This window comes from Chitinophaga sp. 10T418 (genome assembly GCF_056394125.1).
In genome coordinates this window covers 517,953-748,638 of the sequence record NZ_JBFTHG010000002.1, presented here as the reverse complement: position 1 = coordinate 748,638, position 230,686 = coordinate 517,953, and the positions used below count along the sequence as shown (strand labels likewise).

Genomic DNA, 230,686 nt, shown 5'->3' with positions numbered 1-230,686 from the left:
ATGTGAAGAAAAATACAGGGCATCCATTTGTGGTATATGCCAATAAAACTGCCACTACTGTATTGGGTACCTCTTTTAATATTCGTATTACCAAAAGTGTAAGTACGGTGAAAATTGTAGTGAAATCCGGAAAGGTAAAGGTGGCCACCACCCTGGCTAGTCCGCCCGATAGCAGCCGCTTATTGCTGCCGGAGCAGGGCATTGAAATAAATACCAGCAACAATCACGTGCGCACATTTTTTCAACCAGCCAACATCACCACTTCCTGGTGGGATGGAGCGCTGGTATTTCATCAGAACAGCATGCAAGAAGTGGCAGAAGTACTCGAAAACCGCTACCAGGTGCATATCCGGCTGGCAACACCGGCATTGCAGCAGTATCGCGTTTCAGGTGATTTTACCAGGAGTCATACATTAACAGCCGTATTGGACGCATTATGCCTCGTACACCGCCTGTCGTACGAGAAAAAGAACAATGAGTATTTCATCTATGCATCTATAAAAAAACCGGTTATGCGCTAACATAACCGGTCACTTGTTTTGCTGTCAAATCCTTCCGTAACGCTAATTACCGGATGAGGCAGCGTGTTTTTAATTCAACATAAAAACTGTTCAAATTTATGAAAAATGTAGTAAGCAATTCTACAATCCGTTATCTTATGCGCCTAAGTCTGCTGACAGCCTGTTTTGCCGTAGCAAGTTTGTCTTTATGGGCTAAAAGCCTGGAGGGGCAGAGTCTAAAAAAGAACATCTCCCTGAAAGTAACCGGCACCAATCTGAATACCATCTTAAAGCAGATAGCCCGTCAAACACATTTACGACTGGTTTATGATGCTAAAGAAGCGGATAACTACCGTATGGATTCACTGGAGGCCATCGGGCGTTTCGCAGATGACCTGCTGGACTCTTTGCTGGCACCTACCACATTGTCTTACCGTGTGGTAAATGACTTGTTGGTCATATATCCTAAAGATGAACAGGAATTTGGACTCAAAGGAAAGGTAATAGATGGCGCGACCAGGGAGCCGCTGCCAGGTGTTACCGTTTTCCTGAAAGGCACAAAAAGAGGAATGGTTACCAACGGAGCTGGAGGATTTACGCTGGCGACCGTAAAGACAGGTGATATACTGGTTGTTTCTTATGTGGGATATACTACAAAAGAAGTGGTGATCGCCAATGATGCATTTCTTACGATATCGTTGCAAAGCAGTAGCGCCAAAATTAACGATGTGGTGGTGGTAGGATACGGTACCCAAAAGAAAGTCAACCTCACCGGGGCAGTCAGCCAGATAGATGCCAGCGTAATTGAGAGCAGACCCGTAGCCAATGTGGGACAGGCATTGCAGGGCGCCATTCCTAATCTGAATGTAAACTTTGGTGACGGTCGCCCGGGCGGCAATGCCACCTTGAATATCCGCGGTTTTACTTCTATCTCTGGTGGGGCGCCGTTGGTCCTGATAGATGGTATTCCAGGAGATATTAATACCGTAAATCCAAGGGATATTGAATCTGTAACCGTTTTGAAAGATGCCTCGTCGGCTGCTATATATGGTGCCCGTGGTGCTTTTGGTGTGATATTACTGACCACTAAAAAGGGGAAGTCCGGTAAAATGCAGATCAGTTACGGCACCAACTATGCCTGGGCAGGTAATACCAGTCGTACCGATTTTGTGACCAGTGGTTATGATGCCGCCATGCTGAATGATCAGGCATTTAAAATTTCACTGGGAAAAACCTATACTGGTTATACAGACGAAGACTATGCAGAATTGCTGAAAAGAAAAACAGATCCCACCCTGCCTTCTGTAGTAATACAGAATCGTAAAGGGAAAGATATGTATGTATACTATGGTAATACCGACTGGTGGCATACCATGTTCCGCGACCAGATGCCTTCCCTGGAGCATAGCCTGAATATAAGTGGTGGCACAGAGAAGGTAAATTATATGGTATCCGGCCGGGCATATCAGAAGAAGGGTATGATGCGCATTCAACAGGACGTTTATAATTCCTATAATTTCCGGGCTAAAATTGAAGCGCAGGTAAAGCCCTGGCTCACATTAACCAGCAATACGCAATTTAACGCCTACGACTATACGTATCCGGGCAGCACGGTGAATGGTAATTTCGTATCTGTAAGCGTACATGCGTTACCGTCATATGTACCTGTAAACCCTGATGGCACTGCCACTTATAGAACAGAGCTAAACAACTATACCATTGGTGATGGTATTTATGCGGACCTGCTCCATGGTAAAAGTAAGGGGGCGATGAAGCAAACAGAACTGGTGAACACAGTAGGGGCTATCTTTAAAATCACGCCGGATCTTAATATCAATGCCAACTATACACTGACCGTAGCGAATGGCAACAGCTACCACCGGCAAACAGCGTCTCCATGGTCTATTTTCCCGGGTATAATCAGCTATGTTAATAATGATGAGTTATGGCAGCAGGACGATAGCCGTCTTGTGCATGTAGCTAACCTGTATGGTAACTACAGCAAACATTTCGGTAAACATGCGATCAATCTCACAGCGGGTATTAACCAGGAGCTGCAACGATATAAAATGCTGTATTCAGGAAGGAAAGACCTGCTGTCAGAAGACCTGAATGAAGTAGCGCTGGGTACCGGTGATGCTACCGTAAACAGTAATAACCAGGAACTGGCCCTGCTGGGTACCTTTGGACGTGCCGCCTATAGTTACGCTGATAAGTACCTGGTGGAATTTAATGGGCGTTACGATGGCTCTTCCCGTTTTCCCTCCAGTAAACGTTTTGGCTTTTTCCCCTCTGTTTCAGCCGGCTGGCGTATGAGTGAGGAAGCATTTTTTAAACCGGTAAGAAATGTGGTCAACGATATAAAGTGGCGTGTTTCTTATGGTGCATTAGGGAATCAGGATGTGCGTAATAACTACTATCCTTATATCCCTATTATGGGTATGGGAACGATAGATTATATCACGGAAGGTAAGCGTACACAGTATGTGACCCTGCCAACTCCGATTTCTCCAGACCTCACCTGGGAAAAGGTGAATTCTACCAATTTCGGAGCGGACATGAGTTTTTTGCGCAGCAGGTTGAATGTTACTTTAGACTGGTATGTACGTAATACAAAAGACATGCTTACCAAAGGCATGACCTTACCCGCCGTTTTCGGCGCAGGAGAGCCTAAACAAAACGCAGCAGATCTTCGTTCCCAGGGTTGGGAAGTAAACGTGGACTGGCGTAGTACCCTGCAGGTAGCGGGTAAGCCGTTTAATTATAATCTTGGTTTCAACGTAGGTGATTTTAAGGCTTCGATTACCCGGTTTGATAACCCCAACAGCATTTTAAGTGATTACTACGCAGGGCAGCAGCTGGGTGATATCTGGGGCTATAGTATTGCAGGCTATTTCCAGTCAGATAAAGAAGCGGCAGACTGGAAAGTAGATCAGACACAAGTGGGCAACAACATTTTTTCAGCACCGGGTGAATGGGGCAAGCTCCGCGCCGGTGACCTGAAGTTTGTAGATCTGAATGGAGATAATACCATCAACAAAGGAAAGAATACCCTGGCAGATCACGGTGATTTAAAAGTTATTGGTAATTCTTTGCCCAGGTATACGTTCGGTATCAGGGGAGGAGCAGACTGGAACGGAATAGATTTTAGTTTCTTTTTCCAGGGAGTAGGCCGTCAGAACTGGTATCCGGGTAACAATGCGGATAAATTCTGGGGTCCTTTCTCACGTCCTTATATGTCTTTTATTCCGACAGATTTTGCGGATAAGTTATGGAGTCCTGAAAATCCGAATGCCTACTTCCCGCGATTGAGAGGATACATTGCCCTAAATGATAACGGTTCACTGAAAGAGAATAATGATAAATACCTGCAGGACCTGGCCTACATCCGTTTGAAAAGCCTGATTGTAGGTTATTCTCTCCCGGAATCACTGATGAAGCGGATTAAACTGACCCGTTGCCGGATTTATTTCAGCGGCGAAAATCTGCTCACGATCAGTAAGCTGCAGAGCAAATACCTGGACCCGGAACAACTTTCCAGTGATCCCAACCTGGTAAGAACAGATGCTAATGGCCGCGTTTATCCTTTTAGTAAAACATTTGCAGCAGGACTGGATATCACTTTTTAACCTGTAAAAGAAAAGACGATGAAAAAAACTAATCTACTTGTTATATGCCTGCTGGTACTGGCTTTTAGCTCCTGTAATAAATTTATGGACAGAGACCCGCTGGCGAAAATTTCTCCTGAGAATTTTTTTAAAACAGAGAAGGACCTCAAACTATATATCAACTCCATGTACACCATGGTACCGGATGCGGAAACGATTTATAATGAGGATATGGATAATGTGGTGAAATCCAGTGTATCGGAATTCCTCACTGGTAAACGGCAGGTACCGGTTACCGGCGGTGGCTGGACCTGGACGGAATTGCGGAAGATTAATTATTTTCTGATCAACTGCAATAAAGTATTGCCTTATGCCACTACAAGGAAATATGTAGGTGCTGCTAAATTTTTCCGGGCCTGGTTTTATTTTGAAATGGTCAAAAAATTTGGAGATGTACCCTGGTATAATACCCCCATGGATGTAAATGATCAGGCATTGCTGCAAAAAGCGAGAGATCCCCGTAAGCTGGTGATGGATTCTGTGATAGCAGATATTGATTCTGCCATTGTTTCCCTGGATGCCCTGAAAAGTAATGAGCTGGTGACGAAATGGACGGCGCTCGCGCTGAAAGCACGTATTTGTCTTTATGAAGGAACTTTCCGGAAATATCACAAAGAAGCCAATTTCAATTTACCGGATGAGAATAAATTTTTACAGGCAGCTGCAGATGCTGCAGCACAGCTCATGGCTGGTGGACAATACCGTATTTACACCAGCACGGCAGCCAATGCTTACCGCGACCTTTTTGCTACGAAAGCGGCAAATACAGACGAAATTATATTAAGCAGAAAATACAGCGCAGGTTTACAATTATATCATAACGCTAACTACTATACGATTACTGCTTCTTATGGTCAACCCGGACTGGAAAAGAGTTTTGTGAATAGTTACCTGATGAAAGATGGTAGCCGTTTTACAGATAAACCGGACTATAATAAAATACAGTTTTATGCAGAATGCCAGGATCGTGATCCACGGCTGGCGCAAACGATCCGCACGCCAGGTTATACACGTATTGGGAATACCAATAAACTGGTGCCAGATTTTGGGGCGGCAGTAACGGGTTATCAGCTCATTAAATATGTAACAGATGAAACACAGGATTCTTATGTAAAGAATGACAACGATATGCCGGTATTCCGTTATGCAGAAGTATTGCTGAACTATGCGGAAGCAAAGGCTGAACTGGGACAGCTTACACAGGGTGATATAGATCAGTCTATTAAATTGTTGCGTGACCGGGTGGGTATGCCCAACCTGAATGTTGCCGCTGCAAATGGGAATCCTGATCCGTACGAGGCTGCACGGTACAGCAATAAAACCATTAGTGGCGTACTGCTTGAAATCCGCCGTGAGCGCCGGATAGAGCTGGTCATTGAAAATTTCCGCTGGAGTGATATTTGTCGATGGAAAGAGGGGAGTATGCTTACCCGCCCTTTCAAAGGAATGTATTTCCCTGGTCTTGGTCAGTATGACCTGGATAATGATGGAAAAGTGGATGTGGTGATTTACGAAGGCACTAAACCTTCAGGCCCCAAAGGACCCGCTTACCTGAAACTGGGTACTGAAATAGACCTTGAAAACGGCACATCTGGTGGCTCTGTGATGGTGAACCGGAATATTGCCAAAGGCTTTAACGAAAACCGGGATTACCTGTATCCTGTGCCCATCCAGGAGCGTACATTAAACAAGCATCTTACGCAAAATCCTAACTGGAATGACGGACTTTAAATAAATAATGGTGGTCTGAAGATGATATTATCTTCGGACCACCATTGTATATTAAATTTTGCCTCCCATATTTTTAATAATTGTTTCCAGGAAGTTGATCGTAGAAAGATATTCTTCCGTTGTGGTGCCGGTGAGTATTTTCTCATGATTTCCCTGTTGGTTGGCTGCTATCTCATCAAATTTTATTTTTCCTGTTGATGTAAAGGAATACATGTCCTGGTCCTGCTGCACCCAGCCGCGGGATACAAGGGATTGAAGCATTTCTTCCAGTTCAGTTTCAGAAAGGAACCTGCTCACCTGGTGGTAATACAGTGTTTTGGAGATTTTTGTGTGTGTATCAATATTCTTCATTACCTGCCAGTGAAACCTACTGATGCCAAAGGTTTCAAAGGCGGCATTCATATATTGTGTAATCAGGCTGTCCGCTTCTTTGAGGTACCAGCCGATAGGTAGCTTTTTTTTGATTTCGGATTGCATACAAGTGTTTTAATCGTTGACAGGTGTGGTAATTTCAATCATGATAGTATCGAAATGCAGGTAGAAGCCGAATGTTTTACGCATGGGCTGTGGCGCCTGGTCCAATACGATGCCGCCATCTTTCAGACGTTGATACATACCGTTTACAGCATCTTTATCTTCCAGGTAAAAGCCGATATGGAAAGCATCCGGATAGGTATGGTTTTCCTTATCGTTGAAGCGTTGGTTCATCAGTACGAGCAGGAAGTTATCGGGACCTGTTAAAACGGATAAGCTATCATTAAGTTTAGGGTCTGTACAGCGGAAATCGAAGTACGTTTCAAAAAAAGTGCGTGTTGCAGGCACATCTTTTACAGTGAGGTTTAAGTGATTGAGTTGCATTAGTAGGTAGTTAATAAATGAATGTTCGCTCTTTTATGATGCAAATATAATCGAATGATCGTTCTTTTAAAAAAAATATCAAACTTTTTTTCGGAAGAGGGGTAAAAAAGTGGGTGATTTTTTACCCGGGTCATGGAAAGCGGGTGTACGTTTTTGTTTAAATATTTGGTTATCAAATAGATATTTCTTCACCCTGATGGATATGGAAATGAATAGGTATCCATAAAAAAGGGTTGGAATCAACTGTTAATGGCTATTGCTTTTTCTTTTGCACAGGTTTTTGGGGTGCCTCGTGGTAATCTTCTGCCGATTTCGGCTGGGTCATAATCTTTTTCTTCTGATCCAGGGGCTGTGGGGTAGGAGCACCTTTTCCCATAGGAATAGCATCGTGAAAAATCTTATTTACGTGCATCCATTTACCCGCCTGCCATTTGAACCCCTCGTAGTCCATATCGGATATATAGGTAAATTTCTTGGCCGGCTCATTGGTTTCTGAAATAAGATGGTCGTATACGATCATATCCAGTTCCTTGTTATAGTTAAGGGTAGCAGTACTCTCTTTTTTATACTCTATGATAAAGCGGTTACGAGTAGGCTTGGGCGTGCTGTCTTCTGCAAAACTAAAGAACGGACCACCAAATACGGGTGCACCATTTTTGAAGGTGAGCATTTCTACTATTTTCTTCTGGCTGCGTGGGTTATTGGCATCCCAGCCAAAGAGCGTATAAAATTCCTGGTTGAAATAATGGCGGTGTATGACTGCATAATACAGGCAACCATACCAGGATTTATTATCTGCAATGGTATCTGTATTGGTGATATAGTCTGATGCATCAAACAGTGGAAACAGCTTGAGCTGTCCATCTGCTGTATTCATTTGTATAGCGCCAAAGTGCCGGTAGAAGCCATTTTCACGTTCCAGCGCCCAGGTGAATATGCGGAAGGTACTGTCTTGCGGATATTGGATGGAAATCGTTTTCAATGAGTCAAAAGGAAAACGAAAGGAGTATTTTGTTTTCAGTGCCCGCACCAGCATTGGAATAAACGCATCCTTAGCCCTTTCCCTGCCATCATCGCCTTTGCCACTGAATATATCCATACTGAGTACCTGCAGGGTATCCTGGTCGTGTTTCAGCTGTTTTAAGCCCGCAGCATTCGGTTGCTGCGCATAGGTCAGTAAACAGGCGAATAGCAGTAGTAGTGACAGTAATGATTTTTTTGCCATATCTATTATACGGTTCGGGACAGGAATTATTGTATGGACTGTGCAAACTCCAACAGGTTTTGACACCGCTGGTCAATCAAAGGATGAGGGAAAGGTACTTCCGGACGGGTAGAAGGAATAAATACGGTTTGCATGCCCAGGTTTTTTCCAAACTGCATATCGCTTAATGTATTTCCTACCATTACCGCATTTGTGAAATCAATGTCCGGAAAATCTATTTGTGCCTGTAATCCCATTCCTGTAGCCGGTTTCCGGCAAGGACTACTGTTATCCAGATCCGGACAAAAATAGATCCTGTCGACACGGCCACCATGTAACTCAATTTGTCGCAGCATTTGTGCGTGGATCTCCTGTAAACCTTCTACAGTAAGCAGGCCACGGCCAATACAGCGTTGGTTGGTAACCATCACTATGCGGTCAAAATGTTTGGCCAGTAATGGCATGGCGGTTAGTACTCCTTCACTGAAATGAAACATATCCGGACGAAGTACATATCCATCACGGATTTCATCATTTATTACCCCATCTCTGTCGAGAAATAATGTCATGATACCAATACTTTTTTTGCTGCTTCATAATCTTCCGGAATACCGATATCTATAAAATAAGTATCACTGATAAATCCGTATAAGTTGCCGGCAGCGGCACCGGGCTCCAGGACTTCCTTCTCAAAAGAAAATTTTTCCGGCAAAGACAAGCTGTTTAAAAAGTCGGTGGAGGTGAGATAAATACCACCATTGATCAATCCGGCCGCGCAGAACTGCTTTTCATGAAAAGCGCTGATTCGCTCCCGGGCATCCAGTTCGATGCTGCCGTAGCGGTCAAATTGCTGCATGGGTTTCAGCGCCAGTGACAGGGGACTTTGATGTGCCGCATGAAACTGATGGAACGCGGACAGATTTACATCAAAATAAGTATCTCCGTTTACAATAAACACTTCTTTGCCTTCTAAAGCAGGCAGGGCGTGAAGAATGCCGCCACCGGTTCCCAGTGGCTCCTGTTCTACGGTAAAGGATACACGTAATGGTAAGTCCATATTGTTGCACCAGCCGATCACCTGTTCAGATAAATAGCCCAGTGACAACACCGCATGGGTAATGCCTTGTTTGTGAAGGTATTGTAACAGGTAATATAAAAAAGGATGTTCTCCCAAAGGGGCCATGCATTTTGGCTTGTCAGCCACTACACTGCGCAGGCGTGTTCCTAAGCCTCCGGCGAGTACAATACATTCACTGGTCATTATCCAAACAGGTTATTTTCTACTATTTCGCAAATGATATGTCCTACGGTAATATGTGCTTCCTGTATACGCGGTGTATCATTGGAGGGGATGTTAATCAGATAGTCACTTCCGGCTTTCATTTTGCCACCGGTGCTACCTGTCATGCTTACTACAATCATACCCTGTTCCTTTGCTACTTTGATAGCTTCCAGGATATTACCGGAATTGCCGGAAGTAGAAATGGCTACCAGCACATCACCGGGGCGACCGATCCCTTTCAGGATACGGGCATATACCTGGTCGTAGCCGTAGTCGTTACCTACTGCGGTCATATAGGAAGAGTTACAGTGTAACGCTTCTGCATACAGTGGCATACGGTCTTTATAAAAGCGACCGGAAAATTCAGCTGCCAGGTGTTGTGCATCGGCAGCGCTGCCGCCGTTACCACAGAAAAGGATTTTATGATCTGTTTGCAGACTATGCGTAATGGTATCTGCTACCAGTTTTATGGTGTTCAACAGTGGCTCATCCTGGCAAATGGCTTCTTTTACAGTGATACTTTCCCTGAGCTTGTTGATAATATATTGTTTCATCAGTAGATTTTTTGATTTGGTGTAACCTTAAATACTCCACGTTTGAATGCCGTGATTAGTAAAGGTATAGCGTTTTACATCACCACCAAAACCACTTAATGCGTCTACCACGGCGAAGCGGGTGTTTTTAGGGCAATAGAAGATCATGAAACCACCACCACCGGCACCGGAAATTTTACCTCCGCTGGCGCCGGCTTTGCGGGCTGCATCGTATATTTCATCCAGTTGGGGGTTGGTAATGCCCTGGGCCATCTTCTTTTTGTTTTCAAAACCGTAGTTCAGGATTTCACCGATTTTGTCGATGGTACCCCGCAGCAGGGCTTCCTTCATCATCACCGCCTGTTCTTTCAACTGGTGCATGGCTTCAATGGAAGCATCTTTTTTATCGGTTACATTTTTTTGTTGTTCGGAGATGATGGTAGAAGACAGGCGGCTGGTAGAAGTGTAAAACAATACCAGGTTATTTTCCAGCTCATGGAGATTGATCTCTTTGATGCGGAGTGGATTTACAATTACTTTATCGCCCTTGTAAAACTCCATGAAGTTTACACCTCCAAAAGTCGCTGCATACTGATCCTGTTTACCTCCGGCCTGTTGCAGGTCTTCCCGCTCAATAGAATAGGCCAGGTGAGCCATATCATATTCTCCGAGCGGTAACTTCAGCCATTCGGCAAAAGCGCCGAGTACGGCCACCACCAGGGTAGAAGAAGTACCCAGACCGGAGCCTGCAGGAGCGTCTACAAAAGTGGTGAGTTTAAAACCGGTAGACGGCAATAAACCATAATCTTTTTGTACCCGGTTAATCACGCCTTTCAGGATATCCAGTTTACCATCTAACGGTAAAGGATATACGGCATCATAGGAAGCACTTTCTCTTCTGTCGGCACATTCAAAAATAATTTTTCCGTCAGTGGAGGGCTCTATAGATGCGCGGGCATATAAAGAGATGGTAGCATTGAGAATGGCGCCACCGTATAAATCCGAGTACGGACTTACATCTGTGCCACCACCGGCAAGGCCTATACGTAAAGGTGCTTTGCTTCTGTAGATCATGCGAGCTGTTAGCTTTTAGCTGTTAGATATTAGATTAGCTGTTAGTTGGCGGTATTTATCAAAAAGCCAGCCACTGATAGTTAAATGCTTGCCAATGTATGAATTTCTTTCGCCAAACGGCTCCAGGAATATTGTAGTTTCTCTATACGGAGGGCTGCTACCATATCAGCTTCCCTGTTTTCCAGGAAATATTTTTCAATAGCGGCAGCAATAGAAGCGGGGTTGGGTTCCGCCTGGAATCCCACTACGCCATCCGGCACCATTTCTACCAGTCCGCCTACATTGGTTACTACCATTGGTTTCTCGAAGTGATAAGCGATCTGTGAAATACCGCTTTGGGTAGCACTTTTATAAGGTTGTACCACCAGGTCGGCGGCGCAGAAATAATTTTTAACAGCTTCGTTGGGAATGAAATCGGTGTGCATGAGCACCCGGTCGCCCAGTTGTAATTTATTCAGCAGTTCCAGGTAAGGAGTGGCATCTTCATAATATTCACCGGCTACAATAGCATGTACATCCAGTTTCTTCATGCGTTCATCTGCCATGGCTTCCAAAAGCAGATCCAGCCCTTTATACTGGCGGATGAAACCAAAAAACAGGATATAACGTTTGCCCGGCTGAAGTTTCAGTTGTGCCCGGGCTGCTTCTTTAGTGATGAGCGCGCCGTAGTTATCGTAAATAGGATGGGGAATGAGCGATGCTTTTTTAGAAGGCTCAAACACACGGAGATCGTTAAGTACAGACTGGCTCATTGCCACAAAAGCGTCTACCGGCTTCAGGAAATATTTGGTAAAAGCTACGTCGCCGGGGCGTTTTTCATGTGGTACTACGTTATCAAGTACAGCAATTACTTTGGTATGCCTGCGTTTTCCCAGTCGCAGGAGTGATCCCAGTGCGGGCCCCATGATAGGCAACCAGTATTTGGTGATGATAATATCCGGGTTCATTTTCCGGATCTTACGGCCCACGATTAACCAGTTTAGTGGATTGACGGAATTGATCAGGCGTCTGATCTTAAGATGTTTGGGTGCAGGATCAGTAGAGAACTGGCTTTTACCAGGAAAAAACAACTTGGGATACTGGATGGTAAACGTCCATATTTCCACGTCATCTGTTTGCTGTAATTCTTCTGCCAGTCGCTCGTTATAAGCAGCCAGCCCACCCCGGAAAGGATAGGCTGTACCTAAAATAAGTATTTTCTTTTTGTTAGCCATAGTTACAAATTACGAATAGTGAATTACAGGATTAAAGCCGGCGATCATGAAGATTCGACAGTTGTAAATCGTCATCCGTAACATTACTGGTGTGATCCATGCGTTCTTCCACGAGATAAGAATTACGCTCGGTAGCATTGCGGGTTACCAGTTCACCGATAAAACCGGTGAGGAACAATTGGGAACCAATAATCATACACAGCAGCCCCAGGTAAAAGAGGGGTCTGTCTGTCATATTCACCTTATCAAAAAATATTTTGGCAATGGCCATGTAAAGTGCAATTACAAAACCCACAAAAAACGACAGAGAGCCCAGGGCGCCGAACAGGTGCATCGGGCGTTTGCCGAATTTGCCGATAAACATAATGGTGGCCAGATCCAGGAAGCCGTTGATAAAACGTTCCAGCCCGAATTTGGTAACGCCGTATTTGCGGGCACGGTGTTCCACTACTTTTTCGCCGATTTTGCGGAACCCGTTCCATTTGGCGATAACAGGAATATAGCGGTGCATTTCACCGTATACTTCTATTGACTTGATCACTTTTTTGCGATAGGACTTCAGGCCACAGTTCATATCATGCAGCTTTACGCCGCTCATACGGGTAGTGGTAAAGTTATATAACTTGGAAGGGAGGTTTTTAGTAAAGGCATTGTCGTAACGTTTCTTTTTCCAGCCGCTCACCAGGTCATAACCATCTTCCATAATCATGCGGTATAGTTCAGGTATTTCATCCGGACTATCCTGCAGGTCGGCGTCCATGGTGATGACTACATCTCCCTGGGCTGCACTGAAGCCTTCATTTAGTGCGGCTGATTTACCGTAGTTGCGCTGGAATTTGATGCCTTTTATATGTGGGTTTTGCGCAGCCAGTTGCTGAATGACACCCCAGGAGTCATCGGTGCTACCATCATCTATCATCCATACCTCGTAGGTATAATGATGAGCATCCATCACTCTTTCAATCCATGCGGCGAGTTCAGGTAACGATTCTTCTTCGTTTTTTAAAGGAACGATTACGGATATGTTCATCTTAATAGAATAGTATTATAAGTGTTGCCCTTCGGCCGGTTTCTTACGTATGATCAGTGAAATAATGGCTGCCACCGCAAAATAGAATATAATTCCTTTCAGGAAATCCATGAACGATTTTGCAAGGCCTACTTTAAAGTCTGTTTTAGCCAGTTCGTCTAATTGTTTGTCTATCTCCTCCTGTGGTGCTTTGAACTTATGCATCCATTTTTCTGTAGATTCCAGCAGGTTTTGCTTTAAGGCATCTACCAGGTGTGGATCTATGTATTTATACAGGATATACTGATAAACTGTAATGATGGCGGTACCAATGATAAAAGCAGTAAACACTGGTTGCAGTGCTTCTTTAAAACTGATATATCCACCCAGTTGTTTCTTTCTTTCTTTTCCAGCCAGTACTGCAATCACAATAAAGACAGCCAGCTGTATAACGCTGTTCCACCAGGAAAATAATATAGTGGGGCCAGCTATATAGGTCAGTACATTTAAAAATACTAAGATAATACCGCCGACCAAGCCCCATTTCAGGCCAGGGTTAGAATTTTGCTGCATACCAGGTTAATTATTTATATGAAAAACGGGACCATTCACGGTGGCATGTACTTTACCCTTCAGTTGTTCGCCAATATACGCTGAATTTTTGGACCGGGAAGCAATGTGGGCGGTAGTAAACTGCCAGCTGGTTTCCGGATCAAAGATAGTAAGATTGGCCGTGGCGCCTTCCTGCAGTACAGGCTGAGGCAGCCCGAATATTTTACGGGGATGGGTAGTCAGCATATTAATGAGCTGTTCCAGTGGTAACTGGGGCAGGTATTGTCTGATCACACCAAAGGTACTTTCCAGGCCGATCATACCATTTCTGGCATATTCAAATTCCACCTGTTTGGCGTCCCAGTCCTGCGGGAGGTGATGGGTGGCAATACAGTCGATGGTGCCATGTAATACGGCTTCCTGGAGGGCTTTTACATCATCTGCGGTACGCAGCGGAGGGTTTACCTTCAGGTGGGTGTCGTAGTTAACCAGGTGGGCATCCGTCAGCGACAGGTGGTAAGGCGTAACGGAGCAGGTTACTTTTACGCCATCTGCTTTAGCTGCAGCAATCAGTTCTACTGATTTGCGGGTGCTGATGCCGGTAAAGTGAATGCGGGAGTCGGTGTATTTAGCGAGTTCTATATCACGTTGTATGATCAGTTCTTCTGCCAGGGCGGGTTTGCCGGGCATCCCCAGCTGGGTGGAATAGATGCCTTCGTTCATGAGTCCATGTGCAGAAATGCTCTGGTCATCCGGTAACTGTATGAGGGTGCCATCGAAAGCTTTAATGTACTGGAGGGCTTTCAGCATTAATCCGGGTGATTGTAATGGTTTGAGGCCATCAGAGAAGGCTACGGCTCCTGCCTGCTGCATTTCATACATTTCTGCCAGGCCGGTGCCTTCCAGGTTTTTGGTGGCTGCGCCAATTGGCAGGACGGTAGCAGCCGAATGGCGCGATCTGCTCAGCACGTATTCGATTTGCGGTTTGGTATGCAGTGCCGGCTGGGTATTAGGCACAATCATCACGGTAGTATAACCACCGGTGGCTGCTGCTTTTATGCCGCTTTGCAGATCTTCCTTGTGCTCCTGACCGGGGTCGCAGAAGTGTGCGAAAACATCCATCCATCCGGCGGAAACATGCAGGTTGTTACCTGAAATGACCGTTGCGCGGGCATCTTCGAGGTTATCAGCTACCTGTTGAATGATGCCGTTTTGAATGGAAATGTCTTTTTGCTGCCCGTGCAAGGGTGAGGAAGGCGCTATAATCTTTACGTTCTTGAGTAATATGTGCATGCTTTACGTTCTATACCTGTCCGAAAATACAGGGGCAAATGTAACATAAAACTGTTAATTGTTGAAGCCGGCCGTTCGTACTTTTCGGATCGTTGTTCAGGTTGGTATGATAATTGAAAATGCAGGGGTAGCAGATCAAAATAACTACTGATGATTGACTACCTTACTAACCTCGTAGCTCGGATATGCGACCGCTCAGAACAATTGCATAATGGCCAGACAACCAGCTGGCAGGCACTTCGCGAAGCGGAACAACTCGCTAATCACGCTTATATTCCCCTGCTGTACCAATATATTGATCAGGAGCCCGACAAAGATAAACGCCGCGCCGCCTTTTTTGTCATCACACAGCTTTCCAGAAACACCAACGATTCCGAAGTGATCCGCTTTTTGCTGGATCGCCTCAAAGTAGAGCAGGATGCTGATATGATCACCGCTATTCAACAGGACCTCGAACGTGGTCTTACTATTCCGGGATATATTAACCTGGAGCCCTTATTCAACAATACTTTATCTGTTAATAATAATATCCGCCGTTCGGCTTTGCTGGCCCTCAGGGGTACTAATAATCCGGCAGTGGAAGACTGGGCACTGTCCCTGTTAAAGCGGACCATGAATGAATATGATATCTACTATATCACTTTATTACTGCATAAAGTAGGTACCCAAAAAAGTGTTCCTTCCTTACGCCGCTTACTGGAATATCACCGTCAGGACGTTAAAAGTCTCGCTTTTGCTGCCATGGCCGATATTGAGAAAGAAAAGGAAGCGATGTTTTACATGCGTTACCTCCTGCGGGGACAATTGAAATTTGAGGCAATGGAAGCCATTTATAAATATGCGGATGAAAATGCCATTCAGGCCGTTACTGCCCGCATTACGGAGCTGTTATCCAAAAGGCGCAGCAGTGCCCGGATGACCATAGAAACAGTAAAGAACGGATTCACAGACCTCATGCTCGGCATGGAATTCCTTTTTAAGTTCCGTACCGTTAAATCAGATATCAAAAAAACTTTTTCCTGGATTACAGAAAAAAGAGCCGATTACCTGTTGCCCGAAGAAAAAGAATGGGTAAGAAGGAATATCAGCCCGTTGGCTTTTAGCCATTAGCTTTTAGCTTTTAGCAAAATGCAGCGGAGATGAACATTTATATGTTCTCCGCTGCATTTTGCTAAAAGCTAAAAGCTAAAAGCTAAAAGCTAAAAGCTAATGGCTAAAAGCTAAATGCTATTCCTTAATTTAGCTTCCCAAAAAGAGAGATGAAGAAAGCTTTCCTATTGCTTTTGACAGGATCGATGATGAGTGGGCTGTATACACAGGCCCAGCAACGTCAGTATACGATGGCCGAAGCAACCAACGGACTTCGCCAGCAACTGGCGCCTGAAAGATTAAGACAATTTGAGTGGATTCCGGAGCAAAACGCCTACACCAGCGTAGTAACAGCAAATGGTAGCTTTGCCTGGGTAAAGAGTACACCCGCAGGCAATAGTATTAAAGCAGATACTTTGCTGAGGTTGACGGATCTTAATCAGCAGTTATTCTCTGCCAAACCCTTACGAGGATTACCTCCATTGCATTGGATTTCAGCCAGCAGTGCATGGTTTAGCATTGGCAACGAGCTGTTCAAAGGAACCCTGCAAAACGGCGTGATGCAATTCAGTCACTGGTGTGAACTGCCTGCTGCTGCTGAAAATATTACGGTCAATACACAAAGTGGTCAGATTGCCTGGACCGTAAAAAATAACCTTTTTATTCGCACTGCTAACGATGCCGTTCAGGCGGTGACTAACGATGCAGATGAAAATATCGTGAACGGTAAAAGCGTACACCGGGAAGAATTCGGCATCGATAAAGGCATTTTCTTTTCTCCGAAAGGAGATCTGCTGGCATTTTACCGCATGGATCAGCGCATGGTGAATGATTATCCGATCATTGACTGGTCTGTTACGCCTGCACATGCCCATAACATTAAATACCCTATGGCGGGTGGTAAGTCGCACGAAGTGACCCTGGGCATTTATCAGCCATCTACCCAAAAAACTATTTTCCTGAAAACAGGTGGTCCCGCAGATCATTATCTGACCTGTGTTACCTGGTCGCCTGATCAGCAATCCGTTTACGTAGGATTACTGAACCGGGAGCAAAATCATCTGTGGCTAAATCAATACAGCGCAGTTACCGGCGAACTGGTGAAAACACTGTTTGAAGAAACAGACGCCAAATATGTACATCCTACGCATCCACTTACTTTTGTACCTGGCAAGCCGGATCAGTTTATCTGGTTCAGTGAACGTAGCGGATACCAGCATTTGTATCTCTATAATACCCAGGGGCAGCAGTTAAAACAAATTACAGCGGGTGATTGGGTGGTAAACGAACTGGTGGATGTGAAACCCAACAATGTGATTTTTACGGCATCGAAAGAAGGCCCGATGGAGAAGCATATTTACGCCGTTAACTATGCAAAAAATCAGAAAGCAACCCCATATGTTCGCCTGGACAAAGCTGCCGGCTGGCATGATGCACAGGTGAGCAGTGATGGCAGCTATGTGCTGGATACCTACAGCTCAGGCACCACACCTTATGTAGCGAGAGTGACAGCTACTTCCGGCAATTGGGAACAGGCTATTATCACTGCTGCAGATCCGCTGAAAGATTTTCAACGCCCGCAAATCAGACCGGTAACGCTGAAGGCCGACGATGGTACACCTTTGTATGGTAAGCTGATATTACCCGTGAATTTTGATTCTACCAAAACATACCCGGTAATTGTATACCTGTATAATGGCCCGAATGTGCAGTTGATCCGTAATACTTATCCCTACAGCGGTAACTTGTGGTATGAATATATGGCCCAGCATGGCTATGTTATCTTTACTATGGATGGCCGTGGCAGTGATAACCGTGGTATGGCTTTCGAACAGGCTACTTTCCGTCAGTTGGGTACCGTAGAAATGAATGATCAGCTACAGGGAGTTGCTTATCTTAAATCACTGCCTTACATTAATCAGCAGAAAATGGGCGTACATGGCTGGAGCTTTGGAGGCTTTATGACCACCTCCCTGATGTTGCGGCATCCTGGTGTATTTCAGGCAGCTGTAGCCGGTGGGCCGGTGATCGACTGGAGCATGTATGAAATCATGTATACAGAGCGCTATATGGATACACCCCAGGAAAATCCGGAAGGCTATGCCAATGCTAATCTTCTCACAAAAACTAAAAACCTGCAGGGGCACCTGATGTTAATTCATGGTACCAACGATGATGTAGTGGTATGGCAGCATTCCATTAATTTCGTGAGAGCTTGTGTAGACAATGAAGTGCAGCTGGATTATTTCGTATATCCGGGACATTTACATAATGTGCTGGGAAAAGACAGGGTACACCTGATGCAGAAGATAACGGACTATTTTGATGCACAGCTGAAATAACAGCTATTAGCAGTTAGCTATTAGCTGTTAGATTAAACAATATAATAATGAAGCGGAGATCATAGCGAAAAATTAATATTCGCTGTTATCTTCGCTTCATTATTTTATGCTACTTGCGATCAGCTTACCTAAAACAGTATACAATGAAATATTTATTCCTGGCGATGGGCCTTTTATCATTTTCTACATTAACAGCGCAGCAGAAAAAGCACAAGGTATTATTCATCATTGCGGACGGGATACCGGCAGATGTGATTGAATCGCAGCCAACACCAAATCTGAAACGTATTGCCAGGGAAGGAGGGTATTGCAGGGCTTATGTAGGTGGAGAAAAGAACGGATACTCACAAACACCCACTATTTCTGCCGTTGGTTATAATAGTTTGCTGACCAGCACCTGGGTCAACAAGCACAATGTATGGGATAATGATATTGCGGCGCAGAATTATTCGTACCCCAGCATTTTCCGTTTTTTTAAATCGGCTTATCCGGAAGGCACCACTGCGATTTTTTCTACCTGGCTGGATAACAGAACGAAGTTAGTGGGAGATGGCTTACCTCAAACCGGTGGTTTACATATAGATCATGCGGTAGATGGTCTGGAACATGATACGGTGCAGTTTCCGCACGACAAAGACAGTTGGTATATACATCAGATAGATGAAACGGTAGCTGCTAAGGCTGCGGAGTATGTAAAAAGTGACGCACCGGATATGACCTGGTTGTACCTGGAATACAGTGATGACATGGGGCATCGTTATGGTACCGGCGCCAGAATGGATACCGCCGTGCGTATGACAGATGATATGGTTGGTAAGATCTGGGATGCAATGGAATACCGCCGTCAGCATTTTAATGAAGACTGGCAGATCTATATTACCACAGATCATGGCCGGGATGCCAAAGGAGGCCATGGGCATGGTGGACAATCGGACCGGGAGCGTACTACCTGGATTGTTACCAACGCCAAAGGATTGAATACCTATTTTAAAACAGCACAACCGGGCATTGTAGACATTCTGCCTTCTATTGCGCGGTTTATGAATATTAAAATACCTGTGGAAAATGCCCGTGAACTGGATGGTGTACCGCTTACCGGTGCTATTTCACTGGCACAGCCTACAGCTGTTGTAGCAAACGATAAGTTGCAGGTAGGGTGGAAGTCGTACGATAAAAAAGGCAAGGTGAAAATATGGGTGACCACCACCAATAACTACAAGACTGGCGGCCATGATACGTATAAATTGCTGGGAGAAGTACCTGTATCGGCAGAAAAGGCGGAATTGAGTATAAAAGATGTTCCTGCCGGGTTTTACAAGATTGTGCTGGAGGCGCCGTTGAATACGGTCAACCGTTGGGTTGTGCAGCAGCCACAAAGCTAAAAGCAGCAGGCAAAAAGCAAAAAGCTATTTTCCAGGATATCTTCGGGAAAATAGCTTTTTGCTTTTTGCCTGTTGCTTTTAGGCTAAATATGGCTTTACGCAAACGCTTGCGCTGATAACGCAAGCGTTTGCGTATACGTAATGTTAAAAAAATCATGTAGAATCGTTGTAGCAATTAATCAGAAAGTGAACTAAGCTCGAAAAGCAGCAATTATAGACAGCGAACAATGAAGTCGAATAACCTGTGCCACGGTCACCTGCTGTGGCAAGGTTATCGATAAGAAGATGCCTCAGCGGTTATGAATCACCAGTTGTGACTCCATGATGGTGCGTTGATAATCGTTTAATGCGTGTTCTCCATTCAGGAGAGACAGTAGCATATTGGTAGCCGCCTGCCCTTGCTCATAAGGGAACTGCTCAACAGAAGCAGCAGGAGGAAAAGCCGTATAACCGCTTACCGGTGTATTGGCGTAAGATACAAAAGTTATATCCTTATTTATTTCCAATTTTTGTTTTATGGCATATTGTACTGCATCCATGGCTACATAGTCATTGAATGTAACGATGGCGGTTACTTTCCTTTTCAGTGACAGCAGGTACTGCATGGCTTCCTCCGTACCGGCAGCGGTAAGGTCAGCATTAACGATCAGTTTAGGGTCATATTTGAGGCGATGTTTGTGCAGCGCCCTGCTATAGCCTGCAGCGCGTTCCTTGCTGGCCACCATGGTTTCCGGGCCATTGATCATGCCTATTACACGGTGACCTTGTTTTAACAGAAAATCTACCGCCTGCACAGTACCGGATTCCAGGTTACAGGAAACGGAGTGCATATTGGGGAGATCAGGAATGCGGTCGAAGAATACTACCGGAATGCGTGCCTGCTGCAGCATTTCAAAGTGTTCGTAGTTGCTGGTGTTTTTTCCGATAGACACAATGCATCCGTCTACCCGGTGTTGTTTCATGCTCTGGATGATCTGTTTTTCACGGGCTTCATCGTCGTGCGATTGTCCTAGCAGTACCGTATAGTTGTTGCTGTACGCGGTGTCTTCAATGCCGCTGATAGCGCTGGCAAAGAATGCCTCCGACAGCTCCGGTAAAAGGATCCCGATGGTGAAGGTTTTGCCCTGTTGGAAATAGATAGCTGTTTGGTTACGTTCATAATTCAGCTCAGCAGCCAGCTCTTTTACCCTGGTTTTGGTTCTTAAACCTATACTGTGATGATCATGTAACGCTCTTGATACTGTAGATACAGAGATGTTCAGCCTTTTTGCAATTTCCTTTATTGTTGGTTGACCCGAAGAAACCACCTTTCTCATACATTTCAGCAATTAATAGAAAATAGATACAGCGTTATACTCTGCCGGACAAGTTACTTAGATATTAGAAAACATTAACTTTTTTTTATGAATAATGCGTATTTAATAAGCAGCCCATAATTTTCTGTCTATTCTGGTGAAGATTTACAGATTTTCTAACACTTTTCTAACGAACTGATGGGTGCTTCGGCCTGTTATTTGCTATATAGCGGATACCTCCATTGTATCCCTTATTAATCATATATAGTTATTTGTTAGATTATTAAAATATAACATTTTTATGAGAGTAGCACAACTAGCCTTGCCGGTAGCTTTAGTAACCATTTTCGCATCCTGTTCCGCTCCGAGAAAATTAAGAGAGTCACAAGCCAGGAATGCTCAACTGGATAGCCTTTACCGGGCTACATATGGTAAGCTGAGAACCTGCGAAGAAGATGCCGCCCGCGCCGCCGCTTCGTATAAAGATAAAGTAACGAATCTGACAGAACAGCAACAGCAGTTAAAAACCAATAACTCACAGATGCTGGATCATCTGAAGGAATTGTCTGTTATCTCCAGTTCACAGGCAGAAAGTATTAAAAAATCACTTGATAATATTGGCGCTAAAGATGCCTATATCAAGGACCTTCAATCCGCCATTGCCCGTAAGGATTCCCTGAACATGCAGCTGGTAATGAACCTGAAGGGTGCTATTGGTAATATGGATGATAAGGACATTAATATTAAGGTGGATAAAGGTGTGGTATATATAGATATCTCTGACAAACTGCTGTTTAAAAGTGGTAGCTATGATATCAATGAAAGAGCAAAAGAAGTGCTGGGTAAAGTTGCCAAGGTGCTGATTGCGCAGCCGGATATCGAATTTATGGTTGAAGGTCACACGGATAATGTGCCTTACCGTCCTAATGTATTACTGGACAACTGGGATCTGAGTGTGAAAAGAGCTACTTCGGTAGTGCGTATACTGCAGAACCAGTATAACATTCCGCCAGCACGCATGACTGCCGCCGGTAGAAGTGAATACTTACCTGTTGCTTCCAATGATACACCAGAAGGTAAAGCAGCGAACCGCAGAACAAGGATCGTGATATTGCCTCAGCTGGACCAGTTCTTCAAATTACTGGAGAAACCAGCGAACTAAGTAAAGAGCATAAAGCAAAAAGCGTAAAGCAAAAAGCTATTGTAGCGTATGATCATTCGCTGCAATAGCTTTTTGCTTTACGCTTTTTACTTTATGCTCTTTGCTTTATGCTTTCCCTTATTTTTGCCCGCATAAATAATTTCTGCTATGAATGAACCTATGTTTTGTGATCCGGTGAGTGGTGTTTGTGAGATTCCGGGTCGTGCTATTACGGATGCCCGGGTAACGAATGGATTAGCGTCTGCCGATAAACCGATCAGGCTCGTTTATTTTACGGATCCTATCTGTTCCACCTGTTGGGGGATAGAGCCGCAATGGCGCCGGTTAAAACTTGAGTATGGGCATGTGCTGGATATCAGTTATCATATGGGAGGATTGTTGCCTTCCTGGGATGTATACAGTTCCGGTGGAATCAGTGGTCCATCCGATGTGGCCCATCACTGGGATGAGGTGAGTTTGCATTACCAGATGCCCATTGATGGTAATGTTTGGCTGGAAGATCCTTTGCCTTCTTCATATCCACCTTCTATCTGGTTTAAAGCGGCGCAGCAGCAGGATAAGCATAGAGCGGTGATTTTTTTACGGCGTATGAGGGAGTTGTTGTTTATGGAAAAGCAGAATATCTGTAAGCCGGAGCCGGTATTGAAATCTGCTGCTTTTGCGGGGCTGGATATATTACAGTTGCAGGCAGATTTTGACAACATAGCGGCGGGATTGTTTGAAGCGGATCTGGCATTGGGAAAACAATTAGGCGTGCGTGGATTTCCTTCTGTCTTTTTTATAGATAATACCGGCCAGTCAGAACTGGTATATGGTGCCAAGCCGTATACGGTATTTACGACTGCTTTACATAAGCTCATGCCGGAAGCACGGGCACGGACCTACGCTATGGGGTTGGAATTATTTTCCTATTTTCCAACGCTTACCACCAAAGAATTTGCAGTATTAAATGATCTCTCTTTTGATGCTGCCGAAACAACGTTACGTGGCTATCAGGAGGAAAATAAGGTGTGGGTAAATACAATTGCCAGTGGCCAGTTATGGGCGCTGACTGCGTCTTTATAATTGTGGCGGCTGAGGGCCTGTTGCGGGTTTTTTCTTACCAAAAAAGTAGGATACGCTTAGCATGGCATAACGGGCAAGTATACTATTCCGCTGCTGCTCTATGTAGGTAAATGTTTGCATGGTCAGCAGCGCCTGGTTTTCTCTGAACAGGTCGTATACATATAGCTTCACCTGCAGGCTTTTATCGGGCAAACAGGTTTTGGAGACCCAGGTATTTACAACTACATATTGCTGTCGCTGACTGGTATTATTGTAGTAAGTAGTGCCTACGCCGAAGTTAATATTGAAAGGAAGATAGGTATTGGCTGACAGGGACAGGTTGTAATTGAGGTAATCATAATACGCATTGTCCTGGATAGAGTAGGAGTTGCCGTTGTACATTATGCAAAACATTCCTTCCAGTTCCAGCAGTTTTTTGTAAGTCCAGGAGCCGGTGAGGACCTGCATGCTGCCAAAGTTTGATGTAGTATTTTTAAGTTGGTTGACAAACGTGTTGGTGTGACTGAAATTGTATCCCAGCGTATAATTCAGAGTGATACCGGATTTGTTGAATCGTTTGCCAAGCGTTATATCCTGGTTAATACTGTAGGTGCCATCTACGTTAATCGGTTGGCTGATTTGTCTTCCGGAGGAATCAGAGTAGATGGTTTGCGTTGCCACATTTTCGGGAATATCCACACTCAGATTGGTACTGAAAGTAAGGCCTTTTACACTGTAAGAACGATAGCCGATGGAACCATTATTATAGATGGTTGGTTTAAGGTCCGGATTGCCGAGCTGCACATACAATGGATTTCTGATGGATACTACGGGTACTAGCATGGTGCCTGTATTGGGGACACGTGTTTCGCGGGAAATGTTTGCACTGAAAGTTTTGTAGTTATCAATTTTATAAGACAGGAACAGGTTTGGGGCGAAGTAATTTACTTTCTGCCGGTATTCTTTCCCGTCTGTATAGTTGTTGCTGATGGAGTTGGTGTTGTTGTAAGAAATCAGCAGCTGGCCCTGTAAGTTATTTTTATTGATGGTAATACCGGTGCTGAATGCATTTACGGTGTACCTGTTTTGGAAGTCATAAGTCAGTGTTTTGTTGAGGATGTCGTAACCTCTTTTTATACCATTAAAATCAAATGCATGCTGGTCATTTTGAGTGAGGTTGTTGGTATATCTGTAACCTACGCTCAGGAAAATGACCGGTGTGATAGGGTATTGGTAACTGAGTCCCGTAGTGATTTTCCGGGTATTTAGTTTATATGCCAGCTGTTGATTGATGGTGTCGGATATGTCTGATGCGGGCACGAAGTTTAAGTTGTAATTGCGCTGGTTATCACGTGTGTTATTTTGTTCCACATTTATATTGAAGTTGGTATTGCCCCATTTTTTATCAAACATGTGAATGAATGTAGCGCCTATGCTGAGGGCACTGTTTTTCCTGGTTTCCTTGTTAATGGTATTTCCCATATTAATGGTATCATTATTTTTCCCACCCAGGGAGATGTATTTATTTTCGGTACAGGGCTGATTTTTCTGGAGAGATCCCATCAGGTCTACGGAGATGAAATTTTTGTCGTTGGGTTGTATCATCACGTTAGCGTACATGTTATTGAACGAGGTATTCGTGATACTTTGTGAAGTGCTATTGTAACGAAAATTGCTGTCGGGCAATATGTTGTCGCGTTGCAGAAACTGGGCGTTATTGATTTGGTTATCGAAGTGGATCAGGTTAGCGTTCAGCTTTACTTTTTTCGCGATGTCGAGAGATATGTTTCCGCTGGCATTGCTCCTGATGGCCAGCCCACCGTAGTTCTCCGCTCTGCTTAAATTTTCATCGTTGGAAGAGGGGCCCCTGGAGGAGTTTACGTTGTTGCGGGTGGCCATGGCAATTACCTGTTTATTATCCCGGAACATATTGGCATTACCGGCAACATTAAAGCGGTCATCCGTTCCGTATCCTGCGCCCACTGTTCCGTTGATGCCTTTTTTCATTTCTTTTTTGATGGTGATGTTAATGACCTTTTCATTTTTACCTCCTTCAATCATGCCATCTAATCCTTTTTTATCAGCCACCTGTATTTTGTCTACCAGGTTGGCCAGGAGCATCCTGGATACTTTTTGAGGATCGCCGGAGGAGTTAGGGGTATTTTGAAATACGGACCTGCCGTCTATATATAATTCTTTAATGGGTTTGCCCTGGTAGAAGAAGTTGCCATCGGCGTCGACTGTCAGGCCAGGGATCTTTTGCAGGAGGTTTTTCAGCGAAGCATTTTCAGCTGTCTGGAAATCACCTGCGGAAAATTCGATGGTATCTATACGGATAATAAAAGCCGGTTTGGTTATTTTGATATTTACACTGCTTAGACTGATGGAGTTTCTTTGCAGGCCTGTTTGTTGTATAGTGGGTTGACTGACCTTTCCTTTTTCATTAGCGGACAGACGGATCGTAGCGGCAGTGTACCCCATATAACTGATGGTGAGTACAAAGTTGCCCGGTGGCACATTTTTTACCAGGAAGTTGCCGTCTCTGTCAGATTGACTCTGTCCTTTTAAAATCGATTTTTCAGCTGTAAATAGTAATACTGTAGCCCCTTCTAATGGTTTTCTTGTATCTTTATCATAGGCTATTCCCTTTATCTCTCTCTGTGCAAATAGGGTGAGATGAATGCCAGTCAATAGGATGGTTAACGTTAGAGCGAATTTGGCCATTGCATTTATTTGGTTGAAAAATTCTTTTTGCAATGATAGCCCCACCAACATGGGGAAGTGTTAATCAAACACCAACATTCTTAGAAAATGTAAAAAACAATCAAAATGAAAATAGATTAACGAATCGTTTACAACTTTTGGGTGGAATGATTGTTGTATTGTCGCTTTGTTAACACTCCTTACCATTAGGGAGAAAAATGAGGAGCCTGACAGGCTTCAGATCAAAATAATATTATCTTATGAACGCTCCAACTTTAGTAAAGTCTTTAAAGGAAATGTTGCTGAAAGCGAATGCACACGTGACATTTGCCGACGCAGTGAAATCGGTCCCCGCCAAATTGAGGGGAGTAGTACCCGAGGAAATGCCCTATAGTATCTGGCAGCTGGTAGAGCATATCCGCATTACCCAGTTCGATATCCTTGATTTTTCCCGTAATCCTGATTATAAGGAAATAGAGTGGCCTAAAGCTTATTGGCCGAAAGAGACCGCGCCCGCAGATGATGCAGCCTGGGAACACAGTGTGTCCCAGGTGAATAAAGACCTGCATACTTTTATAGGTTTACTGGAAGCGCCGGGTGCAGACCTGTTTAGCCCGTTTCCATGGGGAAACGGGCAACATTTATTCCGGGAAGCAGTATTGTTATTGGATCATACCAGTTATCACACCGGTGAAATTGTGACCCTGCGCCGCATGTTAGGCGCCTGGCATTAAATGACGGGGCGGACTATATGCATTTCCACAGGCAATCTGTAAACCAATGTTTCCGGTCGAAGAAACGGGCTACCGGCTTAAATCCTGCAAAGGAGGCCAGTTGGTCCGTTTCTTCCAGACTGTATTTCTGGGAGATTTCCATATACAGCGATTCGTTTTCTGCAAAGGAAACGGTGAGATGGTCGCCTATATGTACTACTTGTTCTTCCAGGCTGATAAGGTAGCTTTTACAGGCCCCGGTACCAGGATCGTAGGTAGGGAAATGCGCAAATTTTGTGGTATCAAAATCGGCCTGCAACTCCCGGTTAATCCTATGCAGCAGGTTGAAATTAAAAGCACGGGTAATGCCGCGGCTATCGTTATAAGCATTCAGGATGACCTGCGGATGCTTTTTAAGATCAAATCCTGTGAGCAACAGATCACCTGGCTGAAGGTATTGCCTCAGTTGCTGACAGAAGCTTCTGGCGGCGGTGATGCTGAAATTGCCAATATTGGCTCCCATAAACAGCAGCACTTTTTTCCGGCTGGTATGTTGGTTCGCTTGCTGCAGCATATGAAAGTACTCCCCATTTAATCCATGCAGCTGGAGCCCCGGCAGTTTTTCCGGCAGTGATTTTTCCAGTTGATGAATAACATTGGCAGAGATATCTATTGGAAAGTACGTATAGTCTACGCCGTTATCAAGCAATGTCTGGAGCAGATGCATCGACTTGGTAGCATCACCCGCGCCCAGTTCTATGAGGTCGAAGGTGCCGGCATATTTTTGTAATGCCTGTGCAATCTGATCGGATTGGGTGCTGAGGATTTCCATTTCGCAACCCGTCAGATAATATTCATGGCATTGCATAATTTGCTGAAAGAGTGCATCGCCGGTGGCATCATAAAAATATTTGGGGTCCAGGTATTTCTGCGGAGCGCTGAGGCCCTGCACTACATCATGGTAGAATGTTTCGGTGGCGGGCTTGCGTTTACACGGAAGCACAGTTGGAATTACAGTCATAAATACTTTTTGATGTTATCTTTCTACTGACAGTTAACTGTCTCAAAAAAATCCTGATTCTTCAGAGTAGTTGTTCAATCATCTTGCCAATCTGATTCCGGTAAATTGCCATCTGAGAGAAGGATGGAAAAAGTTACGATAGGTAATACGGCTGTGGTTGGGTGAGGTAACCTCAGATCCGCCGCGCAGTACCATCTGGTTAATCATAAACTTTCCATTGTATTCACCAATGGCACCCGGGGCTTTGGCAAAACCCGGATAGGGCAGGTAGGCACTTTCTGTCCACTCCCAGCGAAGGCCCCATGCCAACTGAGGTGCTGCTGCCTCCCATTCAAATTCTGTGGGTAATCTGGCTCCCTTCCAGGCAGCATATGCTGCCGCTTCATAGTAGCTCACATGTGCTACCGGGGCATCGGGCATCAGGGGCTGTAGTCCCTGCCAGGTGTAATGCATCCATTGCCCGTCTATGTTGTACCAGTACATAGGGGTGATGACCTGGTTCGTTTTTACCCAGTCCCAACCTTCTGCGTGCCAGTACCGGAAATCCTGGTAACCACCTGCCTGGATAAAGTCCAGGTATTCTGTATTGGTTACCAGTGTATCGCTGATGACGTAATCTGCCAGGTATACTTTATGTCTGCCTGATTCATTATCAAAACTGAATCCTTCTCCGGCAAATCCAATATCGTAGATGCCGGCCCTCATATTTAACCAGGAACCGGGTTGATTGTTCACCGGCGGAATATCTTTACGGGCGGGGTCGTATGCCGGAAATAGCGGATTGTGTCCCAGGATGTACTTAATATCGGTATACAGTAGTTCCTGGTGCTGTTCTTCATGATTTAAGCCCAAGGTAAAGAGTGCCTGCAACTCCGGAGTAAGCGTTGTTGTTTCCAGGAAAGCGATCATGGCTTCGTCCACATGTTTACGATAACGCATAATATCCTCTACCGCCGGGCGGCTGAGGTTACCACGATTGGTGCGTATAACGCGGGCGCCTACTGATTCGTAATAACTGTTGAAGACATAATTATATTGCGGATCAAATACCGTATAGCCTTTTGCGTTAGGCACAAGTATAAATGTTTCGAAGAACCAGGTGGTATGCCCCAGGTGCCATTTAGGGGGACTTACATCCACAATAGGTTGTACTACGTAGTCTTCTGTTTTCAGCGGCGCGCAGATATTTTCTGTTCGCCGGCGCACGGTTTCATATTCTTTTTTCAATAACATAATTACAGGTCGTTACTGTTGATTCACATAATGTGTAAATGCCGAAATGCTGCTGATATGTAATTTTTCGGCTGCTGATCTCCGCATCATTAATGCGTAAGTATTATTAAATCCAATTGGCTTCAGCCATTTTATGCTGTATTGTTTTTCAAATTCAGTACTCACGTAATCGTATACTTTTTTTGAGTCGCTGATAATACTGTCTGTTACCTGTTGTGGTGTTTGCAGTATTACCAGTAAGCCGGTGCCGGTATATTCCGGGTACATGTCTATCTGATCATTGGTTAAGGCATCGAATACTATTTTGGTGCCGCCCAATCCGGTTTTGGTTACTGCCGACAGGTCGGTATATCCTTCGATCAGCATTTTGTACATATTGGCGAGGATATAGCCATCACCAAATATTTTGGAACCGATGCGGATACTTCCTTTTGCGCCGCTGCCGGCCGGTTTCCATAATTTTTGTGCGATAAGGAAATCCTTTGCTACCTTCTCCGGGTTTTGTTTCAGATAGTCTACGCGGTAATTCAGATCCGTCATAATGCTATCATTAATTGTACCAGACAAAACATTGAGTGCTGGTTCCAGTTCCGGATATTTTTGCAGGGTTTCATTGCGAACAATGGGAGCAGCGTAGTAGGGAGGGAAGATATGTTTATCATCTTCCAGTACCACCAGGTCAAATGCCTTTACCCGGCCATCGGTGCTGCTTCCGCTGATAACGTCCAGTTTTTTTTCATAGGCAGCCTTGTACATGATCATGTCGCTGATCACCAGGGTACGGATATGTAAACCGTATACCGATTTCAGTCCCAGGTTGCCGTCTTTTCTACCCATAAATTCCGGGGTAAATCCTGCCAGCATTTTACTGTTGTAAGTATCCGGTATGAGGTAGAAAGAAGATAACACCACGAAGATAATGGGAAGTATGTATAATGTTTTCCGGGCTTTACGGATATTGACATGTTGTAACAGCGACAGGAGCCAATCGAACAGAATTGCCAGCAGGGCTGCTGGTATGGCGCCGGCCAGCATCATGTTGGTGTTATTCAGGGCAATGCCTCCGAAAATAAATTCTCCCAGTCCTCCGGCGGCAATATAGGCAGCCAGGGTAGCCACACCTACATTGATCACGGTGGCTGTGCGTATACCTGCCATGATAACGGGTAAGGCCAGTGGCAACTGCACTTTATACAGCAGTTGCCTTTTGCTCAGTCCCATGCCGGTAGCTGCTTCTGTAATGCTGGGGTCGACTCCGTTGATACCGGTGAAGGTATTGCGGATAATAGGTAATAAGGCATACAGGAACAACGCCACAATAGCGGGTTTGGGACCTATGCCCAGCAGGGGGATCATAAATCCCAGCAATGCAATACTGGGAATAGTTTGCATCACGCCGGCGAAGCCCAGCACCAATCCAGACCATTTTTTTCTACGGGTAATCAGGATACCTGCGGGCACACCAATGGTAACTGCCAGCAATACTGATATAAAAGTAAGACCGGTATGCGTCAGGGTTTGTTCCAGCAGTTTGCCGGATTGTTGTTGTACGAAATCAAATAGTGTTTCCCGGGATTCCATGCGGTCGTATTATTTTTTATAGGCGGCTATTGCGTCCATTAATCCATTTCCATCTATTATTTTTTGTTCCTGATTGTATACAACGGCTACCGGTTGGGAAGTCATTGCCTCCAGGGCCTCCCAGCAGGTGCTTTCGCTTGTCAGCGTGGTGTCGCCGCCGGATTCATGGCGGGCAGGTATCCATGCCCAGAGGTCTTTTATTTTCAGTGCTTTCAGTTCCAGCTGTAACCGTTGCGGATCCAGGAAGGAGCTGACAAAGTCATTGGCCGGGTGAAACAACAGGTCGGCGGGTGCGCCCAGCTGTTGAATACGGCCTTCGTTCATCAGGCAGATACGGTTGCCCAGTTCAAAGGCTTCCTCTACATCATGTGTCACCAGGATGATGGTTTTATTACTGATTTCATCGAGATTTTTGAATTCTTTCCGTACGCTGATGCGGGTAAGCGGATCGAGGGCGCCGAAGGGTTCATCCATCAGCAGTGCCGGTGCATCCGCTGCCAGGGCGCGGGCCAGGCCTACGCGTTGTTGTTGTCCGCCACTGAGCTGATGCGGATATACTTCCGCGTAGTCCGCTGCCGGCAAGCGGAGTTTATCCATTAACGTTATGGTGCGTTCCCGGATACGTGCTTTGTCCCATTTCAGTAGTGACGGTACTATACCAATGTTTTCACTAACGGTGTAATGCGGAAACAGTCCGGTGTTTTGTAATACATAGCCAATGCTGCGGCGGAGTATTTCAGGGGAGAGTTGTCTTATTTCTTTTCCATTTACATAGATGTGACCGCTACCGGGTTCCAGCAGCCGGTTGATCATGCGCAGGGTAGTGGTTTTACCACAACCACTGGTGCCCAGTAATACCAGCGTTTCTCCTTCGGGTACTTCGAAGGAAATATCATTTACCGCTTTTTTTTCCGGGCCGAAACTTTTCGAAACATGATCCAGTTTAATCATTTGTTTTATTGGATGATATGGGGAAAAACTTGCTCAATTTGGAGCCTATTTTTCCAGGGTCATAAATAGGTTGTTCAGCGATTCGGCATACAGCGGATGTGCAAATACCATTTCACGTACCTGTGAGGCGGTAATTCCTCCCAGCATAGCCATTTGCAGGAGTGACATGATTTCACCTCCTTCAGGGCCGATGACGGCGGCGCCAAGTATGGCATCGGTATGTTCATGTACGAGTGCCTTTATAAAGCCTCTTGTTTGCCCGGTTTCTATTGCTCTCGCTACTTTATCCATACTCAGACAGGCGACCTTGACAGGGATGCCTTGTTTTTTTGCTTCTTTTTCTGTGATGCCAATACGACCCAGTTGCGGATCTGTAAACATGCAATAGGGTACTTGTCTTGATTTGACGGAAAAGGTAGCATTTTCAAACAGATTTTTATAAATAATGAGGTGATCATTATAAGAAATATGTGTAAATGCCGGACCGCCTTTTACGTCGCCAATGGCGTACACGCCCGGCTCTGTTGTTTCCAGCTGATCATTCACCTGGATATATCCTTTTTCATCGGTGGTTATGCTGGTGTGCTGGAGCTGTAGTGCAGGCGTTTGTGGTTTGCGGCCGGTAGCTATCAGTAGGTGCGTTCCTGTTAGTGTTTCCCTGTTGGTACCAGTCACGATATCTACCTGGATCGTTTTACCTGTTCTGCTGACGCGTTCTGTCTGTGTACCGGTGTATATCTGCAGGTCTTCTGCCTCCAGCATTTTCTTAATCACTGCGGCTACATCCGGATCTTCTTTGGCCACCAATTGCGGGGATGTTTCAATAATTGTTACGGCGCTGCCTAAACGCTTATAGAGTTGTCCCATTTCCAGCGCAATATAACTGCCGCCCAGGATAATCAGTGATTTGGGTATCACTACTTCATCCAGGATGGTGGTGGAAGTAAAATAAGGGACTTCGTTCAAACCTGGAATGGGCGGGATGTTGGGCGTAGTGCCGGTATTGATAAAGATGTGATCTGCGGTGAGGATATTTTCTTCTCCTTTATGTCCGGTTACTTTGATAGTTTTATTACCGGTAAAAGCTGCGCTGCCCATAAAAAGGGTGACGCCATCTGTTTGCAGGCCTTTTGCGGTTCCTTCGCGGAACTGCTCCACGATATTATTTTTCCTGGCAACAATAAAGGGCAGATCTACGGTTAAGCCGTGACTATGCACACCCCATAACTTGCTGTGAAAAACAGTATGGGCCACTTTAGCACAGGCAATCATGGCTTTGGTAGGGGTGCAGCCATCGTTAATACAGGTACCACCGAGGTAACGTTGTTCTACCATTGCTGTTTTCCATCCTTTTTCTGCCATTTTTTTAGCCAGCGGGTTTCCGCCCTGACCAGATCCAATTACGATTGCATCAAATTTTTGCATATGGAAAGCTTTAAGGAGCGGGGCCAAAGATTATACCAAGGAAATGTAGGGAAAATTTGTGAATTATGGGGAGCAGACCCCAAGATCGGCCTTTTCCTGCAAAGAAAAGGGCCTACCTTTTGGGTCAGCCCTTTTCCCTTGGCGATAAGGTAGCCCGTGCCACCTGGAGTATGAACTTATTTATGCCTTTCAGCATGATACCATGTTACTGTTTTAAAAAGACCTTGATCTTTTCCGCTATTTCCACTGCGTACTCTTCTAATGCAAAGTGTCCTGTGGGATAAAAATACATTTCTGTTGCAGGAATATCTTTTTTAAAGGCGAGCGCTCCTGCCTTAAGGAATACGGGATCATTCTCTCCCCAAACAATCAGTACGCGGGGGGCAAGTTTACGCAAGGTTTCCTGCCACCTGGGATATTCTGCAATATTGAAACGATAATCGTATTTCAGTTTGTACTGTATTTCTTTGTTGCCGGGTCTGTCCATCAGGAACTGATCGAGCTGGTAACTTTCCGGCGCTACTTTCGTGCTGTCGCTTACGCCATGCAGGTATTCAAACATGGTGTATTCCAGTTCAAACGCCTTATACACCTGGGCACGGGAATCTGCGGTGTTTTCATCTATATTTTTCTTGTACATTTTGAGTATATCACTCAGGCCTTCTGCATAAATGTTACCGTTCTGCACAACCAGGTGTTCCAGGATACCGGGATTGCGCTGGATTATCCGCATGCCTACTGGTGCGCCATAATCAAACAAATACATACTGCACTTGCTCACGCCTTTCTGCACAAGAAATTTTTCTATGTAAATTGAATAGTTTTCAAAAGTATAGTCGAATTCGGACATGGATGGCATATCACTGAATCCGAAACCGGGGTAGTCCGGCGCCAGTATATGGAAGTCATCTTTCAGCAGGGGAATGAGCGTCCTGAAATTGTGAGAAGAGGAAGGGAATCCATGTAGCAGCAGGAGTGTAGGCCTGGTAGGATCGCCAGCCTCCCGGTAAAAGATGGTAATGCCGTCGACCTTCATGGTTCTGTGGTACACAGGGTATTCTTTTTTTGCAGCAGCAGTTGATGTGATTATCATAAATATCCAGATTAGCGTGATTTGAAAAGACAAACGGGGTTTCATGTGATGATGATTTTTATATTGGTAACTATCAGTAAATAAAAAAGATGGTAGCCCGGAGTGGCTGTAAAAGCGCGCTCCGGTGATGCTATATCACTATCAGGCGGTGGCCGGTGATTTACTTATAACTTTCCTGTTAAGAAATTCCCTGATGGTAGCGGCAATTTCCTCACCATGGGTTTCCAATGCAAAATGACCTGTATCGTACAGATGGTATTGGAGATGCTTTACATCTTTTTTATAAGCTTCGGCGCCGGCTACCGGGAAAATATAGTCGTTCTTGCCATAAACGATCAGCATTTCGGGATGGTGGGTACGAAAGTATTCCTGCCATTGCGGATATAAGGCTACATTACTCTGATAGTCGTGGAACAGCTGAAGTTGTATCCTGTCGTTGCCCGGGCGTAGCAAATGCCGGAGGTCATGCTCCCAGTTGTCCGGGCTGACTAATGTGGTATCGGGTACGCCGTGGGTGTATTGCCATTGTAGTCCTTCTATACTATGAAAGCCTTCCAGCGTGCGTTCTGCAACTTTGTTGTTCTTGTCTTTCCAGTAATCCTTAATAGGATCCCAAAATTGCTCGAGTCCTTCATCGTATGCGCAGCCGTTCTGAACAATCAGCGATTCGATCCTTTCAGGATGAGCGGTGGCGATGCGGAATCCCACCGGTGCACCGTAATCCATCAGGTAAAGGCTGTACCTGTCCAGTTTTAGCTGATCCAGCAAACCTTGTACAATGCCGGCAAAACTGCTGAATGAGTAGTTGAAGTCGGCCATATGTGGCTGGGCGCTCCTGCCGAATCCCGGGTAGTCGGGAGCAATCAGGTAATAATCATCCGCGAGGTGCTGCATCAGGTTGCGGTACATATGTGATGAACTGGGATAGCCATGTAATAATACCAGGACAGGATTGCCTTTTTGACCGGCTTCCCGGTAGAAAATGTCGATTCCATTCACTGATGCGGTGTTGTGTTTTACGATGCTCATTTTATTTAATTTAATGATAATGATATTATTTACCGGTCGTTCGGTAATATTAAAGAGAAAAAAATTTTACTCGCTGGCAAAAAGTAGTTTCACATCGGAAAGTGCTTTATGAAAATGCGTGGGATCTCCCAATCCCTTGGCCAGCACTAAGCTCCCTTGCACGAGCATCAGTGATTGTCTGGCCCTGGTTTTGGCCTGGGCCGTGGTAAAGCCCTGCTCGATACCAAACGCGGTAAAGGCATCGATCCACAATTGCATTGCTTTGCTGATCTCATCGCCTAATACTACCAATCCTGAGTCGAGAGACAGTGCGTTCAGGATACAACTTTTTTCACCGTTCTGATACAGTTGCCTGATGTGCTGTATGGCCCGTTGCAATCTGGTAGTAGGGGCTACGCCTTTCTCTGTCAGTACCAGGTATATATGATCCTTTATCCAGGCATGTACAAACTGGAGGACCATAATGGCTATTTCATTTTTACCGCCAGGAAACCGGTGGTAAAGACTTGCCTTTTGCAAGCCTGTAGCCTTGGCCATGTCGTTGAGGCTGGCGCCTTCAAAGCCCTTGGATTGCAATATTGACATCAGTCCTTCAATCAGCTGGATATCATCTATTTTTTGCGGTCTCATGGTGTAAAGGTAAGAGAAAGTTTTTAATTACCAAACGTTCGGTAAAATAATTCTCAAGTATCTGCTATACTTATTCCATTTACTCCGGTCCCGGAGAAAGTTGCCTATCTGCAACAAAGCTTTTCCATATTCCGGGTTAGCGGTCAACCCCCACTCATTCGGCAATAATGCTTATCTTTGCGCCTTCTGCGAAAAAATATTGATTTTGGTAAAGATTGACAACATAACGCTACCCGATTTTCCTTTGCTACTGGCACCTATGGAGGATGTAAGTGATCCTCCGTTCAGGGCGGTGTGCAAGGATGCCGGGGCTGATCTGATGTATACGGAATTCATTTCCAGTGAAGGGTTGATACGCGATGCTATCAAATGCAGGAGGAAACTGGATATTTTCGAATACGAGCGTCCTGTAGGCATACAGATCTTTGGCGGCGATGAAGACAGTCTCGCTATGGCGGCTAAAATAGTAGACGTCACCAATCCTGACCTGCTGGATATTAATTTCGGCTGCCCGGTGAAGAAGGTAGCGGGAAAAGGCGCCGGTGCCGGTGTGTTGAAAGACCTGGACCTGATGGTGCGCTTGACAGCGGCCTGTGTGAAGGCGACCAAACTGCCTGTGACCGTGAAAACGAGGCTGGGCTGGGATGAAGACTCTAAAAATATAGAAGAAGTAGCAGAACGTTTGCAGGATGTAGGTATCAAAGCCCTGGCTATCCATGGGCGTACCCGCTGCCAGATGTATAAAGGACAGGCCGACTGGGACCTGATCGGAAAAGTAAAGAACAACCCACGTATACATATTCCCATTTTTGGTAATGGAGATATCAATAGTCCGCAGAAAGCATTGGAATACAAGAACCGATATGGGGTGGATGGTATTATGATTGGCCGGGCGGTGATTGGCTACCCTTGGCTGTTTCGTGAAATCAAGCACTATGTTAAGACGGGCGAAATTATGGCTGGTCCTACATTGGAAGAGCGTATCGCTGTGAGTAAGAAACATTTGCGCTTATCCGTAGAATGGAAAGGGCCGGTACAGGGGATCAATGAAATGCGCGGTTGTTATGCCAATTACCTGAAGGGATTACCGGATATCAAGCAATTCCGCAGCCGCCTGGTGACCATGAAAACGGTGGAAGAAGTAGAAGCAGTGCTGGATGAAATTGAAGCCTACTATAAAGGCATTGAACTGGCGAATGCACCCATAGAACTCATTGACTATCATCAGAATTGTCCCTTATAACAAGGGATATGTATCAATAGCAGGTTTCCCGATAACTGCCTTATAGAAAGAATATTTTATGATATAATAAAACTTATTATGCGTTTGTTTTGTTATATCATAAAATTCACCTGATGTTCAAATACTCCCTTATTGCCGTTGTAGTAGTCTGCTGCATAACAGGATTATTTTCCTGTCAATCCTCTCCCAAAGAAAAACTTATCCCGGCCGGCCCGGCTGCATCACGTGACACCGCTGCCACCAGTGATTTTGGATTTAAGGATCAACAGCAAATAGAAAGCGTCATACTTGGTTTCTGCGAGCATTTTGATAATGGCGACCTGGCTAAATGTGTGGAATTTATGGACGACAGTATCCGTGGAGAGATAGACGGGGTGAAGTTAAAGGGGAAACAGAACTGGACCGCCAAAATCGAGACTTTAGTCATGAGCACGAAGGACTCCCATTTTCAACCCAGACATATGATTACCAACATGCAGTTTTTCCCTGGTGTAAATGACACCGTGAAAGTTAGCATGTATGCTTCCTGTTTATGGACAGATCTGACCAGCGGACAGATACAGCTGATGTCTGTGGGATATTACAAAGGTAAGGTGGTACATAAGGATGGGAAATGGCTTATTGCCGTATTGAATTCGTTGCCGGACAGCCGGTTGGTGAAACAGTTTTACCAGGATGTACGGGAGGATCGTGTTTTATCAAATTAGCGCATGGTTTTTTCGCAATAACAAAAATGGTGAAGGGGTTTATTCCTTCACCATTTTCTTTTTATTTCACCAGTATACCGCTGCTGATATTTTCAGGAACGGGTTGATAGCCCTCAAACGTCAGCGTGGCTGAAGCCCTGCCGGACGAGAGTGTACGCAGTACCGTTATATAACCGAATAATTCGGATAAAGGTACCATTGCGGTAATGGTTTGTACCTGTGTATCCATGGCGATGTGTTTGATTACACCACGGCGTCTGTTCAGGTCACCTGTTAACGCGCCGGTATATTCCTCCGGCATGGTTACGTCTACTTTCATCCAGGGTTCCAGCAGGCGGGGACCAGCCTTGGCTGCTACCTTTTTGAAACCGATGACAGCCACATGTTCAAAATCCATGGCGTGTGAATCGGTATCGTGAATTTTTCCATCGAGTAATTTTACGCGCATGGACTTCACCGGGTAACCCGCCAGGGCGCCATTGTGCATGGCCGATTCAAAGCCTTTGCTGATCGCAGGGATGAATTCTTTTGGAATAGCACCGCCTTTGATTTCGTTGATGAATTCCAGTCCGGGTATATCATCTTCTTTCGGAGATAATTCAAATTCTATTTCCGCAAAACTACCGGAGCCACCATTTTGTTTTTTATATACTTCGCGGTGGGTAACGGCTTTCGTAAATATTTCCTTGTACGCAATCTGCGGTTGTCCTTTATTGACCTCCAGGTGATATTGTGATGCCAGCTTTTCCAGCACTACTTCCAGGTGGAGTTCACCCATTCCTTTCAGGATCGTTTGCCCGGTGGCGTTATCTACCGCTACGCTGAGGGTAGGATCTTCATCGAGCAATCTGGCCAGTGCTTCACCGAGTTTATCGTTTTCTTTGGCTGATTTAGCTTCAATCGCGTATCCTATCATGGGTTCCGGGAAGCTGATTTTTTCCAGCAGTACCGGGTGATCGGGATGTGAAAGGGTATCGCCGGTTTTCACATCTTTTAATCCTACCACCGCGCCAATGTCGCCGGCACCAATTTCTTCCACGGTCTCATATTTATCGGACATGATACGCATCAAACGGCTGATCCTGACTTTACGGCCGGTGCGGCTGTTCCAGAGCGTATCTCCACTGCGTAAGATGCCTGCATATACACGCACTAACGTTAACTTCCCTACGTAATCATCTGTGATGATTTTAAATGCAAGGGCAGCCAATGGGGATGTTTCGCTCACGGGTATCATCACGGGTTCATCTGTATCCGGGTCAGCAGCTTTTACCATACCTACGTCTGAAGGCGCAGGCAAATAGGTAGCTACTGCATCCAGGAGGGGCTGTATGCCTTTGTTTTTATAGGCGGCACCTGCCAGTACGGGAACTGCTTCCATACGGATGGTAGCGCCGCGTAAGGCGGTATATATATCCGCTGCCGTAATGCTTCCGGGATGGGTGGTGTATTTATTCAATAACGACTCATCCAGCAGCGATAATTCTTCCAGCAGATAGTTCCTTGCTTCCTGTGCAGCTTCCAGCAATTCAGCAGGAATATCCAGTGTGTCATACGTTTTGCCATCGGGTGTATTCCATACGAGTGCTTTCATGGTCACCAGGTCAATCACGCCGGTGAAATCATCTTCCGCACCGATGGGTATTTGCACCGGCAATACGTTGGCGTTCAGGCGTTCCCGTATTTCATTCACTACTCTGCGGAAGTCCGCGCCCTGCCGGTCCATTTTATTAATGAACGCAATGCGGGGAATGTTATAATGATTGGCCTGATGCCATACAGTTTCTGACTGAGGCTGTACACCAGAGCGGGCGCAAAATACCGCGATGGCGCTGTCGAGTACCCGCAGCGAACGTTCTACTTCAGCGGTGAAGTCTACGTGGCCGGGTGTATCAATAATATTGATCTGCCAGGTGTTATCCCCGTGCTTCCAATACGTAGTAATCGCTGCAGATGAAATAGTGATACCTCTTTTTTCTTCCTGGGGATCACTGTCCATAACAGTGTTGCCTTCGTCTACATTACCCAGTTTATGTGTAAAGCCGGTGAAGTAAAGCATGCGTTCCGTGAGCGTTGTTTTACCTGCATCTACGTGAGCCATGATACCTATATTTCTAAAATCCGCTAAGCGTTTCATATAATTTCTATTTAAAAAAGGAATAAAAAAAGCCTCTCATCTGGTAATGAGAGGCCTTTGCAAACATGCAACAGGATGCCCTGCATTACCGGCCCGGCCGTGTAACTGACAATGTTTTAATAATAAATTTCCTGTTGCAGTTCATCATTATAAATTTTCGTGTCTGGAAAAATGTGGGGTGGTGGGGGAAGCAAATAAAAAAGGCCTCTTCGGATGAAGAGGCCCCTTGAAAAGATTTCAGGAGTTATATATTAACCTCTCATATCCGGGATGGATCTGCCTCCCCGTCTTGAATTAAGACAATGCAAGTACTTGCAATTACCGCTCTGATAACGGTAGCTGTGTGCCTGGTTGCCTGATATGTGAGAATACGTTTCATGTGTTTTAAATTGCTTCGCAAAGATACTTTAATTATATGAAAAAAACTAATTCGTTGACATTCGTGGGTTGATGGCCTGGCAGCAGGCGCAGGTCCTTTTTCCCATCTTTATACAAATTTATCATTAATATTTACCAGGGCTGCCGGTAGGAATGGTCGTAAATTTGCGTTTCACAGATCGTTACCGCTGGCGGCGGGTGATAGCTATACCTCACCGGAATATGCAGGGGCTGCGCTTGCCGTTACCGGGCTGTTGCCTGGTGCGATTTTATATATAAGAATGAACAAACCGGCATCGCTGGCGTTTCAAACAATCAGATAACATTTTAAAAACAATAAAACTTCCATCAGATGAATATTACAGACATTAACGGTACTGTACAACTCGCGAATGGTGTACAGATGCCTTATTTCGGATTAGGTGTTTTCAAAACAAAAGAAGGACAGGAAGTAATAGACTCTGTTACCTACGCACTGGATGCGGGTTACCGCCATATAGATACTGCTGCTATTTATGGTAATGAAGAAGGCGTTGGTATTGCCATTGAGAAAAATGCGACCGACAGAAAAGATATCTTTCTCACTACCAAAGTATGGAATGCAGACCAGGGATACGATAGTACCTTGAAGGCTTTTGATACTTCCCTGGAGAAACTGAAAACAGATTACCTGGATCTGTACCTGATCCACTGGCCGGTGAAAGGGAAATATAAAGAAACCTGGCGCGCATTAGAAACATTGTATGCCGATGGCAGGGTAAAGGCGATTGGTGTCAGCAACTTCCTGCAACATCACCTGGAAGATTTATTTCAGACGGCCAAGGTGATTCCTATGGTAGATCAGCTGGAGTTTCATCCTTACCTGGTACAGCAGTCATTGCTGGACTTCTGTCAGCAACACCAGGTACAATATGAAGCCTGGAGCCCGCTGATGCAGGGTAAAGCCTTTGATGTGCCTTTGTTGAAAGAACTGGCTGCCAAATACAAGGTATCTGTAGCGCAACTGGTATTAAGATGGGATCTGCAGAAAGGAGTGGTGACCATCCCTAAAAGCATCCGCAATGAGCGGGTTATTTCCAATGCAGCCATTTTTAACTTTAATATCAGCGAAGACGATGTGCAGAAAATAGCTGCACTGGATCGCGGAGAAAGAGTAGGACCAGATCCGGATAAATTTGATTTTTAAATAAGTGTTATCTGCTTCGCCTGGTCAACAGGCGAAGCAGATATATTACAGTACTGCAAATAAGCGGTCTATATCTTCCTTATTATTATAAAAATTAAGCGCAACTGTCAGCCTGTTATTTTTATATCTCGCCTTAATGTTATTTTGTACCACTTTTAAGTTTTGTTCCTCCGTAATTTCCAACAGTTGAATAGCAGAGCGGTTGGCCGGTGCATAATCCGACAGCAGTCTGATACCATGTGCCTTGGCTTGTTGCCTCAGGTAATCAATTAACTCCTGTATATAGGCGGCTATATCGGGGATGCCTATACGTTGCAGATATTCCAGCGTATGGCCCAACAGCAGGATATTGATGAAGGGAAGTGTACCGGTTTCAAAAGCCAGGGCATTTTTTTTCGGTGTAAAAATGGTATAGTCTTTCACCAGATCAAATTCAGGCTTTTCATAATCTACATTGTACCAGCTCATCACGGTAGGAGGGTATTTATCCAGGAGTTGCTGTGATACATACATAGCGCCGGTGCCATATCCCGAGGTTACCCATTTGTAGCCGTGAAAGATGAGGATATCTATATTACATTCCTGTACATCAATATCATTTACGCCAAAAGACTGTGTAGCATCTACGATGTGGATGATGCCATGTTGTTTGCATAAGGCACCAATTTCTTTCAGTTGCTGACGGAAGCCTGTTCTGAACATCACATGGCTGGTGATCAGTATTTTGGTGGCGGGAGTAATTTGCGCGGCAATGGCCTCCAGGGAGATGTGCCGATTGGCATCACTTTCTACAAAACGGAGGGTATATCCGCTGTGCATCCAGCCCACTATACCAGTGGGAAATTCATCCCGCATGGTAATGATTTCATAGCTTTTTGGAAACATGTCATAGAGTAAGGTCATGGCATGTGCGGTGTTGGTAATGAACGCAATTTCTGTTGCCTGTGCGCTGATCATCTGAGCCACCTGCTGTCGTACTTCATTTGCCCGTTGATCCCACCCCGGCATCACCATCCGGCCCTTTTCGCTGAGCTCAGTGAGCAGGGTATGGGCATGTTGTACAAATGGGGTACTTACGGGGCCACCGCCATTGGTAAACAGATAAACGTTTTTATTGGTCACCGGGTAATCGGCTCTTATTGTTTCCCATTTATTCATATGCTGGTAGTTATACTATTTTATTATTTCCTGCACGATATTAAACAAATTAAATCAGTGAGCGGCAGCGGCGGAATGATTATCTCTTTTATGTGATAACTTGCGGAGGTGGCAGGACATATTTTACATAAAAATTCAGGTTTTAGCATGTGGAGAAAACAGTATTTCATTCTTTATTCAATTGTATTTTTATTCGTCTTTAAGGCGGGGGCGCAACAGCAGGCAGTTTTCAGGAATGCTGCTGCCCCGATGAATGAGCGGGTAAATGATTTGTTGCATACGCTTACCCTGCAGGAAAAGATCTCCCTGCTGGGATACAACAGTCCGGCGATAGCGCGGTTGCAGCTGCCGGCTTATAACTGGTGGAATGAGGCGCTGCATGGTATTGCCAGGGGTGGGGAAGCCACGGTGTATCCGCAGGCGATTGGTTTATCTGCCACCTTTAATGCGCCATTGGCGCGGGAGGTAGCCAATACTATTTCCACGGAAGCGCGGGCCAAGTACAACCTGGCAGTGCAGCAGCACCGGCATGTACAGTACATGGGGCTTAACTTCTGGACTCCTAATATTAATATTTTCCGGGATCCCCGCTGGGGCCGCGGACAGGAAACCTATGGAGAAGACCCTTACCTCACGGCCACGATGGCCGGAGCCTTTGTACAGGGCCTGCAGGGGGATGTGCCGGGTATGCTGAAAACGGCCGCCTGCGCCAAACACTTTGCGGTACACAGCGGCCCGGAAGCCGACCGTCATAGTTTCAATGCGATTATCGATGAAAAGGATTTAAGAGAAACTTACCTCTATGCTTTTAAGAAGCTGGTAGATGGTAAGGTGGAGTCTATCATGTGTGCTTATAACCGGGTAAACAGCCAGCCTTGCTGCACCGGAAATACGCTGTTACAGGATATTCTGCGCCACGAGTGGAAATTTGGTGGCCAGGTAGTAACGGATTGCTGGGCCCTGGATGATATCTGGTTGAGGCATAAAGCCATTCCTACACGTGAAGAAGTGGCGGCAGCAGCTATTAAAGCGGGTGTAAACCTGGACTGCGCCAATATTCTGCAGGACGATGTGATGAAGGCGATCGATAAAGGATGGCTCACCGCTGCAGACGTAGACAGTGCGCTCAGTGCCAGTTTACGCACCCAACTGAAACTGGGACTCTACAACGCACCGGAAGCCAGCCCTTATGGCCGGTTTGGCGTTGATAGCGTAAACAACGCCTACCATGCCGGGCTGGCGCGGGAAGCTGCCCGGGAAAGTATGGTATTGCTGAAGAATGATGGTGTGTTGCCGTTGAACAGGGATAAATATGCATCCATGCTGGTAACCGGTTCTAACTCTGCTTCGCTGGAAGCATTGATGGGCAACTATCATGGCGTATCGGGCGACATGGTTACTTTTGCTGCTGGTTTGGCCAAAGCTGCGGGTCCCGGTATGGCGATGCAATACGACCAGGGATGTGATTTCACGGATACACTTCACTTTGGCGGTATCTGGGCTTCTGAAAACTGCGATGTAACGGTGGCGGTGATTGGCTTAACTCCTTTATTGGAAGGTGAAGACGGTGATGCATTTCTTTCTGCTTCCGGTGGAGATAAAAGTACCTTAAGTCTGCCCCGTTCGCAGATCCTGTTTATGAAGAAGCTGCGGGCAGCACATAAAAAACCGATCATAGCAGTGATTACTGCCGGTAGTGCAGTAGATGTAGCGGCCATTGCGCCTTATGCAGATGCAGTGATCCTGGCCTGGTATCCGGGTGAACAGGGCGGTAATGCCCTCGCGGATATCATCTTCGGAAAATATTCGCCCGCAGGGCGCCTGCCGGTTACTTTTTATAATTCTCTGAATGAGTTACCGGATTATAAAGACTATAGCATGAAAAACCGTACCTACCGCTATTTTAAAGGTAATACGGCATACGCGTTTGGTTATGGCCTTAGCTATACGAAATTTGATTACGCCTGGCAAGCAGCTCCTGCAAAGGAATACAGGAATAATGATACCATTCGTGTAGCCGTGTCCGTAAAAAATACCGGCGCGTATGATGGTGATGAAGTAGTGCAGGCATATATCAGCTATCCTGATGTAGAGCGCATGCCGGTAAAGGAATTGAAAGCTTTCAGGCGGGTGCTGGTGAAACAGGGCGGAGAGGAAGTTGTGCAACTGGAAATACCGGTAGCAGAGTTACAGAAATGGGATTTATCCAAACATGCCTGGAAGCTATATAAAGGCACTTATAAGATTAATATAGGAAAGAGTTCTGCAGACTTTGTGCTCACAAAGGAACTGCGTATAAAATAAATAATGTCCCCTTACGCCGCGCTACTGCCGCGTAAGGGGATATCCGCTATACCATGCGGTCTACCACTTTCCTGAGGGTCAATCCCTGTACAATAATAGAGAACAACACCACAAAATAGCTGGCCGAAAGAATAATTTCTTTATACGGTGATTCCGGCAAAGACAGCGCCAGTGCTACAGAAATACCTCCCCGCAGCCCCGCCCATACCAGGATCGTAATACTTTTATAGTTAATGTTCAGCGTACGTTTTAATAGAATAGAGGGCACGGTAATACTCAGTGCGCGTGCTACCAGTACGAATAGGGTGGCTAATAAACCGGTGAACCAATAGTTTTGTAAAAACGGCATGATCACAATCTGCAGCCCTATCATCACAAACAGGATGGTGTTCAGTAATTCATCTATCAGGCTCCATACATTGTGAAAATAGTGTTGCATATCTTCCGACTGTTTGGTACCCAGGGAAGTATTACCCAGGATCAGCCCCGCTGACACTGCCGCCAGTGGAATGGACACGTGTAACATCGCTCCCAGCACAGATATCACCATTACCATGGACAAGGATACCATTACAATGATCTGGAAGTCATCTACCCGTTTCATGGTTCTGTAAGCAACGATGGCGGAGATAACGCCGAGTGCAATACCACCAAAAACTTCCTGTGAAAACAAGGCAGCGGCGTGTGACAGGGAGACGTGTGTATCTGCCTGTCCTGCTACTTCTTTCAGGATCACAAACAAGAGAATGCCGGTACCATCATTCAGTAAAGACTCGCCACCGATAATGGTTTCAAGGGCGGGTGGTACTTTTGATTTTTTTAAGATGGATAACACAGCCACGGGATCTGTGGGTGAAATCAATGCGCCGAAGAGCAGGCAATACACCAGTGGTAAATCAATATGCATCAGCGTTGTAGCCCAGTACAACAGGAATCCGAATATAAAGGTAGAGCCGATAACCCCTACGGTACTAAGTACCAGCACCGGGTATCGTTGCGCTTTTAGTTTATTGAAATCAAAATGAAGGGCGCTGGCGAAGAGCAGGAAGCCTAACATTACGTCCAGCAGGGTGCCTGTAAAGTCGATGCCATTGGTGAGGTCTTTAATGAATGCAAAGGCATCCGGAAATATTTTACCGGTTAGCAGAATCAGCACGGACAACAGGAGCGAAACCACGATCACGCCTATGGTTCCCGGCAATTTAATAAAACGGTTATTGATGTAGGAAATTAATGCACTAATAGTAACTAAAGCCGTTATCAGTGTAAAAGTGTTCATAAGCAAATCGAATAATGCCAGTTAAAAAATCAGGTTCCTAATGATGCTACAATTTTTCCGGAGGGCTTTAAAGATAGAAAAAAATGTGGCAAATCATTATCTGACCGGCGGTTTCGGATTACTTTTTCTTTGAAGACTTAGCATTTGCATTAAATTCTAATGCCATTTTAATCCAATGAAGTAGTTGTTTTTTAGTAGTCAGTGCTGATTCGTCTATAAAAATAAATCCTTTCATTTCTTTACCGCCATGTACCATTACCTTGGCATCGGGTGTTGCTTCCAGCACCGCGTCGGAGGTGGCGGGATCTATTCTTACCATTATTCTTTCGGGACGCACGCCCACGCACATTTTATCGTTTACCATAAAACAGAGTCCGCCGAACATTTTCTTTTCTTCTACATTGCTGGTAGCTGCAGCGAGAATTTCACGAACACGGTCAGCCAGTTTTTCATTGTGTGCCATGGGTGTTATTTTTTTGGGAGATGATAAAGATACGATTTCCCTTTAATAGCCGTAGTGCTTTTCCAGTGCTACCCGCAGGTGCGCTAACCCTTCATATACATTATCGCGTTGCACATTGGTAAAGAAGATATAGGCCCTGTTGGCCGCTTTGATAATATGTACTTCTGTGATAAAGGTGCCGGGATTACCGGTGTTTTCGGATTGCAGGTGCCTGGCATCGTTGGTTTGCCAGAACCAGCCTACGGCGAACTTTGGCAGGCCGTAATGGAGAAAGGCAAATTCATCTGCCCGGAGCAGGGTGGAGTTGCCGTTGAGCCCTTTTAGTTGTTCCTGTATGTACCGGGCGTAATCGGGGAGGGTGATATTGATGTTGCCTGCCGCCATCAGCCAGTTGAGTTTATAGTTGCTGGCAGGCGCCTCTGTATGCCCGTTGGCATCATAGCCCCAGGTTTGGGTACTATCGGGGTAATTAGGGGTTCCAAAGGCGAAATGAATGTGTAATTGTTGCCCAAGCGCAGCTATCAGTTGTGGATAGGTTTTATGCGATACCTTTTCCAGCATCAGCCCGGCCAACGCATAGCCGGCATTGGTGAGATTGAGTGTAGCCGTATCTGTTACCGGTGGTTGTTGTAATAGCCATTTTACAAAGGCGTAACGTTGCTGTGTTTCATTACCGCGGATCTGTTCCTTTGCGGGGGCAGCGTTGGTGTACGTATAGCGGGGGAGCTTGTTGCGGAAGGTAAGGGCCTGTAGCAGGGTGATATGCTGATAGGCGGTGTTGCTGCCGTTTTTCAGTTCAGGAAATAGGGAGAAGAAAGGGGTATCCCATTTAATCAGTCGTTTTTTTACCAGCAGTGCAGCCACCATACCTGTAATGGCTTTGGTGTTGGAGCCTATACGGAATCGGTCGTTCAGTGTGGCGGGTGTATGTTCTTTTTTGTTTCCCAGCATTTCCATTTCCAGGATACTGTCTGCCGACACCACGGCGTAACCGAGTGCCGGAATATCACAGGCTTTCCGGATGCTATCCGCTAATGGTTTGAATGATTGTGCATGGGCGGTAAAGGAGAGCAGGAGCAGGGCAAACGCTGGTATCTTCATAAAAAGATTCAAAGGTAAAAGATAGCGGAAGGATTTTCAAATTCTCTGTATAATATTGTAAAGAAATTAGTTGCTATGATAACTGCCGGATCTTTTCACGATTATCTTCAATTGTTGCACCCCGTTACGGCGGCTGACTGGGAGTTGTTATCTGCCAGTCTAAGCACACGTACCGTAAAAGAAGGGACCGTGCTGCTGGCAGAAGGCAAAGTAGCGAAAGAAATATTCTTTATCAGCAAAGGTGTGTTACGCCTGGTGAAGCATTCAGAGGAAGGAGAAGATATTACCCTGTTTTTCCTGAAAGAATACAGATGCGCTACTGTACTCGATAGTTTTTCCCGGCAGACGCCCGCCACCTATAGGCTGGAAGCTGCATGTGAAGCGGAGCTGACAGTGATGCACAGGGAGCAACTGTTGCGGTTATACGAAAAGATCCCTTATCTGCAATCACTGATCACTACTATTAACCAGCGGGTGCTGATGGAAAAGATAGAGACCCGGAACGAGTATACCGGGCTGGATGCTACGCAGCGTTACCGTCATTTTATGCAACAGGAGCCGGACATCGCGGCGCGCGTACCTTTAAGTACCATTGCTTCTTTCCTGGGTATTACCCAACAATCGCTCAGCAGGATCCGGAAAAACTATACTGCTTAATATCGTTTTTACCATTTGGTAAATGCCATCATCCTGCCACACACGAATTTTGTATTCATAAAAAACAAAAGGTTATGAGTACAAATCTGACAGGAAAAAAGGTGATGGTATTGGGTGGCTCAGCAGGTATTGGTTTGGCTACGGCGCAGGCAGCAGCGGCAGAAGGCGCCCTGGTGGTCATTGTTTCCAGTAACCAGGAACGGGTAAATAAGGCATTGGCTACTTTGCCTGATACGGCGCAGGGTGTTGCCTTGGATCTGCGTGATGAAGCAGCTGTACGTGATTTCTTTAATGGTGCCGGTGCTTTTGATCACCTGGTATTTACAGCGGGAGGTCCTTTTCCATTCGGGCAGGTGGCTGATTTCAATAGTGCTGACATGCTGGAGGCTTTACAGTTACGTTTTCTGGGTGCTATGAATGCCGTGAAATACGGCAGTCCACATATTTTGCCGGGTGGGTCGGTAGTATTGACTACCGGCATCGCCAGTTTAAGGCCACAGAAAGGCTGGGCAGCGGGCGCATGTATCTGTGGCGCCATGGACGGACTCACCCGTGTATTGGCCATGGAATTGGCGCCTATACGTGTGAATGCCGTATCTCCGGGTATTGTGAAAACCGACCTGTGGGCGGGGATGGCGGAGGCCGACCGTGAAGCGATGTATGCACAGGCGGCAGCGGCATTGCCGGTAGGCCGCGTAGGCGAAACGGCAGATATTGCACAAACCTATTTATACCTGATGCGTGAAGGCTTCAGCACCGGGCAGATCATTGTGGTAGACGGCGGCGCCGTGATGGTTTAATGGGCCATCGCAGCAGCTGCAGGCGCAGCAGTAACCGCTGTTTTGATATTCCTGCTGCAAATCACTAAAATCAGTAATGCTACAAAAGAAGATCCGCACATGGTTACTGCCATTGGAGTAGCCGTGTGCGTATTGTATAAGCTCACTACCGTAGATGCCAGGGAACCGATACCCATTTGGATAGCACCCATCAGGGACGAAGCACTACCGGCATTTTTAGTAAAAGGTGCCAGTGATAAAGCGGCTGTATTGGGATTGATAAAGCCCAGACAGCAAAGGAATGCAAACAGGAGCGCGATGATGCCCGGCAGCGATAACCAGTTGTTCCAGGCACATATCACGAAAATAAGACCAGTAATGGTTTGGCCGACCAATGCCACCGGCACTATTTGCTGGCTGGTGAAACGTTTTAATAATAGGCTATTCACCTGGCTGGAGCCAATGAGGCCGACAGACAGGAAGGCGAAGATCCAGCCATAGGCTTTATCGCTTAGTTTATAGATGTCCATGAAAACCTGTGGAGACGCGGATACATAAGCAAACAGGCCTGAAAAAGAGATGGCACCTGCAAAGCAATACGTATAAAACTGTGGCTCACTTACTACCGCAAGGAAGTTATTGATAATGGGCCTGGGCTTGAGCGACATAGACGTGTCTGGCTTGAAACTTTCCGGCAGCCAGAAAATGGTGGCCAACAGGATCAGCGCACCCATAGCGCCCAGTATGAGGAATACGGCATGCCAGCTAAAGGCACTGGTTACATAACTACCTACTGTAGGGGCTATCATGGGAGAGGTACCTACTACCAGCATGAGCAGTGCAAATACTTTCGCGTTTTCTTTTACGGGAAACAGGTCACGCACCATGGCTACAGACGCCACAGCAGCAGCACAGCTACCGATGGCCTGCACAAACCGCAGGATGATCAGGCTGTCCAGGGTAGACGCATAAATACATCCGATAGAGGATATCACATAAAGGATCAATCCTATATAAAGTGGTTTCTTTCTTCCGAAACGGTCCAGCAGCGGGCCATACAATAACTGGCCGGCTGAAATGCCGATGAAGAAACTGGAAAGGGAGAGTGCCACCCGCGTAGGGTCTACACCTAAATCCTTACCTATTGCCGGAAAGCCGGGCAGGTACATGTCAATGGAAAATGGTCCTAATGCAGTAAGTGTACCTAATATAAGTATAAGCGAAATGTATTTCGCTCTGGAGAGTTCGTTGGCCAAGGTAAATATCTCTTTAAAAAATGCACCGCAAAAATAAACAGAAAAAGCGATGCAATCCCGGCCTGATTGTCTGATCCCTGTAAAGATCTTGTTATGTTTTTATGAAGCTTTGATGTCAATCAGGAAATCATAGAGGGGTGTTTCACCTGCAATGTTCAGTTTTTTGMGTAGCCGGTATCGGCTGGTTTCCACGCCACGTACGGATATACCCATGGACTGTGCAATTTCTTTCGTTGTTAAATTAATGCGCAGATAAGCACATAGCTTGAGATCGGTAGTGGTGAGTTCAGGAAATAATTTTTTCAGGGTGCGTAAGAAGTTGTTATGGACTTCATCGAAATGTTGTGAAAACTGGGCCCAGTCTTCTTCGTTATTTTCTGCTTCTTCAAACAACCGCATTACTTTTTTGAAAGAAGGCAATGTGGAAGCATCGTTTGTTTTTTTTACGCTCTGAATAAATTCTTCCCGGATATTGGATAGCAGCTTGCCTTTCTGCACCAGGTGCATGGTAGCTGTTGCCAGTTCTTTGTTTTTATGCTGTACATCAGATTCCAGTTTTTCATTGCGTAGCTGGATCAGTTGCTTTTCATTTCTTTCCAGTTCCAGCTGATGCTGAAAAATGAGGTGCTGTTGTTCCTGCTCATGCTTTTCTTTTTGCGCAGCAAATTTCTTTTTTTGACGGCCATACAGGAAGTAGATGAAACCCGCCAGCAACAATAGGTACAGTACCCATGCCGTGTAGGTTTGATACCAGGCGGGTAAAATGGTAAAGGTGTATGTAGCTGCAGGAGAGATATTGCCAAGATTATCTTTTGCTTTTACGGAAAAAGTATAATGGCCATAGGGCAGGTTAGTATACTCTTTTTCTGTTTTGCTGGTCCACTCTCCGGGTTGTTTATCGAATCCCGACAGTTGATAGCTGTAAGTGATATTGTTACCTTGTTCAGCCGCCGGTGCGGTGTATTCAAAATGAAAACTATTGTATGCATTAGGGAGCGTTACCCGTTGTTTTGGATCCTGCACCGCATAGCCACCAAATAAGAGGGTGTCTTTTTTACTGGTGGCTTTTATTTGTCCCAGTAGTACCGAGAGTCGGTTGCCATGGTTGTTGTATTTTTTATAATTAAGATGATAAATGCCTTTATCTCCTCCAAAGAAAATATTTTCGTCATTATAAGGGTAAATGAATTCAAAGCCACCTACAATTTTTCCTGTCAGTTCCGGAAACCAGGTCACGGTTTTGTGAGCAGCGTCTATGACGCCTGGTTTTTTATCGGACACAAACCAGATCCTGCCACTGCTATCTTCTTTCAGGTATTGTATACTGCGGGCCTGTAACAATGGATAGAGGGAAGGGGAAGGGACGAATTGCTGTTTCGCTTCTTCATATTCGTAGATGCCCTGCATGGTGCCTGCTACCATTTTGTTTTGAATGCGGAATACATAATTATTGTTGGTAGCAGGGAGGCCATCTTTTTGTGTAAAAAGCTTCGAATGCAGGGCGGTATCGCTTTTCAGCGTGAGCTGATATACGCCTCGATAGGGATGAGAGGACCAGATGCGTTGCGCATTATCTTCTGCGAGGAAACGCAGGGATTCAAATAATCCGGTGATGTGCCGGGTAACGGTAACGGCTGTACTATTATATTGAATAGCGGCCAGACCGATGTAACAGCCTGTCAGTATCCTGTTACCCAGCGTCAGGTAAGTCCAGCAGCCAACATCTTTCAGCAGTGGCGTTGCTTTGTTGCCACTGATTTCAAAAGTGCCTTCCTGGTGCGCCATAAGCAGGTGTTGCTGAACGGCCGTCAGATTCCATACCTGTCCTTTGGTATTGGGTACGGGTTGGAAATTGCCTTTTGAGAAACTGATATCTGTAACGCTGTCCAGTGGTGTACTGTAGAGGCCATCGGAGGTGCCGATATACAGGCGGTGGCTAAATACCAGCGCAGCATAAGTGGTGAGGGAATTATGTTTGTCGGGTTGAATTTGTTTGATGGCGGTATTATAACGGAGCTGGTCGATACCATTATCCAGTGCCAGCCAGATATTTTGTTGAGGGTCCGTAAACAGCTTTAGTACATTATTATTCTGGAGTCCTTCGTCCATGCTGAATTGCTGTACTACTTTTCCGTTTGTGCCATTGATGATATAGCAACCTTTGGAAAAGGTGCCAATGGCCAGTTGGCCATGTTGCAGCGGGATGGCGCAGTAGATACGGCTGTTGCGGAATACTTCATCGGCGGCAGTATGCCAGGGAATCAGTTGTTGTCTGCTGATTTTATACAGCCCGTCTTTTAGTGTGGCAATAAGAAGGGTATCATTTTCTTCCTGCAGGAATGCGGTCACTAATGGTTGTTGCCCGTAGCTTTCCTTGCAAACGGGTTGCCATTTACCCGCCACCAGTTTCAGCAATCCTTGTCGCAGATCCTGTGCATAGAGGCCATGGGCGGTGCTACCCATTATTTTCCATTCCACAGGAGCGGTGTATACCTGTATCTTATTATTATGGCATTCAAATATTTTATTGTTGCTTTTAAAGTAAACAGCATTGTCATACAGGGCAATATTCCAGATGTCTGCAAATTCTGTTTGTCCGGCGGGAATATATTTTTTGAGAGAAGTATAGGCGAGTATGCCGTTGGCATCCGGATAGTAATAGCCGAAATCGTCCTGCGCACCTACATAGATGCGTCCATCGGGCGCCACTTTTACGGCGCGTAGCCGCGTATTATTGGGAACAGGGTATAGTTTCCAGTAGTTACCATTATAGGTGACCAGTCCTTCGTTATTAGCGAAGTACAGGATGCCCCGTTTGTCCATATCTATGTCCCAGGTTTGCCCGTTGCCCTGGTATTGGTTTTTGCTGTAGTTAACAATGGAGGGTAGACCAATGGTGTTTTGCGCATAAATGAAACTTACGTGGAATAAAAGTGCCAACAACAGAAAAGGCTTCATGTAAAAGCGTTTTACTAAAAGTAGAATTTTTTTGTTGATGTAGTATAGTAGTAATGAAGTTGGATTAATAATCAATCTGTTATTGCAATTTGAAGTAGAAATGACGTAGGTGAAAAAATGAATTTTCCCTATTTAATATAGATCTTGGTCTTTCTTTAAAAGACAGATGATCATGCTGAAATTCCACGGGCTGGTACTCATTTTTTTAGCTGCATTGGTTGGGCAAACTAACGGGCAGGGGTATCTGAAAACACAGGGACATATTATTGTAAACGAGAAAAATGAAAAGGTCATTCTACGGGGAATGGGATTAGGGGGCTGGATGTTGCAGGAGGGATATATGTTCCGGCTGGGTAATATCGGGCAGCAATATAAGATCCGTGCAAAAATACAGGAACTGGTAGGACCGGAAAGAACACAGGCCTTTTATGAGGAGTGGCTGAGCAGTCATACCAATAAAAGAGATATTGATTCCATGGCAGCCTGGGGTTTTAACTCAGTGAGGTTGCCCATGCACTTTGATTTGTACACGTTGCCGGTAGACCAGGAACCGGTACCCGGACAAAATACCTGGCTGGACAAAGGTTTTGCGCTGACCGATTCCTTACTGAGCTGGTGCAGGGCGAATCAGCTGTACCTGATCCTGGATCTGCATGCTGCGCCGGGAGGGCAGGGGAAGGATCTGCCTATTTCCGACAGACATCCTGAAAAACCATCTCTCTGGGAAAGTGAAGCTAACCGTAGTAAAACCATTGCGTTATGGCGGAAACTGGCAGAGCGGTATGCCAATGAGCCCTGGATAGGCGGTTATGATATTATTAATGAACCCAACTGGGGCTTTGAAGATGCCGCAGATACCCGGGGCACGAGGGAAACAAAGAATGTGCCTTTGAAGCAGTTGATGCAGGACATCACCAAAGCGATCCGGGAAGTAGATAAAAAGCATATCATTATTATAGAGGGGAATGGGTTCGGGAATAATTACAATGGCCTGTTGCCTGCCTGGGACGATAATATGGTGATGAGCTTTCATAAATACGGCAACTTCACGCAGGTGTCTTCCATTCAGCATTTCCTGGACCTGCGGGAAAAGTATAACCTGCCTTTGTGGCTGGGAGAGTCCGGAGAGAATTCCAATAACTGGTATACCAATACGATCCGTATGGTGGAAAGCAATGATATTGGCTGGGCATGGTGGCAGTTGAAAAAGATAGGCAGTAATCAACCGCTGGAGATTAAGGTAAGCCCGGGCTACCAGGCGATCCTGGATTACTGGAGTGGCAAGGGAGCCACGCCTGCGGCAGATGATGCCTGGAAAGCATTAACGGAGTTTGTGCGTAATACCCGTCTGGAGAATAATATGTACCACAAAGACGTAACAGATGCCATGTTCAGACAGGTACATTCCGCGGAGGCGATCCCATTTAAGGAACATTACATCAGGGATAAAGCCGTCATCCAGGCAGTGGATTATGATTTAGGGAGAAATTTATCTGCCTATGCTGATATGGATACGGCAAGCTATCATTATACACCGGGGGTAAATACACAGGGCAACCGTGGTTATGCGTATCGTAATGATGGGGTGGATATTAAAAAAGAAGGCAATGAGTTTTTTGTTTTTAATATAGAAAACGGAGAGTGGCTGCAATATACTGCGGAGGTGACTAGTCCCGGTACTTATACCTTGCAGGTGAAAGTGCGGGCAGACACCGACAGCGTTGGAGCGCGTTTTACTATTACCGGTAACGGTAAAGTGCTGGCAACTAATATCGCTGTTCCGGGCAATGATAAAATATGGCAGTTGGTGGAACTGAAGAACATTCAACTGGCAAAAGGCACCAATAGATTGCGGGTAGCATTTGTGCAGGGGGGATGCCATTTCAGTGGGATCACTTTTGTGAAGCAATAACAGGTGTTGTCTTTTTCAGGATTATCCTGAAAAAGACAACACCCGCGTACTTTTGACGTACCCCTAAATTTTGTTACCCAGGCAACAAGCTGCAAATTTACTCCACTAGATAAAAATATTCCGCGTTGATCCATGACCCTTATTTGTTCACCTTTTTTCAATTCTAAATTCCATGAAAGAAAAACTATTTACCATTAGCATCGGTTCCTTCCTGTTAATGGCTACCATTATCTCCTCCTGTACAAAAGAGGCTAAGAAAACCGATTCCCTGCAACCGTTAAACGCCAAACCTGCTGCAGCTGCAGTGCAGGCCGCTGCCGCTTCCTACCAGTTGATCTGGTCAGATGAATTTGACGGCAGCAGTGTTAACACCTCCAAATGGTCTTTTGAAACCGGCCCCGGGGTTAATAACGAAAAGCAATATTACCAATCGTCCAATGCCACCGTTAGTAATGGCAACCTGGTGATTACCGCGAAAAAGCAGAGCGTGAATGGCTGGCCATATACCTCTGCGCGTATGAATACCGCCGGTCATTTTACAACACAGTATGGCCGTATCGAAGCGCGTATTAAGCTGGCCTCCGGTCAGGGGCTCTGGCCTGCTTTCTGGATGCTGGGGAATAACATTGGCACAGTTGGATGGCCCAAATGTGGTGAAATAGATATTATGGAGCAGGTAAACACCAGCAACACCATTTACGGCACTATTCACTGGGATGCCAACGGGCATGTGTCCTATGGAGGCAACACCAGCACCAGCATCACGGACTATCATGTATATGCGGTAGAGTGGGATGCCAGTTCCATCCGCTGGTACCTGGATGGCAACCAGTTTGCTGCGGCCAATATTCTGAATAATATTAACAGCACAGAAGAGTTTCATAATCAGTTTTTCATCATCCTCAACATGGCCGTGGGCGGTGATTTTCCCGGACAAACCATTGATGAAAGCAAGTTGCCCGCCAACATGTATGTAGATTATGTAAGGGTATATTCTATCACTAATGGTGGTGGTGGTACTGCGCCTATTGGCAGTACGATTACCCTGAAAGGATTTAATAATGCTTTTGTGAGCGGTGAAAATGGTACACAGGCGATGACCTGCACCCGGGCTACTGCCCAGGCCTGGGAACAGTTTGTGGTAGAAGATGCCGGTGGTGGTAAAGTAGCCCTGAAAAGCCAGGGTAAGTATGTATCGTCCGAAAACGGGTTAAATCCAATTACCTGTAGCCGCACCACTGTGGGAGACTGGGAAAAATTTGACTGGGTTGTTAATACAGATGGTTCCATTTCTCTCCGGGGTAATAATGGTAAATATGTTTCCTGCGAAAACGGTACGCAGGCCATGACCTGTAATCGTGCTACTGCTTCCGGTTGGGAAGCATTCCGGTATTAATATTATTTAGGGTGATGGATCGGGCCGGCTGTGTTTACAGGCGGCCCCTTTTTATATGTATCGCCACTGGTCGGGAGCGGGGAATCGGAATTCGTTGCAATGCCAGGTTTCCTGGGTAGCCAGTACCTGATCCCCGTGAAAGCGGTCCAGGTCCATTAAGTCACCTTTATCTGCTATTTGCAGGACCTGGTGTTGGAGATTTTTATAGCAGCGCATACCTCCGAAAGCGCTGTTCCCTGCGGGCCAGTAATGAGCAAAGGCACAGTCAAAACAGCATAACAGGGTTACATTTTCGGGGAGGTCTTTCTTCAGGTAAGGAAGCATGCCTTCCATGATAAATTCCCCTTTTTTGTCCGGGTAATGAAGGGTGGTATGCTCATCTATCCGGAAAGAAAGCTGGTCATACCAGGTGATTTTTTCGTTTTCCAGATGCAACCGAAAGGACAGCGTGGCCATTTTTTCTACCTGTTGTGTTCTTATTCTTACAGGTATGGAGATATCAAATGTACAGTTGGTGATACATTTCCATTGATCGAGCGTGATGCCTTCGCCAATATGGTCAGTTTCATTTACTAAAGAAAGCTCATCGAAATTAGCGCCGGTAAATGTGGTGTTCCGGAGCATCAGCTGCATGCATTCTCCATTGGTGTCAAAATGCGTAGTTATGCTACCAGCATTATCTGTATAGATAGTTGGAAAGACCATGTTGGCGTTTTAGGTGGTCAATATAGTAATTAACGCAAAGAAGCGAAAGTTAAAGGAGCACATAATAAGTTTACTGATTAATAAAAATGAATATATATTTGCGCCATCGTTAATATATCTGTCGTTGATGCATTTGCCAGCTCTGAAAAACCTGTACACCCTGTTATTGGTGTGTCTATTACTTCCTGTTGTCCTGAAAGCACAGGAGGGAATGCCTGCTACGGTGCGCCCCTGTGGCACAGATGCCTTAGAGGAATTATGGAGGAAAGATGCGTCTTTCCTGGCGCGTGAACGGGCCATTAACAAGGCCATCTTACAAAAACAATATATCCGGGTACCGGGAGCAGCTGTAAAGCCACCCGGACTCGTGGTACTGCCAGTGGTATTTCATATTATCAATGAAGACCCAACCGCATATCCGGACGCCGCTGTACTGGCCGCCCTGAAGGAATTAAACGACGCGTATGCCGCAACCGGTGCATTTACCGGCGCCCGTACCGATACAAAAATTCAGTTTTGCCTGGCTAAAACAGCACCGGACGGTGGCAAAACCACAGGTATTGTACGTACCCATTCCTATTTATCGGATTTTGATAATGAAATGGAAGGAGGAGACCTTACCGCCCTTGGCAGATGGGATCCTGCGCGGTATGTGAATATATGGGTAGTAACGGATATTAAGTCGGAGTACATGCAGGATTTCGACTGTGGCAACTGGACCCGGCTGAAGATGGGCGGTTATGCCAGCGCTGGTGGAGACATTGTGGTAGCAGGACTTGGTGTAGGCGTACTGGCGCATGAAATGGGGCATTACCTTAGCCTGGCACATACTTTCGCGAACCGGGATTGTAAAAATAATGACTGTCTCACAGATGGTGACATGGTATGTGATACCCCACCTGAAAAAACAATTACAGGCGGCTATGCCTGTGGGGTACCACAAAATTCCTGTAGTACAGATACCTTATCCGGATTTACCGTAGACGTACCGGATCTTCCGGATAACTTTATGGATTACGGGCAGGGCATTGGTTGTATCCTTTCCTTTACGGCCGGTCAGGCGGCACGTATGCACAGCTTTATTGATGTGGCGTTGCCTGGTATGTTAGCCAGTACAGTATGTAATGAACCCTGCGCCGAAAATATTGTTGCGGCTTTTACCCGGGATATCGACTATCCTGTGGTAGGCAACGTGGTGACGTTTACCAGCAGTGGTACTGGCGGAAATGCCTACCAATGGCTGGTAGATGGTGTTCCCAGCGGTACAGCGGCTACTATGCAACTGACCGTTACCCAGAAAAAAAATTACGAGATCATTCTCCGTGTAACCAATACCGTGAGTGGCTGTTCCGCTACCTCCAATGATGTGATATCTGTGAGTTGTGGCGTAGTAGCCCGCTTCTGGCCCAGCAAAAGAAAAATTGCGTCCAAAGACGGCATTGAACTGGATAGTGTATATTTTAATAACCGCTCCCGTAACGCCACCAGCTGGAGTTGGCTCATGAGCAATGACAAGGGAATGGTGGAGCAGGTAGTCAGCACAGATGAACAGCTGAAATATGTGTTTAAGATACCCGCTAACTATCATGTTCGTTTAGCCGCTACCGATGGTGTTTGCTTTGATACTTCCAACGCAGTACAAATTATTGTAGATGATCCTACTGCAGATGGTGCGGTGTATGTGACCAAAATAGAATGTTACCAGCAAACCAAAGTGCGTGTAACGTTATATTTCCACAACTTCGGTTATCATACCATTCCTAAAAATACACCGGTATCTTTTTATGACGGAGATCCCCGTAAGCCGGGTACACAAAAGTTAGGCACCTGGCCTTTACCGGGGGATATCAAAGGTAAGTGCTCTACCACGCTGTTATCTACTATTGTGGATGCGGGTCGTGCCGGTATAGATAGCCTGGCGGTAGTGTTGAATGATGATGGTTCTACGCTGCCACTGGCACTTCCGAATACTCCTTTAGTGGAAACTAATTATGGTAATAATATCAGTATCAAACACGGCTTTAAATTTAAGGTAGCATTAGATCCGGCAGACTATACGCTTACACCGGAACAACAGGTGGTGTTGAAACCTGAAGGCACCAATGGTACCGTGCAAAGTGCTATATGGACAGGTGATTATCTTAGCTGTACGAACTGTGTGGATGCTACTTTTACTGCGCCTTACAGAAAGGATACGGTTACCACTGTGAAGGTGATGGCATATACACAAAATGCCTGCTACGACAGCACTACCGCTACGTTGCATATACCGGTAGTGGATGATTATACCGTAGCGATGAAAAATGTGGATTGTGCCAAAGGCGATAGTTTACATGTAGACTTCTCCCTATGTAATTTATATACCAAAGGAAATATTCCTGCTCAGTTGCCGGTAGCGTTTTATGACCGGTCTCCTGCTGATCCTGCAGCAGTACTGCTGGGAAATGGATTTTTGACACCATTACAGAGTACCGGCGCCTGTGCGGATTATGGCAATTATATTAAGCAAAGCACTACCGGTAATGTATACGCCATTGTGAACAAGGACCGTACAATACATCCGCCTGAAACGGGTTTGAATGAATCGAATCCTGATAATAACACCACGCGCTGGCAATATAAAGCACCTGTTGTTGCCGTGTTTCCACAGGATACCATCGTGTTCAGGAAAGCAGATTTTCCATTGTATTATAAGGTGACTGACTTTACACCTAAAGATATTTTATGGCAGAACGATAACGCCTACACGCTGAGCTGCTATTCCTGTGCAGCGCCACGGGCAACTATGAAAGACAGTGCCTTTGTAGGTGTACAGCTGACGAATAAGTATGGTTGCATAATAAAAGATCAGCGATACGTACGGATCTTTCCACCTGATTTTAGCATTGACCTGTTGAAAACAGCGTGCTACGATAATGATCATATCCTGGTGACATTCAGAGTATGCACGGCTAATGGCTATGACAGTATTCAGGCGGGGGTGCCGGTATCTTTTTACAATGGTGATCCATCCAGTGAGCAAACCAAAGTATTATCCCCTTTATTTTATACACCTGTTACAGATGGTGTTTGCCGCAATTTCACTACAGTGCTTTCTGCTCCGCACAGCAATGAGATTGCAGCCATCGTAAACAGGCGAACGAATTTTGTGATGGATGAAACGAATTATACCAATAACCAGGCAAACAGGGCGTATACTCCTTTTACTGTTAGTCTGAATCCTTCGCTGATAGAGTTGCCAAGACCAGCAGCGGTGAATCTGCATGCACTTGTAGATGGTGGGCCTGCAGTGTCTTATGCCTGGACGCCGGTCAGTGGTTTGTCGTGTACTACCTGTGCCTGGCCGCTTGCCAATGCAACGTCATCTATGCGATATACCGTTACCACTACTAACCAGTATTATTGTACAGATACGGCATCCGTGTATATTAAAACCTCCACCAGTTTCGGCGTAACGATGCCGAATGCTTTTACACCGAATGGTGATGGGCAAAATGATTGGTTTTATGTGATTGGCAGCTGGGATATCAAGCAGCTGAAAGATTTTAATATTTACAACCGTTTAGGGAATAAAGTATTTGAAGCGCATAATACGCCTGTCAACGACAGAAGTTATGGATGGGATGGATATGTGAGAGGACAGCCGGCGCCGATGGGCACCTATGTTTATTTCGCTACGGTGGAGTTCCTGGATGGCAGTACACAGTTGGTGAAGGGAGCGGTAACACTGATCCGGTAGGTTAGCTGTTCCACGACACTTCTTTCACGCCGGCATCTGTTTGGATGTCGGCAATGAGCTTGCCTACTATGGCTTTGTCCATGCTTCTGAACCGGATAGTGATAAAGAACAGGCTATCGTTTTGTTCGATATTACAGGAAGAGATATTGAGGGCAGTAGTTTGAAAGAGTTGATCGACCACCTCTATAGATTTGCTCCTTTCGAGTGTGATAATGCGAATGGTTTTCTGTTCAAATTTTGAGAGAAATTTTTTCTCTACCGGTTGTAATAGCCATAAGATAATGATGGCAATGGAAGTGGCGACAAATGCGGCAAAGTACATGCCTCCGCCGGTCGCCAGTCCGATAGCTGCTACGGTCCATAAGCCGGCAGCGGTAGTGAGTCCCCGTACTACTCCTTCCTTTAGAAACAGAATGGTTCCTGCACCAATGAACCCGATGCCGCTGATAACCTGTGCTGCTATCCTGGAGGGGTCGAGTACGATGTTGGGAGTGCCCAATACATCTTCAAATCCGTAAGCAGATACCATCATGGTAAGCGCAGCGCCTACAGATACCATCATATGTGTTCTTAAGCCGGCAGCCCAATCTTTACGTTCTCTTTCCAGTCCTATGATGCCGCCGAAAATCGCAGCCAGTGCCAATCGTAGTAGTATTTCTGTCCAGGGTATCATCTGACTAATTTAAGCAATAAATGCTCTTTTACCATTTTTAACGTATAGGCGTTATGTTAAAGGAATCAAAAATTGTATCTTCAAATGAACTCACTCATTCTTTTAGCATGTCTGTATTAAGAACACCGCTTTTGTTTTTCGCAATACTATTGTTGCCGCTGGCTGGCCGGGCACAGGTAAAGCTGCAAGCTGTGGCGCCTGAGGTAACCGGGGCCGGCCTGAGTACTATTCATTCGCCACACCTCGCTGTGACGCCAGTGGAGAAACATAATCGTCATCAGTTGTTGGTGATGATACCAGGTACCGGTGGCAGTGCGGTACATTTCAGGGCATTCGACAGTTGTTTTGCGGAGATGGGCTATTATGTGGTGGCGCTGGATTATCTGAATAATGTGATTACCACGGTTTGTTCAAAGAGTGAAGACAGCACCTGTTTTGATCATTTCAGGCAGGAAATTATGTTTGGTTCGCCGGTGAGTGATAAGGTAGCGGTGGATTCGGTAAACAGCCTGGTGAATCGATTAACAAAGTTATTGCAATACCTGGCGAAGCAGGATGCAGCGTGGAGTGAGTTTGTCAGGCATGGGCAGCCACGCTGGGATAAGATCATCGCTGCCGGGCATTCGCAGGGGGCCGGGCATGCCGCTTATATGGGTAAGCAATTTAAACTGCGGGGTGTATTAATGTTTTCCGGTCCACAGGACTACTTGCAATATTTTAATGCACCTGCACACTGGCAGCGGGAAAATGGCCGTACACCGGTAAACAGGTATTATGCATTCCTGCATATACAGGATCCTTATAATTACCAGTACCAGGTGGCAGATGTTGCGCAGATTAATCATCACGCTGTAACGGATACAACGATGGTGCAGCCACAAACGCCGGTACATTCTACCCGTAGTATACTGGTAACAGATATTAATAAGTCTGATAAACATGGGTCTACAGTGGGGATGGAGTTTGTTCCGGTATGGAAATACATGATCAGCGGGGCTACGAAGCCGTAAGGGATCAAGTTGATGACCTGGGGGATAGTGTAAAATTTTAGTCAATCTATACAGGAAGAAAGCTACCGATCTAATCCTATCAGCAGCCCTAATGGCTGCCTCACAGATATCGATGCTATGCTTAGCACCCGCTAAGTACCTGTAGAAGCCGTGCAGGAGAGGTGGACTTGATGCGGGGATGAGTTCCGGATGTATAACCCCGATGAAATTGCATCAGCAAATGGATGGAGGTCAGAAGTGGCCATAGCAGGGCTGCTTCAGTGTCAGGCTGTAGCTACAGAAAGTGATAGACTATTGAAAAGAAGCAGGTATAAGGGGTTTATTGATCAAAATATCTCCGGAAGGCAAGGGTCGCTTTATTCCAGTTGAATGACAGCTGGATATGCGTGTGGCCAGGTGAGTTTTGGCGGCAATATTGTCCGCTTGGGATAAGTACGTTTATGAGCATATTTGGGTACCTGTGGCGCTGCCACGGCAATAATATCGGCGGCCATGTATTGTCTGTTGCCTGATGGGCCATCCTTGAACATCGCTCTTACCTGGAAAACTACTAGCAGTGAACCCTCCCCGGGTACATCGAGCAAAACATTTGTTTCCTGGAAAGTGGTATCGGGATCTATCATTAGGGTAACCGTTTCGCTACCCACCACCTGGCGTGATCTAAAATCAATACGTGTTGCTATCAATTTTACTTCCAGGGCAGCAATGCCTTTACACCCGGCGATGGTTTGTGCGGGAATATTTAATATCCCGTTAGGGAGAAGCCGTGGAGCCACCGGGAAAAAACGATCTACTCCGGTATGCTGATTGAAGCGGAAGCCTGTGATGGCGGCGTGATGATCGCCGGCAGCAATGAGCAGCCTGTTGAGCCGATTGATGTGCCCCCCGTCACAATGGATATCCAGGTGGGGGTAGAGCGCATGACGGATAAAAGCGCCTTTCCTGCTGGCGATGCCAAAGCGCCGGGATGCGCGACGGGTAGCAGCCGTTTGCTGCACGCTTTGAGGCATGGAGCGCAGGAAGTAGTTGCCATTGCGCTTATACCCAATGAGATTGCCGAGTTTTCCCGTAAAAGAAATGACAGACATTTGTTTTGCCATGGGAGATTATTTTTATAAGATAAATATAAGATAATCCGGGGAACCTGTTTCCGGGGCAGATTGAAGATTATTTAAAGGGAGTGTATGGCGTATTGTATAATATTCAAAGCTAGTGTAGTAGGGATTTGAGAATGACAAATGCGAGTGTATGGGCCTTTAGAGGATATTGAAAAAAGATATTCCCCAGGTTGAAAACCTGATCCGCTGTAAGTTATAAAAAAAGAAAGCCGGTTCTCCTTGAAGTACCGGCCTCTTATCATCACACTTATCACGCTATCAAACTACACAGGAATTGGTTTTAAGCATGGGTTCCGTTTTCCTTAAAGCGGGCATGCCAGCCAGGGGCCTCCTGTAAAAAATGAGGTGTTTGACTACCTATTTTACAGGCGTTGGAAAAATAATCATTCAGTTCATCACGATAGCTGGCATGTGCGCCATTATTTGTCATCATTTCGTTGTCCTGGTGCGTGAAAATCGCAGTTGTGACTTGCGGACACAAAAATACGCCGCCGTTTAGCGGCCGATATGTGTGTTTGGGTCAATTCTTTGTTAGATCCGGCCAATGGACTTCTGGCAGTAATTTATTATATTTAGAAGAGCGTCAATAATCCATTAACCACAATTAAATTCCCCTCTAATTATGAAGCGAATCGTTCTTGCCATTTCATGTGTTTGTTTTTTGGGTGTAGCTACCACACAGGCGCAGAGCATACTTGACCAGGCTAAAAAGACAGCGGGTAGTGTACAGGGTTCATCTTTTGATGTTGGTGGTATAGCCAGCAGTATTTTGGGTAAGCTTACTCCTGCATTGGCATTGACCAGTGTGCAGCAGCCTAAGGTACAGAATCTGCTGACAGGTTTTCTGAAAAAGAAGGCAGCTATTCTGCCGTTACAGCAATCTAACCCCAGTGGCTATACGTCAAAATTCGGTGGGTTGCAAAAGGGGATATTTTCAAAGTTGAAAACTTTATTGACGCTGAGTCAGTATACCAGGTTTTTGGGTTTGAAGCCTAAGACGAATGATGCTGCTAACGTATTGTCGCAGTTGTTTTACTAGCAGGCGTTTATTGTAACGAATAATTCCGGCGGATTTTTTTCTTACTCCTAATCATCTGGGTTAAGAAAAAATCCGCTTTCTTCTTTTTCCACTATCTTCGCGGCCGTTCGTTACATTCTATGCCAAAGAAGAAAAAGAAGGATCAAGGATTCAATAGTTTAGCCGTTATCGTTACACTGCTCATTGCAGCATTTGCAGTGACTACCTGTTCCCGGAAAATTGCCGGTGATAAAGCTGATAAAGGGAAGCATGTTACCCGGAAAACATCTCACAAAAAAAATAATAAACCGCGTGCTGCCACTCCATTGCTGGTGGAGGATTTCGAAGCCGGTTCCAAAACAAATTATAATAATAGTGACGTGGATTTATCCAGTGGTACCTGGAAATTCAAGGATGCCGTAGTAGGTACGCTGGAAGAAGATCATAAAGCGGGTGCACAGGCGTTGCGTATCCGGAACAGGGGTATGGCCGGTATGAATTTCGATATTGAAACAAAAGGTACGGTAACAGTTACCCTGAAATATGCATTGTATGGAGCAGATGAAAAAGGGGAATGGGAGTTATGGGCATCGGTAAACCGTGGCCAGCGTTATTTTCGTGTAGGGGAGGGGGTTAGTGTCAGCACTAGCACGTTGCGCACGGCTACTTTTACAACATCGGCAACAGGAACCATCCGTTTCGATATCCGTAAGACGGACAAAGGTGATAGCAGGATCAATTTTGATGTATTCCGGGTGACCGCTGGTGGTAAGCTGGAGCCCAGCACGCCAACAGAGCAGCCTTCGGATGGAGAAGATGATAATATGCTGCTGGGCAACCCCAGTGCTGCAGCTACATCATTGGTGATGGCGAATAATTATCTCATGGACAAGGGATATTATAAATTATCCTACAACCGCGATAAGGGAACACCTAACTGGGTGTGCTGGCATGTTTCGCGTCGGGATCTTGGAAAAATGTCCCGGGCCAATGATTTCAGGCCGGATGCGGACCTGCCGGGCGATTGGTACCAGGTATCACAAACCAGCTATATCGGAAGTGGTTTTGACAGGGGGCATAATTGTCCTTCCGGGGACCGCACTGCCAGCAGGGCTGCTAATGAGGCTACTTTTCTGATGACCAATATGATTCCGCAGGCGCCTAACCATAACCAGCATTTGTGGAAAAATCTCGAGGATTACACCCGGGAGCTGGTGATGGATGGTAATGAAGTGTATGTGATCATGGGAAGTTATGGCTGTGGAGGCGTAGGCAGCAAAGGGCTCGCAAAAAACATAGACCACAGCAATGTGAATGTGCCAGATCATATCTGGAAAATTATGGTGGTTTTGCCAGAGGGGAACAATGACCTGAAGCGTATTAATAAAAGTACGCGCATCATTGCAGTGAACACGCCGAACAAAAATGATGTTAATACAAAGTGGTCGGCCTATCTTACCTCCATAGAAGAAATAGAAAAGGTTACCCGTTATAAGCTATTGGACAAAGTACCGGCAGCAGTGAGGGAGGAGCTGATGAAGAAGGTAGATACAGGTGAATAAGTGATTGTATCGTTAAAAAAAATATTATGTGGTTATCGTAATTATATTATAAATTGCATAAAATTATTATGTTTTTATTGTTTAAATGTTTTTAACCATAAAATGTCATGATAAGTTTCAGAAAGCCCAATTTGGCACAATTTTATAGAAAGTACGGTAGCAACGTGTAACTTATTATATCCTAGAAACGTTTTTATTATCATAGAGCTAACTTGAAGTATAACTAACCAATTTATAGCAAGATGGGACCTACACTTTCTTGATTATATGAAGATATAGCGGAATACAACCGTGCACACGATAGAAAGGCAAACTGCGTAATAAATTGCTATAAGAGAGCGTTATACAATGGAAGGATAGCAACTAGAGCTTTTTAAACATTAATTTTATATATAATTAATATGGGGGAAAGAGTGTCGGTAGCCTTACTTGTTACAACGTACAACTGGCCTGAAGCGTTAAAGCTGGTACTGGAAAGTGTGCTGGTTCAGACCGTGCTCCCTGATGAGGTTATCATCGCAGATGATGGCTCCGGAGAGAGTACCAGAGCTGTGGTGGATGCTTTCAGACAAAAAACGTCTATTCCGATCAAGCATTTCTGGCATCCGGATGAGGGGTTTCGTAAAACAATTATCATCAATCAAGCCATTACAGGAACCTCTTCAGACTATATCATCCAGATTGACGGGGATATTGTGATGCATGAGCTTTTTATCAAAGACCACATCAGCGAAGCTGAAAGGGGTTATTATATTCGTGGCAGCCGGGTATTGTTGCCAGAGGAGATCACTAAAAAATGTCTTCTTACCGGCAATTTCGGACCGGTTTCTACATTTGGTAAAGGGGTAAGAAACAGGATTAATTCACTTCGTATTCCATTTTTAGCGCCTTTAGTCATTAAAAAGACGAAGCGTTCGAGGAATTGGATAGGCTGTAATTGTGCTTTCTGGAGAGAAGATTTTCTGAAGGTGAATGGATATAATAACGAGCTGAAGGGTTGGGGGCATGAAGATATCGAGCTGGCAGCACGTTTTATTAATTCCGGGCTTTACCAGAAAAAGGTGAAGCTGAAAGCAGTATGTTACCACCTGCATCACCCGTTCAATTCCCGTGTACACGAGAATATTAACTACAGGGTATACCTGGACACCTTAAATCAGGGAATAGCTTATTGCTCCAATGGCTATCGTCACCAACTTACAACAGACTGATTATTTCAAAACTAATTATATATAAAAAAGGCCACCGCGAGGTGGCCTTTTTTATTAGTTAGTACTAAACGTCTGCATTTCTATCAGGCGTTTATAAATACCATTATTATTGAGTAGTTCCTGGTGGGTGCCTTGTTCGGCAATTTGCCCGTTATCCAGCACTATAATAAGATCTGCATTTTGAATGGTGCTGAGGCGATGGGCAATGACCAGCGAGGTGCGGTTCTTCATCAGGTTGTTGAGGGCATCCTGCACCATTTTTTCGGATTCCGTATCCAGGGCAGATGTAGCTTCATCCAGCAACATCAGTGGCGGATTGGAGAGTACTGCCCGGGCAATACAGATACGCTGCCTTTGTCCACCGGAAAGTTTGGAGCCCTTATCACCGATATTTGTTTCGTATCCGTTTTCCGTATTGGTAATAAATTCGTGTGCATTGGCTATCCTGGCAGCAGCTTCCACTTCAGCAGCAGTTGCAGATGGCTTGGCGAAGGCTATATTATTGAAGATAGTATCATTAAAGAGGATGGATTCCTGGTTCACTACCCCCATCAGCGCACGGAGAGATTCCATGGTAACCGTCTTCAGGTTTTTGCCATCTATGAGTACACTACCTCCCTGTGGATCCATAAAGCGGGGGATTAAATCCATTAGTGTGGACTTACCGCCACCGGAAGGGCCTACTAAAGCCACTGACGAACCTTTGGGGATAGTGAGGTTAATATTTTTCAGAATGGTTTTGTCGCCATAAGCAAATGATACATTGTCAAACCGGATGTTTTCTTCAAAACCGGTAAGGGTAGTAGCATTCGGGGCATTGAATACAGTTGGTTTTTCATCTATCAGGCTCAGTACCCTTTCACCTGCAGCAATGCCGGAGTGAATATTCCCGAAAGCACCTGAAATAGCTTTGGCAGGACGCATGATCTGGGAAAAGAGCGCGATATATACCACAAAGGTAGATCCGTCCATCTCTCCCTGATTACTAATAATAAGAGAGCCCCCATAAAACACAATACATGCTACCATGAGTACCCCTAATGTTTCAGAAACAGGAGACGCCAGCTGTTGTCTTTTTGCCATGGAACGGGCAATCTTTGAATAGCGGCGGTTTTGTTTGTCGAAGCGGTTAGTGATAAAATTTACCGCGTTAAAGGCTTTCACGATGCGGATACCATTGAGAGCCTCATCGAGGTAACTGATCATCACGCCATACGTTTCATGGGAGGCGGTAGCCTGTGCTTTCAGTCTTCTTACAATTCTGCCTATTATAAGACCGGCCACCGGGATGACCAGCATAGAAATCAGTGTTAACTTAAAGGAAATGAGAAACAGCATGACCAGGAAAGAGATCAGGGTGGCTGGTTCTTTAAATAATACCTGCAGCGTGCCGGTAACGGTATATTGTACTACCTGTACATCTGAGGCTATTTTGGAGATGATATCTCCCTTTCTTTCATTGCTGAAGTAGCCCAGGTGCAGGTCCATGACATTATTAAATACACTTCTGCGTAAGTTCAGCAAGGTCTGGATCCGCAAACTTTCCATGGTGCGGTCAGCGAAATAGCGGAACAGGTTGCCGATTAATACAGAACAGGCAATGCCTATACATATAAATTTCAGACTCTCTAACTGGCCGTATTGATAGGAGATGCTGGTGGTGTAATGTTTGAATACATCGAAAATTTTGAAGTAATTATCCGGCATCGGAGTAACTGCTTTGGCCGGGTTTTTAGTAAACAATGTATCGAGTAAAGGGGCCAGCAGGGCAAGGTTCAGCGTGCTGAATACCACAGATAATAATGTGCAGATAATATAGGGGATCGCAAATCTGTTAATAGGTTTAGCAAATGATAAAAGTCGGAAGTATGTCTTCATGTTTAAATAATAATCGTATAATGATTAATGACGGTGCATAAAAAAAACCGCACCGTTGCTGATGCGGTTCCTTAAGTTTTAATTTCCTATTTATCAATAACTTAAAGAAATATTTTCAGTCGCACTTTCAAGCCAGCAGATCACCAGTAAATACTGCAATCAGGAGTCAAAAATAGCCCTTTTGGCTTAATTGTCAAAAGTTTTGGCTTTGTACATCATATATTCTGTTATAGCAGGCGGTTATTTTGTCTCCAGTATTTTCAGCGCATCGGTGTCTTTATACTGTACCATCAGCTTTTTCAGTTTGTCTTTCAGCGTTGCTGTGAGCTTTTCGTAGCTTTTTTGCCCATAGAGATTGTTTACCTCATGCGGATCTTTTTTAAGGTCGTACAATTCCCAGCTGTCTGACTCTCCATAGAAGCGCACCAGGGTATATTGTTTGGTGCGAATGCCGAAATGAGGATATACATGATGCGGCTGTGGGAATTCGTAATAGTGGTAATAGGCTTCTTTTCTCCAGGATATATTTTTAGAATCTTCTTTCAGCAGGGGAAGAAAGGAAGTGCCTTGTATGTCGGCGGGTACTTTTACACCGGCCATGTTAAGGAAGGTGGGTGCCCAGTCGATATTCAACATCAGCTGATGGATGGTGGTGCCTGGTTTTATAACACCAGGATATTTTATGATAAAAGGAGTACGCAATGACTCTTCATAAATAAAGCGTTTGTCAAACCAGCCGTGTTCGCCCATATAAAATCCCTGATCCGAAGCATATACCACTACTGTGTTTTTTGACAGGCCGGATTTATCGAGATAGTCCAGCAGTTGTCCGATGTTGCGGTCGAGCGATTTTGCGGTGGCCAGGTAGTCTTTCAGGTAGCGCTGGTATTTCCATTCCACCAGGGCATCGCCGGAAAGATGTTTGGCATCAAATTCTTTGCTGATTTTGTTTTCGTAGTAATCGATGTATGCTTTCTTTTGTTCCGGTGTGAAGCGCCCATAGATGCCTTTTTCGTAATCGGCATGTACTTTCAGGTCTTCTTTCAGGCGCATGGTTTTATCGATAGTCATGTCCTGGTTTTGAGCGGCCAGCCGGTTTTTGTAATTGTCTTTGAAAGTCGGTGGGAGCGGAAATGTTTTATCGTCATATGTACCCAGGTCCTGGATATCCGGCAGCCATTCGCGGTGAGTAGCTTTTTCGCCCACTACCAGGAAGAATGGTTTAGTGGTATCCCGGTTGTTGAGCCAGTTGAGCGACAGCTTGGTAATAATATTGGTGACATATCCCTCTATGCGGGTAGTATCTCCGGGGCCAATGATATCCGGGTTGTAATACTGTCCCTGGCTGTTGAGGATGCGCCAGTAATCGAATCCTCTGGGCAGGTTGCCCAGGTGCCATTTACCTATCCAGGCGGTCTGGTAGCCGTTTTGCTGCAGCAGGGCGGGAAACAGTTGTTGTTCCACATCAAACTTCTTTTCATTCAGCGTATAGCCATTGATGTGACTGTACTTGCCGGTCAGCAGCGTGGCCCTGCTGGGTCCACAGATAGAGTTGGTGACGAGCGCGTTTTTAAAAATTGCGCCTTGCCTGGCGATACGGTCAATATTGGGAGTCTGAACCAATTTGCTGCCATAGGCACTGATAGCCTGGTAGGCGTGGTCGTCAGAGAATATGAAAATAATGTTGGGACGTTGTTGGCCGTAACTGTTGACTGCGAACAGCAGTAACAGGATCCAGATTTTCTTCAGATAGTTTGTGGCAAAACTTTTCATGTTCATGTTTTTATCTTCCGGTAAACAAGATATAATAATCTAGTATCATTTTGTTGTTTTTGGGTTTAAAGTATGCAGTATCTTAGCCGGCAATTGAATGATCAGATTAAAATATAACTATGCCCTGCGGCAAGTTTATTGATCAGTTGTGTATGCCATTTTATATTCAGTATCCTATTCCTATGAAGTTTTTTTTCTCCGTTTTCATGCTGATTTTTTCTGTCAGTTTTAGTTTTGCCCAGAATATTTACCAGATCAAAGCAGATAGTGTCAGGATCTATAATACCTGTGATACTGCAGAATTGATTCTCGAAAATCGTACACAGAAGATTCCAGGATTTCTCTTTAATAAAGGGAGGGGGCGTACAGAATTCCAACGGTTGCGACTTAAGCAGGTAAATGGAAATGCGTTAGCAATAGATGGACAGGATACGCTTTCATTATCTCCGTTGATCAAAACGGCAGCTGATCCTTTGTACATCTGGCAGCAAGCAACAGTGTCACAACCACTAGCCGGTTTTTGGATATCAGGTACCGGAAGAGCGGGCGCCTTCATGACCAATAATCCTATTAACTCACCACATACCGTTATGCTGAAGCCAGGTGGAAATACTTCCCGTTGGGCTACTTTCCTTTATAATACGGAGTCGGGCACCGGTAATCAGGGATCAGATTTTCGGTTGGCGAGGTATAGTGATTCCGGAACGTTTGTGAGCAATGTGATGACTGTTGAGCGGGCTAATGGTATCGTGACATTTAACGAAGGGATCAGGACAAATGGTTATATGGGAGTTAATACACCGCAGCCAGGATTCAGACTCAGTGTTTCGGATTCCATTACGGCAATATATGATACTAAGTCTATCGCGTATAGCTATCCGCTAGGTACAATGCTGGGATTGTATAATATGGGTAAAGCAGATAGTATTTACTCAGGGATTGGGTTCCAGGGCATTAATAAAGCAGGGCTTTATCAATCGGTGTACATGGGAATTGTAACAGCAGGTGGTAGTACTTATCAAGGTAACTTTGTTATAGGGCAGAGAAGTGGTGATATGACTTATGCAGAGCGAATGCGTATAGCCGCTAACGGTAGTGTGGGAATTGGTACAAATGCGCCTGTTGCATTGCTGGATGTTAACGGGGCTGTTCGGATTGGCAACGCGAAAAACAATGCCGCCGGTGATAGCATACTAACAACGGATGCGAATGGGATTGTAAGATTGAAATCTCCCGGAACAGGTATTATGCCGATTAGCGTGATACAAGGAAACATTAGCCTTGGACCGAATGACTTTACAACGATTATTAATAATAGCGCTGCAGTAGTTGTGACGTTACCATCTGCTGCGAGTAATAAAGGGAGAGTATATAATGTCAAGAAGATTTCCAACAATGCGGTGAATATTACTATTCAGCCCCAGAGTGGTGATCTGATTGAGAATGGTCCCAATTTTATCTTTAGTACTTATAATAAGAGTGTACAGCTACAAAGCAGTGGTACAGCGTGGTACGTCATTAATTAATCTTGTTTTATAAAAAGTACCCGCTTATTTTAATATGTTAATTTAAGTTATACATTTGCTGATAGAAATAAATTATCCCGTGAGTACCTGTGCCTATATGTTAACCTTTAGTGTTTTTAGTAAGTCGTAGTTTGAGAAGTATTTCCCTGATATTAGTGATCGTGTCCCTTTTTCTCTCCTATGATAGCGACGCACAGATGCATCTACCTGGAAACAATGGTAGAGCGTCAGATACCAGCTATTACTATATACATAGGGGCTGCAAGATGAAATTGCCAGTGTTGGTAGTGTTGTATGCATCTCCTCCCGGAGATACCCATTACCAGATTATCAGGCGAAAACATGTAGAGGGCGTACCGGTGGTGGATACACGAAAACCACTGCTGGTGGTGCATGGGAATGTAACCTATGATGGGTATTATCAATCCAATGCGGATACTCCTTATCTTGAACGGGATATTTATCAGCATACACTACAAACTGTACTGGACATTACTGTAAAAGACCAGTACCCGCTTCACCTGGCTTTTAGTACCAGTAAAGGAAATTCACGTCTTTTCCGGAATATTACCGGCATTAATTTTCAGTATACCAACCAGGATTTTAAAAATATGCTGATAGCCAAAGCAAGGGGGTGGGATGCCGGTAAGCTAAAGCAAAAAATAGCACTAGATCAGTTGAAGCAGCAACTGGACTACGACTGGAATGATATTAATAAACTTAAAGCCTGGTTTAATTCACCTGCACAGATACAAAGAATAGTGGAGGCGAAAGAGCGGGAATATCAGTTGCGCCTAAACGATTCTCTGGCACAATTGTCAAAACTGGGAAAACGTCCGTCACTGGATCTTCCGGTAGATGTACTTAGTGAGAAGCTTACGCTGAAAGACAGTCTTGCTATACGTTTCAGAAAAGAATATGACGAGAAGAAAGCCTTACTCGACTCTCTTCAACATGCCTTTGCTGCTAACGAACAGCTGTATCAGAAAAAAGAAAAAGCGTATAGTGCGCGCAAAGGATCTCTGATGGATGCTTTGCAGTATAGCCGCAATAATAAAGAGTTATCAGACAGACTGGAATCGCTGAACTTACCGGATTCTATTTTACCTAAAGGTTATAAAACCATGTTAGCCATCAGGTCTGTTGGGCTTGGCCGCACTATGGTAGACTACTCTGAGCTTACCGCAAAGAACATCAGTATCATGGGAGTACAGGCGGAATTGAATCCATCCTGGTACCTGGCTTTTGCTACCGGTGCGGTGGATTATCGTTTCCGTGATTTCATTGTCAATGAAAACAGAACCCGTCAATACCTGAATATGGTGCGGGTGGGCAAAGGTTTGAAAGAAGGAAATCACGTTATCCTTTCTTATTATTTCGGTCAGAAACAGGTGTACAACTTCAATACAACGCCTCCTGCGGGCGGTAACACGGCTACACCGGATTATAAGATTATGGGCTTGTCGCTGGAGGGCCGGTACCAGCTGAATAAAAATAACTACGTAGTAGGGGAACTGGCAAAGTCTTCTTTGCCTTACTATGTCAGGAGTGCGCATGAACAGGGATTGGGTAGCAGTATGATAGGATTTAATGATCATAGCAATGAGGCATATGCCATCAGCACTTTTTCATTTATACCGTCTACGGCTACACGCATTAATGGTATGTATAAAAGGATGGGGGCCAACTTCCAATCCTTTAGTTTGTATGCCACAGGTTCCGCACAGGACGCCTGGATGGTGCAGGTAACACAGCCTTTTTTTAAGCAGCAGCTCACACTTACAGGTGCTGTGAGGCAGAATGTGTATACCAGCGTTTTTGAAAATTCCAGTTACCGGAGCAATACTATTTTTAAGAGTATACAGGCTACTTTCCGTCGCAGGAAATGGCCGGTATTGTCTATTGGTTATTTCCCTTCTTCACAGTTGATGAAACTGAGTGAAGATCGTTATATGGAAAATCTGTATTACACACTGGTGGCTACCGGTAGTTATTTCTATCAGTACAGGGGGATTAGTATGAATACTATTTTCTCCGGTACCCGGTTTTATAATCATCAGACGGACAGCAATTTTGTGTATTTCAATAGTACTAACCTGTTATTGAATCAAACTGTTTTCCTGGGCAAATTCACCTTGAATGGAGGTGTATCATCTGCTACCACTACGGATTATGCCGTGTATGGGGCAGATGGAAATGTACAATATAAAGCATTGAAATGGTTGGAGCTGGGAGGTGGTTTGAAGTACAATTACCAGACAGTATTTGAATTACGCCAAATTGGTTATTCCGCCAATGCGAGGGTGAACATACCTAAAGTAGGAGAAATAACGGTGATGGGAGATAAAGGATTTGTGCCCGGAGTAAATAAGCAGTTGGTCCCCAATAAAACCGGGCGATTAACCTATACCAGAATATTTTAAGTTTTTAATATGAAAAGATCCCTATTCCTGCTAATGATGTTGTGCTGTGTTCGTGCAGGCGCACAAGTTAGTATGACGGTACAATTGCCTCCTGCGGGTGTATTATTAAAGGCGCAGCTGTGGAATATAGTGTTGGTGTCGGCCTCCAGTAATACAGTAAGCGTACAGGTGACGATGCGTTTAATGGATGCGCGCACCAACCAGCCGGTGCTGACAGGTATTACCCGAAACATTTCTATCAACAAAGGAGCCCGGCAATTGCAGGCGGGCGATTTGATGCCGATACAGTATGAATATCTTTCCCCGGTGATAGACCGCAGCGTGAATGGTTTCCTGGCTGCAGGCAATTACCTGGCTTGTTACAGCCTGGTAGTGGTAGGAGACAAGACCGGTAATCAGCCCGGAGAAGATTGTGTTCCATTTACTATTGAGCCGGTTAGTCCGCCGCTGCTGAACAGTCCTGCTAACCAGAGTGAGCTGCTCACCTTCTTACCTCAGTTTACCTGGCTGCCACCGGCGCCACTCAATATGTTCAGTGACCTGAATTACGAGCTGATTCTGACCGAAGTACATGGCGGTCAATCTCCCGAAGAGGCGATACAACAGAATATTCCTGTGCTGAGAGCACCGCGGCTGAAGAACATTTTCATGAACTATCCATCGGGTGGTGTACAACTGGATAGCGCCAATACCTATGCGTGGTCGGTGATTGCGAAGAATGGAAATTTGTTTGCCGCACAAACAGAAGTATGGACATTCCGGGTGAAGGGAAGTAATAATAATACTGGAATGCTGAACAATGCTTATGTGCAATTGCGTAAAGAGCTGGATGGATCTGTGATGCATGGCGACCGTGTGCTGCAGCTAAGCTATAATAATGAGACAGCAGATAGTACCGCTGCTTACGAATTGATATCACTGGACAACAGTAATAAGGTCGTATATGCGGGTACGTTAGCTATCAAAAGAGGTAGTAATCACCTGGATGTTCCATTGGAAAAGCGGCGGGGATTGCATTCCGGACAGGTATACCTGTTTCGCTTACAGAATTCCAGACAGGAATACTGGCAGATGAAATTTATTTACACGAAAGAAGATTAATAGTAATACCTATAAAATTACGTTGAAATGATACTGGCTTTTGCAGCAAAGGGGAAGAAGACGATTGCGTGTGTGATGTTGGCGTTAATTTATTTGGAAGCAGTAATTCCCGCGTATGCGTTGGGAAGAGGGAGGACTGTTTATAGAGTAGATGCAGGTGTGCCGGTAGCCAGGCCTGCTACTGCGATGCCGGTGGAAGATCCGGCTTTGGCCGGTGGCCGGTCTACAACGCCGTTAGTTGCGAAGACAGCTTCAGTGTCAGCATCAGCATTGCCGAAAGGCACCGGAGGGCCTACCCAGCCGGAAATGGAAACTTTCCAGTCTGTGAACAGCGACAATATGGTGGATTTGTTTTCGGGCAATTTCTCCTATAATATCCCTTTGCTGGATGTAGACGGATATCCGTTGTCGTTAGGATACAGCAGTGGAATCACAATGGACCAGGAGGCCAGCTGGACCGGATTAGGATGGAATATCAATCCTGGTACGATTACCAGGAATGTAAGGGGATTACCGGATGATTTTAATGGATCCGACTCAATTACAAAAAGGCTGAACATTAAGGAGAATAAAACTTCTGGTGGTACGGGAGGTATAACGTTTGAGCTTTTTGGTCTTGATCTGAAGGGAGCGTTGGGGTCAGTGTTTGATTCCCTTTCGTTTAATCTCAGTGCCTCTTTAGGGATCTTTAAGAATACCTACAGAGGATGGGGAATGGAAGCGAGTGTTAGTCCGAGTATTGGGGTCAGTAATAAAAGTGCGGGAGGACTGACTGCCGGTTTAGGAATAGGAGTTGGTATGAGTACACAACAGGAGGGAGTGTCTATCAGCCCTAGCCTGGATGTAGCCATACACCAGAAGGCTTCCAATGAGAAAAGTGTTTACAGTGGGCAAATAAGTTCTACGCTTACATTTAATACGCGTGGTGGTCTGAAGGCATTGCAATATTCTGCAGGGGTTAGTAAATACAGGACTATTGAAAAAACAAGAAAGGGAGTAACGACTTTAGGTCGCTTTTCCACACACGAGAACCTTATATCTTCCAGCATTTCCTATGCATATCCCAGTTCCATTCCTTCCATGAGCATTCCTTATACCAGTGAAATGTATACAGGTAAGTTTGCTTTAGGGGGTGAGGTGAATGGATTTCACCCGCAGGGATTTGCATCCGGATATCAATCGCGGCAATATATTGCGCCGGCGGATCGGGTACTGACTTTACCGGCATTTGGTTATCTCTACTATTACAATGGTGCAGGAAATGACAAAGCGTTACTGGACTATAACCGGGAGCGGGAGATGCCTGTTAAAGAAGGTATTAAGAACATTGCTATACCGTCATATACTAATGACGTTTTTTCTATTTCGGGGGAAGGTACAGGAGGAATGTTTCGTGCATTTCGTAATGATATCGGGTATGTGTATGATCACTTTATGGCTACAAGGGATAATTCGGGTAGTCTTGGTGCAGAAGTTGGTTTGGGTAACGCCTGGCATGCCGGCGTAGATTTAACAGAAACACATTCTACTACTGTTAATGGTGCGTGGATCGAGAATAATCCACTTGCGAAAGACATTGCCTTTACTGCGTCAAAGAAACAGTATGAGGCAGTTCATTTCAGGAATCCTGGCGAAATGACTACGGCTCCTAAAGTTTATTATGAGATGCTGGGAGGAGATGATGTGGTGTTTCCTCAAATGACAGGTAATAATACGCCTGACATCTCTACAACGGATACGTTGTGGAGATATAAAGGAGGCAGGCTTATCGGCAAATTGCCTTTTAATAATATTAATGCTGCCAACCAGGAAAGAAGTAAAAGAACGCAGGTAATTTCCTATCTCACAGCTGAGGAAGCCAGCAAGGCAGGGTTTACAAAGCTGATTGAAAACTATTCGGAAAATCAGTATGTGTTTAATAATTGCGTTACTACTTATCCGGGAGCGCCTGAAGAAAAGCATGGGTATAAGAGGGAGAATTTTGACAACCCGGATTTGGACCCAAAGGATATAAGAATTGGTATGATAGCCTCTTCTATAAACCATAGTAAGGCGGAGGGGTACCCGGATGGCATTACGATCGGAACAGGATTGAGTAACCATGAGCATATCAGTTGTCGTTGGATTGGTAAGCTAAAGGCGCCAGCTACCGGAAAGTATTATTTTAAATATGAGTATGATGATGGGATACGGATATCTATAAATGATAGAACGTTCACTAATTGGGATAAGTGGGAATGGAGTCCGAATGCACGTCCGGAGGAGTTTTTTACAGTGAATCTTGAAAAAGATAACGTCTATGATTTAAAGGTCGAGTATCGTAATTTCGGTGGCCCTGGTAAGATAATATTGAATGTATATTATGGCAATAACGTTGCCGGCCCCGAAGACATTTATCAACCGATTAAGATTTTTACTTACACTATTCTACCTGGCAAGCTGACCAAAGAAGAACGGGTGGATAGCATCCGTAAACCTCATCATCTTTCTGAAATTGATGTTCTAAATAATGATGGCAGGAAATACGTATATGGTTTGCCGGTATACAATCTGAAAGAGAAAGAAGTTACCTTTTCAGTGAAGCATGAGAATGGCAATGCCGAAGATGGTACTGTATCTTATAATTCCACACCTGGCAGCGATCAAAGGGAGGATAGTGTAACCAATTCAAGTGGTAATGATCATTATTTTGTTTCAGAAGAAACGCCTGCTTATGCCCACTCTTTTCTGTTAACAGGTGTAGTATCTCCCGACTATGTAGATTTAACAGGGGATGGTATTACCGATGATGATGCCGGTAATGCGGTGAAGTTTAATTATACCAAAACAGCGGGTAAAGACAATCCTTATAAGTGGAGAACACCTTATACCAGAAATGCAACCTACAATGAAGGCCTTAAAACAGAAAACAATGATGATAAGGGTAGCTATGTGTATGGTGAGAAAGAATTGTGGTACCTGAACTCCATTGAATCTAAAAATATGGTGGCCACCTTTACGCTGGAAGACAGGGAAGATCTTTTGCCAATAGATGAGCGGGGGAATAAGATACGTAATACCCACCAGGCAAAGCGGCTAAAGGAAATTAATCTGTATGTAAAGGCCGATTATTTAAATAGTAAAACGCCAAAACCGGTAAAAACAGTTCATTTTGAATATAGCTATGAGCTATGTCCGGGAGTAAATGCTCCTGAAAGCGATTCCGGGAAGCTTACCCTTAAGAAAGTATGGTTTTCTTATAATGGTAACGAGAGTAAAACTAATCCCAAAAGGGCACAACAAAACGCTTACGTTTTTAACTATAATAAAATTAACCCGGCATACAGCGCCAAGTCTTACGACCGGTGGGGTAACTATAAAGCAGCGACTCAGAATCCGATAGGTAATGATGGAAAACCGATGACGAACCCGGAATATCCGTATGCGTTACAGGATAGTACACTGGCAGCTGCCAATGCAGGAGCCTGGACATTAGACTCTATCAAACTACCATCCGGAGGAAGGATGAAGGTAGTATATGAGGGAGATGATTATGCCTATGTACAGAACCGCAGGGCGGCAAAGATGACGAATATCGCCGGATTTGCTGATAGAGCGCCTCACGCCGCCGGGGATCTTTCCAATCATTTATATGAGCGTGGCCTGGATTGGAAGTATGATAACCTGTATGTAGCATTTAATGTTTCCCGGAAGGTGAATTCTAAAGAAGAGGTGTTCAGACGGTATTTGTCTGAATTACATGATACGCTGTTTTTCAGAATAAATGTAAAAATGCCATCGGATGACTTCGGAAGTGGAAATGAGTATGTGCCTTGCTATGGTTTCATTGATAAATCAGATTACGGCTTCATCGAGGGAACTAATATTATTTATGTGAAGCTACGTGCGATCAATAAGAAAGGCAATGAAGGTGGTGATTATAGTCCACTTGCTCAGGCGGCCATGCATTTCCTGCGTTTAAACCTTCCATCCAAAGCATTCCCGGGATCTAATACCGGCGACAAACTGGAGATGGCAGAAGCCATACAGATGGTCGTCAATATGTCTGCCGGTGCGTTAAAGCAATTGGTGTCGTTTGATAGAAATGCCCGTAAAGATGGATGGGCACAGGAAGTGGACCTCAGTCGTTCCTATGCCAGATTAAATGATCCAGACTATAAAAAATATGGAGGCGGATTGCGGGTGAAAAAGTTACTGATCTATGATCACTGGAATAAGATGACGGGTAAAAAGGAGTCTGTATATGGTACCGAGTATAAATATACGACCACTAAAAAGATCAATGGAAAAGATGAGGAAATCAGTAGTGGAGTAGCCATCTATGAGCCTATTTTAGGCGGCGAAGAAAATCCGTTCCATACACCTAATATTTATTCCGAACAGGCCGGGTCCTTAGCACCGGTATTTACCAGCTATGTAGAGAATCCTTTGGGAGAAGGGTTTTTCCCGGCACCGGGTGTGGGTTATGCTAAAGTAACTACCCGATCTATCAACACCAGGCATACACGCTCTGCTAATGGTAGTGAAGAAACCTGTTTTTATACGGCCTATGAGTTTCCCACTATTGTAGAAAGTTCAGAGTTAGGTGATGAATCAAAATTCCGCTATAAACCAGGATTCAGGAACTTTCTGAAGATTGACTCCAAGTACCATATGGCTATTAGTCAGGGCTTTAAAATAGAGTTGAATGATATGCATGGTAAGTTAAGATCTAAGTCCACTTTCGCGGAATCGGGTAAAGACGCTATTGCCTCCACTACCTATTATTATCGTGTTGATAATGACTCATTGGAGGTCAAGCATCTGAGTAATACAGTTACTACTATCAATGCAAAAGGTGAGATAGATACAGCTGCTATCATTGGGAAAAATGTGGAGTTGATGATGGACATGCGTCAGCAAACCTTCCACACACATAGCTCAGATAAGAGTATTAATACGGATGGTTTTGTGATTGGCATATATCTAATATACATACCTGTGTATTTTGGATATCCACGGAATGAAGAGAATATATTCAAATCAGCTGCTGCCACTAAGGTGATTAACCGACAGGGTATTTTAGACAGAATAGAAGTGGTGGATAAAGGAAGTAAAGTAGTGACCCGAAATTTACTGTATGACAGTGAAACTGGTGAAGTATTGCTAACTGCCACACAGAATGAGTTTGGAGATTCAATATATCAGTTCAATTACCCCGCAGCCTGGGCATATGATGGCATGGGAGGTGCGTATAAAAATATCCAGACTACTGTGGGAGGTTTGAATATCAGGAACGGGAAAATCATATCAGGACTTTCTGCAGCAGAGCAAAATGACCTTTTTGTTTCTGGCGATGAAATGCTGATCTATTCCAGGAACCGGGTGTTTGGAGATCCTTGTGTTGGAGATCCTGAGGGATTAGCCACTTTCCCCAGCAATAGTAAAATATGGGCAGTGGATGCCAATGCGTTGAATGGAGGAGAGCCGGATATTTATTTCCTTACCAAAGAAGGAAAGCCGTTTACCGGAGAGGATGTTTCGCTGAAAATAATTACTTCCGGGCGTAAGAATTTAAGCGCCAGTATGGGAGCTGTTACCATGATGAAGACACCGTTGGTGAAGAAAGGAAATAACTACGAGTTGGTGATTGACAAGAGCAGAAATATCATTAATGCTTCGGTAACAGAGTTCAAACAGAATTGGCATGTAGAAGATGCGATGAAATCAGTAAAAGAGTGTGTTTATTAAAATTCAAACTATCAACTATGTATATACGTCATATTTTAATAGTTATCGTATTGTTTTTCGCAGGAAAACTTCAGGCGCAGGATAGTATTTCTACAGGTGCATTGACAGGGAGTTGGAATATTACCAGAGTGGTGGCTAAAACTTATTCGCAGCAGGATCGGAAATTACTGCAGGAGAAAGTATTGTCTGGTGCCGATGCTATACGGACAGTGCGGGGATTTGTACCGCAAAAAATAGTATTCCAGGGATATGATTGTAGAATAGAACACAATTATGGTGTTGAGTCTGGTGTATATGTGACCGATACTAACGGGCATTTATGGTATAAAAAAAGGGGTAAAGAACGTTTGTCTCCTGAAGCTATCAGGTTAGGGGTACCCTGGAATTATAATATAGAGGCTGGTAAAGTGTTGTCTCTTGAGATGCCACCTTCTTACTATAGTGAAAACGGTACCAATACGCCGGTAAAACTGGTATTTACCTGTTACTATGAAATGGCAAACTGATTCAACATTACGATTTAATACAAAGGAGTTTACAGGTATGCATACATTAAACCTACCCTTAATGAAGTATAAGCGCTTATTGGGCATTATTTTTTTATTGTTGATGAGTGCGATTAGTTCATTTGCACAATGCAGCGACTGGAATATTTCAGCAAAGATTGATAGTGCTACCTGCGCAGCCAATGGGAAAATAACGGTAACACTTACAGGTGCCGATGTTCGTAATCTTGATAGTTTGCAGTACAGGCTGGAGGCGTTGACTACCGGCGGAACAGATGTGGCACAGAATTCTTCCAATATTCTTCAAAATCTTCGGCCTGGAAATTATCGGTTGACTGTAAACGGTATGTGTAGCAGTACACCGGTGGTGAAATCTATTGATGTGACTGTGCCTGGTAGCTATGTGGATATGGATTTTAGTTTAAATGTTCACATTTCTGCCCTGGGTACTTGTAGTAATGGAAGACTTTCAATTGTTATTACAAATGGGAAGGGACCGTTTACTGCTACTATATTAAGTGCTCCTGCTACCTATACTGGTCCAAAAACGTTTGCGGTAAATGTAAACCCATTTCCCGTAAAAAACCTGCCTACCGGAGACTATGAATTCTCGGTGACTGACCAGTGTGGTAATGGGAAGGTAAGGTCGGCAAAAATCTATAGTGGTACTGTTAGCAGCAGTACCTTCAGTGTATATCAGGGGGCTGCGGTATACGGTAGTTGTGATCAGATTCAGCTTCCCTATTTCCATGCAGATGCACCAGGGTACACCGCTTTTTTAGACGATGATACTGCTAATTTTGCCGTTAGCTATAAGATAGGGGATTTACCCCGTACGCGGGATTATCGCTATAATGCGAACGGTAATACGTTTAAGTTGCCACCTGGAGTTGATTTTAAGAGTCTTTATAATAAAGATATTATCTCCTATATTACCTCACCTTGCGGGGCTCCTTTTGATATTACCTATCGGTTTGAAGCTCCTTATTTCTATGGACGCTTTACTTCTAACTGTGATACATCTGTTAATCTACTATACGGTGTGTATAATCCCAACCTTTGTGGACCGGTGTTCGTAAGCATATTGGATACCATTTCTAAAAGATCGTGGAAGGATACACTAACTATTGCCAAGGGGCTGAGTTCCACTATTAATAATGTGCCATTTGGTGTTTATCAGTTTACAGCCACAACGGTGAACGGTTATGAATTAAGTACGAATAGGGTAGTTGCTTACAGAGACACCAGCAACCCTTACTACGTGCGGATTGATCAACTTTACGGGCCCGTGGGAGATGATGGTGGCTTTTCGCTATCTCTTTGGAATGCTAATGGCAACATTAGTGCGGGAAGCAGGATTCAACTGGTAAGCCCGCAGCAATTTGCATTTGATGTTTATACTACCAGCGATGACAATGGGTATTTGGTTGGCTGGCCTAATAATAACCCAAGAGTAAGACTGATCCCCGGCGATTATAAATTTATTGTTACCGATAAGTGTAAACAATATCCGGTGACGATTCGTGTTACTGAGGATGATGTTTTTAGATATACCTGGAGTTATACCACCCAAAAAACATGTGAGGGATTGTTAGTTACGGCGAATGGCTTCGCAAAATTCAATGGCAATACGTTACCTATATATATGGCTGTTTTAAACAATGGGCCTGCGGTGCCAGGTGGCTCGTCTGTTATGTTGAAAACAGGTGGAGAATATACAATTGGTGTTTCAGCCCGTTCAACCTCGGTAATGGATTTTTCACCTGCAAATGGTGGAAATGGTGTAAACGTAAAAAAAGTGTTCTATTATCAAAAGAATCTTGACCTGGATTCTTCCCTTGGTTGGGTATGCCCCGGAGCACCGGATAATTCGGGCCGCATCAGGGCCATTGCAGCAAATGGTAATGGCAGCAATGGGATCTATACTTATAAGTTGGCGGAGGAAGGATTCGGATTGACCGGGCCATATCTGGATAGCAATACCACTGGAAATTTTGCGTCCAATGCCCGTTACTCCTTGATGAAAAACAAAAACTATGATGTACAGATAACGGATGAATGCAAAGCTTCTATAGTAAGAGGTATTAAGATCCTTGATTTTGCCAATTTTCAGGCGATAACAGCAGATAAACCACTGTTTTGCGTAGGTGATACCGTATACTTTAACGCTATCAATCTACCTACCACTGCCAAACAATATACCTGGACCAATCCACAACATCAGGTGTTTGACACTACGCGAACTGCGGTGATATATAATGTCGATTCCAGTTATATCGGAAATTATCACGTAAAAATTACCTCTGATCTTTGCGGTTCACCAATTGAGGGAGATGTATACCTGCGGGTAGCTCCTTACATCATCAAATGTTACAGCGCTGTTACAGATACCAGTGTAAACCCATATATACACGGTCTGTTAGGTAACTGGCGTGCTGCTAAATCATATACTTATTATGGCGCGCGTGCAGAGTCTGATCCTGCACAGGCAACCAATATCCGTAAAGATGGTGCCTTTAATGATTTCTTGTCTTTCTGGCAAAAACAAACAAAAAACTGGGTACCTCAGAATAACAATCCAGCCTGGGTATGGAATGCGGAAAGTACCATTTTTAACAAGAAGAGTTTTGAACTTGAGAATAAGGATCCACTAGGACGTTATAACGCGGCAATATATGGTTACAGCAATGCCGTACCGGTAGCCGTAGTACAGAATAGCCACTACCGGGAAGCCGGATATGAAGGGTTTGAAGATTATCGGTTTGGGGGCAATGGTTGTAGTGATGGTAGTTGCCCGGTAGATCGTCATTTTGATTTTTCCAGGTACATTAATAATATGGATACTACACAAAGCCACACCGGTAGATATAGTTTGCGGGTAGCGCCGGGAGACAGTATCCTGTTTTCATCGATTGTGTCAGATACCGACAAAATACTTATGGCCCCGGATTTCCGGATGGGGGCCACTAATTGTTCTGTTAGCCCGGTATTGCAAGGCGTGCGGGTAAACAGAGATGTATTATTACCTATCTACTCACCACTGGCAGGTAAAAAAGTACTCTTCAGTGCGTGGGTAAAACAAGCGCAGGACTGTCACTGCAGCAGTTATGATAATATCAATGTAACGCTGTTTGTGGGAGGCCCTGTACGGGTAACGGTTTCCGCGAAACCGAAAGGTGCCATTATTGAAGGATGGCAACGGTATGAAGAAGTAATAGATGTGCCGACAGGGTCCACCGCCTTCAGCCTGGTAATAGCTACTACCAATAATGCAACCGTTTACTTCGATGATATACGGGTACACCCTTATAATGCCAATATGAAATCATACGTCTATGATCCTAAGAACCTCCGGTTAATGGGAGAACTGGATGAGAACAACTTTGCTACTTTCTATGAGTATGATGATGATGGTACCCTTACCCGTGTGAAGAAAGAAACAGAAAGAGGTATTAAAACGATTAAAGAAACCAGGAGTGCATTGTTAAAAGAAACTGTAGAGTAGCTGTACCGTGTAAGTGCCATTATAAAAGCATTCCCGAACCTATTGAAATATATGAAGACTATTTTGCTGAAAATGATTACCAGGTGTAGTTGTTTGTTACTATTACTGCTGTTAATGAATAATGTCCATGCTCAAAATGGCAGGGGCATTTTGTTGAAAAAAACACTGGATGGTAGCAAAGGACAGTTGGTCAAGGATTCTTCGGTAACCCTGAAGGATAGTATTTACTTTGATCCTGTTACCAAAGTAAAACTGGATGCGGCTTATTTTCTAAGGAACATTATCACGTTCCGGCTCAATGAATACGCCACTATTTACCTGGGAGCTCCTTTCACTGCTTCAGCAGATGTTCGTATATTTTATGTGAAGCCGGACGGGAATACAGATTCTTCTACAGTAACGCTGACACTTAATTACGATACGGCGCATACCTATACGCAGCGGAATAGTTTTGTATTTAGTAATGCACACCAGGTTACCGTAAAAGTATTGGGTATTACTACCAATGCGGGTAAAGATATTAGTGCTGCATTGGTACTGGATAATGAGATGGAGATCCGTCCGGTGTATAATTTATCCTGTACGGAGGATGTGATCAAGGCCATTAATTTTCAGCAACCCGTCAATGGAGATCAGGCCGATGAGTTGCCTGTTAGCTGGGAAGCTATTGTAGGGGCAGATGCGTATGACCTGGAATGGGCCTATATTGACTCCAGTGCCATCGAGGCAAAGGGCTGGACCACGCCGGATGTAAAAGATATTTTCGCTAATAATACCACCCGGGTTACCATTGCAGGTACCAATTACACGATTCCATTATTATATGATAAAGTAGGTGTTTTATATTTCCGTGTGCGTGCGGCACAGGAAAAACCTAATGACATACGGGTAGAAACAGATTGGAGTACAAAGTTCAGCGCAGGATTAGGACAATATAGTTTCAATGGACATCAGCGTAACCTGAACTGGCAATCGTCTATATCGTTTGCGGAAGATGGTAAGCGCAAAGTGGTGGTGCAGTATTTCGATGGTAGTTTACGTAACCGGCAAACGGTGACCAAAGATAATATCACACAGAACATCGTTGTAGCAGAGTCTTTTTATGATTACCAGGGAAGACCTGTTATCCAGGTGTTACCTACTCCTACGTTGGACAAGGTGATGAAATATACACCAGGGCTTAACTTACCGTTGAACGGGGTAGAATATGACAAAGACAACTACGACTACATTGCCGATGATACAGAGCTGGTGGGCGCCAGTGCCAAACGTATGGATACTACTTCCGGTACCAACCGGTATTATTCTCCTGCTAACCCGGAAGCAAATAAAGGGATGTCTCAGTATATCCCGGATGCGGAAGGATATGCATTCACCGAAACGGAGTACACACAAGATAATACCGGCAGAATAAGTCGGCAGAGTGGAGTAGGACCTACCTATCGGTTAGGCAGCAACCATGAAACCAAATATTATTATAACCGGCCAGTACAGTCTGAGTTAGATGCGTTGTTTGGGACGGAAGTTGGTGTGGCCTCCCATTATTTCAAGAATGCGGTTTCCGATGCCAACGGGCAGTTGTCTGTCAGCTACGTGGATATGCATGGCCGTACGATTGCTACAGCGCTGACAGGAGAAAGAGGGAATAAGAACCTGAACGATCTTCCTTCAAAGAAGTTGCTGACGGTTACTGATTCTTTGTCCGGCGTAGATAATAATATCATCACAGAACGTGGCATACAGAGTATGTTTCCGCTGCTGATAGATGCAGATAGTAGCCTGTGCAGCTTTAATTATCTGCTGGCTCCGCCTGTATTACAGAAAAAGGGATGCGATAGTACGATTACTTATTATACCGGTTTATATGATTTACGGATCCGCATTACCGATGATGTCCGCAACCAGCGTTTAGGCGGACAACCAGTAGAAGTGGTTTTCCGTAACTACGATCCGGCAGCTATCATTGCCGGGCAGCATCCATCTTTACCTGATACCATTAAAGTGTCCTTTAGCCGGATGCTTTATAAGGGCGTTTATAATGTGACAAAGACGCTTGAAATCAGTAAGCAGGCGATGGATTACTATCGCGACAGTATTTTCCTTCCATCGGCAGTATGTACTACGGTAGAGAAGTTAATAGAAAAGCAATTACAGGAAGCGCAAAAGAAGGATTGTCATCCTGTATGTGCAGGTTGTGATAGTCTGCATACCGATGGAGATGATATCAAATTGGCGATGTTGCAGGACATGATGCCTCCTTCCGGTCAGTATGCTGATTTGTCAAAAGCGACTGAAGCGTATTCCATATTTAAGGGCGGCAGTGATGGTTCCCGTGGTACTTATGCGCGTTCTGATATCCGGTATTACGATGAAGTGGGTGTGATTGATTCAGTAATGGATCCACTTACCCGCAAGAATGGCCTCCCTCAGGATTTATCGCCGGAGCAGTTTGCCGATGCCTTTAAATATTCCTGGGCTGATGCGCTGTTACCCTATCATCCGGAATATCAGAAGTGGAAAAACTATCAGGAAAATCTAAAAGGTGCTCAGTTGTGGGGCAAGGACTTTGAGGCAACAGCTACCTACTTTGCAGCCAAACAGAAAGGTTATCTTGATCCGATTGGAACCAATAGTCGTTTTGCGGGGACGGGCGCACACGATCCGCTGATGACAAAGAATTTTGGTGCGCTGAAAAGTGCACTGGAACAATATAGAGGAAGGAATTATTCTCTTTGGGTAATGGCAACACTGGCGGTAAAATGTCCTGACATGGCCGCCGGTTGCGTAGCGCTTAACCAGGAGGAGTCTGCCGCCTTTAATGAGACAACGATGTGTGGAGGTGATCTGGATATGGCATGGCGTTCCTTCCGCACCTTATACCTGCAGATCAGAAATGATGTGGTCAATGATTGGTTAGATGTTCCTGGTGGTGTAAAAGCGTCTACGTTATTGGGTATGAAAAAGATGCCTCACTTTTCATCGGTGAGGGATATGGCCGAGTATGTGACGCTGGGTGACCCGGGTCAGGATACGTCTAAAGCGAGTACGGTTGCAAAAGACGCGATGGCCAAAATGTATGATGATAACTGCCGGGCCTATGTGAAAGTATGGATGCAACAGCTGGCGCCGTGCAACTATGACTCTGCAGCCTTGCGTGAAATTACTGATAGCCTGGTGATTGTATGTAAAGGTGGTGCCGACCAGGATCATCCTTATGGTTCCAGGACAATGAAACAGCCGGTCCCAGGTGTACCAGGCAATTTTGAAGAAGTGATTGCCGGCTATAATGCGCGTCATCTGCCATTGAGAAATCCTTATGTGTGCAATGCGGAATTGCTGACCGATCCTTCTGCCTATGGTAAACAGGCGGCAGTGAGTAAGTCGGGTAGCTTCACGCGGCCGAAGTCCTGCGAGTGTGATAAGCTGCAGTCGCTCCGTAATGAATATAACCTGAAGAAAGAACCGACAGACATAGATTTATCTACTTACCTGCAGCGTACCCGTGGCGTAAAGATTCCACAATCAGATCTGAATGCGCTAATCGATGCCTGTACCAATACCACCCTGAATTGTAACTATCTTCAAAAACCAATTAATATTCCTGCATTACTGGATTGTAATGCGGCGCCAGCCTGTGTGCCTTGTTATGTTACTGATAGTTTGTATGCTAAATACTTACTGGCTTATCCTCAGTCGCAGCCAGCATTAAACCTGAGTAATGATTCAGTGCAAAATGCGAAGAACCGCTTGTTTGCAGCATATATGAATAACCGGCTGGGATATCATTACCTGGCTTATGACTATCTGAAATTTATAGACAGCTGTAGTAAAGGGCCTGTTCATACAAACCGAAATATTTGTGTGCCTGGTAGTGCTGAGAGTAAACGAATGATTAACATCTACTCCAACGGAGGTACAGATGTGATTACAGATGTACAAAATACTGCTGATGACGGATATATCCTGGCTGGTTATACGACCGGTTGCAGCAACGGTGGTAAAGATGGTTATATTATCAGGACCAATAAGAAAGGCGATCTGCTCTGGGCTAAAACCTATGGTGGCTCCGGTGATGACACCTTCTCTAAATTAACACCTACTCAGGATGGCGGCTATATTGCCATAGGCAGCACCAATTCTTACTGCTATGATCTGGGCGCTATGCTGATTGTGAAGCTGGATTCCAGTGGTAGTGTAGTATGGAATAAGGTGGTAGACTTTGGAAAAGACCACGGAGGACAGGGTAATGATATCATCGCCACTTCCGAAGGTGGCTATGCTTTTGCGGGTTTACGGAGTACAGCAGGGGTGAATACCGATTGGATAGGAGGCAGGCTAACCGCCACCGGAGAAATGATCTGGTTAAGGCAGGGGGGCTCTGCAGTGAACAGGGACGTAATTCACCTGTTAGAAACAAATGATACGCTGGTATATGCTTCCTCTATTATGGATGGTACCAACTTTGATGCGACACTTATCAAAGTAAGCAAGCAAACAGGTAATGGACTGGGAGGCAGCCAGTATGACCTGGAGGGAAGAGGCAATATTTGCAGCAATATCATAAAAACACCAACCGGTTACCGTTTGGTGATCGCTAATCTGAAAAATGCAGCTAATACCACCGTAAACGGGGTATTGATGGACGTGAGTACAGATGGTACCATTGTTAGTGCCAAAAAGATGCTGAATCCGGCTTCGTTCGATTCACAAACCGCTAATGTTTCCTGGGTAGTAGCTGGTACCAGCGATGGGGGTATGATTGCTTCCCAATCTACCAAAGATGCCTACTGGTATAAACTCGATGCCAATAACGTACCGAGGTGGGGTAGCCGCGTAAATATTCCGGCCACTGAATGGGTGACGCGTTTGGTGCAGAACCGTAGTGGTGGCTTTGCTGGTGTAGGATTAAACAACAATCATGCGATGCTGATGCTGGCGGATGCTCAGGGAAAGACCGGGTGTACTGATTTGCCGGAATCGCTGGGTGTTGTTGACATCACCGGTGCGGCTGTTAAAAAACAAATGGGCGCCCTGGCGGATGTGGTGTTGACCACTAACAATATCAGCACGGTGGCTATCGTTGAGAGAGCATGTACACCAGCATTTAGCACAGAGAGCTGCCCGGGTATAGACAGTTGTTATGAGCTGTTGGAAGGTCCGTTGTTATGTGGTAATACGGAAGCTACCTTCCCGGATATCACTGTCCCTGAAATCACTAATTGTTCTGATAGTTCGATCTTTGCAGATGCAAAAGGAAGAGAGCTATTCAATGTATATCGTGATTCACTGATCAATGATTTTGACAGGTCTTACCTGAGAACGGCTTTATCTGCTGTTAATGGAGAGCAGTTTGCTGTGCAGCATGCCAGCTACGAGCATCATTATACCTTGTATTATTACGATCAGGCAGGTAACCTGGTGAAGACGATTCCTCCTGCCGGCGTTGTGAAAGATGCCACACCTGATTGGGCCCGTCGCGTAGCAGCAGCACGGGCAGCGGGTCAGACTTTAGTACCTGCTCATACCATGGCTACTCAGTACCGCTACAATACCTTAAATCAGGTGGTGGCGCAGTATTCTCCGGATGGTAACCTGAGCCATTTCTGGTATGACCGTTTAGGCAGACTAGCGGTATCTCAGAACAGGAAACAGGCACTCGCTAACGCTTACAGCTATACGCTTTATGACTACCTTGGCCGTATTACAGAAGTCGGAGAAATTTCCAGTAGTGCTGGCATGACACCGGAGATTTGCCGGGATGCGACTTCATTGTCTCAATGGATCGCAGTAGCAGGTAACAGCAGAGCGCAGATTACCAGAACGGTGTATGATTTGCCCAATACCTTCCTGGAACAGGATATCTGGCAGGCTAAGAATCTGCGCAACCGGGTTTCCTGGAGTGCCGTTTACAATCATATTGCAGATACTATACCTGGTGGTCAGGCTTCTGCCACCTATTATAACTATGACATTCACGGCAACGTGCGTACGTTGTTGCAGGATTATAGCGCCAATACGCCTAACCCTGGTAACCGCTTTAAGAAGATTGAATATAACTATGATCTGATTAGTGGAAAAGTAAATGCTGTTAGCTACCAGCCTGGTCAGCGGGATGCATTCTATCACCGCTATAGTTATGATGCGGAAAACAGGATCACCAATGTTGAAACCAGCCGAGATAGCATTTATTGGGAGAATGATGCCTACTACCAGTATTATAAACACGGACCTTTAGCCAGATCCGTTATCGGACAGCAACAGGTACAGGGACTGGATTACGCTTATACGCTTCAGGGATGGCTCAAGGGAGTTAATAGTACCACTGCTACCAGCGCCTTTGATATAGGGAAAGATGGTGCTAAAGATGGTATTACTGCACAAGACGCCTTTGGCTTTGCGTTACATTATTTTGGTGATAGTGATTATAAGCCAATAAACAGTAGCGTCCGTCCATTTGCATCTGCTGGGGGCACCTTACAATCACTGTTTAATGGCAACATCAGCGCCATGAGTGTAAATATTCCTAAGGTAGGTCCGCCGCTGATGTATTCTTATACATATGACGCGCTGAACAGACTGGTAGCGCTGAACACCGCACATAACCTGAATGCAGCTACGAATACCTGGGCTCCTATTAACGTGTCTGACTTTGGAGAAAGAATCAGTTATGACCCTAATGGTAACATATTGACATATGATCGTCATGGTAACTATACCTGGGCAGGGAAGTCAATGTCGATGGATAGCATGCGATATCACTATGAGCCAGGTAAGAACCAGTTACTGTCGATCAGCGATGATGTATCGCCTGGTGCATATGATAATGATATTGATGGTCAGGTAAGCAATAACTATGTATATGATAGTATTGGCAACCTTGTACATGATGAGCAGGCAAAAATTGACATAGAGTGGAATATATACGGAAAAATTAAACAAATAAAGAAGGCCGACAGCTCCACCATCGTTTATACTTATGACGTTGCCGGTAACCGTATCAGTAAAGTTGCCAAAGGAATAGAGACGCGCTATATCAGGGATGCTTCCGGCAACGTGATGAGTGTGTATGTGAGCGGTGATCAGTCTATCAATAGTGGCTTACTTAGCCAGACAGAAACACATCTTTATGGCAGCAGCCGACTGGGAATCAACAACATGGCTATCCAGGTGCAGAATGATGATACTACGCAGTTGGTAAGATTGCAAGGGTTAGGTTTCGGAACGTTTGCTACCTTTGTTCGAGGCAATAAGTTCTTTGAATTAAGTAATCACCTGGGGAATGTGCTGGCAACTGTGACGGATGCCAAGAAAGCAATATCCGTGAATGGCAATACAGTGGACCATTACGAGGCAGCCGTGGCGAGTGCGCAGGATTATGCGCCGTTTGGTATGGGGCTGCAGGGAAGAGGGTTTGATGCGGGGAGATATAGGTATGGGTTTAACGGGAAGGAGAATGATAATGAGGTGAAGGGAGAGGGGAATCAGCAGGATTATGGGATGAGGGTATATGATCCTAGGATAGGGAAGTTTTTATCACTAGATCCTTTACAGGCGCAATTCCCGTATTTAACACCATATCAATTTTCAGAGAATTGCCCTATTCGATTTATTGATTTAGATGGTAGAGAATCGTGGGATGCATTTTTGAAAATGCTTCAAGAGAAGGGTAAAGCTGCTTTAGGAAATGCGAAGGCAAATGCTAAGACAGTAGCTACACATACTTATTCAATGGGATTGGGAGCTCTTAATGCGTATTCCAGTAATCAGATTATGGGAGTAGGTAGAAAAAGTGCAAGCGAATTTCAAAAGCTAACAAATGCTTCGGGAAGTCATGCTCGAGCTTACGCTACTGGGCAAATAATTGGAGATATTGGAAGCTTTATACAGGGGGCTTCAGAAATGACTGGTGGTGCAGCGGGAGCACCAGCAACAGTGGGAATATCATTAACAGTTTCGGCTCATGGTTTTTCTGTGGCTGGATCTTCATTAATTAACGCGTATAAGACGATTGGAGATCTTTCGGATATTAATGAAGGAGAGGCAAACTCTAATCAGGGAAGTGAGAGAATGGATGTTTGGTACGAAATACCTGCTGAGCATGCAACGGATGGTAAAGCACGTCTTGGAGCATGGGGAGAGTTGGTAAATGGGGAATACTCAACCTTTTTTGACTTAAAAGATATGACAACTGGGAAGCATTATGCTCAAAAAGGGACGCCTGAGGGAAAGGAGATATATGGGATTTTGTATAACAAAGTTGTTGGCGCTGGGGGTAAAGTTAGAGCTATTGTAGGGAACTGGCGTTATGGAGATAATTTAAAAAAGTTTAACGATTTACTGATATTATACAAAGATGAATCCAAGGCTGCATTGGAAACCTTTACAGGCGGTTTGGCCAAGGGGTTAGGATTTACAAAAGTAGAAAGCCTGACTGGAACAAAAAACGCAGATGGAACTTATCAGAATGTGCGCATATTGTTCACAAAACCATCAAAATAGACTAAGAATATGCTATCATTTAAGTTAAACGAAAAGGAAACTATATATTTTGCTTGGTGTCCTCCCGGGTATTACAACCAACCTACCATAGGAACTTCATTGTGTATTAAAACGGAGGAGGAGGAAGTTCGGGTATCTTTTACCAAGGGATTCTGGATTACTGTAACTCCGATTACTAACGGTCAATGGAGAGCTATTACTGGAGATGAGTTTTTTGGGGGTGATTTTTCAGATATTATGCCGGTATATGGTCTGGATTTTAGAATGACAAATGATTTTATTGATCGATTAAATGCTCTTCAGTTGGTTACTGGTGAAGAACACAATCAAGTGTTGTTTGTATTGCCGAACTATCTGCAGTCGCGATATGCCTGTATAAGTAAAGCGTCGCCCGAAACTCCCAATTTCTGGGAAATTGATACTAACAAATTTGAAGATTTTTCATGGTTTAAAGAGAATAGCAATAATAAAATACATGAAGTAGCTAGAAAACATGCGTCGCCTTGGGGATTATTTGATATGTACGGAAATGTAATTGAAATGTCATTGGATATAGCTACAGAGTCTTTGCAGGCAGAGTTAGTGGACCCTCAAAGTGTACATGGTATTTTATTCTCTGTTGGAGGTGGGTATGATGATACTTTGGAAGAATGTGTCACTATGACGAATGCAGTTCTTACTATTGAGAACGAGTACATGGAGTCATACGGATTTAGATTGATCTGTCATGTAATTTAATATAGGCAGGGTTTCAATCTCTTTAGGTTACTGAAAGGGAGATAGATAAATAGAGTAACTTACCTGAATTAGCAAAAGAGAACATGACCCTCATTTTCCTAAATCAAAGTACCTGCGTTTTATGTGGCGATATACTCCGGGAATATGGGCTTTGGCTTGTTTACTTCGAATAAAAATGAATCGCTGTACCAGTTTAATTTCCTGCGGATAGATAGGCGGAACCTTTCAAAGTGGAATTTAAATTGGCATCACTTCCCATAGCACATATAAATCTAGATGGCATAGAAAAAACTGGCTTTAGTATTGAATCTAAATAAAACCTTTATGTAATAATAGCAATACATATCTTTATGCAATACTACCACCTAAACAATTATGAAATACATTTTTACACTACTATGCCTTTTTTGTGTGCACCACCTGTCCGCACAAAATTCCCTTGTCACTCATCAATTCATCCAACAAAAAGTAGCAGCTGGTTACTTCCGTCAACGCCCGGCCACTACTATCCCTACGGATAACAAGTGCATCACTGTTGCCGAAGCCAAGGCCTGGTTATTTTTAGATGAAACGAAATTACCAACAAACGGAAGAATGCCTTGGTGGAGTGAACTGGTGCCGGCGAGTGTAGCACTCTTTAGAGAGAACAGACTCCATAGCAAAATAGTAAAGGCATATGCTGTTATTTAAACTTAAACGGCATCGGGTATATCAATAAGTGAGTATAACTTAGTTATTACAGGGCAAAATAGGTCCTTAAAAAATAACACAGCAGCATTGACCTGGGCTAATTTGAGCCCGGGGCATCTCCTCTTTCGCACATTAAGCCTACTGCCTTCTACGCAGTAGGCCATTGATTCAAATCCCTGATTTCTCCCCAATAAATACGACACGAGCATCTGACTACGGATCAGAGGCCCACATCCCATTATAGTGCAAGCTCAGAAACGGGTTTAGATCGTTACGCACAGATGATTCAACCACGAATTTTAAAAAAGGGAATTAATTACAAATAGACGGGAAATATGTTCATTATCCACCCTCTCTTTTCGCTGCACCTTTGTAATGTCAACACAAACAAAAACGCTAAAAACTAAACAAAATGGAAAATCAAGCAGTAAAAAACGTAGTATTAGTACATGGTGCATTCGCTGATGGTTCTGGATACAAAGGTGTTTATGAGCATCTTACCAAACAAGGCTATCATGTTACAGTGGTGCAAAACCCATTGACTTCTCTTGAAGACGATGTAATTGCAACGAGGCTTGCACTGGACAACCAGGATGGTTCTGTTATCCTGGCTGGCCACTCCTGGGGCGGTGCGGTGATCACAGAGGCAGGAACCCATCCTAAAGTTGCCGGGTTGGTTTATATCGCCGCCTTCCAGCCAGATAATAATGAAACCGCTTTGCAATGGTTTCAGGCTGCCCAACCTGCTCCGGAGAATGGGGTGCTGCCTCCCGATGAAAAAGGCATTGTCTATTATGATAAAGCAAAGTACCATGCGGGTTTCTGTGGTGATCTGAGCAAGGAAGATGCTGAGTTTATGTATGCTTCACAGGGTGCGTTTTACGGCAAATGCTTTGTAAGTCCGATTACGGAGGCTGCATGGAGAACCAAACCTACATTTGGTATCGTGGCTACGGAAGATAAAAGTATCAACCCCGATATCCAGCGTAGTATGTATAGTCGCTCTAATACCAAGTTTACCGAAATCAAAGGCAGCCATGCCGTTTATGTTTCACAACCGCAGAAAGTTGCTGCTGTCATCGCAGATGCGGCACAATTCGTGTCCATCTGATAATAAGGCTCTTCAATTCTTCCACAGACCCCATTTGCCACCAGCGGCAAAATGGGGCCAGTGGATTTGATGATAGCACTTAAACTTTGGGCTTCCATTCTTCTTTCGTATTTTGGGTATTGATCAAACGGCATTTGTTTACCGTGCAGCATTTCAATTATCATTTATTAAATCAGGAATGAAGCTTAGAATAAGGGAAGATAATACAGGCGGGGAGTTGCTGCTTTTTAAGGAGGAAGCAGGTTTTGACCGGTTGTTTTTCTCCAAAGACCGGTTCAATAAATATTTTACGATTGCCTGGAATCCGGGAGAAAGCCAGACTGTTACCATCGATGGGATTGACCATGAATTTCCCGGCAATACGTTGCTGACGCTCTTGTTTAGCCAGTCTTTCAGCTTTGAAAATTCCGAAAGTATTATTGCCTGGCAATTTAACCGGGAATTCTATTGTATTATCGATCATGATAGTGAAGTGAGTTGTGTGGGGTTCTTGTTTAGCAGTACAGATCATATGTTCGTTAAGCTGAATGATCATGCTCAGCAAAAGTTGCAACTGCTATCAGATGTTTTCATTGAAGAATTAAATACCTCGGATCATATCCAGAATGAAATGCTCCTGGTGTTATTAAAGCGCTTAATCATTTACGTAACCCGGTTAGCGAAATCAGGATATGTGCCTGTTAAAAAACTTCACGACGAAAGGTTTCATATCATTCGAAAGTTCAACCTGCTGGTAGAAGCACATTTCAAGTCGGAGCACTCCGTTAGTTTTTATGCGCAGCAGCTCTGCAAGTCCCCCAAAACATTATCTAATCTTTTTGCGATTTTTAATCAGAAAACGCCTTCACAGATCATCCAGGAAAGAATCACCGTGGAAGCAAGACGGCTATTGAGTTATACCGACAAATCAATTAAACACATCACTTTTGAACTCGGATTTGAAGACGTAGCCTATTTCTCCAACTTCTTCAAAAAAAATATAGGGGTATCGCCTTCGGATTTCAGAAATTCTCCGGGAATAGCTAAAGAAGGGAAATAATCACAACTAATCGGGAAATGCGCTCATCGCTGCCACCTGCTTTTCATCGCATCTTTGTATCGTTGATTCAAACAAAAAACTTCAACAACAAAAACGATGACAAAGTCAATATTTAAAAGCGCTATCCTGGCCTTAACAGTGGCCCTTTCCACCTTATTTGGTGCAGTAACTGAAGCAAATGCACAAGTAGTAAAAAATATAGTATTGGTACACGGCGCGTTCGCAGACGGCTCTGGTTACAAAGGCGTTTATGAAGCCCTGACCAAACAGGGATACCATGTCACTATTGTACAAAATCCTTTGACCTCTTTGGAAGATGATGTGGCTGCAACAAAGCTTGTGCTGGATGCGCAGGATGGTCCTACGATTCTTGCCGGTCACTCCTGGGGTGGTGCGGTTATTACACAGGCAGGAAATCATCCGAAAGTTGCCGGGCTGGTGTATATCGCCGCTTTCCAGCCAGATAATAATGAAACAGCTTTACAATGGTTCCAGACTGCCCAGCCTGCACCAGAAAATGGCGTATTGCCTCCTAATGAAAATGGTATTGTTTACTATGATAAAGCAAAGTTCCATGCAGGTTTCTGCGGTGATCTGAGCAAAGTAGATGCGGAGTTTATGTATGCGTCACAGGGCGCCTTTTACGGCAAATGTTTTGTGACCCCGATTACGGAGGCTGCATGGAGAACCAAACCTGCATTCGGTATTGTAGCTACGGAAGATAAAAGTATCAATCCCGATATCCAGCGTAATATGTATAAACGTTCCAATACAAAGGTGACAGAGATCAAAGGTAGTCACGCTGTGTATGTATCACAACCACAGAAAGTAGCTGCTGTAATCATTCAGGCCGCCAAAGAAGTATCCCATAAATAATTCCAGCAACGGGGCATCACAAAATTAATAAGCGCGGCTACCAGCCGCGCTTATTTGATTATTTCAAAGGCACCACATTAAAATCTTCAAAAACCACATTAAATGGTAATTTCCCGGGAGCCGCTGCCACAGGGCCTATCTGCACTTTTCCACCCGGAGGGAAGTACGCCAGGCGAAGCATATCAAATTTTTTATTATCAAAAGAATATTCAATCTGTACATAATCCCCTTTACGCAGCATTTTCAGCCACATACTTTTAGGGCTGTCATGACGCGGCACAACTGACCAGTCAGATACTTCACGGGTTACTACAGCGCTTACATTCTGTACGCCATCTACATATTCAATACCGGTTTTAATCCAGTTTTTGTCGTTGGTGCGGATCATCAGGCCGGCCTGATGAAACAGTTCCTTATATTGACCGGTAATTTTTACGGTGGCTGTAAAATCACCTTCCTGTTCCTGGTAGTAAAACGGGCCGTTGTCGCGGATAAATCCGTAGTGGGTTACCTGCCAGTAATCGGTGCCGGGATCAACGGTGACGTTGATTTTATTATCGGCGGCAGACCATTTTTTCGGTGTATTATACCATTGCATTGTTTGTGCTTTAAGTCCCATGCTGAGTGCTATGAAAGCGGAGATAGCTACAAGTCTTTTCATGATGTTTCCGTAAAATTTCATGTAAGATCATAAATAAATGCTGGAAGTAATAATTAATGAGGAAAACGAAGTAAAATATGCTTTGTTACCCTCCCTGAGTTTCAGTAACTTCAAGAACCATGCATTAACCCTCCCATCAAATTAAAATAGCCATCATGAGTATAGATAACCCTGTAATAAAGAGCCAGAAAGCCGCGGCAATAATAGTAGCACATCCTGACGATGAAACTTTGTGGGCAGGAGGCACTATCCTGTATCATGAACATTGGGACTGGACAGTGGTGAGTCTTTGCAGAGCCAGTGATACAGACCGGGCGCCTAAATTTTTCAAAGCATTACAGGTATTCGGAGCGCAGGGGATTATGGGAGATATGAATGACGGCCCGGAACAAACGCCGCTGCCGCTGACAACCGTAGAAAAGCAGGTCCTGACGCTGCTGCCTGTGCAACATTATGACCTTATTATTACGCATCATCCACAAGGAGAATATACACGACACCTGCGCCATGAAGAAGTAAGCCGGGCAGTGATCCGGTTGTGGCAGCAAGGTAAAATTATAGCAGATGAACTGTGGGTATTTGCATATGAAGACGGGCTGAAGGCCTATTATCCGGAAGCAGTACCCGAAGCTACTATTTACCATGTGCTGGAGAAAGACATCTGGCAACGCAAATATGAGGTAGTCACTAATACTTATGGTTTTAAGAGCGATAGCTGGGAAGCAGCCACTACACCATTGGCGGAGTCATTCTGGTGTTTTAGTGATCCGGAAGAAGCGCTGCAATGGCTGAACAGTTTACCACCTGAATTATGAAAGTACTATTGTTGTATGATTATCCGCCCGCACCGGGTGGACTCGCAACGCAAGGGGATTTATTGTACCGCGGTTTGCTGGAAATAGGGGTAGAGGCCTTTTCGGTCCACTATGATTCTCCATTGGAAAAGGAGTGGTACTACCGTTGGTTTAAGCCCGATGTGGTACTCGGAGTAGGCTACTGGGGACATACGCCCCAGTTGATCCTGCATCCGCAGAAATTCGGGCTGCAGGCAGTTCCCTGGCTGGTGGCAGACGGATACATTGCCAACTACCAGGATGTGCTCAATAAACTGCCGCTGATACTCGTAACTTCTCAATGGGTGAGAGAAATGTATATCCGCGATGGCATCAGCGGTGAGAAGATAATGGTATTACCCGTGGGATGTAATACAGACAAGTTTACTCCCGTGGCCCGGGATCACCCGCAGGTAAGTGCCGTGCGGGAATCGTTGGGGATAGCGCCGGATGAGCTGATGTTGCTGACAGTAGGAGGAGATGCCTGTTCCAAGGGAGCCAGAGAGGTGATGCAGGCGTTGGCAGCATTAGAAGATAAGGTACCATCCAACTGGAAGTATATCTGCAAAGTATGGCCGCAGCCCCGTACCCGGCTGCAGAATGAATCGGACCTGGAGCTGGCGGCACAACTGGGACTCACAAGCAAAGTACAGTATGTAACCAGTATCGTATCCAGGAATTATATGCCTTACCTGCTCAATGCCTGCGATATTTATGTGGCGCCATCCCGGCTGGAAGGATTTGGCATGCCGCAGATAGAAGCAGGGGCCTGTGAAAAACCGGTGATCGGCATTCATGCAATGGGCATGCTGGATACACTGGTGCATGAAGAAACAGCGCTAATGGCAGGTGTGGCAGAGCGGATTGTAGTGAATGAAGTCATTTTAGGATTGGAGTCTGGTTTTACGGCTGATCATAAAGTTGTATTTGGTACCCCCCGTACGGTAGACTATAGGGCAGATGTGAATGATATCGGCCGGTATTTACAACGGTTAATGAACGATCCGGCGTACAGGGATCAGTTAGGAAAGGCAGCACGGCAAAGGGTAGCAGATAAATTTGATTATCGTACGGTAGCCCGGCAATTTGTGCGGGTGTTGAATGAAAAACTTAATATTCATTGAACATGGAAGCATCCACCTGGTTAACAATAACCGCGGCAAGAGACGCTGCTTTGCAGGTACTACTGCATAATGTGAACGGGCCGTTTCATGGTTTGCCGCGCACGGCCGGATGGGGATACCCTGAACCTTATACGAGAGATTTGCTGCTGTCATTTTTTGGTATAGCCGTTACCGGTAATGAAGTGCTGATAAAAAGTATCAGGAAAGTGCTGGAAACACTGGCGAAAAATCAAACCCCACATGGACATATTGCTTCACTGGTACATGATAAAGAAGATCTGGGATCGAGTGACAGCACGCCTTTGTTTCTCCTGATTACAGGCATGTACCGCAAACTCACCAATGATCCCACGTTCCTGGAAGAGGCGGTGAACAGGTCCCTGACCTGGATGGAATATCAGAGTCCTTCTGATCGTTTCCTGGTAGCGCAGCAACCTACCAGCGACTGGCGCGATGAGCAATGGGTACTTGGCTATGGCTTATTTGTAAATACGCTGGTGTACAGCTATCTGCGCATACTGGGGCAACATGCGCGGGCGGATCGCGTAAAGCAGGACATGGGGCGTTTTACGATCACCGGGGGCGTACAGCATCGTCATGTACATGAAGGGCTGATGGTAAAACATAAACCGTATTATGCGATGTGGTCCTATAAGGTGTTGAGCAGTGAACGGTTTGACTTGCTGGGCAATAGTCTGGCTATTCTTTCCGGCATTGCGGCACCTACCAGGGCTGCGGAAATGGTGTCCTGGATTGAAGAAGAATGCGGGGAGCTGATGAAAAACGGGCAGTTATCCGTAAAACTGCCTCCTAACTTCTTCCCCTATACGAAACCCGGTGATTACGACTGGCATGAACGATATGCGATGTATAACCTGCCGGGCGAGTACCATAACGGTGGGATCTGGCCCTTTATCTGTGGCTTTTATGTGGCGGCACTGGTGGCAGCAAAAAAGTATAAGCTGGCAGAAGAAAAGCTGATTGAATTAACCCGCGTTATTACTATTTCCAACAGCGGCACCCTGGAATATGGATTCAATGAGTGGCTGAAAGCACAGGATGGCACTGCAAAAGGGCAGGAGTGGCAAACCTGGAGTGCTGCACTGTATCTGTATGCTGTACGTTGTGTGGAAGAAAGACGTACACCATTTTTTGAAGAGATGAGAGTTGGCGAAGGCGCTGTCAGCTAGATAAGTATCCTATACATTCCCTTTTACAGTACAATGAATGGTAGTATCTTCGCTGCCATAATCCCGTTGTAATACCAAATTTATGAAGATGAGCGCCTTTAGATCCCTGCTCCTGTTAGCTAGTTTTAGTTTATCGTTTGCTGCCTGTAATCTTGAAATGGCCGGACCGGATGTGAATCCTGTTTACCCGCCTGGTACACCTCCTCCTGTAACACCACCTGCAGGCAGTGCTAAAATAGAAGGCACCTGGAATTTTGTGGGTGTAACGGTAAAGAGCAGTACCTCCCAGAGAGAGAGCGGGGTCACCATGAAATCATATAGTGAATATACAACAACGGCTAATGCGGGTGTTTTTGTTTTTGATGGTAAAAATATCACCGTCACAGGACTGGCTTACTCTATCAATGGCACTATGAAAATGACGGTGAGTGCCCCTGGCATACCTTCTCAGGATGTGACCCAGCCCATCGTTGTGACTGTACCTCCTTATGATGTTGTTTCTCCCTACAAAGAAATAGGTGCGAATAAGATTCACATGGATGAAGGATTTGTGGGTGATCCGACCGGAATGGGAGGAGCTCCTACGCAAGGTGCCGATGCGACAGTAGTGGTGGAAGGCGATAATATGACCATGACGATTGACCTCAGCCAGGTGGTAGTACCGGGTACGGAGGTGTCGGGATCACAGGTGGCTAAATTTGTAAGGAAAAAATAAATAGTTGACGACTATAAAAAAGTAAAGGGTGACCATCACGGTCGCCCTTTACTTTTTCCCCTATTGCTTTGCATCTGTTGCCTGCCATATCTCTTTAATTGTCTCCTCTGTATTCATCCCATCCGGGCAATCTGCAGAACGGGTGTTCGCCCGGAATTTCAACCTGGGTTTCTTATAGTCCAACGTAACGATGCGTGTTACCGGCATTTGTAAGTGACCATTTGTATCATGAGAGGCCACCCATGCATGGGCATACCGTAACCAGTCGTTGCGGTATTGCTCCGGTTGCTGATAAAACCAGCTGATCTCATCATAGCCCCAGGGGTAGATGGTGGTGGTATCTGGTACACCGGGATGATTACTAACACCAAAATTATCCAACTCTACAAGATAAGGCATGGACGCGGCTTTCCAGCCACTGGGTGAAATGCCGCCTTTGCTTCTCCCAAAGAGGGCATCAGTAAAACCCATCTGAAGGATACCTTGTTGCGGATGTTCGGGAACGGATTTGATGCGCAGTGGAAAGGAGTTGAAATCAAGTAAACTTTCCCCATTTACCACCATACCTCCGGATGGGGTATGGGCATCGAGTAGTACCCAGTGATGGCGGGTATGATCTTTGGCGTAGGCGCGCAATTTTTCCAGGAATGCTGCCCAGGTGGTCAATGCAGGATCTTCCATGCCGATAAGCGCGATCTGTCCCAGGTGGAGGGCTTCACAGCCTATTTCCATGTAGGTGCCGGCGAGGAACATAAACCATAGCTGTGTTTCTTTGCGGGTAATATCGGGTACGCTGTTGCCTTTGCTCCAGTGGTTCACAAGTTTCCCATTGAGATTGAGCATGTCGTCATAACGGAAATGCCGTTGTTCCGCGGGGTATCCCAGTGCCTTAAAAGCCCAGTCGGGTATGGGGATGGTGTTGACCTGTCCGGTGATCTGTTCAAATAATGCTGCCTGAAAAACTATTTCCTGATCGCTTTTCTGTACTTCCTGTACCAGGCGTTTGGCATTGGCCAGGTAATCTTTGTTGGCGAGTACTGCTTCGCTTCCCCAGCGATAAATCGCTCTGCCGATAAACTTTGCACCCAGGTTGTGAATCAGGCGGATATCATCTTCTTTGTTGGGATAGGGGGCATCTAATGCGTAAGGGTCTACGGCCAGGAATTCGGTCATGGTAACGGCATGATCGAGGTAATGTTCCAATAGAGGCCGGGAAATACCCTTTTCATTAAAGGCGGGTTGCTGCGCGTGGATGGCAGTTGTACCCATCATAAATACTGCCAGCAGTGTTGCTGCCGGACGCTGAGTGACTAATCGCATGTCGTGGAATAAATTTTGAAAACAAGATACTTTTTTTTACCAAAGCATTCCTACATTTAGGATGTGTGGTACAACCGTTTTTATGCTATATTTAGTTTCTAAAAACGAGCCACGTAAACCATGAAAGCACTGTCGGATCAATTCCCCGTACTGCAAACCCCACGCCTGCACCTCATTGAAATACAACATGCCCATCAACCGGATCTGTTTTATCTTTTAACAGATAAGCGGGTAACGGAATACTATCATGTAGTGCCGTTAACGGAGGTGGGAGATGTAAGAAGAGTAGTGGATTTTTTAAAGCAACGTTTTTTAGATAAGCTGGGTATCCGCTGGGGGATTGCTTTAGCAGGCCGGCAGGACCTGATTGGTATGATTGGTTTCAACAGTTTTGTGCCGGGTCATAAAGGTGTGCTGGTGTTTGCGCTGGTGCAGGAGTATTGGGGCAAAGGGTATATGACCGAAGCGATAGCAGCGGTACTGGAATACGGTTTTACTACTTTGGAGCTGAAGAGGATTGAAGCGGAGGTGTTGCCGGGCAATAAGGCTTCCGAGAAGGTATTGACAAAGACCGGCTTCCGTCATGAAGGATTACTGCAACAATGGATGCTTTGGGACGACAAAGCCTATGATATCAATATGTATGCGCAGCTGCCGCCGCACCAGTAAAGTATCTTTACTGAACCATTTGCTTAGGGGCACGACAATCATTTGCCCTGGCAGGACGGTACAATAAAGACACTACAGGTAAGATTATCCGGCTGTTGCTGGCTTAGGCTTTTTTTGCGGCTGCTTTTTTGGGAGCAGATTTTTTAGCGGCAGTTTTAGGCTTATCAGCCTTGGGAGTATCGGCTTTCGGAGCAGTTGCTTTTTTTGCTACGGCTTTTTTGGCAGCGGCTTTCTTTTTAGGCTTGGCAGGTGCTTTTTCTTTTTTCTCTGACAATCCTGCTATCATGGCCTTGGTGGCCTTCTTAATGTTACGAAGAAACTTCTTTTCCCCTAAAGTCTCTTTTAAATCACCCAAAGCGGCAGTTAATACTTCGGCTACTTTTAAACCAGCATCCTTTTTCAGATGCTTGCCGGTCGGTTTCCTGGAATCGGTCATGGATAAATAATTTATTTACAAAAACAATTAGGTTCAAAATTAACAATTATATAATATTGGCAATGTTAAGTTTTATACTGACATGGTAAACAGACGTATGTGCTTTTTGTAAATTATATATTTATTGAATATTAAAGATGTGAAAGGTATATACCCGAAAATCATTTTTCGTATAGCCGGAGCCGGTAGAGCGTGCCAGAAATCCTTTTTTTCGCTGTCTTTATCAGCTATAATTTCATTATATTGAGAACAGCTACCGATGTTGTGTCGGAGCTTGTTATTGTTTTAACCATAGGGGTATGGGTTCCAGAGATGTCATTATTATAGGAGGCGGCCTTTCCGGCCTGACCAGCGCTATTCATTTATCAAAAGCTGGTTTACAGGTAACCGTTATTGAAAAGAATACATACCCTTCGCATAAAGTCTGCGGAGAGTATGTTTCCAATGAAGTGTTACCTTATCTGCAATCGCTCGGGGCTGATCCCGCAGCATTGAATCCTTCCCGGATCGACCGGCTTATTATTTCAGATCATTACGGCAAAACACTGGAAACGCAGCTCCCCATGGGAGGCTTTGGCGTGAGTCGCTATGCTTTTGATCAGTTCCTGATGCAACAAATGCTAAAGAATGGTGTGGCGTTGATCGGGGATACCGTTACCAACGTGGTATTTGAAAACGACCGATTCTTTATAGACACTCATGAGAACGGGGTGTTTTCTGCCCCGGTAGTATTGGGAGCCTATGGTAAAAGAGCTGCTCTGGATGGTAAACTGTCCCGTAGCTTTATGAACGAGAAATCACCCTGGCTGGCCGTGAAAGCACATTACAGGGGAGATTTTCCGGCAGATACGGTAGGGCTTCATAATTTCGATGGAGGCTACTGCGGCGTATCCAAAGTGGAAGATGACATATTGAATATCTGCTATCTCGTCAGTTATGAAAGCTTCAAAAATTATAAAAATATAGGTGCACACCAGGAGCAGGTATTACATCGTAATCAACACCTGAAAGATATTTTCGAAAGCAGCACCCTGCTGTTTGATAAGCCACTTACTATTAGCCAGGTTTCTTTTTCAGAAAAAGAAAAAGTAGTCCACCATATTTTAATGACAGGAGATACTGCCGGTCTTATTCACCCGCTCTGCGGCAACGGTATGGCCATGGCTATACAAAGTGCGCAGATCGCCTCAGAAAAGGTGTTACAGTATTTTGCAGCACCCGTAAAAAACAGGTTGGCATTGGAACAGGATTATACAAAAGCCTGGAATAAAATGTTCAGCAGTCGTATGCGCACCGGCCGTGTTTTATCACGACTGTTCAGGAATGAGAAATTATCTGCTACCATGATGAAAGGACTTATTTTATTCCCCGGCCTGTTGCCAGGGATTATCAGACGTACGCATGGCAAACCGCTAAAAGCAGCACTGGAATGCGTATAAACACCCGGCAAAGAAGTCAGGCGCCTGAAATTATGGATGATTTTAACATGGAAGGGGAATTGTTAAAAGAAACATTACGTAAAATAGCTCAAATCAACCGGCTGTTGGGTGGCAACCGGATAACACTGAAAGGAGTGGCAGCCCTGATAAAAGATATTCCTGCCCATCAGACAATTACCATCCTGGATGTGGGTTGTGGTAACGGTGATATGCTGAGACAATTATCTGCGTTCGGCAAAAAATTACACCGGCGTTTTCAACTTACCGGTGTAGATGCAAATCTTACTACGGTCACGCATGCACGGGAATTATCAACAGCATATCCGGATATTCAGTATTATTGCCAGGACATTATGGCGCCGGCATTCCGGGAGCAACAATATGATATTATTTTATGTACGCTTACCTTACATCATTTTAAAGAAGAAGAAATTCGCCTCCTGATGACGGCTTTCCGGCAACAGGCTACGATAGGCATTGTTATCAATGATCTTCACCGGAGTGCCCTGGCGTATCGCCTGTTTCAGCTGATCTGTTTCGTGTTTAATTTAAACAGCATGGTAAGAGCAGATGGTCAGGTATCTATTCTCCGGGGATTTAAGAAAAAAGAATTACATCACTTATCAGCAGAACTAAATATCGGTGCATATTCCCTGCAATGGAAATGGGCTTTCCGCTATCAATGGATAATTAATAATTTATGAGCGTTAAAATTCAGACTGTCACTAAAGCCATCCCTCCCTATACAAGATCTACTCCGGAAATATTACCTTTTTTAGATACCTGGTTATACGGACAGGAAGACCGCTTCATCAGAAAAGTAAAGAAGATCTTTGAAGGCGCGGGTGTAGATAAACGCTATTCCATTATGGGACCGGAAGAAGTGTTTACCAAAACCAGTTTTGAAGAGAAGAACAATATTTACATACGCGAAGCCATTAAACTGGGGCGCACCTGTCTGGAAAGTGCACTGCATAAAGCCGGACTGAAAGGCACCGACATCGATTATATTATTACCGTGAGTTGTACCGGTATCATGATTCCCTCACTGGATGCTTATCTCATTAATGAGTTGCAACTCCGGCAGGATATCATCCGGTTGCCGGTAACAGAAATGGGATGCGCGGCAGGCGTGTCCGGAATCATTTATGCTAAAAAAATGCTGGAAGCAAATCCTGGTAAACGCGCTGCTGTTATTGCGGTAGAGTCGCCCACCGCCACTTTCCAGCTGGATGATTATTCTATGGCGAATGTGGTGAGCGCAGCCATTTTTGGCGATGGCGCTGCCTGCGTTATTTTATCTTCACATGAACAGGATAGCGGACCTGAAATCATTGCGGAAGAAATGTATCACTTCTATGATGCAGATTACCTGATGGGCTTTCATCTTTCCAATACCGGCCTGAAAATGGTGTTAGACATAGAAGTGCCGGAAAAAATTGAAGCACACTTCGGGGATATTGTTCATCCCTTTCTCGCTAAAAACAATATGACCATAGCGGAAGTTGATCACCTCATCTTTCATCCGGGCGGTAAAAAAATTATCAACCTGGTGGAAGAACTTTTCCGGAACATGGGTAAGAAGCTGGACGATACCAAAGAAATTTTACGTTTATACGGCAACATGTCCAGCGCTACTGTGTTATATGTACTGGAAAGATTTATGGAAAAGCAGCTTCCCAAAGGTGACAAAGGACTGATGTTGAGTTTTGGTCCGGGATTTTCTGCACAGCGAATTTTATTACAATGGTAAAAGAGTTTGATACTTACTGGGCGTTGATATTAGGTGGCAGCACCGGTTTGGGGCTGGCGTCGGCGCGTAAGCTGGCAGCACATGGTATGAATGTTTGCATTGTGCATCGTAATACCCGCGTAGAGCTACCTGCTATAGCGCAGGCTTTGGGAGATATCAAAGCCCTCGGTGTACAGGTACTTTCTTTTAATATTGATGTGTTGAATCCTGAAAAGCGCGCGGAGGTATTAGCACAACTAAAGACGGCGATGGGAGAGCAGGGGCGTATCCGCTGTTTGCTGCACAGTATTGCACGTGGCAACCTCAAGGCATTGCCGGCGTTGCAGGCAGATGACATTAACATTACCCTCCAGCATATGGCGGTGAGTTTATATGAATGGGCCGCGGAGACCTTGCACAGGCAACTATTTGCCGCAGATGCACGTATCCTTTCCTTTACCAGTGATGGTAGTTACAAGGCGCTGCAGCACTATGCAGCGGTGTCTGCAGCCAAGGCTGCACTGGAAGCCTTCACCCGGAGTATGGCGCTGGAATTTGCCCCACAGGGCATCCGGGCTAACTGTATCCGGGCGGGCATCACAGATACGGCCTCGCTGCAAAGAATTCCCGGTAGTAAGGAGTTACTGGCGTATGGGAAAGAGAGGAACCCTTTTCAGCGGTTGACAACACCGGAAGATGTGGCCAATGTGGTATACCTTTTATGTAAAGACGAAGCCGCCTGGATCAATGGCGCCATCATACCAGTGGACGGGGGAACGCATATTCAATAGGCTATGACTAAAGAAGACATCTTACTGCATTTACCTTATGCGACTCCCTTTTTGTTTGTGGATGCGCTGGAATATATTGATGAAGAAAAGGTAACCGGTACGTATACATTTAAAGCGGATCTTCCCTGCTACCAGGGCCATTTTAAAGGTTATCCTGTTACCCCCGGTGTATTGCTGACAGAAGTGATGGCACAGATTGGCCTGGCTTGCCTGGGTATTTATTTATTGAGAGAGGAGGTTCGTAAACAGGTACCCACTGTAGCCATGACTTCCACACAGGTAGATTTTTACCTGCCCGTTTCCCCCGGAGAAACCGTGAAAGCAACAGCGGAGAAAATATATTTCCGGTTTAATAAATTGAAATGCCGCGTGGCATTACACAATGCTGCCGGTGAGTTAGTCTGCGATGGTATCATAGCAGGCATGATCATTAATAAAAGCAATGAGTAACAGGGTTGTTATAACAGGACTAGGGGTAGTATCGCCCAATGGCGTAGGGGTAGCGGCTTTCCGGGATGCTATTAAAAACGGTGTATCCGGTATCCGTTATGAAGAGCAAATGGCTGCGTTGCAATTTTCCTGCAGAATTGCAGGCAGACCAGAAGTCGCCGTAGCCTTGCAGCAGCAATATTTTGATGAGCTGGAACTGAAGCAGCTCAGCAGCTCGGGCATCATCTATGGTGTTATAGCCGGGATGCAGGCCTGGGCAGATGCACAATTACCATTTCCTGCAGATGTGCCCGATTGGGATAGCGGTACTGTATTTGGTGCAGGCACTTCGGGCGTAGATAAATTCCGTGAATCCATTTATAAGGTAGATGAATTGCAGGTACGTCGTTTAGGCAGCACCGCCGTTACGCAAACCATGGCGAGCGGTATCAGTGCTTTCCTGGGAGGCAAGCTGGGACTGGGCAACCAGGTAACCACTAATTCTTCTGCCTGCACTACCGGAGCGGAAAGTGTATTGATGGCATATGAACGTATTAAGTATGGGCACGCCAAACGTATGCTGGCAGGCAGTACCAGCGATAGCGGGCCTTATATATGGGGTGGCTTCGATGCCATGAAAGTATGCACCTTTAAGCATAACGAGCATCCTGCTGCAGGATCCAGACCAATGAGTGCTTCTGCCAGTGGCATTGTGCCAGGTAGCGGCGCAGGCGCACTTTTACTGGAATCGCTGGAAAGTGCATTGGAACGCAACGCTACTATTTATGCAGAAGTATTAGGTGGCAATATTAATTCCGGTGGTCAGCGTAACGGAGGTACTATGACAGCTCCCAATCCGATGGCAGTACAGCGTTGTATCAAAGCCGCACTGGAACAGGCAGGTGTGTCGGGCGCCGACATTGATCTGATTAATGGTCACCTTACAGCTACCGGAAAAGATGCAGAAGAAGTGAGGAACTGGTGCGCGGCTCTGGAACGTGGTGGTAAAGACTTTCCTTATCTCAATGCATTAAAGTCGATGGTCGGTCATTGTCTTAGTGCCTCCGGTAGTATTGAGCTGGTGGCTACTGCACTGCAATTAAAAGAAGGATTTGTATTTCCTAATATTAATTGTGAAGACCTTCATCCGGAAATAGCGGCACTGGTGGATCCGGAAAGAATTCCGCAGCAACTATTGTATAAAGACATAAATTTAGTGGCGAAAGCCAGCTTTGGTTTTGGAGATGTAAACGCCTGTATTATATTGAAAAAATACCTGCAACCATAAACGATTAAACATGGATCAAGAAATATTCATTGCTCAGTTAAGAGAAATAGTACGGCCTTATGCCAAGAACCAGGAAGCCCTGGCAGCAATCAATGCTTCCACTGATTTTATCACCGACCTGAAAATTAATTCTGCTAACCTGGTAGATGTAGTACTGGATGTGGAAGAAAAATATGACATCGTTATTCAAAACGAAGAAATGGAACGTATGCTGAATGTGCAGGCTGCTATCGATATTGTAGAAGCAAAGCTGAAAGAAAAGTGATTGGCAACGACATCGTAGACCTTCACCTGGCGGAGCGCGAAAGCAATATTTACCGCAAAGGATTCCGGGATAAATTATTTTTGTCCCATGAAAAAGATATGATTGAAAAGGCGGTCCATCCTGCTACCATGCTTTGGTTGCTGTGGAGTTGCAAGGAAGCCGTTTATAAAATCGTTCACCGAAGTACCCGCGAAAGAAAGTTTGCCCCACAGCAGTTTGCCTGTTATCTTTCTCCATATTCTCCTGCCACTGTTGCGGGTAGTGTTATTTACCAGCAACAGATTTTTTATTTCCAGAGTAGCCGGATCGGCTCCTGTATTCATACCCATGCTGCAGAAAGCCCGCAGCTGCTGCAGGACAGCGTTGTTTTTACCCGTTATTATTCCTACCCGGATTATCTGCAACATATACTGCCTGCTTCGCAGGTATTTTATAAAGATGAATACGGCATACCGTTTATTCGTGACCGTTATACCKGTAAAAGCTGCCCGGTTTCCGTGAGCCATCATGGAAAGTATATAGGGGTGGTGAAAATGCCGGTATCCAATGGTTAGCAGAAAGCTTAAAGCAGAAAGCAAAAAGCTCCCGTTCGCTTTGGTATCTTTTTGCTTTCTGCTTTAAGCTTTTTGCTTTCTTGTAGGTATGTATGTACATATTGATAAAATAGTGTTACTTTGAGGCAAGATAGTGCCAGAAACCTATGCGTTAATGGCCGATATTTACCGAAAGAACAAGAAAAACAACCAACAGCTATAGTGATTGATCATCGGCGGGTATCCCTGCTATGTTTTGTAATTACCGCGATTATCAAAAAATAAAGTGTGCAATGAACATTTAACTAAGAAAGATATGTTCCAACGTTATGTAAGACTGACCGTCGGCTTCCTGATTGTATTATATGCGTGTAATAGTGGAGGGACAGCCGATAAACAGGAAGAAAAACTACCTGAAATTGTAGACTACAATTTTAATATCCGTCCTATTTTATCAGACAAGTGCTATGCCTGTCATGGTCCTGATGCCAATAAGCGGGAAGCCGGATTACGGCTGGATATTGGAGACAGTGCCTACAAAGCATTAAGAGAAACGCCCGGAGCGCATGCCCTGGTGCCCGGAAATCCGATGGCATCGGTATTATACCAGCGTATCAGCACCAAAGATACGTCTATGCGTATGCCGCCGCCTTCCTCCAATATGTCGCTCACCGGCTATGAAATCAAACTGATCGAGAAATGGATTAAGCAGGGTGCACAATACAAGCCTCACTGGGCTTTTGTAGCACCGGTTGCACCATCACTGCCGGCCGTTAACAATGCACAGTGGCCGCGTAATGAAATAGACCGGTTTGTGTTAGCGCACATGGAAACGAAAGGGCTGGAACCTAACCCCGCAGCGGATCATGAAAGACTCCTGAAACGCGTTTGCCTGGATCTGACGGGGTTGCCACCTTCTCCAGAAAGGATGGCGCGCTTTGCAAAAGATACCGGCGCACAAGGTTATGAGCGCATGGTGGATGAATTACTGCAGGACACTGCCTACGGCGAAAAAATGGCCATTCACTGGATGGATGTAGCCCGCTATGCAGACTCCCACGGCTACCAGGACGATAACTACCGCACTATGTGGCCCTGGCGTGATTGGGTGATTCATGCATTCAATGAAAACCTGTCTTACAAAGAATTTATTACCTGGCAACTGGCCGGCGATATCATGCCCAACGCTACCCGCGAACAATTGCTGGCATCTGGCTATAACCGTAATCATAAAATCACGGAAGAAGGTGGTGTGATAGATGAAGAATATCGCATAGAGTATGTGACTGACCGGACGAACGCCTTTGGTAAAAGTATGCTGGGCATCACTATCGAGTGCGCCCACTGTCATGATCATAAGTATGATCCTTTTTCACAAAAAGAATATTATGAGCTCTTCGCCTTCTTTAATAATGTAAAAGAAGTAGGATTGCAGTCTACTGTAGGAGGTCCTGAAACCTACGCCAAGACGCCGTATATGGAGATCACCAAAGAAGATCTGCAGGGGGTATTACATTTCATCAATAAACAGGATACCAATAAACTGATTGTATCTGTGATGGGTGAAAGGGATACCACCCGAAAAACGTATATCCTTGGCCGTGGTAACTATGATAACCCTACGCTGGAGGTTACGCCGGAAACACCGCATTCGGTACTGCCGTTCGATATAAAGCAGTACCCTGCTAACCGTTTGGGACTCGCGGAGTGGCTGTTTGATAAGCGCAATCCGCTCACTGCAAGGGTTTTTGTGAACCAGCAATGGCAGGAAATCTTTGGCAGAGGCATCGTCAAAAGTACGGGCGACTTTGGTATGCAGGGAGATTTGCCTACTAATCCGCAGTTGCTCGACTGGCTGGCCACCGACTTTATGCAGCATGGCTGGGATATAAAACGACTCATGAAACAAATGGTGATGTCGGCCACTTATCGTCAGTCAGCGGTGACATCCAAAGAAAAGCAAAAAATTGATCCGGAAAATATTTACCTCTCCCGTGGTCCACGCTTCCGCCTGCCGGCAGAACTGGTGCGCGACCTGGTACTGCAAAGCAGTGGTTTGCTGGTACACACCGTTGGTGGCCCCAGTGTAAAGCCATACCAGCCGAAAGGATTATGGGAAATGGCTACTTCAGGCAGAGGTATCCTCGCCAGGTATAAACAGGATCATGGTGAAAGTCTTTACCGCAGAGGATTATACACCTTTATTAAACGTACCGTTCCTCCGCCTTCGATGATGATCTTTGATGCCAGCAACCGTGATCAGTGTGAAGTGAAACGTAGCAGTACCAATACACCGTTGCAGGCGCTGATTATGCTGAATGATCCTACTGTGCTGGAAGCCTCCAGGGTACTGGCTTCACGGCTATTGCAGAAAGATAATAATGCTGCCAGGAATATTGAACAGGCGTTTCGCTTAATTGTTTGCCGCACACCGCAGCAGCAGGAACTGGCACTGTTACAAAAGTATTATGAGCAACAGCAGCAACTGTACAAACAACAACCGGCAAACGCGGTGAAGCTGTTGCACCAGGGCGAATATCCTATGGCTACCAACCTGGATAATGCTTCATGGGCAGCCATGATGCAGGTGATCACCACTATTTATAATCTGGAAGAAACATTGTCAAAAACATAACCGGGCAGTCACCCTTTCAAATACAGGAAGATGAAAAACGAATTTATAGAGCGCCACCTGAATATGAACCGCCGGAAATTCTTGTCACGACTAAGTTTGGGCGTGGGGAGTCTGGCACTGGGGTCTTTGCTGATACCAGACATCTTTAGTAAATCGGGTGCAGAAGAAGCCCCGTTTATTCCGGGCATGCCGCATTTTGCACCTAAAGCCAAAAGAATTATTTACCTGTTTCAGAACGGTGCACCGTCTCAGCTGGAGAGCTTCGACTATAAACCTAAGCTGCGGGAAATGATGGGACAGGAGTTGCCGCCATCTATCCGTATGGGGCAACGTTTAACCGGGATGACTTCCGGTCAGACATCGTTTCCGCTGGTAGGGTCTCACTACGACTTCAAACAATATGGTGAGTCCAGGGCCTGGATCAGTGACCTGTTTCCGCATACCGCCAAAGTAGTGGATGATATCTGTATTGTTAAATCAATGTTTACAGAAGCCATTAATCACGATCCTGCGCTGACATTTTTTCAAACGGGCGCACAGCAGGGAAACCGTGCCAGCTTTGGCTCCTGGATGAGTTATGGTTTGGGTAGTGAAAACAAAAATCTGCCTGCCTTTTGTGTGTTGCTTTCCAGGGGTAAAGGAAATGGGCAGGGCGTATATTCCAAACTATGGTCCAATGGATTTTTAGATAGCATTCATCAGGGTGTACAGTTCAGCAGTGGTGAAAACCCTGTGTTGTACTTGAATAACCCGGATGGTATTGATATGGCTAATCGCCGGCAGATGCTGGATCAGTTGTCAGCATTGAATGATCAGTCGTTTAAGGAATTTGGCGATCCGGAAATCGCTACCAAGATACAGCAGTATGAAATGGCGTATCGTATGCAGACGGCGGTGCCGGAGCTGACAGATCTCTCTAAGGAATCAGATGATATCATTAAGCTTTATGGACCGGACTGCCTGGTACCAGGCACTTTCGCGGCTAACTGTTTGTTGTCGAGGAAGCTCTCTGAAAGTGGGGTTCGCTTTATCCAGTTGTATCACCAGGGTTGGGATCAGCATGGTAATCTGCCGAACGAAATGGCCGGACAGGCGAAAGATGTAGACCGAGCGTCCGCGGCGCTGATCACTGACCTGAAACAACGTGGTTTGCTGGATGAAACACTGGTGATCTGGGGCGGTGAATTTGGCCGCACTAATTTTTGCCAGGGTAAAATGACGGCAGACAACTACGGCCGCGATCATCATCCCCGCTGCTTTTCCATCTGGATGGCCGGTGGTGGCGTAAAGCCGGGCGTGTATGGAGAAACAGACGAATTTGGTTACAACATTATTAAGGATCCCGTACATGTACATGATTTCCATGCTACTGTTTTACACCTCATGGGACTGGATCATGAAAAATTAACTTTTAAACACCAGGGTCGCCGTTACCGGCTTACAGATGTTGCCGGTAAAGTAATACCGGGATTAATGGCCTGATAAATAAACGTATTATGGAAAGAAGAAAATTCCTGCAGACATCGGCGTTAGTAACCGCCTCCTTTTACATTTCCCGGGATCTTTTTGCGAAGCCCAAGGGACCGGTATATGGGCACAATAATATGCGCTACTCGCTGGATACCAAGTGGGGAACCCTGGATAGCAGCAGGTATCCGGTGAAGGATTGCCATGAAATGGTGCAGGACAAAAAAGGACGTATCCTGTTGCTGACCAATGAAACGAAAAACAATATTCTCGTCTACAATAAATCCGGCAAATTACTGGAAAACTGGGGTCATGAATTTCCCGGTGCACACGGTCTTACGCTCAGTAATGAGAACGGCACCGAATTCCTGTTTATTACGGATACGGAAAAACACCAGGTGTATAAAACTACTATGGATGGTAAAATACTGCTGACCATTGATTATCCTGCGGAAACAGGCGTGTATAAGAAGAAAGAAGAGTTTGTACCTACTGAAACCACGGTAGCAGCCAACGGTGATTTCTACATTGCTGATGGTTATGGTGCGCAGTATGTGATGCGCTACGACCGCAATGGAAAGCTATTGGGTTATTGGGGAGGAAGAGGTACGGGAGATGAACACCTGGACAATGCACACGGTATCTGCGTGGATCATCGTCAGGGTACGCCTACGCTGATTGTTACCGATAGAACGCGTAACTGTTTCAAACGTTTCAGCATGGACGGAAAGTTGCTGGAAGTGATTGCACTGCCAGGGGCTTGTGTTTGCCGTGCGGTCATAAAAGGAGATCATCTGTATGCAGCCGTATTGCGCTCACCCAATATGGATTTGAATGGCAGCGGTTTTGTGACTGTGCTGGACAAGGATAATAAGGTAGTTTCCAATATTGGCGGTACCGCACCAGTATATACCAATGGTCAGCTGCAGCCGATGCAGCAGGCTGAAAAAATATTTGTGCACCCGCATGATGTATGTGTGGACAATGACGAAAATTTATACGTGGCGCAGTGGAATGCTGGGAAAGTATATCCCTATAAACTCAGGAGGGTGTAATGATATTGAAACAGCGTTTTCGGTGGCAGTCTGCAGGCAGTAGTATACTGTTTGCAGCAAATATTTTCATTCTCTTTTTACTGATCTTTAATAACCAGGTGGTATTACCGCCCTGGCTGCAGGTACTGGGCCGCATGCATCCTTTGCTGTTGCATTTTCCTATTGTACTGATCATGATTGCCGGCGTGTTAACGTTTATTCGTTTACGTGAGACTGCCGCGGAATCCTGGAAGCAGCAACTGACCGCAGTTTTATTATTAGCCGGTGCACTCAGTGCAGCCGTTACTGTTATCATGGGCTTGTTTTTGTCTAAAGAGGAAGGGTATAACGGTAGTGGCATATTGCAATGGCATAAATGGAGTGGGGTAAGTATGTTTTGGCTGGCTTCCGCCTTATACTGGCTGGGGCAGTCTGCGATACCCCGTCCATTGCTGCAGAAAGGGGGCGTGGCCATCACGATGCTGCTATTGGTCATTACAGGCCATTTTGGCGCAGATATTACGCACGGTGAGAACTTTGTACTGGCGCCGGTAACACCCGCCGGAAAAGGCCCGCAGGTGCCATTTGATCAGGCGCTGGTGTATGAGCACCTGGTGAAGCCGGTGCTGGAAGAAAAATGTATGAATTGCCACAATGCGGGCAAAGCAAAAGGAGAACTGGCTATGGACTTACCTCAACAGCTTCTGAAAGGAGGTAAGAGCGGGAAGCTGTTTGTAGCCGGTAAGCCGGAAGTGAGCCTGTTGCTGGAGAGACTGCATATGCCATTAGATGCTAAAAAGCATATGCCTCCCGCAGGTAAGCCCCAGTTGACGCCGGAAGAAATCGCATTATTGTATTACTGGATAAAGGCAGGCGCCGACTTTAAAACAAAAGTGGCCGCATTGCCTGTGCATGACAGTCTCCGCCTTTTAGCAGCTACTATACTGCAACCTGCAGCGAAGGTAGAGCCGGTATATGATTTTGCTGAGGCAGATGAAAAGCTGGTACAGAAACTGAATAATAACTACCGCGTTATTTACCCGATAGCCCTGCATGCTGCACCACTGATTGTGAATTGCTATAACAAAGATCAGTTCAGCGGTAAGTCTATTGAAGAGCTGTTGCCTTTGAAAAAGCAGATCATTGAAATGCACCTGCAGAAGATGCCGGTACAGGATGCAGATCTGAAAACGATATCTCAGTTTGATCAGCTGCGGGTGCTTAATCTGAGCTTTACTAACCTGAAAGGACAAACGCTGGCAGCGCTGGCAGGGCTGCCGCACCTGGAAAGTCTTTCTCTGTCGGGTACCACCGTTACGCTGGCACAGTTACAGGCGTTGAAAAAAGCGCCTGCTTTAAAAGAGTTGTACCTGTGGAACACGGCGCTGTCGGCAGCAGATCTCCAGCAGGCACAAACAGTCTTCAAACAGGTAGCAGTGATCAAAGGATTTATGGATGATGGTAAGCAACCCCTGAAGTTGAATCAGCCTCAGTTGCTGAATACGGCCATGATTTTTACCAATAGCATAGCGTTGTTGCTGAAGCATCCTATTAGGGGCGTGGAAATACGTTATACAACAGATGGCTCAATGCCGGATAGTATAAACTCTCCTGTGTTTAAAGATAGCCTGTTATTGGAAGGCAATACCACCATTCGTGCGATCGCCTGCAAGCAGGGCTGGTATGCGAGTGATCCGGTACAATACAGTTTTTACAAATCTTCGTATATCCCTGACAGTGTGGTGCTGCTTACTCAACCCAGCGGTACGTACGCGGGTAGTGGCGCCAAAACATTGACAGACGGACAGAAAGGCGGCATGGACCAGGGCAACGGGAAGTGGCTGGGATACAACGGAACGTCTATGGAAGCGGTGTTGTTGTTTAAAAAAGCGGTTCCACTGAAAACCATCTCGGTAGGTATCTTACGAAATATTAACGGGTATATTTTCCCCCCTGCCAAAGTAGAAATATGGGGAGGCGCAGATGCACAACATCTGAAACTGCTGAAACGTATTTTACCTGCTGCCGGGAAAAAAGATGATCCTGCCGCCGCCATGGATATTGAATGCAGTTTTCCGCTTACCACACTGGCTTGTGTAAAGGTGGTACTGGCACCGGTGGCAAAGCTACCCGAATGGCATGCCGGCAAGGGATCCCCGGGATGGGTATTTGCAGATGAAGTACTGTTTAATTAGCTGTTATAATTCGCCTACCTTTATCAGGTAACCGTAGCGGATAAACAGATGAAACTATATAAATACGAAGAAATAGCAGGGGACATTGAAGGTAAAATTAGTGGCGGGCAGTATCTGCCCGGCCACAAATTACCTTCTGTAAGAGCATTGAAGGAACGTTACCATACCAGCTTAAGTACAATACAAAGTGCTTATGACGATTTGTTGTTGAAGGGATTGGTAGAGAGTGTGCCGCGGTCGGGCTATTTTGTGAAGGCTCAGCCGGCGCTCAATCCCAGGGCCAGTGAAACGATGATTATCCGGGATCCGGTATTCCGGAATAACCTGGCAGCGATTACTTCTGAAAACCTGCAACGCAGCGCGCTGTCAGAATTCAATGTGGCTGCACCCGGTGACCTGTTATTACCACAGCAGTTGTTATTGAAAACCATGCAGCAGGTGATCCGGGAAAAGGGAGCCGCGCTGTTAAAATATTATCCCGCCAATGGCCTGGCTGCGCTGAGAGAAGCGATTACCAAACGTGCCGCGCATTACAATACCCGTTTACAATCGAATGAGTTACTCATTACAGATGGCGCTTTACAGGCGGTGTACATTGCTTTGTCCGCCGTATGTGCGCCGGGTGATGTGATTGCGATAGAAAGTCCCTGTATCTTTTCTGTGCTGGAAGTGATCCGGGTATTACGCCTGAAAGTAGTGGAAATCCCGGTGCGTCCGCGTACCGGCTTTGATATTGCTGCATTACAGCAGGCATGCACCCTGCATGCTTTTAAGGCGATTGTAGTGACGCCTAATTTCCACAACCCTACCGGCGCGCTGATGTCTGATGAACAAAAGCGTTTGTTGCTGCAGATCGCTCAAACAAACGGTATTGCGTTGATTGAAAATGATATTTACGGAGAACTGTATTTCAACGGCCAGCGGCCTACTACTATCCGTTCTTTTGACGACAGTGGATGGGTGATGACCTGTTCTTCCTTTGCCAAGTCGCTGGCGCCTGGAATCAGGCTGGGATGGCTGTCGCCGGGCCGTTTTTTTCAGCAGGCGGAGCAGATACGTTTTGCTATTGGCAGCGCCGTATCCCCGATATACCAGGAAACGATGCTGAAAATTCTGGAAAGCAGCGCCTACGAAAAACATCTCCGTGTTTTCCGGCAGCAATTATCAGCACAATGCGCACAAAGTGTGCGGCTGATAAAAGCACATTTTCCTGCCGGCACGAAAATATCCGCAGCTCAAGGCGGCTATCACCTTTGGGTACAGTTACCGGAGCAGCAGGATATGCCCGCATTTTACCGGTATTGTGAAAAAGCGGGGGTGAGATTCACTCCAGGGTCGGCGTTTTCTTTTACACCTGTTTTCGACCGGCATTTCCGGCTGGTATTTGCAGATAAGTATACGGCTGCCAAAGAAGCCGCTATCCGCAAAGTGGGCACTTTTGTAACCACGGAAGGCATGTAACCTGTACCGCTTATATTTCTGTTGACTGTATTTCCCCGGCGGCTCTGCATCGGCTACTTTCGTAACTCATTCTTTAAGCGACAGGACATGAGTACACAAATTATTACAAAGTTTGCGGTGGCATCAGACAGGATGATAGATGACCTGTTATATCTCACGCGTACCTGGATGGCAGAACATCCGGCCATCGTAACGGAGGGACAGTACACAAAGAAGATATTGGTAGATACGATGAACAGCTTCTCCAGTCAATGGCTGATCGTATATGTGGGTGATCAGCCTGCAGGATTCGCTTTCCTGACAGATGGAGGCGAGCGGCCGGTCACGCTGGAAAATAAAAGGATCGTGCAGTTAACTGCTTTTGCTGTGCTGCATTCCTACGCAGACACCTATGTCCGGATATCATTGCTGGAGAAATGCTTAGCTGTTTACAAGGGCAGAGATGCCATGTGGACAGAGGGGACGTGTGTTCAGGAAGAAATACCCTTCCTCGAAACCTATGGCTTTGAGAAGTTAGATGGATCGCGGTATTGGGTAAAAGAACCCCTATAAGGGACATACGTGGAATAATTTATTATCTTAACACTGCATTATTCCACGTATAACTTATGCATATGACATCCCGGTATTTTATTTTATTACTGACCATGCTTTATAGCATGCCCCTTTTTGCAGGTCCCGCAAAGCCCATTAAAATTGCCTGTCTGGGTGCAAGTATCTGCGCCGGCGCCAGACTCGCCCATCCGGAAACGCAATCTTATCCTGCTCAACTGGGACAATTGCTGGGAGCGGGTTACCAGGTAACCAACTACGGTGTGAGCAGCACTACTTTATTAAAAAAAGGAGATCATCCCTACGGGAATACCCAACAATACAAAGATGCATTGGCCGGTGAACCGAACATCGTGCTGATCGACCTTGGTGGTAACGATAGTAAGCTGGTGAACCGGGTATACCTGGATGAATATGAAAAGGATTATAAGGATATGATCCGTGCATTCCAATTGTTGCCTACTCATCCCCGCATCCTGCTATTATTACCGATTGTGTCTTTTGTGGCCGATACTACCCAGATCTGGGATCCGGTGATTACAAATAAAATTTTACCTAAAGTAAGACAGGTAGCTTTTGAAACCTCTCTGGAGGTAGTAAATCTAAATGCATTGTTCATTGGTAAACCGGCCCTGTTGCCAGATGGTATTCATCCGGAACTGGAAGGCAATACCATGATGGCGAAGACGCTGTATGAAGTTGTTCATTTTAAACAGGTGTCTTCTTTGAACCTTACAAACCACCTGCCTGGTCAGGTATCTATCAGTTCCTTTTTCGGTTATCGTTGTGCAGATTTTGACTTCAAAGGACATGCCTGTAAAGTAGTGGCACCCGCGCGGGAAGCAGCAGGCCATCCCTGGATCTGGCGGGCCCGTTTCTGGGGACATGAACCGCAGACTGATATTGCCTTACTGGAAAGAGGTTTCCACCTGGTGTATTGCGATGCTTCAGAGTTGTTTGGCAACAAAGAAGCCATTCAGCTATGGGATGATTTTTATGCCATGCTTCACCAAAAAGGATTAGCTCCTAAAGCCGTGATGGAAGGAATGAGCAGGGGCGCGGTATATGTATATAACTGGGCAGCCGTGAATCCGGATAAGGTAGCTGCCGTGTATGTAGACAATCCCGTAATGGACCTGGTGAGCTGGCCTGGCATTCAGTTTAAAAAGCAAATGCCTAACCGCAAGGAATGGGAGACTTTCAAAAAAGATTATAACCTGACCACAGATGAAGCGGCATTGGCATTTAAAGGCAGTCCGTTATATAAAGTAAAAGAGATCGTGAAAGGGAAGTATCCCATGCTGCATGTATTGGCAGATGCAGATGCAGATGTGCCTCCGGCAGAAAATACTTTACCTTTTGAAGAAAAAATTCGTGCAGCCGGTGGCGATATAACGGTAATGCATAAGCCGGGTTTTGCGCATCATCCACATAGTTTTCCGGATCCTACGCCGATAGTAGATTTTATATTGAAAACAGCTTTTAGCCATTAGCTTTTAGCTGTTAGCATTTCTGTTAGCACTGCTGATCTGAAATGCTAACAGCTAAAAGCTAATGGCTAAAAGCTATTTCAGCAACCATTCGAGTTTATACATCTTATGAAAGCTATCGTAAGTCAATAGTTCTGCATCTCTTTTAAATAACGCATCTATCTGATCCGGTAACGTAGCATGATCTGCGAAGGCCTGTTTTACATTCCACGCGGTCAGTGACTGCAGGCCGCCGTTGGCGGCAGAGAAATAGTATTTAAACTGATCTTCCGGTCCTTCTTTGGGAGAGGCCGGTATTTTCCTCTTATATAATAATAACCGCGGATTATTATTCAGCAGTTGGAAACTGTGGTTCCCTATTATTCTATACACTTCACCATTGCTAAGCTGATAGGCAAATATTTCATTTTTGTTCAGGTGTATGTGGTTACCCTTGTATTGTATGGTAACATAACTTTTGGGTGCAAGTGTGTAAAGCTTAATTACGGGTGTACTGCTGCTGTCCCGGGCATAGGTAAGCTGGTTGCTTAGGTAATCATTCATGTTACGATAGATGCCTGTTATCTTTTTTTGTGCGCTTATGGCCATGCTGATGCTCATCAGTAATAGGACCATTCCTGTAATACTCTTCAACCTTTTCATGATTTTGTTGTTTTATGCCATAACAAGTGCAAGAGAAATGCCCGAACGTAATAACGCGGTAAAATGAATGTTAAATCTGCTACAGTATTGAGTTTACCGTTTTTTGTTCCGGTGTAAGGTGATTTTACCACCATGTCATAATGAGAATATTAGTCAAATTAATAACATGCCGGGTTTATCCTGCAATTTTACTAAAAGAGTTGTTCATTTTGACATACTTTTTCATTTTGACATCATTTTTCTGCTTCTTTTTTTTGTGAGTCAATATTGGTTGGGCGTTTGTGATTGGCTGTGGTGTTGAGTTGTGTGGATCTGGCATTACATGGTAGCTATCAGGGCATGTGATTGGATATACTATCGGAAGATTAAGTATAAACTTTAACAACGCATGAAAAAAGGATTATTAATGTCGCTTATCCTGACAATGTCCCTGTCTTATGGATATGCACAGCAAGACACAGCAGCCACCAAAACAAATACTGTAGCAGTAGATGGTTCCAATGGGAGGAGTCTCCCTTCTCCACTTTCTTCACCTCCTTTCCCCAGCGGGGAATGGGTAGGCACACCAGTTATTGGTGCCCCATGGGATGCACCTGATTATCCCTTAACAAAATTACTGGGTCTGGCTAAAAGTAAAAGCCGGATTAAAATTTATGGTTGGATAGATGTGGGCGTAAACGGGAGTACTTCTAAAAACTCCAATGCGCCTACTTCCTATAACCTGGTACCTAACCGTGTGGTGTTGGATCAGGCGATTCTTCGGGTAGAAAGGCAGCCGAATACGGTGCAGAAAGAGCATGCAGACTGGGGTTTTGTGATAGATAATATCTATGGTACTGATTATCGTTATACGCTGGCCAAAGGTATTTTCAGTGATCAGCTGTTAAAGAAGAATAACCTGTATGGTTATGACCCTACACAGGTATACGGTATGCTGTATTTGCCAAAGGTAGCGCAGGGATTACTGATAAAAGTGGGCCGGTTTATTTCTCCTGCGGATATTGAAGCGCAGTGGGCTCCTGATAACTACCTGTATTCTCACTCTCTCATGTTTACAGTAGATCCATATACGTTTACAGGGGTGCATGCTATTTTAAAATTAAATGATCATTGGCAACTGTCTGGCGGTATACATACTGGTAATGATATGGCGCCCTGGAGTAAATCTGCCAGTGTGAATGGTTTGGCGATGGTACGTTGGGTATCTTCCAATAACAACAACTCCCTGTACGGTGGTATTAACTCATTAGGCCGCGGATATTATAAAGAAGCGCATGACAACCTGCAAATGGTGGTTGGTACCTGGGGACACCGTTTCAGTAACAAAGTACACATGAATACCGAAGCTTATTATATCTGGCAGCATGATGCGGCAGTAGGTGGAACGGCTATTGACGGTCCGGGTAAAGAATGGTATATGGGAACTGGTCTCGGTGCTACGATTCCTGGTATTGCCAATGCAGTAGGATTGGTGAATTATTTCCAGATACAGTTGTCGGCTGAGAAGGATTATTTGTCTATCCGCAATGATTTCCTGAATGATCCGCAGGGTAACCGTACCGGCTATACGACTGCTTATAGCAGTCATACGATTGGGTGGGTACATCACTTTAATAAGCTGATCAGGATTCGTCCGGAAGTGAGGTATGAGCGTGCTTATGGTGATGACATTACACCTTACGACAATGGTACCCGCAAGGATCAATTTACTGCAGCGATGGACCTGATCGTAAGATTCTAAGAGAGAAAGTTTGATTTTTAATATAGGCTTAACGATAACTGCCGGTAATTTTTTACCTGGCAGTTTTTTTTATGCCTACAGTTGAAGACTATATTCTTCCATTTTGCGGTAAAGCGTAGAGAGACCTATATTCAGGAGCCTTGCTGCTTTGGATTTATTCCCGCTGGCATATTTAATCACCCATTGTATATGTAATTTCTCCATGGCAGCCAGGTCGAAAGTACCTGTTTTTTGACGTAGCGGACTCTTTTGCAGCTTCATTTCAATGGGTAGTGCTTCCAGTGTCAGGATGGGTTGTGCGGAGACGATGACGGCACGTTCAATCACATTTTTCAGTTCACGGATATTGCCTCTCCATTCATGGAGTTTCAGGTATTCCATAAATTCCCGGTTCATACCATTGATCTGCCGGTTGGTTTTGGCGGCGAAGAGTTCCAGGAAATGGCGGGCAAATACAGGGATATCTTCCGGTCTTTCCCGCAGCGCCGGCAGTTGTATGGTAAATACATTGAGGCGGTAGTAGAGATCTTCCCGAAAGCGGCCCTGTTCTATTTCCTGTGCGAGGTTTCTGTTGGTAGCGGCTATAATTCGTATATCCACTTTCGTTACTTTGGTATCGCCCACTTTAATGAATTCACTGGTTTCCAGTACACGTAATAATTTCGCCTGGAGGTCCAGTGGCATTTCACCTATTTCATCCAGGAAGAGGGTGCCCTGGTGGGCTTCTTCTATCAGTCCTTTTTTATTTTTGATGGCGCCGGTAAAAGCGCCTGCCTTATAACCAAAGATTTCACTTTCCAGTATATCCTTACCGATGGCGCTGCAGTTGATCGCTAAGAAATCCTTTGCTGCGCGGCTGCTGGCGCTGTGGATGGCTTGTGCAAACATTTCCTTGCCGGAGCCGGTTTCTCCTAAAAGGAGTACGGCAGCTTCGCTGGGCGCTGCTTTCATGGCCAGCTCTTTGGCTGCTGTAATGTTGGCGGAGGTTCCCAGTAAATCATCGAAGCTGGCGTATTGTTTACCAATGCGTGTTTCCAGGTGTTGAATACGTTTTTGCAGTTGTACTTTTTCCAGTGCACGATACAGCAGGGGAATGATTTTGGCGTTGTCGTTACCTTTGGTGATATAATCAAAAGCCCCTTCTTTAATGGCGCGTACGCTGTCGGGTATATTGCCATAGGCGGTGAGCAATACAATTTCGGCAGATAAATTTTTTTCACGGAGATAAGTAACCAGGTCTATACCATTGCCATCGGGCAGCATGATATCGCTTAGTACTACATCGATAGGTTCTGTGTCCAGTATGCGCCGGGCAGCTTTCATACTGGCGCATTCATAGATATGAAAGCCTTCTAATGCGATGATCCGTTTTAGTAAGTGGCGAAGTTTTTCTTCATCTTCTACCAATAAAATAGTTCCCGTAGTCATGTGATGAATAATTAAGAATGAATAATATGGATATCTCCGGTTGGTGTTGCCGGATATGTTTCAATGGCCAGTACTTCTTCCCCGGCGATATCCAGCAGGGTAGTACTGATTTGCAGGATGCGTTCCACATCCTCGCTGATGCTGTCCAGCAACTGTTGTTGTTCGGCGTGTAGTGTGCCTATTCTTTCATCGCTTAGCAGGCTAAGACTCATCTTCATGGAAGAGATAGGCGTTTTTAATTCATGTGATACTGTGGCAATGAATTTTGTTTTGGCGGCAGATAGTTCCTGGAAGGCAGTAATATTACGCAGCACCATCACTTCTCCGATGGCGTCACCATTGTTGCTGACGGTAATGACTTCTTTGGTGAAAAAGTGGTGATGACCGCTGCTGATTATTTTCAGTTGTTTATTAGCCGGATGTTTTATGAGGGCCGTTAACAAGGGATGTTTGGCAGGGGCTGTTTTGTTTAGTAAGGATAAATCGGTATTGTCAAACAAGCGGGTGGCGGAGGCGTTCATAAACAGCACCTGGTGATGTTCATCAAAACCAACGATGCCATCATTCATCTGGTTGATAATGGCTTCTATCCTTGTTTTTTCGAACCTGATCTGTGCCAGGTTGCCATGTTCATATTCATGTAGTTTTCCTGCCATCATATTGAATACAGTCGCGAGTTCGCCAAATTCATCTCCCTGGGAAAGATGGATACGGGTATTATAATTTTTATTGGAAATTTCGCGGATACCGGCATGCAGTAGGYGGATAGGATTGGTGACAATGCGCGGAAAGCTGATGATGAATATGATGGATACGCCAATCAGTAGTACAATAATGAGGGCGAGTGACAKAATCGCTGTAGCTGCGGTGTCGGCTGATACCTGGTTTTTACGTAGAATGGCCTGCTGATTAATTACTGCCACCTGTAAAATGGCAGTGCGTAAAGCCGCTTTCAGGGTATCGTTGCCTGGCTGCAGGGCCAGACTGGTGGAGAGGTTCGCCGCTTTACGGGTGGCGATGTCTTCTCCGGGTTCTGTTACATTGTGCTGTTGCCGGAGGAGATTTTCGTTGAAGGTGGTCCATGCTACCGGATGTTGCTCCAGCGCCAGCAGCATGTTGTTGGAGAAGATGAGGGAGTTATGATTTTGCTTTAGCATCAGCCGGGCATTGCGGCTCAACTGGTAAATACGGAAGATACCGAGCATACCAATCGCTAATGTTACGGCAAATAGAAAAACCAGTCCAAGTGTGAATTTTGTTTTTAAGCGGAGCATCATGGCTTGTCTGAATTGAATGGATTAGATACAAGGCATCACCAAACAGGTGCCAGTAAGGGTTTTTAGCTATAAGTGGTTGTTTTATAATTAATTAGGTAGGATATGGCCGGGACTTTGATTTTTCAACCCTATCAAAATGGGGTGCTTTTTTTCAAAATAACAGGGTACTTTGATAGTTGTTGAAAAGTAATATTTTGAAAAGAAACCGGTGCCGCTTGAAAAAATGCGGGGGATGATTATTCCCATAATACCGGATAAATTTATTTTAGGTTGATGACCATATTCCAGGTCTTGTCTACTTCATAAGGTCTTGGTCCGGAGCCTGTAGCTGCAAACAGATGTGTAGGCTTACCGTTTTCAAATAAGAGGAACGGTCTTTCAAAGTTAGCCTGGTGAGTGGTGGTGCCGTCATTCCATTTCACAGTCCGCGAATAGGCTTTTACGGGACTCGATAATTTCCAGTTGATACCATTTTTTGAAGTGGCATGAATACCGCCGCCTTCTTCCCCGCAAATATGTCCGAAGCGGTCTTTCATAATCAGTTCATACTGCCGGCCTGACCACCATACAAACGGATCTTCCACATCGTTGTCCATGTTTTCTTTGCTATGAAAGGAGAAGACAGGTTTGTCTGAAAGCCGCTCATATACGGCATCGTATTGTTTGGCTCCTGCGGCGCCCAGTAACAGAGGAGGCGTATGATCTCTGGAAGATGATTTATACATGAGGTATACACTGCCATCTGGTTTTACTACAGGTGACGGATTGGAGGTGATGGAAGCATCCCATTTTCCGGGGCGTGGCGATATCACTGGTGTATCCATTCTTTTCCAGGGGCCCAAAACGGAGTCGGCTACGGCCAGGCCTACACGCTTATGCATCCAGGCGCGTTGTGCGCGTCCGTCTGCCCAAACATCATCACGGTTATCGGGTACCTTGAAGTCGTAGGAGGTACCCATATAATACAGCAGGTATTTGTTTTTATATTTTACAATCCTGGGATTGTGTGTTACGAGGCCGTCAAAGTAGTTCTTGCCGCGGGGCGACAGTACTACTTCTGCAAAGGTATAAGGGCCTTCCGGCGTGGGAGATACTGCTCTTACGATCTGTGAATTAGTAACCCAGTTGCCAAAGCCCAGCTCTTTTGACCAGCGGGAGGCAAACATGTGATATTGTCCGTCTTCACCTTTTACTACAGAAGGATCCCATACCCAGTAATCATCCATTTTGAAGCCGCCACCTACAGGCGCGGTGAGGAGTTTATCTGCGAAGGCAGGTTCCCCGGCGGCGGCCAATAGCTTATTGGTACCCAGTAAGGATGGGAGAATAATGCCCGCGGTGACCTGTTGTATAAAAGTGCTTCTTTTCATGTGTCCAACGTGTTACAATCGACTATTGGTTAGCGCCGTTGCTGCAACATACAAAAAAAAGCGAGGTATTGAAGCAAAGGAATTATTTATTTGTCTGTAACGTATGGAGATGAATAACAACATCCCGATTTGTAAGGGAGGTTGTTACCCCGGTCTGCCGCTAGTCAGTTTTTTTTATCGTCTGTGGCACTTATTTCAAATACACCGCCCCGCATCAGATCTTTATGAGAGAGGGTGGTAGGGTTATATTTTTTCCCGTCTTTTTTAACCGTATCAATAAACAGTGCTTTTTTTCCAGGCACCGCATGAACGATGAAGGTAGTAGTAGTACCCGGACCTGTCTGAATAGTGACCTGGTCAAACAGGGGCCTTATAAAGGTATACTCCGCAGCGACCGGATTTACCGGATAAAATCCTATAGCGGAAAATACATACCAGGCGCTGATTTGACCGGCATCATCATTGCCGCATAATCCACCGGGACCATCATCATATTCCTCCGCCAGGATTTCATCCACACGCTGTTGCAGCAGGTTGGGTTTATCGATGTAGCTATAGAGAAATGGAATTTGCTGACCGGGTTCATTACCATGCCAGTACTCCTTCTTTTCAAAAATACTATCCAGTGCCTGCTCAAATTTTTGTTTGCCACCCATCATATTGATGAGGCCGGGGACATCGTGAGGAACATAAAAGCCGTATTGCCGCGGAGTACCCTCCGTAATGAAAAAAGCTTTTTTATCCGGGTCCGGGTGCTCATACCATTTGCCGGAAGCATAACGCCCATTTACATAGCCTGGGTGTGGATCAAATACATGCATATAATTTTTAGCCCTTTGGCGGAGTAGCTGCGCATCTGCTTTTTTATGTAGTGCTGTTGCGATGGTAGAGAGGGCGTAATCATCAAATGCATATTCCAGTGTACGGGATACCTGTTCTTTGCTATGGAAGGCAAAGGGTACATTGTCTTCCAGTGGCACATAACCATATTGCAGATAGGAGGTTAGTGCCCTGCGGCCTTTGCCCTGTTTGTAGTCAGTTGCAGATGCTGTGTCAAAGGCATTCTGCCGCATCAGCCGGTAGGCTTCTTCTGCATCGTAATCACGTATGCCTTTGTTGTAGGCAGAAGCAATGAATGGAATGGCATGATCTCCGATCATGGCGGCGGTGTAATTATTCCAGCAAGGGAAGATCGGGAGCCAGCCCCCTTGTTGACCTTTTAATAGGAGCGAACGTACAAAGTCGTTGATCAGCGCGGGGTCCAATATTTCGTATAGTGGTAACTGTGCCCGGTAAATATCCCACATAGAAAAGTCATCGTAGTAGTTACCGTTGGCCAGCTGTTTTACCTGGTAGGATTGTGAAAATGCAGGGTAGCTACCTTTTACATCATTGAAAAGCCTGGGATGCTGCATGGTATGATACAGTGCAGTGTAAAAGATGCGTTTGTTTTTTTCCTGCGGTCCTTCTACCAATATTTTATTCAACGCTTTGTTCCATACTTCATTGCCTGCTTTTACCTGTGCATCGAAGTTCCAGTGGTTAATTTCTGCGGCCAGGTTTTCCCGGGCGGCGGCGATGCTGGTAAACGAAGTGCCTACACGCATTTTAAGGATGCTGCCTTTGTGTACCCTGAATTTTACGGCGCTGCCTATGTTGGGTTGCTGGCTGATACTGTCTGCCACCACCACGGATGATTCACTGAATATGGTTGGATCCTGGAAGCTTTCTTCAAAGCGGACTACAAAATAGCCGCTGAATCCTGCGGGTTGTCCCTGTCCCTGGTAAATGCGATAGGCAGGATTGTAGCCGGAAATTTCGTTGTTGGTACGGTCTATATAAATGGCGCCTTTGCCGCGGTCGCTGTTGGGGCGTATAATGATATAACAGTCATCATCGCGGTCAAAGCTGAATTGTATCATGCTGCAACGTGCGGTAGCCGTGACTTCCGCCTTTACCTGGTATTTATCCAGCGTAACCCCATAATAAGCCGGCGTTGCTATTTCTGACTGATGGGAATACGTACTGGCGTAGTCGTTAGGAGATGTTTTCAGTGTGCCACATACAGGCATAATGGTAAAGCTGCCGTAGTCCTGTGTACAGGAACCGCTGAGCCAGTGGCTGCCGCGGAAGCCGCTGAAAAGATTGTCTTTGTAATAATAGGGTGCTACACATTTCTGTTCGGTGAGCCTGGTTTGAGGAGTCCACTGTGTCATGCCGAAAGGCATGCCTACAGCAGGGATGGTATTAGCCAGTTGCTCGGTACCTGCGCCGTGTTTTTGTGCAGTCACAGTGGTACTGTTAGCCGTACCGGTGAGGGTGTTTACGTATGGAAGAAGGTTTTTTGTTTGGGCGGTGGTGGTAAGGTGACAAACCAATAATAACATCAGTGATTTCAGTACCGTCATTTCTTTCATGTGGATTGATTTATCTTTGAACCCCGATTTACCGGAGTAGCACCAATAAAAATAATAAACTATTATGAGTAACAAAATAAATGTATTGGCGATTTGTGGCAGTACACGGCAATCTTCTTCCAATCACCATCTCATTAAGGCGATCACAGACCTGAGCGCTGATCTATTCCAGGTGCACATATTGGAAGGATTAACAGCTATTCCGCATTTCAATCCTGATCTGGATATGGATCCTGATAGTGCACCTGCGCAGGTACAGGCATTCCGGGAGCAGTTGGCACAGGCGGATGCGGTGTTGATCTGCACACCCGAATATGCGATTGGGGTACCGGGAACATTAAAAAATGCGATAGACTGGACGGTGTCCTCCATGCACTTTTCTAAAAAGCCGGTGGCATTAATTACAGCGGGTACTTCAGGCCATAAGGCACATCAGTCTTTGTTGGGGACCTTGTTGATTATTGAGTCAAAAATAAGTGAGGATGCACAATTGATAGTGTCTGGCGTGAAAACAAAAGTAAACGATCAGGGCGTGATTACAGATGAAGGAACGTTGACGCAGGTACGAAAACTGGTACAATCGCTGGCTGCAGTAGTGGCTGGGGAGGAAGTTGTTTTATTGCCCGCGCCATTGTTGTTTTAAGATGATCTTAAACAACGAGGGGCTTTGCAGCATTAACTGCAAAGCCCCTCGTTGTTTTTTATATTATTAAGAAGTGTTTTTCCGAAACACTTCGCATGATCTGTATATGCTTATCGCACGCTATATTTCTTATCTTCTGTAACACTTTTCCAGTTATCAGTGCGGAAGGGGGCTGCCGGAAAGCCTTCTTTATTAAAGAGGTTATCTTCCAGGTTATCATCTGCCCAACCGTAACGTACGGCTACCGGGCTGCTTACTTCATCTGTGTATACCACTACTTTATCGCCATCGATGAATGCTTTGGCATAATGAAATTGCTGATCAGCGCCCGCTATTTCAAATCCTCTGATGTAACCGTATTTGTCTTTAACCGTTAAGCCGCCGCCGGTGCTGGTAAAGCTGAGGGTGATTTTGTTACCGTTTGTTTGCATGGACTGATATACAGGGCCACTGAATATATTATTTTGTCCGTAGGTGTTATGCAATGCTACGGCGGCTAATCTTTTGCCTACATCCTGTTTGTTTCTCGGGTGAATATCTTTAGGCTCACCTATATCCGTGATAACGGCCATGCCTGTATTAGGTACGTTGAGAGAGAGGGTTTGCGCTTCTCTCAGCTCAGCCCATTTGCTACCATTTTGACTGGTGCCGTTAGCGGAGTTGAAGCTGGCCAGTTGTACAAAGTAAAACGGAAATTCGCCCTGGTTCCATAATCTGCGCCAGTCGTTGATCAGCAGCGGAAAGGCTTTTCTGTATTGGTAGGCGCGGTCGGCATTACTTTCGCCCTGGTACCAGATAGCGCCTTTAATAGCAAAGGGTAATATCGGATGGATCATGGCATTATACAGCAGGGAAGGGTAGCTGTTGGGGCCAACGCTATTGTCTGCTGTGATCACGGAAGCGATGCGGAATGCCCAGTTACCTGCCAGTGATTGTTTGTGGCCGGCTATGTTTACAAACAGATCAGATGATTCCCCTGTAAAGCCGCCACCGCCGCCAGTGTCCTGTATTTTTACGGCAATCACGTTATTGCCTGCTTTTAATACACCTGCTGGTATCTGATACACACGGCTGGCACTGTATAGATTAGTGCTGCCTACCCGTGTGCCGTTGATATAGGTAACATCGTTATCGTCTATTGGACCCAGACTCAGTTCCGCGGGTTTGCCGGCGTCTGCGGGAGCTATATTAAAGTTGTTGCGGAACCATATTTCTCCATCAAAATCAGGCAGTTGTTGCGTTTCCCATGCACCGGGGACTTTCATTTTCAGCCACGACTGGTCGGCGATATTTTCTGACGACCAGGAGGCTGCAGTAGCAGCATCTGGCAAACTGCCCTGTAATGTTTGAATGGTTTTTGCTACCCTGTTTTTGTTGACGAGTGCGAAAGAATCGAGGTTCAATACCGGTGTGTTTTTCATCAGGTCGCTGAAGGCTTCGTTGTCAGCCAGGCCTTCGCGGCTGATCCATGTTTCCACGATGGTACCGCCCCAGGATGTATGTATTAAGCCAATGGGTACATGTAGTTGTTCGTTGAGTGCCCGAGCAAAGAAGTAGCCCACCGCTGTGAATTCGCCGGTATTTTCAGGACTGGCAGGTAACCAGGCGCTTTGCTTAATATCGGCTTTGGGGGTGGCGGAAATATCTTTCGGTAAATAAAAGTGCCGGATATCAGGGTTGGCGGAAGCCGCCTTTTCTTTGTCGGCATTGAATACATCTTTGACATGGAATTCCATGTTTGACTGCCCGCTGCAAATCCATACGTCCCCCATGAGTACATCATGTACCGTAATGTCGTTATGACCTTTTACCGACAGGTTATAAGGGCCGCCGGCTTTTTCGGGATTCAGCAATACTTTCCACTGCCCGTTTTTATCTGCTTTGACGGTCTTTGTTTGCTGATTAAACCGGATGGTAATCTTTTCATTCTTATCTGCCCAGCCCCATACAGGAATCGGCTTATCACGCTGGAGGATCATGTTATCCCCGAAAATGTTGGGTAAACGAACGGTAGCGAAAGCCATGGAACTTATCATGGTAGCCGCCAATAATAGAACTCTTTTTTTCATAATTGTGGTATTGTCTGAATAAAGTTGTCAGGGAAACCCCGTGGAATCGCTATGCGAAGATAAATGTAAGGAAGACATTTTTTATTTTATAACTTTTATATAGGAATGGTGGTTTTGAAGCAGATAGGACACCGGGATCTGTTCCGGTAATACTTAAAATTATATACAACTAATACTAAATAGTGTAACAATTCGCCTTCCTGCGGGGAGTAGCTTTGCATAATAAAATAAGTCAATTATGTCAATCGCTATATCCGCGCAGCCTGTTGCTGCACGTACAAAGAATCAGATTAAAGAATCATTCCCGGTGCTGGAAATGACCTGTGCCGCCTGTGCTGTCAGCGTAGAATCTATGCTGAAATCAGTACCAGGTGTGGAAGATGCAGGGGTGAACTTCGCCAACCAGCGTGCCTGGGTAGTGTATGATCCCACCGTGGTTACACCGGAAGGGTTGCAAAGCAGCGTCCGCAGTGTGGGCTACGATTTGCTGATCAACAAGGAAAACCAGGAAGAAGAACAGGCTGCTGCACAGCAAAAGCACTACCAACAGGTAAAACAAAGAACCATCTGGTCGGCCGTCCTATCGTTGCCGGTAGTGATTATAGGTATGTTTTTCATGGATATGCCCTATGGCAACTATATCATGATGGCGTTTGCCACGCCCGTGGTATTTTTCCTGGGCCGTCACTTTTTTGTGAACGCCTGGAAACAAGCCAGACATGGTAAAGCCAATATGGACACCCTGGTAGCATTGAGCACCGGTATTGCCTGGTTGTTCAGTGCCTTTAATACTTTTTACCCTGAATTCTGGCACCAGCGGGGCTTGCATGCACATGTTTACTTTGAAGCAGCAGCGGTAGTCATCGCCTTTATCTCTCTCGGGAAATTACTGGAAGAAAAAGCAAAATCAAATACTTCTTCTGCCATCAAAAAACTGATCGGCTTACAGCCTAAGACCGTATTGCTGGTAGGCAGTGATGGCAGTACCACCGAAATTCCCATTGCACAGGTGCAGGTAAACGATCTGCTCGTGGTAAAGCCCGGCGAGAAGATCCCGGTGGATGGTAAAGTAGACAACGGTACCTCTTATGTAGATGAAAGTATGATTACCGGCGAGCCTGTACCCGTGGCTAAGAAAGCGGGTGATTCCGTGTTTGCTGGTACTATCAATCAGAAAGGGAGTTTTCAGTTCCGAGCTGAAAAAGTAGGGGCAGATACGTTGCTGGCTCAGATCATTAAAATGGTGCAGGAAGCCCAGGGTAGTAAAGCGCCGGTGCAGAAACTGGTCGATAAAATTGCCGGCATCTTTGTACCGGTAGTGATAGGTATTGCTATCTTAACTTTCATCACATGGATGGTACTGGGCACAGACAATGCTTTTAGTCATGCCTTGCTCACCGCTGTTACCGTACTGGTGATTGCCTGCCCCTGTGCGCTGGGGCTGGCCACACCCACCGCTATCATGGTAGGTGTAGGCAAGGGCGCCGAAAATAATATCCTCATCAGAGATGCAGAAAGCCTGGAGCTGGCGCATAAAGTAAATGCCCTGATACTGGACAAAACAGGTACCATTACAGAAGGCAAGCCGGTGGTGACAGATATTATCTGGAACATTACCGATACTAATGCGGCAGCGGTTTTATACACGCTGGAACGTCAATCGGAGCATCCGCTGGCAGAAGCCGTAGTAGCTCACCTGGAAGGGGATCATACCAAACCTGTTACCCTGCAGCGCTTTGAAAGCATTACCGGACAAGGGGTGGAAGGAAATTATGATGGCCGCACCTGGTATGCAGGTAATCTGAAGCTGATGCAGGCACATGGTGTGATCATGGATGGAGTGATTACCGCCAAAGCGGGCGCCTTACAGGCCGCTGCCAACACGGTGATCTACTTTGCTACCGGCACTACCTTGCTGGCCGTCATCGCGATTGCGGATAAAATTAAAGCCACTTCCAAAGCAGCGATTGAAACATTGCAGCGCAGCGGAATAGAGGTATATATGCTGACAGGCGACAATGCCCACACCGCGGCGGCTGTAGCGCAACAGGTAGGCATTAAGCATTGCCGGGCAGAAGTGCTGCCAGCCTTTAAAGCAGCTTTTGTAAAAGAACTACAACAGGCCGGCAAAGTGGTGGCCATGGCCGGTGATGGCATCAACGATTCGCAGGCACTGGCTCAGGCAGATGTGAGCATCGCCATGGGCAAGGGTTCCGATATTGCCATGGACGTGGCAAAGATGACGCTGATCACCTCTGACCTGAACAGTATTCCCCGGGCATTCAAATTATCCGGAAAAACTGTCCGCACCATTAAACAAAATCTCTTCTGGGCGTTTATATATAATATCATCGGTATTCCAATTGCGGCGGGCATTTTGTTCCCGGTCAATGGTTTCTTACTGGATCCCATGATTGCAGGGGCTGCAATGGCATTAAGCTCAGTGAGTGTAGTCAGCAACAGCTTACGCCTCAAAATGGCAAAACTATAATTATGTAAAAGGAATCATGAATTGTATAACAACAGACGCTTCCTTCCTACGTAATTTTACAACATCAAATAAATATTCATCTCACGAAAAAAGAATCATACAATGGAAACAGTACAGTTTAAAACAAACATTAAATGTTCAGGATGTATAGCAACGGTAACGCCTGTATTAAATAACCTCGCCGGCGCCGATAACTGGAGCGTAGACCTGGCCAGCCCGGATAAAGTATTGACTGTGTCAAAAGAAAATTTAGATAAAAGCGAAATCAGGGTGGCAATAGAAAAAGCAGGTTATAAAGCAGAAGCATTGTCTTAATATACCGCCTCCGGGCATGGATGAATTTCTTAAAAAAGTAAAACAAATTAACATGAAAAAGATATTACTGGCAGGAATAGTATTGGTAGCCGCATTTTTTCAACAAAGCATGGCACAGGATAAAACAGTATCTGCACAACTGTCTCCTTTACTTTCTCACTATTATCAGATTAAAGATGCACTGATCAGCAGTAATGCGACGGCTGTAGCCGCTCAGGCAGATGAATTCGCAAAAGCCGCTGCCAGTGTAGATATGACATCCATGCCCGCTGCTACACATACCGCTTACATGCCACTGTCGGAGAAACTGTTGGCCGATGCTAAAGCAATGTCTGGCACAAAAGATATCAGCAAACAGCGGGAATATTTCAAAACCTTCTCCGATAACTTTTATTTGCTGGCCAAAGCGGTACCACTGTCCGCGCAACCAGTATACCAGGAATACTGCCCCATGAAAAAAGCGTGCTGGTTAAGCAGCAGCAACGCTATTAAAAATCCTTACTATGGTAATCAGATGCTGACCTGTGGCAAAGTAAGTGATACCATCAAATAGTACTTTAACTTGAATTATGAAAGCAGTATTTCTGTATATAACATTGATGAGCCTGTGTAGTGTAGTTGCTGCACAGGCTTCTTTAAATCAGACTCCCAGGGTGATCCGATACGACCTGTATGTAGGTGATACCATGGTGAATTACTCTGGTAAAACAAAGCATGCCCTGTCTATTAACGGTACCATTCCCGGACCTACCTTACATCTGACGGAAGGAGATACCGCTGAAATTTACGTACACAACACTCTGAAAGAGGAAACGTCTATTCACTGGCACGGACTTATTTTACCCAATCAGTATGATGGTGTTTCCTACCTCACCACCAGTCCTGTAAAAGCAGGAGAAACGCACCTATACAGATTTCCGATTGTACAACATGGTACCTATTGGTATCACAGTCATACCATGTTCCAGGAGCAGAGCGGGATGTATGGCGCCATTGTTATTCATGAAAGAAATGAAACTAACGCAAAGGAATATACGATGTTGCTGAGCGACTGGACAGATATGCATCCGCATACCGTTAACCGCTATCTGCACAACGCCAACGACTGGTTCGCGATTAAGAAAGGATCTGTACAGAGTTATTCCGAAGCCATTCAGCATAAACATTTTTCTACCAAGGTGACCAATGAATGGAAACGCATGAATGCCATGGATGTGAGTGATGTATATTATGAACGTTTTCTCACGAATGGCAAAGCAGTGGCGGAACAGTCGCAGTTCAAAGCCGGCGATAAAGTAAGATTGCGCATTATAAATGGGAGCTCTTCCACTTATTTCTGGTTGCATTATGCCGGCGGTAAAATCACGGTAGTAGCCAATGATGGCGCAGATGTGGAACCAGTAGAAGTGGATCGCTTGCTGGTAGGCGTATCAGAAACTTATGATGTGATAGTGACCATACCGGAGAATATGCAGTATGAATTTATGGCTACTGCGGAAGATCGTACAGGAAGTACTTCTCTATGGCTGGGACAGGGCATGAAAATGCAGGCTAAGCCATTGCCCCGGTTGAAATATTTTGAAGGGATGAAGATGATGAATGGCATGATGAAGATGAATGGGGATCTGGATACCAGTGATGGCATGCAGATGACGAATCAGCAAATGGACATGAACACCGTGATGTATCCCGAAATTACCGGCGATGATACACCTGCTCCTATGGCTCATGATATGCATGGTATGCAGATGGACAGTACCGCAGGAGATATTGTAACACTGAATTACGGCATGTTAAAAGCTCCGGAGAAAACCACTTTACCTGCAGGGCCGGTGAAGCTGTTGAATTTTGAACTAACGGGTAATATGAACCGTTATGTATGGAGTATCAATAACAAAACAGTTTCCGAAACAGATAAAATCTTAATTAAGAAAGGAGAGATTGTAAGAATCGTGTTGTACAACAATACGATGATGCGGCATCCGATGCATTTGCATGGACATTTTTTCAGGGTATTGAACGGACAGGGAGAATATTCTCCGCTGAAAACAGTGCTGGACATCATGCCTATGGAAACGGATACGATTGAATTTGCCGCCACAGAAAGCGGGGACTGGTTCTTTCACTGTCATATTCTCTATCACATGATGAGTGGGATGGGACGTGTGTTCAGCTATGAAAATTCACCACCCAATCCGGAGGTGCCGGATCCGGCGATGGCTTACCGTATGCTGAAGAAAGATGATCGCATGTTGCATACTATGGCCAGGGTAGGACTGGAAAGTACCGGTAGTGACGGAGAAATCATGGTAGCGAATACGCGTTACCGTTTGTCTACCGAATGGCGCCTGGGATTAAATGACCGGCATGGTTATGAGAGCGAGAGTCATTTTGGACGATACTTTGGTAAAATGCAATGGCTGTTTCCATACGTAGGCTGGGATGTGCGTTACCGTAAGATGGATGAACCGGAGAAAAATTTATTCGGACAAAAGAATACCAAAGATTTCAGACAGGTGTTTCACGTAGGGTTGGAGTATACCTTGCCGATGCTGATTGTGGCAGATGCCTCTGTGGATACAGACGGGCGGCTGCGGTTTCAGCTGATGCGGGATGATGTACCGGTAACAAAGCGGTTGCGCTTCAGTTTTATGGTGAACACCGATAAAGAATACATGGCAGGGTTTCGGTACATTGTGACGAAGAACTTTGCATTTTCAACGCATTACGACAGTGACATGGGATTAKGCGCGGGAATTACATTAAGCTATTAAACTAACAGCAATGGAACATCAACATCAGCATACGGAAATGAAAATGGAACATGATATGTCAGCACATGATCATGCAGCCATGGGACACGGTGGGCAGGGCGGGCATCACGATCATCATGCCATGATGATTGCCGATTTCCGGAAACGTTTTTATATAGTACTGATACTAACCATCCCGGTGATGTTATTATCAAAAATGATTCAGCACTGGTTGGGTATTAGTATTAGTTTTCCGGGAGATGCATACGTATTGATGCTACTGTCGTCTGTAGTCTTTGTATACGGTGGCTGGCCATTTCTGAAAGGTTGGTATGAAGAGATGAAGGCCTGGGAGCCGGGTATGATGACATTGATAGGATTTGCTATTACAGTGGCATATATCTACAGCGTAGCCACCGTATTAGGTTTGTCAGGAATGGATTTTTTCTGGGAGCTGACTACGCTGATCCTCATCATGCTGCTGGGGCATTGGATTGAGATGAAATCGGTAGCCGGTGCATCCAGGGAGTTGGAGTTGTTGGTACAACTGATGCCGGACGATGCACACCTGGTACATGGGGAGCATGTCATGGAAGTAAAAACAGCTACACTCAAAACGGGAGATATTATTTTAATTAAGCCGGGAGAAAAAGTAGCTGCAGATGGCAGCATTACAGAAGGGGAAACCTATTTGAATGAGAGTATGCTGACGGGTGAATCAAAACCGGTGCAGAAGCAGAAAAATGATAAAGTCATTGCGGGGTCTATCAATGGCAATGGCGCTATTAAAGTGCTGGTGACACATGGGGCAGAAGATTCTTATTTATCGCAGGTAGTGAAGCTGGTGCAGGATGCGCAGCAATCCAAATCAAAAACGCAGTTGCTGGCAGATAAGGCGGCGCGCTGGCTGACGCTGATCGCTATTCTTGCCGGGGTAGCTACTTTTTTATATTGGTGGTTAAGTGGCAGGGATTTATCCTTCGCCATAGAGCGGATGGTAACGGTTATCGTAATTTGTTGTCCGCATGCGTTAGGGCTGGCAGTGCCGCTGGTGATTGCCAAATCCACGGCACTTTCTGCAAGGCATGGGTTGTTGATTAAGAACCGCACCGACTTTGAGAACTCACGTAAAATCACCACCATCGTATTTGATAAAACGGGTACCCTTACGGTGGGGCGTTTTGAAGTGGTGCGTTTTGAAGCAATACAGCAAGGGACATCGAAAGAAGTGATCCTGCAAATGGCGGCGGCGCTGGAGGGTAGCTCCGAGCATCCTATTGCTACGGGGATTATCAGTAAGGTCAAAGTATTGCAGTTATCGGTACCGGCGGCAGAAAATGTGACAGCGATTACAGGCAAAGGAATTACAGGCAGAGTGGATGGCAAAGACGTGAAAGTGGTGAGCCCGGGTTTTATCGCGGAGCAGTTTAAGGACCGCAACGTGAGCGCAGACATACAATCCGGGGAGACGGTTGTTTACGTAATGATCAATGATGTGATTGCAGGCTTTATCGCACTGGCAGACCAGATCAGACCCGAATCTGCGGGGGCTATTGCTACGTTAAAAGAAAATCATATTAAAACGGTGTTGCTCACGGGAGATAATAAAGTGGTGGCAGAAAGCGTGAGTAAAACGTTGGGGATGGATAGTTTCATCGCGGAAGTATTGCCGCATCAGAAGCTGGACAAAATAAAGGAATTGCAGGAGCAGGGCGAGTTTGTGGCGATGACGGGTGATGGGATAAATGATGCACCGGCATTGGCACAGGCAGATGTGGGCATTGCGATTGGCAGTGGAAGTGATGTGGCGGCAGAAACGGCGGGTATTGTGCTGGTGAACAGCAATCCTCAGGACGTGGTGAATCTTATTTTGTTTGGGAAAGCTACCTGGCGTAAAATGATTCAGAACCTGGCCTGGGCAACAGGCTATAATATAGTGGCGTTACCGTTAGCGGCCGGGGTATTATATAAAGAAGGTATTTTGCTGAGCCCAGCAGCGGGAGCGGTTTTGATGACTGTCAGTACCGTAGTGGTAGCCATTAATGCCAGCATGTTAAAAGTGAAAAGGGCAGGGAAATAAATATTGTGTATTTTGCGGAGGATTTATGCATGTGATAGTATTTGAAATTAAAAACAGCACAGTTTTTACATCTGATGTTATTTTTCCGCGAATGCCTCTCAAAAGAATGGCCATATGGATATCCGCCAATTATTTCACTACATAGTGAATGCCGGCACTTCTGATCAGGAGGAAGCGCAGGGCAAGGCGACCAGGATGGTCAATATTTTTTCGATCATTACAACCACACTTTGTCTGCTTTTCGGCATTGCTATTTACGTGGGTACGGGAGAAATGAAATTGTTTATTCCTGCGTTCATAGAAGCGGTCCTGTTCCTCGGTGTATTGCGGCTAAATGCAGCCAATAAGCCTGTTTGGGCCAGTATTTCCTTCGTTGCTATTAATAATCTTGCGATTGTTTATTTCAGCGCCGTTTTAGGCATGTTAACAGAAGGAGTTCACCTGTTATTCCTGTTCCTGCTGGGTGCCTCGCTGATGATATTCAGAATTCGCGCTTTGCTCATGGCCAGCATTGCAGTGGCGGTGTGGTCGGTGATCGCATGTGAAATCAATTATTACTATAGCCTGGTCACGCCTATTGCCATGGGGCATGAGGAGCAGTCTATCATCCGCTGGATTACCCTGCCAGCTATTCTCCTGCTGGACATCGCTACGATCTGTCTATATGTTAGTAAATTGAAAACGCTCAATAATAAACTGGCTAAGGCAACAAACGAAAAAGGTCATCTTGGTACGGAAAATCAGCCACGGAATACGCAATCCGCTGAACGAGAATGAACGGGAAGAAATGAAGAAGGGGATCACTGCTAACAGCAGCGACCCCCTTCTTTGAATATAGGATTAAATGGTAAGTCTACTCGGATTTCAGACTTTTCACCGGGTTCATGAGGGCGGTCTTTATAGCGGTGTAACCCACGGTGAACATTACTACTACAATAGAGATAACGATGGCGAGCACAAAAACGCTGATGCCCAGGTTGATGCGATAAGCAAAAGTATCCAGCCATCGGCTCATGACGAACCAGGCCAGCGGCGCTGCCACTACAAAAGCTGTCAGCAACATATAGATAAATTCTTTGCTGAACAGCCATACAATACTTTCTACGCTGGCACCCAGTGTTTTCCGGATCCCCACTTCTTTGGTTCTTTGGGCAGCCATAAAAGATACAAGGCCATACAATCCAATACAGCCAATGATGATAGAGATACCGGTGAACATTTTGATCAGCCGGAAGATCATCATGTCCAGCTTATAGAATTCGGCGAGTTGTTCGTCGAGGAAAGCGTATTTATAAAAGTATTGCGGGTAAACATCTTTCCAGGCTTTCGCCATCACAGGTTCCATTTTCTGGAATTGATCCATATTAATCTTTATGGCGCAATTGGAATAGTTATCGCTGATAGTAGAGATAAATATAGGGTCTATGGCTTCATGGAAGGAGCGTGTGTGAAAATCTTTTACCACACCTACCACGCTGCCCTTACCTCCGTTAATATCGACTTGTTTGCCTAACACGGCTTCATTGGATGCCAGTTGCAGATTTTTTACAGTAGTTTCATTCACCAGGAATTCCCGGGCGGTATCTGAAGGCAGCAGGTTGCGGCCAGCCAGGAGCTGCAAACCAAACGTGCCTACATAATTGGCATCGCCGGCTCTGTTGTAAATAGTAAACTTTTCTGCTTCTGTCCGGGTATCAAACAGGATGCTGGTAGAAGGAGATTTGGCAGTGGCGGGGGCATTGCCGCAAAAAGTAACCTGCTCCACTCCCGGAATCTGGGATAATAATGATCGCAGGGTACTTAGTTTTGAAGCACTATTATCGGGGACGGGTAACATCACGATGGCATCCTTCCGGAATCCGGGGTTTGCTTCTTTGGAATAGCGCATCTGGTTAGCGATCACAATGGTTCCGATAATCAGTAACTGGGAAATCGCAAACTGCGTAATGACAAGCCCTTTTCTGAGTGACAGGCCACCAGCATTTTTTTGCGACAGTTTATTTTTAAGGGCCAGTATCGGTTGAAAACCGGCGATGACCATTCCTGGATATGCACCGGAGAGTAACACTACCGATAGGAATAGCAAAGGTAAAAACAACAGCAGGTAGGTATCTCCCAAAATATCGATCCGCAGCTGTACATCGAAAAGATGGTTGAGATAAGGTAATGCCAGTTGAGCCAGCAAATATGCCAGTAGCATGGCGATAAAAACAACTACGGCTGTTTCAATGATAAACTGCAGAAAAATTTGTCCTTGGTAACTACCTAATACTTTGCGCAAGCCAATTTCTTTGGAGCGCCCCAGTGCCTGGGCAATGGTAAGATTCACGAAATTGATGCAGGTAGTAATGATCAGCAGCAGGCCAATGAATGCCATTACCCACAAATTTTTCTTTTCGATGTATCCATTTAACGCCGGATTGAAATGGATGTCGGCAATAGGTTGCAGCTCGAATTGGAATAATTTTGCCGTCTCTTTATCGTAATATTTTGTGGAGATAGCAGGCAGTAATTTACTATTTACATCTGTTGCTGCCACGCCAGGTTTCAGTAATACAAAACATTGCATGCCCCTGTTCACGTTCAGCCACCAGTCTTTTTCCACTAGCCAGGGCGAGTGATTTTTCAGGTTATCAAACGGGAAATAAATTTCAGCACGGAAGTCGGTGTTGGCAGGAATATTTTGCAGGATGCCCGTTACGGTAAAATGCAGGGTGTCATCGAGCTGAATGGTTTTGCCGATAGCATCTGTGGTCCCAAAATATTTTTTAGCGATTCTTTCTGTGATAACAGTAGTAAAAGGTTCCTTTAAAATGCTGGCAGAGTTGCCGGTTAATAAAGGAAAGTGGAGCATGTCGAAGCAGGAAGGATCTGCAAAAGCAATATCTTCTTCAAACTTTTTATCGTGGGAAGTGGAGATCACTTTTTTACCCAGAGAGGCTATCCTTGCCAGTTTTTCGGATACGGCAAAATCATTGCGGAAGGCATCTCCTAAAGGGAAAGGGACGCCGGCATTATAACGTATTTTATCTTCATGAAAGGCAGTGACGATCCTGTAAATCCTGTCTTTATTGGGGTGGAAGGTATCAAAGCTCAGGTGATACTTCACCATGGTAAAAATCAGTATGATACAGGCGATGCCCAGTGCAAGTCCTGATATATTGATGACAGCATGCGTTTTGAAGCGCTTTAAACTCCGCCAGGCAGCCTTGAAATAGTTTGTTATCATAGAAACAGGTTGACGCCGGATAGCGTTAAAAAAGATGCCAGTAGTTAAGGCGCAGGATTATCAATCTTTTTGATAATTTTATTTTTTAAATATGTCCGGATCTGTACACCTGTTTGTGCGGTTTTGTTGAGTGAGCTGGCTTCCCGCATAAGTTCATATCCGCAGGCTATTGTTGTTACAATAATGACCTGCGGATACAAACTGTTTTATGGGGTAAAAATTAAATCACTTTTATTACGTGTCCGGTACCTGCACCAAGTATGCTTTTGAGATAGCCGTATACCACCTGTTTCATGGTAACGGGAATATGTCCCGGGAAATAAGGGAAGTAGGCCGGGGACTCTTCCACCACTGTAGGACTGACCGCATTGATACGTACACCATTTTCCAGTTCAATGGCGGCGGCACGTGCAAATGCTTCTACCGCTCCGTTGACGGCAGATGGGTTAGCGCCACTTACCACAGGATCATTCGTCAGTACGCCGGCGGTTAAAGTAAAGGAGCCTTTGGGGTTGATATAGTGTTGCCCAATGAGTACCAGGTTGATTTGCCCCATTAATTTGCTCTCAACGCCTATTCTGAATTCCTTATCTGTCATGTTTTTCAAAGGCCCGAAGTAGGCGTCTCCCGCGGTGCATACCAATGCATCGAATGCACCTGCCTGTTTGAATAAATTTTCTATAGATGCAGGTGAGGTAATATCTGTCTGAATATCGCCACTTTTAGAACCTACTCTTATAATTTCGTGATCTTTTTCCAGGGAGCTTGCCACATGCTTTCCGATGGTACCACTTGCGCCTACGATGATAATTTTCATTGGTGTGAATTTTTATTTTTTATAAAGAAATAACCCGGTATAATGGAAGTTACGAAGAACGCTTTCGTCCTACAAATCTAACTACCGCGCCTTTGCCGATATGATACTCGCCCTCATTTAACAGGATGTCTTCTTCGACCATCATGATCGGGTCATAGTTTTCAAAGTCAGCACGGATCTCTGCTTCAGAGAATAACATATCCAAATCGTCGGGGCCGCCTACTTTAAGATCCAGCTTTTTCAGTTCCAGGTGTCTTTTGCTGAAAGCCTCCAGGATAACGATTCCACCTGGTTTGAGATAATTATTTAATTTTTTGTGAAAGGTAGATTTTCTTTCGGCATCAAAATGAGCATAAATTAATCCCATAGCATCAAAGGAAGCGTTTTCAAAGGGTAGCTGCTCGAGGTCTCCCACCATATACTCCATGATAACATGCTGCTCGCCGGCGAGTTGTAATGCCTTTGCTTTTCCTTCGGCACTCAGATCAAATGAAGTTACTTTCCACCCCAGCATAGCTGCAAACACCCCATTCCGTCCTTCGCCATCTGCCGGCATCAATATAGATCCAGGTTCAAATTTCTGAAGCCATTCCTTGAAAAAGAGATTGGGTTCTTTTCCATAGGCATAGGTTGCCTCTTTATATCGGTCATCCCATTTGTTTTTGTACATCTCATTCCAGGTTTGTGTCATATTTTTGGGTTTAATTTTTTAAAGAATCATTTTTTGTTATCGTGCCAGGAGGTGATCCGGCGGATGATTATATCCACCAGTGGCAATCCGATAAATACGATGCAGGGAACTAAAGTGATCGTTAATAAAAGTGTTCTCTGATATAATGGAAGTGCAGATAATGGCTTGCCAAACAAATAAAGAAACAGGGTGATAGATGGATAGATGATGATCCATATTTTCAGGGAAGCAATTAACTTATTCTTTGTTTTCATATAGAGAGATTACTTTTTAGCAACATCGTTTTATCTGTTGCAAAAGTAACATCTCCCACATCTGCCATGATAGGACAAAGATGTAGTTGTGTGGGACTTATTTGAAGTTATGTCTGAATGTTTCCGGCGAGTGGCCGGTATGCTTTTTAAAGAATCTGATGAAATAGGAAACGTCTTCGTATCCCAGGAGATCCGCGATCTGGTTTACCTGGTTAGATGTTACCAGCAAGTATCTTTTGGCTTCCAGTATAATATATTCATTCATCACTTCAGAACAGGTTTTGCCTAAAGTTGTCTTTGTGATGGCATTGAGTTGATAGGTAGAAAGGTTCAGCATTTCAGCGTATTGCGCTACCTGTTTGTGGTCAGCAACGTGTGTTTCCAAAAGCGCCAGGAAAGCTTCCAGTTGCTCCTGTACGTAAAGGTTCGCATTATCGGCCGGGGTATCGTTATTTTTTCGGGTTAATTCGATAAAGAAGATCCGCATATTTGCTTTGATCACTTCCTGGTACTGTTCCTGTTTGTCGGTATCTTCCTGGAAGATATTAGAGAGGATCGTCAGCAGCTTTTGAAATCTGCCGGCATCAAGTGAGTACTGATTGTTACTACTGGCTCTGCGTAATAGTTGATTAGCTGCATTGTCGGCAGAAGAATAGAACTCGTTTCTAAAGTGCATCATATATCCCGTACCTCCTGCCTTTAGGGTGAGTTGGTGTACCTGACCGGGGCGCATAAAGAAAATGGTATGGTTATCAATTGGGTAAGGGGTAAAGTCTATTTCGTGCTGACCAGCTCCTTTTTTTAGCGCAAGTACATAAAAGAAGTCATGTCTGTGAAGTTCCTGTACCATGTCTTCTCCGGCAAGAACATCCTCGATATCCCTGATGCTAAAGCTTTCGGCGGCATTCAACTCTTTTTGTGCAGCATGAATATGTCTTATTGGTATTTTTTTCATTAACAGGTATTCTTGCCGTGAAGGTGCGAAAAAATTTTATGGCAACAATGGACCTTTACTTACTTCAACACCTGCTTTATACACAGATGATATTTTGCGGGTGTTTTTTATATCCTGTGCAGGATTGCCATCGAGTATTATAAAGTCCGCCGTTTTCCCGACGGAGATAGTGCCGTATCGATCATTTATTTTCAATGCTTTCGCCGCATTTCTGGTGGCAATAGTGATCGCCTGTAGGGGCCTGAGCCCTGCCTGTACCAGCAGTTCCATTTCCAGGTGCTCAGAAAACCCCTGGGTGCGTACCGGCTGCGCGCCGGAATCGGTGCCAAGGGCCACCAGTATGCCTGCATCTGCGATGATCTTCACATTTTTCAGGGCTGTTTCAAAGGCATGTACATTCCGCTGGTAGGAAGGGCTGTTTTTCAGGTTATCCTGGTAAGCCTGGGAGGTAATCGTTTCATATACGCCGGGCTCCAGCGAAGCTTTGAAGAAAGGATCATCGATCCATTCCGGCTTACGGGCATAGATATACGCATATTCATCCAGGGAAAGAGTGGGAATGTAGATGGTCCCTTTTGTTTTCATTTGTTGCAGGAGTGTCGCATCAATTTCCTGATCACGGATACTATGTGCGATGATGTCGAGTCCGTTGCTGACAAGGCGGTGGGCATCTGCGAGGTAATACAGATGGGCTGCCACCCGTATATGATGCTGGTGTGCGCGCGTGATGATGGCTTTGTAAATAGCGCTGTCCATTTTAGGGGAGGAGCCGCCAAAATCATCTACCCACATTTTTATAACGGTGGGTTTGAGAGCTGCTACACTGTCCAGTTCGCGGATAGCCTGTGCGATGGTGGCCGGGTGATAGACCTTTTTCATAGCAGGTGCGCCTTTGAATGCGGCAAAGCCATAACCGGCAGAGAACAGTCTGGCACCGGGCAGCAGGCCATTAACAGCCGAATCCCGCAGTCCCGTTTCAAAGAGCATAGGCTCATCTGAACCCATGACCAGGATATTGGTCACGCCATAGTCGGCGTATTTTTTCAACTGTGATAATATATTTTTCCGGGTATAAGGATCTGTTTTATTATTATTGCCCTGTATCATTCCAATGTGTACATGACTGCTGATGAGAGCCGGCATTACTGTTTTACCTTGTCCGTTGATGACGGTAGCGCCATTAGCGGCTTGGTTCGGACCAACTTTAATGATCATACCTTCTTTGATGAGGATATCGGTATGTTCCACAGGGGTGCCGCCATTGCCATCTATGAGGGTGATGTTTTTCAGCAGGATAGTTTTTACCGGAGGAGCCGGCTGAAAGGCAAGCAGGCAGGTTAGTGTGAGGAGGAGTAACGGGTAATTTTTCATAATAAAGATATTCTGAACAGGAATTTAAGCAATTAGTGGAAGGGGAGCAAATAGGAATGGTTGAATGGAGAATCGGGTTTGTTTAATGCCGCGCCTGATTTATTGTGTAATATTGTTACCGGAAAGTAGATACCTATGAAAGAAGCGGTCCTTCATCTTATTAATGAATTAAATAAGTTTTCTCCGGCAATTATTACATTGGGTGGGATTATTACAGATAGTCGCATCGATGAATTCGAAGACGCCTATCGTTTGAAGCTGCCAGTAGATTATAAATACTTCATTTCGAAAATGAATGGATTTAACCTGATGGGTACGGAGGCGTATGGGATAGATGAAACGTGTACATCTCCTGATACCTTAAGCAACATTTATAATATCGAACACCAGGAGGTGCATGTACCTATGCCTGATTATTTAGTTCCTTTTTCTCCGGATGGTGGTGGTAATTATTATTGTTTCGATACAAGAATTACAAAAAATGATTCCTGCCCGGTCGTCTTTTTTCAAACACACTATATTTATGGGCATGATGATGCTCCCGAAGTCACCAATGACAGCTTTATTGATTGGGTCAATGAGGTAGCGATTGGCTGGACGTTGGATGACTATAACTATGATGGGAGCTCCCGCGAAGACTAACGATAAAAGGCTGACGCGAATCCTTTCGCGTCAGCCTTTAGAAATTCATTGTTTAATCTCTCCCGGAATTACTTCTACCACTACCTTTCTTCCTCCGCGCAGCACATCTACCGTGATCCTTTTCCCGATCTGCTTTTCTGACAGCAGGAGGTGAAGGGCATCTACAGAAGCCACTGGTTTGTCATCGAAGGCGATGATAATGTCACCGATATGTAGTTCGGTGTTGTAGAAATTTCCGTCCGGTACTGTTTCGTACACATATACCCCGGTTTGGACGGATAGTTTGTTGGCGGCAATCATGCGGCTGCTGAGATTTACCGGATGTGCGGCGATGCCCAGTTGTGCCCGTCTGATTTTGCCGTGCAGGATCAGTTGTCCTGCGATCTGGGCGGCCAGATTAGAGGAGATGGCGAAGCAGAGCCCCTGTGCGGAGGCGATGACCGCGGTGTTTACGCCAATGACCTGTCCCCTGGAGTTGACCAGCGGACCGCCGCTGTTGCCCGGATTGAGGGCCGCATCGGTTTGTATCACATCGTCTATCAACCGGCCGTTGCTGGCGCGGAGGGTACGTCCCAATGCGCTCACCACACCGGCGGTGACAGTATATTGCAGCCCCATAGGGTTGCCGATAGCAATGGCAATCTGGCCTACCTGTAAAGTGGATGAATCGGCGAGTGGCATTGCTTTAAGCCCCGTTTCATCAATTTTCAGTACGGCAATATCTGTGGAAGGGTCGGCGCCTTTAATTTCGGCACTTACTCTTCTGCCATCAACAAAAGATACTTTAATGCTTTCAGCATTTTCTACCACGTGGTTGTTGGTAATGATGAAGCCATCAGAAGAAATAATGAAGCCGGAGCCGGTCCCCGCCTGCGTGCGCCTTTCCCGCGTACGCCGGTCGCTTACCTTTTTCTGTACTTCTATATGTACCACCGATTCAGCAACAGTACCCACTACACCGGTAACGGTCTGGGAATAGGCATCTAATAAACTCCAATCGTTCGACGCCTCGTGCGTAAGAAATGAAATTGAGTTATCCATAATGATATACGCGCTCAAATTTATTTCCAGAATGACGCAGATGCCGTTTTGGCATTCATTACAGTAGTTTTATGTCATCTTTGCCATGAACGCACTGCTGAAAATCATAATTATTTAGCTATTTTGACGGTCAATGTTTTTCGTCTAATAAGGGTCTATGCCAGGAACTGATTTACAGGCAATGTGGGATGCTGTTTACATAGCGGACGATCAACAGTCGTTCCGGAAGTTGTTTAATCATTTTTACGGCGGATTAGTGCGTTTTGCAACCGATCTGTCTATCAGCAGGGAGACCGCAGAAGAAATCGTGTCGGATGTTTTTGTTCAGCTCTGGAAAAACCGGAAGAACGGTGAACCAATCCTGCATATGAAGACCTATTTATTTACTGCCGTTCGTAATCGCTGCTATAATCACCACCGTGACCACTACAAGCATCAGTGGCTGGAACTGGAAGCCGACAACGCCCCGCTGACCGGTGATGTACACCCACAGCTGGAATGGAAGGAAATGCAGGGGTGGCTCGACAAAGCCATCGCCACACTGTCGCCGCAGGGACGTACCATTTTCCGCCTGGTCCGCGAAGAAGGATTTAAGTATAAAGAAGTAGCCGCTATCCTGGAAATTTCCCCACGCACCGTAGAAACCCAACTGGTAAGAGCTACCAGCCGCCTGCGACAGGCATTGCAACACTATGGCAGCGGCTTCGACCAGAAAATTCCTGCCCGCTAAAAAAATATTTTCTCTTCCTGTAAGTAATCGGTTTCATTTTAGTGTCTCTCCCCGTAGGGAACATTTGTTCGTTTAAACAAATTATACATGGACAGTCACCGACTGGATGAATTAATGACCGCAAAACTGAGTGGCATGCTGGACGATGCCGGTCAGCAGGAATTGGCGCAATTGCTGGAACAACACCCGGAATGGGCGCAGGAGCTTACCTTGCTGGAGCAATACTGGCTGGCCGTTCCTGTAGAGGGGGCACCTGCCGATACTGTTTTTAGTGAGATGATGGCCAAAGCAGAACCTCCGGAAGCTACGAAAGTCGTTCCGTTCCGGCACGACTGGTGGAAATGGGTGGCTGCTGCCGTAGTCATAGGGTTTTTATTCAATGCCACCCTCTGGTTATTGCCGGGTGACCAGGCGAAACCACCTGATCTGGAATTAGTGCAAACCCGCAATGGTGAACGGCGGCAATTCCGGCTCAGCGATGGTAGCATCGTACACCTGAATGCATCCAGCCGCGTTAGGTTAGACCTTAATAATTCCAGTCGCGAAATATGGCTGGAAGGGGAGGCTTATTTTGAAGTAGCTAAAGATCCGAAACGCCCATTTATTGTACACGCCGCCGCAATGAATATTCAGGCACTGGGTACCTCCTTTAATGTGAAAGCCTATCCCGGTGATCCCCGTTATGAAACCACTTTGCTGGAAGGTGCAGTAGAAGTATATCTCAATAAAACACCTGCGCATAAAATACGCTTACGTCCCTACGAAAAAGTAGCATACGACAACAACAATGCAATCTCATCTCCGGAAAAAAAACTGGAACTAAAGCAGGTGATATCAAAAATAGTGCAGGCAAAAGCCAACGCACTGCCGGCGATCGACAGTACCATATCAGAAACAGCCTGGGTAAGCAACCGGCTGCAGTTTGAATCGCTCGACTTTGCGCAACTGGCTACTCTGCTGGAACGTTGGTATGGGGTGAAAATTATATTCCGCAATGATCAGGTAAAAAGATATGTATTCAGTGGCTCCTTCGCGTCAGAAACTGTTAGCCAGGCACTGCAGGCATTGCAGCTGACAGAGGATTTTCACTTCGATAACAATGGCACGCAAATCATCATTTATTAAGCACACGTTCAATTAAAAACCGTTTATGAAAAGCTAACAACCACATAAGAGTTCAATGAAAAAACACAGGAAATGCTACTAACATTCCCTGTGCGAAGGTTAATCAGCAATGCGCCAGCTCCTTTGGACGGGATGGCAGGGCATTGCTATTGTATCACCTATTATCACAAATTTATGGAAAAAGTCAACCAATCGGATGCATGCCGGCGAAGAACGGCTATGCTCAAGCATTTGATCATTATGAAGCTATCATTCTTTATTGTCCTGCTTTCCTGTATGCAGGTGGCTGCCACGGGATATTCCCAGAAGCATATCAGCCTGAACATGAAAGATACAGAGATCAAAAAGGTATTGGACCGCATCGCGGGGCAGTCCGATGTGCACTTTCTGTACAGCAACCGCAAAGTAAATCTGCAACAACGGGTAAGTATCATCGCCCGGGAAGAATCCCTGCAAAGCGTACTGGATAAAGTTCTCACCGGTACCGGCTTTACCTATAAAGAGCTGGAAGGCCACCTGGTGGTGATCATTCCGGAACATACTGAATGGGAAAACATAAAAGTAAAAGGTCACATCACCGGTGCCGATGATCATGTTCCTTTGCCAGGCGTAACGGTGCAGGTAAAAGGTACCACTATCGGTACCCTCACCGATGAAAACGGCAACTTCTCCCTGGATGCTCCCTCCGGTGGAACGCTGTTATTCCGCTACGTAGGCTACGAACCACTTGAATTGCCGGTAAAACCGGCCATGGACGTGCAGCTGAAAAAATCTTCCAGTGCATTAACAGAAGTCGTGGTGATCGGTTATGGCGTTACCCAGAAAAAAGACCTCACGGGTTCTATCGTCAGCATCACGCCCAAAGAATTTAATAAAGGTATTATCAGTAACCCCGTTCAGGTATTACAAGGTAAAGTTGCCGGCCTGGTGATCAGCAAACCAGGTGGTAACCCTAATGGTACGGTGAGTATCCGTCTGAGAGGAGCGTCTTCGTTATCTGCCAGCAGCCAGCCTCTTTTTGTAGTAGATGGTATTCCCGGTATCGATATCAATGCAGTGCCGCCGGATGATATCGTGTCGATTGATGTATTGAAAGATGCTTCCGCAGCGGCTATCTACGGTTCCCGTGGCGCCAACGGCGTTATCATCGTTACTACCCGCCGTGGTAAAGAAGGTGCTCCGCAGGTGTCTTACAGCGGTTATATAGGTATGGAGAAGATGTCCAACACCTACGGTGTGCTGAACGCATCAGACTACCGCAAATACCTGAAGGATAATAATATTGATGCTTCGGCATTCGACCTGGGCGCTTCTACCAACTGGCAGAAAGCGATTACCCGCACCGGTATCAGCCATAGTCACAACATTTCTATGAGCGGAGGAAGAGATAATACCCGCTACAGCGCTTCTGTCAATTATCTCAACAACGAAGGCGTGGTACTCAACTCCGGCCTGGAACGTACTATCGGACGTATTACCCTGGATCAGGGCGTTTTCGATAACCGCCTCCGGCTGGGACTGTCCATGAACTATGTAGGAGAGAAGAACAAATATGTAGGCGCAGATCCCGATGGCAACGGTGACAACCGCATATGGGAGCAGGCCATCGCCTATAATCCTACTGCCCCCATCTATAATGCGGATGGCAGCTACTTCGAAAAGCTTGATATCAACGATAACTATAATCCAGTAGCACTGGCCAACCAGATTAAACATCAGCGGGCATTGAACCGGTTTATTGGTTCTGCAAAAGCCACGTATGATATTACCAGTCATTTGACGTATGACCTGTTGCTCGGATTGGAACGTGCGTCCAGCGATCGTGGCCTGTATTATTCAAAAAAATCACCGGTAACAGAAGGCGCCGGCAGCAATGGTACCGCTACCCGCGCGTCTAAAACATGGGATAACAAAACCCTGGAAACCTATTTCACCTATAGTCAGCAATGGCAGCAGCATGTGTTGAAGGTAACGGCTGGTTACTCTTATCAGAATTTCTTCCAGAACAGCATGTCTGCCGGCAATACACAGTTTGTATCTGATATCTTCAGCTATAACAACCTGGGCGCTGGTCAGGGCGATCAGCCTGCTGTGGCTTCCGGTGCAGAAGAAAACTCGCTGGTATCTTTCATTGGCCGTGTGTTCTATAGTTACAACGATAAGTACCTCTTGACCGGTACCGTCCGCAGAGATGGCTCTACCCGTTTCGGTAAAGACAAAAAATGGGGAACGTTCCCCTCAGCCTCGCTGGCATGGCGTATTACACAGGAACCTTTTCTACAAAACAGCAGCTGGTTGCAGGATCTGAAATTTCGTGTAGGCTATGGGGTTACCGGTAACCAGGAAATCCAGAACTATAAATCACCACTTACTTACAGTCCCGGTGGTAAAGTAATGGACAATGGCCGCTGGGTGACTTCTTACCAGATCGGACAAAATGAAAATCCCAATCTGCGCTGGGAGTCTGCCGCACAATTTAACGCCGGCTTTGACTTTACTATGTTTAAGGGAAGACTGAGCGGAACACTGGAATACTATGATAAGCGCACCAAAGACCTGCTCTTTAATTACAACGTGCCTTCCCCGCCTTACCTGTTTCCCACTATGCTGGCGAATGTAGGTAAGATCAGCAATAAAGGAGTAGAGCTGTCGTTGACGGGCGCTATTATTGAGCACAAAGATTTTAGCTGGAATGCTTCTTTCAATATTTCCCGCAACTATAACGAAATCCTTTCTATCGCCAACGATCAGTACAAGAGTGATGCAATTTATGATGGTACCGTAGGTGCCCGTGGCTTAACAGCCGTGCAGATCGTAAAAGTAGTACCCGGTTATTCCATCGGTACATTTTATATTCCGCATTATACCGGTGTAGATGCCAACGGGAATCAGCAATTCGAAGACCTGGATGGCAGCGGTACTTTTGACTTCCGCAGCGACAGCCGCGTGGCGGGTAATGGGTTGCCTAAATACCAGGCAGGACTGGCGAATACTTTCCGTTACAAAAACTTTGACCTCAACTTTTTATTACGCAGCCTGTTTGGCTACCAGATCTTCAATGCCACCGACCTGGTGCTGAGCGATCGTTTCAGCCGTTTACCCGGTCGTAATGCCATGGCGAAGTATGCCGACAGCAATGTCAAAGGTACTTATGTATCCGACCGGTTTATAGAAAACGGTGCTTTCCTGCGCCTGGACAATTTCTCCCTGGGATATAGTATACCTGCTGCGAAGAGTAAGCTGTTCGCCAATCCACGGGTATATATCTCCGGACAAAACCTGTTTGTGATCACGAAATACTCCGGGCTTGATCCGGAATTGCCGATAGACGGACTGGCGCCGGGTATTGATAACCGTAACGTATATCCGAAAACACGCTCTTTTGCACTGGGCTTTACGGTCAACTTTAAATAAAAACGATCCACATGAAAGCAACAATTCTGAAATATACATTGCTGGCCGGGATGGTCATCTCCGTGTTCAGTTGCACGAAACTCGATGAAACATTTTACGACCGCGGCACAGACGAGAACTTTCTCAAAACAGAGGACGAGCTGAATGCCTTTGCCAACGGGGCATACGCCAAACTGCGCAATTACCGCGACAGCTATTGGAAAATGAATGAAGTGACCACGGATGAAACAACGGTGCCTTCCCGCGGCGCCGACTGGAACGAAGGTGGCCTATGGCGGGTGCTCATTAGCCATGAGTTTCCTATCACACATCAGTACATCAATGATATGTGGAACTTCATTTACCGTGATGGTGTGAACCCCGTGAATGCCATCCTGCAGAAGTTACAGGGTTCAGATGTGGTGCTGCCTACCAAAGACCAGATCATTGCGCAGATGAAAGTACTGCGTGCGTTTCATTACTACCTGGCGATGGATGCATTTGGTAATATTCCCATTGTAACTTCTTTCGAACAAACCGAGCCGCCAAAGAATACGCCCCGTGCGGAAGCTTTTGCTTTTATTGAAAAGGAAATCAAAGATAATATCAATGGATTGCCTGCTATGCTGAACACTAAAAACTATGGCAAAGTAACCAAGGGCATGGCTTTTATGTTGCTGGCCAAGCTGTATGTGAATGCAGAAGTGTATACCGGTACCCCACGCTGGGCTGATTGTATTCGTATGTGCGACTCCGTTACCAGCATGGGGTATCAGCTGGAGCCCAATTATTTCACGAATTTTTCTACCAAAAATGAAAATTCAAAAGAAAATATTTTTGTGGTGCCTTACGATGCTGTTAATGCAAAGGGTATGATGCTGCATTATCTGACACTGCACTATAACAACCGTTATACCTATGGTTTGCCCAGCTCACCCTGGAATGGCTGGTGTACGTTGAAGGACTTTTATGAAGCCTATGAGGATACCGATAAACGTAAAACCATGTTCCTGGAAGGACAACAATATTCCCAGGATGGTACACCGTTGAAAACAGAACAGGGGGCGCCATTGATTTTTTCCCGTACCATCGGGGATCTGGCTAATGCCACACAAACAGAAGGCGTGCGAATAGTAAAATATGAGATCGAGAAAAATACGCCTTATTCCGATCAGGATAATGACCTCGTTATTTTCCGGTATGCGGATGCATTGATGTTGAAAGCAGAGTGCCTGTTGCGTTTAGGGCAGGGCGGAACGGCGCTGCCACTGGTAAACCAGGTACGTGGCCGCAATTTTGAAACGGGTCATCCTATCACTGCACTTACGCTGGACAATCTCCTCGCAGAGCGTGGACGCGAATTTATCTGGGAGGGATGCCGGCGTCAGGATCTGATCCGCTTTGGTAAATGGAACAGCACCTGGCAGTTCCATCCGGCGGATCAGCCATTCCGGAAGTTGTTCCCGATCCCGCAAGCCCAGCTGGATGCGAATCCTAACCTGGTGCAGAATGCAGGATATAAATAATGGAGAAGTATTAAACGGGAGCAGTGAAAGGCTGCTCCTGTTTATTTAGACAGCGATATGCTATAGAAAGTCCGTGGCATGACTTTGGTTTTCATGTATTGCGATGGCGCCATATTATGAATGGCGCAGGTCAACGGATACACATGGCAGGAGTGCATAGCAGCACTGAACATGCTCTTGACAGGCATCCAGGCAAGGGGCTTGTTGCTGGAGCCCTGTGGAGATAATGACCACCATTGTGCAATTAATTCTATAGTAATAACCTGATCTATTATGAACGAACCATTCAGCAGCTACAGTCACCTGATTTTTGATAAACTGCATAACTGGCTGATCGCCGCCGTGAAGATGACGCCCAATCTCGTATTGGCCGTTATCATGTTTTTTCTTTTCCTTTTATTGGCGCGGTTTGCCCGTAAAATCAGTCTCCGGTTTTCTCAAAGGTTCTCTGAAACGCCTGCTATCGCCAACCTGATATCCAGTGTTCTCTTTATTATTTTTATACTACTCGGCCTGTTTATTTCACTGAATATTTTAAGTCTGGACAAAGCCGTTACTTCCCTGCTGGCTGGTGCGGGTATCATAGGTCTGGCGTTGGGTTTCGCGTTCCAGGATCTGACGGCGAATTTTATCTCCGGTATATTTATCACCTTCAGAAAGCCTTTTGAAGTAGGGCACATCATTGAAACGAATGGCTTCACGGGTACGGTGAATGCTATTCAGCTAAGGTCTACTACGATGATCACCGCAGACGGTTTGCATGTGATCATTCCCAATAAAGAAATTTTTCAGAAACCGATCATCAATCATTCGCTTACTCCATTGCGGCGTATCACGCTCACCTTTTCCATTCCCATGTCTGATAAGTTGAAAGAAGCGGAGCAAATCATGACGGATATAGTAACAGGGATGAAAGAAGTGGTACCCGACAAACCGAAAGCCGTGTGGTTTACCGGTATAGAGGGCGGTGCGGTGAAAGTGATCCTGAGTTGCTGGGTGAGCAATGACTCAGATGACGCCTATGAACGTACTACGCATGAACTGATTTCGAAAGTAACTACTTCATTAAAAGCTGCTGCCCTGATATGATACGCCAGCATTTTTATAGGATAAATTTACTTCAGCGTTTTGTTCACTTTAAAATTGTGATCCTGTTTAGCAAATGGTATCAGTAAATATATCAAGTTGAAAAAATAATTTGCTGATTAGAGAAAATTATTAGTTTTGTACCCATAGAAGTTTGTTTAACCACGCGTCAGATTTCCATGTGAAATTTATACCATGATTAGTAACCTATAACCTTTATTCACATTAAACAGTAAAGTAAAATTTAACAAATGAAGTATGTTAGCTTGGCAGTCATTTCGCTGTCCCTATTCCTCTTTTCCTGTAAAAAAGATAATGCCCCTGAGAAAGTACTTGACACTAAAACAAAGGTGGCTGTAAATTTTAGTCTTGGGAACTTTATTCAGCAGGTATCAGACTTAAACAATCCCAATGCAAGGAAATCAAATGTAAGTATTGGTTCCCGGGAAAGTGCATTGCCAGGGAATATTAATTACATTTATTATGCGGTGTATTCAACAAGTGGTAACTATGAGAAAATTAGTTATATCACGCAGGATTACACAAATAGCAGTTTTGGATCTATAGTAGATTCACTTCCGATTGGGAATTATTATGCTGTTTTTGCGGCATCTGTGTCACCCTTGAATTTTACGGCAGGAGCTGATCTTCATGGAGGCCGGATATCTGCTAACTTCTCATCGGCGAATGAGGTGTCTCAGTATCCTGAAACGTTCTATAAAAGAGTGGCTTTCACGGTTACTTCAACTGGCGCAGATATTGGAAGCCAGATGACACTTAAACGTATCATTGGTGGCCTGAAGATAAAATTTAAGGACGCTGCGAACGCCATATTGAAAGTGGAAGTACTTTCAGAAAGCACCGGATTTAATTTTGAGACGGATTTACCATTTAAGGATTCTACAAAGAACTATAGCACAGAAATACCACCGAATCCAGACATGCCAGGAGATGGGTATGTGGGCTATGTTATGAATACAAATGAAGAGTTTTCGATTAGGGTAACCGGTCATCATTTTCAGACTGGTGAAACTTATGACAAGGTGATTGATCATGTTAGGTGCTACCCTAACAAGAAAACAACCCTCACGGGCTACCTCGTGAGTAGTAATGGATCTGTAAGAACAGGTTTTGATATTTCGATAGACAATGTTTGGGAGGAAGGGCCAAGTTCTTCTTTCTAAATTACCTGGATATCAGCATAGCTGGTGGTCAATATTTTTAAAATGCAGTATCATTTAATTGCCTGGCAAATAAATGATGCTGCATTTTTGACTTAGGGCCGGGGTGCCTCCATTTTTACCTCTCCCCGGTCATGACACCAGTGGCTGTTACCGCGAACAAAAGCCATCCGCATGAAAAACGCATTGGTTATCAAAAATAGCACGATTGCCAGTATGGTCGCCACCCTGGTGATGGTGCGCAGGGCCGGTTTTTTCGAAAAACCGCCAAAAACATACCCGATAACAAACACCATACATGCCACAAAAAGAATGCGCAGTAAGATGATAAACACGAATCCCATGATCTTCTGATTTAAAGGTTACTTAAATTTACTCAGCAGCTGCTGGTCTTCTGACCTACCCCAGTGAGGAAATACATCTGTACCAGGGTTAAGCAGCAACTGCAGACTTTGCGAAGCCAGTTGTTTGGCCAGTTCTTTATCTCCTCCCCACATTTTAGGCGTATAATATTTCACCCACGCCGTCACAAATAATGCGCGGGGATTTTGTGCATCCAGTGCCTTTGCCTGTTTCAATGCCTGCTCTGATAATGTACCATACTTACGGCCGTAAGTCATAGGGTTGATGAACACTTTGGTTCGATATACCATACTCAACACCGTATATACTTCCGCCGCCTCTTTTTTCTGTTTGGAACTATCTAATAGCGCCAGTGCTTTTTTCGCCTGTTCTTCTCCGCGGATGCTGTAAGGCTCTATTTTTTCGCCATCCTCCTGTAAGAGAAATCCAATCTTTGCGTTGCAAAAAGCTGCGTAATAAGATGGCAGCCAGGCAGCTTCTGTTTTGATGTTGGAAAAGGTTTGTTCCAGTTGTTCATAATCCTTTACGGTTTGTGCCTGATCCAGTTTGTTAACCGCCTGCTGCAGCGCATCGGATTGTGCAAATCCACTATAGCTAATAAATACTGCGGACAAACAAATGAGTAGTTTTTTCATTTTTCTTTTTTTGAGAGATTTATAAATTGTTATTAAGAAAGTCATCGGTACGATCTATACCAAAACTCATGAAGATGCCTATAAAGAAATTTCGTGTAGCCGGCATGGTGACAGGCTGTTTAATTAAGCCGTTGTAACTGTAATTGTATCCGAACACCTGCCTGGTTCCGGCGATGTTATTGATACCCATAGCCACACCGGAGAAGTCTTTCCATTTCTTGTTTTTAAGGAAGGAGCAGAGATAGGCCACGTGCAGGTTTACCGCATTGTAACCTTTGGTATTGCCCTGATCCGATATGCCGTTTGGACCAATATTGTAATAAGGTCTGCCGGTAGCCATGGCCCAGGATATGTTCACGCTGGTGTTAATATCCTGGAAAAACTTTTTAACAGCCACCGTCGCGGTATGTGGTGCTGCAAAGGATGGGCGCAGCTCATAAGGATAGTTCAGGAAGTCACGTTTGGTATCGAGATACGTGTAGGTAATCCAGTAGTCCAGGTTTTTAATACTTTTTTTATCCCGCCAGAAGAGCTCAAATCCCTGCGCATAGCCTTTACCGTTATTGCTAAGCGCGGGCATTGTTTTTACCAGGTCCTTGTATTGCTTGTAATATACTTCTGCCCGGAAAAAACGATTGTTGGCTTTCCTGGTATAGTTCAGCACATAATGGGTGGCACTGGAAAATGTTAGCTGATCTGACTGATATAAAAAGTCGTTTGCCGGCTCCTGGTAAAAGATGCCATAGGCCAGGTTAAACTGGCTGCCATCGTGCAGGCGGTACGCCAGACTGATACGCGGAGCCCATACCATTTTACGCAGCATGGAAGCATATTCCACGCGCATTCCGGCTTTGGCGGCAAGGTTGTCAGCCAGGTAAATATCACTTTCCGCAAAAGCAGCCGTAAGATGGTCTGTTAGCCCGATTGTACTGTCGTTGGTCCTGCCATGGTCGTGGGTGTAAAATTGCTCTGCACCAAAACGCAATGCCTGTCCCTGTGAAAAGAAATGTGTTAAAACGATACGCGCCTGTGCAAAGTCAGTGATAATATCCCGGTAACCGGTTTTATAACTGTAAGGGATATACGGAATAATTACCTTGTTGCCTTTCTCATTGGTGAGCTGCCGTATGGTTTCCTGCCGGTTATAGCTGTAAGCGGTGCCCACTTCTATTTTCCAGTTATCATTCAGGTAGCTGCGGAAGCTCAGGTTATTATAGCTGTTCCATCCTTTTACCTGGTAGCCGGCTTTTAATACCCCGCTGTCTATATCCGGATTGTTCATGCCTACATCACTGAGGCCCCAGCTGGTATAGAATTTCAGCATGCCTGTTTTGCCTGTTTTGATTCTGAAATTGGCATTGCCGTCCAGGTAGAGCGGGCCACTGAAGTAGTCGGGTTTCTGCGGGACAATGTTATTGTACAGCGACTGGTTGCTATAACCCACATTTACTCCATAGCTGCTGCGATTGTTCTTTGCCAGGTGTTGCATGCCGGCACCCAGGTTGGCGGGGAAAACAAAGAAACTGGCGGATGTTTTTTCGGGTAAATCCACACTTTCCAATATCAGTGCACTGCTCATGGCTTCTCCATATAAAGCAGAGTAGCCACCGGAACTGAACAGGATGCCTTTAAACAGAAAAGGATTAATGCGGGCGGCCTGTGGTACGCCTGGTACCGACGGGTAATTAGGGGTACGGAGCAGGGTGCCATCAATAAATTGTTTGGTTTCTTCGCCTGTGCCTCCGCGTACGAATAATCCTTCCTGTTCACCGATTTGTTGTGCCCCCGGGAGGGAGCGCAATGCCTGACTGATATCTTCGCCGCTGCCTGCTACGGTAACAGCATCAATAGGTGTGAGAGAAGCTCCTTTGGCCTTGTCGCTGGCCTCAAAGGCGCCGGCACTTACTACTACCTCATGCAGGGAGCGTTTGCTTCTGATGGCGGTATCAGCAGCGTGTGCAGCCCGGATAGTTGTATCTGCTGTACGTTTTAACGTTGTATCCGTTGCTGCGGGCGTGGGCCTGACAGTGGTATCTGTTACCGGTGTTCTGTTTTGTGCACCGGCTGTATAACTGAATAGCAGCAATAAAATAGCACTTGTTTTCATTACCTGTAGGATGATGTACAAGCAAAATTATGCGGAAGAACAAGCGCTTATCCGGAGAGTAGACGGGATGGGAAAGTGTCGCGACAAAACGGGAAAGACTTACTGATTCAGTAGCTTGTTGACATTTTCCTTGAAGAATTCACTTACGGGAATTTCTATGTCACCAATGCAAACCAGGTCACGTTTAATGGTTGTGATCTTTTGTACCGCCACGAGGTAGGATTTATGTGTACGTATAAAAGCAGCAGTGGGTAGTTTTTCCTCCATGGCCTTCATGGTCATGCGGGTGAGTACTGGTTTGGGGGAATTGGAGAGATGTATTTTGATATAATCTTTCAGGGCTTCTATATAGGTGATATTGGCCGTCACAATTTTTACCTGCGTATATTCCACGTGTACGAAAAAAGAATGCGTATCATCTGTAGAAGAAGGGGGACTTTGTTTCAGGCGGAACAGATCGTTGGCGCGGTTGCATGCTTTCAGGAAGCGCTCGAAGCTAAAGGGCTTCAGCAGGTAATCGACTACCTGCAGGTTAAAGCCTTCCAGTGCATATTGTTCATAGGCAGTTACCAGTATCACCATAGGTGGCTGCTGCAATGATTGCAGTAATTGTAGTCCATTGAGCCTGGGCATTTGTATGTCGAGGAAAATGAGGTCTATTTGTTCCTGCTGCAATACTTCCAGTGCTTCCATGGCGTTCCGGCAGGTTTTTACCAGCTGTAGAAAAGGCACCTGTTGAATATTGTCTTCCAACAGTTCACGTACCAGTTGTTCATCGTCTATGGCTATACAACGTATCATGTGAGTTTCAAAATTAAGGTGATATGAAACACGTGCTGCTGACTCCTGATGGTAAGCTGGTGGCTGCCGGGATACAGCAACTGCAGCCTGGATTTCACATTGGCCAGTCCTATGCCGGAGTTTTCATCTTTGCTGGCGGCAGGATCATTATCGAACCGGTTTTGTACTTCAAACGTAAGCAGGTCGTTGGTAACGAGCAGTTGTATATTAATTTCCGGTTGCTGGGTATAACCGGTGCCGTGTTTAAAGGCATTCTCTACAAAAGGGATCAGCAACATCGGCTCTATGGTATAATGTCCTGCGTTGTTAGCGGTGTCAATGTGGCTGTTGATATTTACGTCATTGCCGAAACGAAGTTTTTGCAGGGCGATATAGCTATTGAGGTAAGCTATCTCTTTCGTGAGCAGTACTTTTTTCCCGGTAGTATCATATAACATATAGCGCATCAGGTCGGAGAGCATGATGAGTGCAGGTTCCAGCTGATCTGATTTTTTCCGGGCCAGCGATACCAGGTTAGTCAATACGTTGAACAGGAAATGCGGACTTACCTGTGAGCGCAGAAATTTGAGTTCTGAGCTGAGTTGTTCTGCCTGTTTATCTTTTTGCATTCTTTCTGCACGGACCCGGTCTCCCACCTTGCAATATACCAGGCTGACGATGTAAGCACCTACCGATGGGGCAAACACATATCTATAGGATGTCATATCACCGAGTACTGTAGGGAACCAGTGCGCCATGATGCTGTACTTCAGGGGAAAGGAGGCGCCAACCAACAGGAGTACAGCCGGGAAATAAAGCCACCAGTAATGTTTATTCCATAACCGGGGATACAGGAATAATGCATGGGTGTAAAAGATGGCCATATGGATAAATCCACAGATCGTAAAGAAGAGGCCGGGGAAGGTACCGATGCGATAGTCGGTGGCAGCATTGGAAACGATATAGGGCAACAATAGTAGTGCGCTCCATATAAGTACATGGAGTGCGATAATCACTTTCTTGAATGGAATGCTGATGTTCATCTGATGTATGCATTAAAGCTACTGATTTTTCAGGGTATCCCCTGCGACACGATAAAATTACTGCTATTGGCGACGCCTGCAGAAAGGGTATAGACAAGATCTGCAAATGTGCAGATAACCCGGTAATATGTGCAGACAGGGAAGTAATTATTATCATCAGAGAAAATAGCATTAACATAGGAGAAGGAAGTTGTTAATTTTGAGCACTCTAAGCATTTAAAGACCTGTTATGAAAAAACGTTGTGTTGGAATATTCTTTTTTCTCCTGTGTAGCTCCCTTGCTTTCGCACAAAAGTATGAGGCTAACTGGGCCTCTCTGAACAAGCGTGGGATTCCTGCCTGGTTTAATGATGCCAAATTCGGCATCTTCATTCACTGGGGTGTATATGCCGTGCCTTCTTATGCCGTGGTAGGGCCAGGTGGTTATTCTGAATGGTACTGGTATAACCTGAGAGGAACCAAAGAAGGCTCACATGATAAAGTACAGGCTTTCCATGATAAGAATTTCGGGGTAGGGGTACCCTATGAAAAGCTGGAGAGCCAGTTTACGGCTTCCCTGTTTGATCCGCAGCAGTGGGCTAATGTATTCCGCCGTTCGGGCGCCAAATATGTAGTGCTGACTTCCAAACACCATGAAGGGTATTGTTTATGGGACAATAAACAAGCGAATGAATCCTGGGGGCATTCCTGGAATGCTGTTACGGGTACGCCTAAACGCGATCTGCTGGGAGACCTGACAGCAGCAGTGCGTAAAGAAGGGCTGCGCATGGGGTTTTATTATTCGCTGTATGAATGGTTTAATCCTTTGTGGCTGAAAGACAAACCCCGTTATGTAAAAGAAGTAATGACTCCTCAGTTTAAGGACCTGGTGACCCGCTATAAGCCTTCCGTTATTTTTTCTGATGGAGAATGGGAAATGTCGGATACTGCCTGGAATAGCCCATCGCTGCTGGCCTGGTTGTACAACGAATCGCCTGTGAAAGATGAAGTAGCTGTGGATGACCGCTGGGGTAGTAATACCCGTGGTAAAAATAATGGGGCTACCTATCTGACTTCTGAATACGGCAGCGGCATGCAGCCAGGTGTTATCTGGGAAGAAAGCCAGGGTATCGGACAGTCATACGGATATAACCGTATGGAAACTGCCGATGACTATAAAAAAAGCAGTGACCTGATTTTAATGCTGGTAGATATCGTGTCAAGAGGTGGTAATCTCCTGCTGGATATAGGGCCCACCGCAGATGGCCGCATTCCGGTGATCATGCAGCAAAAGTTGCTGGATATCGGCAAATGGCTGGAGCTGAATGGAGAGGGTGTTTATGATACCAAACCATGGAAGGAAAGCCGTCAGTGGAGCGCAGGTAAACGCCCTGAAGTGAAAGACGAAGCTTTCATGTCGGGCTATAGTATTTCCAACCTGGTAAAAAAATCAAAGGACCATGCTAATGTGGAATTGTTCTTTACAGCCAAACCAGGCGCATTATATTGCTTTTTACCTGCTTATCAGCCACTGCTGACTATCCGCAACTATACACCTGCTAAAGGTGCAGTGGTAAGTATACTGGGTAGTAGTAAAGCGATTAAGTGGCAGCAGAAGGGAAAAGATTGTGTGGTAGACCTGTCCATGCTGCACCCGGGAGATGTACCCGATGGCATGCTGGTAGTTAAAGTGAAAGGTTAAGTAATAGTAATATCTTAAAGGCTGGCAAGCAATATATGGAAGGGGGGAGGCAGTTGCCTTCCCTTTTTTAATGCCAAAAAAGTAGCGGGCAGATTAGGAAAATGCATTCTATATTTGCAGACTACATAAAACAGCATCGGCTATGCCCTATCAGAAAATCACGCGGCTCATTGCTGACCTGGTCCGCATAGATAAATTTGATCAGCACCTGATCCGGGAAGTCTTTGAACCGGTAAGTTTCAGAAAATCACATGTCCTCGTGAGCAGCGGTGACATTGCCCGCTATATGTATTTCATTAATAGCGGCTATTTAAGGCTTTATCATATTGATGGCGAAGGCAGAGAGGTGACCAACCATATTAACTGCCCTATGGGCTTTATGACTGCCTTTAACAGCTATATCAGCCAAACCCGCTCACATGAGGTGTTTGAATGTATTACCGACTGCGAATTACTGCGGGTATCCCGTACAGACCTGGAAGAGCTGCTGAAGCACAACCAGCGCTGGGCTGAGTTCGGGAAAATTATCTATGAAGAAGTGATTAAGTATAATGAGCAGAAAGTGAAAGACCTGGTCAGTCTCACCGCCAGGGAACGTTATTTCAATCTGATCGATAAGTTCCCGGATATTGTACAGCATGTACCACTGCAATATATCGCTTCTTTCATTGGCATCAAACCGGAGTCGCTGAGCCGTATCCGCCGCGAAATAATTTCCTAACATAGGTCAAGTGGATTGTTCTCCTGTTGGTCCACCTTTGTGTAATCACAAATGGATCAATATGAAAGTCAATTCACTGAACAACGTAAAAGGAAAGACCGCATTTATAACCGGGGCCTCCTCCGGCATCGGAGAAGCATTTGCATGGAAACTGGCCGCCGCCGGCTGCCACCTGGTACTCACTGCCCGCTCCGGCGATAAGCTAAAACAAACAGCCGCGGCCATCCGGGAGCAACATAAAGTGCAGGTGCATTATTATACCGCCGACCTCACCCAACGCGATGCTCCAAAGTATTTGTATGAACAGGTGCAACAGGATAAACTGCGTGTAGACCTGCTCGTTAACAATGCCGGCTTTGGCAAATGGGCGCATTTCCTGGATGAAACAGCCCCGGTGTATACCGATATGATACAGGTCAATATCGATGCGGTAGTACAGCTGACTCATTTGTTTTTGCCTGCCATGCTGGAACGCGGTACCGGCGGCATTATTAACGTGGCGTCTACCGGGGCATTTCAACCTTGTCCTTACATTGCAGTATACTGTGCTACCAAGGCATTTGTACTGAGCTTTTCAGAAGCATTGTATGGTGAGTATAAAGACAGCGGGATCACGGTAACTGCCGTATGCCCGGGCAATACACAAACGGAGTTTTTTGCAGTGGCCAATGCCAATACCAGTGGAATGCCTTTTGATACGCCGGCGCGTGTAGCAGAAGATGGGCTGAGGGCGTTGTTGAAAGGAAAAACGTATAATGTAGTGGGCTTCTCCAATTATCTGCAGTCTTTATCTGCCCGGTTCTTTCCCCGCAGGATGGTGATAGGTATTGTAAAAGGGATGTTTGCAAAGCGGGTGCCTGCCCTGGCGAAGTAGTTGGCAGCCTTTGGTGTAGTTTTCTGAAAAAATCATTTTAAAAATGATATTTTTAAAGGAACTGAGAACCAATATTGCTTTTCTGATGCATTCCACTACAACCCGGCTGCTGATTATTCCCATATTATTGATGGCCTGTACTTCCCGCAACAATGCACACCGTACCTGGCAGGTATATGGTGGCAGTAAGGAGAATATCCACTACAGCGCCTTAACAGCACTCGATACCAGCAACGTATCCCAGCTGAAAGTAGCCTGGACCTATCATACCGGCGATGCAGAAGAAATGTCGCAGATACAGGTAAATCCGGTAGTAGTGGGAGATATGCTTTATGGGGTTTCTCCCAAACTCAAATTATTTGCCGTTAATGCTGCTACCGGCAAAGCAGTCTGGGTATTTGATCCGGTGAGCCTTTCGGGAGAAGTAAAAGGCAAAGGCTATTTCCAGTTCAACGCCTGCCGTGGCGTTACTTATTATGAAAGTGGTGCTGACCGGCGCATATTTTATACTGCGGGCGCAAAGCTATATTGTATCCATGCGGGCAACGGACAGCCCATTACTTCTTTTGGTGACAGCGGGTATGTAGACCTGCATCATGATATGGGTCGTAACATGGACCAGTTGTATATTACTTCTACTACACCCGGTATTATTTATCATGACCTGATTATTGTTGGCACCCGCGTAGCTGAAGAGGCTGGCGGGGCGCCCGGTTATATCAGGGCCTATGATGTACATAGTGGTAAGCTGAGATGGATCTTTCATACCATTCCGCAGCCCGGTGAAGCCGGCTACGATTCCTGGGAAGACAAAGACGCATGGCAGCATACCGGCGGCGCCAACGCCTGGGCAGGGTTTAGTCTGGATGAAGAGAAAGGGATTGTCTTTGCCCCGATAGGATCTGCCTCCTACGATTTTTACGGCGGCCGGCGTAAAGGCAATGACCTTTTTGCCAATTGTGTGCTGGCACTGGATGCAGCAACCGGCAAGCGGATCTGGCATTTTCAAACCGTGCATCACGATGTATGGGATCGCGATTTACCTACTGCGCCTATGTTGGTAACCGTAAAGAAAGAAGGCCGGAAAATAGACGCCGTAGTGCAGGTGACAAAAACAGGATTCATTTTTTTACTGGATAAGAACACCGGGCAACCATTGTATCCCGTGGTAGAAACCCGGGTGCCGGCAGATACTGCATTGCCCGGAGAACAGCTATCGGCCACGCAACCTATTCCTTCTTTTTTTAAACCTTTTGTAAGACAGGCATTGCTGGAGCAGGACCTGAACAAAATAGTGCCGGATAGCTCCTACCAGGATATCAGGGCAAGACTGGCAACTTATAAAACCGGTCATCTTTTTAATCCGCCTTCCAGACAAGGCACCATGATTTTCCCGGGCTTTGACGGCGGTGCAGAATGGGGCGGCCCCGCAGTAGATCCCGAAACGGGTATCCTTTATGTAAATGCCAGTGAAATGCCCTGGATACTCACCATGGTAGATGCAAAAGATCAGCATACAGCAACAAAAGAAACACAGCTGCAGGCAGGGCAACGATTGTATACCACCTATTGCATGGCCTGTCATGGACCGGAACGCAAAGGCAGCAGCACTTTTCCTTCTCTCGTAAATATCCGGCAAAAGTATAATGAACCGGCCTTTACCCAACTGGTAGATGCCGGGAGAAGAATGATGCCTGCTTTCAAACAGCTGGACAGCACCGAGAAAAAAGCACTGGCAGCCTTTATCCTGGATATAAAAGAAATACAACAATCACCGTTTGTAGCCTTGCGGAAGAACGTAGATGCCTATACGAATTTGCCTTACCGGGCCACCGGGTATAATAAATTTTTAACGAAAGAAGGCTATCCTGCTGTAGCGCCACCATGGGGAACACTGAGTGCCATTGACCTGAACACCGGACAGTTGCTATGGAAAGATACCCTGGGTGATTACCCGGAACTCAAGGCCAGGGGCATTCACAGCGGTACCGAAAATTATGGAGGCCCGGTTGTCACCGCCGGCGGTTTACTGTTTATTGCCGCTACGACAGACAGTAAGTTCAGGGCCTTTAATAAAAGAACCGGACAACTGCTATGGGAAACGACCTTGCCCGCCTGTGGCTTTGCTACGCCGGCCATCTATGAAGTAGCAGGGAAACAATATGTGGTAATTTCCTGTGGTGGTGGTAAGCTGGGAAAAAAGTCAGGGGACACCTATCTTGCCTTTTCTTTGTAACATGCGTATCCGTCAACATTTAAAATATCTTTTACTATGAGTATTTCAAGAAGAAATTTTCTGATGAAAGGAACCCTGGCACTGGCCGGCACTGCACTGATGCCAAAAGGATTGTTGGCAGCAACTGGGGCTAAACCGGTATTAGGCATCCAGTTATATTCTATCCGTGATGATATGAAAAAAGATCCGGCCGGCACACTGAAACAGCTGTCTGCCATGGGGTATAAGTATGTAGAGCATGCAGGATATAGTAAACGGAAGTTTTATGGTTACAATGCCACCGATTTCAAGAAAATGCTGGGTGATCTGGGCCTGTTAATGCCCAGCGGACATACTGTGATGGGAAAACAACATTGGGATGCTGCCAAAAATGATTTTACAGATGAATGGAAATATACGGTGGAAGATGCCGCTATCCTTGGACAGCAATTTGTGATCAGCCCATGGCTGGACGAAAGCCTGCGTAAAAACTATGATGACTTTAAAGCCTACATGGACGTATTCAATAAAAGCGGGGAGCTGTGTAAAAAGTCAGGTATGAAATTCGGCTATCATAACCACGATTTTGAATTCAGTCAGCAGCTGAACGGACAGAAAATTTTCGACCTGATCCTGCAAAATACAGATCCTTCTCTGGTGGCCCAGCAGCTGGATATCGGTAATATGTATCATGCAGGTGGTGTGGCATTGGATATCATTAAGCAATACCCCGGCCGGTTTGAGCTGATGCATGTAAAAGATGAAATCAAAACCACGAAAGGAGAAATGGGTAGCAACTATGAAAGCACTGTACTGGGCAAAGGAATTATACCAGTGAAAGAAGTGATTGACCTGGGTAAGAAGTCCGGAGGCACCCGCTATTTTATTATTGAACAGGAATCTTACCAGGGGCAGACTCCATTGAATGCTGTACGTGATGATCTGCAGGTGATGAAGAAATGGGGATATTAATTTAATCGTTCCGGCCAAACAAATTTTGCCGCAGCATGATAGGTTTGCCGGTGTGTGGCAGATTATTGAAAACTGATTCGCAAAAATGATGTCAGCAAGGTGTGGCAGCTTGTAACAGGAAAACCAGGTTATCATGTTTCCCATGATAATGTATTATGTCCGCTCAATTTGAGCGAACTTGCGAAACGATTGTTACTATTTTAACTACAGTGAAAAAAGTATCCTACTTATGAAGAGGAAAATAATCTGGGGAATGGCCTTACTCTCCTTGCTGGTCAGCGTATGTGCAGCACAGGCGCAACGTGCTTTTAAAACCTGGATACCGGCTGCGGATAGCAGCGTTTATGCATTGGAAGGACAGGGCTGGAAGGATGGGCTGTATCATTATTACGACCGGTTACCGCAACGGGCAGAAGCTAAGGTGCGGAAGCCTGTCTGGAATTTATCGCTTAATAGTGCCGGGCTTAGTCTGCGGTTCAGAACAGATGCAGATGAGATCGTCATTAAATATACCGTCACCAGTGTATTAAACATGCCGCATATGCCATCTACCGGTGTGAGTGGGGTGGATATGTATGCAAAAAGTATTGATGGGCAATGGATGTTTTGTGCCGGAAACTATAGTTTCAAGGATACCATTGTTTATCGGTTTACCAATCTGAAAAAGCAGGATCATCATGTAAAGAATGTAGACTATACGCTGTACCTGCCTCTCTATAATTCTGTAAAATGGCTGTCCGTGGCAGTACCGGAGGAAAGTGCATTTACACCTATACCGGTGCGTAAGGAAGCACCTATTGTAGTGTATGGTACCTCTATTGCCCAGGGAGGCTGCGCTTCCCGCCCGGGAATGGCATGGACCAATATCCTGGAGCGAAAACTGGACAGGCCGGTGATCAATCTTGGGTTTTCTGGTAATGGGCGTTTGGAAAAAGAAGTGGTACAGTTCCTGACAGAAATTGATGCGGGCATGTATGTACTGGATTGTTTGCCTAATCTGACAACAGCAGATATTACCGAAGTGGAACTGAAAAAACGTATTACCGAAACCATTAGGGAACTGCAACGTAGGCGGCCGGGTGTTCCCATCTTATTGACGGCGCATGATGGATATAGTAATGACTCCACCAATACGCAAAGCAGGGAAGAATATACGCGTGTGAATGTGACTCTGCAGGCAGTGGTGGACACTATGTTAAAATCCGGTGTTGAAAATATCAGTTTATTGACCAAAGAAGAAATAGGCCAGGATCTGGAAAGCATGGTGGATGGGGTACATCCCAGTGATTTGGGAATGATGAATTACGCCAATGCATATACGAAGAAAATAAAAAGTATTTTAAAGGAGCATCCGGGCAACAGCGTTACCACTACACCTGTTACACAACGCCGTGATGCCAGTACCTACGACTGGGAAACCAGGCATAATGAAGTACTGGCGTATAATAAAATGCACCAGTCCAGGGTGGTATTTATGGGTAATTCCATTACACATTTCTGGGGAGGAAAACCCGTGGGCTCTGTGATCAGGGGTAGTAGTTCATGGGATAAATACTTTGAACCAAAACGCGCGGTGAACATGGGTTTTGGCTGGGACCGCGTAGAAAATGTATTATGGCGGGTACAGCATGGGGAACTGGATGGCATTTCCCCTGCATATCTGGTGTTGATGATAGGCACCAATAACCTGCAATTGAACACGGATGAGGAGATTGTGAGTGGGTTAAAGAACCTGTTGCAGGTAATACAGGAGAAGCAACCGGCTACGCGGATTATATTGATGGGTATTTTGCCACGAAGGAATATGGAAAGCAGGGTAGCCGGGATTAACCGGTTAATAGCCCGTATTCCGGATAATAAGAAAATACAGTTCCTCGATGCCGGGGAATTATTTTTGCAGGCGGACGGGAAAATTCAGGAAGGACTTTTTTCGGATGGCCTGCATCCGAAAGAGGAGGGGTATGAAAAACTGGGGGCATTGATTAATAAGTACCTGAAGATGTAGGGGAAAATAGAGTGAGGTCGGTTACATTTCCTACATTAGCCAGGTATTAATGTAACAGGGAGCCTCACTGTAGTCTCATCAGGATGGTCGGGTGACAGGTGATAAATATGGTGGAACCCAATGAAGTGCACCTGATTCCCATACCAGGGCCGTTATCTTACCGCCGCTAACCGGGTTGGTGAGCGGAATGCTTATTCATCCGGGCTGAGATAATCTTTTCCTTCGAGCCAGTTTTTGAATTCCGTAACCCTTTCACGGCTAATAATAACATCAGTATCAACATCGGGTGCTAATTGAAGAATTAATCTACTATTGTAGTAGGTGGTTATTTTTTTGATGGCATCTATATGAATAATAAACTGTCGGTTAATGCGGAAGAACTGATTTCTGTCCAGCAGTTTCTCTATCTGATCCAGCGAATAATCCAGTGGTACCCGCTGATTAGTGGACGTAGTGGCCCAGGTAGTCCCCTTGGAAAATTGCAGCCAGGCAATATCTCTGGCTTTTACATAGATCAACTGATTATTGATCCGGCCAATAAAACGGGTACTGTCACGGCGCAGGAACTCTTCTGCAATCCGGCTGATGTCTATCGTATAATTGTTGGCAGGCCTGAACTGTTCATACTTTTTCAGGGCATTTCGTAATTCTTCCAGGTCAATCGGCTTCATTAGGTAATCGATGCTGTTTACCTTGAAAGCCTGCAGGGCAAAGCCATCGTAGGCAGTGGTGAAAATAATCGGTGTCCGGACTTTTGTTTTGTTGAATAGTTCAAAACAGTTGCCGTCAGATAACTGTATATCCATCAGCATCAGGTCTACCGGCTGTTTTTGTTCCAGCCATTTAAGTCCTTCGGCTACGGATTCAATAACAGCGGCTATTTCAATGTCTGCATTACATTTATGCAATAACTGTGTAAGCCGTTCGGCATTATGCATTTCATCTTCAAAAATTACTATTCTCATGAGGCCGTGATAATGGGTAGTTTTACAATAAACATATCTTCCGTCTGGCAAATTTCGATGTTGCTGTTGCTGATCAAAGCATATCGTTTCTGTATGTTTTCCAGGCCAATGCCGGAGGATATTTCCGGGTTGACTTTTAATCTTACATGATTGGAAACGATCAGGAAATTACCTTCACTTTTAATGGTGATCACCAATGGATCCTGTGCAGAAAACCGATTGTGTTTGATCGCATTTTCTATCAGCATCTGCAAAGTCACCGGCGGTATCATGCCTTTTGTTTTCACTTTTTCAGATATGTCGGTGATGAATTGAATGCTTTGCTGGTGGCGGATGCGGATCAGGAAAAGATATGCATCCAGGAAGTCCAGTTCTGTTTGTACCGCCACCAGGTTTTCAAATTTCTTATCAAGTATATACCGGTAGGTCTTTGCCAGCTGCGTAATATAATCAGCGGAAAGATCCGGGCTTTTATACACCAGGTTTGTCAGCACACTTAAAGAATTAAAAAAGAAATGCGGATCTATCTGGTTCCTCAGCGCATCATATCGGGCCTGAATATTTTCGCGCATCAGTCTTTCTGTTTGCAACTGGTATTCTTTCCATTCAGAATAATAAAAGACGATCCCGTTAAACGCCAGTATCAGCAGGTAAAACATGAAGATACCGAAGTTGAGGTCATAACTGAATCCGAGGAAACTTTCCCAGGCTTCATAACGATGAAACAACAAGGCATCGGCTGCGCCATAGCAGAAACTAAACAGGAAGGCCATCAACAGGCCATATATCACCAGGCTGCTGCATAGGATGACCAGCCGGGTGGAAGTGTTTTTGTGGACCGTTTTTTTCTCTATGGTCCGGGCCAGCCAGGAAGCACCTTCCCAGGCGAGCAGGCCAAATACCACATAGATCAAACTGAACATCTGTCCCCGGAAATCCAGCATCCGCAAGCGGGTGGTGAAAGTATGGTCAAAGGATTTAAAAATGGTGCTGAACGTATACAGGATCAGTATCCTGGACAGGTACAGAAATACTTTGCTCGAAAACAATTTTTCATTCTCTTGAAAATTCATCTGGCGTTTGTATGTTACTAAATGTAGTTATTTTCCTTAAACCAGGTGAATGCACCGGAAACGGCAGCTTCTACCGGGGTATAATGCAGTTGTAATTCCCGTTCTGATTTTTTGCCGGTATAGTAGTTATCCAGGCATAACATATAGGCAGTGCTGTAATTTAGTTTTCCGGAGATACCCGGCAATGAGCCGATCATACCGCCAATTTTCAACACGAACCTAGGGATAGGGACCAGGAGTTGCCGTTTCCCGGAGATCTTTTTCAGCAGCCGGAAAAATTCGCCGTAGCTGAGGTTTTGACCAGCCAGCAGGTAACAGTCGCCCATTTTCCCTTTTTCGATGGCGTTGATGATGCCCCGGCACACATCCTTGATATGTACGAAATTTTTCCCCCCCGGGGGATAAAACAGAAGCCGGTGTTTGAGTCCGTACAGGATCAGTTTACCGGAGCTGGGTTTCACATCATTGGGACCAATCATGAAAGTGGGATTCACCACGATACCCGGTAGTTGGCTGGCAGCTACCTGTTCCAGCACATATTGCTGGGCGAGGTATTTACTGTTGATATAGCCGGAATTGGCGTTGAACAGCGTAAATCCGTTCAGCTCATTGCCGGGATGGTGCTTGTCGCCGGGGCCAATGGTATTGGCGGTGCTTACGTAAATGAACTTTTCTACTTTATGTGCCAGGCAGGCGGCCGTAATATGCTGGGTGGCAGTGAAATTGGCCTTTTCGTATTCGGCAAAGGAAACGCCCCACTGTTCCGTAATACAGGCGGCATGGATCACAATGTCGCAGCCTTTCATCGCTTCCAGTACATGCTCGCTATTGTCGATATGACCAAAGAAGACATCGCAGGGAATGTCTGCAATGCCTTTCAGGTTAGCGGAGGGTCTTACAATGATCCTGATATCATATCCCATCCTGTACAGCTCCCTGGTAAGATTGGAGCCGAGGAAGCCACTGGCGCCGGTGATCAGTACTTTTTTCATTTATATTTTTTAGACAGATAATGCAAATGGTATTTCTTTCTTTACTTCCCGCGATACGATCCTCATTTTCAGTGACAGGGGGAGCAGTTGCATGAGCGCATGATTTATTTTGTTCATCAGCCCGGGGATAATTACCGGGCATCCGGCCAGGGTGCCTTTCATGGCTATCCTGGCAATTTCCGGGGTAGGCAGCAGTCCCATTTTTCCTTTCCGTCCCTGGCTGATGATCCTGCGGGAAGTATGGGAGTTGGTCATAATAGGCCCGGGATATACTACACTTACCGACAGGCCGGTGGTGGCCAGTTCTTCTTTCAGTCCGAGGAAGAAAGAAGAAATAAATGCTTTGGAAGCGGGATATACCGTTTTGTAGGCAATGGGTGTAAAAGCAGCCATGCTGGCAATGTTCATAATATAGCTTTGGGGATGCCTTAACAGGTGAGGAATCAGCAAATGAGTCAGCAGCACGGTGCTCCTCACATTGAGCATAATGATATCGTCTATCCGTTCCAGGGAGGTATGGGTAATGGAAGAAGTGCCTCCCACACCGGCGTTGTTAATGAGAAAATTGATAGCATATTTTTCCATGATAACCTGTAGTTGCTGTTTCAGTATGTCGCTGTCGGACAGATCGAATTCGAATACTTTAACGCTGACGGAATACTCCAGTTCCAGGTTGTCGGCGATAGACCGGAGGTTGCCACCGGGCAAGGCAATGAGGATGATATTCATTCCCTTTCTGGCGCAGTGGATGGCGAATTCTTTGCCAAGACCGGAACTGGCGCCGGTAATCAGTGTGTAGGTGATAGCTGACATAAACTCTTATTTTTCCAGCAGGCCTTTGAACTTGGTCATTGTCCTGAACAGGTTATCGTGAATAATCGGATCTGATACCCAGCGGGGAATTTTCTTGCTGCGGTCGGTGGTCACCATATAGGTGATCTTCATTTGCCCGCCTGCTGCTGGTTCCATGATCCATTTGCCCCTGGTACCGGTGATCCGTGTCGTTTTATTATACAAGGGAAACCGGCTGTCTGACGTACTCTCGAAAATTACTTCTGCCGTCCTGCCGGCATCTGCCGGTTCGTGGTACTGGTATAGGAGGCAGGCGTCCTGGTCGTCCATAGGCCAGGGAATATCATATTTTATATAGGTGATCCAGTGTTGGAGGTCGCCGGTGGCAGCTACTTTATAATCGCTGGCGTTGGTGTTCCATTCCATGCCACGGGCCTGGTTTTTGAAGAGCCCAATTACAGCAGGCACCCCGGCTTTTACCAGGAATACAGCTTTTATTTCCCTTACATTTTCACCACCAGCTCCCGGGATCCACCTTTCATACAACGCTATGGCATTGTCCTGCTTTACCAGTTTAAACTCACTGGTATCGCTGAATAAGGAACAGATACACATCACGCTGCTGATCAATAAAACAGGTAAGCTTTGCATACATAATGATTTATTGCAAAAGTGCGGCTTGATACGTTGGTGGCAAACGATTTTCCGCTGAGTTGTAGGATAAGACTATTGACCTGTAGAAATGCCGGTTTTATCATAAAAAAGGGGCCGCCTGCATTTGCAAAGTGCCATCTTTTTATATGACATTATGAAATACTGCGATGATCTGAATCATTGCTAAAAGCCTATATATGAAAATGCGCATCCCTTTACTACTGCTCTGTGGTATCCTTGGTGAAATGAGTGCCACAGCGCAAACCAACGCCGAAAAGGCGCGAGAAAAAACGAACGAAGCCATAAAATTAATGGACAGTGGTAAGCCCGCCGAATCCCTTCCTCTGCTGGAAGAAGCCCTGGAGCTGGACGGGGATAATGTGGATATCCGCTATGAAAAGAGCTACGCCTTGTACCTGATGGAAGATTATAAAGGCGCCCGCGATATCCTGAAGAAGCTGACCCGGAAAAAGGACATTGGCCCCAATGTATACCAGATGCTGGGCAACACCTACGACAACCTGGGAGAACCCAAAAAAGCCATTGATGCTTATGAAGATGGGATCAAACTTTTTCCGGCAGCAGGTAATCTGTACCTGGAAAGAGGCGTGATGGAAATGAAAGTGAAGGAGTATGGCAAAGCATTGAATTTTTTTGAAAAAGGTATTGAAATGGCGCCTGCATTCCCTTCGAACTATTACCGGGCAGCAAAAATATTCTGTACATCTACACAGGAAGAAGTATGGGGCATGATATACGGAGAGATATTTATGAACCTGGAGCCTAATACTGCGCGTACAGCGGAAATCAGCAAGTTATTATTTGATACTTATAAATCAGAAATCACTTTTCCAACGGATACCAGTGCGGCAGTGAGTTTTAGTAAAAATGCCGTTATTAATATCAGGTATAATCCAAAGTCAGGACCAGAGGGGCTGGCGGAGGCTCTGAAGAATATGAAAGTACCTTTCGGCAATGCGGTGTATGAAACCACACTTTCCCTGGCGCTGGCGGGTGAGCGTAGTATTGACCTGGCTTCCCTCCATCGCATCCGTACCAATTTCCTGGAAGTGTATGAACAATTGGGCCACCAAAAGAAAACACCGGTGGTACTTTTCGACTTTCAGCGGGAAGTGAAGGCCGCCGGCCACCTGGAAGCCTATAATTACTGGCTGCTGAGCGGAGGAGATAAAATCGCATTTAATCATTGGGAACTGGCCAATAATGAGAAATGGGAAAGCTTTGTGGAGTGGTTTGGAGAGCATCCTATCCACGTTACCGAAGAGAATAAATTTAATATGGCAAAGTACTGAGCATAATTTATTATTTTGTCTGCCGGCCGCTTTTAACGGCCGGCAGACTTGTTTATAGACAGGTCAGTTTAAAAACAGTGCAACATATGAAGCATCATGGATTAATGATCGTCCTCTTTTTTATGGCATCTTCGCTTGCCGCCCAAAACGTTTGCCCGGTAATACCGTTGCCGGTGAAGGCAACGAAGGGGACCGGCACATTTACCATCAGCAGCAAAACCACTATCCGGCTGGGAGATACTTCCCTGCGGTCGCTGGCGGGGTATCTGCAGGAGGAGTTATTGCGCAGGTATCAGCTCAAAGTGTCTGTGAGTAATAGTAAAGAAGCCAGTTCCATTGTGTTGAAGAAAGAAAAAGGAGGTAGTAACGAAGATGCCTATACGCTTATGATGAACCCGGCATCAACAGTAATAACGGCCAGCAATCGCGAAGGCGTATTTAATGGTATCATCTCCCTGTTACAACTCACTACTACGGCTACCGTACCAGGAAAGACACTGGCAGTTCCCTGCTGGAATATTTCCGATGCCCCGCAATATGGCTGGCGTGGTGTGATGCTGGATGAATCCCGGTTTTTCTTCGGCAAGGCGAAAGTAAAGTCGCTGCTCAACTGGATGGCCTTTTATAAATTAAATCGTTTTCACTGGCATCTGACCGATATGCCCGGCTGGAGACTGGAAATTAAAAAATACCCGTTGCTGACAACAGTAGGAGGCATAGGCAATATTGTTGACCCTAAAGCCGCCGCTGCTTATTATACCCAGGAAGATATCCGGGAAATAGTGGCCTATGCACAGGCGCGTTGTATTGTTATCATCCCGGAAATAGATATGCCGGGACATGCAGGTGCTGCCAACAGGGCCTATCCTGCTTTTGATGGTGGTGGTACGGCTAAGTATCCACAATTTACATTCAATCCGGGTAAAGAAAGCACTTATCAGTACTTATCAGACATACTAACGGAAACGGATCAACTTTTTCCCTCACAGATGATACACCTGGGAGGTGATGAAGTGACTTTCGGCAATGCAGGCTGGGATAAAGACAGCGGTGTGCTGCGTTTAAAGGAAGCGCATGGTTTACAGAGCCGTAAGGAGGTAGAAGATTACTTCATTCAACGTATGGCCGACACCGTATTAAAGCTGCACAACAGGGTGCTTGCCTGGGATGAAATAGCCACCACCACCTTAAGGGCAGACAGCACCATCGTGTGCTGGTGGAGGCATGATAAACCGGAGAGCCTGGCACTGGCTTTAAGAAAGGGATATTCTGTGGTGGTATGTCCGCGTTTGCCTTTTTATTTTGATTTTGTACAGGATAGCAGCCATAAAATTGGCCGGAGATGGAAGGATGGTGAGCTCAACAATCTGCAATCGGTATATGATTTCTCTATGGGGCAAATCCCGGCTACTGTTGGCCACGAATCGCTGATACTGGGGGTACAGGCCTGCCTGTGGACGGAGACCGTTCACAACAATAATCACCTGGATTTCCTGTTATTTCCCCGTATTGCGGCGTTGGCAGAAACCGCATGGACCAATTCCGGTCAAAAGGATTTTAACGGCTTTAAAGCCCGGTTAAAGGCGCAGCAATCGCTATATGCGAAGGATAGTCTGTATTATTTTGATATCTTCTCCCCGGGCAGGCATATAGAGTCCGGACAGGGAAGAACAGATTATATTGACTAATACCCATGGCAGCCCGTTAAAAGAGCAACATTCTTTGTAAATTTAGGTATGCGCTACGAAACTATTCCACCCCCACCTCATCTGGCCCACATCATCCGCTTTTTCTGGATGATGGAAGGAGAGGCGGGGTATACCCATCATAACATGGCAGATGCCTGTGTGGAAATGTTATTTCATTATCGTGGACGTTTTGATGAAATAGAAAATAGCGGGGAACGCAGTAGTTCTTACACTGCCGGTTTACAAGGAGCCTCCCATGTTTTGCGCCGGTACACCATTGACGACGGCTTTAGTATATTCGGCGTGTATTTTTATCCGCAGGCTATTCCATTGCTGTTTTCACTACCAGCTTCTGAACTCACCAATGTTGCTGTAGAACTGAGTTATTTGCTAAAAAGCGCGGGCATACAGCTGGAAGAAGAAATTATGGCAGCCAGCAATAACCGGGAACGTTGCAGTATCATCTGTCGCTTTACAGAACAGCGGCTGGCTGCCAGACATACAATAGAACTACCTGTCTTTTCTGCGATCCGGCATATCATCCATAACAAGCCTGACACCAGCATCGCTGACCTCGCCCGGCAATATTATTTGTCGGAGCGACAATTTGAGCGGCAGTTTAAACAATATGCAGGGTTGTCTCCCAAGCTGTTTTCGCGGATCATTCGTTTTCAGGCGGCGGCTTCTTTCTATAAACGCGATGTGATGAGTTTAGGTAGTATTGCGCTGGAGTGCGGATATTATGATCAATCGCATTTTATCAGCGACTTCAAAACTTTTTCCGGTCTGCATCCAAAGCAATTTTTCTCCGGTCACTCCGGTGCTACCGACTGGCGGGAATAATGTCGGGTTTTTCCAATTTTATGATGAACACCTTTCGCACCTTTGTGTAGAAATATCACCTTAAAATTTTGTTATTATGAAATTACCTGAAGGACACCATCAAGTAATACCTTATCTGATCCTGAAAAATGCAGAAGGATTTTTCGACTTTACAAAACAGGTATTTGGCGCAAAGGAACGTCATCGCAGCTACCAGGATGACAAAAAATCATTAAGGCATGGGGAGATCAGTATCGGTGACAGCATCATTATGTTTGGACAGACCAGCGATAACTGGGGAACAGACAATGCCGGATTATTTATTTATGTAGAAGATGCCGATGCTACTTTCAAGAAGGCGCTGGCTGCCGGTGCAACAGAAGTGATGCCGGTAACGGATCAGTCCTACGGCCGTTCCGGAGGTGTTAAAGATCCGTTTGGTAATACCTGGTGGATTACCGCAGCATAACGTGTAGACATTAGCGTTACTTTCATAAAGTGCTTAAAAGATAAGCCGGCGATATACCCGCCGGCTTTTTTTATTTTCTGCAGTTTGAAATTAATGAACTTAACAGCCAACATTTACAATTGATTAACTTAGCCGAAGATATTTGGTAGTAAATTAAAAATAGATAAAAAGTAAATCCTATCATGTCGAAACTATTACTCTCTGTCATCGGTCTTTTAAGTGCTTTCTCCAACGCCTTCAGCCAGGAGGATTCCACTAAACTTTGGGATGGTCCATACCTGTTTCATGAAGAGGGGAAGCTCATCAGCAAAGGAGTTTTGGATGGGAAAGTATATATCAGGGAGGCCGGAATGTTCATAGCCGTACAATTTAGAGATCATAAAGACTGGAATTTTGAAGTTCCGATAAAGCAGGAGCTCCTGGCGGAGCCTTCGGTTACGCAGCAGGTAGAGAAGATATTCGCTGTTTCAGATGTTGAAGGAGAGTTTGAGGCTTTCCGCAAATTGCTGATTGCGAATAAGATCATGGATAAGCATTATAGGTGGATTTTTGGTCAGGGCCACCTGGTGATTTGCGGGGATCTTTTCGACCGGGGAGAGTATGTGCCGGAGTTTTTGTGGCTACTGTATAAATTAGAGCAGGAGGCGGTATCAGAGGGAGGGTACGTTCACACACTGTTGGGCAATCACGACATAATGAATTTAAGTGGTGATGTACGGTATGTAAAACCTAAGTATTTTGAAAGTGCCAAACTAATGGGAATGGATTACATGCAATACTATGATGAATATACAGAACTCGGTCGGTGGCTGAGGACCAAAAATATTGTAGAGAAAATCGGAGATCGGCTTTTTCTTCATGCAGGGATCTCACCTCAGATAAATGCATTACGACTGCCTCTGGAAGAATTGAATACCTTATGCAGAACATACTACGGCAGGAAGAAAGCTCAAATAGGTGAAGAGGCAAAGGTATTCTTCGACAGAAATGCCCCATTCTGGTACAGGGGATATTTTATGACACCAAGAGCAAGCATGGCTACCATAGATAGTACCCTTAGCTTTTACAATTGTAGTCAGATTATTGTTGGACATACTATTTTAGCGAAGAACATAGCTATGTTCTATCAGGGAAAAGTGGTTGGAATTGACCTAGACCAGCATGAAGGAAAAAACGGAGGTATATTTTTTAGGGATGAAAAGTGGTCTATAGCTGATGACCGAGGGAAACATCATCCATTAAATTACGTGGAAGGAAACGATGAAATCAAAGATTCAGATATTCTATAAGGGGAAAACAAATGTTCGATAAGGTACCAGACAGAAGGGAAATATTCACGGCTAATTTCTTCGCAGACTGTATTTCAGTTGCAGTGATTTATAATAAATTGAAAATCGATGGTGTATGATTTTAGCATTGGAGTTAAAGCGGCTGTGCAGGAAAAAAAGCGAACAATAAGCCGTTCAACAGCTAAACATGACAATCGAGAATACTCGTAAATCCCTATTGTTATACAGTAAATGATAATCTATGCCAGCTTTCCCTCAAGCTTTAAGTCTCAGTCCTTTGAAAGACAAAAGTAACCAAAGGTATTTGTGGATCGCCATTCCACTATTAATTGTAGAGGTGATCATTTTTAAATTTTTCTACCCCTATGCAGATTTCTTTTCAGACTCTTATAGCTATATTTTTGCTGCTGCTGCTGACTTAAAAGTAAACCTATGGCCTATTGGTTATAGCAAGTTTATACAGCTTTTTCACCATTTAAGTCATTCGGATACCGCCCTGGTTGTTTTTCAGTACTTTCTGATTCAGGGGGCCACATTGTATTTATTGTTCACTGTTTTTTATTACTATCAGCCCGGTGTGTTGGTACAAAAAACATTGTTTTACCTGCTGATGCTAAATCCATTGATTTTGTATCTGAGTAATTATATTTCGAGTGATGGGCTGTTTCTTGCCCTTAGCCTGGTTTGGGCGGCACAGCTGATTCAAATCCAACATAAGCCGACGTTAATTCTGCTGTTGGTTCATTCGCTGCTGATTTTTTATGCTTTTACGGTTCGGTACAATGCCATCTATTATCCGATTATCAGTGGCATTGCCTATCTGCTATCCTCATGGAAGCGCTCCTTGAAGCTTTTAGGATTTTTATTACCAATCATATTGGTGGGAATGTTTATAAGCTACACGAGTGAACAAACGAGGAAAGTTACCGGGACAAAACAATTTTCAGTTTTTGGGGGGTGGCAGCTGGCCAATAATGCGATGTACATGTTACCTCATATCCGGGTGGATCAAGTACCGCCACCTGCCTGCAATGAATTTCATCAATTGGTACTCAGCTTTTTCGAGAAAAAAGGACCGGAGCTGAAAAACATTGGTCCTGCAGATGGCGCGGTTTATTTGAAAGGGCCCAAGGCGCCCTTAAAAGAATATTTAGCTCAAAAAATGGGAGATCGAACTGACAGTAGTGGTGGTATTGCTTCCTGGGGGGCCGTTTCGCCAGTCTATTCCGCCTATGGTGCATTTCTGGCAAAAAGCTATCCTATACCTTTCGCCAGATATTTCCTCCTGCCAAATACTTTTAATTATTTCGTTCCGCCAATAGAAAAACTGGAGATATATAACCTTGGGCAAACATCGGTATTTCCTATTGCTACTTACTGGTTTGACTATCCGAATGATAAAGTTAAAGTGGTGTCTTTACATGCTCAGAAGGCGATCCTCTTTATTTTTCCTGCCTTGTTTGGTACACTTAATCTTGTCTTTATATGGTTGCTTGTCAGTTGGTATCGGGATAAAAAATATAAGCTGGAAGACATTGGCTTTAAGAAGGCGATAATACTTGTGGTGCTATTAATATTGGTGAACGCGTGTTTTAGCATATTGGCCTCTCCAATTGTATTTCGATATATGGTATTTCTCATGGTGGTATTACTTATTTTTTCTGCGTTGGTAGTAGAAAAAATAGAATGGAAAAATAATTGATAGCACAGGATTAACAATATTTGGGTCAGGAAATAGGATATTTTTCCTATCTTGAAATCGCATGTGGATTTTGTGTGATTTTCAGGATTTATTCAGATTTTCCAGCACCAAAACTATGAGAATTCTTTTCGCCCCTGTTTTATTACTATTTGTTATTTATTCGCTGACAGCAAATGCTCAAACTACCTGGAATAAGGAGCGGGCAAAGAGCTGGTACCATGCCCAAAAGTGGTTTTGTGGTGCGAATTTTACGCCCTCCAGTGCTGTAAATCAGCTCGAAATGTGGCAGCAGGAAACATTCGATCCGCAAACAATAGACAGGGAGTTGGGTTACGGAGCAGCTATCGGATTGAATGTGATGCGGGTTTACCTGCATCATGAAGCATGGGTTCAGGACTCCGCTGGATTTAAGCAAAGGATTGCCCAGTACCTGCAGATCGCAGATAGCCATAAGATAAAAACAATGTTCGTTTTCTTTGATGATTGCTGGAGAGACGAATACCACGGTGGTCCGCAAGCACCTCCTATACCCAGTGTCCACAACAGCAGGTGGTTGAAAGATCCCGGTAGCAGAATAGACCGTGAACCGGAGCTCATGGATACGTTACAAAATTATGTGCTGGATATTCTAAACACATTAAAAGATGACCAGCGGATTATTGCCTGGGATTTGTATAATGAACCAGGACATTTCGGGCACGGGGACAAAAGCTGGCCGCTGCTGAAGAACGTAGTTGCCTGGGCAAGGTCGGTGCAGCTCAGCCAGCCGATTACCATTGGGATCTGGAATAAAGACTTCAAAGATTTCAATAAATTCCAGTTGGAAAATTCTGATGTGATCAGTTTTCATAATTATAGGGACTCTGTTTCGATGCAAGAGGCCATAGATACCCTGAAAAAGTATGACAGGCCGCTCTTTTGCACAGAGTACATGAAGAGGGTAAATCAAAGTACGTTTACGACAATTACACCCATGTTAAAGAAGGCAAATATCGGAGCGATCAACTGGGGACTGGTGGCCGGAAAAACGCAAACGAACTATCCACAGGGAAATAAAGGAGGAGAGGAAGAACCTAAACTTTGGTACCACGATATTTTCCATCAGGATGGGCGACCGTTCGACAATACCGAGGTTGTGTTGCTGCAGAAGCTTTGTATGGAGAGATAATCAGGATTCAAACAAAATGTCGGCCATATATATATTAAAGCGCAGAAATTGAATCGATAAGAAAACAGAAATCCGATATTAGAGTCCAGGTATCGGCTTATCACAAAATCCCGGTTTCCATAGGAAACAACCCGCGACATCTTTCAGACCATTTAAGCAATCTAAGATTTCAGATGCTGTTATGTCATTCGCCTTAGCAGCATCTGCCACTGAATAATATACATCAATAGGATTACCATTCAAATCAAACTGGGTAAGCTGAATACCGGCTTTTATTCTCTCCGATCTTTCCAGATATGCCCTGATAATGGAGGTATCAATCATTTCACATTTACCACTGCGCCAGTAAAGGTTATTGAGTAATGTGGAAGGATGAATCATGGCATCCAGAATTTCTTCCTGTGATATTTGAGTGAGTAGCTGTGCTTTTTGCAGATTTTCAAAGGTCGTAATCCGAATACCACTTTGTGAGTAGCAGGACACCAAAGACTTACGGTAAATCACATCCTGGGAGAAGGTAGCCCTTCGGAAAAGCCTGATTTTCTTGTCCAGCACATTGCCATCATTAGACCTGCGATAATTTAGCCTGTAATTTCTAACGTATGTTAATTCAAGGTTTTCAGGCCGGATATCAAGGTCATTACCATTTATGGTAGAAATTAAATAGTGCGGATTCTCCAGTGGGTATTCTTCTTTGAAGAGGAAATAAACCATACGGACGGGATCAAAAACATGATGTGCGGAACCGTAAGAAACAGTACATAAAAATCCATAACCATAGTTGCCATCTTTAAAAACGCTTCTGGGCCTGACTGTGGATCTGAATATCCGTTCCTTATAAATACGGATTGTGCCAGTTCGGTCGGTCACCATTCGTGGTACTCTTTTAACCCTTCCAAACTGCGAGATAACTGCGAATTTCTCCAGTCCAACCACAGGCATCCATATTTCTTCGGGTAAATCCGCCACGGAGAAATTGAATATGGGCAAGGGGTGTGACGCATCGTATTTCATAAAAAGCATAATTGAAAAATGGAAAACTAAATGCTCCCCCTGAAGTTCAACTTCAGTTTGGGAATGATAATGAAAACTTAATATTAATACAGTGGCTGGTTTAGGTGGAAATTGGCTATAGCTAGAGGTATCACTATGCTGTGCTTTAGAAAATCACAATATTCTATTGCCTGATAATTTACAGCAGTTGCCTACTTTAGTTTTGTGGAATTAATCACATGCCAATAGCTATCAAGTGAGACCATAAGCTAATAAAAAGCAACAATTGTATTGTTCACCTATCCGTAAAAATATCAAGTTCCAAACCATATCAAAATAGGTATAATGAATTCTCCTGACGATAATGTTTGCTATTCATATTCCTCATTATTGAAGGAAAATGGTGTAGAATATGTAGAAGATGAGGCATGGTTGTATCACGGCAAAGGCCCGTTTAAAAAGAACTGGACTATATACATTTCTATGCGTACTGACCAGGCAATAACATTGCTTAAGGTAGTTATACCTTTTTTGAGTCGGAATAAGCTTCCTTTTCGGCTGGTTAAAGACGAACTACAAAGCCTTAACCTTAATTCGGGTATACTGGGATTTACAGCCGTGGGGAAATTTCTAAGTATTTACACGAAATCGGAAAACCAGGCAATTGAAATAGTTAATGCACTTAATCCAATTATGCAGGGATACATTGGCCCTGCAGTTCCCGATGCACTCAGAATCGGCAAGAATATATATGGGCTATATGCTGCAATAATTGGGTCCCGGGACAATAAAAATGGATCTGCCGCAAACTTTGTTATACCACCGAAATCCAGTATCCCATTTAAGCTTGACAGGTATTACCCGAATACGAAAGCTAAGAAGATGTATGGTAAATGGTACTTTAAAATTAAAGACCTTAGACCAGGCCCCAAAGGAGATATTTTCCTTGCCTTAAATTTGAAAAGATTGTCTTTCAAACCAGTAGTAGTAAAGGAGGGACGCTATGGTGTGCTGGAAGATGGATACGGAAGAACAATAAAAGACAGATTACTTTGGCAACGGAGGCTGTTGGAAGAAATTGGACCGCATTTACCTACCGCTAAATTTGTTGATTATTTTGAGCAGGATGACAACTGCTATCTGGTGATTGACTACATTGACGGGACATTTCTGCCGACCAGGTTGGATGAAATAATGGTGGAGAATTCCTGGTCAAAACTCTCCACGGACAAAAGGATACGATTATTAAAATACTATATGCAAATCCTGCGAATAGTAAAAACGATTCATCAACTGGGCATCGTTTTCAGGGATATACAGGACAACAACTTTATCGTTACCAAAGATGACAAGGTTCACATTATTGATTTTGAGCTCGCTTATAAATTAAGTTCAAAAGAACCTGATCCTCCCTTTCTGTATGGTACACACGGGTATATTTCACCCGAACAAATAAATGGGGAGGCCCCGGATCCATCTACAGATATTTACTCGTTAGGTGCATTACTGGCATTTATAATTTCCGGAGAGCACCCATCTACATTTATAAATGAAGATATTGAGGGTGCGGCCAATAAGTTGAGAAGAATATCAGCAGATGATGAATTAGCCCGGATATTCCTGGAATGTACTCATTCAGATCCTAAGAAAAGACTGGTAATTGATGCATTAATTACTCAAACCCAAAAATACAGCGACTCCATTTTAAGGGGATTAGCGGTTGAATCCATTGAATAAGTATTCTTCTTTATGAAAGACCGGATATCTGGTTATTGTAAAATCCCTGTTTCCCAGGAAAACAACCAGCGGCTTTCTTCATTCAACGTTCTAAGCATTGCACTTCCAAGGGAGATCATCTTTGGCCGGAAAATAGGCCATACGGACAGGATCAAATGCCTGGAGAACAGCATTGCATCAAAGCCAATAATCTTAGCTGTCAACACTTATGATCCTTGCTGTGGATCTAAATATCTGCGCTTATATGAGTGAATTATAGCCGTATTTTTATACTGCGTTTTCTGATGTTTTTTTAACCATTACAAACTGCGGTATAACCGCAAACTTTTCTAGTTCGGGCGTCGGAATCTGAATTTCATCAGGTAAATCTGTCACAAAAAATAGAAGGTTACAAGTGATGCGATGCACCACATTTCATAAAAATGTAACTATAAAGACGGAAAAATAAATCCTTCTACTGAAGCCCTACTTCAGTTTTTAAATGATAATGAAAACTTAATATTAGAGTAGTGGCCACTTTGACCGAAAACTGGCTATTGATCTATGCAATGCTATTCCAGAATAAGCGCCTGCTCGAAATTTGTATTGAAACGGACGATTCCATCTGGTGAGAGGAAAACAGGAATAATGAGTTTACTGAATTTAAATGCAGTAGAACAGCAGAAAAAAAAAATCACAATTTTTTATTAACTGACAATTTATTGCAGTATCCTTCTTTAGTTTTACAGTCATAAGGATATGCCAACAGCAACGAATCTCAGAATAATCGAAAAGTTACATATACCCTGAATAAACTTGAAAGACCATTAAGACTGTAAACCCTTATTTATTATCATTTCATGAATTAGTATCAATTGGTTATTCCCTTTCTCGTAATCGTCTCAATGTATTTGAGCTCTTATGCAGATAGCAAACAAGCGATTCTATTTACGCAAATATTTCACCCGAAGGAATAGAAAGACGGATCCCCTAAAGTGTCTCTTACCAGGCCTTTAATATCGATGATATAAGGTGAGCATTTACCTGGAAGTCTGACATTGGAATTAGCGTTAATCGTTACAGGAGGTGTTTTCCTGTTAATTGAAAAATGTAATGCACGAAGGAATCCTTGAATGAGATCTCTAATTGAATCAACTATTCAGAAGTTTGATATGCTAGAAATGCGTCCCGAGAACTCGTGGTCATATACAATTATTGCCATGAAATAATACAAATTACTTACTTCTAACACGTCTATACAGGCATGTACATACATCTAGCGAGATGGAAAGCAACAGTGCTGTTCATATCGTGGTGAAGGGATATTGCCTGCCAGGAGGCAGTTTGAGTAGGGACGACAGATCTACACCAATGAATATTTCTTGCAGTTGGAGGGTTGCTTACAACGACATCAGACAAAGCTTGCAGCTCAAAATCAAGGTAAGTAAACATATTCCATATTTAAATTAAAGTCCGTGAAATTCATTCTTATCCTTATGTTGACATGGTCTAAGCCTGACATTAAAGACACCACAGATCTGCCTGTATCCTTTTTATATGTTTATCAGCAAGGTCTTAACGCCTATTTTAAGGTAGATGAGCATTACACTGGTAAATTCTATTTTGGGGGACAACACCCAATGAGTTATGAGGCTGCTAAAGACATTGGTCGTATTGTTTCTGAAGAGCAGCTGAAAAGAACTAAAGCAATACCGTCCATGTATAGAGGGCATTCTTATTCTTTTTAATTTCTACCATTCTATAAATTACAACGACTAATAAATGGAAGCAAAAAAGGAAATAGTTTACCGAACATATTCGTCTCTGTTGGATAGGCTGGGAATAAGTTATGTTGAAGGAGGAAACGGAGAGGAGGAAGAAGATGGATGGTTAATACATGGTACTCCATTTCTCGAGAACAATTGGGTGTTGTATATAACCGTGAAAATATCGGAGGTGGCAAATATCCTGAAAAGGATTATGCCCATTATCAAAGATAGTGAAGTGTCATTTCGATTGATCAAGAATGATGAGTATGGATATCGCTTAAATGCTGGGGCGTATGACGCCATTGATGTTGGAAAATACTTAACGCTTTATACGAAATCCATTACCCAGGCAAAGAATTTAGTAGATAACCTCTCTCCGTTGTTACAGGATTATCTTGGTCCGGAGGTTTCATACGCTCTTCGGATTGACAAGAATATTTATGGACATTGGGTTTCTATTGTAGAAAAACAGGATGAATCGATAGAAGGGCTACAGATAAATTTTGAAATACCTCTAAAGAAATTCATTCCTTTTAGTATAGGAAGACGATATAAATCCAAGAACAGTAGAAAGATGTATGGTTGGTTTTATTTGAAAGACAAAGTACTACGTCCCGGTCCCAAAGGTGACATTTTTCGGGCTCATACTTTAAAGGGGATGAAATTAACATCAGTAGTAGTCAAAGAAGGAAAACATGGTGTATTCGAAGATTTTAATGGTAGGGATATTAAGGATCGGTTTCTTTGGCAAGTCAAGGTATTGTCGAAATTGGATCCACATATACCAACAGCTAGGTTCATTGACTATTTTGAATCAGATCAAAATTGCTATTTGGTTATTGAGTATCTGGAAGGAACACTATTGCCAGAAAAAATAGCTCGGGTAAAAGATGATAGCAAATGGGATAACCTTTCTGTATCAAAACAAATTGAATTACTAAAGTATTACCTTAAAATTGTGGGTATAGTAAGAAAGATTCATTCATTTGGATTTGTGCATAGAGATATTCAGGATCATAATTTTATAATTAGTGACGACGGAAATGTCAGTATAATTGACTTTGAGTTGACCTACGATTTAGTGAATAGCGAGCCAGGAGAACCATTCTTATTGGGAACACTGGGATATGTATCTCCGGAGCAAATGAATATGGATACTCCAACAGAACAGACCGATGTTTATAGTTTAGGTGCGTTGCTCGCATATTTTATTGTAGGAGAACACCCCTCAAAATTCATTCCTGAATCCAACTCGGAATTATCAGAAGTAATGAACCAGTTTACTGATTCTTCACAATTAATTGAAATAATACGCCATTGCTTGGAGCCTGATCCAATGACCAGAATGAACATGTCAAAATTAGAGCAAGATATAACTAAATATTTGGAGTATCTCCACTTTGAGCCTATTAAAACAAAAAATATTAACGATCATCAATATGAAAACTAAAAAGATTCTATTAGAATTATTCAGCGCATCTCTGGTAATATTATTTGTATATACTGCGTCTATTAAGTTGATTAAGTTTGAGGAAAATGCGCTGGCGATGAAAGCACAGCCCCTTGTGCACTGGTTACAAAACTTACTTATTTTTGGGGTTCCTTTCTCGGAAATTATTGCGGTTGCCTTAATAGCAGTCCCTAAATGGCGAAGAATAGGGTTATACACAACATTAGGGCTATTACTTTGCTTTACGGGGTATGTGGTACTTGTTAACTTGAATTATTATGGAAGAATACCTTGTAGTTGTGGCGGTGTAATTGGATCGCTTACCTGGCAAGAACACTTAGTATTCAATTCGTTTTTTATAATTATATGCATTAGTGCGATTTTTTTAGATAGACACATTACAAATAGGGAGAATCAAAGCTCTGAGGTTAAGTTTTCCAATGGATAGGCTATGCTTTGTGCAATCAATAATTAGATGTACAGCAGAAATGCCATTTCGCATAGCAATTTTGTTAAAGTCGTTTATCTAATACAACGATTTTCCGTTCCTTATCTTAAACGATATTGAAGTTGTATGGAGAAACAATAATTGAAAATAATAGGATTTTTTTATGAAACATATTAAATCATTAATGTCTTTTATTTCAATTTTGGTTGGAGTGCTCGGTGCAAGTTCAACTTTAAATCGCATCACATATACATATGGATTGGGAACATTGGGTACATATAACTTGCTTTCACAACCTTATGACCCATCTAAATGTCTTATTCCTACTCCAGGCCAACCTTGTAGCTATACAGTCGGAACCAACCTGGGGTTAAATGTTACAAAGGCAACGCTGGAAGCTAATGGAGCGGTTGCTCACCCTCCGTATCGAATTTATACAGGGGTATAAAGACTGCCCAGTTTTCACCATCTCGTTTGCCAAGTAAATGTTGCGCATTAGAGCCTTCATAGTTTAGGGCGAGAGTTGGTCTATGGTAGTATTTATTAAACAAATAAAGTGGCAACACTTAGACGATATTACTTGCAAGTAAGATTCCCATTTTTATTTTTTAATCATTTAAAACACAAAAAAATGAAAAGCGTAAAATTCGTTCTCATGGCTGCTRCAGCCTTTGTTGGTTTAGCTTCTGCTTATGCAACAACTAAGCGTGTTGTATTTACTTATGTACAGAGAAGCGCTGGTAACTACTACAAAAAAGTTAATCTATATGATCCTTCTAAATGCTCACCAGCTGCAGCCCTGACTTGCTCATTTACCGTTGGACTTAGTCTGGGATCTGGTCCTATAACAAAAACCCTTCTTACAGCTAATGGAGCAAACGCAAAGACTCCATCTCATAGACTGTATACCGGAATTTAATTTTCAATGATCTGGTGGGTGATAAACCCACCAGGTCATATTTTGTATATCTATCAGTGGTAATTTTTATCCTAATAGCTTATTATTATMCAATCCTATATTCATTTATACTTTTATTAATATCTATTGAGGTAAAAGCTACATTTTTATTGCACATATATTTTTTGACTGTGTTCTTATCTACCTTTAGTTCTATTAATATGTCATAATAACAACTTAAATAACATAAATTATTTTTAAGCTAGAAAATTGACTCAATTAATTGGGGATTTTTTTGCTGATTACATTTCATGATATTATATGGGCTATAATTATTTGATGGATTACTTTTGTAACAGATTTCTCTAGCAGTATTTTTGGAAATTAGTTGCTGTACTGTCAGGTTCCCCTGTTTTTTAAATCATTAAAAGGACAAGAAATGAAAAGCATAAAATTTTTTCTCATGGCTGCTTCCGCTTTTTTGGGTTTAGCTTCTGCTTACGCGAAAACCCAACGTGTGGTATTTACTTATGTACAGAGAAGTGCCAGTAGTTACTATAAATTGGTCGGTCTATATGATCCTGCTAAGTGTGTAGGAGCTGCCGTTTTCACTTGCTCGTTTACTACAGGAATTAGTCTAGGAGCAGGTCCTATATCTAAAACTCTTCTTACGGCTAATGGAGCGAACCCCAAGACCCCGTTTCATAGAATTTATAAAGGGGTGTAATTGCCAATCACCTGTGGGGCCAAACTCGGCAGGTGATATTTTGAACATCTACCAATATAGTTTTTACCAAAATATCTAGGATTTTCAATTTTATATTCATTTATATTTTTATCAATACTTATTGAGGATTTAAATTAAGTCTTGGTTGGTTAGATTTTTTTGACTGGACTCTCTCTTCTTTACCTGTATTTATACTTTATAGTAACTATTACTAAGGTATGAAGTTATCGTAAGCATAAGTTCAGTTCAATTGATTCCGATTGTATTAACAAAGAAGAAATTTTTGATTATATTTTCTATGATATTATATGAGGCTAATTACTTGATAGACTACTTTATAATAGTGTCTGATATCTGATAAAATGAGGAAGAGCAAGATGTTATTATCAGCAAGTAAAACTCTGTTTTCTTAATTACTAAAAATGCAAAAAAAATGAAACAAATAAAATTTCTTTTCATGGCTGCTGCAGCGTTTGTTGGTTTCGCTTCTGCCTATGCAACAACTAAACGTACCGTATTTACTTATGTGCAAATAGCAAATAATCAATATTATAAATTAGTTTTTACTACATATGATGCTAGTAAGTGCAAAAAAGCTGCAACTCTAACTTGCGCATTCACTGTGGGAGTTGATTTGGGAGCAGGTCCTGTAACAAAGAATACTCTTACTGCTAATGGAGCAAATATAAAGAATGCATCCCATCGACTTTATGTGGTACTTTAATTTTAAATAGCCTGGTTGATTTTTTTACCCGCCAGGCTATTTAAAATTTTTAAAATATGGGATGTGTCTTTTTAGACAAAATGGAACCTTTTTTCAGGATGCTAGGGGTTAGAGAAATACAATTTTTCTTCTCCTGCAGCTTTAAGATCTTCTATTCATTAGTTTTACCAATTCATTGTCAATGACGTCAATAAATTTTTCAGTAAATCCTTCTCCAAAAGAAGGATAAGGTGGATTGCTATCTACTATTTTACCAGAGGTGTCAATTATCATTAAATAAGGATATCCCTGAATTGAATAATGTTCAATTAATTCATGGTTTTCTCCTAGTCCATTAGTGTATAAATTCACACTATTTTTATYCGTGTATTTTCCACTTCTAACGGCTTCTTTAAATACTTCCATCTTTTTATCGATACTTATGGAGATAAAAGCTAGATTTGGATTATTCTTAAATCTGGATATTACTTCTTCCATACCTTTTGCTAGTTTTACACATCCGTGACAGCCATTAAAAAAAAAATCCAAAATTACAATTTTCCCCCTATAGTCCCTAAGTTTAACATATCTGCCTGAAGTATCCATCAATTCAAAGTCGAAGGCAGGCATACCAATTGAGAAGGTCTTTTCGTTTAATTTAAGCACTGAGATGCAGAAAGAGTCTTTGACAATATTTAACGCCTTTTTTCTAAAATAGTCCGTGCTGTCTCTGAATGAAATATATCCCAGAATGGTACTTGTAATTAATCTATCTTTAATCGTACCTTGATAATTCCTTGTAATATTTTCAAAGAGGCTCTTGAATTTATTTATGTTGCCGTTCTTATGTATGCACAAATCGAGTATCGAAACTTCTCTCAATAATAAATAATCAAAATATGAATTGGAACTCAACAGCGCGTCCTGTGATATACCGTCCTTTTTTTTCAATATATATCTTTTTAAAAACCGATAACAACAGTCTTTTTCATTGTTACTTTCGGAAATGTCTATAGCAGCTTTAATCATATTGATACAACTCAGTTCTGTTTCGTATTCTATATTTGTGAGAATGATATCAAATTTATTTTTACTCAAGGTCGATTTGTATCGACTTAAAACATCAAGCCGTTTTTTTTCGAATGTACTATAATCGTCCATAAAAATAGTAAGATAGCTAGAGTCTATTTTCCCTCGGTGTCCATAATTACGGGTGGTAAAAGGAATGTTGTACATTTCGATCTGGCAATTATATCCTGCAGATTGAGCACCGTCAAACCGAACTTGACCATTCTTTATGTTCATTTGAACGTCGTCACCATTTTCAACATAAATTGTGTTTCCATTAAATGGTTTTCCATAAGTATCCGGTAAGGTAAACCTTATATATCCGCTACCGTTTGAAAAACTAAGCTTTAGTGGTGAATCAATGTCGCTCGCGACAACATCGTAATTCTTTGTTATAGGCCAGTTTCCATATGTTGAATATTCCTTAAAATATTCGACTTTTATAGGTTGCCCAATAAAGTTTGAATCAAAATTTCTTATGTTTATGACAATGTCTTTTGTCAGTTTTGTGTTTGCCTTTAAAAAAAGGGGCGATAGTATTAATACAAAAAGTATGTTTAATTTCATGAAGTCTTCTTTAAACCAGATTATCTATTATTTACTGAGTTTGTCCCTTTACCGTGTTTGGATAGTATCGATGTAGGATCATTGGGTATGGATCCTTTATCTCCAACTATCTTTCACGAATACTATTATATAATTAATCTTAAATATTATCTTGTGTTTTGCTGAATGTGGCTCAATGCAATTTCATCATCGGGAATTGGCATAACATACCTCGGGTCATTTGGAGCCAAAGTATATACTGTTCCTTCCAATACTCTTTTTAATACAATGTTATATCCTTCTTTATTTAATCGCTTAATGTCCTGCCACCTAAGTCCCCTCCACACTAACTCCTTTCTACGCTCGTTGATTATAGTTTTTAGTAGCTCTGCCTGGGATCTAACCCCAATTGGACTGTACGCGCCAGTTTTGTAACGATTCACCAGCAGCTTATTTAAAGTTTCTAGACTACCATTTAAATCCATAGATCTGGCCTGACATTCAGCTTTGATCAAATACAGCTCATCAGTGGCTAAACCTACAAGAGGAAATCCTGTTGTTCCATTGTAACCACTTTTCATAAAGTAATTTGTATTATCGACATGGAAAAAAATGTACTTGCGAAGATCATTTTCTTCATATAGGTTTATAAGGGATGTATCGATGATAGCGTATCCGGGATTAACCGCTATCGAGGTATAATCGAGATTTGCCATTGATTTATAGAGAACTTCACCGTTGTGATTTCCAAAGGGTTCATCGGCATTTGGGTCTATTGTATTATAGTCAATTAAGTTGTTATAAATCGCTAAAGAACTATCTGTTGCCTGCATAGCCTTGTCATACTTTCTCATATAAAAATAAACCCTTGCGAGTAACGCATACCCAGCAGATTTGGAAGGTCTGTTTATGTTATTGCTGGAGATCGGGATTTCAAATAGGTTTATAGCGGTAGTTAAGTCGGATAGAATTCTATCATAGGTTTCCTGAACTGTTGCCCGTTGCTGTATGTCATTAATGTCGGCACTTAATTTTAGGGGAACGCCTAAATCCTTTCCTCCTGTATTTTGATCGTAAGGTAAGGAGAATATTTGAACGAGGTTAAAGTAGTTATAACTCCGATCAAATAATGCCCATGCCTTTACGAATTTTCCTTTTTCGCTTTCCTTGTTTTCAATGCTCAATTTATTCCATGCTTCCAATACCACATTAGTGTAAAATATTGCCTTGTAGGGTGCATTCCAATCAGAAATATTCTTTTCTCCAGCATAGATATCTTTATTCCACAAATAACAGTTTTTTTCAGTCATTGTATATGCAGCATCAAAACTTTCCTGTGTCGGATAGTAATATTCATCAGCGGACAAAAAGCCTATTGCAGGCGAATTAAAGAGCGTAATATTTTGATTGTCTAATAATTGTGTCATGTCATCAAGTGAGTTCGGGATGACGATTGTGGTATTAGGCTTCTTCTCCAAAAACGTACTTTTCGTACAGCTGATAAACGTTAGAAGGAGCAATGCTATGAAAAAAAGACTCGGCTTTATCATTGCGACTGGATTTTAAATTTAAAGATTAAGATTTACGCCCATTGCATAACTTCTGGGATTAGGAATCGAGTAAGAACCATTTCCAGTGTAGTCTGGATCTAAGCCTAGTTTATTGGCTCTCCAAATGATCCCCAGATTATTGGCATAGGCATAAAGACGCAACGTAGAAAAAATTCCTGTGTTATCCCTAAGCCGGAAAGTATAACCTAGTTGGATATCTTGCAGTCTTATGTGATCCCCCTTTTCTACTAACACTTCTGAGCCTTTGAAAAAGGCATCTCTCTGGGCGTTTACAGGATACTTTAGTGCTGGAACAACGGTTAATATTTCATCTCCGGGTTTTTGCCATCGCTTTTCGTAGTCCGCTTGTCGAAATGTAGCATAACCAGATAAATAAGATCCTCTGCGGAAATAATAGCCAAGTTTATAGGTGATATTGAATGATAGGTCCATACTTTTATAAGTAAAGTTATTTCTTAAACTGCCGAAAATTGTGGGAGTGCTGGTGCCAATTAGTTTGAGATTGTTAAGGTTGGTAGAATTTATTATTGCTGCGTAGTCTTCGCTGATTTTACCATCAAGAAAACCCTGTGGATCACCGGTATTATCCAAACCAGCCGACGGATAAGCCAAAATTGCAGCATAGGGTTTTCCAACAAGTGGATTGGAGTAGTTCTGGTTAACATAATAGTCGTTTATCCCAGTTTGGAGCTTATAAGCTGTTATCTTGTCTTTGACCGTGTTGAAAAGAAAATTTGTTGTCCATCCTAGCGTTCCTTTTAAATTAGTGCTATTAAGGCTAACATCCATTCCTTTGGTGAGCATATCAGCCGTATTTCCAGTGAACTGATTAACGCCAGTTTGAGCGGCAACAGGGCTATTCCCAATTAAATTCAACCCCTTTTTAGAATAGAGTTCAATGCTTCCAGAGATAATATTGTTTTTAGTAGCGAAATCAACACCTACATTTAAAACATGTACCTTCTCCCAACTCAGTTGTGGATTAGGAGGATTTATTATCACCTGCTGTGGAGCGTTGAATATGTTTACATCGTCTGTTTTAGCGGTGGTGTAAGCTGAAAGATTTTTGCTCAAATTTCCATTATACCCATCAGTGAATCTAATTCTCAGATACGGTAAGAATGCCAACCGATAAAATCCTTCTTTACTCAAATCCCAGGAAAGGCCTAGTGAATACAAGGGAACTCCCTTCTGATTTGCATCCACGCCAAATAAATTTGATTCATCTCGTCGTCCGCTCGCAGAAAGCGTATACTTCTGATTATAGGTGTATGCTGCATTCGCATAATAGGAAATAAATCTATCCGTAGATCCATTTTGCCCGTATACATTAGGTATGCGAAGCGAACTTCTTCCAATCTGAGGCATAAAGTCCGTGAAATAGTCAACCGGTACATTTGTTCCATTGTCAGGATTATAACCGTAAATCAGGTTGGTCATGCTAAACCCATTATTGTCTTTGACTTCTATACCACCGAGGGCAGTCACCTGATGTTTCCCTGCAAATACCTGGTTATAATTCAGCTGGATTCTTCCAACGCTATTTTTGTAATTGGTGTTTGTTGTACCTAAAATATCGCCTATTGGTATTGGATAAGTAATATTGCCGTTAGGGTCAATCTGTGCAAATTGATTGATTAATAACCTGGTATTATAGGAATTTTTATTATTTGAAACAGATTGATTAGTATTTCCCTGTTGATAAAGGTAATTCAGCGATAGGATAAGGATATTTTCATATATTTTGTAGTTTAGGCCAAGGTCAATTCTATAGTCAGTCAATTCCGTTTTGTTGCCTTTATCGAAACGTTCATTATAAGGATAATAATTCCAGTCTAACAAACCCACATTACTTAAAGCGTCCTTACTGGCCTGACGCCAATTCTGTACTACCGGAAGCGCTTTCCCATTATCGTCAACTAATTTTGCGTATGGATAAGTGGCCAAGTAATTGTTGGGATTCGTTTCTGTTTTACTTTTTGTAAAAAGAAAGTCACCCGTAAATTCCAATTTATTTTTCAGTAATTGATAAGTATTCTTTGCATTAATGGTAAATCTATTATAGGTGTTAGGGATCTGGCTTGCTAAATTTTTGTCAAAACCGCCCGAAACATAGTATTGATCGTTTTCACTTCCACCTCTTAGAGATAATGAATATTGTTGATTAATGGCTTTACGCAAGAAATATTTTGAATAGTCTGCTCTTCCATCAATTTGACTCAACGTATTTAATTGTTTGGCAGCATCACTATGCGTCAGTATTCCTTTTTTTTCTTTATCTAAAATATCTACGACAGGAGTTTGGACGTTGAAAGCTGAATAGTTCAACTGCGAATTATACTTCCCTTTGTTAAAGAAGAACGTCTCCAATTCTATAAAATCTTTTGAACTCATCTGGGGAATCGAATAAATATCTGGCTTATCAAAGACAGTAATATTTGTATTAAACGCAATTTTTGTTTTCTCATTATTTTTGCCTTTTTTTGAGGTTAAGACAATAACGCCGTTGGCAGCCCGAACCCCCCAAATGGAGGCCGCAGCTGCATCCTTCAGAACAGTAACAGACTCAATATCGTTTGGATTAATATTAGAAAGGTCTCCTTCATAGGGGAAATTGTCTAGAACGATTAATGGTTCTGTATTGGCAAACAGGGTACTCCGCCCGCGAATACTGATACTTGGATCTCCTCCCTTGCTGGATAGCCCTCCAATTCTATTATTTATTTTATTAAAAATAAGCCCACTTGTTACCCCATCCAATCTACTCAGGATATCAGTACTTACACTTCTATTTAATAGTTGATTATTTACATAGGCAAAAGAGCCGGTAGCGCGTTCCTTGGGCAATTTTTGATAACCTGTAGATACCACCTCTACTTCGGATAAATCATTTAAGGCGGCTAGTAATTGAATCAGTATTTCACGCTGACCATTTAGCAAAAAGTCCCGGTGCTGATAGCCTGTGAAAGAAATTTGGAGGGTTGCATTATCTGGAATACCGGAGATATTGAATCTGCCATTCGCATCAGACACGGCTCCTATATTGGTGCCTTTAACTCGTATTGTGGCACCTATTAGAGGGGTACCAGTTTTATCTGTAATCCGTCCTTTTAGATTCCCATTAGCAGCAGAATCTGAATTGAACGGAGTCCGGTTTGTTGTCGTGGATCCGCGGCCGATAATGCGAATAGATTTTCGTCCGTTATCGATCTCCCAGGCAAACTTCTTATTATCCAGGAGCATCGTCAACGCCTGATCTACAGGAACGTTTTTAACTTTAATGGTCTGTCGTTCGTTGGTATTCAGCACATTGTTACTGTAAAAAAAAGTAAGCCCTGTTTGATTTTGGATGCTGTTTAAGATGTCAGAGAGTGCCGCATTAATAAAACTAAGAGAAACAAAGGTATTCTGGAATAGTGCATTCACCGGCTTTTGAATGGCAAAAGTTGTGTTCACCATAAAAAAGCATAACATTCCTGTAATAATTCTTCGGTATGTAGAACTGGTCATAAAATAAGCATTGTGTGATGGAGACACTTGCKAATTTTAGCCCTCAATACATGACAATCCTGTTGGTTTGAATTTAGCTTATTTGGGGAAAAAAGCTATTTTGGACAAATCTCTTGGTTATAGAAACACTATTTTTTAAAATTCATTTAGTCAAATCTTCGTTTTTCGAAAAGAAAATTTCTGACTACTTCTATAAATAAAATCTCACCTTAAACATTTTTTGGGATAGCAGTCAGCAATGATTACAAATGAATGCAAACCTTAAAATATTGCTGTTTAATAGTTAATTTTTTTGCTCGCTGATATTTTATAATAGGAAAATAAAATAATCCTGCCCTGTACCAGTAAATACAATGAGGTTGTTTATTGGCTTAACAATTCGTTAACCAAAGAAAAAGAAGACTTACAAAAACCTTTTTTAGTTTTACCTCGTTAGTAAACTTGTAAGAATTTTATCGCTCATAACTAACTTGACAATTCGGTTGAAATTACAGGACACTCTTTATTTTTCTATGTCTATTGGGGAATAGGCTGGATAGGAAAACAGTGAATTACGGCAAAACCGGTATGGCGTAATTGAGATCACGCAATATTGATACTTTTTCTCACTGATACTCACTAATAAACCAAACCGATGTTTGGGTTCCCCTTGGCGCCCACACCTCTTTAAACAGGATGAGCTCTCCATGCTAGAGAATTACAAGGACGATTGTCACTTGCTGAATGCAATTAAAGAAGGCGATGAATCCGCCTTCAGAATAATATATGAACGTTACCGAAAACCATTATTGATTTACGCCTTGCGATTTGTTGATGATGAACAGGTTTGTTTTGACCTGGTGCATGACGCCTTTATAAGTCTATGGAACAAGAGGGAACAAATCATTAAAGACCGACAGACTATTTCCTATCTCTTTACAATCGTTCGAACCCGCTCATTCAATTATCTCAGGGATCAGCGGGTCAAAAAGAAAAGAGAAACGGATCTCCCAATAGATGCTATTCAAATGCCTGAAAGCAAACTGGAGCAAAGCGAATTAAGTCAGCTTTTGACTCATGCCATTGCCAGTATTACCTCCCCGGCTTCTAAGAGAATTTTTGAAATGCGGTACCTTGAAGATATGACATTTAAGGAAATTGCTATATCCAGATCAATCAGTACCAATACAGTAGGCGTTCATCTCAGTAATGCCGTAAAATTTCTTAGAATAAAACTAAAAAATTATACAAAGGAATAAAGATTAATCAGGAAATCGTGTTTTAAGATTATGAGGAGTAAACTTAATGAAGATGAAATAGAAATCTATTTCGCTCTAAAGCTATTGAATTCCCTAACGGAAACGGAGCTAAGTACCCTCAATGAAATCATTGAGGAAGATCCAGTGTTAAAGGCCAGATGGGTAGAGTTCTGTAAATATTATTCAGAAAATGATAAAGCCAACCATTTCAAAAGGTTTGAAGATGAAAATTTATGGAAACCTTTAAATATTGTTGAGCAGGAAACGAAGAATCAGCATGTCCGGCCATCGTTCCTATTTAGGCTTCCCAAAAGGGGGATTGTGGCATTAGTATCCACTGCAGCTGTAGTGGCAGTAATATTATTAATATATCAGGGAAGTTACTTTACAATTCCTACACCCAAGTTAGCCATTAATAAGACAACCATTAAAGGAGCACGAAACGTTTACCTGGTACTTTCGGATGGAAGAAAGATCAGTTTGAATGAAGATCAGGGGAATTTTGAACATTACGGAATTCAATTTGAACAGCAAGAGGGGCTATTCAGCATGAAAGCACCTGCTGGGATAAACGGGATCAACCAGCTTATTGTACCGGCAGGAAAGAATTTCAATCTGAAACTTGAAGACGGATCTGTTGTGCAAATCAATTCCAACACAACAGTATCCCTGCCTATGGCCTTCTCTCATAGTAAAAGAGAAATCTGGATTAACGGGGAAGCATATATTAAAGTCGCCAAAGATGCTGACCGGACATTTGTTGTGCATACTAAAAATGGAGATATACAGGTTTTAGGAACGGAGTTTAATGTTAACACTTACGATCCCGGTCATACCAGGGTATCCCTCGTAAGCGGTTCCGTGCGTATTGCAACAGCTAAAAAGCAACTGCTCATGAAAGCAGGAGCAACTGCGATCACCAGTGATAATAAAGATATCCTTTTACAAAATGTAAGCCCGAACCGGGAACTTGCATGGAAAGAAGGACGCTATTTCTTTCAGAATTCAGGACTGGCAGAGATCAAAGAAGTGCTGGAAAGATGGTATGGTGTTCATATCACTGTAGAGAATTCTTCTCTCAGGGATCTGAGGTTCACCGGAGGGGTGAATAAAAAAGAAGATATTAAAATATTCCTCGACAATCTTAGTGCAGTAACTAATCTAAAATACCAACAAAATTCCGAAGAGATCATTTTACATTGAGGCTAAATCAGAACGATAGTTTAAAGGTGCCAATTTCATAATTGTTAAAGAATATGTATGGACCAAAACCAAACCGTCATCGAGTTTAAAGACATTTGTATTGAGGAAGCAGTTAACTTCAAAGTCCCACCTGCACTCATTGAAATTCTTTTCATCAGAAATCTTTTCAAATTCAAAGAGCATCGGCATCTGATTACGGACTATCTGAAAAGTGGCGCCCTATTCCGTTTTTTAGAAAACTGGAATGGGCCATTTGAGGTAGTATTGTTCCTGGATCAGCCTACCATCCGGTTTGCAGATGGTATCACAGTGGGGGCAGACATGAACCAGGATCCTACAGCTTATTACAGGTGGGAAAGAGTGATCCATCTTTTATATATGGATATAATGCCTTCCACCAGAGATCAGATCATCAGGAACTTAGTTGAAAAAATAGGAGCTGTTTTATGTTTGAGCTACGCCTGAAAGATCATTTACTCCCATTAGCCACGTTTGGCTTGAAGTAATAAGTAAAACCCAGCATAACAAAGCGTTTTATGGGATTGGCTTGTACATCCTCGATATAACCGGGTGTAGTATTACGTACATAGGAAATATTGCGATCCAGGAGATCAAATACCTGCAGTTTCAACTGGCCCCGCGATTGAGGCAATACGGATTTTGAAATCATAGCGTTCAGCAGCAGTTGGTCGGCATTGTAGCCTGGGGCGCGCCCGGTATTCAGGATATAATTGAAATTGGTTCCAATAGTAAATCCAAGTGGCAGATTAATGTTGCCATCCATAGAGAATAAATAATCGAAATAGGCAGTGTTCGCGGTTTCTTGCAAAAAGTAGTGTGCTTTATTATAAACAGCTTGTGCAGAGAGCATAAGATCAAACAACTCCTTATGTGTATAGGAAAAGCTCAGGCTTTGACTGATGCTGCTTTTGTTTACCTGACCAAGGTTACCATTGGTGCTCGCAAAATCTTTGTTKAAATTGAATGAGGTACTGCTATTAATAGAAGTTCTTAAATTTTTTAGAGGAAAAGTATTCATGATATAGAGGCTTGCATTATAAGCCCCATTTACATTAACGGATTTACTTACCTGCCTTCCTAACGAATCTATATTGGTTGTACTCACAATTTTGTTGTACTCGAACGACAATACCCCAAATGCATACAATGTTCTGGACGTTTTAGGCGCCACCGATCTAAACCCAAGGGTATAATTGTCGGTTCGGGTAGCTTTAAGGTCAGGGTTACCTATGGTAATGTACAATGGGTTACTATTGTCCGGGATAGGCCGCAACTGCTCAATTCCAGGTGACTGTACATTACTGTTGTAGGTGGCATTGAGTTTGTTATTCCTGTCGAAATCATAGTTAACAAATACATTTGGGAAAATTTTAAACAAGCTGATCTCAGGATTATCCGGATGATCCATGTTTTGGTTAATCAGTGTATTGTTAACCATATTAATTCCAGCAGCATACTCAAGTTTTGATCCTTTGTACCGGAGCATTAACCCGCCGAAACGGGTCCTGGAAATGTTGGTAAACTTACCACTCAGGGAATCGTCAAATTTATCGTACACCAACTTCGGATAATTAAAACCATATACCTGCTTATCTAAATAATTCGATACGTTGGTATAGATATAAGAGAGATCTATGAACCAGTCTCTGATGATGGGCTGTGTATAGTTAAGTGTTGCCTGAAACACCTTATTATCTCCCTTTTGGGTATTGAACTGTTTAAGACTATCCCCGCTTTGCTGTCCATCGCTCAGCTGATATTTGGTGTTAGAGGCGTTGTAGGCATCTGAGCGGTTGTTACCATGCCCTAAGTTGAATCCGGCAACCAGTCTGCGACCAGGCTGTTTAAATGTCCGGTTGTAGGTCCAGTTGGTAACATAAGAGCGGGTATTCTCTTTGGAGGAGTTGTGTGTGGTACCCTTGTTGATGAGAAAATCCGGATTAACAAAAGATGAATAGTCGTTTTGAAAGTCATTGGATTTTTCTCTATAATTCAGCCGGTTCAGGATGGTCAGGGTACTTAATGAATCTATTTTATAGTTAAATGTAAGATCAAGGGAATGGGCTGTATTGTTATCCAGGTTATCGGAGTTCTGGCGATAATAAAAACTTGAATCCTTTAGAAAGTTCTGTCGGAGCGATCCGGTTAATACCTCTGTGCGAGTGTTATCTATGTAATAGCTCCCGCTTATATTGATTTTCTTACTGAGAGTCTGGTTATAATTTATTCCTGTGTTTAAACTCCTGGTCAGGCCATTACCGTTAGCGCTGGCCATATTGTCCATAAATCCATTCATGTTGTTGCCACCTGCAAGGAAGGTGAGCTGTCTGTCTTTGGTAAAGTAGTTTATACTGGTTTTACCGGTAAATTTATCCGAACTGCCATATCCTGCAGACAGGAAACCATTTATACTGTTCAAATGATCTTTCTTGATAGTGATGTTGATGGCTTTCTCTGTTTCCTGGTTGCCACCTGTATTCTGACCATCTAGCTCTGGCTTTCGGTCAATCAGCTGAATTTTTTCCGCCATTCCGGCCAACAGATTTTCTACCGCTAACCTGGTATTGTTTCCGAAATAGGGATGCCCGTCGATCATGATGGTTTTAACCGGCTTTCCATTAATTTTAATGTTACCGTCGGGAGTGATTTCAATACCAGGGATCTTTTTTAAGAGCACTTCCATGGTAGAAGTCTCCTTTGTTTTGTAATAGCTGGCGTTGTATTCCATGGTATCCACTTTCATGGAAACCGGTGAGCGGCTTTCGATCACCTCCACCTGAGACAGATTAACGCCGGTGCGGATTAATCGGATATCACCTAAGTCAGGGCTTTCCTCTTTGAAGTTACCGGGTAATGTTTTCAACAAAGGTTGGTAGCCCAAATAAGTGATAAAAACAATGTAATGCCCCTGAGGAATTCCTGCGATGGCAAAGGAGCCATTATTTATTGAAAAAGAAGTAAAATGTGCGCTCGTGGAATCTTTTGCATACAGCAAATTGATCGTAGCGTCGGCCAGTGGACTTCGGCTGGCTTCATCGAGAATTCTTCCCCTTATATTGTACCGGGTAGGGGTTTGCGACCGGGCACAAAGCGAGCCTAAAACAATGGTCATCAAAAGCGGCAATAGCTTCATACTGAGGGATTACATAGAGCGGTAATATCGATATTCTTATTGCAATCCTATTGCAGTATATAGGGCAACTGCTTGATTTTTGCGACTATGGGTCTATGCTGATTTTGGGAATTTCTATTCACAAATCATCAGAGCACTTACCACCCGGAATAATTATATTTAGTATGAAATTGTTCCACATATGCTATCATCTGTTATCGCCGCTTTGAAAAAAATAGAACACGGCTTTAAACATATCGCAGAAGCTGGTGATGAAATAATAAAAGATGCCAGTCAGGATCATCTGAAAACAGCTGCGGCATTGATTGGTGGCGATAGTTACCAGGAGCGGATGCTGGGCGTTTATCTCCTGGGGCTGTTGTCGCCAGAAGATGAGAAAGCATTACAGTTACTTAAAACCAAAGTAGCCAAAGATGAAAACTGGCGGGTGCAGGAGATGCTGGCCAAAGCCATTGATCATTACTGCAAAATTATTGGGTATGAAAAAGCGTTGCCGGAAATCAAACGCTGGGGGAGTGATCACCATCCTCTGCTCAATAGAGCGGTAGTGGAAGGTTTACGCATCTGGACCAGCCGGCCTTACTTTAAGGATCATCCGGAAAAGGCGATTGAGCTGATCAGTAAATTGAAATCAAAGGAAAGTGAATATCTCCGTAAGTCGGTAGGGAATGCTTTAAGAGATATCCGTAAAAAGCATGGTGCGCTGGTGGAGCAGGAAATAAAAACCTGGGACCTGTCTGTCCCGGAAATTGCGTTTACGTATAAATTAGTCATGAAATAAAAAACGGTTCATGAATCGCTGAAAAGCTTTCCATGAACCGGTTCTTTTTGGGAGGCAGCGCTGCTATTCCCAGTATTTTTCACCCTTCTTCATTTTCTCGAGGGTAGTTTCATAATTCTTTTTCTCATCGCCATCCGCTTTGTTCAGGGCTTTTTCTTCCCATGCGATGGCATCGTCTTTTTTGCCGGATTTGTACAGCAGGTTAGCATACGTGTCCATGAAAGCGGGGATTTCAGTGCCTTTGAAAGAGCGTTTGCTCCATTCCAGTGCCTGTTCTATGCACTGCATGTCATTACATTTTTCAAAGATGGTCCATGCGTATTCATTCAGTGCCTGTGGATCTGCTTTGTGGCCATATTTTTTCATATAGGCTACGATGTTAGCCACTGCATTGTTGGCATCTTTGATATAGCTGTAATACTGTACCTTGGTTTTCAGGAGCAGTTCTTCTGCTATGCCAGGGTATTTGGCGGTAATATTTTTTTCCAGTCCGGCCCAGTCAGGAGCGCTCTGGTCTTTCTTCATCAGCTGAGGATATACTTCTTCTTTAGCTACAATTTCCATCACTTTGTCTTCAGCTTTACCGGCGCCGAGTACTTTATTTACTTTGTCGGCATGGTGGAGGAACATATCAAAACCCACGTCCTTGCTGCTTTGGGTGAACTTGCCGATGAACTGCAAGTTTACCGGTGTGTAAAGATCTTTCTGCTGGCTCAGGTACAGTTTGGAGATGTCTGCTGCATTTTCCTGGTCATATTTGTCCAGTGCGAGGTAGGCCAGTTTGCGTAAGAACGCAGTATCTTTCTGTCCTTTTTTGAATTTATCCAGCTGTGTGTAATACTGCGTGGCAGGGTTCAGGGATGCGGCACATCTTTCAATAAACTGATCTGCTTCGGCACCACCCACCTGACGGTCTACGATATGACCATCGGGCGCAAATACCAGGAAGGTAGGGTAGGCGCGGATGCTGTAATTTTTTTCAATTTCTTTGGCAGATGCATACCAGTTTTTTACGTCTTCATTATCTTTTTCTGTCTGGTCCATCTGTACTTTTACGCTGATATATTTATCATTCATAAAGTTGCCTACTTTTTCCTGTGGGAAAATGTTGGCAGACATAAACTTGCAGGGGCCACACCAGGTGGTGAAACAGTCCATGAAAATGTATTTGTTCTCGGCCTTGGCTTTGGCTTGTACAGCGGCCCAGGTGCTGCCGTGTTCAAAATGGATCCCTTTATCCTGTGCTACCGCCAGTAAGGGTAACAGAAAGGTAAGGAGGAGTAATTTTTTCATAATGCTTGGTTTGTGGTTTGATTTCTTACACACTAATTTAAGTCAGTTCCGGAAGAAAACCGGACGGCCCCGGAAATTATTTGACAAGATAAGTTGATTCCAGGCGGCCAGACAAGCGTTTCCTGGCGGATATAGACTACCTGCGTTCTTTGCCCGGTTGTAACTTTTTTGAAGGAGGTGTCGTTAAACAGGTATCTCCCAAAATCTAAATCATCCGATCTATGAAACATTTTTATGTAGCAGCCTCCTTTCTTTTGTTAGCGGTAGTTTTTGTTAGCTGTAAAAAAAAGGATAAAGACGCCGACCCTCTTAAGCGGTTCACAGGTACATGGGAAATAGTAGCAGAGCGTGGCGTAAATGGTTACCGCGTTTATGCTCCCGGGGAAGGGGCCCGAACGATGTTTAAATCAGATTATACCTATTTTAGACATCTTCCGGGTATCGCAGATGAAGAGGGGAATTTTAAATTAACGCGTGTCGACGCCAAACCGGAACTTGATGCTCCCGCCTATGATCTGATCATTTTCGGTTCCTCTTATACCAACAGTTATGTTTTTTTAAAAGATACGCTTGTCTTAAGCCCTTACTCTTTAAATCCGGGTACTCCGAATTACCAGATATGGGAAACCAAGCTGGTACGGGTTCCGTGAGTAAGAATAATAAGTACTGCCGTCAGGCAGGAGCCCAAATAAAAGAGGCGGTACTCTATCACGATACCGCCTCCGCTCATTGTAAACAGTTTGATGGATCCAGGTGGATGTTAATACACTATGATGGTTTCCGTCTCCGAAACCTAAATATGCTAAACAATCTGCGTCCGGTTGTTAAATATTGTATTTTTCTATAGCACATTTGTACCTGTTTTTCGATGATTAGTTAAATTGTGGTAAATTGTTATAGGTAAAAACTTCCGCTATGCCGGTAAAACATTATGTGCAGCAGATAGACCTTACACATCCCAAATACCTGCAACGTCTGGTAGAGAATCGGCGCGTCTTCAATTCAAACAATTGCGAATTCAATGTCTTTGAGAGTTACCAGCAAGCTTACCGGGTACCACTGACCTTTGGGGATTTTGTAATCACCAGTATGGTGCAGGGCAAAAAGATCATGCATCTGTCTCAACAGCCGGCCTTTGAATACCAACCGGGGGAATCTGTAATTGTACCTGCCAACGAAACGATGATCATCGATTTTCCGGAAGCAGCAGCAGATAATCCTACCCAATGTATTGCCCTGTCGGTAGACGAAAACTTTATCCGCAATACCCTGGTGTATCTTAATGAGTATTATAACAGCGAGCCTACGGAGAAGAATGACTGGCGCCTGCAGTTTAATAAATACCATTTCAACAACGATGCAGACGTAACTGACCTGATCAATAAACTGATCCGCATTTGTCAAAGTCCTGATCGTGGCAGGGATATTTATGCTGATCTCAACATGAAAGAGCTGCTGATCCGCATTCTGCAAAGTCAGCACCTGCAACTGGTAGCGGAAGAAAGGAACACTAACAGTAATAATACCCGTTTCCATTTTGTGCTGCACTATATTCATGAACACTTAACGGAAAACATCCCCATAGATGCCCTTTGCCGAAAGGCTTACCTGAGCCGGAACATCTTTTTTAAATGGTTCAAGGAACAATTCGGCATTACTCCATTGCAATATATTAACAGGGAAAGACTAAAGCTGGCCAAGCAGCTGTTGGCCGACAGGAACAATACGGTCAGCCAGGTAAGTATGCAATGCGGGTTTAACGACACCAATTACTTTATCCGGCTGTTCAGGAGTGCCGAAGGCATTACCCCTGGTACCTACCAGCTGATTTGTTTTAAATAAGATATACAGGAAATATATTTCTTACCCGGGTCCGGCCCGGGTAAGAAAATAATGGCATTAGTAAAATGCCGGAGGAGGATTCAATGTAAGATTCTGCCGCTGATGCCAGTAAGGATAGATAGTGGGCACTTCACTGGCGGCATCCAGTTTCTTTACCTGTTCTGTTGTCAGGTTCCAGCCGGTGGCGCCCAGGTTTTGAATGAGCTGTTCTTCATTGCGGGCTCCAATGATGATACTGGATACGGTAGGGCGTTGTAGCAGCCAGTTCAGTGATATCTGCGCCACTGTTTTACCCGTTTCTGCAGCTATTTCATCCAGCGTGTCAATAATATTATAGAACACTTCTTCTTTCACCACCGCTTCCGGTACGGGACTGCCGCCCTGGGCTACACGACCCTGCCGCGGAATAGGGCTGTTGCGGCGATATTTGCCACCCAGCCGGCCTGCAGCCAGCGGCGACCAAACGATAGCGCCTACTCCCTGATCAATACCCAATGGCATCAACTCCCATTCATATTCCCGGTTGGCCAGCGAATAATATACCTGGTGCGCTACATAACGGTTCCAGCCATATTTTTCGGCAATGGCCTCCGATTTCATCAGGTGCCAGCCGGAAAAGTTGGAGGCGGCAATGTAACGTACCTTACCACTTTGCACCAGGTCATCCAGTACACGCATGGTTTCTTCCACCGGTGTAACACCATCGAAGCCGTGCATATGGTAAATATCGATATAGTCTGTTCCGAGACGTTTCAGGCTTCCTTCTATCTGCCGAAGCAAATGGAAACGGGAAGATCCCTGGTTGTTGGGTGTCTTTCCGAATGTAAAAGTAGCCTTGGTAGAAATCAGCAGCTGATCTCTTTTGCCCGAAATGGCTTTGCCCAGGATCTCTTCTGAAAGACCATCAGAATAAATATCGGCGGTGTCGAACAGGTTAACGCCTGCATCCAGGCAAAGATTCACCAGTCGTGTGGCCTCGTCTGCCTGTGTGCTGCCCCAGGCTTTAAAAAAATCATTGCCTCCGCCGAAAGTGGCGGTACCAAAGCTAAGCACCGGTACCTGTAGCCCTGATGCACCTAATTGTCTGTATTCCATTGGATGTAATTTTATCGTTTTTATATTGACCACCTGTGTGGCGGCATACAAAGGTCGGGGAAAGGAGGGAAGAGGCGCTTGTAAATTTATGGTATATAATTGTATTTTTATGAGGACAACTCACACTAAAGCAGATCTCCGAAGAATTTGGTTTTGCTGATGAAAGTCACCTGTCTCATTTTTTCCGCAACCGGCATAAAATGACGCAGGTGTCGTTCCGTAACCCCGGAGCCGGGAAGTAAGTCCTGATGCCGCAACCACTGTGCAGCCCCATAAGCCGCCTACATTTCACCCACGGCCACACAAAAAACGTTGCGTTTTAAAATTATTCCTATATTTTCGTAACTGATTACGTAATTAACTACAATATGGAATTCTTTAATAAAACCGGAAAGGCAGCGCTTGGCAGCAGACTGCGTATGTTGACAGAAACCATCACTGAAGATGCCGCACAGATCTTTAAGCTGTACGACACGCCGCTGCAACCCAAATGGTTTCCCGTATTTTATGTATTATCAGAAGGAGGAGAGAAAACGATCACGGCCATCGCCCAGGAAATAGGACACTCGCATCCTTCCGTGAGCAAGATCATCACGGAAATGCGAAAGAAAGGACTGGTAGCGGAAAAAAAGGATAAGACAGATGGCCGGAGAAACATGGTGAGCCTCACAAAAAAAGGAACCGATATCAATGCAAACCTCAAAGAGCAACTCATTGATGTGGGCAATGCCGTAGAAGCCATTTCTGCACAGGCTTCCCATGATCTGTGGAAAGCAATACAGGAATGGGAATACCTCCTGCAGCAGCAGTCACTGTTAGACAGGGTCAGAGAACAACGAAAGAAGCGGGAGGCGGGAAACGTGCAGATCGTGGATTACACCCCTAAATATAAATCCGCTTTCAAGGCATTAAACGAAGAATGGATTTCTACCTGGTTTAAGATGGAAGAAACGGACTATAAATCGCTGGATAACCCGGAAGGATACATCCTGAAAAAAGGCGGCCATATTTTCGTGGCGCTCTACAACGATGAACCAGTTGGGGTTTGCGCACTCATCAAGATGGATGATCCGGACTACGATTACGAACTGGCTAAGATGGCGGTATCTCCCAAAGCTCAGGGAAAAAGCATAGGCTGGTTACTGGGACAGGCTATTATAAAGAAAGCAACGGCCCTGGGCGCACGAAATGTTTACCTGGAAAGCAATACCATATTAAAACCTGCTATCAGTCTGTATGAGAAGCTGGGCTTTAAAAAAGTAGCTGGCCGGCCTACACCTTATGAACGCGCAAATATACAAATGGAATTGCCGCTTAAATAAGTAGCGTTCTTCAAAATACCTGCAAATGGCTTCCGTAACAGGAAGCTTTTTTTTATCCGGCAACAGCGGGTTCCGCTAATAAATAAACAAGGATAGTGATTATTAAAATGGAACCGTATATTAGTGTCCTGACGGCTGAACGCTTTTCCTATGAAGCCGGCTATCTGACCACGTTATGCAAATAATTTAAAAACTCAAGAACATGATATCACCTGACTCTTTGGAACAGGAAGCATTTCAGACAGCTAAAAATTCTGCTAAACTATCCACGTCTTTACCGGCAAAATTTACAGAAAAGAAATACGTCATTACACTGGTATTCGTCACCTCCCTCTTTATGTGCTGGGGTATTGCGCTGACGATGGGAGATGTGTTGAATAAACATTTTCAAAACGTATTAGGCTTATCCAAATCACAGTCGGGGCTGGTACAGTTTTCCATTTTTGGTGCTTACGCGCTTATGTCTGTTCCTGCGGGGTTGTTCATTAAAAAGATGGGATACAAAAACGGGGTGTTACTGGGGCTCACTTTATATGCCCTGGGTGCATTTCTGTTTGTTCCTGCGGCCAATGCAGGTTCATTTGCAATTTTTCGTATAGCCTTATTCGTATTAGCCTGTGGCATGGCTACGCTGGAAACAGTAGCGCATCCGTTTATGGCCGCCCTGGGCGACCAGCGCACCAGTGATCAGCGTATCAACTTTGCGCAATCATTCAATGCGGTGGGCGCTATCGTAGGACCTACCATGGGCAGCTATTTTCTGCTCAGTGAAAAACAGGAAGCAGGCAATGAATTATCGTCTGTAAAAACATTATACATCTGTATAGGTGCGGTGATTGCAATCATCGCTGTTGCTTTTGCGCTGGTGAAAGTGCCACCGGTAACAGATCCGCATGATGGTACTGCTGACATCACTGCAACAGGTACGGTCAGCATCCGTAAAAAATTATTCCAGCAAAAGCATTTTGTATGGGCAGTAGTGGCGCAGTTCTTTAACGTGGCAGCACAGGCCGGCACCTGGGCTTTCTTTATCAACTACGGTCATGAAGTGATGCATTTCTCCGATGGAAAAGCCGGTTATTTTATGACGCTGTTTATGGGTATGATGCTGGCCGGCAGATTTGTAGGTACGGCGTTAATGCGGTTTATTGCGCCTAATAAACTCCTGGCCGCCTTTGCACTGGGAAATATCCTGATGTGTGTCCTCGCGGCACAGGGGTGGGGCTGGACTTCCTACATCGCGCTGCTGATGATTAACTTCTTCTTCAGCATCATGTATCCTACTATTTTCAGTCTCGGTTTAAAAGACCTGGGCCCGCAAACACAACAGGCTTCTTCCTTTATTGTAATGGGCATGTTTGGTGGGGCCATTTTCCCTTTCATCATGGGACGCCTGGCAGATACCAATATCGCTACCGCCTACTACCTGCCAGTCGTTTGCTATGCCGTTATTTTTCTCTTTGGATATAAGTTATATAAACTCAGGTAAATATTTTATGCCTGCTGCTAATCTTTGGCAGCAAAATGTATTTATGATTGCGAAAAGCCGTTCCTTTGTAGAGCGGCTTTTTTTTGCCCGGCAACTATGAACAAAGGAGTAAGTTGCATTGTTGCTAATACCTGGAAGAACGCGTAGGAGCTTGTCAAAACTATAGTTATGGATCGTCGTCCCCAAAACATAGTGACCCGTCTTTTGTCCGCCGCCGGAATTACGGTCAACGGCCACCAACCATGGGATATACAGGTAAACAATACTGCTTTTTACGGAGAAGTACTGTACCGCGGCTCCCTGGGGCTAGGAGAATCTTACATGAACAATTACTGGGACTGTGAGCGGCTGGACGACTTCTTTACAAAAGTATTGCTGGCCAACCTGGATGCCCGTGTTAAAAAGAGTTTCCGGTTTAAGGCAGATATTTTACTCGCCAGGCTATTGAATTTTCAAACCCCCGCCAAAGCTTACCGTAATGGAAGCGCACACTATGACACCGGCAACGACCTCTTTGAAAGTATGCTGGATAAACGGATGACCTACACCTGTGCTTTCTGGGGAAATGCCCGTACCCTGGATGAGGCACAGGAACAAAAGCTGGACCTGACCTGCCGTAAACTAAAGCTGCAGCCAGGCATGCACATCCTGGACATCGGCTGTGGCTGGGGAAGCCTGGCAAAGTTTGCGGCCGAAAAATATGGCGTACGCGTAACCGGTATCACCATTTCAAAAGAACAGGTGGAACTGGCAAAAGAGCGCTGTAAAGACTTGCCCATAGACATCCGTTTAACAGATTACCGCACGTTGCATGAACCGTTTGATGCCATTGTTTCCTTGGGCATGTTTGAACACGTCGGATATAAGAACTATGATGCCTATATGAAAATGGTGCATCGTTGCCTGAAAGATGACGGGCTGTTTTTACTACATACCATCGGAGGTAACACCCCTAATACCTTCACCGATCAGTGGCTGAACAAATACATTTTCCCAAACGCCATGATCCCTACTATCCGCCTCATCGGACAGTTTATAGAGGGCTTGTTTGTAATGGAACACTGGCAGAATTTCAGCGTAGACTACGACCATACGCTGATGGCCTGGTATGAAAATATTTTACAGAACTGGGATAAGCTGAAAACAAAATACGATCCCACCTTTTTCCGCATGTGGAAATACTATCTCTTATCCTGTGCCGGCTCTTTCCGTGCCAGGAAAAGCCAGTTGTGGCAGATTGTGCTCTCTAAAAATGGTGTGCCTGGTGGCTATCGTTTTAAGTGACGGCATGAGTTCCCGTTTCCATTTGTACCGCCTTTAAACTACCGCCTCTACCACTTGCAGGACAAAACAACCCGGTTGCAGATAAACCCGCTTGTCTTGCCAAATATAATCCCCACGCGGCATGCAGGCTGCTACTTTTGCTGTAAACATCAAAGTATGCAAGCCTATTGTCTTGAAACTACACAACTTACCCATTATTTCCCCGGTAACGAAAGAGCCCTGGATAATATTTGTCTGCAGGTACCTACAGGCGCCATTTACGGTTTCCTCGGGCCTAATGGCGCCGGCAAAACCACCACCCTGAAACTGCTACTGGGATTACTGAAAAAACAGCAGGGTACTATCCGCATATTAGGAGAAAGTTTTGACCAGCACCGCATGGCTATTTTGAAACAGGTGGGCTCTCTGATTGAAAGCCCTTCTATTTATGGTCATCTGACAGCGGCAGAGAATTTATGGCTACTGCAGAAAATTTATCAATGCCCTGCCCGCAGGGTGAAAGAAGTGCTGGAGTTGACAGCGCTTGCCGGCACGGGCGGCAAGAAGGCCGGCCGCTTTTCACTGGGCATGAAACAACGCCTGAGTATTGCCATTGCCATGTTGCATAACCCCTCCCTGCTGATCCTGGATGAACCCACTAATGGACTGGATCCCGGAGGCATTATTGAAATGCGGGCATTGCTCCGTCAACTGAACCAGGAAAGCAATATGACGATTCTCATCTCCAGTCATATGCTGTCGGAAATAGAAAAGCTGGTTACACATGTGGGGATTATCAATAAAGGAAAATTGCTTTACCAGGGAGCCCTATCGGATCTGACAGCAGAAAGGGCCCTGCATAGCCGGGTGCGGATCGACTGCAGTGACATGGCCCGCTCACTCACGCTGATAGCCGCATGTGGGCTACATGCCAGTGTAGAACAGGATAGAATATTGCTGGAGGGAGTAAGCCGGGAGCAACTGGCTGTGATTAATCAGCGCCTCGTCACGGAGGGGGTGCTGGTATACGAAATGAATACCCGCCGGAATGACCTCGAAGATATTTTTATGAACCTTACCAATAACTAATCATATGCCCCTGACTTTTTTGCACAGCTTCCAGAGTGAGTGGATGAAGCACAAGCACTCTGCCGCCGTATGGCTTACCGTAGCCGGTGGCGCCTTTATGCCGGTCGTTATTTTAATGCGGCGCTTTTATTATTTTGATGAACTGGCTTCCAGTAACAGTGCGGCGAATATATGGGAGCTGTTGTATCACAACAGCTGGCAGTTTATGGCGATCTTTCTACTGACCATGGGCGTCATATTGGTGACCAGTATGATTGGGCAACTGGAATACCGGAACAACACCTGGAAACAATTACACACTACGCCGCAGTCACTGACCACTATCTTTTTTGCGAAGTTCGCATTGATATTAGTGATGCTCTTACAGTTTTTTATCCTGTTCAATATCGGGATATACCTGGAAGGTGTAATTCCGGCACTCCTGGTTAAAAAGGTACCCTTTCCGGCGGCGCCTTTTCCTTTTGTGGCCTACCTGGCGGGAAATGGAAAGTTCTTTATAACCTGTTTACCGGTAATTGCGCTGCAGTATTTATTGAGTTTGCAGTACCGCAATTTCCTGGTGCCGGTGGGCGTGGGGATGGGCATGTATATATTTTCCGTGATGGCAGTGAATTGGGAATATGGCTTTACAATTCCGTACATTTATAGCATCTACAGCTTTAATGGGCAATACACGGATCGCATTTATATATTTTCAGTGGCATATTTTCTTCTCATAGGGCTTGCAGGATATTTGTTATTTATTTATAAAAGAGAACGGGGTTAACATGAAAAAGCCTGTCATTTATCTGTTGCATATGGGATATTGGCTGCTCTATGGGCTGCTGATGTCTACCTTTATATCATTTATTGGTAAAGGCCATCTGTCATGGCATGAGTTATGGACTACGTTGTTTTTTTCGCCGCTGGCATTGTTTTGTTTTTTACCCGGTATATTAGGTTTCTATTCTTTCTATACTATTTTATTCAATTACTTTTTAGTTAAAAAGAAGCACCTGGCCCTGGTAGGAATGTGTATTGTTTTTGCGCTGGCAGCCGGTCTGATTACCACATTGTTATTGGCATTGCCACTGACGCATTGGATGGGACATCCCACGCTGAGGGAGCAACTATTCATGGCCGTTTTCCTCGCCTTGCTGGCCACTATTCATGGCATTATAGGTTTGGTATTAAAAGGGTTTATCAGTTGGTATGGTGATATTAAGTTGAAGGAAGAATTAAATAAAAGAAATTATGAAACAGAACTGGCACTGGTAAAGTCCCAGATCAATCCGCATTTCCTGTTTAATACCATCAACAATATTGATGTACTGATAGAAAAAGATGCCACCAAAGCATCGCTGTATCTGAATAAGTTGTCGGGCATTATGCGCTTTATGCTGTATGAAACCAAAGCAGACCGGATTCCCTTACAGAAGGAGCTGGATTATATTGAAGAGTATATTGCTTTGCAGCGGATCAGAACCGCCAACAGTAGTTACGTACAATATACATTGCAGGGCGATCCTGGTAATATGATGATTGCGCCTATGTTGTTTATTGCTTACATAGAGAACGCGTTTAAACATGCGGCGCCCAGGAAGGAAGGACATGCGGTAAGCATTACGTTGTCTATTGATCAGGGCACTATTAACTTTGGCTGTGAGAATAAATACCAGCGTACATCTGAAGTGAACGGGATCCATAACGGTTTGGGCAATGAGTTGTTGCAACGCCGGCTTGCATTGTTATATCCCGGTAAGCATACGCTGGATATTTCAGATCAGGAAGGAAATTATAAAGCGAATTTAACTTTGCGTACCCATGAAAATTAGCTGCATCATTATAGAAGATGAACCGCTGGCGCAGGAGCGTATCAAAGGGTACCTGCAGAAGCTGCCTTTCCTGGAGCTGATGGCTACTTTTGATAATGGTATAGATGCGCTGTTATACCTGCAGTCGAACGCGGTGGATCTTATTTTCCTGGATATTAATATAGGGGAGATATCCGGTATACAGTTGCTGCAGGCTATGCATACCAGCACGGAGGTAATTATTATTACAGCGTATCATGAATACGCACTCAAAGGATATGAATTGAATGTCACCGATTACCTGTTGAAACCTTTTACTTTTGATCGTTTTTTGCAGGCGGTAGAGAAAGTGAAAAATAACCTGTTCCGGCGGGAAGTGGCGACAGAAAAGAAATTCATTTTTGTAAAAACAGAATACCGCCTGGAAAAGGTGCTGCTAAGTGAGGTATTGTATATTGAAGGGATGCGCGACTACCGGAAAATACATACCCTGCACAAAAAGATGATGACGCTGAAGACTTTCCGTGAGTTTGAAGCAGAGCTTCCGCCAGCTATTATTTGCAGGGTACATAAGTCTTTCATGGTGGCGATTGATAAAATAGATGCCATTGAAAAAGATGGCATCAAAATACAGGACTAGGTGATTCCTGTTTCTGATACTTATAAAAAGCGGTTTTACCAGTTAATTACATCGGCCATCTAAAAATCCGGCGAGAGCCCTTTAGCTGCGGCCMCAAAATTTGTCCGCTATGAAATGCACCACTTATTTATGCCTTGTATTACTGTTTTTATCGGCCGGCTGCCAGTTGCATCATCATAAAATGTCCACAGTGGTTTCAGATAGCCTTTTAATGAAAGAAATATACCGGCACCAGCGATCCTGGTTCCATGTATCTCTTCATGACGACCCTAACTATGTGAGCATCATTAACCTGGCGCGTTCCTACAGAGGGCAACTGTATGAGAAGAATGGGATCCGTATTTCGGCACTTGCTGACTTTATTATATTAGACGGATATGCACCGGGTTGGGGCACGTATGAGTGCTTATTTATCGGCCCTGAGAAGAGTTTTGCGTATCGTATGAGTGGAGATGGGAAATGGGAGGTAGCGGTCGTTCATACAGATAACAGCATCATGAGCAAAAAATCAGGGATCAGGTCCGGTGTTATCGACAAGGTAAGATCATGGGATACCGCCTGTATAAATCAACTAAAACACCGTATAGGATCGTCTGTATCAGATGGTGCCAGTTATATAGCCACCAGGGTACAGTTAAGTCAGGGGCGTATCGTACAATTGGAAACAATGGCGTTTGAGGAATTTCCCGATCAGTTTTGATGAGTTGCGCGCTATATGTGGCAACCACTGCCCACCGTTTTATAACCGTTTTGTGGAAAGCAGGAGCCAAATCGTAGCTCTCATAACCCTTTAACCCCCTGTTTTTACACTGGTGCAAAAGTTGTACTGCTACATAAAAACTCAGTAGCTATGAAAGAGCTGACCAACAACCCCTCAAAAAAGAACTTGTTTGAAAAAATGTCTACTAAGGTAATTGCTGCTACCGGCAGCCCCTGGGCCTTTTTTGTAGCCCTCACCGTGATTGTGGTTTGGGCGGTTAGTGGGCCGCTGTTTCACTACTCAGATACCTGGCAGCTGGTCATTAATACAAGTACTACCATTATTACTTTCCTGATGGTATTTATTATCCAGAAATCACAGAACAAAGATTCCAAATCGGTGCAGCTGAAACTGAATGAACTGATTGCCGCCAATAAATCGGCCAGCAACCGGTTGATTGACGTAGAGAATTTGTCGGAAGAAGAACTGGACATCTTACACAAATACTATTGTGTGATGGTAGAGGAAACAAGGAAGAGAGTGAGTATGACGGAGTCGCATTCGGTGGAAGAAGCGATTGGTGATGCACGAAGCAAACATGAGGAAGACCTGCTGACCCGGAAAAAGGCAAAAAAAGCGTAATGAAGACACGGATTATATATTCGCTATGGTCCTGCTCAGTCTCAACGCTTGTTTTACAGCAGATTTTTCAGTTTGCTGAGCACCGTTTTCATATTAATTCCTTTACCCAGCAATCCTTTCAGGAGATCACCTTCCCGGGCCAGCCGCTGCGGCAGGTTGTAAATATTGAAATCAGCTACTTTCAATCCTTTTTTTACTTCTTCCCAGCGTAATGGAGCGGAGGCGGTGGCGCCGGGTCTGGGCCGCAGGGAATAAGCGGAGGCCATCGTTTGTATCTGCCGGTTTTGGAGGAAGTCCAGGTAGATTTTTCCTTTTCTTTTTGCAGGTGTTCTCAGGATACTGGTGGTGTTGGGCAAACGCCGGTTGGCAATTCCTACAATTAATTCGGCCAGCATACGGGATTGTTCGAAGGTATATTTTGCACCCAACGGAATAAGTATATGCATGCCCGTAGCCCCGGATGTTTTTACGTAAGCGTTGGCGCCGATATCGTCCAGGATACTTTTTATTTCCAGTGCCGTTTCAATCACCTGGTCAAAGGTGTTGGTATCCGGGTCCAGGTCTATGAGGCAGTAGTCCGGGTAATCGGGTTTACTGATTCTGCTGTGCCAGGGATTCAGTTCTATGCAGCCTAAGTTGGCCATGTACAACAGGCTGGCCTTATCCGTGCAAACCATAAATTCTTTCGTCTCCCCATCTGAGTCGCTGGTATACGGGAATCGTTTTATCCAACTGGCTACTTTGTCCTCTACATTTTTCTGGTAGAAGCTAAATCCTGTAATCCCTTCAGGGAAGCGGTTGAGCGACTGAGGTCTGTCTTTCAGATAGGGGAGTATATAATCCGCGATGTCTGCGTAATAGTTAATCATATCCCGTTTGGTGATCCCTTCTTTCGGCCAGTACAGTTTGTCAAGGTTCGTAAATTTCAATAGTTTCCCATCTGATTTTATCTCGGCCTGGTTTTCATTTTCCGGTAAAAAAGTAGTTCGCTTGGCTACTTTTTGGGTGGGTGATGATGTTATCTTTACCTGTTTTTCATCGGCAGCCTTTTTATCTTCCCGCAGCCCTATAAATATGGGTTGTCGTAAGATGCCATCCTGTGTGCTTTCCGTGAATTTTACTTCACATACCAGCTCTGGTTTCAGCCAGGTAGCGGGCATATTTGTATCCGGCTTTGGTTTAAACGGACAAACGCTTGTAATCAGCGGTTGAAATTTTATAAAGAGTGATTTGAGTTGCTGTTCACTGAATCCGCCACCAGTATGGCCAATGTATTTCAGTACACCATTTTCATATTTTCCCAGGATGACGGCGCCAAAATGTTTACGGTTGTTTCTGCCGGCGGTATAGCCACAAATGATGGCTTCCATGTGCTGATTGTTTTTGATTTTCAACCAGCTTTCCGACCGGCGGCTCATTACATAACTGCTTTCGGCGGCTTTGGCCATAATACCCTCCAGTCCTTTGTTAACGGCTGCCTGGTAGAAACGGATACCATCTCCGGTAATATGCCGGCTATAGCGTAGCAGGTCGTTATCCTGTGGGATCAGTTGTTGCAATAGTTGTTTACGTTCCAGCAATGGCAGGTGTCTGTAGTCTTTGCCATTATACCAGAGCAGATCAAACATATAATAAACGAGGTGGGCACTTTTGCCATGTTTGAAATAATTTTGCAGGGCCTGGAAGTCGGGATTGCCTTTTTCATCTATCGCTACAATTTCGCCATCTGTTACTGCTTTAATGTTCCAGTCTTTCAGTGCGTTTGTGATAACGGCAAACTTTTCATTGAAGGAGAGCTGGTTCCTGGAATGTAGTTCCACTTTCCCGTTCCGGAGGTAGGCAATAGCGCGGTAGCCGTCCCATTTAATTTCGTATAGCCAGTCCTCTTTGTCGAAGGGGGCTGAAGTAACCGCGGCCAGCATGGGTTTAACGCCTGCCGGCATAGGGGCTTTTTTCCCTTTTTTTATGATTTGGGAGATATCATCCGCTATGGGGCTGGCCTTTTCCGTAGTCGTTTTAGCGGTCGCTCTTTTTTTTGTGGTGGCTTTTGTAATGGGTTGTTCCTTATTGCTTTTCCATTCTTTATGTGGATTTTTCGCTACCTGTTCCAGCGTTTTGCCAGAGAGTACCGATTTGTTTTTAAGGGTGATATCATTTGTAGTGGCGTAGCGGTCTTTCAGTTTCATGAGCAGCCAGGCATTGTCGCCTCTGCCGGGGGCTTTAACGAGGGCGAAGCTGCCCTTCAGTTTTTTGCCCTGCAGGGTAAACTTCAGTTTGCCGCCGTGCAGCTGATGGAGGAGGTCATTGGTTTGTTGCTGCTTACTTCCTTTGGTTGCCTCTTCCGGGGTATAGGGACCTGCATCCCATACAATGACGGTTCCTGCCCCGTAGTTGCCTGCGGGAATGCTGCCTTCAAAATCTTTGTAGTCGTAGGGATGATCCTCTACCATCATGGCCAGGCGTTTGATGTCCGGATCCATGGAGGGGCCTTTGGGTACTGCCCAGCTTTTCAGGACGCCCTTCATTTCAAGGCGGAAATCATAATGAAGGTGAGAAGCATGGTGCTGCTGCACAACAAAATGTAGCACCTTGTCCGCAGCTTTACCGCCGGCAGGTTCCGGTGTTTGGGTAAAGGTTCTTTTCTGTTTATACTTTTCTAAACTCATGACTGGATTAGTTTAGCCGATCATTCTTATATAACCTTTAGGAGCATGAATGGTTCAGGCATTATGGTCATTTCTGGTAGTAACGTTTCTTCCGGGCCAATGACTACTACTATCATGAAAAGAAGACAACATCCACACCAAAAAAAGCAGGCCGCAGGAAATCTGTTAATGTTGGACGGTAGTTGTCAAAGTTCGTCTGCATATAAGAGATGATTAAGTTATCATGAGCGTAATGGATATACGTTTGGAGGTACATCACATATTCATGCTATTTTAAAATAAATGTTTTTATGAATTGTAAAAAAAGACTTTAAATTTGCCAACTGTTTTGTATTACACCCAATGCCAACTTATATTTTGTACACGTCATGTTTTTTAAATATTCCTAAATATATCAAATGAAAAAAGTAATGTTGCTGGCTATCGCATGTATAGCGGGTTTCAGTTGTTATGCCCAGAGTTTTATGCACGGAGCAGGTGTTGTTGTATTTGTTGACAAAGCAGATGGTTCAGATGCCGGCGTGATTGGCGGTCTGACTTATTCTCCCCGTTTTAATTTTGTAGAGAGAGATGAAATGTCGGTGTCTGTAGGTATTCCTTTGAGTGTAGGTCTTTCCGGTAGCTACTCCGCTCACTACGGTGATTACGAAAGAGAATCCAATACCCTGAACTTTATGTTTAATGCGCCATTGATCGTGAATCTGAACCTGGGTTGCGGAGCTACCAAACGCTCACACCGCAGATTCGGATTTTTTGCAGGTGGAGGTTTTGCTTATCATTATGGTTCCAGAAGTGAAGGCATCGTTTTTTATGATGATTATAAATCAAAAAGACAATCCAGTAGCACCGGACCTACGGGTAATGCGGGTGTGCGTTTTGGCGTAGGTCGTGGTCATCACAATATTGAAGTGAAACTGGCTTACATGAAAGGTTTGAATGATGATAAGCCAAATATATTCAGCGCCGGTACGTTGTTTAACTTCTAGGAGTTGACGAATTAATATCACTGAGTGGAGGTACGGAATGGTATTTTTGCTCAGTGATTTTTTTTGTAGTAAGTTGTTTTCTGGTTGAGGTAATTTCAAATGACCAAACTGAATAATCAATCATATGGGTGCCTTTAATACACTGGATGTAAAAGCGCTTTCCTGCCCGAATTGCCATCACGTGCAGGATTGGAAGCTGCAATTTAAGTACGGCGATTGCTGGCAGTTTTCTTACAAGATGTACGATACATTAGGTTGGGGCGGAAATGATGTTGGCGATAAGGATGCATCAATTGTATTGGTGGAAGGCGTTCCCGAAAATCAATGTAGTCAGTGCTTGGAGTATGATTTTTATGCAAGGATATTTGTAGACGATAATAAGTTGGTAGCTGCCAGCCTGGTATTGAAACCACTTTTGTTCTTTGATAATCTTGATGGTGATTATCTGATCATAAAATAGGCACCTGTAATTAGCATTCGACTCATTTTTATTAGTTTGACAGATGTTTATAAAAAAGAGCCTTCCTTACATAGCAACTATCTGCCTGCTGCAGACAGCCTGCAATAGCAACAAAGCACCCAACAGCAGTGATTCAGCGATGATAATAGCGAAAGCTGCGGAAGTTGCTCCCACGCCCGCAACAGACAATATCACCCAACTCATTCACCGGGCAGATAGTGTGGTCAACAGTATTAAGATGAAACAGCTTGAACAGCAGGCCGCTTATTTGGCACCTATTCCGCCGAATGATACCCTGTTCACCCATCTCTATTTTAAAGAGAACGTACCTGTTAAATTAAGCTATACAACCTTCGATGAGAGTGGTAAAGCTTCCGGCATCGCTTATTTTTATTTTAATGATTTCTTTTCGTTTATCCATGAACGTAGATTCCGTGATGAGGTAGTATACGCTGTGGTAACCCGCGATGGATATTACTTTAGCTTTAGTAAAGCTGATAAAGATAACAGCCTGAAACTGGATGAGACTCCGGAAGCAGCGGTTGACTACAACCTGGGTGGATTCTTAAAATACATTAATGACTTAATACAGTTATACCCCGGTTTTAAGTTTGATATTCCTGTAGTAAAACTGAAAGGTGATTTTGCTTTAAGGGTGGCGGCGCCTGTTGGCTTATTTGAAAAAGCAGATACTAGTTCAAGGATCATGGGCACACTGAAGGTAGGTACAAGGATAGGATATTTAGCATCCTCAAGGGATCGGATTAGTTTCAGAGGAAAGAGGTGGATATGGTACCAGGTGAAAAGCGGGGATAAAATTGGTTGGGTAGTGGGGCATCCGGATTGGATCGAGGAGATTTCCGGAGAAGATTTTGATTGAGTGTTCCAGGAAAGCTACCCTTCTACAAGGGAAGGGTAGCTGCAAATAATTTAATACCCTGTATTCTGTCCCAGTGCCGGATTCTTCGCTACTTCCGTAGCCGGAATCGGCAGCAGCACGTAATAAGGCTTGTAGGAAGCTGACAGCTCCGGTTCTTCCGTAGCAGATGCGGTTACTGCCGCCTGCGGATATTTACCCCATCTGATCAGGTCTAAGCGGCGGTGTCCTTCTCCCACTAATTCCCAGGCGCGTTCCTGGTAAATTTCATTCCTGAACTGTTCCTGTGAAAGACCGGTGGCATCGTCTAAACCAGCACGTTTTCTTACTTCATTCAGGGCTGCTTCAGCCACGGCGGTATGCCCGTTTTCATTGGCGGCTTCTGCGAGCATGAGTAAAACATCGGCATATCTCAGTAAGTAGATATCCAGACCGCTGTTACGCTCTCCGGCGTCCAGGCGCCACCACTTTGGCCCAAACCATACATCTACTTTGTTGGTATTATCCGGGCGGAAGGAGGTTCCATTATAGCCAGTAGCGATGAGGGATGCCTTCCTTTTGTCTTTTGCATTAAAGCTGTTGGCAAAGGAATGGTATGGCACATAGGAGCGATACCATGGCTTGCTGACAAAAGGTGCTGCGCCCACGGTGTTGTTGGGCGAATAGAAGGCATGCTGGTAGCTGTTGAGCAGGTCTGTCTGGAAATCTATTTCAAAAATCGACTCCCTGTTGAATTCATTGTCGGCGCTGAATACGGATGCGTAGTCGGGAAGTAATATATAGGTGCCGGAAGTTTTTATCTTCATGGCAGTTTCTTCCGCTTTTGCATAATCTTTGGTCCATAAATACACTTTGGTGAGCAGGGCAAGGGCTGCGCCGCTGCTGGCGCGACCGTTGTCGGAAGACGCATAGGTGGCTGGTAGTCCTGCTGCCGCTTCTGTCAGATCGGCGATCATCTGTTTGCGGATGTCTGCCACAGGCGATCTGGGAAAGGTTTTAGACTGATCTATGCCGGCGTAGTTGCTTTCGGTATAAAGTACCGCATCTCCGAATAAACCAGTGAGGTAATAGTAGAACAGTGACCGCAGAAATTTCGCTTCACCCAACACCCTGGTTTTGGTGGCAGCGGAAATGGTGGGCGACTTCGATACCTTATCAATGACCAGGTTAGCGGCGTAGATGCCTTTATAAAAAGCACTGTACATCACCGGCGCATTGCCCGGAGATCCGGCGGTAATATTTAAGGGGCCGGGATGCGGTACCCTGATTACATCGCAATTCTCATCCAGGGTTTGCCACAGCTCCTGTTGAAACAGGCGGTTAGGGTAGGTGCCCACCAGCCAGTAATAGACGCCATTTACGCCCTGTATGGCGTCGGGATCAGATTTAAAGAACTGGTCAGGAGACAGGAAGCTTTTAGGCTCTTCCGTCAACGATTTTTTGCAGGAAATAAAAGTGGCAAATGCTATCGCTATTAAAAATATTTTCTTCATTGGTTGTTATTTTAAATATCATCAATCAACACCTGCTGTTACAGGGTCAGGTTCACACCAATAGCATACGTTCTGTTCTGCGGATAGTTGGTGTTATCAAATCCACGTAGGGTAGAACTGGTGCCATAAGAATTGGTTTCCGGATCGTAGTAAGGATAGTTGGTGATATTGAATAAGTTGGTAGCGGTAATATATACGTTCAGGTTATTGATCCACTGACTGTGCATAGCTTTACCAGACAAGTTATAGCCCAGGTTCACTGATTTCAACCGCAGGAAGGAGCCTTTGTATACCCACATAGTAGAAGGAATATAGTTCCGGGAGTTCACGCGGGGAATATTGGAATTAGGGTTGGAAGGCGACCAGCGGTCTTTGATCATCGCATATTGATTGGTCAGTGGCTCACCTGTCTTGTAGAAATCATCGGCCAGGTTCATTACATCATTGCCGAAAGAACCCTGGAAATAAATGTTCAGTGATAAGTTTTTGTAACGGAAAGTATTACCGATACCACCAAAAAATTTCGGGTTGCCATTACCTATTTCACTAAAATCTTCCTGACCAAATTTGCCGTCACCGTTCCGGTCTACATATAATGGATCTCCTAACTTCGGATTGGCACTTGGATCTACTGCACCTTTGGGTATTGCATCTGATTTGCGTACACCGTAATAAGTGGCGCCCCAGAATGTACCTACCGGGTGACCCACCTGTAATTTGCTCACTGTACTATAGCCGCCAAAGTCGATACCGGCCAGGTCAAAGCTTTCTACGCCACCCAGGTCTACCACCTTGCTACGGTTACCGGAAATATTGAGAGAAGATTCCCAACTGAAATTTTTATGCGCGATATTTTGTGTGTTGATGAGTAATTCAAGGCCTTTATTCTCCACCACACCTATGTTGGTAGTTTTGCTGGTAAAGCCGGTTTGCGTAGGTAGCTGCTGACTTAACAAAAGGTCTTTAGTGCGTTTATTATAGTAATCCAGTTCTACGCTGATGCGGCCCTTGAGAAATCCTGCTTCCAGGCCCAGGTCAAACTGGCGGGTGGTTTCCCATTTCAGATCCGGATTGGGCAGTTGGGATTGCACATAGCCGAGGATCTGTTTTTTACCGATGATATAGCCGTTTGCCGACCTGAGTGCCGGCAGGGAAGAATAGGTTGGAATGGCCTGGTTACCGTTGTAGCCATAGCTGGCCCGCAGTTTCAGGTTATCAAATACATTCAGGTGTTTGATAAAAGGTTCTTCTTCCAGGCGCCAGGCGATGGCTGCTGCAGGGAAAAAAGCGTATTTGTGATTTGCCGCAAAGCGGGAAGCACCATCGGAACGACCGGTCAGAGTAAACAGGTATTTTTCTTTATAACTATAATTAATTCTGCCCAGGAAAGAAACGATCGTAAACTGATCATACTGTGAGCCTATGCGAAATGTGGTCTGGTCGGTGGCGCCCAGGTTATTATACTGAAAGATGTCGGTGGCATATTTATCACCGGTGGCACTTAAGGTATCCGTGTTTGACCTTTGATACGTGGTACCGGCGAGGATGTTGATATGGTGATCTTTTCCCAGTTGCTTATCGTAGGTGAGGGTATTTTCACTCAGCCACATTAGTGTATTACGGGAAGCGCCGCTGGCAAAACCGCCTTTGCCGTCAATTGCCCGTGTAGGTAAACTGCCCGGTGTATAGGCGTCTTTTTTCACAAAGTTCATTTCAGATCCGAAAATAGATTTGAAAGAAAGACCTGGAATGATGTCCCATTGTACAAATACATTACCGATGATGTTATTGCTGATGCTGTTGTCTACCGGTAAAGTGCCCTGTGCTACGGGGTTATCATATGTTTGCGGATCATTGGGTTTTTTGCTGGCAAAGGAGCCATCGGCATTGTACACCAAAGAAGCGGGGTTGTAGGAGAGGGCCGACTGACCATAGTTTTGCCCGCCGAGTTGTACGGTGTTGTTCTTGATTTCTGAGCGGCCAATATTAAGAATAGTCCCTACTTTCACATTCTTTTTTACGTATTTGTCCAGGTTCACCCTTAACTGGTAACGTTTAAAACCGGAGTTGATGATGATACCTTCCTGGTTAAGATAGTTGGCCGATAAAAAGTAGTGATAATTGTCTTTACCTCCGCTGGCACTCATGGTGATATTCTGCATAGCGGCTACCCGTGATACTTCCCGTTGCCAGTCGGTGCCACGGCCCAGGGAATCCGGATTGCTGTATAATACCGGACCGCCATAGTCGAGCGAACTTTCATTGGCCAGCTTAGCATAATCAGCGGCGCCCATCATATCAATATATTTAGGTACCTGCTGCCAGCCATTATATACATTCACATTGATTTTATCTTCCCCGGTCTTGCCGGTTTTGGTGGTAATGATGATGACACCATTAGCGCCTCTGGCGCCATAGATGGCAGTAGCGGAAGCATCTTTCAGTATCTGAATAGA

Annotated in this window: 177 protein-coding genes (2 of these 177 only partly in view); 107 read left to right on the top strand and 70 right to left on the bottom strand. The window is 44.6% G+C overall.

The features are described from left to right. The 3 genes from AC1DCV_RS07375 to AC1DCV_RS07365 all read left to right on the top strand — a co-directional run. Window positions 1-521: the 3' end of a FecR family protein gene (locus tag AC1DCV_RS07375; protein WP_477022593.1), read on the top strand. It extends 589 nt beyond the left edge of the window; 521 of the gene's 1,110 nt are visible here — the last part of the coding sequence; its start codon lies off the left edge, out of view; the stop codon is at window positions 519-521. A 137-nt stretch (window positions 522-658) separates the two neighbouring features. Beyond that, complete coding sequence (locus tag AC1DCV_RS07370; RefSeq protein ID WP_477022592.1) at window positions 659-4,129, top strand: SusC/RagA family TonB-linked outer membrane protein; 3,471 nt, start codon at window positions 659-661, stop codon at window positions 4,127-4,129. An 18-nt stretch (window positions 4,130-4,147) separates the two neighbouring features. After that, on the top strand, window positions 4,148-5,899 hold the full coding sequence (locus AC1DCV_RS07365; RefSeq protein ID WP_477022591.1) for a RagB/SusD family nutrient uptake outer membrane protein: 1,752 nt from the start codon (window positions 4,148-4,150) through the stop codon (window positions 5,897-5,899). 51 nt (window positions 5,900-5,950) lie between these two features. Here the strand turns inward: AC1DCV_RS07365 and AC1DCV_RS07360 are convergent, their stop codons facing one another. The 11 genes from AC1DCV_RS07360 to AC1DCV_RS07310 all read right to left on the bottom strand — a co-directional run bounded on the left by AC1DCV_RS07360 (window position 5,951) and on the right by AC1DCV_RS07310 (window position 14,918). After that, window positions 5,951-6,376 carry a hypothetical protein gene (locus AC1DCV_RS07360; protein ID WP_477022590.1) on the bottom strand — a complete coding sequence of 142 codons (426 nt, stop codon included), beginning with the start codon at window positions 6,374-6,376 and terminating at the stop codon, window positions 5,951-5,953. A 9-nt stretch (window positions 6,377-6,385) separates the two neighbouring features. Continuing rightward, a complete protein-coding gene (locus tag AC1DCV_RS07355; RefSeq protein ID WP_477022589.1) occupies window positions 6,386-6,757 on the bottom strand; it encodes a VOC family protein in 372 nt (123 codons plus the stop codon). Window positions 6,758-7,010: 253 nt separating this feature from the next. Beyond that, on the bottom strand, window positions 7,011-7,982 hold the full coding sequence (locus AC1DCV_RS07350) for a hypothetical protein (protein WP_477022588.1): 972 nt from the start codon (window positions 7,980-7,982) through the stop codon (window positions 7,011-7,013). Between the two features lie 26 nt (window positions 7,983-8,008). Continuing rightward, window positions 8,009-8,530 (bottom strand): D-glycero-alpha-D-manno-heptose-1,7-bisphosphate 7-phosphatase, encoded by a 522-nt coding sequence (locus AC1DCV_RS07345; RefSeq protein WP_477022587.1) that lies wholly within the window; start codon window positions 8,528-8,530, stop codon window positions 8,009-8,011. Further along, window positions 8,527-9,222, bottom strand: coding sequence for a nucleotidyltransferase family protein (locus tag AC1DCV_RS07340; protein WP_477022586.1), 696 nt, complete (start codon window positions 9,220-9,222; stop codon window positions 8,527-8,529). The genes AC1DCV_RS07345 and AC1DCV_RS07340 overlap by 4 nt, the downstream gene beginning before the upstream one ends. Next, window positions 9,222-9,797: a D-sedoheptulose-7-phosphate isomerase gene (locus AC1DCV_RS07335; protein WP_477022585.1), complete on the bottom strand. Its 576-nt coding sequence runs from the start codon at window positions 9,795-9,797 to the stop codon at window positions 9,222-9,224. The genes AC1DCV_RS07340 and AC1DCV_RS07335 overlap by 1 nt, the downstream gene beginning before the upstream one ends. Window positions 9,798-9,824: 27 nt before the next feature. Then, window positions 9,825-10,850, bottom strand: a complete 1,026-nt coding sequence (locus AC1DCV_RS07330; RefSeq protein ID WP_441573998.1) for a GHMP family kinase ATP-binding protein — start codon at window positions 10,848-10,850, stop codon at window positions 9,825-9,827. A gap of 80 nt (window positions 10,851-10,930) precedes the next feature. Beyond that, window positions 10,931-12,064: a glycosyltransferase gene (locus AC1DCV_RS07325; protein ID WP_477022584.1), complete on the bottom strand. Its 1,134-nt coding sequence runs from the start codon at window positions 12,062-12,064 to the stop codon at window positions 10,931-10,933. Between the two features lie 31 nt (window positions 12,065-12,095). After that, window positions 12,096-13,094 carry a glycosyltransferase family 2 protein gene (locus AC1DCV_RS07320; RefSeq protein ID WP_477022583.1) on the bottom strand — a complete coding sequence of 333 codons (999 nt, stop codon included), beginning with the start codon at window positions 13,092-13,094 and terminating at the stop codon, window positions 12,096-12,098. Between the two features lie 15 nt (window positions 13,095-13,109). Continuing rightward, on the bottom strand, window positions 13,110-13,646 hold the full coding sequence (locus AC1DCV_RS07315) for a DUF4199 domain-containing protein (RefSeq protein WP_477022582.1): 537 nt from the start codon (window positions 13,644-13,646) through the stop codon (window positions 13,110-13,112). Between the two features lie 6 nt (window positions 13,647-13,652). Next, window positions 13,653-14,918, bottom strand: coding sequence for a dihydroorotase (locus AC1DCV_RS07310; RefSeq protein ID WP_477022581.1), 1,266 nt, complete (start codon window positions 14,916-14,918; stop codon window positions 13,653-13,655). A gap of 150 nt (window positions 14,919-15,068) precedes the next feature. Here AC1DCV_RS07310 and AC1DCV_RS07305 point away from each other — a divergent pair, with 150 nt between their 5' ends. The 3 genes from AC1DCV_RS07305 to AC1DCV_RS07295 all read left to right on the top strand — a co-directional run bounded on the left by AC1DCV_RS07305 (window position 15,069) and on the right by AC1DCV_RS07295 (window position 19,731). Then, a complete protein-coding gene (locus AC1DCV_RS07305; protein WP_477022580.1) occupies window positions 15,069-16,028 on the top strand; it encodes a hypothetical protein in 960 nt (319 codons plus the stop codon). Window positions 16,029-16,177: 149 nt separating this feature from the next. After that, window positions 16,178-18,349 (top strand): S9 family peptidase, encoded by a 2,172-nt coding sequence (locus AC1DCV_RS07300; protein ID WP_477022579.1) that lies wholly within the window; start codon window positions 16,178-16,180, stop codon window positions 18,347-18,349. A 143-nt stretch (window positions 18,350-18,492) separates the two neighbouring features. Continuing rightward, window positions 18,493-19,731 carry an alkaline phosphatase family protein gene (locus tag AC1DCV_RS07295; RefSeq protein WP_477022578.1) on the top strand — a complete coding sequence of 413 codons (1,239 nt, stop codon included), beginning with the start codon at window positions 18,493-18,495 and terminating at the stop codon, window positions 19,729-19,731. Window positions 19,732-20,021: 290 nt separating this feature from the next. Here AC1DCV_RS07295 and AC1DCV_RS07290 read toward each other — a convergent pair whose 3' ends face one another. Continuing rightward, on the bottom strand, window positions 20,022-21,047 hold the full coding sequence (locus AC1DCV_RS07290) for a LacI family DNA-binding transcriptional regulator (protein ID WP_441573990.1): 1,026 nt from the start codon (window positions 21,045-21,047) through the stop codon (window positions 20,022-20,024). 280 nt (window positions 21,048-21,327) lie between these two features. On the opposite strand from AC1DCV_RS07290, the gene AC1DCV_RS07285 reads away from it, so the two are divergent. Beyond that, complete coding sequence (locus AC1DCV_RS07285) at window positions 21,328-22,188, top strand: OmpA/MotB family protein (RefSeq protein ID WP_133810237.1); 861 nt, start codon at window positions 21,328-21,330, stop codon at window positions 22,186-22,188. Window positions 22,189-22,335: 147 nt separating this feature from the next. Then, complete coding sequence (locus AC1DCV_RS07280) at window positions 22,336-23,253, top strand: DsbA family protein (protein ID WP_477022577.1); 918 nt, start codon at window positions 22,336-22,338, stop codon at window positions 23,251-23,253. Here AC1DCV_RS07280 and AC1DCV_RS07275 read toward each other — a convergent pair. Then, window positions 23,248-25,956 carry an outer membrane beta-barrel protein gene (locus AC1DCV_RS07275; protein ID WP_477022576.1) on the bottom strand — a complete coding sequence of 903 codons (2,709 nt, stop codon included), beginning with the start codon at window positions 25,954-25,956 and terminating at the stop codon, window positions 23,248-23,250. The genes AC1DCV_RS07280 and AC1DCV_RS07275 overlap by 6 nt on opposite strands. 239 nt (window positions 25,957-26,195) lie before the next feature. Between AC1DCV_RS07275 and AC1DCV_RS07270 the strand changes: the two genes are divergently transcribed. Beyond that, window positions 26,196-26,669 (top strand): DinB family protein, encoded by a 474-nt coding sequence (locus AC1DCV_RS07270; protein WP_477022575.1) that lies wholly within the window; start codon window positions 26,196-26,198, stop codon window positions 26,667-26,669. A gap of 13 nt (window positions 26,670-26,682) precedes the next feature. On the opposite strand, the gene egtD is transcribed toward AC1DCV_RS07270, so the two are convergent. The 8 genes from egtD to AC1DCV_RS07230 form a co-directional block, all read right to left on the bottom strand. Then, a complete protein-coding gene (gene egtD / locus AC1DCV_RS07265) occupies window positions 26,683-27,669 on the bottom strand; it encodes an L-histidine N(alpha)-methyltransferase (protein ID WP_477022574.1) in 987 nt (328 codons plus the stop codon). 78 nt (window positions 27,670-27,747) lie between these two features. Next, on the bottom strand, window positions 27,748-28,902 hold the full coding sequence (gene egtB / locus AC1DCV_RS07260; RefSeq protein WP_477022573.1) for an ergothioneine biosynthesis protein EgtB: 1,155 nt from the start codon (window positions 28,900-28,902) through the stop codon (window positions 27,748-27,750). 12 nt (window positions 28,903-28,914) lie between these two features. Continuing rightward, window positions 28,915-30,483, bottom strand: coding sequence for an ABC transporter permease/substrate-binding protein (locus AC1DCV_RS07255; protein WP_477022572.1), 1,569 nt, complete (start codon window positions 30,481-30,483; stop codon window positions 28,915-28,917). Between the two features lie 9 nt (window positions 30,484-30,492). Then, complete coding sequence (locus AC1DCV_RS07250) at window positions 30,493-31,434, bottom strand: ABC transporter ATP-binding protein (protein ID WP_477022571.1); 942 nt, start codon at window positions 31,432-31,434, stop codon at window positions 30,493-30,495. Window positions 31,435-31,479: 45 nt separating this feature from the next. Further along, window positions 31,480-32,859 carry a mercuric reductase gene (locus AC1DCV_RS07245; RefSeq protein WP_477022570.1) on the bottom strand — a complete coding sequence of 460 codons (1,380 nt, stop codon included), beginning with the start codon at window positions 32,857-32,859 and terminating at the stop codon, window positions 31,480-31,482. Window positions 32,860-33,064: 205 nt separating this feature from the next. Next, complete coding sequence (locus tag AC1DCV_RS07240) at window positions 33,065-33,952, bottom strand: alpha/beta fold hydrolase (protein WP_477022569.1); 888 nt, start codon at window positions 33,950-33,952, stop codon at window positions 33,065-33,067. A 141-nt stretch (window positions 33,953-34,093) separates the two neighbouring features. Continuing rightward, complete coding sequence (locus tag AC1DCV_RS07235; RefSeq protein ID WP_477022568.1) at window positions 34,094-34,981, bottom strand: alpha/beta fold hydrolase; 888 nt, start codon at window positions 34,979-34,981, stop codon at window positions 34,094-34,096. Between the two features lie 66 nt (window positions 34,982-35,047). Continuing rightward, window positions 35,048-35,611, bottom strand: a complete 564-nt coding sequence (locus AC1DCV_RS07230; RefSeq protein ID WP_477022567.1) for a TetR/AcrR family transcriptional regulator — start codon at window positions 35,609-35,611, stop codon at window positions 35,048-35,050. Window positions 35,612-35,816: 205 nt separating this feature from the next. Between AC1DCV_RS07230 and dusB the strand changes: the two genes are divergently transcribed. After that, complete coding sequence (gene dusB, locus AC1DCV_RS07225) at window positions 35,817-36,854, top strand: tRNA dihydrouridine synthase DusB (RefSeq protein WP_477022566.1); 1,038 nt, start codon at window positions 35,817-35,819, stop codon at window positions 36,852-36,854. A gap of 113 nt (window positions 36,855-36,967) precedes the next feature. Then, window positions 36,968-37,561 carry a nuclear transport factor 2 family protein gene (locus AC1DCV_RS07220; RefSeq protein ID WP_477022565.1) on the top strand — a complete coding sequence of 198 codons (594 nt, stop codon included), beginning with the start codon at window positions 36,968-36,970 and terminating at the stop codon, window positions 37,559-37,561. Between the two features lie 61 nt (window positions 37,562-37,622). On the opposite strand, the gene fusA is transcribed toward AC1DCV_RS07220, so the two are convergent. Next, on the bottom strand, window positions 37,623-39,698 hold the full coding sequence (fusA, locus tag AC1DCV_RS07215) for an elongation factor G (RefSeq protein ID WP_477022564.1): 2,076 nt from the start codon (window positions 39,696-39,698) through the stop codon (window positions 37,623-37,625). 730 nt (window positions 39,699-40,428) lie between these two features. Here fusA and AC1DCV_RS07210 point away from each other — a divergent pair. Beyond that, window positions 40,429-41,262: an aldo/keto reductase gene (locus AC1DCV_RS07210; RefSeq protein ID WP_477022563.1), complete on the top strand. Its 834-nt coding sequence runs from the start codon at window positions 40,429-40,431 to the stop codon at window positions 41,260-41,262. A gap of 45 nt (window positions 41,263-41,307) precedes the next feature. On the opposite strand, the gene AC1DCV_RS07205 is transcribed toward AC1DCV_RS07210, so the two are convergent. Further along, window positions 41,308-42,420 carry an aminotransferase class V-fold PLP-dependent enzyme gene (locus AC1DCV_RS07205; protein WP_477022562.1) on the bottom strand — a complete coding sequence of 371 codons (1,113 nt, stop codon included), beginning with the start codon at window positions 42,418-42,420 and terminating at the stop codon, window positions 41,308-41,310. A gap of 147 nt (window positions 42,421-42,567) precedes the next feature. Here AC1DCV_RS07205 and AC1DCV_RS07200 point away from each other — a divergent pair, with 147 nt between their 5' ends. Further along, a complete protein-coding gene (locus tag AC1DCV_RS07200) occupies window positions 42,568-44,724 on the top strand; it encodes a glycoside hydrolase family 3 N-terminal domain-containing protein (RefSeq protein WP_477022561.1) in 2,157 nt (718 codons plus the stop codon). Between the two features lie 46 nt (window positions 44,725-44,770). Here AC1DCV_RS07200 and AC1DCV_RS07195 read toward each other — a convergent pair whose 3' ends face one another. From AC1DCV_RS07195 to AC1DCV_RS07185, 3 genes are all read right to left on the bottom strand, one after another. Beyond that, on the bottom strand, window positions 44,771-46,003 hold the full coding sequence (locus tag AC1DCV_RS07195; protein WP_477022560.1) for a cation:proton antiporter: 1,233 nt from the start codon (window positions 46,001-46,003) through the stop codon (window positions 44,771-44,773). 118 nt (window positions 46,004-46,121) lie between these two features. Then, complete coding sequence (locus tag AC1DCV_RS07190; protein WP_477022559.1) at window positions 46,122-46,466, bottom strand: TfoX/Sxy family protein; 345 nt, start codon at window positions 46,464-46,466, stop codon at window positions 46,122-46,124. 42 nt (window positions 46,467-46,508) lie between these two features. After that, window positions 46,509-47,567 carry a serine hydrolase domain-containing protein gene (locus AC1DCV_RS07185; protein WP_477022558.1) on the bottom strand — a complete coding sequence of 353 codons (1,059 nt, stop codon included), beginning with the start codon at window positions 47,565-47,567 and terminating at the stop codon, window positions 46,509-46,511. Window positions 47,568-47,642: 75 nt separating this feature from the next. Here AC1DCV_RS07185 and AC1DCV_RS07180 point away from each other — a divergent pair, with 75 nt between their 5' ends. Together AC1DCV_RS07180 and AC1DCV_RS07175 are read left to right on the top strand one after the other, a co-directional pair. Next, window positions 47,643-48,224, top strand: a complete 582-nt coding sequence (locus AC1DCV_RS07180; RefSeq protein ID WP_477022557.1) for a Crp/Fnr family transcriptional regulator — start codon at window positions 47,643-47,645, stop codon at window positions 48,222-48,224. Window positions 48,225-48,298: 74 nt separating this feature from the next. Continuing rightward, complete coding sequence (locus AC1DCV_RS07175) at window positions 48,299-49,024, top strand: SDR family oxidoreductase (protein ID WP_477022556.1); 726 nt, start codon at window positions 48,299-48,301, stop codon at window positions 49,022-49,024. On the opposite strand, the gene AC1DCV_RS07170 is transcribed toward AC1DCV_RS07175, so the two are convergent. Both AC1DCV_RS07170 and AC1DCV_RS07165 read right to left on the bottom strand, forming a co-directional pair. After that, entirely contained in the window at window positions 49,021-50,259 is a 1,239-nt protein-coding gene (locus AC1DCV_RS07170; RefSeq protein WP_477022555.1) for a multidrug effflux MFS transporter, read from the bottom strand. The genes AC1DCV_RS07175 and AC1DCV_RS07170 overlap by 4 nt on opposite strands. A 99-nt stretch (window positions 50,260-50,358) precedes the next feature. Beyond that, complete coding sequence (locus AC1DCV_RS07165) at window positions 50,359-53,217, bottom strand: ligand-binding sensor domain-containing protein (protein WP_477022554.1); 2,859 nt, start codon at window positions 53,215-53,217, stop codon at window positions 50,359-50,361. 172 nt (window positions 53,218-53,389) lie between these two features. Between AC1DCV_RS07165 and AC1DCV_RS07160 the strand changes: the two genes are divergently transcribed. Together AC1DCV_RS07160 and AC1DCV_RS07155 are read left to right on the top strand one after the other, a co-directional pair. Further along, the gene (locus tag AC1DCV_RS07160; RefSeq protein WP_477022553.1) at window positions 53,390-55,129 is read left to right on the top strand and encodes a cellulase family glycosylhydrolase; all 1,740 of its coding nucleotides are present in this window, start codon (window positions 53,390-53,392) and stop codon (window positions 55,127-55,129) included. 172 nt (window positions 55,130-55,301) lie between these two features. Next, complete coding sequence (locus AC1DCV_RS07155) at window positions 55,302-56,525, top strand: family 16 glycosylhydrolase (protein WP_477022552.1); 1,224 nt, start codon at window positions 55,302-55,304, stop codon at window positions 56,523-56,525. Between the two features lie 51 nt (window positions 56,526-56,576). Here the strand turns inward: AC1DCV_RS07155 and AC1DCV_RS07150 are convergent, their stop codons facing one another. After that, entirely contained in the window at window positions 56,577-57,230 is a 654-nt protein-coding gene (locus AC1DCV_RS07150) for a DUF6304 family protein (protein ID WP_477022551.1), read from the bottom strand. Window positions 57,231-57,357: 127 nt separating this feature from the next. Here AC1DCV_RS07150 and AC1DCV_RS07145 point away from each other — a divergent pair, with 127 nt between their 5' ends. Further along, a complete protein-coding gene (locus AC1DCV_RS07145) occupies window positions 57,358-60,969 on the top strand; it encodes a T9SS type B sorting domain-containing protein (protein WP_477022550.1) in 3,612 nt (1,203 codons plus the stop codon). Between the two features lies 1 nt (window position 60,970). On the opposite strand, the gene AC1DCV_RS07140 is transcribed toward AC1DCV_RS07145, so the two are convergent. Beyond that, window positions 60,971-61,642, bottom strand: a complete 672-nt coding sequence (locus AC1DCV_RS07140) for an MgtC/SapB family protein (RefSeq protein WP_477022549.1) — start codon at window positions 61,640-61,642, stop codon at window positions 60,971-60,973. A gap of 107 nt (window positions 61,643-61,749) precedes the next feature. Between AC1DCV_RS07140 and AC1DCV_RS07135 the strand changes: the two genes are divergently transcribed. Then, entirely contained in the window at window positions 61,750-62,652 is a 903-nt protein-coding gene (locus AC1DCV_RS07135) for a BPSS1187 family protein (protein ID WP_477022548.1), read from the top strand. 356 nt (window positions 62,653-63,008) lie between these two features. On the opposite strand, the gene AC1DCV_RS07130 is transcribed toward AC1DCV_RS07135, so the two are convergent. Then, entirely contained in the window at window positions 63,009-63,752 is a 744-nt protein-coding gene (locus AC1DCV_RS07130) for a hypothetical protein (protein ID WP_477022547.1), read from the bottom strand. A 298-nt stretch (window positions 63,753-64,050) separates the two neighbouring features. Further along, a complete protein-coding gene (locus AC1DCV_RS07125; RefSeq protein WP_477022546.1) occupies window positions 64,051-64,251 on the bottom strand; it encodes a hypothetical protein in 201 nt (66 codons plus the stop codon). Between the two features lie 141 nt (window positions 64,252-64,392). Between AC1DCV_RS07125 and AC1DCV_RS07120 the strand changes: the two genes are divergently transcribed. From AC1DCV_RS07120 to AC1DCV_RS07110, 3 genes are all read left to right on the top strand, one after another. Beyond that, window positions 64,393-64,809, top strand: a complete 417-nt coding sequence (locus AC1DCV_RS07120) for a hypothetical protein (protein ID WP_477022545.1) — start codon at window positions 64,393-64,395, stop codon at window positions 64,807-64,809. 119 nt (window positions 64,810-64,928) lie between these two features. Beyond that, on the top strand, window positions 64,929-66,350 hold the full coding sequence (locus AC1DCV_RS07115; protein ID WP_477022544.1) for a DNA/RNA non-specific endonuclease: 1,422 nt from the start codon (window positions 64,929-64,931) through the stop codon (window positions 66,348-66,350). A 401-nt stretch (window positions 66,351-66,751) separates the two neighbouring features. Further along, window positions 66,752-67,561 (top strand): glycosyltransferase family 2 protein, encoded by an 810-nt coding sequence (locus AC1DCV_RS07110; protein ID WP_477022543.1) that lies wholly within the window; start codon window positions 66,752-66,754, stop codon window positions 67,559-67,561. Window positions 67,562-67,615: 54 nt separating this feature from the next. Here the strand turns inward: AC1DCV_RS07110 and AC1DCV_RS07105 are convergent, their stop codons facing one another. Together AC1DCV_RS07105 and AC1DCV_RS07100 are read right to left on the bottom strand one after the other, a co-directional pair. Then, window positions 67,616-69,439 carry an ABC transporter ATP-binding protein gene (locus AC1DCV_RS07105; protein WP_477022542.1) on the bottom strand — a complete coding sequence of 608 codons (1,824 nt, stop codon included), beginning with the start codon at window positions 69,437-69,439 and terminating at the stop codon, window positions 67,616-67,618. Between the two features lie 240 nt (window positions 69,440-69,679). After that, the gene (locus AC1DCV_RS07100; RefSeq protein ID WP_477022541.1) at window positions 69,680-71,212 is read right to left on the bottom strand and encodes a sulfatase family protein; all 1,533 of its coding nucleotides are present in this window, start codon (window positions 71,210-71,212) and stop codon (window positions 69,680-69,682) included. A gap of 119 nt (window positions 71,213-71,331) precedes the next feature. Here AC1DCV_RS07100 and AC1DCV_RS07095 point away from each other — a divergent pair, with 119 nt between their 5' ends. The 12 genes from AC1DCV_RS07095 (at window position 71,332) to AC1DCV_RS07040 (ending at window position 98,956) form a co-directional block, all read left to right on the top strand. Beyond that, on the top strand, window positions 71,332-72,738 hold the full coding sequence (locus tag AC1DCV_RS07095) for a hypothetical protein (RefSeq protein WP_477022540.1): 1,407 nt from the start codon (window positions 71,332-71,334) through the stop codon (window positions 72,736-72,738). A 266-nt stretch (window positions 72,739-73,004) separates the two neighbouring features. Continuing rightward, entirely contained in the window at window positions 73,005-75,161 is a 2,157-nt protein-coding gene (locus AC1DCV_RS07090) for a hypothetical protein (RefSeq protein ID WP_477022539.1), read from the top strand. Between the two features lie 9 nt (window positions 75,162-75,170). Then, window positions 75,171-76,262 carry a hypothetical protein gene (locus AC1DCV_RS07085; RefSeq protein WP_477022538.1) on the top strand — a complete coding sequence of 364 codons (1,092 nt, stop codon included), beginning with the start codon at window positions 75,171-75,173 and terminating at the stop codon, window positions 76,260-76,262. Between the two features lie 27 nt (window positions 76,263-76,289). After that, window positions 76,290-81,992 carry a PA14 domain-containing protein gene (locus tag AC1DCV_RS07080; RefSeq protein WP_477022537.1) on the top strand — a complete coding sequence of 1,901 codons (5,703 nt, stop codon included), beginning with the start codon at window positions 76,290-76,292 and terminating at the stop codon, window positions 81,990-81,992. 17 nt (window positions 81,993-82,009) lie between these two features. After that, a complete protein-coding gene (locus AC1DCV_RS07075) occupies window positions 82,010-82,498 on the top strand; it encodes a hypothetical protein (RefSeq protein WP_477022536.1) in 489 nt (162 codons plus the stop codon). Between the two features lie 61 nt (window positions 82,499-82,559). Then, a complete protein-coding gene (locus tag AC1DCV_RS07070) occupies window positions 82,560-86,003 on the top strand; it encodes a hypothetical protein (protein WP_477022535.1) in 3,444 nt (1,147 codons plus the stop codon). Window positions 86,004-86,054: 51 nt separating this feature from the next. Continuing rightward, the gene (locus AC1DCV_RS07065) at window positions 86,055-94,502 is read left to right on the top strand and encodes an RHS repeat domain-containing protein (RefSeq protein WP_477022534.1); all 8,448 of its coding nucleotides are present in this window, start codon (window positions 86,055-86,057) and stop codon (window positions 94,500-94,502) included. 9 nt (window positions 94,503-94,511) lie between these two features. Beyond that, the gene (locus AC1DCV_RS07060) at window positions 94,512-95,240 is read left to right on the top strand and encodes a formylglycine-generating enzyme family protein (protein WP_477022533.1); all 729 of its coding nucleotides are present in this window, start codon (window positions 94,512-94,514) and stop codon (window positions 95,238-95,240) included. Window positions 95,241-95,651: 411 nt separating this feature from the next. After that, window positions 95,652-95,930 carry a hypothetical protein gene (locus AC1DCV_RS07055; protein ID WP_477022532.1) on the top strand — a complete coding sequence of 93 codons (279 nt, stop codon included), beginning with the start codon at window positions 95,652-95,654 and terminating at the stop codon, window positions 95,928-95,930. A gap of 412 nt (window positions 95,931-96,342) precedes the next feature. Further along, entirely contained in the window at window positions 96,343-97,041 is a 699-nt protein-coding gene (locus tag AC1DCV_RS07050) for an alpha/beta hydrolase (RefSeq protein WP_477022531.1), read from the top strand. A 178-nt stretch (window positions 97,042-97,219) separates the two neighbouring features. Next, on the top strand, window positions 97,220-98,080 hold the full coding sequence (locus AC1DCV_RS07045) for a helix-turn-helix domain-containing protein (RefSeq protein ID WP_477022530.1): 861 nt from the start codon (window positions 97,220-97,222) through the stop codon (window positions 98,078-98,080). Between the two features lie 96 nt (window positions 98,081-98,176). Next, window positions 98,177-98,956, top strand: a complete 780-nt coding sequence (locus tag AC1DCV_RS07040; RefSeq protein ID WP_477022529.1) for an alpha/beta hydrolase — start codon at window positions 98,177-98,179, stop codon at window positions 98,954-98,956. A 58-nt stretch (window positions 98,957-99,014) separates the two neighbouring features. Here AC1DCV_RS07040 and AC1DCV_RS07035 read toward each other — a convergent pair whose 3' ends face one another. Next, entirely contained in the window at window positions 99,015-99,617 is a 603-nt protein-coding gene (locus AC1DCV_RS07035) for a DUF1349 domain-containing protein (RefSeq protein ID WP_477022528.1), read from the bottom strand. 155 nt (window positions 99,618-99,772) lie between these two features. Between AC1DCV_RS07035 and AC1DCV_RS07030 the strand changes: the two genes are divergently transcribed. The 4 genes from AC1DCV_RS07030 to AC1DCV_RS07015 all read left to right on the top strand — a co-directional run bounded on the left by AC1DCV_RS07030 (window position 99,773) and on the right by AC1DCV_RS07015 (window position 103,479). Continuing rightward, the gene (locus AC1DCV_RS07030) at window positions 99,773-100,432 is read left to right on the top strand and encodes a PIG-L deacetylase family protein (protein ID WP_477022527.1); all 660 of its coding nucleotides are present in this window, start codon (window positions 99,773-99,775) and stop codon (window positions 100,430-100,432) included. Next, the gene (locus AC1DCV_RS07025) at window positions 100,429-101,574 is read left to right on the top strand and encodes a glycosyltransferase family 4 protein (protein ID WP_477022526.1); all 1,146 of its coding nucleotides are present in this window, start codon (window positions 100,429-100,431) and stop codon (window positions 101,572-101,574) included. Before AC1DCV_RS07030 ends, AC1DCV_RS07025 begins: the two co-directional genes overlap by 4 nt. A 2-nt stretch (window positions 101,575-101,576) precedes the next feature. Continuing rightward, window positions 101,577-102,764: a glycoside hydrolase 100 family protein gene (locus AC1DCV_RS07020; protein ID WP_477022525.1), complete on the top strand. Its 1,188-nt coding sequence runs from the start codon at window positions 101,577-101,579 to the stop codon at window positions 102,762-102,764. 88 nt (window positions 102,765-102,852) lie between these two features. Continuing rightward, the gene (locus tag AC1DCV_RS07015) at window positions 102,853-103,479 is read left to right on the top strand and encodes a hypothetical protein (RefSeq protein ID WP_477022524.1); all 627 of its coding nucleotides are present in this window, start codon (window positions 102,853-102,855) and stop codon (window positions 103,477-103,479) included. Window positions 103,480-103,539: 60 nt separating this feature from the next. On the opposite strand, the gene AC1DCV_RS07010 is transcribed toward AC1DCV_RS07015, so the two are convergent. Continuing rightward, window positions 103,540-104,799, bottom strand: a complete 1,260-nt coding sequence (locus AC1DCV_RS07010; protein ID WP_477022523.1) for a hypothetical protein — start codon at window positions 104,797-104,799, stop codon at window positions 103,540-103,542. 120 nt (window positions 104,800-104,919) lie between these two features. Between AC1DCV_RS07010 and AC1DCV_RS07005 the strand changes: the two genes are divergently transcribed. After that, window positions 104,920-105,468, top strand: a complete 549-nt coding sequence (locus AC1DCV_RS07005; RefSeq protein WP_477022522.1) for a GNAT family N-acetyltransferase — start codon at window positions 104,920-104,922, stop codon at window positions 105,466-105,468. Window positions 105,469-105,571: 103 nt separating this feature from the next. On the opposite strand, the gene AC1DCV_RS07000 is transcribed toward AC1DCV_RS07005, so the two are convergent. Further along, window positions 105,572-105,823, bottom strand: a complete 252-nt coding sequence (locus AC1DCV_RS07000; RefSeq protein WP_477022521.1) for a hypothetical protein — start codon at window positions 105,821-105,823, stop codon at window positions 105,572-105,574. Window positions 105,824-106,203: 380 nt separating this feature from the next. Between AC1DCV_RS07000 and AC1DCV_RS06995 the strand changes: the two genes are divergently transcribed. The 15 genes from AC1DCV_RS06995 (at window position 106,204) to AC1DCV_RS06925 (ending at window position 123,218) form a co-directional block, all read left to right on the top strand. Then, entirely contained in the window at window positions 106,204-107,343 is a 1,140-nt protein-coding gene (locus AC1DCV_RS06995; protein ID WP_477022520.1) for an NAD(P)/FAD-dependent oxidoreductase, read from the top strand. Then, window positions 107,334-108,047 carry a methyltransferase domain-containing protein gene (locus AC1DCV_RS06990; protein ID WP_477022519.1) on the top strand — a complete coding sequence of 238 codons (714 nt, stop codon included), beginning with the start codon at window positions 107,334-107,336 and terminating at the stop codon, window positions 108,045-108,047. The genes AC1DCV_RS06995 and AC1DCV_RS06990 overlap by 10 nt, the downstream gene beginning before the upstream one ends. After that, window positions 108,044-109,096 (top strand): type III polyketide synthase, encoded by a 1,053-nt coding sequence (locus AC1DCV_RS06985; protein WP_477022518.1) that lies wholly within the window; start codon window positions 108,044-108,046, stop codon window positions 109,094-109,096. The genes AC1DCV_RS06990 and AC1DCV_RS06985 overlap by 4 nt, the downstream gene beginning before the upstream one ends. Then, a complete protein-coding gene (locus AC1DCV_RS06980; protein ID WP_477022517.1) occupies window positions 109,090-109,866 on the top strand; it encodes an SDR family oxidoreductase in 777 nt (258 codons plus the stop codon). The genes AC1DCV_RS06985 and AC1DCV_RS06980 overlap by 7 nt, the downstream gene beginning before the upstream one ends. A gap of 3 nt (window positions 109,867-109,869) precedes the next feature. Next, window positions 109,870-110,316, top strand: a complete 447-nt coding sequence (locus AC1DCV_RS06975) for a 3-hydroxyacyl-ACP dehydratase FabZ family protein (RefSeq protein WP_477022516.1) — start codon at window positions 109,870-109,872, stop codon at window positions 110,314-110,316. Continuing rightward, a complete protein-coding gene (locus tag AC1DCV_RS06970) occupies window positions 110,309-111,583 on the top strand; it encodes a beta-ketoacyl-[acyl-carrier-protein] synthase family protein (protein ID WP_477022515.1) in 1,275 nt (424 codons plus the stop codon). Before AC1DCV_RS06975 ends, AC1DCV_RS06970 begins: the two co-directional genes overlap by 8 nt. A 10-nt stretch (window positions 111,584-111,593) precedes the next feature. Further along, window positions 111,594-111,848 (top strand): acyl carrier protein, encoded by a 255-nt coding sequence (locus AC1DCV_RS06965; RefSeq protein WP_477022514.1) that lies wholly within the window; start codon window positions 111,594-111,596, stop codon window positions 111,846-111,848. Then, window positions 111,845-112,402, top strand: a complete 558-nt coding sequence (locus AC1DCV_RS06960; RefSeq protein ID WP_477022513.1) for a 4'-phosphopantetheinyl transferase family protein — start codon at window positions 111,845-111,847, stop codon at window positions 112,400-112,402. Before AC1DCV_RS06965 ends, AC1DCV_RS06960 begins: the two co-directional genes overlap by 4 nt. 295 nt (window positions 112,403-112,697) lie before the next feature. Further along, window positions 112,698-115,016: a PSD1 and planctomycete cytochrome C domain-containing protein gene (locus tag AC1DCV_RS06955; RefSeq protein ID WP_477022512.1), complete on the top strand. Its 2,319-nt coding sequence runs from the start codon at window positions 112,698-112,700 to the stop codon at window positions 115,014-115,016. 30 nt (window positions 115,017-115,046) lie between these two features. Beyond that, entirely contained in the window at window positions 115,047-116,498 is a 1,452-nt protein-coding gene (locus AC1DCV_RS06950; RefSeq protein WP_441575504.1) for a DUF1501 domain-containing protein, read from the top strand. 14 nt (window positions 116,499-116,512) lie between these two features. Beyond that, on the top strand, window positions 116,513-117,538 hold the full coding sequence (locus tag AC1DCV_RS06945; protein ID WP_477022511.1) for an NHL repeat-containing protein: 1,026 nt from the start codon (window positions 116,513-116,515) through the stop codon (window positions 117,536-117,538). After that, on the top strand, window positions 117,538-119,712 hold the full coding sequence (locus AC1DCV_RS06940) for an FN3 associated domain-containing protein (RefSeq protein WP_477022510.1): 2,175 nt from the start codon (window positions 117,538-117,540) through the stop codon (window positions 119,710-119,712). Before AC1DCV_RS06945 ends, AC1DCV_RS06940 begins: the two co-directional genes overlap by 1 nt. Before the next feature lie 48 nt (window positions 119,713-119,760). Then, window positions 119,761-121,173: an aminotransferase-like domain-containing protein gene (locus AC1DCV_RS06935; protein ID WP_477022509.1), complete on the top strand. Its 1,413-nt coding sequence runs from the start codon at window positions 119,761-119,763 to the stop codon at window positions 121,171-121,173. A gap of 87 nt (window positions 121,174-121,260) precedes the next feature. Continuing rightward, window positions 121,261-121,725 (top strand): hypothetical protein, encoded by a 465-nt coding sequence (locus AC1DCV_RS06930; RefSeq protein ID WP_477022508.1) that lies wholly within the window; start codon window positions 121,261-121,263, stop codon window positions 121,723-121,725. Between the two features lie 62 nt (window positions 121,726-121,787). Next, window positions 121,788-123,218, top strand: a complete 1,431-nt coding sequence (locus AC1DCV_RS06925) for a GDSL-type esterase/lipase family protein (protein WP_477022507.1) — start codon at window positions 121,788-121,790, stop codon at window positions 123,216-123,218. Between the two features lie 72 nt (window positions 123,219-123,290). On the opposite strand, the gene AC1DCV_RS06920 is transcribed toward AC1DCV_RS06925, so the two are convergent. Further along, entirely contained in the window at window positions 123,291-123,857 is a 567-nt protein-coding gene (locus tag AC1DCV_RS06920; RefSeq protein ID WP_477022506.1) for a hypothetical protein, read from the bottom strand. 388 nt (window positions 123,858-124,245) lie between these two features. On the opposite strand from AC1DCV_RS06920, the gene AC1DCV_RS06915 reads away from it, so the two are divergent. After that, window positions 124,246-125,598 (top strand): outer membrane beta-barrel protein, encoded by a 1,353-nt coding sequence (locus tag AC1DCV_RS06915; protein ID WP_477022505.1) that lies wholly within the window; start codon window positions 124,246-124,248, stop codon window positions 125,596-125,598. A 75-nt stretch (window positions 125,599-125,673) separates the two neighbouring features. Here the strand turns inward: AC1DCV_RS06915 and AC1DCV_RS06910 are convergent, their stop codons facing one another. The 4 genes from AC1DCV_RS06910 to AC1DCV_RS06895 form a co-directional block, all read right to left on the bottom strand. Next, window positions 125,674-127,026: a sigma-54-dependent transcriptional regulator gene (locus AC1DCV_RS06910; protein WP_477022504.1), complete on the bottom strand. Its 1,353-nt coding sequence runs from the start codon at window positions 127,024-127,026 to the stop codon at window positions 125,674-125,676. An 11-nt stretch (window positions 127,027-127,037) separates the two neighbouring features. Beyond that, window positions 127,038-128,303 carry a histidine kinase dimerization/phospho-acceptor domain-containing protein gene (locus AC1DCV_RS06905; protein ID WP_477022503.1) on the bottom strand — a complete coding sequence of 422 codons (1,266 nt, stop codon included), beginning with the start codon at window positions 128,301-128,303 and terminating at the stop codon, window positions 127,038-127,040. 260 nt (window positions 128,304-128,563) lie between these two features. Further along, the gene (locus AC1DCV_RS06900; protein WP_477022502.1) at window positions 128,564-129,673 is read right to left on the bottom strand and encodes a glycoside hydrolase family protein; all 1,110 of its coding nucleotides are present in this window, start codon (window positions 129,671-129,673) and stop codon (window positions 128,564-128,566) included. A 164-nt stretch (window positions 129,674-129,837) separates the two neighbouring features. Beyond that, window positions 129,838-132,090, bottom strand: a complete 2,253-nt coding sequence (locus AC1DCV_RS06895; RefSeq protein WP_477022501.1) for a GH92 family glycosyl hydrolase — start codon at window positions 132,088-132,090, stop codon at window positions 129,838-129,840. A gap of 64 nt (window positions 132,091-132,154) precedes the next feature. On the opposite strand from AC1DCV_RS06895, the gene AC1DCV_RS06890 reads away from it, so the two are divergent. Then, complete coding sequence (locus AC1DCV_RS06890; protein ID WP_477022500.1) at window positions 132,155-132,733, top strand: NADPH-dependent FMN reductase; 579 nt, start codon at window positions 132,155-132,157, stop codon at window positions 132,731-132,733. Between the two features lie 110 nt (window positions 132,734-132,843). Here AC1DCV_RS06890 and AC1DCV_RS06885 read toward each other — a convergent pair whose 3' ends face one another. Then, window positions 132,844-134,802, bottom strand: coding sequence for a sialate O-acetylesterase (locus AC1DCV_RS06885; protein WP_477022499.1), 1,959 nt, complete (start codon window positions 134,800-134,802; stop codon window positions 132,844-132,846). 238 nt (window positions 134,803-135,040) lie between these two features. Here AC1DCV_RS06885 and AC1DCV_RS06880 point away from each other — a divergent pair, with 238 nt between their 5' ends. From AC1DCV_RS06880 to AC1DCV_RS06855, 6 genes are all read left to right on the top strand, one after another. After that, window positions 135,041-137,293 carry a heavy metal translocating P-type ATPase gene (locus AC1DCV_RS06880; protein ID WP_477022498.1) on the top strand — a complete coding sequence of 751 codons (2,253 nt, stop codon included), beginning with the start codon at window positions 135,041-135,043 and terminating at the stop codon, window positions 137,291-137,293. 102 nt (window positions 137,294-137,395) lie between these two features. Beyond that, window positions 137,396-137,608 (top strand): heavy-metal-associated domain-containing protein, encoded by a 213-nt coding sequence (locus AC1DCV_RS06875; protein ID WP_477022497.1) that lies wholly within the window; start codon window positions 137,396-137,398, stop codon window positions 137,606-137,608. 52 nt (window positions 137,609-137,660) lie between these two features. Next, window positions 137,661-138,161 carry a DUF3347 domain-containing protein gene (locus tag AC1DCV_RS06870; protein ID WP_477022496.1) on the top strand — a complete coding sequence of 167 codons (501 nt, stop codon included), beginning with the start codon at window positions 137,661-137,663 and terminating at the stop codon, window positions 138,159-138,161. 16 nt (window positions 138,162-138,177) lie between these two features. After that, window positions 138,178-140,382: a multicopper oxidase domain-containing protein gene (locus AC1DCV_RS06865; protein ID WP_477022495.1), complete on the top strand. Its 2,205-nt coding sequence runs from the start codon at window positions 138,178-138,180 to the stop codon at window positions 140,380-140,382. 10 nt (window positions 140,383-140,392) lie between these two features. Further along, window positions 140,393-142,441, top strand: a complete 2,049-nt coding sequence (locus AC1DCV_RS06860) for a copper-translocating P-type ATPase (protein ID WP_477022494.1) — start codon at window positions 140,393-140,395, stop codon at window positions 142,439-142,441. A 114-nt stretch (window positions 142,442-142,555) separates the two neighbouring features. Beyond that, window positions 142,556-143,218 (top strand): hypothetical protein, encoded by a 663-nt coding sequence (locus tag AC1DCV_RS06855; RefSeq protein WP_477022493.1) that lies wholly within the window; start codon window positions 142,556-142,558, stop codon window positions 143,216-143,218. Window positions 143,219-143,294: 76 nt separating this feature from the next. On the opposite strand, the gene AC1DCV_RS06850 is transcribed toward AC1DCV_RS06855, so the two are convergent. The 6 genes from AC1DCV_RS06850 to AC1DCV_RS06825 form a co-directional block, all read right to left on the bottom strand. Further along, the gene (locus tag AC1DCV_RS06850) at window positions 143,295-145,670 is read right to left on the bottom strand and encodes an ABC transporter permease (RefSeq protein WP_477022492.1); all 2,376 of its coding nucleotides are present in this window, start codon (window positions 145,668-145,670) and stop codon (window positions 143,295-143,297) included. Between the two features lie 220 nt (window positions 145,671-145,890). After that, on the bottom strand, window positions 145,891-146,487 hold the full coding sequence (locus AC1DCV_RS06845) for a short chain dehydrogenase (RefSeq protein WP_477022491.1): 597 nt from the start codon (window positions 146,485-146,487) through the stop codon (window positions 145,891-145,893). Between the two features lie 49 nt (window positions 146,488-146,536). Continuing rightward, window positions 146,537-147,178 carry a class I SAM-dependent methyltransferase gene (locus tag AC1DCV_RS06840; RefSeq protein WP_477022490.1) on the bottom strand — a complete coding sequence of 214 codons (642 nt, stop codon included), beginning with the start codon at window positions 147,176-147,178 and terminating at the stop codon, window positions 146,537-146,539. Window positions 147,179-147,204: 26 nt separating this feature from the next. Then, window positions 147,205-147,432 carry a hypothetical protein gene (locus tag AC1DCV_RS06835; RefSeq protein ID WP_477022489.1) on the bottom strand — a complete coding sequence of 76 codons (228 nt, stop codon included), beginning with the start codon at window positions 147,430-147,432 and terminating at the stop codon, window positions 147,205-147,207. 97 nt (window positions 147,433-147,529) lie between these two features. Next, on the bottom strand, window positions 147,530-148,387 hold the full coding sequence (locus AC1DCV_RS06830) for a helix-turn-helix domain-containing protein (RefSeq protein ID WP_477022488.1): 858 nt from the start codon (window positions 148,385-148,387) through the stop codon (window positions 147,530-147,532). Between the two features lie 36 nt (window positions 148,388-148,423). Continuing rightward, window positions 148,424-149,758, bottom strand: coding sequence for an amidohydrolase family protein (locus AC1DCV_RS06825; RefSeq protein ID WP_477022487.1), 1,335 nt, complete (start codon window positions 149,756-149,758; stop codon window positions 148,424-148,426). 135 nt (window positions 149,759-149,893) lie between these two features. Between AC1DCV_RS06825 and AC1DCV_RS06820 the strand changes: the two genes are divergently transcribed. Continuing rightward, complete coding sequence (locus AC1DCV_RS06820) at window positions 149,894-150,400, top strand: SMI1/KNR4 family protein (protein ID WP_477022486.1); 507 nt, start codon at window positions 149,894-149,896, stop codon at window positions 150,398-150,400. Window positions 150,401-150,445: 45 nt separating this feature from the next. On the opposite strand, the gene AC1DCV_RS06815 is transcribed toward AC1DCV_RS06820, so the two are convergent. After that, window positions 150,446-151,441, bottom strand: coding sequence for a S1C family serine protease (locus AC1DCV_RS06815; protein ID WP_477022485.1), 996 nt, complete (start codon window positions 151,439-151,441; stop codon window positions 150,446-150,448). Window positions 151,442-151,598: 157 nt separating this feature from the next. Here AC1DCV_RS06815 and AC1DCV_RS06810 point away from each other — a divergent pair, with 157 nt between their 5' ends. The 6 genes from AC1DCV_RS06810 to AC1DCV_RS06785 all read left to right on the top strand — a co-directional run bounded on the left by AC1DCV_RS06810 (window position 151,599) and on the right by AC1DCV_RS06785 (window position 160,485). After that, window positions 151,599-152,171, top strand: a complete 573-nt coding sequence (locus AC1DCV_RS06810) for an RNA polymerase sigma-70 factor (protein ID WP_477022484.1) — start codon at window positions 151,599-151,601, stop codon at window positions 152,169-152,171. A gap of 87 nt (window positions 152,172-152,258) precedes the next feature. Further along, window positions 152,259-153,296 (top strand): FecR domain-containing protein, encoded by a 1,038-nt coding sequence (locus AC1DCV_RS06805; protein ID WP_477022483.1) that lies wholly within the window; start codon window positions 152,259-152,261, stop codon window positions 153,294-153,296. A 240-nt stretch (window positions 153,297-153,536) separates the two neighbouring features. Beyond that, window positions 153,537-156,710: a TonB-dependent receptor gene (locus AC1DCV_RS06800; protein ID WP_477022482.1), complete on the top strand. Its 3,174-nt coding sequence runs from the start codon at window positions 153,537-153,539 to the stop codon at window positions 156,708-156,710. Between the two features lie 11 nt (window positions 156,711-156,721). Then, the gene (locus tag AC1DCV_RS06795) at window positions 156,722-158,215 is read left to right on the top strand and encodes a RagB/SusD family nutrient uptake outer membrane protein (protein ID WP_477022481.1); all 1,494 of its coding nucleotides are present in this window, start codon (window positions 156,722-156,724) and stop codon (window positions 158,213-158,215) included. A gap of 273 nt (window positions 158,216-158,488) precedes the next feature. After that, window positions 158,489-159,304, top strand: a complete 816-nt coding sequence (locus AC1DCV_RS06790; protein ID WP_477022480.1) for a mechanosensitive ion channel family protein — start codon at window positions 158,489-158,491, stop codon at window positions 159,302-159,304. A 248-nt stretch (window positions 159,305-159,552) separates the two neighbouring features. Further along, a complete protein-coding gene (locus tag AC1DCV_RS06785; protein ID WP_477022479.1) occupies window positions 159,553-160,485 on the top strand; it encodes a hypothetical protein in 933 nt (310 codons plus the stop codon). Window positions 160,486-160,577: 92 nt separating this feature from the next. Here the strand turns inward: AC1DCV_RS06785 and AC1DCV_RS06780 are convergent, their stop codons facing one another. The 5 genes from AC1DCV_RS06780 to AC1DCV_RS06760 all read right to left on the bottom strand — a co-directional run bounded on the left by AC1DCV_RS06780 (window position 160,578) and on the right by AC1DCV_RS06760 (window position 165,410). Next, entirely contained in the window at window positions 160,578-160,826 is a 249-nt protein-coding gene (locus AC1DCV_RS06780; protein ID WP_477022478.1) for a hypothetical protein, read from the bottom strand. A gap of 18 nt (window positions 160,827-160,844) precedes the next feature. Further along, on the bottom strand, window positions 160,845-161,480 hold the full coding sequence (locus AC1DCV_RS06775) for a hypothetical protein (RefSeq protein WP_477022477.1): 636 nt from the start codon (window positions 161,478-161,480) through the stop codon (window positions 160,845-160,847). Between the two features lie 19 nt (window positions 161,481-161,499). Then, the gene (locus AC1DCV_RS06770; protein WP_477022476.1) at window positions 161,500-163,587 is read right to left on the bottom strand and encodes a TonB-dependent receptor plug domain-containing protein; all 2,088 of its coding nucleotides are present in this window, start codon (window positions 163,585-163,587) and stop codon (window positions 161,500-161,502) included. A gap of 99 nt (window positions 163,588-163,686) precedes the next feature. Next, a complete protein-coding gene (locus AC1DCV_RS06765) occupies window positions 163,687-164,388 on the bottom strand; it encodes a LytR/AlgR family response regulator transcription factor (protein WP_477022475.1) in 702 nt (233 codons plus the stop codon). After that, the gene (locus AC1DCV_RS06760) at window positions 164,385-165,410 is read right to left on the bottom strand and encodes a sensor histidine kinase (RefSeq protein ID WP_477022474.1); all 1,026 of its coding nucleotides are present in this window, start codon (window positions 165,408-165,410) and stop codon (window positions 164,385-164,387) included. The genes AC1DCV_RS06765 and AC1DCV_RS06760 overlap by 4 nt, the downstream gene beginning before the upstream one ends. 229 nt (window positions 165,411-165,639) lie before the next feature. Between AC1DCV_RS06760 and AC1DCV_RS06755 the strand changes: the two genes are divergently transcribed. The 6 genes from AC1DCV_RS06755 (at window position 165,640) to AC1DCV_RS06730 (ending at window position 173,878) form a co-directional block, all read left to right on the top strand. Beyond that, window positions 165,640-167,091, top strand: a complete 1,452-nt coding sequence (locus tag AC1DCV_RS06755) for an alpha-L-fucosidase (RefSeq protein ID WP_477022473.1) — start codon at window positions 165,640-165,642, stop codon at window positions 167,089-167,091. 142 nt (window positions 167,092-167,233) lie between these two features. Further along, the gene (locus AC1DCV_RS06750; protein ID WP_477022472.1) at window positions 167,234-167,812 is read left to right on the top strand and encodes a Crp/Fnr family transcriptional regulator; all 579 of its coding nucleotides are present in this window, start codon (window positions 167,234-167,236) and stop codon (window positions 167,810-167,812) included. A 61-nt stretch (window positions 167,813-167,873) separates the two neighbouring features. Then, complete coding sequence (locus AC1DCV_RS06745) at window positions 167,874-168,686, top strand: SDR family NAD(P)-dependent oxidoreductase (RefSeq protein WP_477022471.1); 813 nt, start codon at window positions 167,874-167,876, stop codon at window positions 168,684-168,686. Window positions 168,687-168,729: 43 nt separating this feature from the next. Continuing rightward, window positions 168,730-170,922 carry an outer membrane protein assembly factor BamB family protein gene (locus AC1DCV_RS06740; protein ID WP_477022470.1) on the top strand — a complete coding sequence of 731 codons (2,193 nt, stop codon included), beginning with the start codon at window positions 168,730-168,732 and terminating at the stop codon, window positions 170,920-170,922. Between the two features lie 36 nt (window positions 170,923-170,958). After that, a complete protein-coding gene (locus AC1DCV_RS06735) occupies window positions 170,959-171,873 on the top strand; it encodes a sugar phosphate isomerase/epimerase family protein (protein WP_477022469.1) in 915 nt (304 codons plus the stop codon). A 229-nt stretch (window positions 171,874-172,102) separates the two neighbouring features. Then, window positions 172,103-173,878, top strand: a complete 1,776-nt coding sequence (locus AC1DCV_RS06730; protein WP_477022468.1) for an SGNH/GDSL hydrolase family protein — start codon at window positions 172,103-172,105, stop codon at window positions 173,876-173,878. Window positions 173,879-174,069: 191 nt separating this feature from the next. On the opposite strand, the gene AC1DCV_RS06725 is transcribed toward AC1DCV_RS06730, so the two are convergent. From AC1DCV_RS06725 to AC1DCV_RS06705, 5 genes are read right to left on the bottom strand one after another with little or no spacing between them, the layout of a single operon-like run. Continuing rightward, window positions 174,070-174,843, bottom strand: a complete 774-nt coding sequence (locus AC1DCV_RS06725; protein WP_477022467.1) for a LytR/AlgR family response regulator transcription factor — start codon at window positions 174,841-174,843, stop codon at window positions 174,070-174,072. Then, entirely contained in the window at window positions 174,840-175,916 is a 1,077-nt protein-coding gene (locus tag AC1DCV_RS06720; RefSeq protein WP_477022466.1) for a sensor histidine kinase, read from the bottom strand. The genes AC1DCV_RS06725 and AC1DCV_RS06720 overlap by 4 nt, the downstream gene beginning before the upstream one ends. Before the next feature lie 17 nt (window positions 175,917-175,933). Further along, window positions 175,934-176,908 (bottom strand): NAD-dependent epimerase/dehydratase family protein, encoded by a 975-nt coding sequence (locus AC1DCV_RS06715; protein WP_477022465.1) that lies wholly within the window; start codon window positions 176,906-176,908, stop codon window positions 175,934-175,936. 9 nt (window positions 176,909-176,917) lie between these two features. Continuing rightward, window positions 176,918-177,721, bottom strand: a complete 804-nt coding sequence (locus AC1DCV_RS06710; protein WP_477022464.1) for an SDR family NAD(P)-dependent oxidoreductase — start codon at window positions 177,719-177,721, stop codon at window positions 176,918-176,920. A 6-nt stretch (window positions 177,722-177,727) separates the two neighbouring features. Beyond that, window positions 177,728-178,351 (bottom strand): START domain-containing protein, encoded by a 624-nt coding sequence (locus tag AC1DCV_RS06705; RefSeq protein ID WP_477022463.1) that lies wholly within the window; start codon window positions 178,349-178,351, stop codon window positions 177,728-177,730. A 200-nt stretch (window positions 178,352-178,551) separates the two neighbouring features. Between AC1DCV_RS06705 and AC1DCV_RS06700 the strand changes: the two genes are divergently transcribed. The 7 genes from AC1DCV_RS06700 (at window position 178,552) to AC1DCV_RS06670 (ending at window position 186,805) form a co-directional block, all read left to right on the top strand. After that, complete coding sequence (locus tag AC1DCV_RS06700) at window positions 178,552-179,667, top strand: tetratricopeptide repeat protein (RefSeq protein WP_477022462.1); 1,116 nt, start codon at window positions 178,552-178,554, stop codon at window positions 179,665-179,667. Between the two features lie 86 nt (window positions 179,668-179,753). Next, window positions 179,754-181,355 carry a beta-N-acetylhexosaminidase gene (locus AC1DCV_RS06695; RefSeq protein ID WP_477022461.1) on the top strand — a complete coding sequence of 534 codons (1,602 nt, stop codon included), beginning with the start codon at window positions 179,754-179,756 and terminating at the stop codon, window positions 181,353-181,355. 48 nt (window positions 181,356-181,403) lie between these two features. Beyond that, window positions 181,404-182,198 carry a DUF6597 domain-containing transcriptional factor gene (locus AC1DCV_RS06690; protein ID WP_477022460.1) on the top strand — a complete coding sequence of 265 codons (795 nt, stop codon included), beginning with the start codon at window positions 181,404-181,406 and terminating at the stop codon, window positions 182,196-182,198. 76 nt (window positions 182,199-182,274) lie between these two features. Next, window positions 182,275-182,646: a VOC family protein gene (locus tag AC1DCV_RS06685; protein WP_477022459.1), complete on the top strand. Its 372-nt coding sequence runs from the start codon at window positions 182,275-182,277 to the stop codon at window positions 182,644-182,646. A 182-nt stretch (window positions 182,647-182,828) separates the two neighbouring features. After that, a complete protein-coding gene (locus AC1DCV_RS06680) occupies window positions 182,829-183,935 on the top strand; it encodes a metallophosphoesterase (protein WP_477022458.1) in 1,107 nt (368 codons plus the stop codon). Window positions 183,936-184,176: 241 nt separating this feature from the next. After that, entirely contained in the window at window positions 184,177-185,637 is a 1,461-nt protein-coding gene (locus AC1DCV_RS06675; RefSeq protein WP_477022457.1) for a hypothetical protein, read from the top strand. A gap of 115 nt (window positions 185,638-185,752) precedes the next feature. Beyond that, the gene (locus AC1DCV_RS06670) at window positions 185,753-186,805 is read left to right on the top strand and encodes a glycoside hydrolase 5 family protein (RefSeq protein ID WP_477022456.1); all 1,053 of its coding nucleotides are present in this window, start codon (window positions 185,753-185,755) and stop codon (window positions 186,803-186,805) included. Window positions 186,806-186,883: 78 nt separating this feature from the next. Here AC1DCV_RS06670 and AC1DCV_RS06665 read toward each other — a convergent pair whose 3' ends face one another. Next, window positions 186,884-187,819 carry a hypothetical protein gene (locus tag AC1DCV_RS06665; protein ID WP_477022455.1) on the bottom strand — a complete coding sequence of 312 codons (936 nt, stop codon included), beginning with the start codon at window positions 187,817-187,819 and terminating at the stop codon, window positions 186,884-186,886. A 324-nt stretch (window positions 187,820-188,143) separates the two neighbouring features. Between AC1DCV_RS06665 and AC1DCV_RS06660 the strand changes: the two genes are divergently transcribed. The 7 genes from AC1DCV_RS06660 to AC1DCV_RS06630 all read left to right on the top strand — a co-directional run bounded on the left by AC1DCV_RS06660 (window position 188,144) and on the right by AC1DCV_RS06630 (window position 195,530). After that, a complete protein-coding gene (locus AC1DCV_RS06660) occupies window positions 188,144-189,535 on the top strand; it encodes a serine/threonine protein kinase (protein WP_477022454.1) in 1,392 nt (463 codons plus the stop codon). Window positions 189,536-190,989: 1,454 nt separating this feature from the next. Then, on the top strand, window positions 190,990-191,262 hold the full coding sequence (locus AC1DCV_RS06655; protein WP_477022453.1) for a hypothetical protein: 273 nt from the start codon (window positions 190,990-190,992) through the stop codon (window positions 191,260-191,262). A 34-nt stretch (window positions 191,263-191,296) separates the two neighbouring features. After that, entirely contained in the window at window positions 191,297-192,733 is a 1,437-nt protein-coding gene (locus AC1DCV_RS06650) for a serine/threonine protein kinase (RefSeq protein ID WP_477022452.1), read from the top strand. After that, entirely contained in the window at window positions 192,723-193,181 is a 459-nt protein-coding gene (locus AC1DCV_RS06645; RefSeq protein WP_477022451.1) for a MauE/DoxX family redox-associated membrane protein, read from the top strand. Before AC1DCV_RS06650 ends, AC1DCV_RS06645 begins: the two co-directional genes overlap by 11 nt. 163 nt (window positions 193,182-193,344) lie before the next feature. Beyond that, the gene (locus AC1DCV_RS06640) at window positions 193,345-193,629 is read left to right on the top strand and encodes a hypothetical protein (protein ID WP_477022450.1); all 285 of its coding nucleotides are present in this window, start codon (window positions 193,345-193,347) and stop codon (window positions 193,627-193,629) included. A 183-nt stretch (window positions 193,630-193,812) separates the two neighbouring features. Further along, window positions 193,813-194,100, top strand: a complete 288-nt coding sequence (locus tag AC1DCV_RS06635) for a hypothetical protein (protein ID WP_477022449.1) — start codon at window positions 193,813-193,815, stop codon at window positions 194,098-194,100. 1,139 nt (window positions 194,101-195,239) lie between these two features. Beyond that, on the top strand, window positions 195,240-195,530 hold the full coding sequence (locus AC1DCV_RS06630) for a hypothetical protein (protein WP_477022448.1): 291 nt from the start codon (window positions 195,240-195,242) through the stop codon (window positions 195,528-195,530). A gap of 141 nt (window positions 195,531-195,671) precedes the next feature. Here the strand turns inward: AC1DCV_RS06630 and AC1DCV_RS06625 are convergent, their stop codons facing one another. From AC1DCV_RS06625 to AC1DCV_RS06615, 3 genes are all read right to left on the bottom strand, one after another. Beyond that, window positions 195,672-197,144, bottom strand: coding sequence for a peroxiredoxin family protein (locus tag AC1DCV_RS06625; protein WP_477022447.1), 1,473 nt, complete (start codon window positions 197,142-197,144; stop codon window positions 195,672-195,674). Between the two features lie 146 nt (window positions 197,145-197,290). Then, window positions 197,291-198,601 carry a RagB/SusD family nutrient uptake outer membrane protein gene (locus AC1DCV_RS06620; protein ID WP_477022446.1) on the bottom strand — a complete coding sequence of 437 codons (1,311 nt, stop codon included), beginning with the start codon at window positions 198,599-198,601 and terminating at the stop codon, window positions 197,291-197,293. Between the two features lie 90 nt (window positions 198,602-198,691). Then, the gene (locus AC1DCV_RS06615) at window positions 198,692-202,204 is read right to left on the bottom strand and encodes a SusC/RagA family TonB-linked outer membrane protein (RefSeq protein WP_477022445.1); all 3,513 of its coding nucleotides are present in this window, start codon (window positions 202,202-202,204) and stop codon (window positions 198,692-198,694) included. A gap of 686 nt (window positions 202,205-202,890) precedes the next feature. On the opposite strand from AC1DCV_RS06615, the gene AC1DCV_RS06610 reads away from it, so the two are divergent. From AC1DCV_RS06610 to AC1DCV_RS06600, 3 genes are read left to right on the top strand one after another with little or no spacing between them, the layout of a single operon-like run. Continuing rightward, window positions 202,891-203,442, top strand: coding sequence for an RNA polymerase sigma-70 factor (locus AC1DCV_RS06610; protein WP_477022444.1), 552 nt, complete (start codon window positions 202,891-202,893; stop codon window positions 203,440-203,442). A gap of 30 nt (window positions 203,443-203,472) precedes the next feature. Then, window positions 203,473-204,645, top strand: a complete 1,173-nt coding sequence (locus AC1DCV_RS06605) for a FecR family protein (protein WP_477022443.1) — start codon at window positions 203,473-203,475, stop codon at window positions 204,643-204,645. 57 nt (window positions 204,646-204,702) lie between these two features. Next, the gene (locus AC1DCV_RS06600; RefSeq protein WP_477022442.1) at window positions 204,703-205,110 is read left to right on the top strand and encodes a hypothetical protein; all 408 of its coding nucleotides are present in this window, start codon (window positions 204,703-204,705) and stop codon (window positions 205,108-205,110) included. 4 nt (window positions 205,111-205,114) lie between these two features. Here AC1DCV_RS06600 and AC1DCV_RS06595 read toward each other — a convergent pair whose 3' ends face one another. Next, complete coding sequence (locus AC1DCV_RS06595; RefSeq protein WP_477022441.1) at window positions 205,115-207,799, bottom strand: TonB-dependent receptor domain-containing protein; 2,685 nt, start codon at window positions 207,797-207,799, stop codon at window positions 205,115-205,117. Window positions 207,800-207,980: 181 nt separating this feature from the next. Here AC1DCV_RS06595 and AC1DCV_RS06590 point away from each other — a divergent pair, with 181 nt between their 5' ends. Then, on the top strand, window positions 207,981-208,580 hold the full coding sequence (locus tag AC1DCV_RS06590; RefSeq protein WP_477022440.1) for a DNA alkylation repair protein: 600 nt from the start codon (window positions 207,981-207,983) through the stop codon (window positions 208,578-208,580). A gap of 63 nt (window positions 208,581-208,643) precedes the next feature. Here AC1DCV_RS06590 and AC1DCV_RS06585 read toward each other — a convergent pair whose 3' ends face one another. Next, window positions 208,644-209,873 (bottom strand): thioredoxin family protein, encoded by a 1,230-nt coding sequence (locus AC1DCV_RS06585; protein WP_477022439.1) that lies wholly within the window; start codon window positions 209,871-209,873, stop codon window positions 208,644-208,646. Between the two features lie 221 nt (window positions 209,874-210,094). Between AC1DCV_RS06585 and AC1DCV_RS06580 the strand changes: the two genes are divergently transcribed. Both AC1DCV_RS06580 and AC1DCV_RS06575 read left to right on the top strand, forming a co-directional pair. Continuing rightward, entirely contained in the window at window positions 210,095-210,523 is a 429-nt protein-coding gene (locus AC1DCV_RS06580) for a hypothetical protein (RefSeq protein WP_477022438.1), read from the top strand. Between the two features lie 265 nt (window positions 210,524-210,788). Then, window positions 210,789-211,715 carry an AraC family transcriptional regulator gene (locus tag AC1DCV_RS06575; protein ID WP_477022437.1) on the top strand — a complete coding sequence of 309 codons (927 nt, stop codon included), beginning with the start codon at window positions 210,789-210,791 and terminating at the stop codon, window positions 211,713-211,715. 57 nt (window positions 211,716-211,772) lie between these two features. Here AC1DCV_RS06575 and AC1DCV_RS06570 read toward each other — a convergent pair whose 3' ends face one another. Beyond that, a complete protein-coding gene (locus AC1DCV_RS06570) occupies window positions 211,773-212,810 on the bottom strand; it encodes an aldo/keto reductase (protein WP_477022436.1) in 1,038 nt (345 codons plus the stop codon). 368 nt (window positions 212,811-213,178) lie between these two features. On the opposite strand from AC1DCV_RS06570, the gene AC1DCV_RS06565 reads away from it, so the two are divergent. The 9 genes from AC1DCV_RS06565 (at window position 213,179) to AC1DCV_RS06525 (ending at window position 221,748) form a co-directional block, all read left to right on the top strand. Continuing rightward, window positions 213,179-214,132, top strand: a complete 954-nt coding sequence (locus AC1DCV_RS06565) for a bifunctional helix-turn-helix transcriptional regulator/GNAT family N-acetyltransferase (RefSeq protein ID WP_477022435.1) — start codon at window positions 213,179-213,181, stop codon at window positions 214,130-214,132. A gap of 202 nt (window positions 214,133-214,334) precedes the next feature. Next, window positions 214,335-215,621 carry an L-fucose:H+ symporter permease gene (gene fucP, locus AC1DCV_RS06560; RefSeq protein WP_477022434.1) on the top strand — a complete coding sequence of 429 codons (1,287 nt, stop codon included), beginning with the start codon at window positions 214,335-214,337 and terminating at the stop codon, window positions 215,619-215,621. A 168-nt stretch (window positions 215,622-215,789) separates the two neighbouring features. After that, entirely contained in the window at window positions 215,790-216,905 is a 1,116-nt protein-coding gene (gene cfa, locus AC1DCV_RS06555; RefSeq protein WP_477022433.1) for a cyclopropane fatty acyl phospholipid synthase, read from the top strand. Window positions 216,906-217,061: 156 nt separating this feature from the next. After that, window positions 217,062-217,973: an ATP-binding cassette domain-containing protein gene (locus AC1DCV_RS06550; RefSeq protein WP_477022432.1), complete on the top strand. Its 912-nt coding sequence runs from the start codon at window positions 217,062-217,064 to the stop codon at window positions 217,971-217,973. 4 nt (window positions 217,974-217,977) lie between these two features. Beyond that, window positions 217,978-218,739 carry an ABC transporter permease gene (locus AC1DCV_RS06545; protein ID WP_477022431.1) on the top strand — a complete coding sequence of 254 codons (762 nt, stop codon included), beginning with the start codon at window positions 217,978-217,980 and terminating at the stop codon, window positions 218,737-218,739. Window position 218,740: 1 nt separating this feature from the next. After that, entirely contained in the window at window positions 218,741-219,787 is a 1,047-nt protein-coding gene (locus AC1DCV_RS06540; protein ID WP_477022430.1) for a sensor histidine kinase, read from the top strand. After that, window positions 219,777-220,406 carry a LytR/AlgR family response regulator transcription factor gene (locus AC1DCV_RS06535; RefSeq protein WP_477022429.1) on the top strand — a complete coding sequence of 210 codons (630 nt, stop codon included), beginning with the start codon at window positions 219,777-219,779 and terminating at the stop codon, window positions 220,404-220,406. The genes AC1DCV_RS06540 and AC1DCV_RS06535 overlap by 11 nt, the downstream gene beginning before the upstream one ends. Window positions 220,407-220,515: 109 nt before the next feature. Beyond that, window positions 220,516-221,106: a hypothetical protein gene (locus tag AC1DCV_RS06530; protein ID WP_477022428.1), complete on the top strand. Its 591-nt coding sequence runs from the start codon at window positions 220,516-220,518 to the stop codon at window positions 221,104-221,106. Window positions 221,107-221,256: 150 nt separating this feature from the next. Then, the gene (locus tag AC1DCV_RS06525) at window positions 221,257-221,748 is read left to right on the top strand and encodes a low affinity iron permease family protein (protein WP_477022427.1); all 492 of its coding nucleotides are present in this window, start codon (window positions 221,257-221,259) and stop codon (window positions 221,746-221,748) included. A gap of 53 nt (window positions 221,749-221,801) precedes the next feature. On the opposite strand, the gene ligD is transcribed toward AC1DCV_RS06525, so the two are convergent. Continuing rightward, entirely contained in the window at window positions 221,802-224,414 is a 2,613-nt protein-coding gene (gene ligD, locus AC1DCV_RS06520) for a DNA ligase D (protein ID WP_477022426.1), read from the bottom strand. A gap of 398 nt (window positions 224,415-224,812) precedes the next feature. Between ligD and AC1DCV_RS06515 the strand changes: the two genes are divergently transcribed. The 3 genes from AC1DCV_RS06515 (at window position 224,813) to AC1DCV_RS06505 (ending at window position 226,740) form a co-directional block, all read left to right on the top strand. Next, window positions 224,813-225,400, top strand: a complete 588-nt coding sequence (locus AC1DCV_RS06515) for a hypothetical protein (protein WP_477022425.1) — start codon at window positions 224,813-224,815, stop codon at window positions 225,398-225,400. Window positions 225,401-225,524: 124 nt separating this feature from the next. Continuing rightward, entirely contained in the window at window positions 225,525-225,860 is a 336-nt protein-coding gene (locus tag AC1DCV_RS06510; RefSeq protein ID WP_477022424.1) for a hypothetical protein, read from the top strand. A gap of 43 nt (window positions 225,861-225,903) precedes the next feature. Next, the gene (locus tag AC1DCV_RS06505; protein WP_477022423.1) at window positions 225,904-226,740 is read left to right on the top strand and encodes an SH3 domain-containing protein; all 837 of its coding nucleotides are present in this window, start codon (window positions 225,904-225,906) and stop codon (window positions 226,738-226,740) included. A gap of 50 nt (window positions 226,741-226,790) precedes the next feature. Here AC1DCV_RS06505 and AC1DCV_RS06500 read toward each other — a convergent pair whose 3' ends face one another. After that, complete coding sequence (locus AC1DCV_RS06500) at window positions 226,791-228,230, bottom strand: RagB/SusD family nutrient uptake outer membrane protein (RefSeq protein WP_477022422.1); 1,440 nt, start codon at window positions 228,228-228,230, stop codon at window positions 226,791-226,793. 38 nt (window positions 228,231-228,268) lie between these two features. Further along, window positions 228,269-230,686, bottom strand: partial view of a SusC/RagA family TonB-linked outer membrane protein gene (locus AC1DCV_RS06495; protein WP_477022421.1) — the 3' portion only. The gene runs 924 nt beyond the window's last position; 2,418 of the gene's 3,342 nt are visible here — the last part of the coding sequence; its start codon lies off the right edge, out of view — the gene reads right to left on this strand; the stop codon is at window positions 228,269-228,271.

Coding starts and splice junctions, on each gene's coding strand:
- AC1DCV_RS06725 (WP_477022467.1), bottom strand. CDS start 174,843: ATGAGAATAGTAATTTTTGAAGATGAAATGCATAATGCCGAACGGCTT.
- AC1DCV_RS06795 (WP_477022481.1), top strand. CDS start 156,722: ATGAAAGCAACAATTCTGAAATATACATTGCTGGCCGGGATGGTCATC.
- AC1DCV_RS06860 (WP_477022494.1), top strand. CDS start 140,393: ATGGAACATCAACATCAGCATACGGAAATGAAAATGGAACATGATATG.
- AC1DCV_RS07065 (WP_477022534.1), top strand. CDS start 86,055: ATGAAGACTATTTTGCTGAAAATGATTACCAGGTGTAGTTGTTTGTTA.
- AC1DCV_RS06565 (WP_477022435.1), top strand. CDS start 213,179: ATGGAATTCTTTAATAAAACCGGAAAGGCAGCGCTTGGCAGCAGACTG.
- AC1DCV_RS06665 (WP_477022455.1), bottom strand. CDS start 187,819: ATGAAATACGATGCGTCACACCCCTTGCCCATATTCAATTTCTCCGTG.
- AC1DCV_RS07310 (WP_477022581.1), bottom strand. CDS start 14,918: ATGCACATATTACTCAAGAACGTAAAGATTATAGCGCCTTCCTCACCC.
- AC1DCV_RS06995 (WP_477022520.1), top strand. CDS start 106,204: ATGGGTTCCAGAGATGTCATTATTATAGGAGGCGGCCTTTCCGGCCTG.
- AC1DCV_RS07240 (WP_477022569.1), bottom strand. CDS start 33,952: ATGATAATCACATCAACTGCTGCTGCAAAAAAAGAATACCCTGTGTAC.
- AC1DCV_RS06875 (WP_477022497.1), top strand. CDS start 137,396: ATGGAAACAGTACAGTTTAAAACAAACATTAAATGTTCAGGATGTATA.
- AC1DCV_RS07205 (WP_477022562.1), bottom strand. CDS start 42,420: ATGAATAAATGGGAAACAATAAGAGCCGATTACCCGGTGACCAATAAA.
- AC1DCV_RS07250 (WP_477022571.1), bottom strand. CDS start 31,434: ATGATTAAACTGGATCATGTTTCGAAAAGTTTCGGCCCGGAAAAAAAA.
- AC1DCV_RS06550 (WP_477022432.1), top strand. CDS start 217,062: ATGCAAGCCTATTGTCTTGAAACTACACAACTTACCCATTATTTCCCC.
- AC1DCV_RS06825 (WP_477022487.1), bottom strand. CDS start 149,758: ATGAAAAATTACCCGTTACTCCTCCTCACACTAACCTGCCTGCTTGCC.
- AC1DCV_RS06940 (WP_477022510.1), top strand. CDS start 117,538: ATGATATTGAAACAGCGTTTTCGGTGGCAGTCTGCAGGCAGTAGTATA.
- AC1DCV_RS06575 (WP_477022437.1), top strand. CDS start 210,789: ATGCCGGTAAAACATTATGTGCAGCAGATAGACCTTACACATCCCAAA.
- AC1DCV_RS07270 (WP_477022575.1), top strand. CDS start 26,196: ATGAACGCTCCAACTTTAGTAAAGTCTTTAAAGGAAATGTTGCTGAAA.
- AC1DCV_RS06945 (WP_477022511.1), top strand. CDS start 116,513: ATGGAAAGAAGAAAATTCCTGCAGACATCGGCGTTAGTAACCGCCTCC.
- AC1DCV_RS06920 (WP_477022506.1), bottom strand. CDS start 123,857: ATGAAAAGGTTGAAGAGTATTACAGGAATGGTCCTATTACTGATGAGC.
- AC1DCV_RS06850 (WP_477022492.1), bottom strand. CDS start 145,670: ATGATAACAAACTATTTCAAGGCTGCCTGGCGGAGTTTAAAGCGCTTC.
- AC1DCV_RS07010 (WP_477022523.1), bottom strand. CDS start 104,799: ATGCGATTAGTCACTCAGCGTCCGGCAGCAACACTGCTGGCAGTATTT.
- AC1DCV_RS07095 (WP_477022540.1), top strand. CDS start 71,332: ATGCCCTGCGGCAAGTTTATTGATCAGTTGTGTATGCCATTTTATATT.
- AC1DCV_RS07090 (WP_477022539.1), top strand. CDS start 73,005: ATGAAATTGCCAGTGTTGGTAGTGTTGTATGCATCTCCTCCCGGAGAT.
- AC1DCV_RS07060 (WP_477022533.1), top strand. CDS start 94,512: ATGCTATCATTTAAGTTAAACGAAAAGGAAACTATATATTTTGCTTGG.
- AC1DCV_RS07040 (WP_477022529.1), top strand. CDS start 98,177: ATGACAAAGTCAATATTTAAAAGCGCTATCCTGGCCTTAACAGTGGCC.
- AC1DCV_RS07035 (WP_477022528.1), bottom strand. CDS start 99,617: ATGAAAAGACTTGTAGCTATCTCCGCTTTCATAGCACTCAGCATGGGA.
- AC1DCV_RS07085 (WP_477022538.1), top strand. CDS start 75,171: ATGAAAAGATCCCTATTCCTGCTAATGATGTTGTGCTGTGTTCGTGCA.
- AC1DCV_RS06530 (WP_477022428.1), top strand. CDS start 220,516: ATGAAATGCACCACTTATTTATGCCTTGTATTACTGTTTTTATCGGCC.
- AC1DCV_RS06785 (WP_477022479.1), top strand. CDS start 159,553: ATGAAGTATGTTAGCTTGGCAGTCATTTCGCTGTCCCTATTCCTCTTT.
- AC1DCV_RS06845 (WP_477022491.1), bottom strand. CDS start 146,487: ATGAAAATTATCATCGTAGGCGCAAGTGGTACCATCGGAAAGCATGTG.
- AC1DCV_RS07235 (WP_477022568.1), bottom strand. CDS start 34,981: ATGAGCATCGTAAAACACAACACCGCATCAGTGAATGGAATCGACATT.
- fucP (WP_477022434.1), top strand. CDS start 214,335: ATGATATCACCTGACTCTTTGGAACAGGAAGCATTTCAGACAGCTAAA.
- AC1DCV_RS07230 (WP_477022567.1), bottom strand. CDS start 35,611: ATGAGACCGCAAAAAATAGATGATATCCAGCTGATTGAAGGACTGATG.
- AC1DCV_RS07110 (WP_477022543.1), top strand. CDS start 66,752: ATGGGGGAAAGAGTGTCGGTAGCCTTACTTGTTACAACGTACAACTGG.
- AC1DCV_RS06745 (WP_477022471.1), top strand. CDS start 167,874: ATGAAAGTCAATTCACTGAACAACGTAAAAGGAAAGACCGCATTTATA.
- AC1DCV_RS07120 (WP_477022545.1), top strand. CDS start 64,393: ATGAAGCGAATCGTTCTTGCCATTTCATGTGTTTGTTTTTTGGGTGTA.
- AC1DCV_RS07105 (WP_477022542.1), bottom strand. CDS start 69,439: ATGAAGACATACTTCCGACTTTTATCATTTGCTAAACCTATTAACAGA.
- AC1DCV_RS06760 (WP_477022474.1), bottom strand. CDS start 165,410: ATGAACATCAGCATTCCATTCAAGAAAGTGATTATCGCACTCCATGTA.
- AC1DCV_RS06770 (WP_477022476.1), bottom strand. CDS start 163,587: ATGAAAACAAGTGCTATTTTATTGCTGCTATTCAGTTATACAGCCGGT.
- AC1DCV_RS06985 (WP_477022518.1), top strand. CDS start 108,044: ATGAGCGTTAAAATTCAGACTGTCACTAAAGCCATCCCTCCCTATACA.
- AC1DCV_RS06790 (WP_477022480.1), top strand. CDS start 158,489: ATGAACGAACCATTCAGCAGCTACAGTCACCTGATTTTTGATAAACTG.
- AC1DCV_RS07280 (WP_477022577.1), top strand. CDS start 22,336: ATGAATGAACCTATGTTTTGTGATCCGGTGAGTGGTGTTTGTGAGATT.
- AC1DCV_RS06585 (WP_477022439.1), bottom strand. CDS start 209,873: ATGAAAAAATTACTCCTCCTTACCTTTCTGTTACCCTTACTGGCGGTA.
- AC1DCV_RS07185 (WP_477022558.1), bottom strand. CDS start 47,567: ATGAAGATACCAGCGTTTGCCCTGCTCCTGCTCTCCTTTACCGCCCAT.
- AC1DCV_RS07325 (WP_477022584.1), bottom strand. CDS start 12,064: ATGGCTAACAAAAAGAAAATACTTATTTTAGGTACAGCCTATCCTTTC.
- AC1DCV_RS06730 (WP_477022468.1), top strand. CDS start 172,103: ATGAAGAGGAAAATAATCTGGGGAATGGCCTTACTCTCCTTGCTGGTC.
- AC1DCV_RS06780 (WP_477022478.1), bottom strand. CDS start 160,826: ATGGGATTCGTGTTTATCATCTTACTGCGCATTCTTTTTGTGGCATGT.
- AC1DCV_RS07100 (WP_477022541.1), bottom strand. CDS start 71,212: ATGAAAAGTTTTGCCACAAACTATCTGAAGAAAATCTGGATCCTGTTA.
- AC1DCV_RS07070 (WP_477022535.1), top strand. CDS start 82,560: ATGAAGTATAAGCGCTTATTGGGCATTATTTTTTTATTGTTGATGAGT.
- AC1DCV_RS06710 (WP_477022464.1), bottom strand. CDS start 177,721: ATGTCAGCTATCACCTACACACTGATTACCGGCGCCAGTTCCGGTCTT.
- AC1DCV_RS06810 (WP_477022484.1), top strand. CDS start 151,599: ATGCCAGGAACTGATTTACAGGCAATGTGGGATGCTGTTTACATAGCG.
- AC1DCV_RS06615 (WP_477022445.1), bottom strand. CDS start 202,204: ATGACCAGTTCTACATACCGAAGAATTATTACAGGAATGTTATGCTTT.
- AC1DCV_RS06590 (WP_477022440.1), top strand. CDS start 207,981: ATGCTATCATCTGTTATCGCCGCTTTGAAAAAAATAGAACACGGCTTT.
- AC1DCV_RS06510 (WP_477022424.1), top strand. CDS start 225,525: ATGGGTGCCTTTAATACACTGGATGTAAAAGCGCTTTCCTGCCCGAAT.
- AC1DCV_RS07025 (WP_477022526.1), top strand. CDS start 100,429: ATGAAAGTACTATTGTTGTATGATTATCCGCCCGCACCGGGTGGACTC.
- AC1DCV_RS07005 (WP_477022522.1), top strand. CDS start 104,920: ATGAAAGCACTGTCGGATCAATTCCCCGTACTGCAAACCCCACGCCTG.
- AC1DCV_RS06670 (WP_477022456.1), top strand. CDS start 185,753: ATGAGAATTCTTTTCGCCCCTGTTTTATTACTATTTGTTATTTATTCG.
- AC1DCV_RS07255 (WP_477022572.1), bottom strand. CDS start 30,483: ATGGAATCCCGGGAAACACTATTTGATTTCGTACAACAACAATCCGGC.
- AC1DCV_RS07015 (WP_477022524.1), top strand. CDS start 102,853: ATGAGCGCCTTTAGATCCCTGCTCCTGTTAGCTAGTTTTAGTTTATCG.
- AC1DCV_RS07210 (WP_477022563.1), top strand. CDS start 40,429: ATGAATATTACAGACATTAACGGTACTGTACAACTCGCGAATGGTGTA.
- AC1DCV_RS07290 (WP_441573990.1), bottom strand. CDS start 21,047: ATGAGAAAGGTGGTTTCTTCGGGTCAACCAACAATAAAGGAAATTGCA.
- AC1DCV_RS07300 (WP_477022579.1), top strand. CDS start 16,178: ATGAAGAAAGCTTTCCTATTGCTTTTGACAGGATCGATGATGAGTGGG.
- AC1DCV_RS06540 (WP_477022430.1), top strand. CDS start 218,741: ATGAAAAAGCCTGTCATTTATCTGTTGCATATGGGATATTGGCTGCTC.
- AC1DCV_RS06915 (WP_477022505.1), top strand. CDS start 124,246: ATGAAAAAAGGATTATTAATGTCGCTTATCCTGACAATGTCCCTGTCT.
- AC1DCV_RS07200 (WP_477022561.1), top strand. CDS start 42,568: ATGTGGAGAAAACAGTATTTCATTCTTTATTCAATTGTATTTTTATTC.
- AC1DCV_RS07315 (WP_477022582.1), bottom strand. CDS start 13,646: ATGCAGCAAAATTCTAACCCTGGCCTGAAATGGGGCTTGGTCGGCGGT.
- AC1DCV_RS06600 (WP_477022442.1), top strand. CDS start 204,703: ATGGACCAAAACCAAACCGTCATCGAGTTTAAAGACATTTGTATTGAG.
- AC1DCV_RS07330 (WP_441573998.1), bottom strand. CDS start 10,850: ATGATCTACAGAAGCAAAGCACCTTTACGTATAGGCCTTGCCGGTGGT.
- egtB (WP_477022573.1), bottom strand. CDS start 28,902: ATGTTATTGAAAAAAGAATATGAAACCGTGCGCCGGCGAACAGAAAAT.
- AC1DCV_RS07155 (WP_477022552.1), top strand. CDS start 55,302: ATGAAAGAAAAACTATTTACCATTAGCATCGGTTCCTTCCTGTTAATG.
- egtD (WP_477022574.1), bottom strand. CDS start 27,669: ATGACTGTAATTCCAACTGTGCTTCCGTGTAAACGCAAGCCCGCCACC.
- AC1DCV_RS07305 (WP_477022580.1), top strand. CDS start 15,069: ATGATTGACTACCTTACTAACCTCGTAGCTCGGATATGCGACCGCTCA.
- AC1DCV_RS06720 (WP_477022466.1), bottom strand. CDS start 175,916: ATGAATTTTCAAGAGAATGAAAAATTGTTTTCGAGCAAAGTATTTCTG.
- AC1DCV_RS06685 (WP_477022459.1), top strand. CDS start 182,275: ATGAAATTACCTGAAGGACACCATCAAGTAATACCTTATCTGATCCTG.
- AC1DCV_RS07345 (WP_477022587.1), bottom strand. CDS start 8,530: ATGACATTATTTCTCGACAGAGATGGGGTAATAAATGATGAAATCCGT.
- AC1DCV_RS06755 (WP_477022473.1), top strand. CDS start 165,640: ATGAAAAAACGTTGTGTTGGAATATTCTTTTTTCTCCTGTGTAGCTCC.
- AC1DCV_RS06925 (WP_477022507.1), top strand. CDS start 121,788: ATGACATCCCGGTATTTTATTTTATTACTGACCATGCTTTATAGCATG.
- AC1DCV_RS07245 (WP_477022570.1), bottom strand. CDS start 32,859: ATGCAAAAATTTGATGCAATCGTAATTGGATCTGGTCAGGGCGGAAAC.
- AC1DCV_RS06505 (WP_477022423.1), top strand. CDS start 225,904: ATGTTTATAAAAAAGAGCCTTCCTTACATAGCAACTATCTGCCTGCTG.
- AC1DCV_RS06955 (WP_477022512.1), top strand. CDS start 112,698: ATGTTCCAACGTTATGTAAGACTGACCGTCGGCTTCCTGATTGTATTA.
- AC1DCV_RS06675 (WP_477022457.1), top strand. CDS start 184,177: ATGCCAGCTTTCCCTCAAGCTTTAAGTCTCAGTCCTTTGAAAGACAAA.
- AC1DCV_RS06800 (WP_477022482.1), top strand. CDS start 153,537: ATGAAGCTATCATTCTTTATTGTCCTGCTTTCCTGTATGCAGGTGGCT.
- AC1DCV_RS06880 (WP_477022498.1), top strand. CDS start 135,041: ATGTCAATCGCTATATCCGCGCAGCCTGTTGCTGCACGTACAAAGAAT.
- AC1DCV_RS06900 (WP_477022502.1), bottom strand. CDS start 129,673: ATGAAAAGAAGCACTTTTATACAACAGGTCACCGCGGGCATTATTCTC.
- AC1DCV_RS07180 (WP_477022557.1), top strand. CDS start 47,643: ATGATAACTGCCGGATCTTTTCACGATTATCTTCAATTGTTGCACCCC.
- AC1DCV_RS06570 (WP_477022436.1), bottom strand. CDS start 212,810: ATGGAATACAGACAATTAGGTGCATCAGGGCTACAGGTACCGGTGCTT.
- AC1DCV_RS06975 (WP_477022516.1), top strand. CDS start 109,870: ATGACTAAAGAAGACATCTTACTGCATTTACCTTATGCGACTCCCTTT.
- AC1DCV_RS06805 (WP_477022483.1), top strand. CDS start 152,259: ATGGACAGTCACCGACTGGATGAATTAATGACCGCAAAACTGAGTGGC.
- AC1DCV_RS06930 (WP_477022508.1), top strand. CDS start 121,261: ATGAGTACACAAATTATTACAAAGTTTGCGGTGGCATCAGACAGGATG.
- AC1DCV_RS06970 (WP_477022515.1), top strand. CDS start 110,309: ATGAGTAACAGGGTTGTTATAACAGGACTAGGGGTAGTATCGCCCAAT.
- AC1DCV_RS06895 (WP_477022501.1), bottom strand. CDS start 132,090: ATGAAAGAAATGACGGTACTGAAATCACTGATGTTATTATTGGTTTGT.
- AC1DCV_RS07130 (WP_477022547.1), bottom strand. CDS start 63,752: ATGGCAAAACAAATGTCTGTCATTTCTTTTACGGGAAAACTCGGCAAT.
- AC1DCV_RS06610 (WP_477022444.1), top strand. CDS start 202,891: ATGCTAGAGAATTACAAGGACGATTGTCACTTGCTGAATGCAATTAAA.
- AC1DCV_RS07340 (WP_477022586.1), bottom strand. CDS start 9,222: ATGACCAGTGAATGTATTGTACTCGCCGGAGGCTTAGGAACACGCCTG.
- AC1DCV_RS06890 (WP_477022500.1), top strand. CDS start 132,155: ATGAGTAACAAAATAAATGTATTGGCGATTTGTGGCAGTACACGGCAA.
- AC1DCV_RS06935 (WP_477022509.1), top strand. CDS start 119,761: ATGAAACTATATAAATACGAAGAAATAGCAGGGGACATTGAAGGTAAA.
- AC1DCV_RS07080 (WP_477022537.1), top strand. CDS start 76,290: ATGATACTGGCTTTTGCAGCAAAGGGGAAGAAGACGATTGCGTGTGTG.
- AC1DCV_RS06695 (WP_477022461.1), top strand. CDS start 179,754: ATGAAGCATCATGGATTAATGATCGTCCTCTTTTTTATGGCATCTTCG.
- AC1DCV_RS06500 (WP_477022422.1), bottom strand. CDS start 228,230: ATGAAGAAAATATTTTTAATAGCGATAGCATTTGCCACTTTTATTTCC.
- AC1DCV_RS07135 (WP_477022548.1), top strand. CDS start 61,750: ATGTCTGTATTAAGAACACCGCTTTTGTTTTTCGCAATACTATTGTTG.
- AC1DCV_RS06545 (WP_477022431.1), top strand. CDS start 217,978: ATGCCCCTGACTTTTTTGCACAGCTTCCAGAGTGAGTGGATGAAGCAC.
- AC1DCV_RS07360 (WP_477022590.1), bottom strand. CDS start 6,376: ATGCAATCCGAAATCAAAAAAAAGCTACCTATCGGCTGGTACCTCAAA.
- AC1DCV_RS07355 (WP_477022589.1), bottom strand. CDS start 6,757: ATGCAACTCAATCACTTAAACCTCACTGTAAAAGATGTGCCTGCAACA.
- AC1DCV_RS07140 (WP_477022549.1), bottom strand. CDS start 61,642: ATGATACCCTGGACAGAAATACTACTACGATTGGCACTGGCTGCGATT.
- AC1DCV_RS06515 (WP_477022425.1), top strand. CDS start 224,813: ATGAAAAAAGTAATGTTGCTGGCTATCGCATGTATAGCGGGTTTCAGT.
- AC1DCV_RS06950 (WP_441575504.1), top strand. CDS start 115,047: ATGAAAAACGAATTTATAGAGCGCCACCTGAATATGAACCGCCGGAAA.
- AC1DCV_RS06605 (WP_477022443.1), top strand. CDS start 203,473: ATGAGGAGTAAACTTAATGAAGATGAAATAGAAATCTATTTCGCTCTA.
- AC1DCV_RS06630 (WP_477022448.1), top strand. CDS start 195,240: ATGAAACAAATAAAATTTCTTTTCATGGCTGCTGCAGCGTTTGTTGGT.
- AC1DCV_RS06835 (WP_477022489.1), bottom strand. CDS start 147,432: ATGAAAACAAAGAATAAGTTAATTGCTTCCCTGAAAATATGGATCATC.
- AC1DCV_RS06765 (WP_477022475.1), bottom strand. CDS start 164,388: ATGATACGTTGTATAGCCATAGACGATGAACAACTGGTACGTGAACTG.
- AC1DCV_RS07115 (WP_477022544.1), top strand. CDS start 64,929: ATGCCAAAGAAGAAAAAGAAGGATCAAGGATTCAATAGTTTAGCCGTT.
- AC1DCV_RS07365 (WP_477022591.1), top strand. CDS start 4,148: ATGAAAAAAACTAATCTACTTGTTATATGCCTGCTGGTACTGGCTTTT.
- AC1DCV_RS06735 (WP_477022469.1), top strand. CDS start 170,959: ATGAGTATTTCAAGAAGAAATTTTCTGATGAAAGGAACCCTGGCACTG.
- AC1DCV_RS06910 (WP_477022504.1), bottom strand. CDS start 127,026: ATGACTACGGGAACTATTTTATTGGTAGAAGATGAAGAAAAACTTCGC.
- AC1DCV_RS07285 (WP_133810237.1), top strand. CDS start 21,328: ATGAGAGTAGCACAACTAGCCTTGCCGGTAGCTTTAGTAACCATTTTC.
- AC1DCV_RS06870 (WP_477022496.1), top strand. CDS start 137,661: ATGAAAAAGATATTACTGGCAGGAATAGTATTGGTAGCCGCATTTTTT.
- AC1DCV_RS06645 (WP_477022451.1), top strand. CDS start 192,723: ATGAAAACTAAAAAGATTCTATTAGAATTATTCAGCGCATCTCTGGTA.
- AC1DCV_RS07190 (WP_477022559.1), bottom strand. CDS start 46,466: ATGGCACACAATGAAAAACTGGCTGACCGTGTTCGTGAAATTCTCGCT.
- AC1DCV_RS06705 (WP_477022463.1), bottom strand. CDS start 178,351: ATGCAAAGCTTACCTGTTTTATTGATCAGCAGCGTGATGTGTATCTGT.
- AC1DCV_RS07145 (WP_477022550.1), top strand. CDS start 57,358: ATGCATTTGCCAGCTCTGAAAAACCTGTACACCCTGTTATTGGTGTGT.
- AC1DCV_RS06830 (WP_477022488.1), bottom strand. CDS start 148,387: ATGAAAAAAATACCAATAAGACATATTCATGCTGCACAAAAAGAGTTG.
- AC1DCV_RS06990 (WP_477022519.1), top strand. CDS start 107,334: ATGCGTATAAACACCCGGCAAAGAAGTCAGGCGCCTGAAATTATGGAT.
- AC1DCV_RS07275 (WP_477022576.1), bottom strand. CDS start 25,956: ATGGCCAAATTCGCTCTAACGTTAACCATCCTATTGACTGGCATTCAT.
- AC1DCV_RS06855 (WP_477022493.1), top strand. CDS start 142,556: ATGGATATCCGCCAATTATTTCACTACATAGTGAATGCCGGCACTTCT.
- AC1DCV_RS07075 (WP_477022536.1), top strand. CDS start 82,010: ATGTATATACGTCATATTTTAATAGTTATCGTATTGTTTTTCGCAGGA.
- ligD (WP_477022426.1), bottom strand. CDS start 224,414: ATGAGTTTAGAAAAGTATAAACAGAAAAGAACCTTTACCCAAACACCG.
- AC1DCV_RS06690 (WP_477022460.1), top strand. CDS start 181,404: ATGCGCTACGAAACTATTCCACCCCCACCTCATCTGGCCCACATCATC.
- AC1DCV_RS07220 (WP_477022565.1), top strand. CDS start 36,968: ATGTTCAAATACTCCCTTATTGCCGTTGTAGTAGTCTGCTGCATAACA.
- AC1DCV_RS06640 (WP_477022450.1), top strand. CDS start 193,345: ATGAAACATATTAAATCATTAATGTCTTTTATTTCAATTTTGGTTGGA.
- AC1DCV_RS06775 (WP_477022477.1), bottom strand. CDS start 161,480: ATGAAAAAACTACTCATTTGTTTGTCCGCAGTATTTATTAGCTATAGT.
- AC1DCV_RS06525 (WP_477022427.1), top strand. CDS start 221,257: ATGAAAGAGCTGACCAACAACCCCTCAAAAAAGAACTTGTTTGAAAAA.
- AC1DCV_RS07335 (WP_477022585.1), bottom strand. CDS start 9,797: ATGAAACAATATATTATCAACAAGCTCAGGGAAAGTATCACTGTAAAA.
- AC1DCV_RS06815 (WP_477022485.1), bottom strand. CDS start 151,441: ATGGATAACTCAATTTCATTTCTTACGCACGAGGCGTCGAACGATTGG.
- AC1DCV_RS06535 (WP_477022429.1), top strand. CDS start 219,777: ATGAAAATTAGCTGCATCATTATAGAAGATGAACCGCTGGCGCAGGAG.
- AC1DCV_RS07320 (WP_477022583.1), bottom strand. CDS start 13,094: ATGAACATATCCGTAATCGTTCCTTTAAAAAACGAAGAAGAATCGTTA.
- AC1DCV_RS06885 (WP_477022499.1), bottom strand. CDS start 134,802: ATGAAAAAAAGAGTTCTATTATTGGCGGCTACCATGATAAGTTCCATG.
- AC1DCV_RS06840 (WP_477022490.1), bottom strand. CDS start 147,178: ATGACACAAACCTGGAATGAGATGTACAAAAACAAATGGGATGACCGA.
- AC1DCV_RS07175 (WP_477022556.1), top strand. CDS start 48,299: ATGAGTACAAATCTGACAGGAAAAAAGGTGATGGTATTGGGTGGCTCA.
- fusA (WP_477022564.1), bottom strand. CDS start 39,698: ATGAAACGCTTAGCGGATTTTAGAAATATAGGTATCATGGCTCACGTA.
- AC1DCV_RS07020 (WP_477022525.1), top strand. CDS start 101,577: ATGGAAGCATCCACCTGGTTAACAATAACCGCGGCAAGAGACGCTGCT.
- AC1DCV_RS06820 (WP_477022486.1), top strand. CDS start 149,894: ATGAAAGAAGCGGTCCTTCATCTTATTAATGAATTAAATAAGTTTTCT.
- AC1DCV_RS06700 (WP_477022462.1), top strand. CDS start 178,552: ATGAAAATGCGCATCCCTTTACTACTGCTCTGTGGTATCCTTGGTGAA.
- AC1DCV_RS07150 (WP_477022551.1), bottom strand. CDS start 57,230: ATGGTCTTTCCAACTATCTATACAGATAATGCTGGTAGCATAACTACG.
- AC1DCV_RS07350 (WP_477022588.1), bottom strand. CDS start 7,982: ATGGCAAAAAAATCATTACTGTCACTACTACTGCTATTCGCCTGTTTA.
- AC1DCV_RS07030 (WP_477022527.1), top strand. CDS start 99,773: ATGAGTATAGATAACCCTGTAATAAAGAGCCAGAAAGCCGCGGCAATA.
- AC1DCV_RS06660 (WP_477022454.1), top strand. CDS start 188,144: ATGAATTCTCCTGACGATAATGTTTGCTATTCATATTCCTCATTATTG.
- AC1DCV_RS07370 (WP_477022592.1), top strand. CDS start 659: ATGCGCCTAAGTCTGCTGACAGCCTGTTTTGCCGTAGCAAGTTTGTCT.
- cfa (WP_477022433.1), top strand. CDS start 215,790: ATGGATCGTCGTCCCCAAAACATAGTGACCCGTCTTTTGTCCGCCGCC.
- AC1DCV_RS06740 (WP_477022470.1), top strand. CDS start 168,730: ATGATATTTTTAAAGGAACTGAGAACCAATATTGCTTTTCTGATGCAT.
- AC1DCV_RS06580 (WP_477022438.1), top strand. CDS start 210,095: ATGAAACATTTTTATGTAGCAGCCTCCTTTCTTTTGTTAGCGGTAGTT.
- AC1DCV_RS06650 (WP_477022452.1), top strand. CDS start 191,297: ATGGAAGCAAAAAAGGAAATAGTTTACCGAACATATTCGTCTCTGTTG.
- AC1DCV_RS06680 (WP_477022458.1), top strand. CDS start 182,829: ATGTCGAAACTATTACTCTCTGTCATCGGTCTTTTAAGTGCTTTCTCC.
- AC1DCV_RS06750 (WP_477022472.1), top strand. CDS start 167,234: ATGCCCTATCAGAAAATCACGCGGCTCATTGCTGACCTGGTCCGCATA.
- AC1DCV_RS06980 (WP_477022517.1), top strand. CDS start 109,090: ATGGTAAAAGAGTTTGATACTTACTGGGCGTTGATATTAGGTGGCAGC.
- AC1DCV_RS07160 (WP_477022553.1), top strand. CDS start 53,390: ATGCTGAAATTCCACGGGCTGGTACTCATTTTTTTAGCTGCATTGGTT.
- AC1DCV_RS07045 (WP_477022530.1), top strand. CDS start 97,220: ATGAAGCTTAGAATAAGGGAAGATAATACAGGCGGGGAGTTGCTGCTT.
- AC1DCV_RS06965 (WP_477022514.1), top strand. CDS start 111,594: ATGGATCAAGAAATATTCATTGCTCAGTTAAGAGAAATAGTACGGCCT.
- AC1DCV_RS07195 (WP_477022560.1), bottom strand. CDS start 46,003: ATGAACACTTTTACACTGATAACGGCTTTAGTTACTATTAGTGCATTA.
- AC1DCV_RS06715 (WP_477022465.1), bottom strand. CDS start 176,908: ATGAAAAAAGTACTGATCACCGGCGCCAGTGGCTTCCTCGGCTCCAAT.
- AC1DCV_RS07050 (WP_477022531.1), top strand. CDS start 96,343: ATGGAAAATCAAGCAGTAAAAAACGTAGTATTAGTACATGGTGCATTC.
- AC1DCV_RS07295 (WP_477022578.1), top strand. CDS start 18,493: ATGAAATATTTATTCCTGGCGATGGGCCTTTTATCATTTTCTACATTA.